199 protein-coding genes, 1 other RNA gene and 1 pseudogene (1 of these 201 running past the window's edge) are annotated in these 230,686 nt (G+C 31.9%); 72 read left to right on the top strand and 129 right to left on the bottom strand.

All coding sequences use genetic code 11. The features are described from left to right. The 11 genes from NNH57_RS24235 to NNH57_RS24185 form a co-directional block, all read right to left on the bottom strand. Positions 1-1,134: the 5' portion of a flavin-containing monooxygenase gene (locus NNH57_RS24235; protein ID WP_234423336.1), read on the bottom strand. It extends 3 nt beyond the left edge of the window; the window shows 1,134 of its 1,137 coding nt (coding positions 1-1,134); the start codon lies at positions 1,132-1,134; the stop codon falls past the left edge of the window. A gap of 723 nt (positions 1,135-1,857) precedes the next feature. Then, positions 1,858-2,172: a hypothetical protein gene (locus tag NNH57_RS24230; RefSeq protein ID WP_132066297.1), complete on the bottom strand. Its 315-nt coding sequence runs from the start codon at positions 2,170-2,172 to the stop codon at positions 1,858-1,860. 125 nt (positions 2,173-2,297) lie between these two features. Next, positions 2,298-3,014: a helix-turn-helix transcriptional regulator gene (locus tag NNH57_RS24225; RefSeq protein WP_074406191.1), complete on the bottom strand. Its 717-nt coding sequence runs from the start codon at positions 3,012-3,014 to the stop codon at positions 2,298-2,300. Next, entirely contained in the window at positions 3,014-4,330 is a 1,317-nt protein-coding gene (locus tag NNH57_RS24220) for a cation:proton antiporter domain-containing protein (protein WP_074406192.1), read from the bottom strand. Before NNH57_RS24220 ends, NNH57_RS24225 begins: the two co-directional genes overlap by 1 nt. Before the next feature lie 208 nt (positions 4,331-4,538). Continuing rightward, on the bottom strand, positions 4,539-5,432 hold the full coding sequence (locus NNH57_RS24215; RefSeq protein WP_074406193.1) for a phospholipase A: 894 nt from the start codon (positions 5,430-5,432) through the stop codon (positions 4,539-4,541). A 223-nt stretch (positions 5,433-5,655) separates the two neighbouring features. After that, entirely contained in the window at positions 5,656-6,009 is a 354-nt protein-coding gene (locus NNH57_RS24210) for a hypothetical protein (protein WP_108807572.1), read from the bottom strand. After that, positions 6,006-6,578: an RNA polymerase sigma factor gene (locus NNH57_RS24205; protein ID WP_108807573.1), complete on the bottom strand. Its 573-nt coding sequence runs from the start codon at positions 6,576-6,578 to the stop codon at positions 6,006-6,008. The genes NNH57_RS24210 and NNH57_RS24205 overlap by 4 nt, the downstream gene beginning before the upstream one ends. Then, positions 6,568-6,897 carry a hypothetical protein gene (locus tag NNH57_RS24200; RefSeq protein WP_025663905.1) on the bottom strand — a complete coding sequence of 110 codons (330 nt, stop codon included), beginning with the start codon at positions 6,895-6,897 and terminating at the stop codon, positions 6,568-6,570. Before NNH57_RS24200 ends, NNH57_RS24205 begins: the two co-directional genes overlap by 11 nt. 9 nt (positions 6,898-6,906) lie before the next feature. Next, positions 6,907-8,013, bottom strand: a complete 1,107-nt coding sequence (locus NNH57_RS24195) for a serine hydrolase domain-containing protein (protein ID WP_108807574.1) — start codon at positions 8,011-8,013, stop codon at positions 6,907-6,909. Between the two features lie 202 nt (positions 8,014-8,215). Continuing rightward, the gene (locus NNH57_RS24190) at positions 8,216-10,378 is read right to left on the bottom strand and encodes a DUF5916 domain-containing protein (RefSeq protein ID WP_108807575.1); all 2,163 of its coding nucleotides are present in this window, start codon (positions 10,376-10,378) and stop codon (positions 8,216-8,218) included. Positions 10,379-10,395: 17 nt separating this feature from the next. Continuing rightward, positions 10,396-10,902: a nuclear transport factor 2 family protein gene (locus tag NNH57_RS24185; protein ID WP_082994736.1), complete on the bottom strand. Its 507-nt coding sequence runs from the start codon at positions 10,900-10,902 to the stop codon at positions 10,396-10,398. A gap of 587 nt (positions 10,903-11,489) precedes the next feature. Here NNH57_RS24185 and NNH57_RS24180 point away from each other — a divergent pair. From NNH57_RS24180 to NNH57_RS24165, 4 genes are all read left to right on the top strand, one after another. After that, positions 11,490-12,164, top strand: coding sequence for a sensor histidine kinase (locus NNH57_RS24180; RefSeq protein WP_132066021.1), 675 nt, complete (start codon positions 11,490-11,492; stop codon positions 12,162-12,164). Next, entirely contained in the window at positions 12,164-12,568 is a 405-nt protein-coding gene (locus NNH57_RS24175) for a LytR/AlgR family response regulator transcription factor (RefSeq protein ID WP_254504274.1), read from the top strand. The genes NNH57_RS24180 and NNH57_RS24175 overlap by 1 nt, the downstream gene beginning before the upstream one ends. Then, positions 12,540-12,860, top strand: coding sequence for a LytR/AlgR family response regulator transcription factor (locus NNH57_RS24170; protein ID WP_254504272.1), 321 nt, complete (start codon positions 12,540-12,542; stop codon positions 12,858-12,860). Before NNH57_RS24175 ends, NNH57_RS24170 begins: the two co-directional genes overlap by 29 nt. A gap of 262 nt (positions 12,861-13,122) precedes the next feature. Beyond that, entirely contained in the window at positions 13,123-14,451 is a 1,329-nt protein-coding gene (locus tag NNH57_RS24165; RefSeq protein WP_108809231.1) for a WD40/YVTN/BNR-like repeat-containing protein, read from the top strand. Between the two features lie 123 nt (positions 14,452-14,574). Here NNH57_RS24165 and NNH57_RS24160 read toward each other — a convergent pair whose 3' ends face one another. From NNH57_RS24160 to NNH57_RS24080, 17 genes are all read right to left on the bottom strand, one after another. Continuing rightward, a complete protein-coding gene (locus NNH57_RS24160; protein ID WP_074406201.1) occupies positions 14,575-14,880 on the bottom strand; it encodes a hypothetical protein in 306 nt (101 codons plus the stop codon). Between the two features lie 71 nt (positions 14,881-14,951). Then, positions 14,952-15,977, bottom strand: a complete 1,026-nt coding sequence (locus NNH57_RS24155) for an SDR family NAD(P)-dependent oxidoreductase (protein WP_082994738.1) — start codon at positions 15,975-15,977, stop codon at positions 14,952-14,954. Positions 15,978-16,023: 46 nt separating this feature from the next. After that, on the bottom strand, positions 16,024-17,787 hold the full coding sequence (locus NNH57_RS24150; RefSeq protein ID WP_108809232.1) for an alginate export family protein: 1,764 nt from the start codon (positions 17,785-17,787) through the stop codon (positions 16,024-16,026). A 320-nt stretch (positions 17,788-18,107) separates the two neighbouring features. After that, entirely contained in the window at positions 18,108-18,938 is an 831-nt protein-coding gene (locus tag NNH57_RS24145; protein WP_234423450.1) for a carbonic anhydrase, read from the bottom strand. A gap of 11 nt (positions 18,939-18,949) precedes the next feature. Further along, entirely contained in the window at positions 18,950-19,600 is a 651-nt protein-coding gene (locus NNH57_RS24140; protein ID WP_074406204.1) for a DUF2490 domain-containing protein, read from the bottom strand. Between the two features lie 139 nt (positions 19,601-19,739). After that, positions 19,740-20,117, bottom strand: a complete 378-nt coding sequence (locus NNH57_RS24135; protein WP_074406205.1) for a hypothetical protein — start codon at positions 20,115-20,117, stop codon at positions 19,740-19,742. Positions 20,118-20,228: 111 nt separating this feature from the next. Beyond that, entirely contained in the window at positions 20,229-21,959 is a 1,731-nt protein-coding gene (locus NNH57_RS24130; RefSeq protein WP_074406206.1) for a S41 family peptidase, read from the bottom strand. Positions 21,960-22,058: 99 nt separating this feature from the next. Beyond that, positions 22,059-23,099 (bottom strand): helix-turn-helix domain-containing protein, encoded by a 1,041-nt coding sequence (locus NNH57_RS24125; RefSeq protein ID WP_108809233.1) that lies wholly within the window; start codon positions 23,097-23,099, stop codon positions 22,059-22,061. A gap of 219 nt (positions 23,100-23,318) precedes the next feature. Beyond that, positions 23,319-25,451 carry a S9 family peptidase gene (locus tag NNH57_RS24120; protein WP_074406775.1) on the bottom strand — a complete coding sequence of 711 codons (2,133 nt, stop codon included), beginning with the start codon at positions 25,449-25,451 and terminating at the stop codon, positions 23,319-23,321. Positions 25,452-25,698: 247 nt separating this feature from the next. Next, on the bottom strand, positions 25,699-26,064 hold the full coding sequence (locus tag NNH57_RS24115) for a hypothetical protein (protein ID WP_074406208.1): 366 nt from the start codon (positions 26,062-26,064) through the stop codon (positions 25,699-25,701). A 66-nt stretch (positions 26,065-26,130) separates the two neighbouring features. Further along, entirely contained in the window at positions 26,131-27,267 is a 1,137-nt protein-coding gene (locus NNH57_RS24110; protein WP_074406209.1) for a hypothetical protein, read from the bottom strand. Positions 27,268-27,271: 4 nt separating this feature from the next. Continuing rightward, the gene (locus tag NNH57_RS24105) at positions 27,272-27,622 is read right to left on the bottom strand and encodes a hypothetical protein (RefSeq protein ID WP_074406210.1); all 351 of its coding nucleotides are present in this window, start codon (positions 27,620-27,622) and stop codon (positions 27,272-27,274) included. Between the two features lie 135 nt (positions 27,623-27,757). Next, positions 27,758-28,297, bottom strand: a complete 540-nt coding sequence (locus NNH57_RS24100) for a hypothetical protein (RefSeq protein ID WP_108809234.1) — start codon at positions 28,295-28,297, stop codon at positions 27,758-27,760. Beyond that, positions 28,297-29,850 (bottom strand): patatin-like phospholipase family protein, encoded by a 1,554-nt coding sequence (locus NNH57_RS24095; RefSeq protein WP_108809235.1) that lies wholly within the window; start codon positions 29,848-29,850, stop codon positions 28,297-28,299. Before NNH57_RS24095 ends, NNH57_RS24100 begins: the two co-directional genes overlap by 1 nt. A 263-nt stretch (positions 29,851-30,113) precedes the next feature. After that, positions 30,114-33,746, bottom strand: coding sequence for an ABC transporter permease/M1 family aminopeptidase (locus NNH57_RS24090; protein WP_108809236.1), 3,633 nt, complete (start codon positions 33,744-33,746; stop codon positions 30,114-30,116). A gap of 44 nt (positions 33,747-33,790) precedes the next feature. Further along, complete coding sequence (locus NNH57_RS24085; RefSeq protein ID WP_074406214.1) at positions 33,791-34,690, bottom strand: ABC transporter ATP-binding protein; 900 nt, start codon at positions 34,688-34,690, stop codon at positions 33,791-33,793. A 64-nt stretch (positions 34,691-34,754) separates the two neighbouring features. Then, positions 34,755-36,662 carry an ankyrin repeat domain-containing protein gene (locus tag NNH57_RS24080; RefSeq protein WP_159099334.1) on the bottom strand — a complete coding sequence of 636 codons (1,908 nt, stop codon included), beginning with the start codon at positions 36,660-36,662 and terminating at the stop codon, positions 34,755-34,757. A 335-nt stretch (positions 36,663-36,997) separates the two neighbouring features. On the opposite strand from NNH57_RS24080, the gene NNH57_RS24075 reads away from it, so the two are divergent. Together NNH57_RS24075 and NNH57_RS24070 are read left to right on the top strand one after the other, a co-directional pair. Then, complete coding sequence (locus tag NNH57_RS24075) at positions 36,998-38,077, top strand: sensor histidine kinase (RefSeq protein ID WP_108809238.1); 1,080 nt, start codon at positions 36,998-37,000, stop codon at positions 38,075-38,077. After that, a complete protein-coding gene (locus NNH57_RS24070; protein WP_108809239.1) occupies positions 38,074-38,775 on the top strand; it encodes a LytR/AlgR family response regulator transcription factor in 702 nt (233 codons plus the stop codon). Before NNH57_RS24075 ends, NNH57_RS24070 begins: the two co-directional genes overlap by 4 nt. Before the next feature lie 44 nt (positions 38,776-38,819). Here NNH57_RS24070 and NNH57_RS24065 read toward each other — a convergent pair whose 3' ends face one another. From NNH57_RS24065 to NNH57_RS24055, 3 genes are all read right to left on the bottom strand, one after another. Beyond that, positions 38,820-39,200: a hypothetical protein gene (locus NNH57_RS24065; protein WP_132066023.1), complete on the bottom strand. Its 381-nt coding sequence runs from the start codon at positions 39,198-39,200 to the stop codon at positions 38,820-38,822. 267 nt (positions 39,201-39,467) lie between these two features. After that, a complete protein-coding gene (locus NNH57_RS24060; protein WP_074406218.1) occupies positions 39,468-40,400 on the bottom strand; it encodes a PD40 domain-containing protein in 933 nt (310 codons plus the stop codon). 49 nt (positions 40,401-40,449) lie between these two features. After that, on the bottom strand, positions 40,450-42,849 hold the full coding sequence (locus NNH57_RS24055) for a TonB-dependent receptor (protein ID WP_108809241.1): 2,400 nt from the start codon (positions 42,847-42,849) through the stop codon (positions 40,450-40,452). A gap of 240 nt (positions 42,850-43,089) precedes the next feature. Between NNH57_RS24055 and NNH57_RS24050 the strand changes: the two genes are divergently transcribed. The 6 genes from NNH57_RS24050 (at position 43,090) to NNH57_RS24025 (ending at position 49,994) form a co-directional block, all read left to right on the top strand. Further along, complete coding sequence (locus NNH57_RS24050; protein WP_108809242.1) at positions 43,090-44,769, top strand: histidine kinase; 1,680 nt, start codon at positions 43,090-43,092, stop codon at positions 44,767-44,769. A 4-nt stretch (positions 44,770-44,773) separates the two neighbouring features. Then, entirely contained in the window at positions 44,774-45,472 is a 699-nt protein-coding gene (locus tag NNH57_RS24045; RefSeq protein WP_074406220.1) for a LytR/AlgR family response regulator transcription factor, read from the top strand. Between the two features lie 484 nt (positions 45,473-45,956). Next, positions 45,957-46,619 carry a hypothetical protein gene (locus NNH57_RS24040; protein ID WP_108809243.1) on the top strand — a complete coding sequence of 221 codons (663 nt, stop codon included), beginning with the start codon at positions 45,957-45,959 and terminating at the stop codon, positions 46,617-46,619. Positions 46,620-46,626: 7 nt separating this feature from the next. Next, complete coding sequence (locus tag NNH57_RS24035) at positions 46,627-47,292, top strand: S8 family serine peptidase (RefSeq protein ID WP_074406222.1); 666 nt, start codon at positions 46,627-46,629, stop codon at positions 47,290-47,292. A 124-nt stretch (positions 47,293-47,416) separates the two neighbouring features. Next, complete coding sequence (locus NNH57_RS24030; RefSeq protein ID WP_108809244.1) at positions 47,417-49,369, top strand: tetratricopeptide repeat-containing sensor histidine kinase; 1,953 nt, start codon at positions 47,417-47,419, stop codon at positions 49,367-49,369. After that, positions 49,359-49,994 (top strand): response regulator, encoded by a 636-nt coding sequence (locus NNH57_RS24025; protein WP_074406224.1) that lies wholly within the window; start codon positions 49,359-49,361, stop codon positions 49,992-49,994. Before NNH57_RS24030 ends, NNH57_RS24025 begins: the two co-directional genes overlap by 11 nt. Positions 49,995-50,122: 128 nt before the next feature. Here the strand turns inward: NNH57_RS24025 and NNH57_RS24020 are convergent, their stop codons facing one another. Both NNH57_RS24020 and NNH57_RS24015 read right to left on the bottom strand, forming a co-directional pair. Continuing rightward, complete coding sequence (locus tag NNH57_RS24020; protein ID WP_108809245.1) at positions 50,123-51,286, bottom strand: MFS transporter; 1,164 nt, start codon at positions 51,284-51,286, stop codon at positions 50,123-50,125. Further along, positions 51,279-51,866 (bottom strand): HD domain-containing protein, encoded by a 588-nt coding sequence (locus NNH57_RS24015; RefSeq protein ID WP_074406226.1) that lies wholly within the window; start codon positions 51,864-51,866, stop codon positions 51,279-51,281. Before NNH57_RS24015 ends, NNH57_RS24020 begins: the two co-directional genes overlap by 8 nt. A 94-nt stretch (positions 51,867-51,960) precedes the next feature. Between NNH57_RS24015 and NNH57_RS24010 the strand changes: the two genes are divergently transcribed. After that, positions 51,961-52,533 carry a Crp/Fnr family transcriptional regulator gene (locus NNH57_RS24010; RefSeq protein ID WP_074406227.1) on the top strand — a complete coding sequence of 191 codons (573 nt, stop codon included), beginning with the start codon at positions 51,961-51,963 and terminating at the stop codon, positions 52,531-52,533. An 11-nt stretch (positions 52,534-52,544) separates the two neighbouring features. Next, a complete protein-coding gene (rlmF, locus tag NNH57_RS24005; RefSeq protein ID WP_108809246.1) occupies positions 52,545-53,399 on the top strand; it encodes a 23S rRNA (adenine(1618)-N(6))-methyltransferase RlmF in 855 nt (284 codons plus the stop codon). 3 nt (positions 53,400-53,402) lie between these two features. On the opposite strand, the gene NNH57_RS24000 is transcribed toward rlmF, so the two are convergent. From NNH57_RS24000 to NNH57_RS23975, 6 genes are all read right to left on the bottom strand, one after another. After that, a complete protein-coding gene (locus NNH57_RS24000) occupies positions 53,403-54,956 on the bottom strand; it encodes a DEAD/DEAH box helicase (RefSeq protein ID WP_074406229.1) in 1,554 nt (517 codons plus the stop codon). A 168-nt stretch (positions 54,957-55,124) separates the two neighbouring features. Next, positions 55,125-55,316: a cold-shock protein gene (locus NNH57_RS23995; RefSeq protein ID WP_074406230.1), complete on the bottom strand. Its 192-nt coding sequence runs from the start codon at positions 55,314-55,316 to the stop codon at positions 55,125-55,127. An 86-nt stretch (positions 55,317-55,402) separates the two neighbouring features. Further along, on the bottom strand, positions 55,403-56,713 hold the full coding sequence (locus NNH57_RS23990) for a DEAD/DEAH box helicase (protein ID WP_074406231.1): 1,311 nt from the start codon (positions 56,711-56,713) through the stop codon (positions 55,403-55,405). 5 nt (positions 56,714-56,718) lie between these two features. Continuing rightward, complete coding sequence (locus NNH57_RS23985) at positions 56,719-58,044, bottom strand: DEAD/DEAH box helicase (RefSeq protein ID WP_108809247.1); 1,326 nt, start codon at positions 58,042-58,044, stop codon at positions 56,719-56,721. Between the two features lie 255 nt (positions 58,045-58,299). Beyond that, a complete protein-coding gene (locus tag NNH57_RS23980; protein WP_108809248.1) occupies positions 58,300-61,893 on the bottom strand; it encodes a M1 family aminopeptidase in 3,594 nt (1,197 codons plus the stop codon). Between the two features lie 31 nt (positions 61,894-61,924). Further along, positions 61,925-62,806, bottom strand: a complete 882-nt coding sequence (locus NNH57_RS23975) for an ABC transporter ATP-binding protein (RefSeq protein WP_074406234.1) — start codon at positions 62,804-62,806, stop codon at positions 61,925-61,927. Between the two features lie 223 nt (positions 62,807-63,029). On the opposite strand from NNH57_RS23975, the gene NNH57_RS23970 reads away from it, so the two are divergent. Beyond that, positions 63,030-64,070, top strand: a complete 1,041-nt coding sequence (locus NNH57_RS23970; RefSeq protein WP_108809249.1) for a sensor histidine kinase — start codon at positions 63,030-63,032, stop codon at positions 64,068-64,070. Continuing rightward, on the top strand, positions 64,067-64,795 hold the full coding sequence (locus tag NNH57_RS23965) for a LytR/AlgR family response regulator transcription factor (RefSeq protein ID WP_074406236.1): 729 nt from the start codon (positions 64,067-64,069) through the stop codon (positions 64,793-64,795). The genes NNH57_RS23970 and NNH57_RS23965 overlap by 4 nt, the downstream gene beginning before the upstream one ends. Before the next feature lie 40 nt (positions 64,796-64,835). Here NNH57_RS23965 and NNH57_RS23960 read toward each other — a convergent pair whose 3' ends face one another. From NNH57_RS23960 to NNH57_RS23890, 15 genes are all read right to left on the bottom strand, one after another. Continuing rightward, positions 64,836-66,554, bottom strand: coding sequence for an efflux RND transporter periplasmic adaptor subunit (locus NNH57_RS23960; RefSeq protein WP_108809250.1), 1,719 nt, complete (start codon positions 66,552-66,554; stop codon positions 64,836-64,838). Next, positions 66,547-67,260, bottom strand: a complete 714-nt coding sequence (locus NNH57_RS23955; RefSeq protein ID WP_074406238.1) for a PepSY domain-containing protein — start codon at positions 67,258-67,260, stop codon at positions 66,547-66,549. The genes NNH57_RS23960 and NNH57_RS23955 overlap by 8 nt, the downstream gene beginning before the upstream one ends. Before the next feature lie 2 nt (positions 67,261-67,262). Then, entirely contained in the window at positions 67,263-69,764 is a 2,502-nt protein-coding gene (locus tag NNH57_RS23950) for a heavy metal translocating P-type ATPase (protein ID WP_108809251.1), read from the bottom strand. Between the two features lie 77 nt (positions 69,765-69,841). After that, positions 69,842-70,402: a helix-turn-helix domain-containing protein gene (locus tag NNH57_RS23945; RefSeq protein WP_074406240.1), complete on the bottom strand. Its 561-nt coding sequence runs from the start codon at positions 70,400-70,402 to the stop codon at positions 69,842-69,844. Between the two features lie 46 nt (positions 70,403-70,448). Further along, positions 70,449-71,012 (bottom strand): DUF3347 domain-containing protein, encoded by a 564-nt coding sequence (locus NNH57_RS23940; RefSeq protein WP_108809252.1) that lies wholly within the window; start codon positions 71,010-71,012, stop codon positions 70,449-70,451. Between the two features lie 30 nt (positions 71,013-71,042). Then, complete coding sequence (locus NNH57_RS23935) at positions 71,043-72,260, bottom strand: TolC family protein (protein WP_108809253.1); 1,218 nt, start codon at positions 72,258-72,260, stop codon at positions 71,043-71,045. After that, the gene (locus NNH57_RS23930) at positions 72,257-75,991 is read right to left on the bottom strand and encodes an efflux RND transporter permease subunit (protein ID WP_108809254.1); all 3,735 of its coding nucleotides are present in this window, start codon (positions 75,989-75,991) and stop codon (positions 72,257-72,259) included. Before NNH57_RS23930 ends, NNH57_RS23935 begins: the two co-directional genes overlap by 4 nt. A gap of 107 nt (positions 75,992-76,098) precedes the next feature. After that, the gene (locus NNH57_RS23925) at positions 76,099-76,515 is read right to left on the bottom strand and encodes an HYC_CC_PP family protein (protein WP_074406244.1); all 417 of its coding nucleotides are present in this window, start codon (positions 76,513-76,515) and stop codon (positions 76,099-76,101) included. 187 nt (positions 76,516-76,702) lie between these two features. Continuing rightward, positions 76,703-77,380, bottom strand: a complete 678-nt coding sequence (locus NNH57_RS23920; RefSeq protein WP_074406245.1) for a LytR/AlgR family response regulator transcription factor — start codon at positions 77,378-77,380, stop codon at positions 76,703-76,705. Further along, the gene (locus tag NNH57_RS23915; protein ID WP_108809255.1) at positions 77,377-78,381 is read right to left on the bottom strand and encodes a sensor histidine kinase; all 1,005 of its coding nucleotides are present in this window, start codon (positions 78,379-78,381) and stop codon (positions 77,377-77,379) included. The genes NNH57_RS23920 and NNH57_RS23915 overlap by 4 nt, the downstream gene beginning before the upstream one ends. A gap of 21 nt (positions 78,382-78,402) precedes the next feature. Beyond that, positions 78,403-80,703, bottom strand: a complete 2,301-nt coding sequence (locus NNH57_RS23910; RefSeq protein ID WP_108809256.1) for a TonB-dependent receptor — start codon at positions 80,701-80,703, stop codon at positions 78,403-78,405. 226 nt (positions 80,704-80,929) lie between these two features. After that, on the bottom strand, positions 80,930-81,763 hold the full coding sequence (locus NNH57_RS23905; protein ID WP_108809257.1) for a DUF4249 family protein: 834 nt from the start codon (positions 81,761-81,763) through the stop codon (positions 80,930-80,932). Between the two features lie 4 nt (positions 81,764-81,767). After that, entirely contained in the window at positions 81,768-84,413 is a 2,646-nt protein-coding gene (locus tag NNH57_RS23900; RefSeq protein ID WP_165944063.1) for a TonB-dependent receptor, read from the bottom strand. A gap of 152 nt (positions 84,414-84,565) precedes the next feature. Beyond that, positions 84,566-85,543: a FecR family protein gene (locus NNH57_RS23895; protein ID WP_108809258.1), complete on the bottom strand. Its 978-nt coding sequence runs from the start codon at positions 85,541-85,543 to the stop codon at positions 84,566-84,568. Positions 85,544-85,596: 53 nt separating this feature from the next. Beyond that, a complete protein-coding gene (locus NNH57_RS23890; protein ID WP_108809259.1) occupies positions 85,597-86,097 on the bottom strand; it encodes an RNA polymerase sigma factor in 501 nt (166 codons plus the stop codon). 301 nt (positions 86,098-86,398) lie between these two features. On the opposite strand from NNH57_RS23890, the gene NNH57_RS23885 reads away from it, so the two are divergent. The 4 genes from NNH57_RS23885 to NNH57_RS23870 are packed head-to-tail and all read left to right on the top strand — an operon-like array spanning position 86,399 to position 92,543. After that, entirely contained in the window at positions 86,399-87,283 is an 885-nt protein-coding gene (locus NNH57_RS23885; RefSeq protein ID WP_074406251.1) for an ABC transporter ATP-binding protein, read from the top strand. 2 nt (positions 87,284-87,285) lie between these two features. Then, positions 87,286-90,855 (top strand): ABC transporter permease/M1 family aminopeptidase, encoded by a 3,570-nt coding sequence (locus tag NNH57_RS23880; protein WP_108809260.1) that lies wholly within the window; start codon positions 87,286-87,288, stop codon positions 90,853-90,855. A gap of 9 nt (positions 90,856-90,864) precedes the next feature. Then, on the top strand, positions 90,865-91,857 hold the full coding sequence (locus NNH57_RS23875; protein WP_108809261.1) for a sensor histidine kinase: 993 nt from the start codon (positions 90,865-90,867) through the stop codon (positions 91,855-91,857). Continuing rightward, entirely contained in the window at positions 91,854-92,543 is a 690-nt protein-coding gene (locus NNH57_RS23870; RefSeq protein WP_074406253.1) for a LytR/AlgR family response regulator transcription factor, read from the top strand. The genes NNH57_RS23875 and NNH57_RS23870 overlap by 4 nt, the downstream gene beginning before the upstream one ends. 71 nt (positions 92,544-92,614) lie before the next feature. Here NNH57_RS23870 and NNH57_RS23865 read toward each other — a convergent pair whose 3' ends face one another. Continuing rightward, positions 92,615-93,721: a hypothetical protein gene (locus tag NNH57_RS23865; protein ID WP_074406254.1), complete on the bottom strand. Its 1,107-nt coding sequence runs from the start codon at positions 93,719-93,721 to the stop codon at positions 92,615-92,617. A gap of 121 nt (positions 93,722-93,842) precedes the next feature. Here NNH57_RS23865 and NNH57_RS23860 point away from each other — a divergent pair, with 121 nt between their 5' ends. Then, entirely contained in the window at positions 93,843-95,114 is a 1,272-nt protein-coding gene (locus NNH57_RS23860; protein ID WP_074406255.1) for a hypothetical protein, read from the top strand. A gap of 117 nt (positions 95,115-95,231) precedes the next feature. Further along, a complete protein-coding gene (locus NNH57_RS23855; RefSeq protein WP_074406256.1) occupies positions 95,232-95,558 on the top strand; it encodes a hypothetical protein in 327 nt (108 codons plus the stop codon). On the opposite strand, the gene NNH57_RS23850 is transcribed toward NNH57_RS23855, so the two are convergent. The 4 genes from NNH57_RS23850 to NNH57_RS23835 all read right to left on the bottom strand — a co-directional run bounded on the left by NNH57_RS23850 (position 95,555) and on the right by NNH57_RS23835 (position 101,112). Continuing rightward, positions 95,555-95,965: an Lrp/AsnC family transcriptional regulator gene (locus NNH57_RS23850; RefSeq protein WP_106791367.1), complete on the bottom strand. Its 411-nt coding sequence runs from the start codon at positions 95,963-95,965 to the stop codon at positions 95,555-95,557. The genes NNH57_RS23855 and NNH57_RS23850 overlap by 4 nt on opposite strands. A 27-nt stretch (positions 95,966-95,992) precedes the next feature. Then, entirely contained in the window at positions 95,993-96,562 is a 570-nt protein-coding gene (locus NNH57_RS23845) for a hypothetical protein (RefSeq protein WP_108809262.1), read from the bottom strand. A gap of 83 nt (positions 96,563-96,645) precedes the next feature. Further along, the gene (locus tag NNH57_RS23840; protein ID WP_108809263.1) at positions 96,646-100,221 is read right to left on the bottom strand and encodes an ABC transporter permease/M1 family aminopeptidase; all 3,576 of its coding nucleotides are present in this window, start codon (positions 100,219-100,221) and stop codon (positions 96,646-96,648) included. 3 nt (positions 100,222-100,224) lie between these two features. After that, positions 100,225-101,112 carry an ABC transporter ATP-binding protein gene (locus NNH57_RS23835; RefSeq protein WP_108809264.1) on the bottom strand — a complete coding sequence of 296 codons (888 nt, stop codon included), beginning with the start codon at positions 101,110-101,112 and terminating at the stop codon, positions 100,225-100,227. A 210-nt stretch (positions 101,113-101,322) separates the two neighbouring features. On the opposite strand from NNH57_RS23835, the gene NNH57_RS23830 reads away from it, so the two are divergent. Further along, the gene (locus NNH57_RS23830; protein ID WP_108809265.1) at positions 101,323-102,450 is read left to right on the top strand and encodes a sensor histidine kinase; all 1,128 of its coding nucleotides are present in this window, start codon (positions 101,323-101,325) and stop codon (positions 102,448-102,450) included. Continuing rightward, positions 102,447-103,160, top strand: a complete 714-nt coding sequence (locus tag NNH57_RS23825) for a LytR/AlgR family response regulator transcription factor (RefSeq protein ID WP_074406262.1) — start codon at positions 102,447-102,449, stop codon at positions 103,158-103,160. The genes NNH57_RS23830 and NNH57_RS23825 overlap by 4 nt, the downstream gene beginning before the upstream one ends. Positions 103,161-103,226: 66 nt before the next feature. On the opposite strand, the gene NNH57_RS23820 is transcribed toward NNH57_RS23825, so the two are convergent. The 3 genes from NNH57_RS23820 to NNH57_RS23810 form a co-directional block, all read right to left on the bottom strand. Further along, positions 103,227-103,766: a class I SAM-dependent methyltransferase gene (locus tag NNH57_RS23820; protein WP_074406263.1), complete on the bottom strand. Its 540-nt coding sequence runs from the start codon at positions 103,764-103,766 to the stop codon at positions 103,227-103,229. A 23-nt stretch (positions 103,767-103,789) separates the two neighbouring features. Next, the gene (locus NNH57_RS23815; RefSeq protein ID WP_108809266.1) at positions 103,790-104,350 is read right to left on the bottom strand and encodes a TVP38/TMEM64 family protein; all 561 of its coding nucleotides are present in this window, start codon (positions 104,348-104,350) and stop codon (positions 103,790-103,792) included. Between the two features lie 184 nt (positions 104,351-104,534). Continuing rightward, complete coding sequence (locus tag NNH57_RS23810; RefSeq protein ID WP_074406265.1) at positions 104,535-104,885, bottom strand: hypothetical protein; 351 nt, start codon at positions 104,883-104,885, stop codon at positions 104,535-104,537. 115 nt (positions 104,886-105,000) lie between these two features. On the opposite strand from NNH57_RS23810, the gene NNH57_RS23805 reads away from it, so the two are divergent. Beyond that, positions 105,001-105,210 (top strand): hypothetical protein, encoded by a 210-nt coding sequence (locus NNH57_RS23805; RefSeq protein ID WP_108809267.1) that lies wholly within the window; start codon positions 105,001-105,003, stop codon positions 105,208-105,210. Positions 105,211-105,394: 184 nt separating this feature from the next. Here NNH57_RS23805 and NNH57_RS23800 read toward each other — a convergent pair whose 3' ends face one another. Together NNH57_RS23800 and NNH57_RS23795 are read right to left on the bottom strand one after the other, a co-directional pair. Next, positions 105,395-106,726, bottom strand: coding sequence for a S41 family peptidase (locus tag NNH57_RS23800; protein WP_108809268.1), 1,332 nt, complete (start codon positions 106,724-106,726; stop codon positions 105,395-105,397). A 106-nt stretch (positions 106,727-106,832) separates the two neighbouring features. Beyond that, the gene (locus NNH57_RS23795; RefSeq protein WP_074406268.1) at positions 106,833-107,621 is read right to left on the bottom strand and encodes a helix-turn-helix domain-containing protein; all 789 of its coding nucleotides are present in this window, start codon (positions 107,619-107,621) and stop codon (positions 106,833-106,835) included. Between the two features lie 183 nt (positions 107,622-107,804). Between NNH57_RS23795 and NNH57_RS23790 the strand changes: the two genes are divergently transcribed. Continuing rightward, positions 107,805-108,917, top strand: coding sequence for a hypothetical protein (locus NNH57_RS23790; protein WP_108809269.1), 1,113 nt, complete (start codon positions 107,805-107,807; stop codon positions 108,915-108,917). Continuing rightward, positions 108,902-110,014, top strand: coding sequence for an Ig-like domain-containing domain (locus NNH57_RS23785; RefSeq protein WP_074406270.1), 1,113 nt, complete (start codon positions 108,902-108,904; stop codon positions 110,012-110,014). The genes NNH57_RS23790 and NNH57_RS23785 overlap by 16 nt, the downstream gene beginning before the upstream one ends. Positions 110,015-110,019: 5 nt before the next feature. On the opposite strand, the gene NNH57_RS23780 is transcribed toward NNH57_RS23785, so the two are convergent. Continuing rightward, positions 110,020-110,733, bottom strand: coding sequence for a LytR/AlgR family response regulator transcription factor (locus NNH57_RS23780; RefSeq protein ID WP_074406271.1), 714 nt, complete (start codon positions 110,731-110,733; stop codon positions 110,020-110,022). Next, the gene (locus tag NNH57_RS23775) at positions 110,734-111,711 is read right to left on the bottom strand and encodes a sensor histidine kinase (RefSeq protein WP_074406272.1); all 978 of its coding nucleotides are present in this window, start codon (positions 111,709-111,711) and stop codon (positions 110,734-110,736) included. It lies immediately after the preceding gene. A 350-nt stretch (positions 111,712-112,061) separates the two neighbouring features. Between NNH57_RS23775 and NNH57_RS23770 the strand changes: the two genes are divergently transcribed. Then, positions 112,062-112,922: an ABC transporter ATP-binding protein gene (locus tag NNH57_RS23770; RefSeq protein WP_074406273.1), complete on the top strand. Its 861-nt coding sequence runs from the start codon at positions 112,062-112,064 to the stop codon at positions 112,920-112,922. 12 nt (positions 112,923-112,934) lie between these two features. Then, positions 112,935-114,485, top strand: a complete 1,551-nt coding sequence (locus NNH57_RS23765) for a hypothetical protein (protein ID WP_074406274.1) — start codon at positions 112,935-112,937, stop codon at positions 114,483-114,485. Positions 114,486-114,580: 95 nt separating this feature from the next. Here NNH57_RS23765 and NNH57_RS23760 read toward each other — a convergent pair whose 3' ends face one another. The 3 genes from NNH57_RS23760 to NNH57_RS23750 all read right to left on the bottom strand — a co-directional run bounded on the left by NNH57_RS23760 (position 114,581) and on the right by NNH57_RS23750 (position 119,904). Continuing rightward, positions 114,581-117,814 carry a M14 family zinc carboxypeptidase gene (locus NNH57_RS23760; protein WP_108809270.1) on the bottom strand — a complete coding sequence of 1,078 codons (3,234 nt, stop codon included), beginning with the start codon at positions 117,812-117,814 and terminating at the stop codon, positions 114,581-114,583. A 219-nt stretch (positions 117,815-118,033) separates the two neighbouring features. Then, positions 118,034-119,488: an MbnB/TglH/ChrH family RiPP precursor modification enzyme gene (locus tag NNH57_RS23755; RefSeq protein WP_108809271.1), complete on the bottom strand. Its 1,455-nt coding sequence runs from the start codon at positions 119,486-119,488 to the stop codon at positions 118,034-118,036. A gap of 8 nt (positions 119,489-119,496) precedes the next feature. After that, complete coding sequence (locus NNH57_RS23750; RefSeq protein ID WP_025663822.1) at positions 119,497-119,904, bottom strand: immunoglobulin domain-containing family protein; 408 nt, start codon at positions 119,902-119,904, stop codon at positions 119,497-119,499. Between the two features lie 270 nt (positions 119,905-120,174). Between NNH57_RS23750 and NNH57_RS23745 the strand changes: the two genes are divergently transcribed. The 4 genes from NNH57_RS23745 (at position 120,175) to NNH57_RS23730 (ending at position 124,681) form a co-directional block, all read left to right on the top strand. Continuing rightward, the gene (locus NNH57_RS23745; protein WP_074406277.1) at positions 120,175-121,698 is read left to right on the top strand and encodes an aldehyde dehydrogenase family protein; all 1,524 of its coding nucleotides are present in this window, start codon (positions 120,175-120,177) and stop codon (positions 121,696-121,698) included. Positions 121,699-121,710: 12 nt separating this feature from the next. Further along, positions 121,711-122,085: a DUF779 domain-containing protein gene (locus NNH57_RS23740; protein ID WP_074406278.1), complete on the top strand. Its 375-nt coding sequence runs from the start codon at positions 121,711-121,713 to the stop codon at positions 122,083-122,085. A gap of 124 nt (positions 122,086-122,209) precedes the next feature. Next, the gene (locus tag NNH57_RS23735) at positions 122,210-123,343 is read left to right on the top strand and encodes a helix-turn-helix domain-containing protein (protein WP_074406279.1); all 1,134 of its coding nucleotides are present in this window, start codon (positions 122,210-122,212) and stop codon (positions 123,341-123,343) included. Positions 123,344-123,439: 96 nt separating this feature from the next. Next, positions 123,440-124,681, top strand: a complete 1,242-nt coding sequence (locus NNH57_RS23730) for a serine hydrolase domain-containing protein (RefSeq protein WP_108809272.1) — start codon at positions 123,440-123,442, stop codon at positions 124,679-124,681. Positions 124,682-124,699: 18 nt separating this feature from the next. On the opposite strand, the gene NNH57_RS23725 is transcribed toward NNH57_RS23730, so the two are convergent. The 3 genes from NNH57_RS23725 to NNH57_RS23715 form a co-directional block, all read right to left on the bottom strand. After that, on the bottom strand, positions 124,700-125,359 hold the full coding sequence (locus tag NNH57_RS23725) for a class I SAM-dependent methyltransferase (RefSeq protein WP_074406281.1): 660 nt from the start codon (positions 125,357-125,359) through the stop codon (positions 124,700-124,702). A 98-nt stretch (positions 125,360-125,457) separates the two neighbouring features. Continuing rightward, the gene (locus NNH57_RS23720) at positions 125,458-125,853 is read right to left on the bottom strand and encodes a cupin domain-containing protein (protein ID WP_074406282.1); all 396 of its coding nucleotides are present in this window, start codon (positions 125,851-125,853) and stop codon (positions 125,458-125,460) included. A gap of 24 nt (positions 125,854-125,877) precedes the next feature. Further along, positions 125,878-126,723, bottom strand: a complete 846-nt coding sequence (locus NNH57_RS23715; protein WP_074406283.1) for a sterol desaturase family protein — start codon at positions 126,721-126,723, stop codon at positions 125,878-125,880. A gap of 165 nt (positions 126,724-126,888) precedes the next feature. Between NNH57_RS23715 and NNH57_RS23710 the strand changes: the two genes are divergently transcribed. Next, complete coding sequence (locus tag NNH57_RS23710) at positions 126,889-127,314, top strand: SRPBCC family protein (protein WP_074406284.1); 426 nt, start codon at positions 126,889-126,891, stop codon at positions 127,312-127,314. Next, the gene (locus NNH57_RS23705) at positions 127,304-127,627 is read left to right on the top strand and encodes an ArsR/SmtB family transcription factor (RefSeq protein ID WP_074406285.1); all 324 of its coding nucleotides are present in this window, start codon (positions 127,304-127,306) and stop codon (positions 127,625-127,627) included. Before NNH57_RS23710 ends, NNH57_RS23705 begins: the two co-directional genes overlap by 11 nt. 20 nt (positions 127,628-127,647) lie before the next feature. On the opposite strand, the gene NNH57_RS23700 is transcribed toward NNH57_RS23705, so the two are convergent. Continuing rightward, on the bottom strand, positions 127,648-128,058 hold the full coding sequence (locus NNH57_RS23700; protein WP_074406286.1) for a hypothetical protein: 411 nt from the start codon (positions 128,056-128,058) through the stop codon (positions 127,648-127,650). 323 nt (positions 128,059-128,381) lie between these two features. On the opposite strand from NNH57_RS23700, the gene NNH57_RS23695 reads away from it, so the two are divergent. After that, entirely contained in the window at positions 128,382-128,810 is a 429-nt protein-coding gene (locus tag NNH57_RS23695; protein ID WP_108809273.1) for a hypothetical protein, read from the top strand. 251 nt (positions 128,811-129,061) lie between these two features. After that, positions 129,062-130,231 (top strand): M12 family metallopeptidase, encoded by a 1,170-nt coding sequence (locus tag NNH57_RS23690; protein WP_074406288.1) that lies wholly within the window; start codon positions 129,062-129,064, stop codon positions 130,229-130,231. Between the two features lie 79 nt (positions 130,232-130,310). On the opposite strand, the gene NNH57_RS23685 is transcribed toward NNH57_RS23690, so the two are convergent. The 3 genes from NNH57_RS23685 to NNH57_RS23675 all read right to left on the bottom strand — a co-directional run bounded on the left by NNH57_RS23685 (position 130,311) and on the right by NNH57_RS23675 (position 132,239). Next, positions 130,311-130,928: a hypothetical protein gene (locus tag NNH57_RS23685; RefSeq protein ID WP_074406289.1), complete on the bottom strand. Its 618-nt coding sequence runs from the start codon at positions 130,926-130,928 to the stop codon at positions 130,311-130,313. Between the two features lie 5 nt (positions 130,929-130,933). After that, positions 130,934-131,422, bottom strand: coding sequence for an RNA polymerase sigma factor (locus NNH57_RS23680; protein WP_074406290.1), 489 nt, complete (start codon positions 131,420-131,422; stop codon positions 130,934-130,936). A 154-nt stretch (positions 131,423-131,576) separates the two neighbouring features. Then, entirely contained in the window at positions 131,577-132,239 is a 663-nt protein-coding gene (locus NNH57_RS23675) for a hypothetical protein (RefSeq protein ID WP_132066293.1), read from the bottom strand. 344 nt (positions 132,240-132,583) lie between these two features. Here NNH57_RS23675 and NNH57_RS23670 point away from each other — a divergent pair, with 344 nt between their 5' ends. After that, on the top strand, positions 132,584-133,858 hold the full coding sequence (locus NNH57_RS23670) for a response regulator (RefSeq protein WP_132066299.1): 1,275 nt from the start codon (positions 132,584-132,586) through the stop codon (positions 133,856-133,858). On the opposite strand, the gene NNH57_RS23665 is transcribed toward NNH57_RS23670, so the two are convergent. After that, positions 133,859-134,815: a M23 family metallopeptidase gene (locus tag NNH57_RS23665; protein WP_108809274.1), complete on the bottom strand. Its 957-nt coding sequence runs from the start codon at positions 134,813-134,815 to the stop codon at positions 133,859-133,861. A gap of 338 nt (positions 134,816-135,153) precedes the next feature. On the opposite strand from NNH57_RS23665, the gene NNH57_RS23660 reads away from it, so the two are divergent. Further along, positions 135,154-135,987 (top strand): OmpA/MotB family protein, encoded by an 834-nt coding sequence (locus NNH57_RS23660; protein WP_074406294.1) that lies wholly within the window; start codon positions 135,154-135,156, stop codon positions 135,985-135,987. Positions 135,988-136,137: 150 nt separating this feature from the next. Beyond that, the gene (locus NNH57_RS23655; RefSeq protein WP_108809275.1) at positions 136,138-136,548 is read left to right on the top strand and encodes a DUF2541 family protein; all 411 of its coding nucleotides are present in this window, start codon (positions 136,138-136,140) and stop codon (positions 136,546-136,548) included. A gap of 44 nt (positions 136,549-136,592) precedes the next feature. On the opposite strand, the gene NNH57_RS23650 is transcribed toward NNH57_RS23655, so the two are convergent. Next, a complete protein-coding gene (locus tag NNH57_RS23650; protein ID WP_108809276.1) occupies positions 136,593-137,807 on the bottom strand; it encodes a class I SAM-dependent rRNA methyltransferase in 1,215 nt (404 codons plus the stop codon). A gap of 158 nt (positions 137,808-137,965) precedes the next feature. On the opposite strand from NNH57_RS23650, the gene NNH57_RS23645 reads away from it, so the two are divergent. Then, entirely contained in the window at positions 137,966-139,486 is a 1,521-nt protein-coding gene (locus NNH57_RS23645) for a M20/M25/M40 family metallo-hydrolase (protein ID WP_408608276.1), read from the top strand. A gap of 70 nt (positions 139,487-139,556) precedes the next feature. On the opposite strand, the gene NNH57_RS23640 is transcribed toward NNH57_RS23645, so the two are convergent. Then, on the bottom strand, positions 139,557-139,748 hold the full coding sequence (locus NNH57_RS23640) for a hypothetical protein (RefSeq protein ID WP_108809278.1): 192 nt from the start codon (positions 139,746-139,748) through the stop codon (positions 139,557-139,559). Between the two features lie 588 nt (positions 139,749-140,336). Here NNH57_RS23640 and NNH57_RS23635 point away from each other — a divergent pair. The 5 genes from NNH57_RS23635 (at position 140,337) to NNH57_RS23615 (ending at position 143,969) form a co-directional block, all read left to right on the top strand. Continuing rightward, positions 140,337-140,648 carry an ArsR/SmtB family transcription factor gene (locus NNH57_RS23635; RefSeq protein ID WP_074406299.1) on the top strand — a complete coding sequence of 104 codons (312 nt, stop codon included), beginning with the start codon at positions 140,337-140,339 and terminating at the stop codon, positions 140,646-140,648. Between the two features lie 216 nt (positions 140,649-140,864). Next, positions 140,865-141,596, top strand: coding sequence for an NAD-dependent epimerase/dehydratase family protein (locus tag NNH57_RS23630; RefSeq protein WP_159099335.1), 732 nt, complete (start codon positions 140,865-140,867; stop codon positions 141,594-141,596). Between the two features lie 29 nt (positions 141,597-141,625). Next, positions 141,626-142,225, top strand: a complete 600-nt coding sequence (locus tag NNH57_RS23625; RefSeq protein ID WP_074406300.1) for a short chain dehydrogenase — start codon at positions 141,626-141,628, stop codon at positions 142,223-142,225. Between the two features lie 19 nt (positions 142,226-142,244). After that, a complete protein-coding gene (locus NNH57_RS23620; protein ID WP_108809280.1) occupies positions 142,245-143,030 on the top strand; it encodes a PhzF family phenazine biosynthesis protein in 786 nt (261 codons plus the stop codon). A 234-nt stretch (positions 143,031-143,264) separates the two neighbouring features. Continuing rightward, positions 143,265-143,969, top strand: coding sequence for an aspartate/glutamate racemase family protein (locus NNH57_RS23615; protein ID WP_108809281.1), 705 nt, complete (start codon positions 143,265-143,267; stop codon positions 143,967-143,969). 63 nt (positions 143,970-144,032) lie between these two features. On the opposite strand, the gene NNH57_RS23610 is transcribed toward NNH57_RS23615, so the two are convergent. Beyond that, positions 144,033-145,553 (bottom strand): DEAD/DEAH box helicase, encoded by a 1,521-nt coding sequence (locus tag NNH57_RS23610; RefSeq protein WP_074406303.1) that lies wholly within the window; start codon positions 145,551-145,553, stop codon positions 144,033-144,035. 256 nt (positions 145,554-145,809) lie between these two features. Between NNH57_RS23610 and NNH57_RS23605 the strand changes: the two genes are divergently transcribed. From NNH57_RS23605 to lpdA, 5 genes are all read left to right on the top strand, one after another. Beyond that, positions 145,810-146,679, top strand: a complete 870-nt coding sequence (locus NNH57_RS23605; protein ID WP_108809282.1) for an alpha/beta hydrolase — start codon at positions 145,810-145,812, stop codon at positions 146,677-146,679. Positions 146,680-146,750: 71 nt separating this feature from the next. Beyond that, positions 146,751-147,233, top strand: coding sequence for a peptide-methionine (R)-S-oxide reductase MsrB (gene msrB, locus NNH57_RS23600; RefSeq protein WP_108809283.1), 483 nt, complete (start codon positions 146,751-146,753; stop codon positions 147,231-147,233). 3 nt (positions 147,234-147,236) lie between these two features. Next, on the top strand, positions 147,237-147,632 hold the full coding sequence (gene msrB / locus NNH57_RS23595; RefSeq protein WP_074406781.1) for a peptide-methionine (R)-S-oxide reductase MsrB: 396 nt from the start codon (positions 147,237-147,239) through the stop codon (positions 147,630-147,632). Between the two features lie 27 nt (positions 147,633-147,659). After that, positions 147,660-148,136, top strand: a complete 477-nt coding sequence (locus tag NNH57_RS23590) for a hypothetical protein (protein WP_074406306.1) — start codon at positions 147,660-147,662, stop codon at positions 148,134-148,136. Between the two features lie 194 nt (positions 148,137-148,330). Beyond that, positions 148,331-149,722, top strand: a complete 1,392-nt coding sequence (gene lpdA / locus NNH57_RS23585) for a dihydrolipoyl dehydrogenase (RefSeq protein WP_074406307.1) — start codon at positions 148,331-148,333, stop codon at positions 149,720-149,722. A gap of 92 nt (positions 149,723-149,814) precedes the next feature. Here lpdA and aroQ read toward each other — a convergent pair whose 3' ends face one another. Further along, on the bottom strand, positions 149,815-150,234 hold the full coding sequence (aroQ, locus tag NNH57_RS23580) for a type II 3-dehydroquinate dehydratase (RefSeq protein ID WP_074406308.1): 420 nt from the start codon (positions 150,232-150,234) through the stop codon (positions 149,815-149,817). A 56-nt stretch (positions 150,235-150,290) separates the two neighbouring features. Continuing rightward, the gene (locus NNH57_RS23575) at positions 150,291-150,923 is read right to left on the bottom strand and encodes a porin family protein (RefSeq protein ID WP_082994747.1); all 633 of its coding nucleotides are present in this window, start codon (positions 150,921-150,923) and stop codon (positions 150,291-150,293) included. Positions 150,924-151,197: 274 nt separating this feature from the next. Between NNH57_RS23575 and NNH57_RS23570 the strand changes: the two genes are divergently transcribed. Together NNH57_RS23570 and xerA are read left to right on the top strand one after the other, a co-directional pair. After that, complete coding sequence (locus NNH57_RS23570; protein ID WP_074406310.1) at positions 151,198-151,731, top strand: hypothetical protein; 534 nt, start codon at positions 151,198-151,200, stop codon at positions 151,729-151,731. 76 nt (positions 151,732-151,807) lie between these two features. Next, the gene (xerA, locus tag NNH57_RS23565; RefSeq protein WP_108809284.1) at positions 151,808-152,704 is read left to right on the top strand and encodes a site-specific tyrosine recombinase/integron integrase; all 897 of its coding nucleotides are present in this window, start codon (positions 151,808-151,810) and stop codon (positions 152,702-152,704) included. Positions 152,705-152,800: 96 nt separating this feature from the next. Here xerA and NNH57_RS23560 read toward each other — a convergent pair whose 3' ends face one another. Then, positions 152,801-153,682 (bottom strand): anti-sigma factor, encoded by an 882-nt coding sequence (locus NNH57_RS23560; RefSeq protein WP_074406311.1) that lies wholly within the window; start codon positions 153,680-153,682, stop codon positions 152,801-152,803. Between the two features lie 114 nt (positions 153,683-153,796). Then, positions 153,797-155,332, bottom strand: coding sequence for an NAD(P)H-hydrate dehydratase (locus NNH57_RS23555; RefSeq protein ID WP_108809285.1), 1,536 nt, complete (start codon positions 155,330-155,332; stop codon positions 153,797-153,799). 481 nt (positions 155,333-155,813) lie between these two features. On the opposite strand from NNH57_RS23555, the gene thrA reads away from it, so the two are divergent. From thrA to thrC, 3 genes are read left to right on the top strand one after another with little or no spacing between them, the layout of a single operon-like run. Beyond that, positions 155,814-158,261 (top strand): bifunctional aspartate kinase/homoserine dehydrogenase I, encoded by a 2,448-nt coding sequence (gene thrA / locus NNH57_RS23550; protein WP_108809286.1) that lies wholly within the window; start codon positions 155,814-155,816, stop codon positions 158,259-158,261. A 46-nt stretch (positions 158,262-158,307) separates the two neighbouring features. Continuing rightward, the gene (locus NNH57_RS23545) at positions 158,308-159,249 is read left to right on the top strand and encodes a homoserine kinase (RefSeq protein WP_074406314.1); all 942 of its coding nucleotides are present in this window, start codon (positions 158,308-158,310) and stop codon (positions 159,247-159,249) included. Positions 159,250-159,255: 6 nt separating this feature from the next. Further along, a complete protein-coding gene (thrC, locus tag NNH57_RS23540; protein ID WP_074406315.1) occupies positions 159,256-160,545 on the top strand; it encodes a threonine synthase in 1,290 nt (429 codons plus the stop codon). Between the two features lie 31 nt (positions 160,546-160,576). Here thrC and NNH57_RS23535 read toward each other — a convergent pair whose 3' ends face one another. Further along, a complete protein-coding gene (locus NNH57_RS23535) occupies positions 160,577-161,461 on the bottom strand; it encodes a M28 family metallopeptidase (protein WP_074406316.1) in 885 nt (294 codons plus the stop codon). A gap of 97 nt (positions 161,462-161,558) precedes the next feature. Between NNH57_RS23535 and NNH57_RS23530 the strand changes: the two genes are divergently transcribed. Beyond that, entirely contained in the window at positions 161,559-162,146 is a 588-nt protein-coding gene (locus NNH57_RS23530; protein WP_074406317.1) for a hypothetical protein, read from the top strand. Between the two features lie 61 nt (positions 162,147-162,207). Here NNH57_RS23530 and NNH57_RS23525 read toward each other — a convergent pair whose 3' ends face one another. From NNH57_RS23525 to NNH57_RS23500, 6 genes are all read right to left on the bottom strand, one after another. Next, the gene (locus NNH57_RS23525) at positions 162,208-162,777 is read right to left on the bottom strand and encodes an NUDIX domain-containing protein (RefSeq protein ID WP_108809287.1); all 570 of its coding nucleotides are present in this window, start codon (positions 162,775-162,777) and stop codon (positions 162,208-162,210) included. A gap of 176 nt (positions 162,778-162,953) precedes the next feature. Next, positions 162,954-164,354 carry a RagB/SusD family nutrient uptake outer membrane protein gene (locus tag NNH57_RS23520; protein ID WP_074406319.1) on the bottom strand — a complete coding sequence of 467 codons (1,401 nt, stop codon included), beginning with the start codon at positions 164,352-164,354 and terminating at the stop codon, positions 162,954-162,956. Positions 164,355-164,365: 11 nt separating this feature from the next. Then, the gene (locus tag NNH57_RS23515; protein WP_108809288.1) at positions 164,366-167,752 is read right to left on the bottom strand and encodes a TonB-dependent receptor; all 3,387 of its coding nucleotides are present in this window, start codon (positions 167,750-167,752) and stop codon (positions 164,366-164,368) included. A gap of 92 nt (positions 167,753-167,844) precedes the next feature. After that, entirely contained in the window at positions 167,845-168,819 is a 975-nt protein-coding gene (locus NNH57_RS23510; protein ID WP_074406321.1) for a FecR family protein, read from the bottom strand. A gap of 68 nt (positions 168,820-168,887) precedes the next feature. Next, positions 168,888-169,460 (bottom strand): RNA polymerase sigma-70 factor, encoded by a 573-nt coding sequence (locus NNH57_RS23505; RefSeq protein ID WP_159099336.1) that lies wholly within the window; start codon positions 169,458-169,460, stop codon positions 168,888-168,890. Between the two features lie 194 nt (positions 169,461-169,654). After that, complete coding sequence (locus NNH57_RS23500) at positions 169,655-170,068, bottom strand: DUF3052 domain-containing protein (RefSeq protein ID WP_074406322.1); 414 nt, start codon at positions 170,066-170,068, stop codon at positions 169,655-169,657. A 222-nt stretch (positions 170,069-170,290) separates the two neighbouring features. On the opposite strand from NNH57_RS23500, the gene gcvT reads away from it, so the two are divergent. The 3 genes from gcvT to NNH57_RS23485 all read left to right on the top strand — a co-directional run bounded on the left by gcvT (position 170,291) and on the right by NNH57_RS23485 (position 172,744). Continuing rightward, positions 170,291-171,373, top strand: coding sequence for a glycine cleavage system aminomethyltransferase GcvT (gene gcvT / locus NNH57_RS23495; RefSeq protein ID WP_074406323.1), 1,083 nt, complete (start codon positions 170,291-170,293; stop codon positions 171,371-171,373). A gap of 83 nt (positions 171,374-171,456) precedes the next feature. Then, positions 171,457-172,272 (top strand): sugar nucleotide-binding protein, encoded by an 816-nt coding sequence (locus NNH57_RS23490; protein ID WP_108809289.1) that lies wholly within the window; start codon positions 171,457-171,459, stop codon positions 172,270-172,272. 58 nt (positions 172,273-172,330) lie between these two features. Then, on the top strand, positions 172,331-172,744 hold the full coding sequence (locus NNH57_RS23485; RefSeq protein WP_074406325.1) for a thiol-disulfide oxidoreductase DCC family protein: 414 nt from the start codon (positions 172,331-172,333) through the stop codon (positions 172,742-172,744). A 25-nt stretch (positions 172,745-172,769) separates the two neighbouring features. Here NNH57_RS23485 and NNH57_RS23480 read toward each other — a convergent pair whose 3' ends face one another. Continuing rightward, positions 172,770-172,955: a hypothetical protein gene (locus NNH57_RS23480; protein WP_074406326.1), complete on the bottom strand. Its 186-nt coding sequence runs from the start codon at positions 172,953-172,955 to the stop codon at positions 172,770-172,772. Positions 172,956-173,310: 355 nt separating this feature from the next. Here NNH57_RS23480 and NNH57_RS23475 point away from each other — a divergent pair, with 355 nt between their 5' ends. Beyond that, positions 173,311-175,044 carry a mucoidy inhibitor MuiA family protein gene (locus tag NNH57_RS23475; protein WP_254504269.1) on the top strand — a complete coding sequence of 578 codons (1,734 nt, stop codon included), beginning with the start codon at positions 173,311-173,313 and terminating at the stop codon, positions 175,042-175,044. Here the strand turns inward: NNH57_RS23475 and NNH57_RS23470 are convergent. Both NNH57_RS23470 and NNH57_RS23465 read right to left on the bottom strand, forming a co-directional pair. Continuing rightward, positions 175,041-175,460, bottom strand: coding sequence for a hypothetical protein (locus tag NNH57_RS23470; protein WP_074406328.1), 420 nt, complete (start codon positions 175,458-175,460; stop codon positions 175,041-175,043). The two genes, NNH57_RS23475 and NNH57_RS23470, sit on opposite strands and share 4 nt — an antisense overlap. A gap of 83 nt (positions 175,461-175,543) precedes the next feature. Next, positions 175,544-176,986 carry a pyridoxal phosphate-dependent decarboxylase family protein gene (locus tag NNH57_RS23465; protein WP_074406329.1) on the bottom strand — a complete coding sequence of 481 codons (1,443 nt, stop codon included), beginning with the start codon at positions 176,984-176,986 and terminating at the stop codon, positions 175,544-175,546. A 259-nt stretch (positions 176,987-177,245) separates the two neighbouring features. Between NNH57_RS23465 and NNH57_RS23460 the strand changes: the two genes are divergently transcribed. Then, positions 177,246-178,127 (top strand): LysR family transcriptional regulator, encoded by an 882-nt coding sequence (locus NNH57_RS23460; protein WP_074406330.1) that lies wholly within the window; start codon positions 177,246-177,248, stop codon positions 178,125-178,127. Between the two features lie 29 nt (positions 178,128-178,156). Here NNH57_RS23460 and NNH57_RS23455 read toward each other — a convergent pair whose 3' ends face one another. From NNH57_RS23455 to NNH57_RS23445, 3 genes are all read right to left on the bottom strand, one after another. After that, positions 178,157-179,479, bottom strand: a complete 1,323-nt coding sequence (locus NNH57_RS23455) for a dicarboxylate/amino acid:cation symporter (RefSeq protein WP_074406331.1) — start codon at positions 179,477-179,479, stop codon at positions 178,157-178,159. Between the two features lie 178 nt (positions 179,480-179,657). Continuing rightward, on the bottom strand, positions 179,658-180,722 hold the full coding sequence (gene aroC / locus NNH57_RS23450; RefSeq protein ID WP_108809290.1) for a chorismate synthase: 1,065 nt from the start codon (positions 180,720-180,722) through the stop codon (positions 179,658-179,660). A 251-nt stretch (positions 180,723-180,973) separates the two neighbouring features. Further along, entirely contained in the window at positions 180,974-181,930 is a 957-nt protein-coding gene (locus tag NNH57_RS23445) for a carbonic anhydrase (RefSeq protein ID WP_108809291.1), read from the bottom strand. A gap of 251 nt (positions 181,931-182,181) precedes the next feature. On the opposite strand from NNH57_RS23445, the gene NNH57_RS23440 reads away from it, so the two are divergent. Together NNH57_RS23440 and NNH57_RS23435 are read left to right on the top strand one after the other, a co-directional pair. Continuing rightward, positions 182,182-183,039 carry a UDP-2,3-diacylglucosamine diphosphatase gene (locus NNH57_RS23440; protein ID WP_108809292.1) on the top strand — a complete coding sequence of 286 codons (858 nt, stop codon included), beginning with the start codon at positions 182,182-182,184 and terminating at the stop codon, positions 183,037-183,039. 155 nt (positions 183,040-183,194) lie between these two features. Continuing rightward, the gene (locus NNH57_RS23435) at positions 183,195-183,776 is read left to right on the top strand and encodes a MiaE family protein (RefSeq protein ID WP_074406334.1); all 582 of its coding nucleotides are present in this window, start codon (positions 183,195-183,197) and stop codon (positions 183,774-183,776) included. Positions 183,777-183,835: 59 nt separating this feature from the next. Here NNH57_RS23435 and NNH57_RS23430 read toward each other — a convergent pair whose 3' ends face one another. Together NNH57_RS23430 and NNH57_RS23425 are read right to left on the bottom strand one after the other, a co-directional pair. Next, on the bottom strand, positions 183,836-186,757 hold the full coding sequence (locus NNH57_RS23430; RefSeq protein ID WP_108809293.1) for an FAD-binding and (Fe-S)-binding domain-containing protein: 2,922 nt from the start codon (positions 186,755-186,757) through the stop codon (positions 183,836-183,838). After that, positions 186,750-187,232, bottom strand: a complete 483-nt coding sequence (locus NNH57_RS23425) for an Lrp/AsnC family transcriptional regulator (RefSeq protein ID WP_051475984.1) — start codon at positions 187,230-187,232, stop codon at positions 186,750-186,752. Before NNH57_RS23425 ends, NNH57_RS23430 begins: the two co-directional genes overlap by 8 nt. Before the next feature lie 163 nt (positions 187,233-187,395). Between NNH57_RS23425 and NNH57_RS23420 the strand changes: the two genes are divergently transcribed. The 3 genes from NNH57_RS23420 to NNH57_RS23410 all read left to right on the top strand — a co-directional run bounded on the left by NNH57_RS23420 (position 187,396) and on the right by NNH57_RS23410 (position 189,425). Continuing rightward, positions 187,396-188,208 carry a DUF1338 domain-containing protein gene (locus NNH57_RS23420; protein WP_108809294.1) on the top strand — a complete coding sequence of 271 codons (813 nt, stop codon included), beginning with the start codon at positions 187,396-187,398 and terminating at the stop codon, positions 188,206-188,208. Positions 188,209-188,299: 91 nt separating this feature from the next. After that, complete coding sequence (locus NNH57_RS23415; RefSeq protein WP_074406337.1) at positions 188,300-188,794, top strand: hypothetical protein; 495 nt, start codon at positions 188,300-188,302, stop codon at positions 188,792-188,794. Between the two features lie 91 nt (positions 188,795-188,885). Further along, the gene (locus NNH57_RS23410) at positions 188,886-189,425 is read left to right on the top strand and encodes a hypothetical protein (protein ID WP_074406338.1); all 540 of its coding nucleotides are present in this window, start codon (positions 188,886-188,888) and stop codon (positions 189,423-189,425) included. A gap of 83 nt (positions 189,426-189,508) precedes the next feature. Here the strand turns inward: NNH57_RS23410 and bshA are convergent, their stop codons facing one another. Continuing rightward, positions 189,509-190,636, bottom strand: a complete 1,128-nt coding sequence (gene bshA, locus NNH57_RS23405) for an N-acetyl-alpha-D-glucosaminyl L-malate synthase BshA (protein WP_074406339.1) — start codon at positions 190,634-190,636, stop codon at positions 189,509-189,511. 66 nt (positions 190,637-190,702) lie between these two features. Beyond that, positions 190,703-191,011: RNase P RNA component class A (gene rnpB / locus NNH57_RS23400), an RNA gene on the bottom strand. 127 nt (positions 191,012-191,138) lie between these two features. Between rnpB and NNH57_RS23395 the strand changes: the two genes are divergently transcribed. Further along, on the top strand, positions 191,139-192,956 hold the full coding sequence (locus NNH57_RS23395; protein ID WP_108809295.1) for a DNA polymerase III subunit gamma/tau: 1,818 nt from the start codon (positions 191,139-191,141) through the stop codon (positions 192,954-192,956). Between the two features lie 32 nt (positions 192,957-192,988). Here NNH57_RS23395 and NNH57_RS23390 read toward each other — a convergent pair whose 3' ends face one another. Then, positions 192,989-193,417, bottom strand: a complete 429-nt coding sequence (locus NNH57_RS23390; protein ID WP_108809296.1) for a hypothetical protein — start codon at positions 193,415-193,417, stop codon at positions 192,989-192,991. 147 nt (positions 193,418-193,564) lie between these two features. On the opposite strand from NNH57_RS23390, the gene NNH57_RS23385 reads away from it, so the two are divergent. Continuing rightward, positions 193,565-194,146 (top strand): MiaE family protein, encoded by a 582-nt coding sequence (locus tag NNH57_RS23385; protein WP_108809297.1) that lies wholly within the window; start codon positions 193,565-193,567, stop codon positions 194,144-194,146. Positions 194,147-194,400: 254 nt separating this feature from the next. Here NNH57_RS23385 and NNH57_RS23380 read toward each other — a convergent pair whose 3' ends face one another. Continuing rightward, positions 194,401-196,485: a M12 family metallo-peptidase gene (locus NNH57_RS23380; RefSeq protein ID WP_159099337.1), complete on the bottom strand. Its 2,085-nt coding sequence runs from the start codon at positions 196,483-196,485 to the stop codon at positions 194,401-194,403. Positions 196,486-197,233: 748 nt separating this feature from the next. Between NNH57_RS23380 and miaE the strand changes: the two are divergent. After that, positions 197,234-197,497: pseudogene (miaE, locus tag NNH57_RS23375) on the top strand (tRNA isopentenyl-2-thiomethyl-A-37 hydroxylase MiaE); the annotation flags it as partial. Between the two features lie 145 nt (positions 197,498-197,642). Here miaE and NNH57_RS23370 read toward each other — a convergent pair. The 3 genes from NNH57_RS23370 to NNH57_RS23360 all read right to left on the bottom strand — a co-directional run bounded on the left by NNH57_RS23370 (position 197,643) and on the right by NNH57_RS23360 (position 202,346). After that, the gene (locus NNH57_RS23370; RefSeq protein ID WP_074406344.1) at positions 197,643-198,374 is read right to left on the bottom strand and encodes a DUF6733 family protein; all 732 of its coding nucleotides are present in this window, start codon (positions 198,372-198,374) and stop codon (positions 197,643-197,645) included. 31 nt (positions 198,375-198,405) lie between these two features. After that, a complete protein-coding gene (locus NNH57_RS23365) occupies positions 198,406-199,197 on the bottom strand; it encodes an enoyl-CoA hydratase (protein ID WP_108808908.1) in 792 nt (263 codons plus the stop codon). A 128-nt stretch (positions 199,198-199,325) separates the two neighbouring features. Continuing rightward, positions 199,326-202,346 carry an amino acid adenylation domain-containing protein gene (locus NNH57_RS23360; RefSeq protein WP_199915442.1) on the bottom strand — a complete coding sequence of 1,007 codons (3,021 nt, stop codon included), beginning with the start codon at positions 202,344-202,346 and terminating at the stop codon, positions 199,326-199,328. Positions 202,347-202,711: 365 nt separating this feature from the next. Here NNH57_RS23360 and NNH57_RS23355 point away from each other — a divergent pair, with 365 nt between their 5' ends. After that, on the top strand, positions 202,712-203,365 hold the full coding sequence (locus NNH57_RS23355; RefSeq protein WP_074406347.1) for a Crp/Fnr family transcriptional regulator: 654 nt from the start codon (positions 202,712-202,714) through the stop codon (positions 203,363-203,365). A gap of 16 nt (positions 203,366-203,381) precedes the next feature. Here the strand turns inward: NNH57_RS23355 and NNH57_RS23350 are convergent, their stop codons facing one another. The 4 genes from NNH57_RS23350 to NNH57_RS23335 form a co-directional block, all read right to left on the bottom strand. Further along, positions 203,382-203,942, bottom strand: a complete 561-nt coding sequence (locus tag NNH57_RS23350; RefSeq protein ID WP_074406348.1) for a porin family protein — start codon at positions 203,940-203,942, stop codon at positions 203,382-203,384. Positions 203,943-204,061: 119 nt separating this feature from the next. Continuing rightward, positions 204,062-204,961: a Ppx/GppA phosphatase family protein gene (locus tag NNH57_RS23345; RefSeq protein ID WP_074406349.1), complete on the bottom strand. Its 900-nt coding sequence runs from the start codon at positions 204,959-204,961 to the stop codon at positions 204,062-204,064. Between the two features lie 5 nt (positions 204,962-204,966). Beyond that, positions 204,967-207,072, bottom strand: a complete 2,106-nt coding sequence (gene ppk1, locus NNH57_RS23340) for a polyphosphate kinase 1 (protein ID WP_108808907.1) — start codon at positions 207,070-207,072, stop codon at positions 204,967-204,969. Then, positions 207,072-207,557, bottom strand: a complete 486-nt coding sequence (locus NNH57_RS23335) for a SixA phosphatase family protein (protein WP_108808906.1) — start codon at positions 207,555-207,557, stop codon at positions 207,072-207,074. The genes ppk1 and NNH57_RS23335 overlap by 1 nt, the downstream gene beginning before the upstream one ends. Before the next feature lie 387 nt (positions 207,558-207,944). Here NNH57_RS23335 and NNH57_RS23330 point away from each other — a divergent pair, with 387 nt between their 5' ends. Continuing rightward, complete coding sequence (locus tag NNH57_RS23330; RefSeq protein WP_108808905.1) at positions 207,945-210,146, top strand: OmpA family protein; 2,202 nt, start codon at positions 207,945-207,947, stop codon at positions 210,144-210,146. A gap of 6 nt (positions 210,147-210,152) precedes the next feature. Here the strand turns inward: NNH57_RS23330 and pdxH are convergent, their stop codons facing one another. The 19 genes from pdxH to hisG all read right to left on the bottom strand — a co-directional run bounded on the left by pdxH (position 210,153) and on the right by hisG (position 230,594). Next, complete coding sequence (pdxH, locus tag NNH57_RS23325; RefSeq protein ID WP_074406353.1) at positions 210,153-210,797, bottom strand: pyridoxamine 5'-phosphate oxidase; 645 nt, start codon at positions 210,795-210,797, stop codon at positions 210,153-210,155. Between the two features lie 74 nt (positions 210,798-210,871). Next, positions 210,872-211,777: a ribonuclease Z gene (locus NNH57_RS23320; RefSeq protein WP_074406354.1), complete on the bottom strand. Its 906-nt coding sequence runs from the start codon at positions 211,775-211,777 to the stop codon at positions 210,872-210,874. Positions 211,778-211,839: 62 nt separating this feature from the next. Next, the gene (locus NNH57_RS23315; RefSeq protein WP_108808904.1) at positions 211,840-212,298 is read right to left on the bottom strand and encodes a thioredoxin family protein; all 459 of its coding nucleotides are present in this window, start codon (positions 212,296-212,298) and stop codon (positions 211,840-211,842) included. A 49-nt stretch (positions 212,299-212,347) separates the two neighbouring features. Further along, on the bottom strand, positions 212,348-212,680 hold the full coding sequence (locus NNH57_RS23310; protein ID WP_074406356.1) for a ribonuclease Z: 333 nt from the start codon (positions 212,678-212,680) through the stop codon (positions 212,348-212,350). A gap of 3 nt (positions 212,681-212,683) precedes the next feature. Then, the gene (locus tag NNH57_RS23305; protein WP_074406357.1) at positions 212,684-213,613 is read right to left on the bottom strand and encodes an aspartate carbamoyltransferase catalytic subunit; all 930 of its coding nucleotides are present in this window, start codon (positions 213,611-213,613) and stop codon (positions 212,684-212,686) included. Positions 213,614-213,659: 46 nt separating this feature from the next. Continuing rightward, positions 213,660-214,199, bottom strand: a complete 540-nt coding sequence (gene pyrR / locus NNH57_RS23300; RefSeq protein ID WP_025663732.1) for a bifunctional pyr operon transcriptional regulator/uracil phosphoribosyltransferase PyrR — start codon at positions 214,197-214,199, stop codon at positions 213,660-213,662. 223 nt (positions 214,200-214,422) lie between these two features. Continuing rightward, positions 214,423-214,824 (bottom strand): hypothetical protein, encoded by a 402-nt coding sequence (locus tag NNH57_RS23295; protein WP_132066252.1) that lies wholly within the window; start codon positions 214,822-214,824, stop codon positions 214,423-214,425. Between the two features lie 376 nt (positions 214,825-215,200). Further along, a complete protein-coding gene (gene rpsA / locus NNH57_RS23290; protein ID WP_025663730.1) occupies positions 215,201-217,021 on the bottom strand; it encodes a 30S ribosomal protein S1 in 1,821 nt (606 codons plus the stop codon). 173 nt (positions 217,022-217,194) lie between these two features. Beyond that, a complete protein-coding gene (locus tag NNH57_RS23285; protein ID WP_108808903.1) occupies positions 217,195-219,282 on the bottom strand; it encodes an OmpA family protein in 2,088 nt (695 codons plus the stop codon). Beyond that, on the bottom strand, positions 219,283-220,200 hold the full coding sequence (locus NNH57_RS23280; protein ID WP_074406360.1) for a PorP/SprF family type IX secretion system membrane protein: 918 nt from the start codon (positions 220,198-220,200) through the stop codon (positions 219,283-219,285). It lies immediately after the preceding gene. 4 nt (positions 220,201-220,204) lie between these two features. Beyond that, the gene (locus NNH57_RS23275; RefSeq protein WP_108808902.1) at positions 220,205-222,862 is read right to left on the bottom strand and encodes a gliding motility-associated C-terminal domain-containing protein; all 2,658 of its coding nucleotides are present in this window, start codon (positions 222,860-222,862) and stop codon (positions 220,205-220,207) included. A gap of 256 nt (positions 222,863-223,118) precedes the next feature. Next, positions 223,119-223,715, bottom strand: a complete 597-nt coding sequence (gene hisIE, locus NNH57_RS23270) for a bifunctional phosphoribosyl-AMP cyclohydrolase/phosphoribosyl-ATP diphosphatase HisIE (RefSeq protein WP_074406362.1) — start codon at positions 223,713-223,715, stop codon at positions 223,119-223,121. Positions 223,716-223,793: 78 nt separating this feature from the next. Further along, the gene (hisF, locus tag NNH57_RS23265) at positions 223,794-224,549 is read right to left on the bottom strand and encodes an imidazole glycerol phosphate synthase subunit HisF (protein WP_074406363.1); all 756 of its coding nucleotides are present in this window, start codon (positions 224,547-224,549) and stop codon (positions 223,794-223,796) included. 124 nt (positions 224,550-224,673) lie between these two features. Continuing rightward, a complete protein-coding gene (gene hisA / locus NNH57_RS23260; protein WP_074406364.1) occupies positions 224,674-225,426 on the bottom strand; it encodes a 1-(5-phosphoribosyl)-5-[(5-phosphoribosylamino)methylideneamino]imidazole-4-carboxamide isomerase in 753 nt (250 codons plus the stop codon). Positions 225,427-225,452: 26 nt separating this feature from the next. Continuing rightward, entirely contained in the window at positions 225,453-226,034 is a 582-nt protein-coding gene (gene hisH, locus NNH57_RS23255) for an imidazole glycerol phosphate synthase subunit HisH (RefSeq protein WP_074406365.1), read from the bottom strand. A 59-nt stretch (positions 226,035-226,093) separates the two neighbouring features. Continuing rightward, positions 226,094-227,230, bottom strand: a complete 1,137-nt coding sequence (gene hisB, locus NNH57_RS23250; protein WP_074406366.1) for a bifunctional histidinol-phosphatase/imidazoleglycerol-phosphate dehydratase HisB — start codon at positions 227,228-227,230, stop codon at positions 226,094-226,096. A gap of 53 nt (positions 227,231-227,283) precedes the next feature. After that, a complete protein-coding gene (gene hisC / locus NNH57_RS23245) occupies positions 227,284-228,342 on the bottom strand; it encodes a histidinol-phosphate transaminase (RefSeq protein ID WP_074406367.1) in 1,059 nt (352 codons plus the stop codon). A gap of 69 nt (positions 228,343-228,411) precedes the next feature. Beyond that, positions 228,412-229,695 (bottom strand): histidinol dehydrogenase, encoded by a 1,284-nt coding sequence (gene hisD / locus NNH57_RS23240; protein WP_074406784.1) that lies wholly within the window; start codon positions 229,693-229,695, stop codon positions 228,412-228,414. A gap of 41 nt (positions 229,696-229,736) precedes the next feature. Then, a complete protein-coding gene (gene hisG / locus NNH57_RS23235) occupies positions 229,737-230,594 on the bottom strand; it encodes an ATP phosphoribosyltransferase (RefSeq protein ID WP_074406368.1) in 858 nt (285 codons plus the stop codon). Between the last annotated feature and the right edge of the window lie 92 nt (positions 230,595-230,686).

Raw genomic sequence — 230,686 nt, 5'->3', positions numbered from 1 at the left:
ATTCACAACTTCTAATACTTCTTCTTTCTTTTTATCAACTGACACTGTAGATTTTATAGGTTTTAAATTTTGTTTTTTCAGATACTCAAAGAGGTATTTAGCATCTTTTTTCACACCCCCAAGAGTCGCAGAACCTCTTGTCTGCATCCAGGGCAACCCTATAAAATAAAGGCCGTAAATCTCTGAAACTCCTCTTTTGTTTTTTGGATATCCATTGACATTCAAAATGTTTGGAAATTTCAGCATACCAAAATCTGGTTTATACCCCGTTGCCCATACTATATTAGATACTTCTGCAGAAGTGTCCTGAAAATGAAGTTTGTTATCTTTATAATTTGTAGTCAAACCAACTTTGAAAACATTGGACTTATTGAGTAATGCTTTTACATCTGTACCAATAATTGGTTGTTGTCTATTTTGAATATATTTCCCCAGAAATGAACCTGTTCTTATAGAAAGTAATCCCGATATCTTCAACCACCACCATAGTGTTTTACCTAAAAATTCTTGAGGAAATATCGTAAAAGTATTTTCTGCACATGACAGATATACTTTGCGGTTTGTTTCAGCAATTTCCTTAGTGATTTGAACACCGCTATCTCCTGAGCCCACCACACATACATTTCCTTCTTTTAACTGATCCGGATTCAAATATTGTTTACTATGTATTTGAATAACATCATTAGAGACATTTTTAGAAAAACCTGGCACAAATGGGATATGAAATGGTCCACTTGCTACAATTACCTCTTGTGCATAAAATATTTCGTCCTGGCAAAATATCTCAAAAACATCTTTTTCTTTTTTAATAGCTGAAGCCGTTCTATTGAACAACACGGTCAACTCTAATTTTTTTGCATACATCTTTAGATACTCGGCTACTTCATATTTATTTGGATAATGCCCCTTTGGCGAAGGAAAATCATACCCAGGTAAATTATTATATTGAGAAGGTGTAAATAGTTTTAATGATGACCATCTTTTTAACCAAGATTCTCCTATTTCAGAATTGCTATCTATTACAACAAAATTTCTGTTTAATTGCTTAAGATAATATGCAGCTGCTAATCCACTTTGCCCCGCCCCTATTATTATTGAATCTAAAATCTGGTTTGCATCTCTATATGTATTCATTTTTTTTCTTTTAGCTATTTACAAAGCAAACCTAAAAGAAAAATATTCCAATACAAATTATCTATCTAGAAAAATATTCTAAATTAATTATAAATAAAAAACATATATACATTCATTTTCTTATACATTATTATAACCTTTATTATCATCATTATTATTCCTTAGAAACATAAAAAAACAATACAATAAGTTGTCATAAAAAATCGCAAACACTTCCCTTAAGATACTTAAATATATGCCATAAGACATGTGTGCAATTCTATATAATCTCTTATGATCACATAAACACTTTTCAGTCTTTTTCTATTTTATTTATAAATTGGAATGTTATTTTTTCAGGTAAAACAGCATTTTACTTACTTTTTGATGAGAGAAGAAGTCATAATATAATAATACCTTATACTACTAAAACCAACGACCAATATCTAAAAAACAAGCAAACAAAGCATATCATTGTATTTGTATAAAACACTTGTTTATAATATTTTATGAAAACATGAAGCTCTAACAAACCTCCATGATCAGGTATTAAATCCACTTATTTAATCAATAAAAGAATTTTATTCTGCTTTTATTTGTTTTTAGGTAATAATTTTATTTAAACAATAAGGCATTATAAATTTATAATGCCTTATTGTTTAAACCGTTTTAATCTTTGATTTAGAAAATCTTGCTAAAAAGAATCATATCCAAAATAAATATTGGCATGATCGATTTTTGATATTATTCTTCAAAGTGATTAAATGTATCAAAGTGATGCATTTGAACGGATTCTTGTTTAATGATACTAAAAGCAGAAGTTGCTATATCGTTTTTCATAATACCTGTAGCGGCATCTTTGGCAGATTTCATATCGCTCCAATATACAATATCGATGTATTTCCCATCTCCATTTTTTGCTGTGGTTCTTTCTATAAATCCGTAATATAATTTTAATACATCATTTAAAGAAGCTAATGCTCTTTCAGCTTCTTTCTGTGAGTATCCGGGATTGACTTCAAACAATACAACTTCTACTACTTTACTTCTAGTTTTCATTAATACAGGGTTTTGATTTGGTTTTGTTGCACAATTAAACAATAGGCTTATCATAATGATCAGGATTAATTGTTTATGATTTATGATTTTCATCAAAACTAAATCACACCTGTGACAACCCTATGTCAGTAGTATTTTTCTTTTGGAAAAGTTGAAAAATTACACTCTTCGGCTCTTTTTTTATAATAATCCTCGAGGCTAAAATGTTTTGGAGAAAAAAGCTCTTGAGTTTCAATAAGATTAAGAATACGATCTGTTCTAAATTCACGATAATCTTTTCTTAATCTACAATGTGCAATCATGATCCAGGTATTGTTAGTAAAATATACTCCAAGTGGTTCGATCACTCTTTTACTATACTCTCCAGATGCTTTGGTATATTGGATTTCGAGCACTCTAAAGTCTGTAATTGCTTGTTGAATAACGGATAAAGAAGTACTTGTGTGAATTGCAGTCCTGTTATATGTAAAAACGCGTTCTTCGAGAATTTTGAGTTTTTCTTTTTGTGTAGTTTTAAGTACTGCAATTACCTTATCTATAGCTTCCTGATATTCATTAATCAGGGATTGGTCATTGTTAGTTTTTATGATCTTAGAAGCAGTAAGTAACGCATTTGCCTCCTTTTCTGTAAACATAACGGGTGGTAAAGAATATCCATCTACCAGATAGTATCCTGTACCTGCTTCGGCTCCGATTGGAACTCCGGCATCAGTAAGAGCCTGCATATCTCTATATATGGTACGTAAACTCACCTCAAACTTATTCGCGAGTTCTGCTGCCTGAACCACTTTTTTGGATTGTAATTTTACTAATATGGCTGTTAATCGATGTAAACGTTTCATTATTCGGTTTCATGTTCATCAGATGATGGTAAAGCATCATCAATTTCACTTAGATCTGTTGTGTTATTAATAAAGTATTCGGTTTCTTCTATACTTTCATTGGGGTCTGCTGTTTCCAATTCTTGAGTTGGATTCATTTTTTTATCTCTTATCATCCCTCCTGTCATAATCAAACTAGTACCTATAATAACAAATAACAATATTCCTGGTTCGAATCCTTCAATCATAGCTTCTGCAGGAATAGCATAAAATAAGAGTACTGTGATCAATCCTCTTGGTGCTATAAACAATTGAGGTGAAATATCTTTTCCCATAAAAAGGCGTAGCAACCCATATCGTATAACATAAATAGAGATTAATATCAAAAGACTAATTAGTGTAACTTTTAGACTTAATAAAGAAGAAAGTACAATGGTTATCCCAAAAATCACAAAGAATAATGTACGTACTACAAAGGCTGTTTCGGCAGTAATCACGTGCAACTCATGATAGATAGATTTTGCTTTTTCGAGATGAAGATATCCTCTAAGTTTTCCTTGAAAAAATAATTTCATATTGGCAATTACTAATCCAAAGATCAAAATAATTATTAATGATGATAAATGCATTTTTTTCCCTAAAGCATACAATAGCAATAGTACAGCAATAAGTAAAAACAACTTTACCTGACTTTTAATTTTCTGAAATATTAGAATAATAGCATAACTAGCTACTAATGAAATTACAATCGTAAGTATTAGGTTAAGGAAAAAACCACCTACTCCCGAATCTTCTGCCGGGTTTAATCTTCCGGTAAGGAAATAAAACAACATAATTCCCAGAATATCAGAAAATGTACTTTCATAGATATGAAATTCTTTTTTTGCAATGGGTAGTGATGATACGCTGGGTATAATAATTGCACTGGATAATATCGATAATGGTGTTGCGTATAACCATGCAGATTGCATTGTCATTCCTTTTACTAATGCTTTTAAAATTACAGCTGCTATAAATGTAGAGGCAATTAATCCAATTAAAGCAATTGCCATTGATTTGAGAATAGGCATGAGTTTATCGCTTTTTAACTCTAATTCTAAGGCTGCCTCGAGAACGATCATAATCAATCCGACAATGCCTAATACTTCGAGCATTGGGAAAAAATCAATCGTATCCCCACCAAAAGCTTTAAGAATATATTGTATGATAATCCCCAGAATAATTAATAATAGTACCGCAGGAACATTAGTTTTTTTGGCAACTCCATTAAAAATAAAGGATAAGATTATAATAAGCGAAATTCCTATAATAACATTGTAAGAAGAGAAAATTTCCATAGGGAGGTCTTGGTTGATTATATTAGATGATCTATAAACGTATGAAAAGATAGTAAATTATTTTAAAGTAAAAGAGCTCCTATCAACTACTTTATAGTTTCATATAAGTATACTCCAGAGATAGAGGTTTTTATCAAAAAAATCCAACAATTTATATTTCAATTAATTGCAGTAATTAAATCATTACATACACTACTCTAAAAAAACATTACCTCCATTGCAAAAGGGATAGTCCTACCCCAACAGTAGTTTGTTTATGGTTATAATCAATAAGACTTTCTCCGTACCCATGAAATACCTGAGCATGAATTTGTAATAGGTCTAGTACTTTAATTGCATAGTCCAACCTAATACTGCCTCGATTTCTACTCCCTCCTCGTAATGAGTGCCTTGCTATTATACTTATATCATGTCTTCCTTTTGAGAATGCAGACAAAAGTTCAACACGTCCTACATAATTCTCTATTCCCGGGTTGTTGTCTTCTATGGGAGTTTCTTGTACACGCCACCAGGGCTTCAAGACAATGCTTAAAGAAGGTGTCTCCCATCCAACCTGTAAAATAACCCTGTTCCAACTTCTGGATAAGGGATTTGATCTCCCATTACTTTGATGATTAATACCAATGCCCGCAAATACACCATTTAATCCCCATATTTTATAAGCTGTAGGAAAGGTTAACATAAATTCTGGCTCGTAATTAGTTTCTCTAAAAGGTCTTGAAATATGTGCACTATATAACTGCCAGCGTGAGGATTGCGTATAGGCAACCCATAAATCCCCACCAATCTTTTTACCTAATATATTTCGTATTGCCTTGGTTTTAAAACTAAGTTGAAATTTTAATTCGGTATTAGTAAAATCAGAAGGTTCATCTACAGAATTTATTGGATTATCACTTAGAGGTTGATTATTTATATCGCTAGTATAATTGGCCAGTAAAAAATAAACGGGTTTATAAGGCACTATTTTAAAAAGTTTAATAGTATCATTATTGATTTGCCAGCGTTGGGACAAATTTCCTCCCGGATCGTGAATCATGGTTTGTCCTAAACTAAAAGAATAGGTAAAAACCAATAAAATTAGAGAAATAAATACTTTCACTAGTGCAATTTTCTTATTCTTAATACTTAACTATATTGAAAATGATTCCTAAATATTCTAAATTGAGGTATAATATGTAGTTTTAAAAATGTAGGATGGGGTAAATATACATACTTTTAACAAGTAACTATTTATAAAAAATAGTAATTATTCGTACACCAAAAATGAATAATTTTCTTTTATGCACATTTATTCTTCGTTAGCTACCAATCTTAATTAGACATTATTTAAATTCATTATCAAATCTGTTTTTTGTACTGCGATATTCGTTTAATCTTATAATAGAATTTGTATAAAATAAGAGTACTAATGTAACAACAACAAATACTGGTGTTTTAGGAATTTTGGCTAGTACATTTAAAGAAATATTACTATAGTTTAAAAATTTAAAAAGAATAAATGTTATGGTTAATATTAATACTGAACATGTAATCAAAATAGGCTTAAATGACCACCAAAACGACGTTGCCTTAATTTTTTGATCTACTTCAATAGTATTCATAAGTGTATTTATAAAATCATCTGAGGTTTCTATGGTACTCTTACTTATGATTTTTTTAAATTCTTCTTCTTTCATAGTAAATGTTTTAAATCGTTTCCTAGTAATCGTTTTAATTGAAAATGTACATTTTCCCTACCTCTATGTAAATCGACTTTGATTTTTGAAGGTTTAAAACCAGTAATCTCTTCTATTTCTTTAATACTTAACTCGCAGAGATAAAAAAGTCGTAATAATAAAGACTCATCCGGACGTAATTTTTGTAATGCCAGATTGATATATTTCTTTTGGTCGGCTTCACTTAATATGTTCTTTTCTTCTGAAATGATAATAGCTGTATCCTCAATAACGTTTAGGGGTACATTCTGTTTTTGTTTTTTTAATTGATTATAACATGTATTAACAACAATACGATACAACCAAGTGGCAAATGAAGATTTGAAGCTAAATGTATCTAATTTATGATAGACTTTAATAAATACATCTTGCACTACATCCTCTGCAATACTTGAATCTTTTATAATAGAAGACGCCAAAGAAAGTGATACATCTTTATATATATAGACAAGTTGTCTAAAAGCAGATGTATCACCTTTATTTGTCTTACGAATTAGCTCGTAATCCTGTTGTGTAGGATTATTTCTCAAGTTTTTTTCTTATAAAATGAGCAACTACTAATCCACCAGCAGCAAAAATTAAAATCGTGCCCCAAACTAATAAATCGGCAGTGTCTTCTAATAAATTCATTGTAGTAAACAGAGATGAAACCAACAACCCTATTCCTAATCCAAATACAATACACCCAATATCCAGGTATTTAAATTTATTAGTTTTTTGATCCAGGTACATTCCTTTCTCTATCATTGCTTTTTTAATGAGGTAGTTATATCTGGCAATTATAAAAACAAGAAGTATTGCTGCTATAATAATGGTAATAAATCCTAAAAATTCATTTAAATTGTTCATATGATTATCTTAAAAATGTTCTCCTAAAAGTTGTTCTATTGTTTCTAGTAAAGGAAACAAATTATCCGAATTTCCAAACATTACAAACCCGTATTCTTGATCGGGGATAAACATGGTATACGCTTGAAAATCTTGATTGTTTCCTGTATGTAAATGCATCATTCCATATGGTGTAGGCTTCTGAGCAAAACCGAGTCCCCAACCTGTTTGCCCTGTTTCTTTTAAAAGTTTGCTATCAGGTTTAAAATGATTATGCTCTTTAAGCATTTCATCACGAGTATGCTTTTTTATATTCTTGGGATTCATCATTTCTATCAAAAATAAAGCATAATCCTGGGCATCAGATTGCAAACTATATCCAGGTCCTACTTTTTTATCCCTATGCATTTCCAGGTTTACTTTACCTTTCATATGTCCCTTAGCTGCATGGTTTTCTAATATATCATTCCAAGTATAAAAACTTTTATTCATACCAATGGGATGGGCTGCTTCTTTAAGAAAAAGAGAATCTAGTGCACTGCCCCATCCAATACCTAGTTTTGTCCCAAAAGCGGCTCCTAAATGTTGATATGCTTCACCAGAATAAGAAAAATCTGTTCCAGGTTTAAAGGCTATTTTGATAGGCCCTTTGACCCAATTAGGAATTCCTGTTCCATGAGACATTATAATGCGAGGAGTTAAAGTTTGATATGCTTCAAAAGATTCTTTAGCAATAACTCCTGTAGGAAATATAGCTTTAAGATATGGATAAATTGGTTTATCTATATCAATCTTACCCATTTCTGCCATTTTCATTATGAAATATGCAAACAATGGTTTAGAGAGAGAGGCTGCTTCAAAGATAGTTTGTTTGGTTACTGGTTCCTGTGTCTTATTATTTACAACTCCAAATGTATTATGATATACAATTTTGTTATTGTTCACTATAGCAATAGAAAGGCCTGGTACTCCTATGGAGTCCATTGCTTTTCCTATATGTTGGTTAAGTTTAAAGACATTAATATTTCTACCATCGGGAACTCTTATAAATTCAGAATTAGTTTGTCCGAAAGATATTCCTGACATTGTTATGAATAACAATATATATACTATAGAAATTTGTTTTAATTGATTCATTTTATCAAATTTTAAATGTGAGTAACTATGGTATTGTGAATTCACATGTATTTGACAAGACGATTAAAAAAAAGGTTACAAATTAGAGTTTAACTTGTAACCTTTTATATGCATTTCCTTATTTCTTTTCTTTAATTGCTTCTATTATTTCAAATTTTGGTGTATTGGTTTTGTAATTAGATTTCTTTATAAAAATCAGGGATTAAAAATCAAAACGATAATTCATTTTAAAGGCAACTCCCCAATTTGTGCGGGCAATATCTTTGTTATAATTATCAGAAACAACCAAATAAACATATGATAAAGGTTTGTATTCCCATTGTAACCTGCTGTTGATATTAAAATTATCTCGTTGTGTATTGTATTGCACATAGGTTGTCCAGTTTAATCGATTAGAAAAGAAAATTTGTCCCGTAAAACGAGCCAAATGAAAAGTTTCTTTTCCTAACAGATTCAAATCAATTTTATTAATATCATATCTTAGTTCTAAATTTGCAAAAGGTAATAACTGATAATTTAGATACGTTCCTGCAGCTGTTCTTTTTCCACTATAATAATTTCCTGCTTGCATATTGAAACGATATCTAAATTTTTGATTATTTGCAGAGTTGTATCCAATTTTTAAAATCCCAAAGCGATATTCATTTGGGATTAATGAATTACCATTTCCTAATGGATCAAAACCATACCTTAAATCCACGTACTCATATCTAAATACATAATATAAAGCTGATAGGTTTTTAAAGAATATAGCTGAATTTAAGAAATGCGATGACTGATTCAATTTACCATGTTCATCTAAATAAGTGTCATTACTATAATTCAAATAACGAACAGAGTTTACTATTTTGGATTTTTCATAAAATTTCTGATATTCTATTCCCGCTGTAGTTTGGGTATACCCTTCTCTTACTACAACATCATTGATAGCATCATAATTATATAATCTTGGCGTAAAACCAACATCGGTTATATAGTTTTTACCTACATTTTTGATTGCAGCATTCCATTCTAAACCTCTCTTGTTAAACCAAATTCCTGCGTTATAAAAATTATTGTCTTTAGAAATTCCATCATTAAAACTTTTCCCGAAATTGGCCAGACCAAGCCATTTATTATTATCAGATTTATAATTTATATTGACACCTGCTACTCGATTATAGTCGTTGATCAATTTAAATTTATCTGTTTGTTGTCTATTGATAAAAAAACCAGTTGTGGTAAAGTTTTTTGATAATTGTTGTTCGACAACAAGGGCTCCAAAATTTTCTGAAGCGATTTCATTTTCTTTATCGGTTTGTACATCTAAAACTCCAATTCTAGTTTTTGGGGATACATTTCCTGATAATTTTAACCCAAATTGGATATCTGAATTTGCTCCTATACGCCTTGAATAAAAAGGGTTTACACCATCGACTCCTAGATTTGAAAACAGATCTGAGTTTTCAAGAAAAAAATTACGTCTTTCGGGGAAAAAAACCGAAAATCGAGTTAGATTTGTTACTTGTTGATCGATATCAATTTGTGAAAAATCAGGATTTATTGTCGCATCTAATCGAAGAGAAGAGGTGACATTGTATTGCACATCCAGGCTTGGTTTAAATGTAGTCTCTGTATCATCCTCTACCACATCGGTCTGATAGTTTGCGGTAATAGATGGTGTTGTTGTAAAACGTGAAGTTGATGTATTGGGTAAATCTTCAACGGTCATTTTTTCGGTAAATCGTAAATCAAAAAGGCGATAATTACGTTTTACATTTTTTAAAATAGTCCAGGAATTATTTTTAATATCTCTAACATAAAACTGAACTCCGAAAACAGCATTATTCGTATCAAAATTTAATGCTTTTAAAGGAATAGCTATTTCATATTGTTTTTGATTACCATTCATAAAGGCTTTAGCTTTCCATATCGTATTCCAACTTGTGCTAAAATCATATCCTTCATTAATACGTTCAACAATACCATCTATTTGTGTACTGTAACTATTTACAGAAAAATAATATGCGTTTTGTTGTTGATTTTGTGTATCTAAAACCATGGCAAACCCATCACTTAACCCAATAGGAACATCTCGCTTTAAAGAACTAACCTGTGTTTTTGGTGTAGTATCATTATAAATTAAACTCACGTATAAATATTCTCCATTATGAAATAGTCGTACAGATGTTTGATTTTCTGCTAAGCCTTCGTCTATTGGCATATAATTATAAAAACCCGAATACTCAGGAAGCTCTTTCCAGATAGATTCATCTAACTGGCCATCTATTGTAATTGTAGCCTTCTTAAATTGAATGGTTTTTGTTTGTGCCTGAGTATGCAAAGCAGATAAAAAACAAAGTGCTATCAAAAATATTTTTTTCATATATAAAATTTAGAAACCTATAGCTTTGTAGCTGTTTTAGTAATTATTTTCCAATCACCTTTCAGCTTTTTTAATAGAAAAAGATCCATTAGTTTTGTTTTTCTCTCCGGAATAAAAATTTCGACTTTGGCTGTGGCTATATCACGATATATCTCGATTGATAGAATATTTCCTGTTCGTCCGTTATAGACTCCTTTTTTCTTATTCTTAAAATAATTGAGATAATCTACTGGAGTTAATCTTTTAAAGGTACCTTTTACTGTAAGGTATAAAGATGCATCTGCAGCAAAAGCACTTTCTAGTTTTTCTAATTCATTATAAGAACTCCCTTGAATATAATTATTAAGCGTTTTTTCAATCATTTCCTTTTCTGAAAATGAATGGTTTGTTTTGACTATTTCGTTTGTACTCTTATAAAGAAGTGTATCGTTGTTTATAATAGTTTTACCATGGTTCATCATCTTGTATTGTGATAAAACAAGTAAAAAACAAAAAGGGAACGTAGTAAAAAATAGACGTTTCATAGATTTATATTTTAAGTTTAATCAAAACTATGGTTGATATTCTTACGTTTTTTTAAAAGTAGACCGAAGAAGAAATTTAGTCTATTAAGATCTTTTTAGGTTTTGGTAGCTGATTTTTGCCCGTTTATAACTTTAAACACGAGCTTGGTAGATAAATAATCTTTATACAAGCTGTATAAGCTATATTTGCAATTTGGTATATGGAGTCTTTAAAAACATACTTTGATAAATCAGAAGTACGACACGTATTGTTCTGGATAGGTATATTCCTCTATTTTACATTATCTGCTAATATCGATAACTATAATAACTATCTACAACTATTTGAATCTTATATCATCTTCATTGCCATACAAATACTAATAGCATACACTTGTCTATACTATTTGGTTCCAAATTTTTTAAATAAAGGGAAAACGGGCTGGTTTATTCTATGGTTGATTATTTTATTGTTTGTTATGTATGCCATATATATATATTATAGAATATATTATTATGATGTAAGGTACTTTGACTACTATAGTCCAATAGTTCAACATTATGCAAAACAATCTTTTTGGGAAAGGCTTTTAAATTTTTCGGTTTTTTTGAGTAAGAGTATTAAATTTTTAACTCCTACTGCCCTGCTCTTAATGTTTAGGTTTTATAAAAATCAGCAGAATTATTTAAAACTCAATGAGCAAAAAAAAATAGCTGAATTAACTGCTTTGAAAAATCAATTAAATCCGCACTTTTTATTCAATACATTAAATAATTTGTATGCTCTGGCCATAAAAAAATCAGATCATGCACCAGAAGTGATTGAAAAACTATCTGATATTTTGGATTATATGTTGTATCGCTGTAATAACAAATTTGTATCCATCCAAAAAGAAATTGAGTTGATTGAGAATTACATTGCTTTAGAAAAAATACGGTACGGAAACAGAGTTCGTATTTCTTTTAAAAATAATAGCACAGAGGATTCAAAAATAGCTCCCTTACTGCTATTAACTTTTATAGAAAACGCTTTTAAACATGGTGTGACTCAGGAACTAAAGGAAGCTTTTATTTCAATCACAATTAGTTCGGATAACCACCATATTATTTTTAATATTGAAAATTCTAAATCAACAATATCTGCTGAAAATAAAAATCAGAAGTGTATAGGATTGAGTAATGTTCAAAAACAATTAGATTTACTGTATGGAGATGATTATTCTTTGGATATTGAGGAAGAAAGTGATAAATATTGTGTTCGTTTAATTTTGAAAGCTAAATAATGTATACGTGTTTAATAGTAGATGACGAAGAATTAGCCAGAGAGCTAATAGAAACGCATTTGAAACAGTTAGATGGTTTTGAATTGGTGGCATCTTGCAATAGTGCAATAGAAGCTAGTAAAATATTACAGCAACAATCAATTGATTTACTTTTTCTCGACATAGAAATGCCTGTATTAAAAGGTACAGATTTTTTTAAAAATCTTATTGTTAAGCCTCATGTAATATTTACAACAGCGTATAGAGATTATGCTCTTGATGGATTTGAATTGAATGCTGTGGATTATCTTTTAAAACCTATAACTTTTAGTAGGTTTTTTATGGCAACCGAAAAATTCATTTCGCTACAAAATACGCGATCAACCTCTACCGAGGTTGAAAAAAACCACCCTCAAAAAGGATGATTTTATTTTTATACGCGAGGATCGAAAACAAGTAAAAGTCTTCTATGATAATATTCTATATATAGAAAGCGTAAAAGATTATATTAAGATTCATTTGTCTAATAAAACCCGGCTTATAAAATATAGCCTAACTGCATTTGAAGATAGATTAGATGAACGATTTATAAGAACACATCGTTCCTACATCGTAAATCGAGATAAAATTACAGCGTATACAAAACAAGATATCGAGATTGATGCTATTGAAATCCCTATCGGAGAAAATTACAAAATGAATATATCTGATTTGTAGTTTTTTGTTATGATAAAAGTACAATTTGAAAATGTTTATTGGGTAGTATTAGAGCTCCTTGAATCCTGAGTAAAAACACATGAATTAACATCCTCTATTTATAAATATTGACCACCCTTTCTTGTTTTTTAGTTATTCATAATACTATATTTGTCCTAGGAATAGACTTACACTGATTTAAGTAAGATTGTGGATATACAAACTGATAAGTACGTGTTTATGGTCTAATTTTAATTGGAAAAATAAAAGGAATACAAACAAAATGAAAAAACGATTTTTGAATTACCCATTAATTACATTACTATTAGTTACAGCCTTTGGTTGCGGTTCAGATTCAGAAGATAGCCAAGATCTTAATGAACAAATAGAAACGATAGACGCCAAGGTTACTTCTTTTTCTACAGAGTATGCTTATGTTAACGATCTAGTATCTATTTTAGGAGAAAATTTTGGTAGTGATATAACCGATACAAAAGTATATCTCGATAATAAAGCGGTTGAGATTACTACTGCTAACAATACTACAATAACAATAAAGGTGCCTGAGGGAGTTAGTGTGCTTCCAGAATTAAAAATAGAAATTCCAAACACCAATGTTTCTTTTAATGATTCGTATAAAAGCTTAGCTGTATTAGACAATACAAAAAATAAGTGGATAACAATGGGTCACGATTATAATTCGATTGAAAGTATAAAGGATTTTAGAGGAGTTGATAAAGAAAAGGTTTATTTTTCGATACAAAACAATTCATCTAATGATGTTTTTGAAGTAATCAAATCGTTTAACGGGGGAGCAAGTATTTCTAATATTAATCAAGATCATAATTTTCTTGATGGAGGATTCTTTTTAAGTTCAAAAGACAATGAATATTCGTTAAGATCGTTGGCTCTATATCGTAAAAATGAAAAAGAAGAAAGCAAGTTACTTAATGATTTTACTCAAAATGGTTCTTGGGGTTTAGACTTTTTTGTTGATAATGATGAAAGTAATATCATAGTTGCAACATCAGAAGGAAGAATATATAAATCTACTGATACTGGTAGTACATTTGATAAAGTACATGAAAATGATCCTTCAAATTTCGAATTCGATACTTTTTTCGCACTTTCTTCAAATCAGGTTTGGTTAGGAGGATATACATACCCATTCCCTGAAAACAAGTCTTACTATCCTGCTAAGCTATTATACTTAAAAGATGGAAACTGGACTAATAAAGAAATACAAATAGAAAATAAAGCGGGTAATTATGAATATATCAAGAAAATTCGTTTTGTAGATGCAACTACAGGATATGCGATCGCTTATATTAAGAACCTTAGTGGTGATGAAAAATATGTGATTATTAAATCAGAAACAAAAGGAGATATCTGGAGTATTATTCATGAAAGCAGCTCTAAAGTAGAAGCTTTTGCTTTTAAAAACAAAGACATTGGCTGGTATATCTCAGGAAAAAATATTTTTAAAACTGTAGACGGAGGAGCATCATGGGAACTTTATTATACTAATGATACAGACTGTAAAGGAATTTTATACAACGAGGATACACTTTGGGTTATAGCGAATGGAAAGATACTAAAACATTATTTTTAAATAATTGAAGTGTGTTATTACTAACTTACTAAGCTTTAGACTTTTTATGCTTTTCTAAATATGCTATTGAAATCCCTACAGGAGAAAATTACAAAATGAATATATCTGATTTGTAGTTTTTTGTTATTCTAAAAGTGCTATTTGAAAATTGAAATGAGTATTGGAAACTGCACAATATAGTGGTTTTCCATCTGAACCCTTTCGTACGCTATGATAACGTCTTTCATTAACATATTCTCCAGCACTCCTTTTTTGAACAGATAAAGAGATGGCATGATCTTGATCTTCTTTTAATTCTTTTAAGTCTTCTACAAGTTTCTTTATAAAAGAATCTGCAGCTTTCTCTCGATTAGTTTCCTTTTCTAATTTAGAACCAATTCCTTCAGAAATGTCTTCTAGAAGTGATTGTGAAATAGTTAATGTTTCCATTATTTAATACTTTTAAAATTAATATTAGTTTTTATTTATAGTTATCGGTTATCGACATGAGTACAACTGCTTTAATACGCAGTAAATCCACCATCAGTGGCATAATTTGCTCCAGTGATATTAGATGCTTCTTTAGACAATAAAAATAACATAATCGCTACCTGTTCTTCTGGTGTTGCGTCTCGATGGTTAGAATCTGTATACTGCAGAAGACTTTTGGTTTTAATATTTCCCATGCCAGCATTACCTCCACTAGCTTTTACTTTAGCCATAACAAGTTGATAAGCTCGCTCTACCATTGGTGTTGCAGTATTGGCCATACACACAGAATTGATTCGTATACCATATTCTGCATAATCTATAGCTGCATTTTTTGTTAGCCCGTTAACGGCATGTTTACTTGCAACATATGAGGGAGTTCCCGAAAAACCCCGTAGCCCTGCGACTGATGCGACATTAACGATTGCACCACCTTGATTTTGTGCTACCATTTGTTTTAATTCTTCACGCATACATTTAAATACTCCTGTTGTATTTACTCGCATCACTACATCCCAATACTCATCTGTTGCTTCATGACATCGACTAAATGTAAGGTGTTTTTGTTTTTCATAGTTTATAGGGTCTCCGGGAAAGATTGCATCCATTACACCAGCATTGTTTATGGCGTAATCTAGTTTACCATAAGAATCTATTGCTGTTTTAACCATTTCTTTACAGGTCTCATTAGTAGAAACATCACCATAAACGAATTTTGCAGAACCACCTTCTTTAACAATTTCATTTATAACCGCATTTCCTTCTTCTTTAAGCCAGTCTACACCTACAACATTTGCACCTTCTAGAGCTGCTCTTTTTACTGCTGCTTTACCCATTCCTCTTGCGCACCCGGTAATAATAATTGTTTTGTCTTTAAAGCGATTTGGAATGAAATATGCTGGATTAACCGGGCTAACATCTTTTTTTCCTACTGTCTTTTCTGAGGCTAATAATGCAGATGCAGTTTCAGATTCTTTAGAGTCGTTAGCGCAAGCAATACCAGCACTGGCACCTATAGTAGCAAGCGTTGTGTTTTTTAACATGTTTCTTCGATTCATGATTTTTTGTTTTATTGAGTTACTAGAATATGTTTGTTACATCTAATTATAGTGCGTATCGTATAAATAGCATAGTACTCCACCAATTCGATGGATCTTCTGTCAAGGTTCTGTTTACGGCTTCACCGGGAAATGTAACTGCCACATGTCCCTGGATATAAATCTTACGCGACCAAAATACTTTGAAAGTTAAATTGCCCTCTACCCCATAATCTTTGGATTCTAAAAATGAGAGTGCTGGGTTTCCTCCCAAATTTGTTAAGTCATCTGCTTTAAATAACCAAAATTGGGGTACCAGTTCAAGTTTTGAGATTGGTCGTACACGTAATTGAAACCTGTGTGCAATTACATTTGAAATCTGCACGACTTTAAAATGATTTATTCCTTGTACCCATTGTTCTCCGTTTCCACCAGATAATAGAGGGTCCCATCGCTCAAATCGATCAGTACTTAAATCATCACCAGAAAAATGAGCATACCGATAACTTAAAGTTGGTGTCCAGGGAAGTTTTGAAAAACTCCAGCCAAACTCACCAAAGTAGCCGTATGCGCGCATCGGAAAATTTTCATTTCTTTGCAATCCACCTTCTCCTGCAATAAAAAAACCTGAATTCCCTGCCGGTTTAGGTTGCCAACGAAAACGTGCATCTACAACTTGTAGGCCTTCTCGACTAAGAACTTCTGTTGACGTAAAATAACCAAACTCAGACTTTGGCACATACAATAAGCTTGCTCCTACAGAGAGCCCTTTTGCAGGTTGTGCTTCTACATTAATTCCTGTGATTCTTGTTTTAGAATCTACTACTGGTAGTTCATCTGGATCGAGATAGAATAATTCTAATAATGTGTTGTTGTATTTTACACTACCACGAGCCAGCATATCTGCTGCCCAACGAGGATTAGATTGCAATGCTGCTCTTTTACTACCATTTGCAGAGGTATTTACGATAAGAAATCCATCTCCAAGGGTAAAACGTTGTCGACCAATAGAGGCATTTACTACAAGTCGATTACCGTTTTCCCAGGTTTTTCCTGTAATTAAACCAATATATGCATCCTCAACACCAATATAACCTCTTGTTTTGTTTGTGAATAGCTCTTGTCCTTTAGAGCCACTTACTATTGCACTAAGACCGGCATATATATGAAGATTATTATGTAATGGAGTAATTCCATAAGTTCCCAAATGAGTAAATCCTTCAACCCAATCGTCATATCCATCCCCCGAGGGTATCCCCGAGACTAATGGGTTACCATCAAGAAGTGCATCGGGTCTACCGTACCAAGCATTCGTATTGCTATAATGAATTGCAAGGGCTTCAAGTTTTAAGCGAATAAATGTAGATCCAAAATTGTATAGTTTTGGAAGATCATTAATTTTTCCTGACGTTACAAATCCGGTTTTTGTCGATTCACCAACCTGATCTCCTAAAGTTACATTAATAGTAAGTATAATCCCCCCGATTGACCCAAATCCTACTTCTATTTTGGTCGTAGCGATCTTAGGATCTTGACGTGATCGAGATAAAGAAAATTCGATATGATTTCTTGAAAATCTATTATCAGGAAAGGTCTTTAAATCTTGACGTATTTTGTCACGAATCCGATTATTAAGTATAGAATCATTTGATGGATTAGTAATTATGATGTTAACTTCTTCAATTCTTTTATTATGATAAGGGTCAACATCTCCGACACCCTGCGCAATGGTGGTGCCAAATGAAAGTGTGAAAATAAAAACTGTAATTCTTAATAAATCGAATTGTTTACTAAGACAGTTTAATAGGTTTGGTTTTAAAAGAGTAGTCATATCCGAAGGTCATTGTAATATTCTATTATGTTTTTGATAATCAATATCAAAAAAACAATCTTAATTAATACGAAATGAAATGAACCACTTATAAATATACAAAAAACAAAGCAAGTTTTTATATATACAACTCTTATAAAAAACTTAATTTTCAATGTTTTACACTCGATATGTGTATGGTTTATTTCATAACCTTCGTTTATAGGTTTTAGCATGAATTTTGACCAAAATCCATTTTTAGCGATATGCAAAATTGATGGATTCTGGTCTCATTCCTTATTATAATGACAAGTCCTTTTCTGTTTTTTATTTCGACCCTATTATTTTGTCATTTTCACTTCTCTTCCATTTAATGGTTGTTCATTTCTATAATTATTTAAAGGCATCAGATCTCTTAAGATATTTACTTGTTCTAAAGATATTGTGATGGGTTCTTTGAAAATAACCCAGTTTACACCTTGAGTACATGGTGGTGTGGTTAATGATCCCATATAGGTATAATATCCTTTATTTTTAGGAAGGTTATAACTAAGATTAAATGGTTTTCCTATAGCTTTAGTTTCTCCTTTTCTAAGAGGTAAATAGCTTTCCAAGAATCTAAAAGGGGCACTGGTTTTTCCTTCTTTTGCCATTACAGCAAATACTAAGTATTCTCCTTTAGAATTGGTATGTACCATATGTATTACTATTGGATATCTAATACCATTTATGGTATGTTCTGAAGATTCGTGAAAATGAATTTGTTTCAAATCATATTTATCACCTTTGTACATAAGATAATCTCCTTTTTCAAAATTATATTGAATGGAGTGACCATTGTTAACTACATCATGTATTTTGGTATTAGATACATAATGAATAGCTAAAGGCTTTAAATTGGTATCAACGATTGCATCTAAACTCACAATATTTATAGGAGATTGAAATTTTCCTCCACATTCTGAGTTCTTTTCAATTTCGGCCCAATGTTCTGGACTTGTTTCCCCAACATAACTCCAATGTTTTTTTACATGATCAGTGGTTGAAGTAGTTTTTTCTTTAGCTACTTCTATAGAATGTTCTCCTTTAATTTTTTCTTTTGTATTCGTACAAGAAGATACTATTATAGTCATAATTACAGCTATAAACACCATATTATTAGTGGTTTTCATTTCTTTTATATTTAAATGTGGAACTTAAGTGTTGTTTGTAAAATGTGGTTACTTCTAAAATGATCTGCTATTGGCATATAATCATTCATATAACCAAGTCCTATAGATGTGTTTTTTAATATTGGATAGGATACCCCAACATAAAACCAGTTTTGATTTAAAGATTTAGGAACAATCCCCGAGTTTGTATTCAACCATATTTCATCAAAAACAACTGCTTTTATTTTTGTATTATTATATACTGTAAACAAAGGAATCTGAAATGTAAAACGATATCTAAATCGCATTTTATAATCTGTTTCATTTGTTTTGAAAACTGTAGGAGTTACTTCTACAAACTGTTCAATGAAACGTTGTTCAAATCTAAATCGATGTTTGAAATTAGACTTTCCTGATGTATGAGATAATGTCACTTGTTCCCAAACATTGTTTTCATTAAAATTATATGTAGGCTTATAGTTTTTAGCAAAACTATAGCCTATTGCAAAATCCAGAGTTTCATTGGATTTATAATGTATAGAAGGTCTAATTAATATTTGTTGCCAATCTTTTAAAAAACGGGTTCTTCTAAAATGTGCTTCATTTTTTATATAAACTTTATTGTTTATAGTGTAATCGACAATTATAGAATTCCAGGAGCTATAACTTTTTTCTGTAGTCATGTTTTGACTAAATACTGTTATTGGAATAATAAACAGTATTATTTTTATATGTTTCACAATATTATTATTAAAATTAAATATCAAAATCAGGGACTAACTTTTGTCAATCCCTAACATTTATGATTTATAAATAATAATTTTATGAATATACTTTTAGACAACAGTACAGAATATAGTACTTGCCTTTTACAGTAGAAAATTGATAATTCTTTTGATTAAAATTATCATTGTTTTTAATAATACTCTTTTTGTCTTGAAATACACAAAAAGCGCTTTTTACATATTCTTCTTCCTCTTCCCTTTCTTCAACTTCATTTAAGTCTATGCTATCAATAAACGTTTGATCACCATTCTCATAATCTGTATCATTATCTATACTATGTATAGAAAAAGATTCAACTACTAAATTGTGATAAGAAGTAGTACTATTTGCACTAATTTTATTACCAAAAAAAAGTGCAAATATCAGAGTTATTAGTACTCTTAATGAACAATATTTAACAAAGGAAAGATTCATTGTATCAACAAAAGTATCTATTTAGAGTAATTAGTTATCTGTAACACAGTTGTTTTTAACACAAACTTTAACACCTCTTTCCTATATCATGATTTTTACAACAGGATTCCATTACATTTTTTTAATTAGTCTTAGAGTATATTCCATAACAGTATCTACATTATTTAGATAATCATCTATAGATTGTGTAATAGTATAATCTGGCATGATACCACGATCAACAGGAAGTGAAGTTGCTGTGGTTACATAGGTGTTTCTACTCACGGCATAAATAATACCCGTATTTGGTAACCTAAGTCTTTTTTGTCCACCTGTGCAGAATTGATTTGAGCCCAATTCTTCTCCAACTAGGGTTGCCAACTTTAAGTGTTTTACCAACGACATAAAGTGTCCTGTGGTAGAACCGCCATTACCATCAATGGTAAAATATAAATTACCGTCAAATGCATTTTCAAAAGGTTGAAATGGATCTAACTTTTCATTAAACTGAGAATTCGAAAAGTATACAAATGGTTTTTGCGCAAGATATCTAAGCAAATAGATACCTGCATCCGATGGTCCACCGCCATTACCTCTTACGTCAATTACTAAATTTTTAATCTTTTTTTGTTCCAGTTCTTTAAAACTAGTATCCATGAATGCTTTAAATTCTGGAAATTTACTTCCATAATAGGCAAAAGAACGTATTGTCATTATTGCAGATGTATTATCATTTATATACTGTAAACACAACCGCTCTTTGCACAAATATTCAGGGAGTTCTTGAAAATTATTTTGGTAGTTTTTGAGTTTTTTTAATTCAACAGGTTTAGATTTTCCTTTTATAGTCACTACATAAGATTTTGGAAAACCCAGTGCATAAGGAATGATCGATGTAGAATGTGAATTAATGAAGTTCTTTTTGTACGTTTCGATATTACCTTGTGATGAGATATGTTTATAGATTTCGTTCTTGATAGTTTTAAATTCAATTCCGTTAATTGAGATAATTTCACTTTTATGAGCTATGATCTCCCTATTGATTAGCGGATCTGACACGTATAATTTATCATTAATTAATTTTACTTCTATAGGAAAGCGTAAATCTATAGGCATCATCTTTCTTTCTTGATTAAAATACCCCATTGATGTATGACTACAACTAATGTTTGCTATAATCTCACTACAATGCCAGATAAATTCACTAAAAGTTGTACGTTCTGTTATCAGATTCTTTTTTACTTCTATTGCTTTCCAGAAATCATCTTTAGCAATAAACTTATAGGCATTAGGATTAACTTCTGTTAATCGGCGACCTAATTCGTCTAAGTCATTTTTATATTGTTTTGTTGAATACACTTTATGAAACCTTGTAGAATCATATGTTGCATATTTAATTTTATTTATCCAATCTTCGGCATTTATATTTTTAGGATTAAGTTTAAGAGATTTTTCATAGTTTTGAACTGCTAATTCTTTATTGCCATCTGCATGATAAGCTTCTCCTAAACTATCATATGGATTTGAAGAATTTGGAAATTCTGCAACCAATAGTTCAAAAATCTTAATAGCATCTTTTATTTTGCCCTTATCTAGTAATTGATAACCATAATTATTAAGCTCATTTTCATCATCAAAATTATAAGCTTTGGGGTTCTCCCTCTTAAGCTTGTGATAATGCGCTATGATTTCTTCAATACTTGTGGCAGAAATACTAGAAATCGTTTCTACAATTGATTTTTTAGCCGTAGAAGAATCATTATTTGATAAAGCATCTGTTTTACTTTTCTCTTGTGAGATACAGCTTGTTAATAGGCATGTGCATATAAACACATTAAAAAGAATTTTGATTTGTTTTTTCATTTTGTATTGATTGATAAATTCTTTTACAAAAAACAGAGTTTTGTTATAATTATTGGTTAAGAAACTAGACTGTTTTGGTTTGAATTTATAAATATGAACTTAAAACTGTTCTTTATATTTTGCTGGAGTCATACCCACAAGCTTTTTAAACACTGTGTAAAATGTTGATTTTGAATTAAATCCAGATTCATTCCCTATTGCATCTAATGTATATTTGGTATTTGATCTAATTATTAGCTTTGCTTCTTCAATTCTATATTCATTTACAAATGCAGGAAAGCTTTTCCCCAAATTATCATTTAGTAATTGTGAAAACTGGTGCGTAGATATATCAAGCATTATTGCAATATCTGAGGATTTCAAATTTGGATTTTTATACAACTTTCGGTCACTCATAAGAAGATGTAACTTTCCTACCAGTACTTTTGCCGTTGTGTTGTCAATCTTTTTATCTGCATACTTTTTTTCATCCCCAAAAATTTGATTTTTCTGTTTCTTATTAAGAAGAAAATACAGGAAGAAAGAATAAAACAATACTGAAAAGGTGATAGATCCTATTACAAAATAAGAGTATTTCGTAAAGAAAAATATTAACCATAGGATTAATACAGCTAAAAGTAAAAAGACTAACCATAAGTTAATAGAAAGGGGTTTCTCTTTTTTTTGAGATATGTTTTTCATTCTTTTGGCCAAATAATATCCCGAAACCAGAGTATAACATAACCATTGAATATTTATAGAAACCAAAATATATCTTTTCCAAAATACAGGATCACTTCTGAAAGGATATATAAGATGTATACCTATTGCTATAACTATCCAAAATGCTATATGATATTTCCAATAGCTAATGCATTTAGTATTTAATTTAAGTGTAGACAGTACATATAAAAACAAAAAGGGACCAATAAAAATAAAGCTAATGGGGCCAAATGTAGAATATGAATTTGGTGTAGCATCACTAAAAAAATAGATTAGTGACCTTAGAGCACGTTCACTTAAAAATAAGAGAAAGACTCCAAATACTATATTTGAAAAATCTTTTGGCTTCTTTATAATTATAAAATATAGACTTACCAGAAAGCTATTAAAAACCCCTAATGCGCCAAAGAAAAATAAGATTTGAGAATATAAGTTCATATTTAAACTAAAATATCAAATATATAAACTTGTATAAAAATAGTATGGTAAAAACTGATTACAAATATAAAAGCATCATTTTAATTTTTTTTGAATTACTGTTTATAGGATTTTATAATCAAATTTTTAGAAAAGCTTATTTATATTTCTTAATATATTATACAAAAACACCGGTAAGAATATTTATTCTTACCGGTGTTTTATTTTTTTAATCAAGTTTTATTCTTTCATTCCTTCAAGATCCATCATAAAGGCATAAGAAAGAGCGGTACGTTTGTAACGTTGAAAACGTCCTGAAGCACCTCCGTGACCTGTTTCCATATCACAATCCATGATAAGGAGGTTATCATCGGTTTTCAATTCTCGTAGTTTAGCAATCCATTTTGCAGGTTCCCAGTATTGCACCTGGCTATCCCAATATCCTGTTGTGATCAACGTATTCGGATACGCTTTTGCTTCAACATTATCATAGGGAGAGTACGATTTCATATACTCATAATATTCTTTATTTTTAGGATTTCCCCACTCATCAAATTCAAAAGTGGTTAGTGGTATAGTTTCGTCCATCATAGTTGAAACTACATCAACAAAGGGTACAGCTGCTACAACACCGTTCCATAGTTCGGGTTTCATATTTAACACAGCTCCCATCAATAGACCACCGGCACTACCTCCCATTGCATACATATGTTTAGGACTTGTAAGTCCCTCATTAACCAGAAATTCTCCACAATCTATAAAATCAGTAAATGTATTCTTCTTTTTAAGTAGCTTTCCATCCTCATACCAATGTCTTCCCATTTCTTGCCCTCCTCTAATATGTGCCATAGCATACACAAATCCTCTATCTAATAAGCTAAGCCTATTTGATCTAAAAAACGGTTCGGTACTACTTCCATATGAACCATAAGAGTATAGTAATAAAGGAGTATTTGCATTTCTTTGTACTCCCTTTTTATATACTAAAGAAATAGGAACTTTTACACCATCTCTTGCTGTTGCATAAAGACGTTCTGATACGTAGTTGTCTTTAGAAAAATTAGGGTCTACTACTTCTTCTTCTTTTAATACCTTTTGTTCTTTAGTATCCATATTATACTCGATAGTACTATTAGGAGTCGTTAAAGAGGTATATCCATATCGTAAAATATTGGTATTAAAATCTAGATTAGTAGTAGGATATGACACATATGCCGGATCATTAAACTCGATATAATGATCATTATCTCCATTCCATTTCATAATACGAATAGTACGTAATCCATTAACACGTTCTTGTAAAACCAAATGTTCTTTAAAGATTACAAAACCCTGTAGTAGAATATCTTCGCGATGTGGAATAACATCTACCCAGTTTTCCTTGGTAGTAGCTGTAACAGGTGTTTTTACTAAACGAAAATTCTTAGCATCAAGATTTGTTCTTATATAAAAATGACCATCATAATGATCAACACCATATTCTAAATCTCTTTCTCTAGGTTGAATGATCTTCCATTCATCATTAGGAGTATTGGCATCTAAATATTGGTACTCTGAAGATAGCGTCTGATCACTACCGATCATAAGATATTTATCTGATCTGGATTTAAATATAAAACAGCTAAAGGTTTCATCTTTTTCATGAAAAACTAACTCATCTTCAGATTGATCTGTTCCTAATACATGTTTATATATTTTATCTTGTCTAAGTGTTACCGGGTCTTTAGAAGCATAAAAAACAGTTTTATTATCATTTGCCCATACAGCTCCTCCTCCTGTATTTTTAAGTTTATCAGAAAGTATTTCTCCTGACTCTAGATTCTTAAAATAAACTACATAACGACGTCGGGAAACAGTATCCACACTATAGGCCAAAAGTTTATTATCTGGACTTACTGATCGGCCTCCTATCGCATAATAAGCATGCTCTTTTGCCAATTCTGGGCCATTAAGCATAATTTCTTCTTCACCATTGTCTTCTAATTTCTTACGACAATATAAAGCATAATCCATACCTTTTTCATATCGAGTATAATATGAATAACCATTATCATTGTAAGGAACAGAAGAATCATCTTTTTTAATGCGGCCTACAATTTCATCATACAATTTTTTTTGCAAACCTTCTGTATGTTTCATTGCTCCATCCTTGTAGTGGTTTTCTGCATTCAGATAATCCAATACATCCTGAGTTTGCGCATCGGGTGTTTCAGCATTTTTTTGCTTATCACTTAGGCGCATCCAAAAGTAATTATCAATACGGGTATCTCCGTGTGCTTTTAACTCTTCGGCAACCTTTTTGGCTACAGGAGCCTCAATAGATTTATAGGGTTCTGGTTCTAAATCAGGTTTTTTTTCTGTCTTACATGCCATAAAAAACATTGTAAAAATTAGAAGTGAATAAATGAATTTAGTTTTCATAAAGTATTTAAAATTAGTTTTTAATAAGCCTCTTTTAAAATTGTTGCCACAATTTAGATTATAAAATGTGAAAAATGTATAAAAAAAATATAATTATTAGTTTTCAGACTTATTTATTGTTTTAAAACAACACATTTCACATTACTGTTTTACCTGTATGAATGAGTAGCATTAAAGAAATATGTGTAGTAATTTAAGGTTATACATTTTTATAGTCTTGAATAGTACTAAGCAAAGCTTGTAAGGTTAGATTTTCTTCTATTGCAGAGCTTGGTGAAATTGTACGATTAAGATCTAATTGTCCTTCAGATACTATTAACTTGTTACTTTTGATAATGGTAGTTGTAATTATAGAAGCCTCTTGTAATTGAGCATTCGATATGCTTTTTTGGGTTTCTTGTGATACCAAAGCGGTTTGTTTGAGTTGATTAAAGTAATTAACAACTTCTGAAGCTGTTAATTCATTTTTCTCTGTATTAAACTTTATAGTGTTATAATCAACACGATTTTGGATACTGGTAATTACAGAATCAATAGTTTGAATTAACTGGTGTACAGTATTCATAGGGTTTTATTTCTTTTTTTATTAGAAAAATTGATTACTTGCGATTTGTAAAAGTTATCTTAATCATTATTCTTTCATAGCGACTTTACCTCCAAAATTCACCCCCCAATTGATGCCGAATACTGTAACCAAATTATCATCTACAGGAAAATCTTTTCCAAAGCCACCAATTAATGTAATATCTTTTGAAAGTGTATATTTTAAAGTTCCTACAGAACGCTCACTATTTATGCTTCCGTTACGAGAAATATATTCGTATGCCAGTGAAAATCGATCTATTTCTAGTTCTACTTTTGCCCCCAAATCCCGATAAAACGTTTTAAAGAATTGGTCATTCGCATCAATATTAAATTCATCCTCAATATACCTGGCAGTTACTAATACATTTAGATAGTTATTTCGTTCACTATCTGACCCTTCATTTAGAACCAAACTTCCTTGTCCTGTAATCCAACTCCCTAAGCGATTAGCTGTGCCAGAATCTATTTTATCTCCCTTAAACAATGCACTATATCCAATAGCACCATCTACACTAACATAAGGTTTAACTGTTTTTTTAAACTCTTTTAATTGTGGGCGTATTCTCTCTTTTTCTTTTTTATAATGCTCGATAATGGCTTTCTCTGCTATTGCTCGTTTTACAGGATCATCTCCGCTAGCATCTGCTAATACATCAACAGGAGGATTATCTAGGTTTTTAAGGATATTACCAACTTTTTTTGCTTCTTCATATATTTTGTCTTTATCATAAAAACGTAACAAAGTTGTACGTAATCCTACTGCATAGGTTTTTCTTTTACCAACAATACCTTCAAATTCTTTATCAACATAAGCAAAAGATAAAGTTGTCGTGTTTAACCCTCTAAATGGTTTTTGTTTCACCGCTCCTGTAGTTTGATCCTCTTCTATACCTATATATTTATAATAGGTTCTGTTCTTACTCTTTCGATTGATAAAAAAGTAAGGAGCTACTTCTATAGAAAAGCTTTCTCCAAAATTATTGAATACGTGTAGTGCTAATGCTTTAAGATTAGTAGGTGTATAAATTTCTGTTGGAGATTCTCCTACTAATAAAAAAGCAGGAGAACTTGGATTACTCATCGTAAAATCACTCAAGTTTTGATCCGTTTTACCTTCTTGTGTCCAACCAGAGAATGATAGGCATACACATAGAATTATATATAAGATAGATTTGTAGTTCATTGTTTTAATTTTTTACTAATTCAACAACAGTAAAAACAATAAAAAACTCATCGTCAATTTTCAGTTTTTTACCCTCATAACTTTGTTCATTTTCATCATCTTTTAGAGTAATCTTAAAAACTGTATTTTCTAAGATTGGATCAATGTTTTCATCGGTTACAAAGCAATTTGTTACTACATTAAGTTTTTTATTTACGATATTAGTACTATTACCTAAATTCGTAGAGAAGTTGTACGTGCTACTCTTTTTTAAGATCTTACTATCTAATTTAACATTGGTACCTACCAAGGCTTCGGTACTAATCTTTAGATTAAGTTTTACCTCAGAATTAGTACTCATTTTAAATGTTTTCATGGTTATATATTTATATTTTGTAGTTGGTTTATTAATTTACTAGACTGTTTTCAGTGTATTACATCAAAAATACCAATAAAAAGGTGTTTTTGATATGAGATTCGGTGTTAATATTTGTAGATAAAAGACATTTGATCACTTTGCTTTTTTAGGAAAAAAAAGAATCTCGATCCATCTTTCCATAGTTAATACAAAATAGTAAAGTGAAATCGTTACTGTCATTAATATAAAGAAGATCACAAAAACCCATTTGAGCCTAACAAACCAATAAAAAACAGAAAACATATTGGATGTGTTTTTGCTAGTGTTATTACCAATCATATCCACTAAATACAAACCAGATACATTTTCTATACTATCAAATACCCCGGGGATAAAACAAATTATAAAAAACCAAGGGTTAAGTGTTAAGCTTAAAGTGTTCTCAAAAACTCGCAGCGAATAATAGAAAAGAAATGAATATGCTATAATAAAAACAAAATCATAATATGTATTATTCTTGAAATACAGTGGATTTTTTACTAATTCATTAAATTCTATTAAAGAATTAGAAAATTGAATATTGATAAGATTCTCAACTTGTATTGATGGAATATATGCAAACAAGATACCTAATATTACAACTAGTACTACACTGATTTTCCATAGGTTACTATAAAATCTTAACTTTTTCATTAATTCAGGTTTTTAATTTTTTCTTCACGTATATCTTTATAGGCTTTCCAGTCAAATTGTTCAATTTGCCTGATCGCAGCATCAACACCTTTATTAAATAGCTTTGCCTTTTCTACATCATCCATCCAAAAGTCTAACCAATTATGATCTTTTGTATCTACGGTCACCACCCTTTTCTCGATTTCTTTATTATTAAATAGAAAATCATTATCATAAAAATTTCTGAATGTACTTATGAATGATGTGATATATCCAATCAATGTAATATCTTCTAGTTTTTTTACACTCTTCGATGGATCTTTATTTTCTTTTTGATCACCTACAATTCTCTCACTAAGAAGAACACCAAACGTTGGAAATCTTGGCACTACATTGTCTTTTCTATGAAATTCTCGAATAGGGAAATTAGAGAGCATTCCCCCATCTACAAACCTTGCATTAAGTTTTACTGAATTTTCGGTATTCTTATCATTTTTGTAGTGTTCTTTACCTGGAGTAAAATTTTTATAAATAAAAGGAATTGACATTGTCGCTCTTAAAAAAGCTGCTGGTTTTATATTTCCGGGAGAAGTCCAATAATCATCTGCTCTCTCAGGAAATTTCACAATACGATTATGAGTCAAATTAGAAGTAATTAGTACTAATCTTGGTTTATCACCTTTTTTAGCTTTCACCAATTGCACCTGTTCCATTCTTTTTGTGAGGTCATTTTTGGTTTCTATTTCTATAGATAATAGAAGGTTTTCTGCCCAGCTATAAAATCTTTCCCCAGTATTAATACCGAAATCCTTGTCTAATATTTTTACAAAAAGGATATAAATAAATAGTAGAAGTGCAGCTACATTTAGCGTTCCTATTATAAAATCAAAAAGTCGTAGTTCTGTTCCCGAGATTCCATTTGCTATATTAAAAATAATACCAAAAAGACTATATATACCTACGAGAAACCCAATAGAAAAAACTCCTAAAAAAAGTTTTAAAATAATAGACTTGTAATTTCTAAGTAATTTTTGCTGTAACCAGCCTATTATTCCATTTTTCTCCATGAACTTGCTAAAATCTGTATTTGCAATGATATGAGTAAGGATTTCGGATTTAGTAGCCTGATGTGATTTACCATCATATTGAAATTTTGAATCTTCGGTATATATGGCATCAGGAATAGACGCCAAAAATAAAGCATTGATTGCTCCAGCACTTGTTCCTCCGTGACTATAAAAACGAATACCTATCTTTTCCATAATGTAAGTATACCCTAATAACGCAATTCCGTACATTCCACCACCCTGCTGAACCAAATCGACAACTGATCTTTCTATAGATTTTCCTGCATAATTCTCATGAACAGTGGCATCGGATATGAGCTCTTTTTTTATAAGACCATCAGCAGTAAATTTGTTCTTTAATTTACGTTTTGGGTTATTAATTGCATTTTCTAAAATTTCGTTTGCTGTAGTAAAAAAACGAGTTGTTCTTTTTAGATTTTTTTCATCATGTAGGGAAATATTAGATGTAGTAGAAAAGCCCCTTATGATTTGTTCTTGTATATTCATTTTAGAAATTACTTTTTATTACTATAAAATCGGGGTAATATTACAAAACGATTGAAGTATTTAAATTTAATGAAAATATACATCTAAAAAAAGAGGTGAATCCCCCTTATTTTTGATGTATAAAGATCTTTACTTATAGTTATAAATAAATACCCATTAGAAGGTATTTATTGTAGAAAGAGAGTGGGTATTTAATAAAGATACTCCCACAGCAAATATCTATGGGGTATCTTTATTAAATAATCTCAACAAAAGCTTATTTATTATTGTTTAACTAAAAGCTCTTGCAGATTGTTTTCAATTTTTCTGTCGATTAGTTTATTCAATGGGTCAATACCTGCTTTGATTGGTTTTTGATCCACAAGAATTTCTAATTGCATTATCCGATCCGTAATTTTGTGCTTCTCTAAATAGATTAATTCTTCTTTTCCGTCAGACCCTTCTCCATATACTCCAATATCAATCCAGTCTTGTATTGGTATTGATTTTTCTACTCCTGTACTATCAATATGGTATTTTATAACATCTAACGTTAGGTTCACTTCATATTTATTTTTTGAAAGCTCTTCATATACTCCTGTGGTTGCCTTATTTTCATATAGCGTTACTTTTTCGAATAAATCAACAATAATATACTGCAGATTATCTGGTGTAACTTCTCTAAAGTAATCAAGTAAATCTATTGTAGTTGGATATCTTTCTGTCTTTGTTTTTAATAAGCCATCGTAGCTGTTCCAATCTCTAATAAAATTTCTTAAAGCGAGATTTACGCTATCTTCTCCAATATAATCCTGCAATGCATATAGATTAACCAATCCTTTACCATAATGAATATATTCTTGCCCAGATTCTACTAGCGACAAAGGCATTTCGCTTATTTGTTCTCCTGCTCTTCCGGTTAGATAACGGTTCATTTGTGTTTGAATAAATTGTCTTACTTTTTCTTCGGGATAAGCTTCTTTTAGTACCATGATAGCAGAATATTGAGCCAAAGCTTCAGATATCATTGATTTTCCTTGCACAGAGGCAGGGTTTACCTGGTGCCCCCACCATTGGTGAGCCAACTCGTGGGCAGTTACATAAAAAGCCATATCCACATCGTGTTCGTCATCAATATCCATCAAGAATCCGATACCCTCAGAAAAAGGTACTGTATTAGGGAAAGATTGAGCAAAAATTTCATACCGAGGGAATTCTAATATTCGCATTTGCTTGTATTGATAAGGCCCGAAATGGGTACTAAAATAATCAAAAGACATTTTCATTCCTTTCATCATTCTTTTCAAATTGTACTCATGTCCTTTATGATAGTAAATTTCAAGATTAACAGCATTACCTAAACTATCATGAGTAGGTATCCACTTATCTTTTAATACTTCATACCTGGCAGAAACAATAGAATAAAAATTAGACATGGGTTTATCCATTTTATAATGAAAATAACTACGATTGTTTTCTTTCCATTTTTTCTGTAAATATCCGGGAGCAATAGCGATTTGACCGTTATCAGTACCTATAACCATTTCAAAATTAATTTCTTCTCCATCACCTTTAGACAATCCTTCTTTAATCGCGTGCGAATCATCTCTTTTGGCCCTTCTACTTCTGGGTTTTAGGCCATGTTTCTTGCGCTCATTATCATCGCGTAATTCATGACTTCTATTATACCCTAATGTTGGGAAGTGAAAATTATCAAAAAATGTTCCGTTATAAATAATTCTTGTGTCTGATTTCTCAACAAAACCATTTGTAGTAAATGTTTGTTTAAACTCCATTTTAAGAGAATCTCCAGGTTTCAGAGGCTCGTTTAATGTATAGATATAATAACTATACTCTTCATTATCATTATTTATCGTAGCTCCTTTTTCAAATTTTATATATTCGATTACTACCTGATAATTTGGTAATTTTTGAATATGAACCTCATTAATAGCTGTATCATGAGTATTAGTCAATATATAATACCCTTCTACTGTATAGTCTCTATCAGATGGAAAAAGATCTACTTTTAGGTTTACATCTACAATCTTTGGTTGTGGCAAATACTCAAAATGTTTCAGTTTTTTCTCATAATTTACCCTATACATGTTCTCTTCCTTCGGAAATGAATATTCATTAATAATATTTGTATTATAAAAAATGTAACTTCCTAATAAGGTAAAGATTACAATAGTAATAGTTCCTAGCTTTATCAAAGGTTTGGTCAATCGTTGTTTACTTAGTTTCCAACGCTTTTTCATTTGTGTTTCTGTTCCCCGTACTGAAAAAACAACTGCAACAATAAATAGAATAATAGAAAACAATATCCAATATATTTTGAAACTTATATAAGGCCATAAAAAATGTCCGTAACCATTCATATCTGAATATGTTCCTAAATCACCTCCACCAAAAGCGTATAATCCATGATCTAATTTTAATACTTCTAATAAAATAAAAGCAACAAAGAAGAAGATAACAACCATGATATGTCCTAAGAATTTATGATTTGTTAACACCTGGAAGAAGAAGGAAATAAATGTTAAAAGGATAAGAAAAGGGAAAATTTCAATAAAAAACCCTATAAAATAGACATCCAATTCATAGTTGTAATACCCACTAAGAGTTTGAAAAATAATACCAGAAAGTATTAGAACTACCATTAACACTACATATATAAGCATAAGCCCAATAAACTTACCAGCCAAATTGATAAGATCAGACATAGGGATAGCATCATAAATACCGCTTATTTTCGTGTCTCTCTCTTTCCAGACAAGTTCCCCAGAATAAAATAAAAGAATCATTAAGAAGAAATATATCGACATTTCCTGAAGTTCTTCTACTATAATATATGTGGCAGGATAGCTATTAACACCATAAGAGGTTCCTAAATTAATAGAATTAATAAATATTATACTCATCCCACATAGAACAATGGCCCAGAAAGAAGTTTCTTTAAGAATTGATTTAAAATTAAATAAAACGTGCTTCCAAAATTGAAGTATACTAGCTTTGGTACCAAAGTATAAATCAGCCTTAGGAACTAGACTATTCATATTGTTTACAGTAAACTTGTTTTTCTCCTCAGAAATAGCAATTAATTTCTTTTTTGAAGCTTTGCCTCTAATCAAATTGAAATTAAACTTATAGTACCCTATCGCCAAAGTAATTATTCCTATTGCTATCCATAACAACCTGTTGTATAGCAGTACTCCTTCTACAGGAAGCATTAATGTACTTTGTTCTGTTTTGGTCCAGAATTGAGTTACTATACTAATAGTTTGAAAAGAAAATGGGTCAAGAAGAGCTGCAAAAAAACGATGATCCGGGTTTCGTAATAATGTAAGCGTTACGATATACGCCATTAACAAAAATACCCCCTGAATATATACAACCATTAATTTTCGGCTTAAAGCGCCTCCAACATAGAAAACTGCCCCGCAAAAGAATATATTGGGTATCACCAGATACAAGAAAGGTTGTAAATAATGCCAGAAATTGAAAGGTAACATGATATTTACATCACGCCATGGCATAAATTGACCTAGCATAAGTCCAAAAAGCAGGCCACTGAAAATAAATAATAATATGATGAATGACCCTATAAAACGCCCGATGAGATAATCTCGTTTTTTGATAGGATTTATAAACATCAGAGATTCCATATTATGATCAAAATCTCTTAAAGCAGCTACTCCCATGATCATAGAAGTAATCATCGTAAAAAAAGCTGAGACAATTGCCATTATTCTTGCTATATCCTGAGGAGAATTTGTGCCCAAGGCTCCAGAATTCCTATTCATGAGAACATCTGCTGCCACAATAGAAAATAAAAACACAATAGCAAAGTATATATACGTATCAGGCCGTTTGGCTCTGTACTTTATTTCGAATTTTAGTATTTCGTACCACATAATGTTGTTGAAATTAGATTGAAATGAAAAATATTAGATCTGTCTTATGATAATGGTAATGTATTTTGATATTGATCTCCACCAAAAATCTGTGAGAAATACACATCTTCTAAATCTGCTTGAATAGGTATAAATCCATCTCCCGGATCGTTATCACTAAGAACATGAATGATGGGTTTACCTAACAAGAATTTTTCTGCAATTACCACATGATGCTGTTTGTAACTCTCTAATTCATTTTTCTCGATTATCTTTTTATACACCCTGTCTTTTAATTGCTCGATAGCATGTACAGGATTTCCTTTTAGAAGTACTTCTCCCCGATTAACAATAGCCATATCGGTACACAATTCTTTAACATCATCAACGATATGAGTAGAAAGGATAACGACCGTGTTTTCGCCTAATTCGCTTAATAAATTATAGAATCGATTTCTTTCTGCTGGGTCAAGACCAGCGGTAGGTTCATCTACGATAATAAGTTTTGGGTTAGAAAGTAATGCTTGTGCAATACCAAAACGCTGTTTCATTCCTCCGGAAAAACCACCCATATTCTTCTTTCTATGCTCATACAAATTCGTTTTATGTAAAAGTGCCTTAACCACCTCTTTTCTTTCCTTAGTATTTATTAATCCTTTAAGCACGGCCAAATGATTCAGTAATACTTCTGCAGATACCTTAGGATATACTCCAAACTCTTGTGGTAAATACCCTAATACCTTTCTTAATTCATTTTTTTGAGTTAATACGTCCAAATCCCCAAAAGTGATTGTACCTTCATCTGCTTCCTGAAGTGTAGCAATAGTTCGCATTAGTGTAGATTTCCCAGCACCATTAGGTCCTAATAATCCAAACATTCCCGTACCTATTTCGAGGCTTAGGTTGTTAATGGCTTTTACTCCGTTTTTATATGTCTTTGTTAAGTTTTTTATGACTAATTCCATAAGTGTTCGTTTTTTGATTGAAATTGTAAAATGAGATATACAATGCTATGTTATTTTTTAGCTATTAATTTTCTTCGGATACTATAGGGAGCTCCTCTCCAGAAAGAGTTCCGCGAGTAAATTCACCAGATTGCCACAATAGAATTTCACCCATCTTTCCACTTTTCATATTTGCATCAATTACAATTACTTTTCCCTGGTAACGTGTTTCTATCTGTCTATGTGTAGTATGACCAACAATGATATGTGTAACCGCAAAATGTTGTAGTAATTGATCAATTTGTTTTGTAGTAGCCAGTTCACCCTGAAAATATCCTCTATAATAGATGGGACCATTATTTCTATGTAGAAAAGTACCAAGATCATTACGTGCTTCGGGCAATTCACTAACGACCAATTGTTGTTTGAATTCTTTATTAATTTGATCTATTGATAATCCTTTTGATACGAGATCAGGGTGAAATCCACCATGGGTAAATAAAAGGTTGTTTATTTTAACTAAAACAGGTCGTGTTCTTAACCAATCCCCCAGAACACTGCCTTTAGCAAAAAGAGATTCTAAAGGTTTACCTAGTATATTTGCGATGTCTTTGTATTTAGGATGCACAGAGCGTAGATTCCCATTAAGAACCATTACATCATGATTTCCTAGTAATACATGTAGTTTTCCTCCTCTTTTTTCTGCTTGTTTTTCTAAGTCATATAAAAACCATAATACTTCGGTTACATGAGATCCCCGATCAAAAATATCACCGGTAACTATAAAATGACCATTACCAAAGTTCCATTTTTGATTCTCATCGATAATACCATTGCGTTGTAATAATTGTATAAATACGTCGTATTGCCCATGAATATCACTAATAGCAGCAATTTTAAATTCTCCATTGTACTCCAACATTTCTACTTCAGCAGGATTGTCACCCCATAAAGTGGCTTTCATACCTTTGTATTCAATTACCTGAGGAGTTTTATTGCTGAATTTTTTGGTATATTTTTTTCCTTCATTTATCCAAACAGCAATACGTTCTGTTTCAGATTCGGTTACGTAAGGACCATCAGAAGGTTCTTTATAAGGCACTTTTAGTACTTCTAAAATATCTCTGATGTTATCTTCTATTGCTATATCGATAGCTGTGTATTCGTTATGAATTTTAATATTGGGATCTGCACCATGGTTTATTAGCATTTTAACCGCTTCTTTATCTCTACTTTTAATGGCAATTGCCAATGCAGTTTGTTTTTTACTACTCACATAATTGATTTCTGCTTTATGATCTATAAGTTCTTCAATAATTGTATAGTTTCTATATGCTACCGCATACATTAATGGTGTAATACCATCAGAAACTAAATTTGGGTCTGCACCACGATTCAATAAATATTTGGCGATCTTATGAGTTCTATCGTTTTTTATAGCATACAAAAGCAGCGTATATTCTTTATCATAGCTTTTATTGATATCATTACCTTTATCTAAAAAAACGTTAACACCTTCAACATTACCGAGTTTAATATTTTGATGAATATCATTTGAGTTTTTACCCGTTTCTGTTGTATTGAATCGTTTCCTAATCTGTTCCTCGGTCAACCCCCGAGCCATATTTAATGTAAGTTGTTTTCCACTTTTAGAACTCCAGATACCTGTAATTCCTTTTTCTGAAATTTGACCAGAATAGCTTCCTTCAGAATGTATTTCAAAATCAAGTGTTGTATCGGTAACAACAATATGCTGCATTGGTAATGTTGCCACTCCCTTAGAGGCCGGCCCCATAAAACCAATTAGTTTGCCTTGATCCGATTTTTCGAAGCGCCAGATAATACCAATTGATTTATTTTCATTAATAACGATATTACCATCCCAGTTTCCTAGGATACTGTCACTGGGAATTTGCTCTTGAGCTGTGGTGACCGTACTAAATATTAGTAGTAGTATGAAAGAATAAACAAAGTTAAATACGTGTGTTCTCATAATGTATGAATGAAATTTATAATGGTTAGTATTTGTAAGACTGTTCATTTTGATTGAATTATTTGATCAAACATAATAGTCAAACCAGGTAGTATTATGATAAATGTGATAAGCTTGGTTTGATTAGGGACACAAAGGCTTTTGACAGGTATTAAGTGACTTCATCACACTTTTCTCGAAGTTGAAACCTGTATAAGGTATGTTTATCAACTTCTTTGGTTGTACCATTTTATTACCCTAGTTTTGGGTATATGATGTTATTATTTAGAAAATATAGACGAACGATATTCTCCCTTGGGATATCCATTTTTTTATGGTTTATAGGAATAATCTGTATGGCTTCAGGTATCGAGCTTACAGGTGCCTTATTCGTTTTTTTGGCAGTTAGTAGTATTGGGTATTTACTGCTCTCCTGGTTATTCAATAGAAAAAAACAAAGAAATTCCTCTCGACTATGGTCAAAAAATGAAATTAGAATCACCACATTCCTAACGGGATTAACATGCTTTATCGGAATATTTGAATCTCACCCAAATCAACCCGTATTTACAGCAGTTTTTACTTTATTATTTATTTATATTTTAATCTTTGGTATTGTACTTATCAGAAATTACTACCTCCAGAAAAAAGGAGCTCCCACTATTTCTAAATCAGTGATACAAAAACTAATCTTTTGGTCTTTTGTAATAGGCGGAGGAAGAGTTTTGATATTACTCGAAGAATATGAAAACAATGATGCATTGGTTATTATAGTCTTTATCTATTTTCCATTGATCATTTTTTTAACAATTCGATGGGTTTTCAAACAAATAAAATCGATTTTAACTTTAAAAAATGAAAAAGCAAAAACCGAACTATTGCATTTAAAAAGCCAGGTCAACCCACATTTCTTTTTTAATATGCTTAATAACTTATACGGTTGGGTAGATAAAGATTCAAAAAAAGCAAAAGAATTGATTCTTAAGCTGTCTGATATGATGCGATATAGTATTTATGATGGCCAAAAAGACGTGGTTACGCTGGAAGAAGAAGTATCATATCTAAAAAATTATATAGAATTGCATAAGATGCGTTATCATAAAGCAATAAAAGTTAATTTTAATCTCCAGATTGAAAATGAAGGATATAAAGTGATGCCTTTACTATTTATTATACTTTTAGAAAATGCTTTCAAGCATGGTGTAGAAAATTTAAGAGAGAATGCCTATGTAAATGTTAATATGATTGCCAAAGAAAATGAAATATATTTTGAAGTGGAGAATAATTTTGATCCTTCAGAAAATACAGAACAACCAGGAATTGGTTTAAATAATCTGGAGCGAAGACTTGAACTCGTTTATCCTAAGAAGCATTCTATATCCTATACCGTAACAGGAGATGTTTATAAAGCGCAACTAACACTAAATCAATTATGATCAAATACTTAATTATTGATGATGAACATATAGCTCATGATATTATTAAAGGATATTGTGATTTATTACCCAATATGAAATTGATGAAGAATTGCTATGATGCATTAGAAGCATTCGAATATTTAAGTAAAAATCAGGTAGATTTAATTTTTCTGGATCTCAATATGCCTAAATTAAAAGGTTTCGAATTCTTAAAAACATTACCTTCACCACCCAAAGTTATTGTAACTACGGCCTATAAGGAATATGCTCTAGAAGGTTATGAACTTAATATCTCTGATTATCTGCTAAAACCTTTTGGTTTCGAGCGGTTTTTAAAAGCAATAAACAAAGCAGTAAGTTCCTCTACCCGAGTACAACCTCCACCCGAAATAGTCGGAAATAGTACTACAGTAGAAACAATTTTTCTTCATAGTAACAAAAAATATATACAAGTAGTTATTGATACTATTCAATATATGGAAGCTGCAGGAAATTATACCAAAGTAATCACCACAACCGAAACGATAACCGTTAGAGAAAAAATCTCTGATTTGCTACAATCATTGCCTAAAGATTATTTTTTACAGGTTCATAAATCATTTGCAGTGGCCGTAAAGCACATTAAAAGTATTGAAGGAAATAGAATATCTATAGGTAATGATGTTATTCCTATTGGGAAGATCTATAAAACAAATATTATCCAGTTATTGAAGTAATAATCGCTACAGGTTAAACAAAATTATGTGTTTTATAAGAGCAATTAAGATGTTGATAGATTAGAGTTACTCATTCCAAGCAAAATTCTACAAATCATATATAAACAAATCCCTAACACAGGAGTAATTAATGTATTAGATATCCCGTGAAAGATTAATCCTGGGGCAATTCCTCCTGTTTTTCCAATAAAATAGAAACTGTGCATCAGCCCCAATAATAAAGACAAAACACTTAGAATAAGTACCCAAAAAGCAGCACTACCAATTTTTAGATTGTGATGCTTTACTAACTCCTGGTTTTTCTCATCCTTTTTAGTTTTTAGTTTTTTGAAAAAATGATACCCCGCTATAGCAGTACATATGCAAAAAGCAACGATGAATTTTAAATCTCCACTGGTAATAAATTCTGAAAAAGGCATTCTCATGACTGTAAAATTTGTATTTATACCCTATCAAATTTAATAGCCAAAGTGGTTGCTCTTAAAGTTTCATGATAAACGACAAGATTAAATGGTGTTTTAACCGATTAATCTATTTTTTTAGTCATTTGGTATATGATTAATGAAATGAAAGATTAAAAGCCTTACTATTCAGTAAGGCTTTTACAATTATTTTTTTGAACTCTTATAATTTTAGACGCTTTATTTGTTCATTATAGAGTATTATATCTGTACTAATTTCATTATTACTTCTTAAAAATCAACTGGTCTTACTCTATTAATAACCTCTGCGCTTACCCAATAAAAGTTTGATAATCCACCTTCTTCGTTATATCTACCAAAAAATAAAAATTTACCATCTGGAGTAATACTAGGGCATGTTTCAGCAAAATTAGAATTTACTTCATTTCCAAGGTTAATTGGTTTTGACCACGTTCCGTCTTTCTTCTTAAAATAGACATATATATCGCTTTTTCTTTGATCATCTTCTTTGTTTCTAGCATTTACAACTAAAAAATCTTGAGATGGAGCAATAAAACCGTGAAAACCAGATTCAATTCCAACTTCGTGTACTTGAGGAAATTTGCCATTTTTATTAGGCGCATAATACATTTTTCGTTTTGATACATTGGTATAAAAAAGATCTCCATTTTTCGCTTCATTCGAATAAAAAACAAAATCATCATTTATAGGCGAATCAAGCTGTATAGCATCACTCCAGGAATTCTCAAAACGGTTTACGTACCAAGTTTTAACGGATTCTTTATGGTGAGGCGATGTAAAAGAGTCATGAGCAGCAAAATGAATCCTTTTACCATTAGGGCTAACAAATGGATGCATTTCTCCGACTTTTTTACCTTTTGTAAAATTTGCTTTTTTAGGATTTGTCCATTTTTTGTTTTCGAATTTTGAAAAATATACACTTGGATCTTCGTCTTTTTTATTAGCGGAGAAATACACTTCATCTAAATCAGGAGAAAATGAAATACCATGTTCATATCTTCCATTTATTGAAATAATTCCGGGAGCAAAAATTTCGGGAATTAAGCCCGGTGGTTTTTGTCCAAAATAAGTCCCTTCTGTAGTTAGTGAATCACTATTATTTTTATTCTGTTTTTTAGTATTGCAAGCATTTAAAAGTAATGCAAATACCAGTGTCAAAAATATAAAGTTGTAATTTCTCATTGTTATAATGTTTTGTACTATATAAATAATACTATAGTTATGTAACCGATTAATTTCTATTACTTCGTTGTACTCGTCTGGTTTTGTGCCCCGATTTACCATTAAACTTGTATACAAAACTCAATGACCATCTCGCACCATTACGACTTCTCATCTGGTTTACAAAAAAATCTGTACCGGTTATCTCTTCTCGGGTTTTACGACTATCAAAGACATTACTAACATTAAATATCAAATTCGCCTTATTTTTAAATAACTTTTTACTGGCTCCCAAATTAAGATATGAAATTGATTTTCTTTTAGATTGAGCATTACCTCTTTCTCCCTGGTAATTAAACCTACTTTGAATTGAAATTCCATGTTTAAGTCTTATTCTAGTACTTAGAGAAGTCTGCCAGGTTTCGTCAGAGAAGTCCAGTTTTTGTGTACCAGCGATACCTTCCTGGCTAAAACGATAAGCATTAAAATCTCCATTAAAACTAAGCCATTTTAACGGCTTATAAGAAGCTGAAAGCTCAAAACCATATCGTTTTTCTAGATCTAAATTGATAATTGTACTTACAAAAATACCATCATCATTCTGAGTAGTGTACCATTGTGTATCATCTGTAGTATAGGAATAGTAAACACTAGGGTTTATTGTAAATTTTGTTCCTTTTTGTAAAAGGGATACCTCTACAGCATCCGTAAATGCAGATTTTAATGCTGGATTACCAAAAAACCGAGTGTTAAAATCTTCAAGCTCAGAAAATGGATTTAACTGCCATAGTGAAGGCCTGTTTATTCTTTTGCTATAACTTACTTGAAAATTTGTGTTTTCACCAATAGCATATCCTAAGTTTAACGTAGGAAACAAATTAGTGAAAGCGTTAGTGTTATTAAAACTCCCTTCCTCATCTTTGATCTTAATATTAGTATCTTCAATTCGTAAGCCTAGTAAATAGCTAAACTTACCGATCTTACTTCCGTATTGAACATATCCTCCAATAATTCGTTCGTCATATGCTATCTCATTATCCAGATTATCTAATAATTGATAATTATCATTTACAAGTTCTTCGGCAATAAATCCATCGGTTACATGCCTGTTTTCAAATTTGGCCCCGATTTCCAGTTTTGTTGTTTCTCCAAAGGGAGTTACGAAGTCAGATTGTAAAACAATATCATTATTCTTATTTGTAGATCTTGTTCTCAAATTTGATATTGGAGTCATTACGGGAGTCTCTTTTTGAGTTCGAACATTCCATTTTTTTGTACTATCCCAGAAATCATACTGTAGGTCAAAAGTTAATTTCCTTCCTTCTTTTGCAAAGGTTTTGGTATAATTCATTTCAAGCTGGTTATAAGATCTTTTTTCTTTAGAATTTCCTAGCGTAGTCAATATACTATCAATTGCTGTCGTAGCAGAGGTATATCCATAAGAAAGTAGCGTTTCATCAGTATCTTCAGTTTGGTTTCTATAAAAAGCAGCTGTGATAGCATTGTTTTTATTTAGATAGTAGTCTGCACCAACATAAATTAGTTTTCCATCATCATGCCTGTCTTGATCTTCACGTTGGTCTAGATATACAGTGGTGTTATTTCTAATCGATCTTTGTTGTTTGGTATACTCTCCTTCGTAATCTGTATATCGAATTCCCGCATTAGCAAAAAAATTAAACTTTTGTGCTTTATAACTAAAACTACCATATAATCTATAATCATCTGGAGTTCCCACAACAGCTCTTAATTGTCCTGTTAATCCTCCTTTGGTATTCTTCTTAAGAATAATATTAATGATCCCTGCCGATCCAGAAGCATCATATCTTGCAGAGGGAGTAGTGATTACCTCTATCCGATCTACATTATCAGAAGGGATTTGTTCTAATGCCTGTGCAGATGTTAAGCCAGAACGTCTGCCATTAATCAAAATAGTAACATTGGCATTACCTCTTAATTGTACCGTTCCTGATGGATCTACTGCAACCGATGGTACATTACCTAATACATCTGTAACCGAACCACTTTGTGATAATATATCTTTACCTACTTTAAATACCTTTTTGTCTAAACGTAAAGAAACTTGTGATACCTCGGTAGTAATTTTTACTTCATCGAGCGAAACTGTTTCTTCCAATAATAGGATTGGTTTTAGATTTATTTTTTGACGAGTTTCTTTGATCTCCAATGGTTGTGAGTGTGCTTTAAATCCGGTATATGTTACCTCTAAGTTGTAATTTCCGACAGGAATGTCCATAATAATATACACTCCTTCTTCGTTGGTTATTACTCCTTCAATTAATTGCTGTGTCGCATCTTTTAAAACTACTGATGCAAATGGTAACCCTTCATTTGTCACGTTCTCAATTACTTTTCCGGTAACTTCTGCTTTTCCTGTTTTTGATTGTTGTGCCATAGTATAGGTTATTGAAAACCATACTAATATTAAGCCTTTTAAATTCTGTCTCATCTGTTTTATGTACTTGTTTTTTTAATTATCAGATGGAATTACCAATATTCATTTAGATTTTTATTTTAATCTAATAGATCATGGTATATCACATACTGTCGATTTTTAATTGATAGAGTAAAACTCGGTTTTAGTCAGTATCTTTTCAAGGTATTTTTGATCAACTGCTCTATATATCATTGAACAGCTCTAAGAAGTCCGGTTTTTAAGTTAATTTTACTAGATACTATTTTACAATACATGAATTTTAAATTATTATACTATTTCCTTTTAGTATTTACTGTTCTGCTAGTAAGTTCTTGTTCTAGAGATCGTGTTTCTAAGACCAACGATTCGAGATATAAATTGGGAGATCACCCAGAATGGGCTACCAAAAACTGGAATGATCAACAATGGAAAAATAAAGTAGATGTAACCGAAGGAGAAGTTTTTTGGTCCAGAACCGAGGTAGAAATCACAAAGGCCCCAGAATTGTTTCAACGTTATGGGATATTTATAAATACTTTTGGTGAATACGATGTCTTTTGGGATGGTGTACTCATTGGTGAAAACGGAAACCCCGGAGAAGAAACTACTCGTGATCCGTCTGGTGAGTTATGGGCGACTTTTGGTATCCCAGATACTTTAGCAACAAAAGGATCACATGTGTTGGCATTACGAACTAGTCTACATTATTATCCCGATCATTCGAGAAAACTTTATGTCTATGTAGATGATTATGATCACTTGGTAAGATCCGAGCTTATCAATACAGCTTTTATGCATATTTTTGCGGGTGCATTCTTATTAGCTTCGCTATATTTCTTTTTCCTTTTTTTAAGCGAAAACAAAGGATATCCAATCCTAATCTTTAGCATTAACTGTTTTCTCTTTTTTGCTTTAATTATGATGGAATATGTTAAATTCTATGTTCCTATTCATTATAGTCAACATCACATTCGATTGGAAATTATAGGAGTTCTAACTTTTATTATTGCAATTTTGACTCCTCTATACTTTTCATTACAATTTCCTTTTCCCAAACAGAAGATAATTTTATGGATATATATAGGTGTTCTAATATATGTATTCTCAATACAACATGAAAATCATGATTATACCGCTTATAATATGGCTATGACCATGTGGTTTTTTTCTTTTGGAATAGTAGTTTTTGGGATCTATAAAAGAATGAAAGGGGCTATCATAGTACTATTGGCATTGCTTATATGTGCCCTTATAAATGCTATTACCTATTACGATATCAGTCTTTTTGCAGGTTTTGGTATTATCCTTCTAGGTATGTTTTATATCCTCTCTGTAAGAACAAAAGAACAGCGGCTTGCTTATGAAGAATCTTTGGTACAATCTACTCGCCTTCGACTAGAATTATTAAAAAAGAATATTCAACCACATTTTTTAATGAATACACTAACTTCATTGATTGATTGGGTTGAAGAATCACCACAAAAAGGAGTTGCTTTTATAGAAGCACTGGCTCAGGAATTTAAACTTTTTAATCAAATAGAAAATCAAACCCTAATTCCTATTGGTCAGGAAATAGAACTATGCCGTACACATCTTAACATTATGGAATATCGAAAGGAAATAAAATATCATTGGGAAGAAGAAAACATAGATCCTAATCAAAAAATACCTCCCGCAATACTACATACCTTATTAGAAAATGGAATAACTCATGGCCTTCCTAATGACAACAATAGTATAACATTCAAATTAATTTTTGAAACAAGTGATACTTGTAAAACCTATACATTTTTAACGATTGCCAGAGTGAGAGATGCAGAAAAAAAGATAATAGAAGGTACAGGAATTAAATATATTAAGGCAAGACTAACAGAAAGCTATGCTTCTAAATGGAATTTTTCTTCTGAAGCTATATCAAATGGTTGGAAAAACAGTATAAAAATAGATAACTAGCCCTATGAATATCTTAATAGTTGAAGATGAAGCCAGAATAGCCAAGAGAATTGAAAGAATGACCAGAGAATTCTTTACAAACACACTAGGCTCGTTGCACCGCGTAGAAGCACTACCCGAAGCACTAGAATTTATTAAAAATAATTCACTGGATGTAGTACTTCTGGATTTAAACCTTAATGGAGAAAATGGTTTTGATATCCTTGGTACGGCAGTTTCAGAATCGTTTCATACTGTTATCATTTCTGCAAATAGTGAACGAGCAATATCAGCTTTTGAATACGGAGTGTTAGACTTTGTACCTAAGCCTTTTAGCAAAGGTAGATTAGAGCAGGCCTTTAATAGAGTTTTGTCAAAAGAAAAAACAGAACCTCATAAGATCAAACTATTGGCAGTTAAGAAAAAAGGGAGAATACAATTGATCCCTATAGAAGAAGTATTATTTATAAAAGGTGCAGGTGGGTATACAGAACTATTCCTTACTAACGGAAAAAAAGAATTGCATGATAAATCTCTTGAAAAACTACAGCAATTACTACCAGATACTTTTGAACGTATTCATAAATCATATTTGGTAAAAATATCAGAGATAAAAGAAATTATTGTGAAATCTGGTAGTAAGTATATTGCAGAATTAAAAAATGGCGAACTTATTCCTATCGGAAGAACAAAATACAAGGATATAAAAGCAAAATGGTTGTAATATCTGATCTAGGGCATTGTTTAAAAACAATTAATTAGCTTTGAATTTATCTTTTGTATATACCTCCGAATTGCGATCTAATTACCATTCTATAACCATTTATCCATTCAATTATACTGTTTTAGAAACCCCAATTTATTTAGAAGTCTTCTCTACCACTCTATCTACACTTAACAGATATACACTCCAGTCTCTATAATAACACTTGTAGATAGCAGAAAAAGCTATAGATAATTAGCTAAACCCCATATTATACTTAAGGGTATTCCCTGATTTTTAACAAATCAGGGAATACCCTTAAGCTTTTCATAATACACAAAACTACCTTGTAATCAGTAAAATAGGAATTAAATAAAACAAGAATGACACAAATCAGAAACAGCAATTTTATGAAATATCTGGGTACAGTTTTTTAGTTTAAAAAAAATCTAAGATTCAAACATTTTTCATTTAAAAAAATATTAATAATAAAAGACTTAATAAAATGTCAAAACTAATTTATAACAAAACAAAATCACACGGTAATAATAACAATATTCTTAGTGGAGCTGGTATTGATACAATAAAAATAAAAATACCTGTAGGGCAAAAATACTCACGTTTAACGATCACAATGTCATCATCGCATATTGGTATTGCAACATTTAACGTATTGAGTACACCTAAGGTCAATGCAACAGGTAACCAGGAGATAAAAGTTATGTGGACCTATAGTCCTTTTAGTAAATGTAGTTATAAACTAAAAGTATTTACTGATGATAATAGTAGTGTATCAAAAAAACCTATAGTGATTTTTGGAGAAAGGGATTGGTATCAACTATCTATAGGCTATATCAATCAAAAAAAACCTTTTACTTTAAGAGTTGAAGGACCTGATGCTCAAAAGCTTTTTAATGTAATCAACCCAATCAATGATTCTCTAATTTCTAGAAATATAACTATTAATGAAGTAATGATAGGTATGACGGTTGCAATATGTATCTCAATCGTTGCTATAACAGGTTTAAGCGTTTTTGGTGCCGTCCTGCTTTATAGCATTCAGCAAGGTTGTACCCCAAAAGCTAAACTCGAAAATAATGGGTCAGTAACTGGAGGTGCATTTGGACAAATAATGGAATTTGATATCTTCGGTTGTGGCGGTAATTAAAAACACTATGAATGCACGTATTAGAGTAGCATTAATTGATGGTTTACCATATAAACGGTCTGAAAAGATTAAAGTATTTACTACAGATCCTAATGATTCATGGGACTCCGATTTTTTTGGAGTCCCCGAATTTAGAAATCACGGACAAAAAATGTTAAAAATAATAACCGAAGAAAATCCAGAAGCAGATGTCATTATTTGCCCTTTTTACCCCAAACACAAATCTGTTTTCAAGAATTATATTTTGTTAGCTAGATCTATTGTTAAAGCTGTGGATCAAGGAGCTCATGTTATTAGTATTTCTTTAGAAGTTATGGGAACAAAACGTATTTCATCCGAAATGCTAGCGGCATATAAACATGCCTATAAAAATAAAGTTGTAATTTGTGTTTCGGCAGGAAATAATAACACTTTTTATAATCCTCTTATTCATAAAAAATATACAATTTCAATTGTTGGACTAAACCAAGATAATAAGTTACCTCTGAATTTAAACTACAATCCAAAAAATAAAATTAATAGTTTTGGAATATATGGAGGAGAAAATCAAATGGATTTTTTTGTGGGTGAAAGAATTAATTGCAGTATAGCAACGGCAAGATTCTCTGCTAATGCCTTTTATTACTTATCAAAAAAAGAAAAGTATACCATTAGTATAAAGAATAATAAATAACAGGTTTAGACCATTATTATTTCTTTCAAGACCCTATCATGAATTCATATATAACCTATATAAAATATAGTAACATATAAAAACCATTACATTTATAGTATTCTTCTAAAAAAACAACAACAATTTGAAAACGAAAATCAGCATTTTAATCGTTCTTATAGCGGCAAAATCTATTTTGGCACAAACATCTTCAATCATAGACAGTTTAAAACTCGAATTAGATAAAAAACAAGAAGACACTATCAAAGCACAAGTATTAAATGATTTGGCCTATTACTATTTATATCAAAATATTGACACCTCTTTAATTTATGGAAAAAGAGCAGAAAAACTTGCAACACAAATTAAATACACTAAAATTAAAGCAAAAGCTAATCTGTATATAGGAAATGCTTTTTTATATACGAATAGATACGATTCGGCTAAATATTATTTTGAAAACTCTTTTCAGATATTTGATTCAGAAGGATTAGATAAATCTGCGGTTTATTCTTCTCTAGGGATGCTATGTAAAAATCAAGGCGATTATATAAAAGCAATAGAAATCTACCTTGAAGGAATTGTATATGACGAAAAAAACAAGAATGAGTACGGGAAATTTATCAAGCTTCTAAATCTTGCAAATGTATATATGATTCTTGATGAGTATCAAAAAAGTATTGATCATCAAATAGAAGCGGTTGCTATTTCAAAATCTACGAATAACGAAAATATAAAATTTGCCTTAGGTACTATTTTAAATAATATAGGAGGGAATTATGTGCAATTATCTAAATTTAAACTGGCAAGTGATTACTTTAATGAATCACTAATTGTTAATTTGAAGAATGAAAATAAGAAAGAAATTGCTAGAAATTATAATAATCTAGGAGTTGTATCTGAAAAACAGAATCAACTTAATAAATCGCTTATATTACTAAAAAAAGCTTTAGTTATTAGAGAAGAACTGGAGGATAAAGATGAGTTAGTTGAAACTCATATGCAATTAGGAGTCACTTATGGTAAATTATTACAAAAAGATATCTCTCAATCTCATTTCAATATAGCTTTAGAACTAGCAAAAAATATTAATGATTTATCCCTGATTTCCGAAGTATATTTGGCTCTCAGTGACACCTATTTACTACAAAATAGTCCACAACAAGCTTTAGCTAACTTTAAAAGTCATACTCAATACAAAGATAGTATTCTTCAGGTTGATCATTTAAAAAGCATTAGTGAGCTTGAAATCAAATACAAAACCAAAAAAAAGGATAACGAAATATTAACTCAACAATTAGAATTAGAACAAAGTGCCAAAGGCCTTCAAAAAAAGAAAACACAATTTAATTACCTAATCGGAATATCTACTTTTTTATTATTAATTTCCTTTCTTTCATGGTTGGTATTTAAACAAAGGCAGAAACGTAAAAATCAAGAAATTTTTACTCTAAAAAGAGAATTTAAAATAAAAACATTAGAAACCTTAATTCAAGGCGAAGAAAAAGAACGCTTACGAATTGCAAAAGAACTACACGATGGTGTAAATGGAGATCTGTCTGCCATAAAATATAAACTGTCTTCAATATTAGAAACAAATGATAAAGTAATAAAAGAAGTAGTTTCTATGATTGATGAATCGTGCATGCATGTTCGGGCAATTTCACATAATTTAATACCTCCTTCTTTAGAAAAACTCAATATTATAGAAGCAACTTATGAATATTGTCAAAATATGGATGAAATACATCCGCAAAATATTAACTTTCAGCATATCGGAGATCCTATTCAAATACCTAAGAGTGTAGAAATAAATATCTTTAGAATAATACAAGAATTAGTAACCAATAGCTTAAACCATGCTCAAGCAAATGAAATACATGTACAGATGAGTTGTAGAAGAAATAGTATTCATCTCACTGTTGAAGATAATGGTAAGGGCTTTGATACAGATCAAGTTAAAACCAATAGCGGGATTGGTTTAGAAAATGTTAAATCCAGAATAGAGTGTTTACACGCAACAATGGATTTAATATCAAATAACCAAGGAACATCTTATACTATAGAAATAGATACAGACAAATTCGATGATAACTAAAATTGCAATAACAGACGATCACGTTATGGTACTTAATGGTATTGTGTCTATGCTTGAAACGACACCAGAAATTGAAATAACAGGAGTCTATGAGAATGCCGAAATAACAATAACTAACTTAGCATTACAGCTACCAGATGTACTATTGTTAGATATTAATTTACCAGATATTAATGGGATTGATTTAAGCAAACAACTTCTTAAAAGCTACCCTGAATTAAAAATTATTGCACTTACAAATTTTGAAGATATTACCTTTGTGAAACGTATGCTTAAAAATGGTGTACATGGTTATTTACTAAAAAACACTGATAAATTAGAGCTCATTAGTGCGATAAAAACAGTTCTTTCTGGAGAATTATATTTACAAAAAGATATCCATAGTAAACTATTAAAACAATCCATAAAGAATAAAAATTGTAATGGATTAAAACCAAATTTAACCAGAAGAGAAAAAGATGTTCTTATTGCAATTTATGAAGAATTGACTACTCAACAAATTTCTGAAAAATTATTTATTAGTGTAAAGACAGTTGAAACTCATCGAATGAATTTGATGAGTAAACTTGGTGCCAAAAATAGTGTTGGTATTATTAAAATTGCTATAGAAAAACAATTGTTATAAGTAGTTATTCTAAATGTACGCTTTCTTGTTATGAATATTGTGTTGTCTTAACTCATTACTACCAATTAGCTTTAAACAATTTAATTACATGACTCTAATACTTTTTTAAGAAGGTTATTTGAAAACTATCATTTTTCTTTAACTTTATACATCATATATATAAATGCTATAAAAACCATTAATGCACACGTATACATAATGAGTGGGATTTTAGAAATGACATCTTGATAATACCATCCAGAAAAGAAAGCCCCTAAACCAATACCAGCTTCTAGTGCAATGTACATCGTAGCCATTGCTTTCCCTCTATGATTAGGGTCGCTCATATCTACAGTCCAGGCGTTTAATGTTGGAGATAGTATTCCCATAGCTAATCCATAGAAAACTGCTGCAATAAGCAATCCATTAGCCGTATCCAGGAAGCCAATGAGGATGAGTGCCAAAAATAAAATGATAAGACTTATAATAATTATAATTTTTCGCCCATAATTATCTGATACTTTCCTCGTCATAAATCGAATACACAAAGAAGAAATAGTAAAAACAATAAAAAACGTTCCTTTATTAATAATCTCCAAATGATCACTCCAATCTGGAATTAAGGTTAAAATAACTCCAAAAGCGATATAGCATAAAAAAGTTACAATTGCAGATGGTAGAACCTCTACTGCAATGATGTCATTTTTTGAAATCTTGAGAATAGATTGGTTAAAGCGCTGGTGAGTTTTAAGGGTTTCTTTTACATTTATGACTAACGCGACAGATATGAAAGCAATTAATGAAGAGCTATAGAATAGTACATCAAAAGAATAATACATTTTTATAAAACTCCCCAAAGCTGGGCCCAAAGCTAAACCTGTACTAAAACATAAACCTTGTATCCCGAAAGCTTCTCCCCAACGTTCTTTGGGAACAATATCTGCTATGTATGCAGAAATTGCTGTCGGACTGAAACCAGTAGAGAAACCATGTAATAGTCTTAAAAAAAGAAAACCCGAAATAGTAGTTAACACAGGGTACAAAAAACCACATATTAAACATACAATTATACCAATAGTCATTACGGGCTTACGTCCTATTGTATCTGTGATTTTACCACTAAAAGGCCTTGACAAACCTGCTGTAAGTGTAAATAAAGAAATGATTAACCCTTTATATTCTGCCCCACCAAGACTACTTAAATATGCGGGTAATTCTGGGATTAACATATTATAGCTCGCTGAAAAGAATAAGGAACTTAAACTAATCAATGCAAAATTAATCGTATAAATAGAATGTTTCCGATTAATCATCCAATACGACTTTATAATATGTATTAATTAATGTTTCAGAATACTCCCACAAGCTATTAGAACCTTTATTTATAGTCTTTGTTTTTTCGTGTACTTTTTGGTATTCAACATCAAAATCATGCCATGTACCGCCACTATTAGAATCATTCTGAAGAGTAGGTTCAAATCTATCTAATGCTTTGGCAAATTTTGCCTCATCAGTTTTTCCTTCTTCAAACTCTAACCAAATTTCTATTAGTTCCTTTGATTGTTCCTCAGGGAGTATTCCAAATATTCGTTTAGCTGATTTTAGCTCTTCTTCGGTATTTGTATGATTTTTTGTGGTATCATAAATAAAAATATCACCTGTATCTATTTCAACAATATCATGAATCAATACCATTTTTAAAACTTTGAGAATATCAATAGATGTGTTAGAATGTTCTACTAAAACAAGTGCCATCATAGCCAAATGCCAACTATGTTCTGCATCATTTTCTCGTCTATTACTATTAAACAATTTGGTTTGACGTTGGATGTATTTAATTTTATCAATCTCCTTTATAAACTCTATCTGCTTTAATAATCTTTCCATTTGCATTATTTTATCCCTTTTTATTGTATAATTTTACTGGGTTCAAAGAAATAATTTGTAGAATTAAATAAAAAGGACAAATGTCCAAGTACAAGAAAAAATGATAAGAACGGACCAGGAATTATTGGATTACATTGATATTCTTTGTCGTTTGGATATTGATTATTTTATTGAAGAAAGGTTTTTGCCAAAACAAAAAATAATAGAACAAGATAAAAGATATACTTCGGTTTTTATTATTAAGGAAGGTATCACTAAATGTTATTTGTCTGATGAAAATGGAAAGGACTTTATTCAGGAGTTCCTGGGAAAAGGAATGAAGTTTGGAGAATTAGAAGTCTTTAGTGGTAAATTAAGCTTTTGTAGTATTGAAGCAATTACAAGACTAGAAGTTTATAAAATCTCATATACAAATTTCAATTACTTATTAGAGCAAGACAAAAGATTTAACAGATTGGTTATGAAAGCTATGGCAGTTAAAATTGGTTATAAGGCTCCAAGACATTCTTACCAACAATCCTATACCATAGAAGATAATATTCTAAAGCTTAAACAAGCTTTTCCAGAGCTTACAGAAGTGATTTCTAAAAAAGATATCGCTAATTATATGGGAATTACTTTAAGAAGCTTAAACAGGGTATTAGTGAAATTAAACGATAAGAATCATAAATAAATTAAATAAGCGTGCATCCCAATAATATTCATAATAAACCATATAATTTTACAACACTAATTAATGCGCATGAGGCATTAGAAATTTTTGTCTTTATCAATACATTTGGAAATAGTACAATAGATTTCTCTGATCATAAAGCAGTTTTGGAGTTGAATAGAGCTATTTTAAAGTATCATTATGGATTAAAGGATTGGAATATCCCAGAAGGTTACCTCTGCCCTCCTATTCCTGGGAGAGTGGATTATATACATCATTTGGCTGATATGCTGGCAAAAGAAGGAGTTACTACCAAAATAAAGGGTTTAGATATAGGCATGGGTGCCAATTGCATTTATCCCATTTTAGGAGCACAAGTATATGATTGGTATATGGTAGGAGCAGATATTGATGAAAAAGCGGTGATATCTGCAAAAAATAATATTAAAATAAATCAGCAGCTGAGTGATTCTATTGAAATAAGACACCAGACTAACAATGCTAATATATTTGAAGGAGTTATAAAAAACGAGGAATACTTTGATTTCACCATGTGTAATCCACCATTTCACACTTCACAAAAAGAAGCTTCTAAAGGAACACTTAGAAAGGTAAAGAATTTAGGTATTGCAGAACATCTTGAACTCAATTTTGGAGGCCAGGCCAATGAACTCTGGTGTAATGGCGGTGAAGCTTTATTCTTAAAACGAATGATAAAACAAAGCGTTACTTTTGCTAAACAAGTAGGTTTTTTTACAAGCCTCGTTTCTAAGAAAGAACACTTACCCAAATTAGAGAAACAATTAGATAAACTGAAGGCAACACATACTACCATTGCAATGGAACAGGGTAATAAAAAAAGCCGTTTTATTGTTTGGAAATTTTAGATACTAGTCTTCTGGTGGTCTCCCATGAATTTCTTCAAACAAAGTATCAAAATTATCACGTAAATACGTACTTAACTTCTTTCGATAATCATCCTTTAACCAGGTCAAAAAATTATGAGTACTCTTACTGATACATTTAGCATAGGCCTGAATTCTATAATTAATGTCCTCACCCAGCATTTTAGCTAATCCCAATGCGTCATAAATATCTTCACTATTTTCGATACATATCTTGGCGTGCTGAGCTATAGATTGTTCCAATACAACCTTAGATGATTGACCATTCTTTACAGATTGTATATACGTCTCTTTGATATCAAAATATACTTCTTCAGAATTAGCAAACTCTGCTCTTAATTCTTCTGGCATCTCATGTCTAAACTTACCTTCAATCTCCTCATCATTAAGGAGTTTATCCATATAATAATTTGGTGAATTAAATATTTTTTGCCAATCTAAATCTGCACCCCAAGGTCCAAAACGATATAGGTTATTGCCCAGATCAATTACAGAAAACTTAGATTTGTTTTTAAGAATACGAGAACCACGACCAATCATTTGATAATATAAAGTCAAAGATTTGGTAGCTCTATTCAAGATAATTGTATCTACCGTAGGTTCATCAAATCCTGTAGTCAAAATACTTACCGATGTTAAAATAGCATTAGGTGTTTCTTTAAACCATTTTAGGATTTGACTTCTCTGTTTTTTTGTGGCCGTATTATCTAAATGTGCAATGGGGAATCCTGCTGCTCTAAATGTATCAAAAACGTGTAATGAAGTATTAATTCCATTATTAAAAATTAACGTTTTCTTGCCCAAAGAATGTTTTTTATATGCATCTAGTAATTTACCCAGCATATCCTGGTTTGTATACAGATCTTCTGATGATTTTACTGTATAATCTCCATTGGATCCAACCTCTAAAGATGTCAATCCCATATTATAAGCAAAGACTTCTGCACGAGCAAGAAATTCATTCTCGATTAGAGATTCTATCGTTTCGCCAACAATCAATTCATTATAGTTATCCTTCATCGGCAATTTCATATTCGAACTCAATGGTGTAGCCGTAACTCCCAAAATAAAAGATTTTTCAAAAAACTTAAATAATTTGGTGAAAGAGTTATAATGTGCTTCATCAATAATGACTAAACCAATGTCTGAGATATCAAGTTTATCTTCATTTAGTCTATTATTTAAAGTTTCTACCATAGCCACAAAACAACTATACTCCTCCTGGTCATCAAGATTTGCTTTGCTATCAACTACTTTATTAACTACCCCAAACCCGGTAAGCATTTTAGATGTTTGCTTACACAGTTCTATACGATGTGTCATCACCAACACCTTTTTATTATGATGTTTAAGGTATTGTCTTACTATTTCAGAAAAAATCACTGTCTTACCACCACCAGTTGGTAGTTGATATAACAGGTGATAATCTTCTGGAGCGTCTTCAAAACTTTTAAAAATCTTATTGATTGCTCCTTTTTGGTAACTGTATAATTCTTTACCGGTTTTTCTTTCTTCTGACTCTGTAGTCATCTCAGACATAACTTTCCATTTTTTTAGGCCTGTAAAATTAATGTCTTTCAGGAGTTTTAAAAGGATTTTGTCTTAAAAAATAATAAACTTTATAAGAAATGTTCTTTCAGTGTATTATAAAGAAAGAGGCCCATCATAAATGATGGGCCTCTTGATACAAAATTTAAGCGTATATGTTTAGATAACTTTTACGTTTACTGCATTCAATCCTTTGTTACCTTCTTTAAGGTCGTACTCTACTTCATCTCCTTCACGAATCTCATCTACTAATCCAGAAATATGCACAAAATGCTCTTTGTTTGAACCTTCTTCTTTAATAAAACCGAAACCTTTGGCATCGTTGAAGAATTTTACTGTTCCTTTACTCATTGTAATATAATTTAATTTTAATAATTACTTTATGCATTTCAAATATGATGCCATAAATTTACAAGCAATGAAACTTATATTTCTTTCTAGATACTAGTTACTCTTATTTTTTTCTTCTTTAATCTACTATTATTCAATGTTGCAACTAGTTCATCGGCTATAGAAACAGGAACAGCAACAAACGTACAATCTTGTTTTAACTCTATAACTCCCAATTGGTCTTTATTAATTTTACCTTGTTTAAAGAATAGACCGGCTATATCTCCTTTTGAGATTTTATCCTTTCTTCCACCGGAGATAAATAAAGTTTGCCAATATTGAGGTTTTCGTATAGAGTTCTTAGTAATCGTTTCTATTTCAGAATTTTCGATAAAATCTGGTAAGTTTTCTTTCTCCCATTTTAAAACATATGCGGTTCCTTTAGCATTTACCCTGGCTGTTCTACCATTTCGATGTGTAAATTCTTCTATTTTTAACGGAAGCTGGTAATGAACAATATATTTAATCTCTGGGATATCGATTCCTCTGGCTGCCAAATCGGTAGCAATAATGATCTGATGGGTTCCGTTTCTAAATTTGATTAAAGAACGTTCTCTATCTTTTTGTTCCATTCCTCCATAAAAACAACCGTGATTAATATTATTTTTATCCAGAAAGTGACTTACCTCGCTTATAGTATCTTTTAGATTACAAAATATAATTCCGGGTTGATTACCTAATTGATGTAATAATGCAACAAGAGTATCTAACTTGTTTTTTGAAGGAGATACTACCGTTTTTATTGTTAAATTAGAAACACCATCACCCAAGTAATCAATAATAGTTGGGTTTTCTAATTTGACAAAATCAGGAATGTCTATTTCTTGTGTTGCAGAGGTTAATATTCTTCTATTTATTCCTGGCAGTTCATTTATAATACCTCTCATTTCGTATTCAAAACCAACTTCTAATGATTTGTCAAATTCATCCAGCACCAATGTTTTTATGCTTTCTTTAGAAAAACGTTCTCTACTGAAATGATCTGCTATTCTACCTGGGGTACCAATAAGAATTGCCGGAGTATGCTTCAGTTCTATTTTATCTTTAGAAATAGAGCGACCACCATATACAGCATTTACTTTATATCCTGATCCCATTTCTCTAACGACTTGTTCTATTTGAATAGCTAATTCTCTTGATGGCACCAAAACTAAAGCTTGTACCTCTATGCTTTCAGGATCTAAATTAGCAATAATAGGCAATAAAAATGCTAGAGTTTTACCTGTTCCGGTAGGAGAAAGTATAATCGTATTTTCAGTTTCCTCAATGGCAACAAGAGCATCTTCCTGCATTGGATTCAAACACTTAATATTTAATTTATCAAGAATATGCTGTTGCTTTTTAATGATATTTGCCATACGTTTTATTTCTTTTTCTTCTTAGGTATTTCTGTTTTTGTATGTTGCGCAAGGTAATTTGCTAACAGTTTCTCTATCAATTCCTCTTTGGTAAGGTGATGAAAAACTGTTTTAATCTTATCTTTAAATTCAGTAGAAACTGTATGATTGGGTTTGGTTTTAAATATTTTCTTTGCCCACAAAAGCCCATTATTTTCTTCTATACTTTGTTCATCAGCTTTTTTGAATTCTTTAAAAGCTATACCTAAAACAGATTCAAATTCTGCCAAATCTTCTACTTCGTCTTGTTGTAATACTGTTAAAGATAATCCCTTTGCTCCTGCTCTTGCTGTTCTTCCACTTCGGTGTACATAGGTATCGTAAACATCTGGCAAATGATAATTGACTACATATGATATTTCTTTGATATCAATTCCTCTAGCAGCCAAATCTGTAGCGACAAGAATATCTATATGTCCTTCTCTAAATTGTCCCATAATTCTATCACGAATAGGCTGTGATAAGCTACCATGTAGTGCACCAGAAGAAAATTTATTAATTGCAAGATTCTTTGCCAGCTTATTTACTGCAGCTTTTGTTTTACAAAAAATAATACCTCGTTCTCCTTCTTTTGAACTAAGAAAATGCATTAATACCTCTAATTTTTCTATTGGTTCTACAACAACATATCTATGATCTATACCTTGATGCCCAACGGTTTCCATATCTGCACTTACTTGAATAATGTGCTTAGACATATAATTTTGCACCATCTGTTTTATGGTTCCTGGCATCGTAGCAGTAAACAGAATGGTTCTTCTATTTTTTGGTAGCACTGCAACTATTTTATCCAAATCTTCTTTTAATGAGTTTACCATCTCATCTGCCTCATCAAGAATCAGGTAATTAGCTTTTTTAATATCAATAGCATTACGATTAATTAAATCAATTAAACGTCCAGGAGTTGCAATAACGATATGGGTTGTATTCGTTAAACGTTCTATTTGGGGTTTAATAGGAATTCCTCCACACACCGATGCGATAGAAATATCTGGCAAATACTTAGTAAAAGATGTTAAATCACTATGAATCTGATGTCCTAATTCTCTGGTCGGAGCCAATATTACGGCCTGAATACTTGGATTACTTGCATCAATCATTTGCAACAACGGTAATCCGAATGCAGCTGTTTTTCCTGTTCCGGTTTTGGCTAAACCAACAAAATCATCTTTCTTCTGTAATAAAATAGGAATTGATTTTTCCTGAATATCGGTTGGTGTAGAAAAATTTAGATCTACTAAACTTTTTTGTAATGGAACTAAAACTCCTAAATCAGAAAACTGTCTTGACATAAAATAATTTTTGGTAAAGATAGAGGTATAAAATAGAGTATTCCGTACAGTTTTAAAAAAGCTAGCGAATAAATGGTTTTACAGGGTATATTATTTTCATCAAGATCTTTGGTCTATAGGTATGAGGTCTATGATATTTTGTCTTCAGCTGCTGCATAAGAATAGGAAACCAAAATTAAAAGTACTAACCACTATTTACACTTTACCCTACTCTTATGCTCTTTTGCTGAATATTTATTAAAGATGATATCTTTCTCAAAATTCTTTACTATTATCGTCGATTACTCTTTCTATTAATAATCGTTTTGGATCGATTACAGCTTTTGCAGGAATGGTATCAACCTCAAAAGAGAAATTCATTTTCTCATCGACAAAAAGGACTCTTTTTGAGTAAATTAAGTGCTTTTCATCTGTATCTCTGTATACTCCTATATCTACCCAATCACGTTGACTCACCTTGTTTTCGACCCCTAAACTATCGACTTTTATTTTATATGCTTCAATATCCATGGAGACTTCATATTTCCCATTTTCTTTCCTTTTATACGTAGCATCTTTTAAACGATAATCATATAAGGTGATTTCTTTTATCCAGTCGGTTATCAAGTAATTTAATGAATCGGGAACTTGCGGTTTCAGATGTCTTAGAAAATCATGCGTTGTTGGATAGGGTGGTTCTTTATATTTATATTCATCCAAAAAGTTTTTTAAAGCAGTATTCATTTTATCTTCTCCTATATAATCTTGTAAAGCATACAGCACAACACTTCCCTTACCATAATGAATATACCCTTGATCTTCTACTTTATACAGCGGCAATTCTTTTTCGGTTTCAGCACTTCTACCTTTTAGATATTTTTCGAAATCATAGTTCAGATACTGTTTCATTTTACGATCATCCTTTATCCTGTTTTTCATTACCATTAATGCAGCATACTCTGAAAAACTTTCAGATAACATAGTAGCTCCTTGCATATTTGCCCCAACTACCTGATGTGCCCAATATTGGTGTGCCATTTCGTGCGCAATGATAGCTTCAATAATATTGTTATCATTTTTGTTTGAAAGATCAGTTGTAAATCCACCACCCTCGGTATAAGGCATTGTACCAGGAAATGCCTGCGCAAAGTTATAATACCTTGGTATCTCGATGATTCTGGCCTGGTTATGAACATAAGGCCCAAAGTTTTTGGTATAATATTTTAATGATTCTTCTATAGCATCCAGCATCATATCAATATTATAATCATGATCTTTATGATAATATACTTCGATATCTATACCATTCCACTTTTTGCGAGATACCTCATACTCTGCAGACATAAAATTGACAAAATTTAAAGAGCTGTGATCATTTTTATACTTAAAATATGAACGTCCATTAGCTTTCCATTCTTTTATTAATGTTCCTGGAGCAATAGCAATTTGGTTACTTGATGTTGAAATAATCGTTTCAACATTTACCCAATCAGATTCTCCTTCGGTAAAATAATTTTGCTTAGTGTTAATATTATCATTAGTACGTAATAGTGCCATTTGTTTTCTTACTGGAAGATTATATTTCTTTCTGTCATTTTGATCCATGAGTTCATTATTTTCATCATATCCAATTGTTGGTAATATGTAGGCTTCCTGAATAAAAGTTCCGTTTTTTGCGACGCGTAAATTTGAAACACTGTTCTCGAACCCCTGACTTTTATATACAGCCTCTATAACGATATCTATTTTAGAACCGGGTTGTAATGGAGTATCCAGTTTATATATTAGGTATCCTAATTCTTTATCCTCAAAAACTAAATTTGCATTCGGAATCTTTAAAGTAATGTCCCATTTTTCTGTTGCATAGTACCGCGAAATAGAGTAATGCAAAACATCTATTGCCACATTTGTCTTGTTTAATAAGACAGTATGAGTTTTAGCAAGTAAATTACGTTCTTCGGGATATATATCTACTTCGTAGGTAACATCACCAAATTTGGGTTGCGGGATATTTTCAAATTTTTTGTACATCTTCTCATAAGAAACCTGCATAACTTCTATTTCATTGGCAGATTTATAAGAGTTTACTACTTGTGTATTGTAGTAAACAAAACATGAAGTAAGGAAAAACAAACAAAAAACTGTAATTAAAGTCAATGCATATTTCTTTACAAAATGCTTTTTGGCAGACTTAATTCTATCTTTTATTCCTTTTACAGAGCCTCTTATCCATAAAAGACTTCCTATAGTAATGAGTGAAAAGCCAAACAATATCCAATACAAACTAAACCAATTTTTTGAAACTAGTGCTGCACCAAAACCATTCATATCAGAATATTGATAATTTGGAGTGAAACCAAGATTTAACATAAATGATTCTATTCCTAAAGCATCTACAATAACAAATTCAAATAAAAAAAGTAATAGTATTGAAATGAAATAGCTTATATATTTATGGTTTATAATAATTTGTATAAAGACTAGAATACAGGACCAGGCTATGTACATTGATAATCCTGAGTAAATAAAATCTAATAAATACACATCGATATCTGGACTGGTATATCCACTAAACAATTGATAACTAATAGAAATCAAAATAAGGAACATATCGAATATAACATTAATCGCTATTAATGAAGTAATTTTGGCAAGAAGCAAAACGATTGAACTGTGTGGTGATCCATCTATAACTCCGCTAATATTACTTGATCGTTCTCTCCACACCAATTCTCCACTAAAAAAAACTAACATGATCATTCCAAAAATCGTACTTACAGGCCGATTAAAATCCAACATTTTATAAGTAACAGGATATGATTTAACTCCATAAAAATCAAACCCATTTAGTAATTTATTAACTAGAAGTAAAGCACCAACGATAAGCATTATTTTAAAAGTGTTACTTTTTAAAATAGTATAAAAGTTTATTTTAAAAAAACTAATAAACTGCTTTTTTGAAGTCGTAAAATTAAAGCTACTTTGCACTTTTGGAAGATTGAAAATTCTTATTGATTGCTCTTTTTTATTGACTTTCTTTTCTTTTTCTACTTTTTTATTCTTCTGAATAAATGAAAAAGACAGATATGAACTAATGATGATAACAAGCCCAATAATTACCCAAAGGATTCTATTTATAAATAACCACCCACTTGCAGATATAACATTTGTGTTTTTTTCAACACTTGTAAAGTATTTAGAATCTATTTGATATGCCCTAACCCCCAAAATATCTGTGAGTGCAGCTAAGTATTCGGTGCTAATATCGGTTAAGAACGTTCCTGCCACCAGATATCCAATAATAATGATGATCGTTGCGATAAAAGATATGATAGTACTTTTCCATTTTAGAGCTACGGCATAAATAATAGCTCCCGAAACGAACATATTGGGTAACACATATAAAAAATAATTATTTATAAAAAAGCTTAATTGAAGGTCTCCTATTCTATTGGCATTTATCATTCCCGATTCGGAACCAATATCAGACCCAATTAAAAACCCCAAAAGCACACCTAATAGTGGGATCGTAGACAAAAAAAGTGCTCCGAAAAAACGACCAAAAAAATAACTAGCTTTATCAATGGGTGTACTAAAAAGAATTTCATCGAAATGATTTTGATAATCTCTCAAAGCCGCATTGTTAAAATATGCCGTAGCGATTAACAATCCAAAAATTGACATATTCGCTACATACATTGTGATAACATGAGGAGCATTTTTTAATACGTTTCCTATAGCTCCTCCAAATACGATATTATCATTGATAACCCCGATAGTTGCAATTATTGTAAATATGAAAAAGAATATATATATCATGGGCCTTTTTATACCCATAGCAATCTCTTTAAAAAGGAATGATTTAAACATAATGTTACGTTTTAAGTTGGTTAATACAATTTTAAATTACTTCTCTGGTCGTATTAATTTTGGAAAAAAACACATCTTCCAGAGTTGGTGGAACAAGAGTAAACCCTACTCCTGGTTTTATGTCACTTAAAACATGAATCAATGGTTTACCACCAACCATTTTATTAGAGATAATCATATGTTGATTACTGTAATCTTCTAGTTCATTTCGTTCAATTAACTTCTGCCATACTTTATCATTTAATTCATCGATTACATGTTGTGGTCTACCTTTACAAATTAGTTTCCCTTGATTCATGATTGCCATATTTTGGCATAATTCTCTCACATCTTCTACAATATGTGTAGAAAGAATAATAATAACATCTTCTGCGACATCTGCGAGAAGGTTATGAAATCTATTTCTTTCTCCGGGATCTAATCCCGCAGTAGGTTCATCAACAATAATTAGTTTAGGATTGCCAATTAAGGCTTGAGCAATACCAATTCTTTGTTTCATCCCACCAGAAAAACCTTTTACACTTTTGTTTCTTTTTTCATATAGATTTACTTTTTGCAATAAAAAATTCACTAATTCTATTCTTTCTTTGTTATTGGTTATTCCCTTTAATATTGCTAAATGATCTAGTAATTGCTTTGCAGTAATTTTTGGGTATACTCCAAATTCTTGTGGTAAATACCCTAATACTTTTCGCAATTCAATTGGATTTTCGAGAATATTGATATCATTCAAATATAGTGTACCACTATCTGCCTCCTGTAAGGTGGCTAACGTTCTCATGAGTGATGATTTTCCAGCTCCATTCGGACCCAACAAACCAAACATTCCGTTAGAAATTTCGAGGGAAAGATTATCTAATGCTTTTACTCCGTTTGAATATGTTTTGCATAAATTTTTGATTACTAATTCCATAAGCTATTGATTTAAAGTCAGCAACAAAAAGAAGGTAAGAGAAAGAAGAAATCAATTTTTTTTAACCAACTCCTCGATATAAATGGTTAAAAGGTCTATTATTATTAATGAATGCTGTTCGTTGATAAAAAACGTAGTTTCATTGATGAAAATATGGTATTCGTTAATTAGAATAGTCAAACTCCAATAGTTTTAATATTTTTATTTCCAAGAATACATTACTATGAAAATCCAATCACTAGATACCAGAAAAAAAAATATTCTTATTCATGTTTCAGTATTGTCTAGTATCATTTTATTAGCTGTACTAGGTTTTGTTATTTCTGATAAAAATACATTTACTCTATCTTTCTTAACCAATTATTTTCTTCAAGCTGCTTCGAGTATCCTTTTATTAATAGCTCCTCCTATTTATTTTAATGTATATTGGATTATACCTAGGTATTTAGTGAAAAAACGATATTTCATTTATGTTATATTACTTCTTATCGTAATCATTGGTTGGGGATGTATTATAGGATATGGCGAACCCTTAATGGATCACTATTGGTTTAATGAACCATACCAGGAAATGGAACCAGAAAAAGGGATTACAGGTATGAGTGTTATTATACTGATTTCTACATTATTAAACTTATCCTATCGATGGTTTATTCAACTCTCTAAAATAAATCAAATCGAAAATGATCGTCTTCATTTAGAATTGTCATTACTAAAGAATCAAATCAATCCGCATTTCTTCTTTAATACATTAAATAACTTGTATGCACTTTCTCTTGAAAAATCTGATAAAACACCATCATTAATTTTGAAATTGTCTGAAATAATGCGTTATACAATCTATGATTGCAAAGAACCCAGAGTATCTATTGGTGGAGAAGTAACATATTTAGAAAATTTTATTGAACTGCAAAAAATGAGGCATCATAACCGTGGAATTATTACTTTCGAAAAGAAGGTAGATAACGAGACAAAACAAATCGCACCTATGATCTTAATTGTATTTTTAGAAAATGCATTTAAACATGGTTTTGATCTCATGGAAAAAAATGCATTTATAAACTTTAAACTACAAACAACAGAAAAATTAGCACATCTGTATATTGAAAATAATTTTAGTGATACAGAAAATGGAGATGATGGAGGGATTGGTCTTGAAAATGTAAAAAGAAGATTATCTTTAATTTATCCAAATGCACATGAACTAAAAATTAGTAAAAAAGGTACTGTTTTTACTGTTGATTTAAAACTAAATCTAGAATGAACTGCATAACAATAGATGACGAACCTTTGGCACATAAAGTGATAAAAAACTATTGTGCCAACCTTTCATTTTTAAATGTTGTAAAAGAATGTTATTCGGCATTTGAAGCTATGAATTATTTAAATGACAATCAGGTAGATTTAATTTTTTTAGATATCAATATGCCCAAGCTTAAAGGATTGGATTTCTTACGTACCCTAAGTAATCCTCCTTTAATTATTGTAACTACAGCGTATCAAGAATATGCTATTGAAGGTTATGAACTAAACATTCTGGATTATCTCTTAAAACCTTTTAGTTTTGAGCGGTTTTTAAAAGCTATAAATAAAGCCCAGAGTCAAAAGAAAATGATAGATAGTTTGCAGAATGGAACAGAAAATCAAGTTTCCTCAAATCCAAAAAACACTGTAAATCAAAATGATAGTATTTTTATAAAAGGAGACAAAAAAGTGCATCAAATTCAATTAAACAGTATTTTATATCTAGAAAGTTTAGGAAGTTATGTCAAAATACATCTGGAAAATGAAACCATTACATCATTAGACAGGTTAACCAATTTTGAAAACACTTTACCAAAAAATCAATTTTTAAGAATACATCGTTCCTATATAATCGCTCTTAAAAAAATACAAACTATTGAAGGTAATCGTTTAAAAATAACAGGAATCGATATTCCTATCGGTAATGTTTATAAACATAACTTAACCAATGCTATTAAAAAATAGTATTAGTATTAAAAGATGATGTTTCTTCTTCTTACCTTTTCTATTTAATTGTATTAATAACGCTACCACAAGTTAGCATTGCGTCACCAAAATAAGGGTTACGAATTTCTTTTTCCTTACTTATCCAAATAGCTCCTTTATTGGTATTCGCCATTGGGCATTTTTGTACATACATTGCTGTATTTAATTCAGTAAAGTTGGATATTAACGCTACTATATTCTCATTCAATGATACAAAATAGGTTCTTTGTTTTTCTAATTCTTCGGCATTAGCAAGATGGTCTAATATACTAATACTCTTAGTAAGATAAGTTTTTTCTACCTTATTCAGGTTTGAAGCTTTAATTGCTTTTAAGATTTTGTTTGTTGCTTTCGCAGAAATAGAAACCTGAGAAGCATTAGAATCCACAAATGCATCTTTCATTTGTAAATATGGTATAAAGGCTGGTGAAAAATCTTTCTGAAATGACTTTGATACTTCCATTTGCATTCCCATATGTCCTTCATGACCAGTCATAGTCTTCCCTCCTTCTTTGTTCATCATTGATTTTTTACCCTGTAATTGTGCAGCTGCATCAACAGTAAATGCTCCATTAGTTACGATCTCATCACCATTATCCAGTCCATTCAGAATTATATATGTATTTCCTGTAGCATTTCCCAATACTACTTCTCTCATTTCAAAAATGGGTTCTTTAGCACTTGTTTTTATATATACCACAGAGCGCTCACCTGTCCATAACACAGCACTTGCCGGAACAATAAGTTGTTCTGTAGTCTTATTTTTACTTGCAACACTACCGGTTATAAACATTCCTGGTTTAAAAAGGTGGTCACGGTTATTAAGATTAGTTCTTATAGTAACTGTTCGCGTTTTAGTATTTAAAGTCGGGTCTATAAAAGAAATTGTGCCTTCAAATTTTTTGTCGGGATAGGCTGTAGTAGTAATATTGATTTGCTGTCCTTTTTTAAATTGTGCAATTTGGTTTTCATACACATCAAATTCTGCCCATACTGTACTAAGGTTGCTTACTTTTAAAATAGGCTGCCCTTGTTTTACATAATCTCCTTCCGCACGCATTACTTCTGAAACCGTACCCGAAACGGTTGCATAAACAGGAAAGTTTTCCTGAACTTTACCAGAAGACTCTATAGCTTTGATTTGATTGTCTGAAAGTTTCCATAACTTTAATTTATTACGAACAGCTTTATATAGTATTGGTTGAGATTCTTTAAGTGATACTGCAGTAATAAGTTCTTGTTGTGCAGCGACTAGGTTTGGGGCATATATAGTTGCTAATTTTTGCCCTTTTCTAACTTCTTGTCCTTTATAATTAACATTCAACCGTTCGATTCTACCATCAAAATAACTGGCCTGTACTGCATTTGCCTCTTCATTTTCCATTATTTTCCCAGATAACATAACCCTATTTTTATCACTTGTTGTTAGGTCACCAATACTAGTAGTTTGGATATTTGCTAATGCCATAGCATTCTCGGTCATTTTAAATTGATCGGCAGATAGGCCATCTGTTTTGGTTCCTGCCGGAATTAGATCCATACCACATATTGGACAATCACCAGGTTCTGTCTGCATGATTTGAGGATGCATAGAGCAGGTCCACATTTGATTTGTTGTGACCTCTTCCTGATCAATATTGTGATTGTGTTTTGTAGAATTATTACTGCCAAAAATAAAGTAACCTCCTAATAGTCCCACAAGAACTGCTATACCCATATAAATGATGTTCCTATTCATGACGCTTATTTTTTTTTATTTTTCTAACCGTTGGCGAGGATACAAACCATAAAGTGAATCCACTTAATACTGTTATTAATCCTAATAGGGAGAAAGCCCTAAGAATAATTGTATTAAAATTATCTCTTCCTTCATAATCCATGGTATGAGTCATCCAGAGAAAATCAAACCAACGCCACGATCGATGCCTCACTCTTTGAAAGCTTCCATCTTTTATAGAGATGTATGCTTTTACATTTTGAGAGTGTTCATAAGAAACAACATAAGCTGGTAGTGGTCTTTCACGATATTCATGATGATTACCTACTTTTTCTATTTTTTCTATACCTATTATTTTTAATTCTGGTGACATATTCTTTTCTGCAATTTTTAAAGCTTCAGAAGTAGTAATTTCAGGTTTTGGCGCTCCGGTAGTTGCATTAAAAAGTTGCTTCTCATTTATCCAATAATATGGTTGCCCGGCTATTTCTCTAAGCTCTAATGATTGGATAGGTTCTCCTATTTCTTTTTGAGAAGGTTTCATCAAGTCATTAAAGGATATAACATCAATAGTTTCGTTTTTAAATTGATCTCCATGAATATCGTCGATATCTGTCCAACTAAAATATAAACCACTAACCGTCCATAGCAAAAACTGAATTCCTAAAAAAAGGCCTAAATACCTGTGTGCTTTTCTAATTTTTATTGCTGTTTGTCTTTTAACCATGTCTAATTAATATGTATTGTTTTTAATCGTAAAGCATTAGTTATTACTGATACAGAACTAAAACTCATTGCCAGAGCCGCAATCATAGGAGATAACAGAATACCGAAAAAAGGAAAAAGTACTCCAGCAGCTATAGGTACCCCTAATGCGTTGTAAATAAGTGCGAAGAAAAGATTTTGCTTGATATTCTTCATTACTTTATCACTTAATATTTTTGCTTTTACAATACCTTGTAAATCTCCTTTTACCAAAGTAATAGTTGCACTCTCTATTGCTACATCGGTACCTGTACCCATTGCGATACCAACATCACTTTTTGCAAGAGCAGGAGCATCATTAATGCCATCTCCAGCCATTGCAACCACCCTGCCACTATGCTGTAATTTTTCGACTTCACCCAGTTTATCTTCTGGCAACATCTCTGCCTTAAAATTTGTGAGATGAAGTTCATTAGCTACTGCATGGGCTGTATTATAATTGTCACCAGTAAGCATAATAACTTCAATTCCTCTATCCTGTAATTGTTTAATAGCTTTACTACTGGTTTCTTTGATTTTATCTCCTATAACTATATAACCTGCTATATCTTGGCCAATAGATAAATACGACACTGTTTTTCCTTTTTTCTGATAAGATTCAGCTTGTTTTTTAAATTCATCTGAAATGGGCACATTCGCATATTCTAACATTTTTTCATTACCCAATATCACTTTTAGATTTGAAATACTTCCTTCTACTCCTTTTCCTGTTACTGCTTTAAATTCACTTACATCTACTAATTTGATATGTTGTTCTTTTCCATATTTCACCGTTGCCTGAGCTAATGGATGTTCGCTTAAATTATTAAGAGAAATGATATATTGAAGAATTTCTTCTTTACCAAATCGATCTCCAAAAGGCACTACGTCTTCGACAGTAGGTTTTCCTTCAGTTATGGTTCCTGTTTTGTCTACAATAAGCGTATCAACTTTGTTCATGGTTTCGAGTGCTTCTGCCTTTTTAATAAGCACACCGTTTTGAGCTCCTTTTCCAACTCCGACCATTACAGACATAGGTGTAGCCAACCCTAAGGCACACGGACAGGCGATTATGAGTACAGCAATCGCATTTACAAATGCATAAACATAGGCCGGATCGGGGCCATAAAATACCCAAACGGTAAAAGTAATTAGTGCTATAATAACCACTATAGGAACAAAATATCCCGAAACAATATCTGCCAGTTTTTGAATTGGTGCACGACTACGGCTTGCATCATTTACCATTTGTATAATCTTTGACAAAAGAGTTTCGGATCCCACTTTTTCTGCTTTCAATAAAAAAGAATGATTTCCATTAATTGTACCGCTACTTACCTTATCGCCTTCAATCTTATCTACTGGTATTGGTTCGCCCGTAATCATTGATTCGTCTACAGATGTTTGCCCCTGAAAGATTGATCCATCTACGGGTATTTTATCTCCAGGTTTTACACGTAGGATATCATTCAATTCTATCTGATCAATAGAAATTTCTTCTTCTTCACCTTCTATAACACGTATTGCTTTGTTAGGCACAAGCTTTAATAACTCTTTAATCGCAGAATTTGTTTTGCTATGTGCTCGTGACTCTAATACTTGCCCCATAAGCACAAGTGTTAAGATAACAGTAGTTGCTTCAAAATAAACGTGTACTGTTCCTGATTCTGTTTTAAATTGATCTGGAAAAAAATTGGGAAAAAGTATTGCTAAAATACTAAACAACCATGCAACACCTGCCCCAACACCAATAAGAGTAAACATATTGAGGTTCCATATTTTAATAGAACGTAAAGCACGTTCAAAAAACATCCAGGTAGCATAAAACACTACAGGAACAGAAAGTACAAATTGAATCCAGTTCCAATATTTTAACTCTAAAATATCATTAAGTGGATTACTCGAAAACATATCTGACATCGCTATTATAAAAATAGGAACCGTAAATAGTACAGCTATCCAGAATTTCTTTAGTAATTTTTTATAATTCTTCTCTTCTTCAGAAATATCTGGTTGTAATACTACTAGATCCATACCACAAATAGAACAGGATCCCGGAGCATCTTTAATTACTTCTGGATGCATCGGACAGCTATATTGTTCTGTAGTAATGACATGTAAAGTTACTTCTTCAACCAAATCCATCCCACACACGGGACAATCCTGTAATGTATTGTATGTCTTATCTCCTTCGCAATGCATAGGGCAATAAAAAATACCCGTACTTTTTCCTTTGGGTTTTGCCTGTTTTGGTTTATCATCGTGATCTTCCATCCCAGGAAGGTAAATTCCATAACGTCCCCCTTCTCTTGCTAATCTTTCTTGAAAAACAGTTAAAGAAATGTGCTCTTCTGTCTCAATAATTGCTTCTGCTTTCTCAAGATCAACAGACGCACTGATCACACCATCCATAGTATCGAGTATATGCTCTACATGACCCCTACAGCCATTACAAGTCATTCCTGATATTTTATATATGTGTTTCATCTGTTATATTTATCGTTGTTTGATCCCCAAAATTATTGAGTTCACATCTCTTTTTATTTGACAATTATGGTTTCTTCTTATACAATTTGGTCTAATGGTTGACGATCCCAGGATTGTAGGCTTTTAAAGCTACTCATAGACATCCCGGTAATCGTTTTAAATTGTTTTGCCAAATGACTTCCACTTTTATAATTCAATGCATATGCTATTTCAGAAAAACTTAAATTTCCCATTTGAATATATTCCTTCGCTTTTTCAATTTTAAGACGAATAAAATATTTTTCTATAGTTAATCCCTCGTTATTACTAAACAATTTACTTATCACAGAATAGTCCTTATGTATATGTTTTGAAATAAGATCAGATAGGTTTTTATTTAACATGTTTTCTTTTGACAATTCACTTATCAAACAAGATTTCACTTGTTCGACAATAAAAGCTATTTCATCATCTATAATCTCGAAACCATTACGGGTAATGATCTCATTTACTTTTTGAAAAATAGTGCTATCGATATTGCTAAAAACGATCTCTCCCAATTCTATTGTTTCAACAGGAATTTTGGCATTTTCAAACTCTTGTTGCAATACGGTTTTACACCGATTACAGACCATATTTTTAATTAAAATTTTCTTCATCTGTTAATATTATTGTTTTAGAGATCAGATGGAATAGCCAGTATACTTATTTTATAGTTTTGGCAACATTACCACATTTTAACATACGATCTCCAAAATATGGATTTCTAATTTCTTTTTCTTTAGACAACCAATATGCGCCTGTATTATCAAATGCCATTGGGCAATATTGCTTATAAACTTCTCCCGATGATAATGCTCCGCTAAGCATGGTTTCCATTTGAGTAGTAACTTCTGTAAACGCTTTTCTTTGTGCCTCGATGTCATCTGTATTAAATATTGACTCAACAGTCATTTTAAACACTGCATTCTCTGTTACTTTGGCAAGCATTTGAGCTCCTGCTTTTGCTTCATTAGCATCTGTGTTTACCAAAGCTGTTTTAATATGAATATAATGCTGAAAAGCTTCTGCTGTCTTTGCATCTGTAAACTGAACCCCCTTTGTTTGTTCTACATCATGACTACTATGATCTTCGTTATGCCCCATCTCAGAATGATGATCTTGTTTCTCTTCTGTTTTAGATGTATTATTCTCTTTGCAAGATAATATTGTTAATGCTAGTATTGCTACCAAAATTATTCTTATATCATAAATTTTTAAGTTTCTCATTTTGTTTACTTTTTTAAATAGTATTGTTTTTTAATTTGTTAAATAATTGATAATTGCAGCTTCTGTATAGTATAATTGTATGCTCTCTATTTGATTTAGCTGAAATTTAAGCTGTAGTTCCTGGATGTCTAACACATCATTAAAGTCTATGGTTCCTGTTTCATAGCTTTTTATTAATATTTCTTCTGCATTTTTAGCTTGTTTTAAATTTTCTTTCTGAGTATTGTATTTGATTCTTGCAGTATTTCTATTCGAAATAGCCTTTCCTAAAATCGTTTCCATTCGATTTAACCGTTCTTCTTTTTGTGCTGTAATTTCTTGCTGACGTAATTCGTTTTGACGAGTTCGGGAATCATGACGTTTATTAAATATTGGTATAGAAAAAGATACCATAGGCATTATAATATCTTTACCATTATCACTTATAGTAGCATCATTTCTTTCTGAAACTGGTATATAGTCAAGTCCAAAGCCAATTTGTGGAGCCTTTTCTTTTCGATTAAGTAATTCTGATTGTTTTATGCTTTCATATATCTTATCATATTTAAGTAATTCTGGATTAAGTTGTAAATTTTCATTATTGGTAATAGGGTCTTCTAGCGGTATGTTCATGTCACTGGGAGCAACTATATCAATATCAGAATCCCGATTGAGTAAAGCATTAAAAGCTATTTGCTCTGCTAAAAAACTTTCTTTAAGTACCGCTTTATACTGTTCTAATTCATTTTGACGAATTTGTAGCCTTAGTACATCAACTGCAGAGGCTTTACCAACTTCAACAGATGTTAGCGCCAGCTTCTCGTATGTTTGCAACAGTAGAATATTATCTTCGAGGGTTTTTTGTTTGTTTTGTATTGCGAACAATTTATAATACGATTGAGAAATTGAAAGCGCTAATTTTCTTTTCATTATTACAATATCCACATATTCTGTCTCTGCCATAGCAGTAGAATAATTCTCTCTTGCTGTGATTGTTCCAAACCATGGTAGCTTTTGTTGAATCGAAAATTTTGCACGTTGTGCCCCTGTACGTGTTTCGGGTTCACTTACAAAGTATCCTATACCAAACTGTGTGTTAGGTATCGTATTTACTTCTTTTATTTTTTCTTTTGCAACAGCATAATGCAATTCAAAAGACTGAATTTTAGCACTATTACGCCATCCTTCTTGAATATAAGATTCAAGTTGTTGAGCATATGCAAAAACTGAAATAAAAAGAAATCCTATTATGAAATTTAAATGCTTCATTTACTCCTTTTTTTAAGTTGAACTTCTTTTTTCCAGCCAAATAATACGGGTACAACAAACAATGTTATAAGGGCAATCCCCATTCCTCCAAATGAAGGAATCGCCATGGGTATCATGATATCACTTCCACGACCAGTGGATGTTAATATTGGTAATAATGCAAGAATTGTAGTCGCAGTTGTCATTAGGCAAGGACGAATTCTCTTCTCTCCTGCTTCGATCACAGATGTTCTAATATCATCAAGAGATTTTGGTTTATTTTTATCAAAAGTCTGTTTAAGATAAGTTGCCATTACTACTCCATCATCTGTAGCGATACCAAAAAGCGCTATGAAGCCGACCCATACTGCAACACTTAGATTGATTGTGTGAACCTGAAACAGGTCTCGTAAGTTTTTATCAAAGAAATTAATATTTAAAAACCAATCTTGACCATATAACCAGATCATTAAAAATCCACCAGCAAAAGCTACTGCAATACCTGTAAACACTATTAACGAAGTAGTTATTGAGCGAAATTGGAAATAGAGGATCAAAAAGATAATAACCAAAGCTAATGGTACTACAATCGATAATGTCTTTTCTGCTCTCAATTGGTTTTCATAAGTACCCGTAAATTGATAGGTAATTCCTTTTGGAACAATCAGTTCATTATTATCAATCTTAGTTTTTATTAGATTTTGCGAACTTTTAACCACATTTACTTCTGCAAAACCATCTTTTTTATCAAATAAAACATAACCCACTAGAAATGTATCTTCACTTTTTATCACTTGTGGTCCCTGTTCATAACGAATATCTACCAATTCACTTAACGGTATCGTACTTCCTTTGTTTAAGGGAACGTAAATAGTTGCAAGATCTGTCGGGTTGGCCCGAAGTTCTCTAGGGTAGCGTACTCGTACTCCATAACGTTCTCTACCTTCGACTGTTTGTGTAAGGGAGATCCCTCCTACTGCAACTTCCAGAATTTGCTGAACCTGTTCTACAGATACTCCATAACGAACCAGTTGTTCTCTATCGATATCTATAATTAGATAAGGTTTCCCAACAATACGATCTGCAAAAACAGCTTCATCTTTTACACCATTTACCTCTTTTAATATTTCTTCTAATTGGATTCCAAAAGCTTCAATTTGTTTTAAGTTTTGCCCTTTTACTTTAATACCCATTGGTGCACGCATTCCTGTTTGGAGCATTATCAATCGGGTTTCTATCGGTTGTAATTTTGGAGCAGAAGTCACTCCTGGTAATTTTGTGACGTTTATGATTTCACTCCAAATATCATCTGGACTCTTGATTTCTGGCCTCCAGTTACGGTAGAATTCACCGGTATTATCGGGAATAAGATTTTCTCTATTAATCGAGAAATATTTCTTTTTTGATACTTTACTGGTTTTATCAGTATTAGCATCATAGTTTTTATTGTCAATCAAATTACCATCTTTACTTATAAATAAACCGTCATCATTAACCTTATATCGTTGTCTCTTACCATTCTCATTAAGCATATACTCGGGTTTATACAAAATAATGTTCTCATACATTGATAATGGGGCAGGATCAAGAGAAGATTCTGTTCTTCCGGCTTTACCAACAACAGTTTTAATTTCGGGAATACTTGCTACCGCCATATCCAATTGCTGTAATATCCTTTTATTTTCTGAGACTCCAGCATGTGATAATGTGGTTGGCATCAATAGGAAAGATCCTTCATTTAATGAAGGCATAAATTCTTTTCCAATATTTTTCATGATTAAAAAACCAAAAACAACAATAATGGTGGGTAGAGATAAGAATAGTAATTTATTGTTCAACGCCCATCGCAATATTCTGGTATAGTATTTTCTAAACAGCGTAAAAGTACCTAACAATCCAAAGCAAATGATTCCTACAAAAATGAGGTTAACAAACATACTTTTATCAACTCCTAGAGGCCTCCAATACTCGGATAGTAAAAACACTATAGTTATTATCGCTATACTAATATTTGTTAATTTAATGTGGTTTTGTGAAACCACACCTCTTAAGCCAAGAATAGCTGTTATTGCGAAAGCTATCAAAATGATGCCTAACCATATACCATTAAAAATTACTATACCTCCTAATACAATTAAAATACCGTTGATTATATAACTTATTGAAGTTTTTATATTTTTCTTTTTGAATAGAAAAGCGGCAAATGGAGGAATGAAGAACAAAGCTACTATGATTGATGCTGTAAGTGCCATTGTTTTGGTAAATGCTAATGGTCTAAATAGTTTTCCTTCTGCGCCGATCATCGTGAATACAGGAATAAAACTAATTATAGTCGTTAGTACTGCTGTTAATATCGCTCCAGAAATTTCTGCTGTAGCATTATACACTACTGTATTTACTGGTAAGTGATTTTTATTATCATCCAGATGCCTTATAATATTTTCTGAAAGTATCACTCCCATATCTACCATAGTACCAATGGCAATGGCAATACCGGATAAAGCAACGATATTGGCATCAACTCCAAACAATTTCATCGCTATAAAAACCATTAAAATGGCTACTGGTAAGAGCCCTGAAATAAGAATTGAAGCTCTAAGATTAAATACCATAATAATGACAACAAGAAAGGTTATCAAAATTTCTAAGGTAAGAGCATCGTTAAGTGTACCTATTGTTTCATGAATAAGTTCGGTTCGATCATAAAAAGGAACTATGGTTAATTGCGAGGTACGACCATCTTTTAATTGTTTGGATGGTAATCCGGTACCGAGTTCGCCAATTTTATCTTTTACATTATTGATAACCTCTAATGGGTTTGCTCCGTAACGTGCAACAACAACACCTCCTACTACTTCTGCACCTTCTTTATCCAGAATACCTCTTCTGGCTTCTGGCCCCAAACTAACACTGGCAATATCTTTAATACGAATTGAGGTAAATTCTTCTGATGTCACTACGGCGTTTTCTATATCGGCAATAGATTTTATGTATCCTAAACCACGAATAAGATATTCTGCCTGGTTAATTTCTATAGTTTGCGCACCAATATCCCGATTTGATTGTTTAACTGCATTAACAATTTGCTGTAAACTAATGTTATACTGGCGCATTAACTCTGGATGTACATCTACTTGGTATTCTTGTACGAATCCACCGATAGAGGCCACCTCTGATACACCACCTGCAGATGATAATGCATATTTCACATAATAATCCTGGATACTTCTTAGTTCTTGTAAATCCCAACCACCAGTTACATTTCCGTTTTCATCACGTCCTTCTAAAGTATACCAAAAAATCTGTCCTAATCCGGTTGCATCCGGTCCTAAACCAGGGCTTACTCCATTTGGCAATAACCCTGATGGCAGAGAGTTTAGTTTTTCCAGAATACGACTCCTACTCCAATAAAATTCTACATCTTCTTCAAAAATGATATAAATACTAGAAAATCCAAACATCGAAGAGCTACGAATGGTCTTTACTCCAGGAACTCCTAAAAGTGAAGTCGTTAAGGGATATGTAATCTGGTTCTCGATATCCTGTGGTGACCGTCCTTGCCATTTTGTAAACACAATTTGCTGGTTTTCGCCAATATCTGGTATGGCATCGACTGCTACAGGGTCACTAGGTAATATTCTGGTTTGCCAACCAAATGGAGCATGTACTACGCCCCACCCTACAAAGAGAGCTACCATAAGGACTGCAACCAATTTATTCTCGATAAGAAATTTGATGCTTTTGTTTAGCATATACTTTGATTATTTGATAATTAGAAAAAGACGTTGTCTTAGAATTATAAACAACAACTCCAACCCAGATGAATCCTCATTGGGCATAATTTTAATTATCTAATAAATCAAATAAGAAAAGTTTCGTTAATCACATGAATATCTTTGACTAAAAAAGGAGGTGGATATTCTTTAAAAGGGATAACATTATTCTCAAGTCCCTCGAAAAGGTTTATATATGAGTAATAAAAAATTGCAACAAAAGCCTGTTGCTCTAAAGTGATTTTATCAAATGAATTTTGAAGTTCATCCTGTCCATCAAAAGTAAGTTGTTTATCTGTACAACAGCTTTTTTTGGCCATTATCGAACATGCAATGGAATTAGAAACTTGTTGGTCCATTCCACAAGTTTTTGCCTCTTTAAACAAGGCAACATCTACTAAAGTGTTTCCACAATAATGCATATCTACTGTAAACGATATAGTAGATACGAATACTACCATCGCCATTAAAACAGCTAATATTTTATGGGTTAACTTTTTCATTTGTGTAGCAAATCTACAAAAAATAGATCTAACGAATTTTGTTTAACAGAAGTTTAATCTTTTAGTTTAAAAAAATAAAGCTTAAATATTTAACACATCAAAAGACTTTTCCGTAATAATTTAGGTCGATTATTTCGCCTTTTGTTGTCTTGTAACTGTATTTTTTAATTCCTGAATGGCCTTCATTTTATTTTTTAATAATATTATAGAAAGATGTTCTATACGTTTTTCCGATAGGAATAGCTTCTTTTTCTATGTGTACAAGGTTCCCTTCTATTTTGTCAATTTTTCTAAAATTAATGAGGTAAGATCTATGAATCCTTATAAAACCATCATCTTTAAGTTTGTATTCCCAGTTACTTAAACTATCCTGAACTAGCAATTTCTTTTCGTTATAATATATATAGACATAATCGGCTTCTGATTTGATATAATTAATATCAGTTTTGATTATTTTATAGAAGGTTTTATCTGTATATACAAATAGTTCTTTTTCATTATGAATCGTATTTTTATCTGTAAGGGTATTCTGTATTCGCATTACAGATTTTAAAAATCTATGATAAGAAAAAGGTTTGAGTAGGTAATCTTCTACGGCTTCTTCAAAAGCATCAATTGCATAATCTCTGTAGGCAGTTGTAATAATAACTTTTGGTTTTATATCTAAACTTTTTAAGAAATCTAAACCATTAGCTCCGGGCAATTGTATATCCAATAATATGAAATCTACTTCATTAAGGACATATAAAGGTAATTCTGAAACCGATTCGAAAACGCCAATACACTCGATATCTGAGGACTGCTCTATATATTTAATCAATAATTGCTGTGCAGGCAGTTCATCTTCTATAATGATGCATTTCATTTTAGATCAATTTTTAAATTCACCTTAAAAGTATCTTCTAATGACTCGATTGTAAGCGTATGTTTATTTGGATACAATAAAGTTAATCTCTTTTTTACATTTTCTATACCAATCCCACTATCTTTCCATACTTCTGATTGTTTTGAAGAATACTTGGGATCATATCGATTTTCTACCCATAAATTGAGTACATCATTTGCTAGTTTCACATCAATACTAAGAGGTATTTTCTTTCCTTCTACCATACTTGAATACTTAAATGCATTTTCAATAAAAGGAATCATTAACAATGGTGGTATATCCTGTTTCGGATTATCTAAAGTATTAGAAAATTTAATGTCATTTTTTTTTCCTAGTCGGGCTTTTTGCAATTCTATATATCCATTAATAAATTCTATCTCTTGTAGTAAAGGTACATTTGGTTTTTCTCCTTCATGCATTAAATAATGTAAGCTATCAGAGAGTTTTAGAATTTTATCTGCCAACACTTCATCTTTAAGAATTGCATTAGAATACAACATGTTTAAAGTATTAAATAAAAAATGAGGATTCAACTGTGCTTTAAGACTCTTTAACTCTGCCTGAACTCGTTCTTGCTCTGTTTTTTCTAATATTTGATTACTTATGATATTTTTCTTAATCGTAAATATGGCCAGAAAAAAAGCGTTTATCAATAAATACTCTACTGTTTTATTAATAAAACAAAGTCTAAAATTGCATTGACAAGTTTTACCATTTAGGTAACAGTTTAAATATACTATACAAAGAAAGATTATTAAAAATACGATCAATACTCTTATACCTTTGTAATTTTTTACTAAGAAAAAATGAGCGATGTATACAGAAATTCCAATAAAAACAGTATTTAATACTGCTTCAGTAAAGTCAAAAGAAAACCTGTTATGATCTCCAAATTTAATAATGGGATAGGTAAAGTATAGTATCCAAAATAGGATATGTAACCCTATTTCAAAATATTTTATTTCGAACACTTTTTTCATACGCTTCTCGTAAATTTAATATTAATCAATGAGACCACTATTGTAGCGTCTTGATTTTTTATTTCGTTGTTTCACAGTTCCTCCGTCTATGCGATAAGAAAATGCTAAATGTACAACCCTAGAAATAGGTTTATACGCATAGTTTTGTGAAAATCCACTGCCAGAATTGATCCCTTCAAAACGTTGAGTGTTAAAAAGGTCTGTTACCCGTAAATTTAAACTTCCCTTATTTTTCAAGATCTTATGTCTGATTCCTAAATCTATTTTTTGGGTAGTCTCCTGGGTATAAAAAAATCCTTTTGAAGGACCATTATAACGCCAGGATACTACCATGTTCGTTTTTTGAGATATTTTGAATTGATTTTTAAGAGTTAGGTTATAGCTTCTATTAAAATTACGGGTAAAGCCAATTTGATCGTTTTTAAATTCTTCATAATTCCAATTAAAGTTTAAATCAGTATTTAACCAGTTATAGGGTTTTATGTGTATCGCCATTTCTATTCCATAAGCATTGGTAGCACCATTATTTACAGAAGTAAATACATTTATACCATCATCATTTACATAGTTGTTGGTGGTAATAATGTTTTCTTTAAGACGATAGGCAAAAGCTGGCGTTATTTTTAGGTTTTTCTTTTTAAATTGATAAGAAACATCAAAATTATTTGAAAATTCAGGCTCTAAAGCCTGATTTCCTTGACTAATCGAAAACTCATTAATCTGAAATGCAATAGGGTTTACCTGGCTTAAAGTAGGTCTGGATGTTCTTCTATTATATCCAAAAATAAATGTTTGATCTTCTTTTATTGTATAACTTAAATGCAATGAAGGAAACAAGTTTGTAAAGTCATTCTCTATGATTGTATTATCTGTTTTAAGATTTGCTTTTCTGGCAAATAACTCTCCCCTTACTCCTGCCTGAATATTTACCCCTTTCAAGCTATATTTGATTAATGTGTATGCAGCATATGTCGATTGTGTGTTTTCAAAACTTTCTTGTGATAAAGGAATATTATCTGCATCAAAAAAAGAGCGTGAATTATCGAGGTTTTGTCGATTCCAAAACGTTCCGGCTTCAATCTTAAATTTCTCGCTTAGCGCTCCCGAATAATCCATTGCCAGGCTTGTAATAAAAACATCATTATCAGTAGCATTATCGGTAATCCCAAGATTTGGTCTAAAATCACTTTTTAGAATATTTGCATTGTCGGATAACTGAATATCGATTTCAAGAAAATTTTCTCTCTCCTTAAAATAATGTCTATAATTACCATTGGCATTAAATGTTTTATGAGAATGACTCCCTAAAATATTTTGAAAAGTAGTGACATCATCCTGAATTATATTAGCCTTATTATCCAATATATGTCCGTTATCAGTATAATCTAAACCTAAAGAAAACTCATTATCATCATTTGGAAACCAGTCTATACCTCCATTAACTTTATATACATCTCCATTAAATTTAAAATCACTTAACTGTGTAAATGGTTGAATTCCTGATCGATTTTGGGTATTTTCATTTTCAAAGATATTCTTCTTGTAAGAACCACCAAATCTATAACTGGTTTTAGATCGCCCATAATTAATCCCACCATTTACACCATGACTTCCCAGAGAATTACCATTTAGACTTGTAGTAATTACAACCCCTTTACGCACTTTTTTATTGGTAATGATATTAATAATTCCGGTAAGGCCATTAGCTTGATATTTTGCAGATGGTGATGTTATTATTTCAATTTTATTAATTTCATCAGAAGGAATTTGTTGCAGTAACTCTGTTGTACTTAATGGCGAAGGTTTACCATTAACCAGTACATTTACATTTTGACTTCCTCTCAGGCTTATATTTCCATTTTGATCTGCCTGTACCTCGGATAATTGACTTAATACTGTTGCTGCATCTCCCCCACCAGATAATACATCTTTTCCTACATGCACTACTTTTTTATCGATTAATTGTTTTACGGTAGTTTCTTCTGCTACTAATGTTACTTCATCCAGAGCTGTTGCCTCTGTTTTCATCGTAATATCCAATGTTGTATTTTTATCAATTACCACAGAGGATTTGTACGTTTCATATCCTATAAAACTTGCTTCTACATCATATTTTCCACTTTGATAATCTATACTGTAAATACCATTATCATCGGTTGTTACTCCTTCTAAAAATTCTCCTTTTTGGTTTTTTAAAATTACAGTTGCATAAGGTATTGGCTCATTAGTATCTATATCAATAATTTCACCTTTCAAGGATTGAGAGAAAGAGTTGAGAAAAGACAATAATAGAATAATAATGATAGTAATTAATCGGGCCATTACTTTTTATTTTTTTGTTATGGCTCAAAACTACAACCAGATACTAGCACTAGTAATTAAAATCTATGAATGGCTTTAGTTTGTCTATGAATGTCGTTTAAAGAATATTCGTTTTCTAATTAAAAAAACGGGAGGGTTGTACGTTCCTCCCGTATTATAAAATTTAGATATTAGCATCATTTCAAACTAACTATTACCTTAGTTAGCTTCATTTATTATAGATTAACTAAAATGAGACCTCTTGATAGCTAAAACTAAACACTCCAAAAAAACCTAATGCTTTTCTATCTGTTGTTATATTTCTAATATTCCCTACTAAATTAATAGGAGGTTTTGAAAATACTAAAAAGGGTTCTGTGGTTTCTGGATCTCCAAAATCTACTTGATTATCGTATTGTTCGTGAGCGGCTACATAATACTCATAGGTGTGAAAATTTAAATTTGAAAGACTCACTCCTAAAATATCCCCACCACTAGTAAAGGTTTCTATATATGCATTTTCATTTCCATTAAAAAGAACATCATTAGATAGTTCGAATACTTCGGAAATAAGGTTTCCATTACTATAAAAGGTAAAGTGTACCTGATAAAAATTAGTTTCATTTCCTGGGTCACTAAAAATCACTCTTGGATAGCCATTTACTTTACTTATAGTTTTTATTTGCACAGGTTCTTTTAATGGTTCATGAACAGACTCATAAGTAGTCCCATCAGCAAGTGTAACTTCAATCCAATATTTGTTTCCGATAAGACCAATCACTGCATCTGTACTTAAGTATACTCCTTCAGACACTCGAAAATCATCAGTAACAAGTCTAACTGTACCATCAGGATCTTCTGTGTATAGAAATACAGAAGCATCATTAATAGGGTCCAGTGTAGTAGTATTAACTGGTACTGTTTTTTGAATTGTAATTTTTATATTATCTGTGTTATTAATAAGGTACCCATAGATAAAAACTTGTGGTTCAAACTCTCCCTCTAATGGTGTTTCTTTAAGACAACTTAACACAGGTATAAAACAAAGGCTAATTAGTATAATTCGATATAATGGTTTCATAGTCTTAAAATTTAAAATTGTACGTGATAAAAGGTACAGGTGCACCAATTAGATAAAAATCATAGGATCTTAATCGATTATTTTTAAATATCGAGAAAGATGAAAAAGCATTTTTACGGGCATACAGATTATAGAGCCCAAAAGACCAACTACCCTTCCATTTTTTATTAGGTCTTTTTGGAGTGTATGTAAATGAAATATCCATTCTATGCGTACTGGGTAACCTATATGCATTTCTATCTGAATAGGTTAAATACGGATTGTTATCAAAAATAAATCGCCCTGTAGGTTTTGTTACAGGTCTTCCCGATTGGTATGTAAAGAACAGTCCTACATTCCACTTTGTCCCTAATTCATAATCGGTAGTTATATTAAAAACATGTGGTCGATCATAATTTGATGGGTAGTATCTACTGTCATTAATATTATCTGAAGGAAAAATACTGGTTGTTTTTCTTCTAGTAACAGCATAGGTATAATTAATACTTCCTCTTAATTTTCCTGTATTTTTATAAGCTCCAAATTCTGTTCCGTAAGAATACCCTTTTGCAGGTAATAATTGTGTTTCTATATTTTCATTTAATAATAGGTTTGCCCCATTTTTATACTCTACTATATTTTTGAAAGTTTTATAATATCCTTCGACAGTAAAATTATAGCGTTTGTTCGGTGTATCATACGCATACCCGCCAGAAATCTGATGTACTTCTAAAGGTTTTATATGTGTTCCCGATAGTTTCCATACATCGAAAGGAAAAGCTGCCGTTGTGTTTGATATGTAATGAATGTATTGAAACATCCTATTGTACCCTAACTTTAATGCTTTATTATTTTTTAAATTATATTTTAATGAAACTCGAGGTTCAAAACCATTATAACTCTTAATAAGTTTTCCTTTTTTATACTCACGAGTATCTATAATGGTAGTTACATTTTGCGGAACCCCAGGACTGTACACTGCAACTTTATTATAGCCAAAATTACCAAACCAGGAATATCGCAATCCGGTACTAAATGAAAATCTGTTCCATTTTTTTTCATATTCTATATATGGTGCAACTTCTACTCCTTTTTCTGTTTCAAAATTTATAGTATTGATACCAATATCATCACTAGTAGCCTTTGCCGGAGTAAAACGATATAGTGTACCGTTTATTCCAAATCTCATTTTTGTACTAGGATTGAGGTAATAAGTAAAATCTGGTTTTACGATAAAGTTTTCTATAGAAGATTTCCATTTTATACTACTATTGGTATCTAGAGGTCCTCCATCAGTACTTTTTAAATTATAATTGTATTGGCTATATATTCCAGAAACGTTCATAAATAACTTGTTTGAGAATACGTGATTCCAACGTAATGTAGCTGTAGCATTTTTCCAACTAAAATCTGTTTTGTCATCAGGCTCTTTACCTTCTGGAATAACTTCTCCTTCAAAAAATAATTTCATAACATCGGCTCCAAAATAGCCTGACAAAAACAAGGTATTGTTTTTATTAATCTTCCAGCTAAGTTTAGAACTCAGGTCATAAAAGAAAACTTTTTGATCTTTTACTTGTCCTCCTATAATTGGAAAAAATACATCAAAGTAAGATCTACGACCAGAAATCAAAAAACTTAATTTTTCCTTTTTTATTGGTCCTTCTAGCGTAAGCCTCGAAAACAATAGTCCTAATCCTCCTTCTCCTTTAAAAGTTTTAGTATTTCCGTCCCGTTGTCTAATTTCTATAACAGAAGATGCTCTACCTCCAAATCGCGCAGGAATTCCTCCTTTATATAATTTCATTTCTTTAATAGCATCTGTATTAAATCCTGAAAACAACCCAAATACATGAGTCGGGTTATAAATTGGGGCTTCATCTAATAGCACTAGGTTTTGATCTATATTACCGCCTCTAACATTAATTCCCGAAGCGCCTTCTCCAATCGTATTTACACCAGGAAGTGTTAATAATGCTCTCATAATATCAGGTTCTCCCAAAAAAGCCGGTAATCGTTTAATTTCAGAACCCTTTAAAGTAGAAACACCAGATGCAATCGTATTCACCTGACTTTTATTTTCATTATTAGCAGTAATTGTTACTTCATCTAATTCATTAGAAGCTGGTTCTAGCTGTATATCGAGTTTTATATTCTTGGTTAATTCAATTTTTATCTCTTTTAGAGTATATCCTAAATATGAAATTTGAAAACTATAATTACCTTCTGGAAGTGTAATAGAATAAAAACCATATTCGTTGGTAGTAACTCCTTTATCGCTATCCTTTACATAGACACTAGCTCCAGGTAGCGTTTCACCTGTTGCGGCATCTTTCACTGTTCCACTTAGGGTATATTTATTTTTTTGTTGTGAATGATTAGAAAGTATAATAAAACTATTCTTTACCAGATATTTAATCGAGGTAGCTTGCAATAATTCATTAAGTGTTTTAGCTACATCTATGTCAACCACTTCAATATCAAGTTTTTGCAATACATTAATTTCATCATTATTATAAATAAAACTATATGAAGTTTGTTTCTCTATTTGTTTTAATATGGTTTCTAATTGAGTATTCTCGAGATTTAATGTAACCTTATCCTGAGAAAAGCCATTGATAGCCATGAGTTGTAAACAACCTAGTAGGTAAAGAGAAAAGGATAATTTCATTAATAAAATACTTTTTTTGCCAGGTTTTTTTACCTGCCAAGACAGAACGAACTGTTTTATTTTCATAAATTTGAATGTTGTTAATTATTACTGATTTCGCGATTAGAATAGTATTGACACATCGGTGGGAAAATGGCAGTTTTCCCACTTTTTTATTTTATTATCCACTCATTTGCTTTTGTATTATATTCATATTTAAAATCTTTTGAAGCTTTTAATACTTCCAGAATGTCATTAATTGGTAAATCTTGATTAAAGGATCCGGTAAATTTTGAATTGGATATTTGTGCGTTTTCAAAACGTATATTAACATTATGTTGAATTTTTAAATCATTAGCTATTTCCAAAAATGGTTTATTATTGAATTGTATTTTACCCGCTCTCCAGGCAATACTACTAACAGCATTATTGGATTTTGAAGTAAGTACGCGTCCATCATTCTTAAAAATCTTCACTTTATCATTTGGAAGCATTATGATGTTATTTTTTAAATACTCCTTAGAGCTCACTTCGACTTTACCGGTTAACAATACCGTTTCTGTAAATGTATTTTTTGCATACGATTTTACATTAAAACTTGTTCCCAAAGCTTTTACTATAACATGATCTGGCGTCTCTACAGTAAAAGGGTGTTCTTTGTCTTTTGCTACTTCAAAAAAAGCCTCACCATCTAAAAATAGTGTTCTTGGAGATTTTGGATTGTAAGACAGCTTACTTGAAGAATTTAACCAAACTACAGAACCATCAGGAAGATGTATTTGTTCATGATCACTATACGCAGTCTCAATACTTATAATATCATTTGGTATTGTTATTTGATAGGTATATACAGCAGTTGATACTAAAATCGCTACTACAGCTGCATACTTTATGATCATTTTCAAGCTAGATTTTTTTCTTTCTTTATTTTCTATCGAATTAAAAAATCTTTGTTTAGCAATATTTGTTTCTAAATCACTACTCTCTGGAGCTTCACCAGTGACCTTATAAACATTCTTCATTTTATTAAATAAATCCTCATTAAATTCATCAGAATTCATCCATTGTTCTACTCTTTCATTCGTAGCTGTATCTGCGCTTTTTGAGATATATCCCCAAATGTCTACTTCTGTTATTTGATCCTGTTCCATAATAAGGTATTTTACTATAAGACGTTTGCCATATAGTTACACCCTATCAAAAATTATAAATAATCTTGTAACCCTTGTCTAAATGCTATTAAAGCCTTAGAAATATGAAGTTCTACTGTTTTTACAGAAATATTTTTTTGTATAGCAATCTCCTGATAAGTAAATCCCTGATCTCTTGATAATCTAAATATTTCTATCGTTTTGGGAGGAAGTGAAGCATAAATACTATCTATTTTTTGTGACAGCTCCCATTTATTATCTATGTTTTCTTGTATATCCCGGTTTAGTGAATATAAATTGGTATGTTTTTTCCGGGTTTTATGTTTTCTAGTATGATCAATTATCTTATTCTTTAAAGTGACAATAAGAAATGATTCTATCGAACGATCATTTGATTGAACTTGCTCTATTTTTTCCCAAAGTTTAATAAACGTTTCTTGTACCAATTCTTGAGAAAGATCTCTTTCTTTAACCACCTTAAAAGAATAATTGAAGAGTTTTTTGTAATGTTTATCAAATAAAATTGAAAACCTCTTTTTCTTTGATGATCTCATTAATTTATCTTCCTCTTAGTATTTAGATCGTTAATAATATACATCTTCAGTATCAAAAAACTACACTTTGATAGATAGGGGCTAATATATAAATAATACCTAATTACTTACCTATACTCATTTTTATTGAGGGCATTATATCATTAAATAGCTTTATTACAAAACAATACAACATCATGTAATCATAAAACTATGTCTCTTTCTATTGATTTTTCATCAACACTTAAAGGACGTTCATCAAAATAAATAGCAAGATTTGGATGCTATAAGTAGGTTCGTACCATCAATTAAAACGAATCCTATGAATACTTTAAAAATTGAAAATCTATCTAAAACGTATCCCAACGGAGTAAAAGCATTACAGGGTATCAATCTAACGATTACCAATGGTATGTTCGGGTTATTAGGTCCTAATGGAGCAGGGAAATCTTCACTAATACGTACTTTAGCTACACTACAAGAGCCTACTCAGGGAAGCATATTATTTAATGATACACATAGTAATAAGGAACCACAAATTATTCGAAATCAATTAGGATATCTACCTCAAGAATTTGGAGTATATCCCAAAATATCAGCAATTCGATTATTAGATCATATCGCCGTACTAAAAGGCATATTGAATAGCAAAGAACGTAAAGAACAGATAGAAGGCTTATTACATCAAACGAATCTATATGCAGTACGAAAAAAGTCTGTAAAGACCTTCTCTGGTGGTATGCGTCAGCGATTTGGTATTGCACAAGCATTGCTAGGCGATCCCAAACTTATTATTGTAGACGAACCCACTGCAGGCTTAGATCCAGAGGAACGTAATCGTTTTCATAATTTATTAAGTGAAATCGGAGAACATAGAATTATCATTCTTTCTACCCACATTGTTGAAGATATTAAAAATCTATGCGCTCATATGGCAATTATGGGAGAAGGGAAAATACTAAAACAAGGTATTCCTTCAGAACTTATTACTCACTTAGAAGGTAAAATATGGCATAAGGTTGTCGCCAAAGAAAATGTTTTGGCTTTCAAAAATGCCTTTAATGTCTTATCAACTCGATTATTTGGTGGTAAAATAGAACTTCGCGTATTAGCAGATCATCGGCCAGAACAAGGATTTAAAGCTTCTAAACCAGATTTAGAAGATGTCTATTTTTCTACAATTAATAAACAATCAATACTATACTAATCATGACTACGAAATTACTTCAGTTCGAATGGCAATATCATACTCGCCAAACTTCCTTCATACTATTTCTAATATTGTTTATAGGATATGGTGTCCTTGCCATTACACAAGCTTTTCAATATTTAGAATTCAGCAGCATGTATAACGATGCTTATAATTTAAGTTTTCTATCAGGCATTATTAGTATAGGCGTTGTATTTGCCAGTATATTTTTTTGTGTGAATGGATTACTTCGGGATACAACTTTTCATTCCAAAGAAATAATTTTTAGTACAGGAATACAAAAACATAGTTTTTTAATCAATCGCTTTCTAGGTCTCTTTTTGGTATCTCTTCTCATTGGTAGCAGTGGTTTATTAGGGGTCTTTATTGGAACAAACATTGCCCATCAAAATCCAGAGGCATTACATCATTTTAACATAAGTCATTATCTATGGCCCTGGTTAACAATTATAGTCCCTAACGCTTTTATCTGTACTGCTATTCTATTCTCGGCAACACTCCTATCTCAAAAAGCAATAGTGACATATATCATCGGGCTCTTGCTTATTGCTATTCATTGGATTTCGGGGTTCTATATTAATTCTCCTCTAGTTGGTGGTTCTATACTTTCTGATCCAGAGATTTTAGAAATTGCGTCTTTAGTAGATCCAATAGGGTTAAGTGCTTTTTTTGAACAAACTCAGTTCTTAACACCAATAGAAAAAAACGAAACTCTTATTTCACTATCAGGACATTTTGTATGGAACAGAGTTATTTGGATCTTCTTTAGTGTTGTATCTATAGTAGTATCCTATCGATTGTTCTATTTCAGGAAACTCAATCAAAAAGTAAAAAAACAAGTTATATCTATAGAAGATACAACTAGTAATTCGACTTATACACCTGTAACTACTATTTCGGATACATTAGCAGCAAGAATAGCACGCATTAGATCGATTGTAGTATTAGATACAAAAATGATAATTACAGGAATTCCATTTCTGATCATTATATTATTATGGATTGCTATGATTGTACTGGCATTTAATAATAGCGTACGTAGCTTTGGTATTTACGGAAATCGTTACCCTACTACAGACCTGTTTATAGGTTTAATTCATGAAATTTTACCAATAATGGGATTGCTACTCATTGTTTTTTATACTGGTGAGATGGTATGGAAATCAAGATCTAATAAGTTTCATGAGATTATTGAGGGAACACCTACAAAAAATAGTACATTTTTTATTTCTAAGTATATTACAATAGCTATAATCCCTATACTACTTATTTTAATATCAATATTTGTTGCAATAACATTTCAGCTTTCAAATGGTTATTACGATATAGAATTAACTCATTATTTTTCGATGTTCTACTTCGGAGGGCTTCAGGTTTTATTATACACAATTTTTGCACTGTTAATTCAGAATATAGTCTCTAATAAGTATTTAGGAATGGTCATTTCCGGAGGTATTATGCTATTATTTGGCCCTTTGAGCAATAGCATAGGGTTAGAACATCCTTTGGTTCTTTTCAATAACCTACCCAGTATGGCCAGAACGTATTCTGATTTTAATGCATACGGACAATATGTTGTGAAATTTAACTGGTTATCCTTGTATTGGATCACTTTTGCAGGAATAATAGCCCTGTTCGGTTTTAAATTATGGAAAAGAGGAACCATTTCTACTATCAGAACATACACTAGAATGATATGGAGTAAAAAAGAAAGAGTACTATTGATAAGCTTTGTTTTTCTATTCGTAACTATCGGGAGCTATATCTACTATAATACTAACATGATCAATGAATATGAAATAGCAGATGAAGCATATGATTTTAATGAGAAATATGAACGTGCATATAAAAAATATGATCATCTGGCAGTACCAAAATTAATCTCTGTACAAACAGCAGTAGATATTTTTCCAAATCAACATAAATATGAAGTAAAAGCTTCCTGTTTGATAACGAATACAGGCACCGAACCTATAAAAGAAATCTTTATTACTACACCGATACCACTAAAAAAACTATCTATAGAAAATAGCACACAAGTTTTTCATGATTCAATTATAGGAACTTACTTATTTAAACTTCATACTCCATTGCTACAAGGGTCAATCCTAAAAATGGAATATAACTTAACCAAAAGTTCTTCTGGATTTGATATCGACCATAGTATTACAAATAATGGATCTTATATTAAAAGTCATCAATTTAGTCCTCATTTGGGTTATGTAAATCAATACGAGATTGATTATACTTATGAACGAGAGAAACGAGGGTTGCCAGTAAGAGAAAAACCAGTAGTAAATGACAACTATTTGCAAATCGGAGGGAAATTTAATTTTGAAAATATAGATTTTGAGGCCGTAGTCTCTACATCAAACGATCAATCTGTACTATGCTCTGGAGATTTAATAAAACAATGGAAATCGAATGATAGAAATTATTATCATTATAAATCTAAAGGTAAAATTAACAGTATGGTGGCATACCATTCGGCACGCTATAAAATTGAAAAAACAAACCACAAGGGCATCCAAATTGAATTGTACTACCTCCCAGAGCATTACAGAAACATCGCAGAAATGATAAAAGTGACTAAAGCAACTATTGATTATGCAACCGATAATTTTGGAAAATATCCTCATAAACATCTTCGTATTGGTGAAATGTCAATATTTGGAGGTGGTGGAGCCAACGGCCAGGCAATGCCAGGTGTAATTAGTATTAATGAAAAAGTTTTTAAAAGAGATGTTTCAAACCCAGAAGACTTTAATGTAATTGCCAGAGTGATCATTCACGAAATAGCTCACCAATGGTGGGGAGGGCTACTTACCCCAAAGCGAATTGATGGATTCATGGTACTATCAGAATCTCTAGCCAAGTATTCTGAAACCGTAATTATGGAAAAATTATATGGTAAAGCTATGGTTAGACAACTATCAGAACATACGGTAAGAAGATATTTTAGTGGTCGTTCTCATGCCACCGAAATAGAGCCTTCATTATACTTAAGTCAGTTACAACAATATTTAGGATATAGTAAAGGGGCTATTGTTATGTCTGCAATAAAAGATATTATAGGAGAATCTAATTTAAATACGGCACTACAAAATATGATACATAAATACAGTGATAAACCGACTGCAACAACACTTGATTTTCTTGAAGAGCTGTATCTGGTTACTCCCATCAAGTATCATAACCTAATTGATGATTGGATGAAACGTGTAATCACTTATGATTTGAGGATTAAGAGTACTTCTTATAAAAAGCTTAGTAATGGTACTTACGAAATTACGGTAGGTATAAAAGCACAACGATTTGAAACAGATAGCTCTGGAAAAGAAATCACGATCAATATTAACGAGCCAATTAAAATTGGAATATTTAAAAAACATCCGGAAACTATCAATAATGATAAAGATATCCTCTATTTAGAATCTCACCAGATCAATAAAACAGAAATGGTTTTTAAAATTATTACCAAGAAAATACCAGCTTATATCGGCATCGATCCGTATTACACCAGATTAGATAGAAATATGGCCGATAACATAGTTTCTGTGAATCTTTAATATATTTGAATGATGACATTAAAAAAGAGATTTTATATCACCACCATTCTTACTATAATTTTAGCTACATTAAGCTTAATTTTTAAAGATAGCAATAGTGAATTACATATCTTTTTAAACTTTCTTACTGGTTTAGTTATTTCTTATATGTTATTATTTTACCTATTCAAAACAGGTAAATTAAAAACAAATTGGCCAAATTCTACTATAAAAATAATTATATATATTTCTATAATAGGACTGTTGATTTTCGGAATGAATATGGCTAATAGAATAGATGATGATCAAGAAAGTTTTTGGGTAGTTAATCATAATATATGGCTTACAGATTTATTTGGGGTATTACTGGCACTATTGATTTTTTATACCATTTTTTCATGGGGGTTTGAACAGTGGACCAAAGTACAAACCCTTAAAAATGATAAAGTCAAAGCGGAATTAGAACTTTTAAAAACTCAAATAAATCCTCATTTTTTCTTTAATACGCTTAATAATTTATACTCATTGATTAAAAAAGATCCTGATACCGCGCAAGAATATGTGCTTAAACTCTCAGATATGATGAGATTTACCATTTATGATGGAAAAGAAGAAGCTGTTCCTCTTGAAGAAGAAATTAAATATTTAACCAATTTTATTGAGTTACAAACGGCCAGGTATCATAAAGCAATCGATATTGATTTTAAGCATAGTATTATTAATAAGGACTACCCTATCCCTCCGTTATTGTTTATTATCCTGTTAGAGAACTCCTTTAAGCACGGCGTAGAAAAACTTATAAATCAGTCTTTTATAAACATTGAACTAAAAGAAGATGACAACCAAATACTATTTACCATCAAAAATAACTATGATCCCGATACACATGTAAAGTCCGGAGGTATTGGGTTAGAAAACTTACAAGATCGCCTTAATTTACTTTACCCAAATGGTAAACATAAATTAACGATTAGCAATCAAAATCAAATATATTTTGTGAAATTAGAATTATACAAATCATGATCACCTACATCATAATAGACGACGAAACCGCTTCACACGATATTATTGAAGATTACAGCGGTAATTTACCCTATTTATCACTTCAAAAGCATTGTTATAATGCCTTTGAAGCGATAGAATACCTAAATCATCATCAGGTAGATTTAGTATTTTTAGATATTAATATGCCTAAGCTTACAGGTTTTGATTTTTTAAAAACACTATCAAATCCTCCTAAGATTATCGTAACTACTGCCTATAAAGAGTTTGCATTAGAAGGTTATGAACTTAATATTGATGATTATTTATTAAAACCTTTTAGTTTTCAGCGTTTTGTTACAGCAATACAAAAAGTGCAGGGAATATTGTCATTACATTCGCAAAACGTAAGTAATATAGATGATTCCAGTATTTTTTTAAAGGACAACAAAAAGCATTACCAGGTAAAACTAAAAGACCTTTTGTTCTTAGAAGCATATGGAAATTATGTAAAAGTATATTTAGAACATCAAATGATCATTACGCATCAAACCTTATCTTCTTTTGAAGGGATGCTTTCTAAAAAAGATTTTATAAAGGTGCACAAATCATTCATTATTGCAAAGACCAAAATAGAACTAATTGAAGGTAACCGAATAACAATCAAGGATCACAAAATTCCTGTGGGGAAAATGTATAGGCCAAATATTAATGACTTACTTAGCTAAATTTTAATTATTATCCGGTTACTCCATCTCTATCAAAGATGCACAATTATAATTTTCATTACTAGATTATTTTATTGTATTTCAATTCCATTTTGATCAGGAAATTTTCCTGTTACTAACCAACCTCCAAAATCTTCAGAAACGGCCAATAAAAGTGTATTTTCTCCTTTTTTAAGGTTTAGATATATTGCATCAAACAATCCTACAGTACCCAAATATCTATAATCTCTAGAGCGCCACCTATTTGTACCTTTATAAATAGGTTTGCCATTTAAAATAGCGACTACTCTATCGCTGTATCCAAATTCAAAAAGCTTTATTTGATCTTTGTTTGATTTAATTTTGATTTTTGCAAAAACAGTATTCCCAGGAGTTCCATCAACCAAAACTACTCCTCTTGCAATATTTGCTGCTGTACCTTCTTCTACCTGGATTGTTTTCCCCCATTTTCTAGATTGAATTACTTCTTTTAGTTTCATTGGGTTATTTATCAATTTTTCTTCAAACATATCAGATACTTGCCATTCTGAAATCAATCCTTCAATAGGTTTCCTTTTTATAGGTTTAAAATCTACTATTTCATATTTACTTTTATCAATTTTGAAATTCGCATAATGCATGGCTGCAGCACCCCCACCTCCTATTGCGATCTCACCCTCTCGCGGATCATGAACCAGATCCCACGATAGATTTGGAGTTTCAGAATAGTCCAGATATATCTGCGCCCTACGACCATTAACTACTATTTTCACATGAGTCCAATCATCATAATTATAATCATATGCAAAAGAATATTTAGGCCCAAAATAAAGTTGCCACGGTGTTATACCATTAATAACAGGAGCAGCTTGATTGGCATCGGGTTTACCCGAAAGATGGGCTCGCAGGTAAAAAGATTCCATATTATTTCTATCAGAAGCTCTAAAACGAACACCAGGAAATCCTTGCCGATTGGTAAGATATACATCAAACTCAATAGTACCATTCAAGAATTTGGTATCTTTTAAAAATGCTAAGCCACGCTGAATATAAATAGCATCTTTCCCTTTATAATTTTCTAAAACATAAGATTGGGCATTTATTTCCCAATGAACCGTATCTAAAGGAATTATGTTTTGAGAATTCCCTTGTTGAATAAATAAAATACTTACTATAGAGAATACAATATATCTAATCATGAGTTTCGTTTTTTGATTTCATTCAAAGTTCTAATGTATAGTATACAAAGCATAAACAAGTTGGTGCAAGTTGATTCAATGTTGTTCAAGTCGTAATTTTTGATGACTTTTGTTAAATATTATGAGCGCATATCCAGAACATAAATTAGTACAAAAGTGTTTGCTAGAAATCGAGGAAAAACTCAAGTGGGGAAATTCTGATCAATGGCATAATGATGTATTCATTGAATTGAGCGAAAGTATTCAGCAAAACACCGGTATCCTTTTAAGTCCAACGACTTTAAAACGTGTTTGGGGTAAGGTTAATTATAAAAGTGCACCCAGCATTAGTACATTAAATACACTCTCACAATTTGCCGGATATGCAAACTGGAGAGATTTCAAGAATAAAAAAGATATCAAAAAACCTTCTTGGGTAGAAAAAAAAATAACTCAAAACCTAGGCATTATTGTAGTTTCTGCCTCTATTATGACTATTGTGTTTATTTCATTTTATTCTATGATTGGAACTAAAAACGATACTATAACTGATACCGATTTTTCAAAAATCACTTTTAGTAGTAGACCGATAACCGAAGGGTTGCCAAATTCTGTAGTCTTTGATTTTGATTTAAATACGATTAAGTCCGATAGTATATACATCCAACAATTCTGGGATGTTACAAAAACTATTAAAATAAAACCAGAACAAAAGAAAGCTACTGGTATTTATTATTTTCCAGGGTATTTTGGTGCTAAACTTCTGGTTGATGGGCAAATCATAAAAGAACATGATTTGTTTATTACCTCTAATAATTGGGTGGGCACTATAGATTATAAACCTATCCCAAAATATGTCTCAAATACAGATATGTTTCGAGATAGATTATCTTTTTCAAATACTATCATCGATGAAATTAAGTCTACTACAGAACCTGTAGTCTCTACTTTTCATCTGGTAAAAGATTTTGGAAATGTATCTGGAGATAATATCAAAATCATGACCTCTGTTCGTAACCTGTATAGAGAAAAATGGGCAGTCTGTCAAAAACTAAGGATAGTTATATTAGGTACCAATGGAGCTTTAATAGTACCATTTTCTATTCCGGGATGTGTTTCAGATATCAATATAATGCTTAATGATGTGTACTTAAAAGGTAAAGAACACGATCTTTCTGCTTTTGGGGTTGATTTTTCTGATTTCAGAGCTATCGATATCAATATCAAAGAAAAAAAAGTAGCTGTTTTTATTGATGATAAGGAAATTTACTCGAGACAATACAATACATCTATAGGGAAATTTGTAGGTATTCGTTACCGGTTTTTAGGTGCAGGAGAAGTTAGTTATCTAAATATTACTGAAGGTCCTGATGAAAAAACAATTATGAATCATGATTTCAATGCAAAAAATTAGATTTTGTACGCCAATGTTTTTTAAAAAACAGGGTTTTAACTATTATCAATCAGTCTTTTAACTCTTTTATCTCAAAACCTTCCATTGTATATTTGGTCATAATAAATTTATAAAGTTATGGCACAATCATCTTTTCAAGTAAAAACATATTTATATTACAATTGGTCATCCCGAAGCTTAGGAAAAACCAATCTAATTTTAAAAGGAGTTGGTGGAGAAACCTGTTCGGTTTGGTTTAGAGAAGACCCCAATGCTGTACTCCCGGTAGCAACAGTTTCTGGATCATATTATAGCTTTTATTATCACTATGACCAATTACAACATTTAATAGATATGCTAAGAAATGAAAGCCCAATCTATGTTTATTTCAATAATGATAATGGATTCAATAATTCTAGGATTTCTACTGCAAATGAACCTGTTGGTGAAGGTGAAATGAGTTAAATATCAGATAAAATTAAATACGTTGTTGGGTCACCATAGCGCAGTAGTTTATCAATAAACTGTTGTAAGTGTAATTGATCAACTAATTTCACTTTCATAGAAATATTGTGTGCCCCTGTAACACGGTGTGCTTCAACAATTTCTGGAAATTTATCTAATTCACTACAAAATACATTCAGGTTTCCACTAAATAATTTAAGCATAATAAGAACTTCTATACCAAAACCTAGTTTTTTATTATCCAATTCAACCCTATACCCTTTTATGATTCCAAGGTCCTCTAATTTTTGGATACGTTCTCTAACCGAGGATGGAGAAAGTCCTATTTGTCGACCTATTTCAACATAAGATGCTCTCGAATTATCTTTAAGTCTATTGATAATTTTATGATCTATATTATCCAACATAAATACAATACTATAATTGAGGATGTATTAATCCTTTATCCAACCCCAAGGAGCATCAGGATTTTCTACCGGTTTTGTGATATCCATTACAACTTTAAAAACACGTGGAGTCCCTATACGTCTTAAATTATAGGTAAAAGTTGTATCATCGACTGTAATCCACCAAACATTAGTAGAAGCCGCAGGAATCATTTTTTTTGTTTCTTCATCTGCCGGAAATACTTGTATCCCTTTTTGCCCTAGATTTGTTGTAACACCACCATATTGAGTAATTTTATCCTCAGAGCCATCTTCATGCCTATGATCATGTTTTAACGTTATGCGATTATCTTTATACGTTAACACCCAAGTTCTGGATTTATCATCCCCAACAAAAAAAGGTATTTTTATAGCGGTATCACTACAGTAACGTACGTGCATCACTAATCGTTTGCCACCAAATTGCTCATCTTCTTTGGGTAACTCCAGAGTGCCTTCAAATGATTTTCCACATAAATTCTGTAATGAGTTCCAAAATTGCTGAGCCTCATTTGTGTCCTGTGAGAAGGATGCTGTAAAACAACCTAACAAAAAAATAAGGAAGTGTATTTTTTTCATAAATTTAATATAATAGAATTTTGAAAGTTATGAATTCTTTTTTTACACTCCCATTATTTTTCACCATATCATAAATTAATCATTTAAATACCTATGGGTTTCTTAGTATTATCAATAGTATTTGCATCCAAACGGGTGCCAAAAGGATCAATTGAGATATATTGTGGAATCTCATCTACAATAAGTTTAAACTTCATTTGATCTGCATTGATCTGATGAGGCTTTAAATATAGTATAGAATCTTGATTATTAATTGTACTCGGGTCTTTTGAAAACATCCCTATTTGAATAGGTTCATCTATTGAGATTGCTACTGCTTCTCCATTTTCTTTGGTTTCAAAACGTTTTGCAGAAATGTCTATAGTAACTTTATATTTACCATTAGTAAGTGCAGTAACCTCGGCATTTTCAATTTTTAAATCATATGTAATAATACGCTTAAACCAATCATCAATCAAAATATGGTACTTCTCTGGAGTAACTGCATAAAACTCGTTTAATAATTCTGTTGATGTAACTTTAGATTCTTTTTCATTTTTATATTTGGTCACCAACTTTCTAAGAGCTTCGTTCATATTCTGTTCTCCTATCAAATCTCTAAGTGCTACCAGAGACACATAGCTTTTTCCATAAAGCAAATAAGACTGGCCTTCTCCAATGTATAAAGGAGGTTCTGGATCGGTAGCATAAGAACGACCGGTAAAGTACCTGGTATTAGCAGATTTACTTAATTGCCAAATTGCTTTTTTACCATAGTATTTTTCCATAATAATTGCTTCGGTATATTTGGTTAATCCTTCTGTGATTAACCCTCCTCCATCTACATTTTTAGGAGTAAGCATATGGCCCCACCATTGATGTGCAACTTCATGAATAGTTCGTTTGGCTACAAGATCAAAATTGTCTGTATTACGATTATCTGTAAGGTATAATCGATTCTCTACCATTGCAATAGTTCCTGGTTGTGCTTGCCCTCCAAATCGCCAATGCCCTGGTATTTCTGCAATTCGTATATGATCAAACTTATAATTTGCAAAGTGTTTTTGACAATAATCTAAAGTTTGTTTAGTGCTTTCTGAAATAGTATTGATATTATACTCATGTTCTGGATGATAATATTGTTCGATTTCTACTCCTTTATAATTTTCTTTCTCCACCTTATACGATCCCGAATAATAGGATAAAAAAGGAATAATATCATGAGACGATTTATAATGGTAAAAGTTTCTGTCGTTTTCTTCCCAGGTTTTTATTAATTCTCCTGTTGCTATAGCGGTTTGATCTTTTTGTGTAGACACAACAGTTTCATATGGTAATTTAACATATGATACATCAACAGCACTAAAATGGCTAGCATTGTTTTCATCCTCTATTTGTTTTGGTAACCCACGCTTTTCTCTTTCAAACGAATCTGTGATTTCAAAACTCGTAGTGTACCCCAAAATTGGTTCAAAAACACTATGCATTATAAATGACCCATTATTAACTAAAACTTTACTGGTCTCAAATCCCTCTTTTCTATATGTAAGTTCATATGTGTATTTTATTTGTTCTCCAGGAGCCAAAGGTTCTTTGAATTTAAAAATTCGTATATCATACACGCTATCATGTTTTTGTAATGTTGCATTTTCTATAGACATACTAGTAACCGGAATCCTCTCTGAAATAAAGATTTCTGATAAAATATCTTTCCCCCTATTTTCGAGAATATAATCAGCTTTAATAATATAGAAATTCTCATCTGGATATATATCCATTTTGGTTTTCATCGCTACCGGGATGAGCTGTCGCGGGACATCATATTTCTTATATTTTTTTTCATATGTTTCACGAAAATCTAAATTATCGCTTGCTGTAATATATTCGTTTATAATATTTCTATTGTAATATATAGTAGCTCCCGAAGTAATAAATACTATCCCAAAGAAAACAAGTATTGTAAGTTGCCATTTTTTCCAATGATATCGAAGTTGTTTTAATCTGAAAGCAAACTTATGTGTGGTACCTCGTTCCCATAATTTAAAAGACAATAACATTAGTATCAAACCTAGTGCAGTCCAATAAACAGCATAATAATGAAAAGGTTTAGTATAGTCCCCATAACCTGTCATATTTGTATATTTTGTAGCAGGCAAACTCCCTATTCGCAGTAATGAATGCTCAATTCCTATAAATGAAGCCAGAGAGCTTCCAAAAAAGATAATAATCAATCCCGTAATTGCCATCCCAACATATTTATTAGGCGATAAACTTTGAATAAATAGTGCTAATAAAATATAAAAGAGAAAACCTATTCCCAGATAATAAAACATAGAGAGGTACTGCCAAATTTCAAAAATATAATAGCCTTTTGTTATTTGAATCCCAATAGCGATAAGAATACTTATTGTGATCAATATAACTGGTAGTAGAATAAGTGTTATGGCTTTTGATAAAAAGAATACCATATTCGAAGCTGGAGTAGCGTCAATTATACCATTAAATTGCAAGCTACGTTCGCGCCAAACTAATTCACCACTATAAAATACAATTAGCAATAATCCTAAAAATGGTAACGGATCTTTAATTAACCAAATGAGTAAATCTGTTGTTGGATATAAACTATCATTATATGCCCCGCCCTGATTAACTCTTGTATAAATTTCGGTAACAACAATAACAATCCAAATTAGTATAATAGCTATAAAGGGTAAACTCTTAAATACATTGGTAAGTTCAATTCTCAATAAAGATTTAAAACTTGCGATATGTGTTCTTACCGTAGTTGTTATAGTACTAATGGGGTAATATGCTTTCTTTACTATTTCTTTTTCTTCTATAATTGCTACTCTTTTACTTTTTTGTTTTAATTTCTTAAATGAAAAATAAGTGTACGTTATTTTTAGGAGTACTAATGATATTGAAATCCAAAGCGCTCTGTTCCAAAGAAAATTACCAGAAAAAGAAAGTAATCGTGTATTTTTTTCAAAAGGAGTCCAGTATTGAGTTTGCTCAAAAAAGGCAGAAAGTCCAAACGGATCTGCTAATGCAGCTATAATCAAATTTTCTGGAGAAGCAGGTGTTGCATTGGCCAACAAGGGAGAGTTGAAAAAGATAGAGCAAATCCAATACAATGCATATATTGTAATTGCGCTAATGTATGTAGCAATATTATTTTTGGTAAATGCACTAACCGAAAAGACAAATGCAGTACAAATAAAAACATTTGGCAAAACTATGAGTAACCATGTCCATAAATAATGAGTCATATGAAAAGGTCCCAGTCGTTCTGGATCCAAGTTAGGCATAAATGTCCCCAAAGCAAAACCGACTAAAGTCATCGAAAAAACAAGCAAACTAAATATAAATACTCCAAGAAATCGACTAAGAAAAAAATGAGATTTCTTTATTGGTGTGCTATAGATTATGGCTTCCATTCGATATTGCTTATCTCTTAGCATTCCACTAATAGCAAAAAACATAATAGCAAACATACACCCAAGTGATAATACGGCAATGTTATAACTAATTTGGTATCCTGAATTAAAATTTACTTTAGCCAAAGAAGAACCCTGACTTCCTAGCATAAATCCAAAAAGAAGGAAAATAATGATGAAACCAATAAATGCCTTTTGTTTGAGTTGGTAACTGGCTTCAAAACGTAATAAAGAAGTTATCATAGCTTAGCTGTTTATAGGTTGATTATTAAATAATGTAGAGAAGTACACGCTTTCCAGATCTGGTTGCATAGTTTCAAATCCATTTTCGGGAATGGTCTCGGCAAAAACCTGAATCTGTGTTTTCCCCGAAACTAGTCGTGTAGAGATTATATTAAACTGCTCCTTATAGAATTGAAGTTCTTCCTTTGTTATGGTTTTTGTCCAGACATTTCCTGTTAACGCTTTTGTAAGTTCTATGGGGTTACCTTGTTTTATAATTTTTCCTTCTCCCATAATAGCCATATTTGCACATAAATCGCGAACATCTTCTACAATATGAGTCGATAGAATAACAATCACATTCTCTCCTATCTCGCTTAATAAATTCAAAAACCGGTTACGTTCCTCGGGATCTAATCCTGCAGTAGGTTCATCTACAATAATGAGTTGCGGATTACCTAATAAAGCTTGGGCTACTCCAAAACGCTGCCGCATACCACCAGAAAATGTATGTACTGCTTTTTTACGATGTTGATATAAATTTGTTTGTTGTAACAGTGCTTCTACCTGATCCTTACATTCACTTTTATTAGATATTCCTTTTAAAATAGCAATATGATGAAGTAGATTTTGAGCACTAATCTTAGGATATACTCCAAACTCTTGAGGTAAATACCCTAAATGATTTCTAATTTCCTGAGGGTGATTAACAATATCTTTGTCATTAAAAGTTATAGTACCCGATGTAGGTTCCTGTAATGAAGCAATTGTTCTCATTAAAGATGATTTTCCTGCTCCATTTGGCCCTAATAGGCCAAACATCCCATTGGTAATGGTAAGAGAAACATTATCCAGAGCTTTTACTCCATTAGGATATGTTTTAGATAAATTTTGAATATATAATCTGTTCATGGTTTGATTAATTAATGATTTCTGATACGAACCTATTCGGAAATGAGATCACTAACCAACTTTTATGACCACTACACTAAAAAAATCAATACAAACATGTATAATAGATACAAGTAAGGTTGATTCAAAAAAAGAAAGTGTTTATGCAAAAAAAAGTATCGTTCATCAAATTTATTGTCAAGACACTATAACATCTGTACTTTTGTACATATGATTACATTTCTAAAAAAATATAAAGCTTTTGTAATTGGTTTTTTTGTGGTCTTTTTTACAATACTATATTTAGAATATATAGGGTTCATAAAAATTCCGGAAGATAATCATATAGAGGTCATTGTTATTTTTACATTTTGGTGGCTTGTTGCCTCACTTCCTATTTATAAATTCAGGTATTTCAAAAAAAATAAAATTGTAGTATACAAAATACTTGGACTAATACTTTTACTCATAGTAGCCATTACGGTAGATAGTTATTGGAAAATCCCTGACAATCCCATTGTTATATTTCTAATTACATTGTTCTGGTTAGGTGTTTTTTATGTGCTATTTTCTTCATTTTTTAAAAAATATAAGCTGTTCATTTTAGTAATCTATACAATTGCAATATCTTATTTCTTTTATGTTCGCTTGTTTTCTAAAAACTTAGACACTTATCTAAATGATGAAAAAGATATTGCATTCATTATTCTTACGCTACCTATACCTATTCTCATTATACTTTGGCTATTTGAGCAATGGAAATGGTTAAAGACATTGAAAGCAGAAAAAGGAAAAGCCGAGTTGGCTTTATTAAAAAGCCAGGTAAATCCACATTTCTTTTTTAATACATTAAATAATTTATATGGCTTAACAGTCGAAAAATCTGATAGTGCTCCAGAAGTAGTGCTAAAACTATCTGATATGATGCGATATACTATTTATGAAGGTAAGCAAGATGTTGTATTTTTAAAAGAGGAAATCAAATATTTAGAGAACTATATAGAATTACATAAAATACGGTATCAAAAAAAAGTGGTTATAACATTTGATCATACTTATGATAAAGATGATAAGGTTGCACCTTTGTTGTTTATCATTTTGCTAGAAAATGCGTTTAAGCATGGCGTAGAACGGTTAACAAAAGACGCTTATATTCATATTAATTTAATGACAGAAAACAATACCATTAAATTTTATATCGAGAATAATTATGAAGAACCAAAAGAAACTGGTCAACATGGGATTGGATTGGATAATTTAAAAGACAGATTAAAACTTATTTATCCCAAAAAACATAAACTACTTATCAAAAAAGATAAAACTATTTACAAAACAACCTTAGAGATAGATACACAATGATACGATATATTATTATAGACGACGAACCTATTGCACATCGTATTATCGAGGGGTATTGCAATAATCTACCGCATTTAGAAAAAGTTGGTAATTGTTATGATGCTTTCGAGGCTATGCAAATGCTTAATAAAGAACAGGTAGATCTTATGTTTTTGGATGTTAATATGCCAAAATTATCGGGTTTTGAGTTCTTAAAAACACTATCTAATCCCCCTAAAATTATTGTTACAACAGCATATAAAGAATTTGCTATAGAGGGGTATGAACTAGATATCACGGATTACTTATTAAAACCTTTTTCTTTTGAACGGTTTGTAAAAGCTATTAATAAAACGATTAATACTGTTATAAAAAATAACACAACCACTACGCAACCATCCTCTATTGCAAAACAAAGCCGTTTCTTTATTAAGGGCGATAAAAAATACCACCAAATAGCTACAGAAACAATTTTGTTTATTGAAGCCTATGGAAATTATACCAAACTCTACCTTAATGATGATGATATGATTGTGAGTCATGAAAAAATATCATCATTAGAAGAACTTTTGTTAAAAGATAACTTTATACGAGTTCATAAATCTTTTATTGTAGCTATCGATAAAATAAAAACTATCGAAGGTAATAGAATCTTGATCAATACGCACAAAATACCTATAGGTCAGACATATAAGAGTCGTATTTATAAGCTCTATAGTTCTAATGGATAGAAATGTATTGTTTTTTTGAAATATAATTAGAGTATAATATGTATTACTCTAAAAAACTAATGGTATTTAGTTTTTGCAATTATAAATAAACGCTGGTGGAATATTTTTAATACAAAGTGTTGTGCTTGTGTCTGTAAAATTATTTTTTAAGAACTCTAAATCTTTTTTAGAATATTGATACTGAATTAGGCTTCCGCTATCTTTAAGTATAAATTTTACATCTTCGATCAATTGTTTTTTAAATGTGCGTTCAATATTAGCTAAAGGCAAACAAGACACTACAAAATCTACTTTATTTTCAGAAAAAATAGTGGCCAAATTAGATACACATGTATTATGTATCGTTAAACGTTCATCATTTATATTCTCTAAAATAGGCACAAATGAAAGGTTTATTTCAAAGGAATGTAAATAAGAATTCACCCCTATTTTGCTTAAAATTTGCTTCGTGATAATTCCATCACCAGCACCTAACTCAATTACTACCAAATCTTTATTATTATCCAAAGGTTCAACAAGTTTATTTGCTAATGTTCTAGAACTTCGAAATAAGCTTCCTGTTTGTTTTAGGTTTTTTAAAGCAGTAATTGTGAAAAAGTTTGACATGATTTTTTGATTATGATTGATTTCTAATTGATGATGAATGTGCTACCAAAGATATAAATTGAACATAAAACTAATTCTCCTAATAAAATAGAAGCCATAAATACAGGGATTTTAATTTTAATTGCACCAGATAGATAACAAATTAAATCCGTAGGTACAACCGGTATAAAAGACCAAAGGATAATATATAAATACCCATTTTTACTCAATAATCTATTCTCTATAAGATTAAATTTGATATTATTTTTTTCAAATACTTTAGAAAAACCTAATGTATTCGAAAAAAAGTAGATTAATAAAGATGATGCAAGAATTCCTATTAAAGAAATAATGAGTACCCAAACTAAATCATTGGGAAATAATAACACACCCGCAAAAATTAAAGGCGTACTGGGTAACAAAATGAAACCTCTTACCACATGTATTAAAAAAAAAGCCATCCAAGCGTATTTATGAAACTGCCCTACAAAAGAAGCAATTTTTTCTTTTGTAAACAGGGCTGGGTAAATAAAATATATCAACAAACATAAGGCAACAAGACCAATCCAGGTATACTTTATGATGTGTTGAAGTTTTGATGACATTTTGGTCGTTTAAAATATGACGAATATGTTCAAAAATAGTTACACACTAAATCACTTATGTCTAAAAAAATCTTATTACGTGTTGCTTATACAGGTATATTGTAGAGTTCATAAAAAAAGAAGCTACGTAACGTGGCTTCTTTTTTTATCAAAATAGGTAAGTTCAGGGGTTACTGATTAATTCTTAATCACCTGCTAAGAGCACATAAGAACTCGTTACAGGAGAGATACTGTATTCTTTTACATTTTTTATATTCTTTAAGTGCTTATCTGCTTCTTCAAAAGCAGTTTGTAATGCACTTAGATGTGAATTTTCACTTACAACAATCGTCTTCGATATCGTATTACCATTAACATATTCAATCGTCATTTTCCATTTTTTCAGAGAGTGAACATTTTTGTTCAGTGATGTTTTCTTTTCAACTTCTTTCTTACGTTCTGTTTTCTCTTTTTTATCAGTATCAGGTTCTGTTTTAGAAGGAGTTGCATTTCCTATAGATACGCAAAATAGTACTGTTGCAAATAAAAGTTTCATAGTTCGATGATTTGAATTTGTATGCTACGAATATACAAACATTTTTTTAATAATCAAATATTTCTTTAATAAAAATTTATTTGAATAATCAAATGTTATATGTATATTTGCTTTTATGATTAATAAGAAATTAAAAAGGCTCCTTAAAAAAAGTAAAGGAGCTAAAACGGTATACGGTATATCTAAAGCTTTAGGAGTTAGTCCACAGGCAGGAGATTATGTGGTTAAGCGAAAAGATCTGGTAAAAGATTTTGAGCGGCTAAAGACAATTGCCGATTATATGGGAGTAGAAATAAGAGATATTATTGACTATAAAGAGAAATGATTTCATTTTTTCTTCTCTTCTATATTAGCGAATCCACACTTAACATTTAATTAAGTACTGGATATAAACGTTTGGTTTGGAAATAAAAAAAGCCAAATAAGTTCTACTATTTGTAGAACTTATTTGGCTTTTTGTTTGTGGTTTTAGTAGTACACTATAAAATCACATATATTATTTCATATACCTATTGCGACTTAATTCTTTTTAGCATTCCTCTTGCATTTTCTCCTACTCCTCCTTTAGGATCCATTTCAATTGCCTTCTCATAGTATTCAACTGCTTTTTCTTTGTTTTCTAGTCCCAAATAACTTTCTGCAAGACTATCCCAGGCATTTGCAGAATCTGGAAATAACTGAGTATTAGATTCAAAAATAATTAAAGCTGTCTGTGGTTTATTGTTTTGTAAATAATAATACCCCATTGCATTGATTTCGCTTTCATTTATCATACCTGTTTGGGTTAATAAAACAAGTTGTTTGTAAATATCATTTTTAGACGCTTGGCTTGTTGTTTTATTTTTTTCTATAGTTGTAAGAGTTTTTTCTAAAGGTTCAAAAAATGAATCCCTAAATGTCACTGCTTGTGTTGATGCTAGTATTTTTGCTTTTTCTAAGGCTTTACTTGCAGATATTTTTATATCAGGTTGTACCCCAACGCCTTCCCAGTTCGTCTTGGTAACTGGGTTTATTGTTCTTGCAAAAGGTATAGCAATCCTAAACCCATTTGGTAAAGAAAAACCTCTGGTTGGGTGCGCTCCTCCTCCTGTAACTTCTCCTATTACAGTGGCTCTACCTCTACTTTGCATAGTGTATGAAAAATCTTCGGCACCAGAAAATGTATAATCACTAGTAAGTATATAAACAGGTACTTTGGGTCTTTTAACACCTTTTACATCTGCCACCCATAATTCTTCAGTATGATCATTGGCGCGAGAATAAATAGTATTTAATAATAACTTCTCATTAAAGAAGTAGCTCGATAAATAATTTACCGTAGTTGGGCTTCCACCACCATTTCTTCTCATATCTATAATTATAGCATCCGCAACGAGCATATCATTCATTACCTGATCTATTTTTTCCAAATGTTCCTCAGAACCACCAAAAAAAGCAAGGTCGATATAACCGATATTAGATTTCATAAGTTTAAATCCTCTTAGCATAGGAGGTCTATATCTAGATAAGTTTTGTATAAAAGAAGCTTTTGTATCTTTTTTTGATTGTCCTGGTGGTCTGGGAGATAAAAACCGTAGGTGCTTGTCTTTTGTGATTTTTCGCAATTCCTGGGTGAGTGCTTTGGCAAAATCTTTGGGAGATCGATTATCAAAAAAACCTTTTTTCATCAATGCGTCCAAATGAGCATTGGTTTCTTTTGCTTTATCTAAGAAGATATAGTTTTTTTCTAATAATTTTTGCGCTTCTTTAATGATGTCATTATTAGATTGAGCAAAAAAAGATGTTGTAATGAAAAGAAATGCGATTACCATTTTACTTTTCTGTAATACTGTTTGTTTCATGAAAGCTGAATTATTAATTATTAGCAAGTGATTTTCACCTAATGTAAATTAATAAAGAAAAATCCATGAATAATAGGATGAAATTAGCCTCTGAAGTACATTCTTATTATATTCTTCTAAATTCATTGGGTTTAAACCCAGTACAGAGTTTAAAGGTTTTAGAAAAATGACTTTGATCAGAAAAACCACAGAGAAATGTAATTTCGGTAAGAGACTTGTTGGTGTGTTTTAAAAATAAAATTGCTTTTTCAATTTTAATCCTGCGCATATACTCTCCTAGTGTACAATTAAAATATTTTGAAAAGTACCTGGAAATTGTAACTGGATGTATCTGTAATTTTTGTGATAACTCTGATAGTGTAATAAATTCGTCCCAGCGATCACATAACAGCTCTCGAATAGTATCAACCCAAAGAGGTTTATAATCAATAATCTTGGTATATCCCGAAAACAATGTAAGTAACGATGAGTGAATCGAATCTGAAGAAGATATATCATCTACCTTTAATTCCTTATATATTTTTAGTAGTTGAAATTGAACAGCAGTATTTTTAAGAATCGAAGTCCTAAAACCCGAAGTTGACAGTTCATTTTTTATAAAAAAAGAATCATCGATTTCTATATTTAAATTCTCAGACGGAAATGCAGTATGCCTATTACGATGTATCTCTAGCTTATCATACAACACAATGCTTCCCGGAAAAATTTGAATATCTTTTCCCTTTCGAGATTCTAAGTTGCCGCCTTGCAAGACCAACGAAAGGTGATATTTTTCATGAGAATGCCAATCTTCTGAAACTGGTTTATGGTATTTTACCATAGAAATATCATAATTTCCAAAAGAAAATTGTTCTGTTGTTTTTCCCAAAAATTCCTTACTTCTTAATGCAATCATAATGTACCACTAAAAAAAGAATCTTTCTTTCTAAAAGATCAAACTCATGAATTGAATAGGAACAAAAATAATGCCATTAAAATAGTTTAAAAAATTACAATTCATATTGGCATTTCTTTAACTGTAGGCATAATACTTTTTTCCTACATTTAGGAACTTTGATCATTCTATAAATCAATCATTATGAAAACATTAATAACGTTCGTTCTTTTATTGATCCTCTCTTTTTTAGAAAACCCTATCTTTGCTAATTCTTCTTTAAAAGCTGATTTTAAAACCGGTGATCCCGGGATTACTTCTATCAATTCGATGACATTTGGACCAAAAGGTATTTTGTTTATTGGTGATAGTAAATCTGCACAAATTGTTGCAATAGACCTAAGTACTCATCCAAAAGTTGATAATAGCGTGGTGAAGATTGATTTTCTTGATAAATTAATTGCCGATATGTTGGGTTCTGCTATCGATCAAATACAAATCACAGATATGGCAGTTAATCCAGAAAATGATAATATTTACCTCTCTGTTCATCACAGTTCGGGTAATGTGATATTGTTTCGTGTAGAGCATAATACATTAAAAAAAGTTTCTCTAGATAATATATCTCACAGCAAAACTTCATTAATCGATCCTGTACAAAAAGAAGCCAAGGATAAACGAGGTCGAAAACTTCGTAAGTGGGCAGTTGCAGATATCAAGTATACTTCTGGTAAAGTATTGCTTTCTGGTTTAAGTAATAAAGAGTTTGCTTCTACTTTTAGATCAGTTGATTTTCCTTTCACAGATAAACAAGATTATGGTTCATTAGAGATTTATCATGCTGCGCACGGTCAATATGAAACTCATGCTCCTATAAAAGCATTTATCCCCACCAAAATAAAAGGTAGCTCTCATATCATTGCTGGCTATACCTGTACTCCTCTTGTTATTTTCCCTATGAATAGCATTAAACCCGGAGAACATAATAAAGGTAGAACCGTTGCAGAATTAGGAAGTGGTAACAGCCCTGTAGATATGGTAGAAATTAAAAACGGTGGACAACGATACTTACTTATAGCCAATAATAACAGACCTCTTATGAAAATGGATTTTACTGATCTTGAGTCCTACAATGGTTCTCTAACTACTCCGGTTGTTAAAAAAGGGGCTGCAGAAGGAGTAGATTATGTAAACCTACCTTTTGTTAATGTACAACAGTTAGACAAATTTGGAGGTACTGGTTTTCTTATCGTTCAAAGAGAATCTAGTGGAAATCTTACTCTAAAAAAAGGAAATAGCTGGTGGCTCGAGAAATAATAGCACTGCTATGGTTTATATTATCGGTTAGTAAAGTGAAAAACTCGATACTTTTTGTATTAATAGTATTCTTTACTGTTCTGGAGGTTTATTCTCAAACATCTTCAGAATTTACTTTTAATAAAGAATATGTTACTGTAAAAAAAGAAGTAAAAACATCGGGAAATTTCCATATCTATAGAGGTGAGGTTCCTAAAGACGAGCTTTCTAATGTAAATCAGGTGTTAGGTAAACTGATCGATGAAAAAACAGCGCTACGTTTTACTCCACTAACACCCTTTGGATGGGGGCAAAAATATACATTAGTATATGGCGATACTATAGAATATTTCGCACTCGATATTCCTGAAGAATACAAATATCTTTCTGTAACGTCTATTTACCCTTCAGCAAAAACTCTTCCTTCTAACCTTTTAAAATGGTATATTCAATTCTCTCACCCTATCAACGAAACTCATATTTATGACCACATTCGATTCATAAATGCTATAGGAGATACATTGCCCAGAGCTGCTTTATCGTTAGAGAATGCGCTCATTAGTGATCATGGAAAGCTGTTAACCATTTGGATAGAACCTGGGCGTCAAAAACGAGATTTAATACCTAATAGGCAATTAGGTTCGGTTTTTAAAAATAAAAACACATATAAACTTGTGGTTTTAAAAAAATTGAAAGACACAAATGGGATATCTATGAAGGGTAATTTTACACACTCATTTCAGGTTACTATTGCCGATCGTATAAAACCTGATGTTAATTCATGGAAAATACAGTCTCCAAAAGTGAATTCTAAATCCCGTTTATTAATTTTATGTCATGAGTCTTTAGATTATGGTAGTATACAAAATAGTGTTACTGTTATAAACGCAAAAGAAGAAAAAATTGATGGAAACTGGCAATATACCGATCACGAATCAATTTTATCCTTTACACCATCAAACCCTTGGGAAAAAGGGAATTACAAAATTTTGTTTGACGCTCACATTGAAGATTTAGCAGGAAACAATTTAGACAGATTATTTGATAGTGAAATCACTGATACTAAAAATACTCTCCATCTGTCTAAAGCGCATAAACTAAAGTTTAGTATCAAGTAAATAACCTACATCCCGTCTATTTTATCTAAAACCAGTTTTCGATAGGATTTACCAATAGGTAAAGTAGTAGTATTATTAAGTATTAACTGGTTCCCATCTATTAGTTTTAATTCATTAAAATTAATAACATACGATTTATGAATTCTTATAAAATCTTCTTTAGGCAGTTTCTCAAAAAAGTCTGATAATGTATTGGGAGTTAAAATCATAGTGTCGGTAAAAATCTTAATATAATTACCATAAGCTTCTATGTATTGAATATCTTTAAAAGGTACTTTAATCAATTTCTTATCACTTTTCACAAAAACTGAAGTGGTTATTTCTTCCTTTTCTGAAAGGTGTACTACGGTAGTATCGGTTACATTTTTTTTCTGAATTTTTGTAACCGCCTGGATAAAACGTTCTAGTGAAAACGGTTTTAATAAATAATCAGTTACCGACAATTCAAATCCTTCTATAGCATACTCTGGATATGCGGTTGTAATAATAACATCTGGTCGTTTCTGCATTGTTTTCAATAAACTTAATCCTGATAATTTTGGCATATTTATATCCAAAAAAAGAACATCTGCAGATTGATTTTGAAGAATTTTCATAACCTCAAAAGCATCTTTGCAAGATGCTAATACTTCTAAATTAGGGATTTGCTCAATATAATTTTCTAATATCTGACGAGCAATCGGCTCATCATCTGCAATAATGCATTTTAAAATCTCCATTTATAGTTTTAAGGTTAATTGAACTTCGAACTCTTCTTCTTTTTTATTAATATTCAAGGTATGTCTGTCTGGATATATCAGTGTCAATCGTTTTTTTGCATTTTGCAAACCAATACCACTTTTCCCCTTTTCAAGATCAGATTCATTATGACTTTTATAATCAGCTGTATTTACACAACTAAACCATAATTCGTCTTCGATTATCTGAGTAGTAATCACTACTCTACTCTCTCCTTTTTTAGATACTCCCAAATGTTTAAAAGCATTTTCTACAAACACAATCAAAAGCATTGGAGCGATATTTAAAGTACTCATTTCGCCAGAAGTACTTAACACTATCTCTATTTTATCTTCTAAGCGTATACGTTCTAAAGACACATAATTTTGTAAATATTGAATTTCTTTTTGCAAAGGCACTAATTGCTCTTTGGTATCATATAAGCTATATCGTAATAAATCTGAAAGCTTTAACATTAAACCTGGTAATTTATCAGAATTCACAACAGATAAGCCGTATAAATTATTTAATGTATTAAACAGAAAGTGTGGATTTAACTGTGCTTTCAATAGTTTTAGTTCGGCATCCTTTATTTCTTGCCTACGAGTAAAACTATCTTTTGCAATCTTTATCGCAGAGCTAAATAATAAGGCCAATACCATTACAGAAAAAAGATTGTATAGCATCGACCATTCGAATTTCTCAAACTGTTTACTCATAAAAAAAACAGCTATACTACTAAACAAAAAAGCATTTAGACAAAAAAGTCCAATTCCCAAAAGTTTATTTTTCCTGTTAAATAGTGGCAGTATTTTTAGGTTGTTTATATATACAGGAACAATTAGATATAGTGTTGCCCATACAGCAGTAAGAAACCTGTTTTCTGACTGAATAGACATCGTGAGAATTAATGTAGTAAAAAGCCATACTACAAGATTCTGTACAAAACGATTATCTATCCATCGATCTAATTTGGACATATTTTTTCTTTAAATGTTCTCAAAAATACTAGAAAATGCTTCTAAAACACAGATATTAATGATCAAAGGAGTTCTTTTGATTGTAAACGTCTTCAATATACTGATGAAGGGAACAAACTCAGCTTTTGTACTATTGATCATTAAATCCGGCACATTGATCATTCTTTCTTTTTAATGTATTGAGTTACCCTCACTTTTGAAGTGTTAATTCAAAAATCAATCAACATGGAATCAATAGTAAACTTATGCCTTCTTATTGTACTATTTATTATTAGCATGATAAAAACTTTTGTCGCAATCTAAAAAGGTGAATCATAAAAAATATATCAAACCACTAAAACAATCATGAAATGAAATTAGATATACAAAACGTATCCAAAAGATACAACAGCAATAAATATGGATTAAAAGAATATTCCCTAAACATAGAGAATGGTATTTTGGGATTACTTGGCCCTAATGGTGCAGGAAAATCCACACTATTAAAAATGATTGCTACTATTAGTAAACCATCAAATGGAAGTATTTTATTAAACAAAAACAATGTTGTAAAAGATCCAAATTATATCCGCAAACAATTAGGATATTTACCTCAGGATTTTGGAGTATACCCCAACCTGAATGCTTACGAATTCTTAGAATACATGGCTGCACTAAAAGGTATCGGAGGAACACAGTTAAAACAAAGAATTGCATTTCTTCTAGAAGGATTAAACTTAACCGAAGTAGCCAAAAAACCTATTGGAAATTACTCTGGAGGAATGAAACAACGTATCGGGATTGCCCAGGCATTACTTAATCATCCTAAAATATTACTGTTTGATGAACCAACCGTTGGTTTGGATCCAGAAGAACGTGTACGTTTTAGAAATTTAATTTCAGAATTAGCCAATGATTGTATTGTTATTTTGTCTTCACATATTGTTTCTGATATTGATACCATAGCGGATCAGGTAGCTATAATGAAGGAAGGCCAACTATTATGCCAGGGAAATCAAAAAACTATTATCGATACAGTAAAAAACAAAGTATTTGAAATAACAATGAACAAAGAGGAAGTGTCCAACTTCAAAAATCATCATATTATATTAAATACTATTCGTAAAAAAGAGGCCGTTATCGTACGATACATCTCAGACACATTAATAGAATCAGCAATACCATGTGAAGCAACCTTAGAGGATGCTTATCTGTATACTACTAAAAAATAACACAATCGACTTATGAAAAATTTTATAACGATAATAAAATCAGATTATTTACAACGTACTCGTAGCTATGCTTTTTTAATTACACTATGCATTAGTCTTGCTGTAGCGTATTCATTTATCCCAGCTCCGGGTGCGAGTTACTCCACTATTCGAATCGGAGATTATCTAGGTTTTTATAACTCCTCCTGGATAGGTTATGTAACAGCTCTTATGACCAGTATTTTTCTTTCTTTAGTTGGTTTTTACCTTGTTAACGGTACAATTAAAAATGATATCAATAGTAAAGTAGGTCAGATCATAGCTACCACAAAAGTTTCAAATTTTGGATACCTGCTATCTAAAACAATTAGTAACTTTTTAGTCTTATGCACTATAGCGTTTATTATATTTATAATGAGCATTGTACTATTCTTTTTATACAATGACGGGTTTTCTTTTGAAATACTTCAATTTATCACCCCATACAGTATCATTGTCATTCCATCGTTGTTTTTTATTTCGGTACTAGCCGTGCTATTTGAAGTTTTTTTGATTCAAAAATCTATACTTCAGAATGTTCTTTTTTTCTTTCTTTTTTCGATAATGGCTTTGCATAAGCTTGGTGATACTTCAAAGAATTTTTATTTGGATGCATTTGGCACTAAGATCATCACATCTCAAATGGAAGAAACAGTAAGAAATATAGTGGGTCATAAAGATTTAGGTGGATTAAACATTGGATTCGTATTAGGAAATGTATCCGAAGCTAATCATTTTCTTTTTGATGGAGTTAATTTTCCTATAGGTTATATTTTAAGTCGTGTGGGGTGGATCATTTTCGGAATCCTTTTACTTGGCCTTGCCTCTTTGTTTTTTCATAGATTTAAAGTTAAAGAACGTTTTCAATTAAAAAATAAGAAAGCACTCTTACAAACCAAAATTGATAATGATATTGATATTTCCAAACTTCCAAAAGTTTCTCTCTCATTTAAAATATTGCCACTTATAAAAACTGAATTTGTATTACTCGTACGAAGTGGGCATAAATGGTTATGGATACTAAATATTGCGGGTATGTTGGCGTTATGTTTTGCTCCTCTATCTATTGCTCATCAAATGATATTACCAATACTATGGTTCTTACAAGTAAGCAGATGGTCTTCATTAGTAACCAAAGAGCGAATATTTAGTACACACTTCTTTACTTATGCTTCATACCAACCGCTTAAAAGGCTCTTGTTGTCTCAAGTGCTATCTGGAATACTATTGGCTCTTTTACTTGCTTTACCATTATTATTAAGGTATATGATACTGCTCGATTTTATGCATGTTACTTCTATTGTACTAGGTGGGGTTTTTATTGTTTCGCTTGCTGTTCTAACTGGGATTTTAACCAAAGGAAAGAAATTATTTGAAATCTTATTCTTTATGATCACCTATGCCAATATTAATACAATACCATTTACAGACTATTTTGGTGGGGTACATCATCAATACAACTACCTCATCAGCACTGCTATCCTATCAATAGTATTACTAACTGTTAGTTATAGCATAAGAAACATTGAATTGAAACGAATATAAATACAATCAATACTTCAATCAAAAAACCAAACAGGTTTAATCAAAAAAGCTTCCGGAAGTAAATTTTCCGGAAGCTTTTATTATGTAGATAAAAATTACTTAGTTATAATAAACTTTTTGGTAATTGTTTTGTTACCCGTATTCACCTCTAAAAAATACATTCCATTAGATAAACGTGCTACATTGATTTTATCTTGCGATAATTGATCTTGCATTACCATTTGCCCCATATAATTGACAATTCTAAAGGATACATTTTTTTGATTTATATTTTTTACAAATAACACCCCATCTTTTATCGGATTTGGATACAATACCAAATCATTTACCAAAGAAGGTTCATCTCCTTTAGAAAGTAAAGCAGTGTTAATATTTACAGTATAATCTTCTACTTCTCCGTAGGTAAAGGTATCACATGGTCCAGATGCTGTACTGTATTTCATAGATACACGCATTCTTGTATTACCTGCCACAGCCGTAGTAGGAACATCAAAATTAAAAGATTGATTAGCACTACTATTAGATAAATTTGATACAATCTGCTCAGCAGCATCAAAAGTCCCATTTTGATTATAGTCAATCCATATACTCCAATATTCTCTATATGCTGTATTTGCAAAACCGGCACTTACTACAATTGTATTTGTTCCTGTTCCGATATTTGCAATTAAATTGGTAAAATCTCCATACCCTGCATTTGCAGCTGTCGTATTTGCAATACCACCTAATCCCACATAATCGATATATTCATAACTTACATTGTTTCCTTTAGAATCACAATATGTAATTGAAGTATCAGATGTAGTTGCACTAGCTGTATTACTTGATGAAGAAATATTTCCTGCTGCATCTTTAGCTTTTACAGAAAAAGTATAGCTAGTATTAGGAGTCAACCCAGTAACCGTATAGCTGGTACTTGTTGCTGTAGTAACCAAAGTAGCTCCCTGGTATATTTCATATCCCGATACTCCTATATTATCTGTCGAAGCATTCCAGGATAACCCAATAGTGGTCGAAGTAACCGACGATGTTGTGAGTCCAGTTGGTACAGAAGGAGCTTCTGTATCGGGAGCAGAAGATTTTATGCTAATATTATCTATTGCCATATCACTTCTAAAACTTGTTCCTGTAGTACCTTTAAATTGTAATTTTATGACCGATCCGGCGTATGCAGTAAGATCGATTGTTCCTTGGTTCCAACTATTCCCCAGATCCCCGCTCTTTGTCCATAATGATGTATAATTACCTCCATCATCTGTACTCACTAAGACTTCCATACTTCCCATATTGGATCCATACATATGATATCCAAATTCTAAAGAAATACCAGAAAGAGTTGCCAAATCAATACAAGGGCTATTAAGAAGTGCTGTTTTATTGGGGCTTCCTGGCGGTGTAACATTTGTAGATGCTTCGGTATATAAATAGAAAGTACCGTCTTGAGCCGCCGAAGGTCCTGTTGAAGATGAAGAGGTTCCTCCAGAATCTCGTGTCCAATTAATATCATCTCCAGTAGCATTGGTCCAAAGCCCTAAACCAGTCTCAAAACTTTCTGTATAAGGAAAACTATTTATCCCTGTACAAGCTTGAGTAGCTGTAGTTGTAAAGTTTATTAAGGTACCATAAGGAGAACTTGCTCCTCCTGCACAATTGCTTCTTACCTGAGCTTCATATTGAGTTGTAGCGGTTAACCCGGTTATGTTAATTGCATTTGTATTAGAAGATAAAGTGGTCCAATTCGAACTTCCTGTAGCACGATATCTTACATCATATGTAGCTCCAGAATTAGCATTCCAATTCAATGTTGCTGTTGTAGGCTGTATATTTGATGCCGCTAACCCTGTTGGTGCTACTCCACCTATAGGCGTTAATTGAACATTTTTAACCACTGCAGCATAGTCTGCTACTGTTACCCCGGTTAAAGTAAGTGATTCATAACATTCTGCTTCGTATAAAATATCATAAGTTCCTGCTTTTATAGGTCTGTAATAATCTCCTTCTGGTAGTTCTGTGGGTGTCCAGGAGTCATAACTCTCACGACCTACAACAGTTACTTTGGCTTGTATTGGCTGGCTGGTTGATGCATCGGTTACTACTCCGCGAATACCATAATTTATTTGTTTCAAAAATGCCAGAAGTGCTTCTCTATTATAGTTCCAATAATTTACTAATTGACTAGCTGCAGGAGTTTTATTGTTTGACAGTTCAACAGTAACTTCCCTTCCTTTCTGATTATATATTTGGTAATCCTGTCTACCTCCTTGTACCTCATACCAGGCATACCCGTTTGTAATACCATTATTTTGTCCTGTAAAATATCCTGAAGGACTATTCGCCTGACAGTGATCTCTATATTCTTTAGATACATAAATAAAGTAATCCTCATCGGGATGTGCTCCTGCATATGTATCCCATGGGTAGTTGATTAATTCTATTCCTCCGTGAAAATTAGCAGACAATACAAAATGTTTGGTATCAGCAAAATTCATAAAAGCAACAGTTTCTGTCTGATAACTGTTACCATCTGGATGTGCTCCATCATCTGGATCAGGGTAATTTCTATTTAAATCTACATTATTAGCATTTCCTCGGGTAGCATTAGCAACAGATGTGTTATTTGCACTATTACGATATGTACCATCAGGATTTGCCAGTGGATTAATCCATACCTCATTATTATCCAACAGGGTTTTGATCTCGGCATGTTTTGGGTGACTAGTATTACTATAAGCTCCTAGTAAATAATCAATAAGATTAAGCATCATAGGATATCCTGCGATCTCATCACCATGCATAGAAGAAGTATACATTACTCGAGGTTCTTGCTCGTTTTGGTTTACATTATCTGATAATTTCACAAACAATAATGATTTATCTCCTTCACCTGTAGCTCCGATATTTTCTACCTTACATAAAGACGGGTTATTAGTAGCAAAATCATTCATCATTGTTACATAATCAGCATATGTTGGATATGCAGTAAGTGGAAATGTAGCAGCTTTTATCGCTAAATCAGAAGTCATAGTTCTATATCCAATGATATTATCTTCTGAAGTGAGGGTAAAAGGAACATTCTTTTGTAAGAAAGAAGAAAACTGGCTTTTATTCGCCATTACTTTAACACTATTGGTATTTTCATCAAAATGAACAATAGCTAATTCTTTGGTAATAGTACTTAATTCTGATTTGTTATTGATTGTGAAGCTAAAAATTACTTCACCTTTTAGGTTCAGGTATTCATTGGCGAGCTCTTTATTACTTTTTTGCGCAAAAAGAGAAATGCTCATGGTGCAATACACCAACAGCATTAACATGATGTTTTTTTTCATTGGTTTTAAGAGTAATTTAAATTGAGTTAATATTTAGGTTTTAATGATATCGTGTAATAAATATCAAACCTAAAGGTACTAAATTCGTGAGAATTAAGTAGAAACGTTATTTTCTTTGTTTTTAGAGAAAGCTCCTATTAATCCTTTCTTGTAGAAAACAATATAAAAAACGACACAAAATAATTACTACAAATACACTATATAGCCTCTCTGTTTTTACTATATCACCATCCAGTTCGTTGTAGAGGTTTCGGGGGTAATTTCGACTTCATAATCTCCCAACTCTCCTATTTTTTCTGGTAATTTACCTTGAGAAAGAGCATTAAACATTGGGGTCGGATCTGCATCAAAAACAACTACTCTAAGAGTTTCATCCATTAGAGTATCAAGTACAGCAACTTCATAGTTAAGTAATCGATCTAACCAAGGAAGTTTATAGTCCTTATGTATTAGATAAGCTGCAAAATTTTTGGCTTCTTTATAACTTAGTTGTTCTGGAGGGTAATGTTTCCAAAAATCATTAAGAATGGCAGCAAATACTTCCATCCCTAACACCAACATCATATATCGTGTTGTAAGTTTAAAAATTCGAGCTACCATAGAAGCTCTAAACTCTTTTATTAGCTTTTGATATATTTTAATTCTTTCTTCATTTTTTAGTACATTATGTTCATCTACTCGGCCAATAACATGATTACCCAGCATATTTTCCCATGTGATAGGATCAAATTCCTGATTAAGTTTTTGGATATTACATACTGTCTTGGGTAATTTTTCTTCTTCAAGAATATGATATTGCTCTTTTCTGTTTTCCCAAAGCTCTCTTACTTTTTCCATTTCAGAAATAATAAGAGCATCACCAACTACGGGAATATAAGAATCAAAAATTTCATAAGTAACAGCCTTTAAATTAGTAAGATCTGGTAAAATTTCTTTTGTTATAGCAAGTAACCTTTTATCTATAGGTCCAGAATGAGAATCCATCCATAAATTATTTAATTCGGTTCCTCCTGCTATATGCATTTCTACCACATGTTCTAACGGTATTTCTTTTAAGAAGTCTGTAATACTTTGACGACCATTTAATTGATTGGCAAAAATATTATGGATATCTAATAATATCCCACATCCTGTTTCTCTACATAATTCTGCAACAAAACTTCCATCGTTCATCTCATGACTATTGGGTTTTAGATAATTCACTCCAGTCTCAATAGCAATAGGTTTTCCTATTTTATCTTGAAGATACTTTATGTTTCGTATGGCTAACTCCAATCCCTTTTTTGTCTGGCAAGGCGGAAGAAAGAAACCAGTATTAAATTCGGTAGTGGCATTAAAACTAAGATGTTCTGTTACCCAGGGACTATCAAAAAGAGTTGTAGTATACTTAATTAATTCTAACTGATCATTTTTTGGTAGTAAACTCCCTCCTACAGGTGCTCCTATACTATGCACCAATTTATGATATGGTAATTTATCTATTTCTTCAAAAACTTCTGTTGGCACCTTCAAATTGTCATTTTCATCTCTGATACATAATGTTTGAGGTTCTACTTCGAACGTATCAATTAATCCATTAGGAAAATTGATATTGGCCACTGTAGGCGAGTAAATAATGCCTACCCCTAATTGCGGTAGGCATTCTAACTCTAGCGTTTTTTCAATTACACCCATGATTTGTTTTAAAAATTAAAATCAAACTGGTTTTGGAAAAATATGTCATTCCCCGAACAACATGCCAGGCATCCTATTTCTTCAAAAATACTTTTTATAGCTTCATCAATCTTACCAATATCATAAGATACTGCCGGGGATACCCCAACATTTAAAGTTTTTGTTGCTATTAATTTACTAGGTTGTGGAGAAGGATCTCTAAAAGCCAGTGATCGTGAAACTACATTTTCTCTCGGGTCTAAAACATAATCTCTAATCGTCTGAAAATAGCAATCTACTCCAGAGAAACATTTTGGACATCCCAATTCATCTAACAGCTCATAAATACTATTTTGAAAGGCTTTTGCATCATATGCAACTTTTGCTGGGATTGATAATCTTACTGCCCCTCTTCCCACTCTTTGATTACTTTTCATCTTTTTTTGTGTTTTAATTATTAATTACATAAAAATACTTACGCAATCATTTGTAAAACAGGGTTTTATCACTATAAAACATAAGGTAAACACCCCATAAATATATGGGTGTTATACTCCTCAAAAATCTACAATAATATTAACAGTGTTCGCTAAAGTAATATGATCAAAATGCCGTATATTTAAGGATAGATCTCTTCTTGTCAACACATTACACATGTAGACAATAAACACACATTTTATTACTTAAAAACCTTTAAATCTAAAATTATGAGTATCTCACAAGCATCCCCTAAAAGTAAAATGGAAAGACCAAACTTTAAGGACCAATATGATAATTATATTGGAGGAAAATGGACCTCACCAGTAAAAGGCCTATATTTTGAAAACATCTCTCCGGTTGACGGGGTTAGTTTTACCAAAGTGGCTCGTTCTACCAGTGAGGATATAGAACTTGCAATTGACGCTGCATGGACAGCTGCACCAGAGTGGAACAATTCTTCTGCCACATTTCGTAGTAACTGTTTATTAAAAATTGCAACAGTATTAGAAGAAAATCTAGAAGTATTAGCTCGGGCAGAAACTTGGGATAATGGAAAAGCATTACGCGAAACTCTTGCTGCAGATCTTCCGCTGGCGATTGATCATTTTAGATATTTTGCAGGAGTAATTCGTGCCGAAGAAGGCTCGGTTAGTGAACTCGACGCCAATACGGTATCTATAAATGTACCAGAACCTCTGGGAGTTGTTGGGCAAATTATCCCATGGAATTTCCCTTTATTAATGGCCACCTGGAAAATTGCCCCAGCATTGGCTGCCGGAAACTGTGTTATTTTAAAACCAGCAGAACAAACTCCTGTAGGGATTATGATCTTAATGGAACTTATCGAAGGGATACTTCCTGCTGGTGTTCTTAATGTAGTAAATGGTTTTGGAGTTGAAGCAGGTAAACCGTTAGCATCAAGTCCACGTATTAATAAAATAGCCTTTACAGGGGAAACTACTACAGGGCAGCTTATCATGCAATATGCATCAAAAAATATTATTCCGGTAACTCTGGAGCTTGGAGGAAAATCGCCAAATATCTTTTTTGAAAGTATTATGGAGGCCGATGATGAGTTTTTTGATAAATCTTTAGAAGGAGCAGTAATGTTTGCTCTTAATCAAGGAGAGGTATGTACTTGTCCTTCTAGAATTTTAATTCAGGAAAGTATATATGACCAATTTATAGAACGTGTTATTGAACGTACAGAAGCTATTAAATTAGGGCATCCATTAGACCCCGAAACGATGATGGGAGCTCAGGCTTCTAATGATCAATATGAAAAAATACTAAACTATCTTTCTATTGGAAAAGAAGAAGGGTGCGAAGTATTAACAGGAGGAGAATCTGCCTATATCGAAGGGCTCGAAAATGGGTATTATATACAACCTACGCTTCTAAAAGGAAATAACAAAATGCGTGTATTTCAGGAAGAAATCTTTGGTCCTGTAGCATGTGTTACTACGTTTAAAGATCAGGCAGAAGCTATTGAGATAGCTAACGATACATTATATGGATTAGGTGCTGGAGTATGGACTCGCGATACTCACCAGGCTTATCAGGTTTCGAGAGCAGTACAGGCAGGTCGTGTTTGGGTAAATTGCTATCATACCTATCCAGCACATGCTCCTTTTGGAGGGTATAAAAAATCTGGTATTGGTAGAGAAACCCACAAAATGATGCTTAATCACTATCGCCAGACTAAAAATATGCTCATATCTTACGATAAAAAAGCGATGGGCTTTTTCTAAAAAATGAAAAAAATGATATCACGTATTAAGATTACCGATGCAGCAAAAGCTGTAATCGATACCCTTACTGCAAAACACGGGGAGCTGATGTTTCATCAAAGCGGAGGATGCTGCGATGGCTCCTCCCCGATGTGTTTTCAAAAAGGAGAATTGATGATTAATGAAACAGACATCTGGCTGGGCAATATCCATGGTTGTGACTTTTATATGTCTGAAGACCAATTTGAATATTGGAAACATACACAATTAACTATAGATATTGTAAAAGGTAGAGGGTCTAGTTTTTCACTCGAAATTCCTATGGGAATTCGTTTTGTAATCAAATCAAGAATATATACCGAACAAGAAATGAGAGAACTAAGTGCTATCCACGTTGGTGAAATATAGATGATCAAGCGGTAAGTCATATCTACTATTCGATATAACATGATAGTAACATTAATTATTTATAGTAGTCTATATTAAAAATCAGATCAATCTCTGGTAAAAAGATTAATAAAAAAATGAATGAATGACCTTAATTCTGGATTTTATCTTAGTAGTTGGTATTACTATTACCGTTTTAATTCTATTTTTATTGATAAAATCAAAGGAAAAACAAGTACCAAAGTACCTGCTTACCATTTTATTTGTTTTTTTATTATTTGTTTCTATATTTTTTTATGCTGATTTACATGATATTGATGTATTACAACATATCAGTTTTGTTCCTTTTGATACTACACAGTGGTTAATAGGCCCTTTATTGTTTTTATATATCAAATCCTTGTTCCTTAAAAAGGAAAAACTAATTAAGAGTACCATAATACATTTTATCCCTTTCGGTATTTATCTTGGGTTTATTTCAATTCCTGAATTAATATCAGACATAGTTGAAAAAACAATTTTTGATTATTTAGATTTTTATTTCGAACACTCCATCATAGAAGCAGAACTAGCCAATTTATATACTCTTTCCTATCTATTTTTATCATTCAAACTGTTTTCCAGATACAGGAAAGCTATGAAAGCTAACTATTCAAACCTTACAGAAAAAGATTTTGGGTGGATTAAGCACCTATTGGTAGGAAGTAGTATAGTTATTAGTATTGATTTGATACTATTGCTATATCAACATATTTTTGATTACGAGGATTTCGACTATAGCTATATACCTGTGATAGCAATGATATTCCTCATTTCTTATCTAGGTTATTATGGTATAAACCAATCAAAAGTATTGTTACCCGATTTTTTAATCCATGAAGATACTCCTGAAACTACCAAAAAAGAACGCATTCATCACTTATCAAATTCGACTAATGCAGAACTTTCTGAACTAAGATTAAAGTTAGAACAGGTACTAAAAAATGAAAAACCATATCTGGATGAAGAGCTTACTCTTATTAAATTAGCCCAGCTTATACCAACAACCGACAAAAAACTCTCTGCCCTTTTAAATCAATACATGAATGTTTCTTTTTATGTTATAATTAATTCATATCGTGTAGAAGCAGTAAAAGAAAAAATGAATTCAAAAGAGTATGCCAATTACACTCTTTTAGGAATCGCCTATGAATGTGGTTTTAGCTCCAAAACCAGTTTTAACAGGATATTTAAAAAAGAAACAGGGTTTTCTCCTTCAGCATATAAAAATAACTTGTAATCCTTCTTTATTTTTATAAAAAAGGGTTCAATGTATCCATTGGAACGCTTGATACTTATTTTATTTTTTGATTTGTGGTAGAAAATATTCTAATACATGATAAAGATAATTCTAATAATAGCCCTGTTTGTGTTAAACCAGATTTATGCACAAAATAATGATAATGAAGAGCACATTAACTCTTTGACCTGTGAATTAAATACGCTACAAAAACAAGGGTATATTAACGGTTTTTCTGTCGCTATTGTAAATAGAGATGCTGTTCTATATAAAAAAGGGTTTGGATATGCAGATGTATCAAAACAAAAGAAATACACCACCAATACTATACAAAATATAGCTTCGGTTTCTAAAACATTAATTGGTATTGCTCTAATGAAAGCCCAGGAACAAGGAAAATTAAATCTTGATGATCCCATAAATATGCATTTACCTTTTAGTGTTATCAACCCTCATTACCCAAAAGTACCTATTACAATTCGGCATTTGGCAACGCATACTTCTACTATTCTGGATACAAAATATTATGATAAATCTTACATACTGAAAAACAATTCTGATTTTGGTAAAGGCATATTAAAAAAACAGTATAGAATTTTTAATGATCCGGATGAAAAAATGACCATATCTGATTTTGTAAAAAAGACACTTGTAAAAGATCAAGAGTGGTATCGAAAAAGAAATTATATAAAGAATATACCTGGAGCTATTTTTAAGTATAGCAATGTAGGAGCTACATTGGCTGCTTACATTATTGAATGTACAACAGGAATTCCTTATGATGAATATACCAAGACATATATTATAAAACCTTTAGGAATGGATGCATCTGGCTGGTCGTTTGATACTATAGAAATGGATAATCACTCTGTGCTCTATGCCAGTTCTATAGATAGTTTACCAAAATATTCTCTTATTACTTATCCCGATGGCGGTTTATTAACAGATACAAACGATTTTGGCAAGTATCTTATTGAATTAATTAAAGGGTATTATGGAGCAGGTACTTTACTTGATAAAAGCAGTTATACAGAACTATTTAAGGAACAACTTTCTTCTGAAAATTTACCAAATAGAAATGCAAAAAACCCATACAATGATGAGTATAATAGTGGTATTTTTATGGGAATAACTCCTGCTGGTTATATAGGGCATACTGGTAGTGATCCAGGAACTGGAACATATATGTTTTTTAATCCGAAAAGCGGAATAGGAAAAGTACTAACAGTCAACACCTCAATCGACACAAAAGAAGATTATAGACAGTTTAAGTCCATAATAAACGCTATAGAAAAATACGAAGAGCTTATAAAACAATCAAAGATAGATATGCAATAGTAATCTAGTTAGATAAAATTAGTTATGTTTTACTCCTACTAAAACCCATATTGTTTTATCGGATTCATTTTTCCATTTCCCAAAATCCTTAATTTCTTCAGTGATCGAAAATCCAGCTTTTTGTAGTTCTTTTTTCACATATTTTGGAGATAACGTATGTGCTTCTGTCTGCTCTGCCCTTGATGTATTGAGCATATGTTCTTTAAATTTTTCAATGATAACAATCCTTCCTCCTGGTTTAAGAGATTTTTTTATATGATCAAGAATTTCCATGTAATCATCCATCTCATGATATGTATCCATTACAACAACTACATCTAGTGTTTCATTTGGTAATTTAGGGTTATCATAATCTCCAACTACAGTTTTTATATTTCTAAGCTTACGATCTGTAATGTGTTTATTTAATTTTTCGATCCTATCTTCTCTTACATCTACCGCATAGACTTTTCCTGATTCTCCTACTTTTTGAGCCAGATGCATCGTAAAATACCCTTCGTGACAACCAACATCTGCAACTGCATTACCTTGTTCTACTTCTGCAAGTTTAAAGATTTCTGGTACATTCATCCAGGTATCTCTTTCTTCCCAATCTGTTTTTTTGTATTGGGCATAACTCATCTCTACTATCAATATTAAAACTGACAAAACCAAAAACTGTACTCGTTGTTGTCGCATACTAAATATTTTTACAACCGCTTTAGTTTTCAAAATACTTTTTAATTGAATACAGTAGGTTCATTTTATGAAAATTTTGTGTTTTAAGCACATTAATATTACTCTATAAACACCCGATCTTCTCCTTTAAATTCGGGGGTTTGCACAGAAATTACTTTCAATGGTATTTTGGATAAGACTTTTACTGCATGTATAGTTTGTTGGGGTATAGTAACCCAATCCCCTTTTTGTACTATAATTTCTTTATCATTTAATTGTACACTTGCTTTACCCTCTAACACTAATACCTGTTCGGTATGTTTTATATGTTTATGAGGTTTGACATTCTTTTTAATCCATATTACAAAAGTCGAAGTATGTGTATCGCTATACACTTTCTTAACTAATATATTATCATAGTCCTGATCCGGTTCAAAATCCAGAATTGGACTTTTAGTTTGTGCAAAAAGCCCTGTTGAAATGATAAAACAACAAATAAAGGGTATAACATTCATGAATTTCTATTTTAGCGAATTAGATTATGATTTTTTGGATTTAAACTTTGCTCCTGTAGGTGCTCGATATCCTGAAAAAGGGAGTTTTAATAATTTACCCACATTTGCATTTGAATCCACATCTGGATAGGTATCTACCCCATATATCAAGTCCTCATTTCGTATTTTGGCAAAAGTGCCAAAAATTCTATCCCAGATAGAAAAGATATTACCATAATTTGTATCTGTATAAGGCAATACATAATGATGGTGTACTTTATGCATATCTGGAGAAACTATAATCCAACTTATCATATCATCTACCTTTTTTGGTAAAGATATATTAGCATGATTAAATTGAGATAATACTACAGATAAAGATTGATACAACATGATTATACCTATAGGCGCTCCCACAATAAATACGGCCAGAGTGGTAAACAAAAATCGAATAACACTTTCTCCTGGATGGTGTCTATTAGCTGTTGTGGTATCTACATGATTATCTGTATGATGTACAAGATGTAACATCCATAATGGTTTTATGATATGTTGAACATAATGTGCCAACCAGGCCCCTATTAGATCCAGTAAAGCAATACCAAGTATTATTGTAGCCCATAATGGTAATGCTAACCATTGTAATACTCCAAATTGGTTAACTACTGTCCAATCACTGGTTTTAAGTAATATAAAAGCCAATACAAAATTGATAACTATAGTTGTTAGTGTAAAAAATATATTGGGCCATGCATGTTTAAACTTTTTATAATTGAATTTAAACAAAGGCACGGCATATTCTATACCCCAGAAAAAAGTAATCCCTCCTACTAAAATTAAACTACGATGAGATGATGGTATCGTTTCAAAATAATTAATTATACTTTCCATACACACAAAATATTCTATTTTTAATAATTAGACAATTGTTTTTCTATAAATGTGATTGATCTAATGGTGGTTCATCTCTTTAAGCAACCAAAAAGTTGCATATTGAATATATTTACTTATATTTGCAACCATACAGTTGCATATTAATCTAAAAACTTAATACATATGAAAGATGTAATAATCAAAGAGAAAATACTTAATCACCCTATTGATAAAGTATGGAACGCTATAACCGATGCCAAAGAGATTTCGACCTGGTTTATAGAAGCAGATTTTAAAGCCGAAAAAGGATATCAGTATATCTTTAACTCTTCTGGAGAAGATTGCTCTCCTATAAAAGGCGAGGTAAAACAAGCAAATCCTTATACTTTAGTATATTCGTGGATTGTAACAGAAAAACCAATAGAAACTACAGTTAAATGGGTATTAGAAGAAACCGAAGGAGGTACTAAATTATACCTGGAGCATTCTGGAATTTCTGGTTACAAAGGAGAAACTGCTGTTGAAATGTTTAATAGTTTTAATGGTGGATGGGATAATTGTATTTCGGGATTAACCGATTACCTTAAACAAATGGTTCATGCAGGATAGAATCACCACAATATTAAAAGCTGTTGCTGATCCCACCAGACGTGAAATTTTTCACGCTTTGGTGGTTGCAACTACTGCCCTACCTATAACTCAGATATCAAGTCAATTCGATATTAGTCGCCAGGGTATTACCAAACACCTAAAAACCCTAGAAGGAGCAGGTTTGATTAATATAGATACCAAAGGAAGAGAGCGTTTCTGCCAGGCCAATGCTAATCCTTTGAAAGAAGTAAATCAATGGTTAAAGTTTTACGAACAATTCTGGGATGGTGCTCTAGATGATTTAAGTAATTATTTAGACACTATGTCTTAATAATATAATGTATTGAATATTTAAGTACTAGAATCGTTTTTTAACTGTTCTGTAACCCACTTAATTGCCTCTTCAATATTTTCGAAAGACACAATACCTTCTTGATAAAACATATTTTCTATTCTTATACTTGTTTTCTGAGTTTCGTTGTACGTAACTGCAGCAAAAGCCTTTATATTAGGAAATACATCTTTTATTTTCATATAATCTGTAGCTTCTAATGAATATGAATTTATTCTATGAGAGATATAACCAAAAGAGCGATCACCAAAATGTAAATTTGTTAATAGAGATAATGTCTTTGCTTTTTCATAATCAAAACAAATACCTTCTGCTACTTCAATGATCAGATAATTTTCATAGAAAAAAACTTTACCTAGTTCAAGATCATATTGTTTAATAAGTTTGTCATTCTTTATAGGATCTGACATATTTAATATTCAGGTTTTAGAGTAAAAAATAGAATATAAACACTTCTACTTTTTTAACGAACATTAGAAATTATTTAGTTTTTTTCCCTGACTAAAACTTGCTAATTCTATTATTCCAACTTATAAAACCAAACAACCCTATATTAAAAGTACTAATAATTATCGGCATTTTGTAGCTACGTGAATTATATCACTTTATGTAAAAAAAGAAATCTCTTTCACTTATTATATTTAAAAAAATAATACCCATAAAATTCCTAATTTGTATTTCATTGAGTTTCTAACTACATTGTTACAGCAAAACAACTTAATATCAACAGATTATGGAAACAAAAATAAAAACTCCTGTATGGTTTTGGATTATTAGTGTCTTAGCTCTTTTATGGAATATCATGGGGGTAATGGCATATATTGGTCAAGCTTTTATGACAGATGAAGTATTGGCCACCTTGCCAGAAGGAGAGCAAAATTTTTATAATAATACACCAGCTTGGGTAACTGCTGCTTTTGCTATAGCCGTATTTGCAGGAACTTTAGGTTGCCTTGCATTACTCCTTAGAAAAAAATGGGCTTCTCCTCTACTACTTCTTTCACTCATTGCCGTTATTGCACAAGCTACGTACAATTTCTTTTTACAGGATTATGTGGCATTATCAGGCAACCGAGTTATAATGCCAATTATAGTTATCGTAGTTGCTATCTTTTTAGTTTGGTTTTCGAGAAATTCTATAGCTAAAGGATTGATTTCCTAATAAAAAACATTTTACCATATACTATATTATTGCCTGAATCACGATTGTTGATTCAGGTTTTTTTATGAATTTATTTTTATATACAGAGTAAAATCATATCAGGTCGATGTCATCAAATATTCGAGTCGTGTCATTAATTTTAAGAAAGTTTAACGGTTTTTTTAACTCTATCTTAAAGACTAATTAAAGGTGTCCCCAGTTTAAACAATGTGCACAGATTAACGAAAATCATAAACTCAAAATTAAACTTAATGAAAACGAAAACCGTATTAAACCGATTTAAAGTCGGAGCCTTGGCAGTTGCTTTATCTTTTGCATCTTGTCAAAAAAATGAAGATTTTGATCAAAATCCAGATACTATTGGAGGACAAGATCAATTTATCGAAAAGTATTTCCTGGGAGACCGTGTTCTTGTAAAAAAAGAAGATGATGGAACTTATAGTCTACAAGGAACTGATGCCAGGTTATTTGAAGATCAATTAACCGATACAGAAGTTCCTCTTTCTGATAAACTAGAGCCAGATGCAGGAATAAATGCAAAGTTAGGACTTGGTGGAGGTGTTCGTAAATGGACAAATAATACTATAGTCTATGTAATTAATGGACTTAGCCAATCTGTGAGAAGTGAACTTCAAAAATCGATGGATGAATGGACAAGTAAAACTAATGTTCGTTTTAAAGAGCGTACTAATGAATCAAATTATGTTACCATTAGTAGTAATGGAGATAACTGTAATTGTGGTGTTGCGACTCTGGGAATGAATGGATCTAGAGGATTTATTCGTTTAGGTACTCGTACAACGGCTGTTGTGATTATTCATGAAATCGGACATACTTTAGGGTATATTCATGAGCAAAACCGTTCGGATAGAGATAATCATATTATTATCAATTTTGACAATATCCAGAATGGAGCTAAGGATCAGTTTTACAAAAGTAATTCGGCTACTTTGCTAACCAGGGATTTTGATATTAAATCTACAATGATGTATGGTAGTTATACATTTAGTAAAAACGGAAAACCTACCATAACAGATCTTAACGGAAATGTTTTACCAAGAAGACAAGCCGCGCTTTCTACTCTTGATATCGAAGGAACAAACAAAGCATATTCATCTGATGGTAACCCTCCTGTAGGAACCAACCCTTGTAAAGGTGTTGCAGAATGGGTAAGCGGACAAAGCTATTCTGTAGGAGATAAAGTAACGTACCGTGGATTCTTATACGAAAGAGATTTTACAAGATGGAACCGAATCGCAGAATGTAAAGACACCACTCCAAGTGCAGATATTTGTGAAGGAGTTAACGAATATAGCAGAAATAATAGCTATACAGCCGGAGATAAAGTAACCTATAACGGGTTTTTATACACATTAGGAACCAATGGAAGATGGAGCAACAGTGGACGTTGTAGTTCATAAACATTTTTTTGCCTTAAATTAAAAGAAGAAAGGCTGTCTAATGACAGCCTTTTTATATTATACGTTTGAGGTATTGCCTTTATGATATATCAACATCTTCAAGCTCCTTAAATAATGCTTCTGCAGAATTCATATTGTTATTATAACATCTGGCTACCCATCTTGAAAAGGTAATAAAGACTATAATGGCAATCGGTATCGATATTACAAGTGGCCAAATAGATTTGGTACCAGAAAACAAATCTTTATTATTAAGAATCTTTGTCGCTACAGGCATGATAGCAAACATTAAAAAGAAACCTAGATAGAGCCCAATTTTGGTAACCGTTTGAAATCGTTTTTTACCTTTACTATACTCCAGTAATGTTTCCTTATAACTATTTACAGCAATATTTACTTTTCTCATTTGATAGATTGATCTTAACGATAACACTGGTAAAACTAATAGAATAACTGTAGATACTATTCCTGATAACAAAGTGTACCAGTTATCTAACTTATTAACATTAATTAGTATCAATATTGCCGTACCATAGCATATAATAGCTCCTATCATCTCTGGATATGCTATTTTATTTAATTTTTGCCTGTATTGTTCTTGTGTCATCATAATGATCATTTTATCGGTTAACTTTTTTTGTTTTTCTATCTGGTCACTCATCTGAGACCAAACTGTTTGCATTTCTTCCAATTCCATCTCTCTTATTTTTTTACAATTTGCGTTTTCAATTTTTGCTTAATCCTCGAAATTTTAGTTCCAACATTTGTTGGAGACAAACCTGTTATCACTGCTATTTCTTCATATTTCTTACCTTCTAAAAGCAGTAAAATCAACCCTTTATCTAATTCATTTAGGTTATGTATATGGGCATATAATTTTTTCAATCGCTCTTCAAATTCTGTGTCATACTGTTCGGTTTGCCGCATGATCACATCATATATTTCTATTTGATTTCCTCTTCGTTTTTCTTTTTTTAATCTTGTAATAGCAGTATTAAGACCTACACGATACATCCAGGTACTAATTTTAGAATCTCCCTTAAAACTATCGTATGATTTCCATAATTGGTAAACAATTTCCTGGTAGAGATCTTTTTGATCCTCGTAATTATCGGTATAAATGGTAGTTATCTTAAAAATAACTCCTTCATTTTCCTTAATAATTCGAGTAAACTCGTATTCTTTACTCATATTAGGCCTACTTTTTCCTTATTAGTATGAGACATATCAAAAAAATCACAGAATATCCTATACATATTTTATGAACTTTTAAATTATACTCTTAAAATTTACTAAAAATAAGCTATCATAGATAATAATGAGTAGCTCTAAAAAGGTAAGTATTTTAATCTTTTACCACAATCAATGTAGCTTTAACACCAGTGGTAAGATTCCATTCGCTACTTGTAAGTAGGTTGCCTTCGTCGTCATAAAGATGAAATTCTGCAGTATTAGGCCCAGATTCCCCTTGATTTAATGCCTGTATGTCTATTTTATTAAATCCTTTAGCAAGATCAACTGAGATTCCTTTAAAATCTCCAGTAAGAAATATTTTTGAAACAATAACGGCATCATTAAGATAAATTCTAACTACATCACCATCTACAAACTGATGGTCTCTATACATCAATCTTACAAATTCTCCATTACTTTTAAAATCGCCTAGATATTGATCACTTTTATATTCGTCTTTGATTTCATTATCCTTTTTGAACCATTTTGGAACAGCATCTGCTTTGGGTTTAAAAAAACCATCATTACCAGTCATATCAAAAGTTGGCTTATTACGAGCATACTCAGATAATGCTTCTGGAGTTTTATATAAAGATGAATCACTATTAAAATTAGGGTTTAAACCTTTAGATAGACTATACTTATTTGTATTAAGATCACTTTTGGCATCAATTCGCAAAGAAGTAGAATTTTCTATTTGAGCATGCATTACCATTCCCATACATAATAAAAAAATTATACAAAAATTAGCTTTCATCTCTTTTATGCTGCGCATTAATTTTAAGTAAAGATAAATATTATAGGTCTTTTATGACTGTTAATTCACTATAAAATCTTATTGCCTATCCATAATTTATACTAATAAAGACGTTATAAATCTGTAATAATTACAATTACCAACAGTATTAGTCATCCTTGTCAATAACCAATTGATCATATTTGAAGGTACTTTTATGTTGATTTTGAAGAATACCCCCTTTAAAACACTATGTGTTTTGATGTCTAAACCACTGAATCTGTTCTTATTGCTCTAATAATTTTACGGTAAACCATAAATTATTAGAAATATGTAAAAAAATACACCTACAAACTTGTAAGATAAACCTTATATTTATTATTTTGTTACTAAAAATAGGTATGATCTATTATGCTATCGGGGGAGTACTTCTGGTTATGCTCCTTTTTCTGTATCTACAGTACAGAAAAGTTACCAAAAAACTTAAAAAAAAGAATATAGAATTAAAATCTTTAAGCAAGGAAACAGAAAAACAGTTTCAATTGCAACAAAACCTTATTTCTATTCTTAGTCAAGAGTTGAGAACACCTTTGTATGGAATAATGGGACTCACTAATCTCCTAGAAGAAGAATATCCTGATCTTAAAAATGATAAAAACCTGAAATCATTAAAATTTTCTGGAGATTATCTTTTTACACTTATCAATAATGTTTTACATGTTAATTTTTTAGATTCTGAAGAAATTACTGTACAAAATGTATTATTTGATATAAAAGAGGTTACTCAAAACCTTACACATTCCTTTAGTTATGCCACAGAGAACAGTGATAACATATTACATTTTGAGTTTGACCCAGAAATTGATCAAATGATTTATGGGGATCCTGGTATTCTTTCTCAAATACTGATGAATTTGATAAGTAATGCCTTACGTTTTACCAAAAATGGAAATGTATATTTCTCGGTAATTTTAATTAAGAAAAAAGGAAATACATCTACTATTTCTTTTAAAATTAATCATGATGGGGATGAGCTTTCAAAAGAAGACAAAAAATCTATCTACCAAGAGTTTATTAATGTCGGAAATGCCAAAAAAACATACCTGGGTACAGGAATTAATTCAAAAATAATAAATAGACTTGCTTCGGCGCTAGATGGCGAAATTATTATCCAAAATAATTCTCATGCAGGATCTGAGTATGCGCTAGTTATTGATTTTAAGTCACAAGTTAATAAAGAAAGTATAAACCACAACACTTCCTTTAACAATTCTAATACTTCAAAACTTAAAGTATTAATTGTAGATGACAATAAATTAAACCTTCTGGTTGCAGATAAAATACTATCAAAAGAAAACTTTGACTGTACGACTATAGATAATGGTTTTGATGCTATAGAATTAGTTAGAGAAAATGAGTATAATGTAATACTTATGGATATTAATATGCCAAAACTAAATGGAATTGGTACTACAAAGAGGATACGTGAGTTTGATACAAAAACACCAATCATTGCGTTAACCGCAGTAGATGTTACCCAATTAAACAGACAGATTGTACAGGCAGGACTAAACGACTATATATTAAAACCTTACAACAAAAATCATTTATTAGAAATGATCCACAGACATATAGACAACCCAATACATACCCACTAATTAGTTTATAATTATTTGTTGCCCAATTTTTAGCACCGAATTATATTTTAGTGAATTGGTTTTACATATTTCAGAAACTGCCAATCCATACTTATTGGCTATTCGATGAAGAGTATCTCCTTTACGCACCGTATAAATCTTTTTTTGTTCTTCTTTAATCCTGGCGATATCCTCTATAGTTTTATGAATAACAATTTTACTCATACGAGTCGATCTATGATATCTGGGTGTCATCCATTTCTTAGTTACAAAAAGAGTATCTGATCGAATTTTTGTATCACTGGCAAACTCGAATAAATACTCTGGATTAATACTTTTACCATGATATCGTACTTCTAAGTGTAAATGGCTTCCTCTTGCATTTCCTGTTACTCCTCCTGTGCCTATAATTTGTCCTTTTTTTACTTCATCGTTCTCTTTTACCAACGACTTAGAAAGATGAGCATATACAGTCTCTAATCCATTATAGTGCCGTACCACTACTGTATTTCCATGTCCACCATGATATCCAACATATCGAATTTTACCTTCTAATATTGATTTTACACTATCACCGACCTGAAGATCAATATCTATACCTTGATGTGGGCGCCCTCTTCTCCAACCATAACGAGATGTAATTACCATTTTACGATCAACCGGTGGTGAAAAATCTTCATCCTGAAATGCTAACTGAAAGGGAAATGTAAGATTCTCATTCCAATATGGATTAAACTGTTGGTTATCCCATTTTGTATTATAAGCTTCTAAATTTTCTGATGAATCATTTTCTTCAGGAAAATAATCATTATTCTTTTTGGGATAAATGGGTAGACAGATGATCTCACCCTGTACGACTAACTTTTTATGATCAACTGGAATATTTTCTGTTTGCTTCAAAGTTTCCTGAGCGACTATCATCAGGAATGGCGAAAATATCAAGAAGTAAAATACAAGTCTTTTTTTAATTAAAAACATCAATTATTGTTATACTTTTTTAGTAATTAAAGTAGACCTGGGTAGTGGGGTTTATTTTCTACAATATAACTGTAAAAATAATACGTTATTACAATAAGTCAATAATTTATTTTTTAACATCTACTATGTTTTTTTCGACAATCTCCCTAGGATTTTGATAATCAACACGTTACAAAACATAAGCTATACAGGCTTTCCGTAGGTATTTTACGGGATAATATGTATTCAAAAAACTATTAACACTTTTTAAGAAATTGATATGAAAACATTAGTAATTAGTACAACAATAAATGGCCGTAGTAGTAGTTTAAATAACACTAATTATTAATTAAATAACCATGAAAAGATCATTCACATTTATTGCTTTGTCAGGGGCATTAATCATGACATCGTGTGTGTCAAAGAAGAAATATGTTGCATTAGAGCAAGAATTGCAAGACACTCGTAGTACGTTACAAAAGACTGCAGTAGAAAAAGATGAATTGGAAGGCAAGTTTGCTAAAATTGAATCTAGAGTAGCAGATTATAATGCTAAGATCAATTCTTTAAAAGAATCTAATGATGAAAAAATGGTAATGGTAGAAGATGTTGCAGCAATATCTAACAAGACCAAAGAGAAAATGAAAGAAACCTTAGCCAAGGTTGATCAACAAAAACTTCAGGGAGCTAAATCCTTAAAAGATTCGATGAATTTGGCAGTATCTCATAATTTAAAAAATTCTTTATCAGATGATATAAAACAAGATGAAGATATTTCTATAGATATCGATAATACAGTAGTTATGATATCTATTTCTGATAAAATGTTATTCAAAAGCGGTAGTTACAGAATAAGTAATAAAGCTGATGAAATATTAAAAAAATTAGCAGATGTAATTAATTCTGAGTCAAGTATTGAAGTAATGGTAGAAGGTCATACTGATCCAAGAACCATTAGCAATGCAGTGGTGCAAGATAACTGGGACTTAAGCGTAAAAAGAGCAACATCTATTATTAGAAAACTACAATCTAATTACAATGTTGATCCTGCTAAGTTAATCGCTTCTGGAAGAAGCAGTTACAAGCCTCTTGTAGAGAATGACAGTGAAGAAAATATGGCAATCAACAGACGTACAAGAATCGTATTATTGCCAAATATGGATAAGTTTTTTGCTATGTTGTCTTCTAACTAATCATACCTTTTAAATAACAACTACGTTATTTTTTAAAAACGAGATGGATCATCATATCCATCTCGTTTTTAATTTTATGATATAAAGAATACGGATTAAACCTTTTTATGTTTAAAATGTCTTAGTAATAAATCAAAACATTTAGAAACTATGAATAATATAACACTACAAAAAAAACCTGCTTTTTTATTCTTACTAATAACACTACTAATAACAAGTAGTTTTACCTCTACTACAAATAGTTGGGAACATCTTGGTTCAAGAACAGTAAATTATAGATTAGATAAAGATGTTATAAAGGTAACAGCAAGAAAAGGAGGATTCAAAAAACTTAAAGTTAAGGTTACAGGAGGCTCTTTAAACATGTACAAAATGGTTATTCAATATGGTAATGGGAAAAAAGAGGTAATCCAATTAAAACATAATTTTTCTCGTAAAAGCGAAACAAGAATAATAGATCTTAAAGGTGGAAAACGTATAATTAGAGATATTACCTTTTTTTATGATACTAAAAATTTATCTCGAAAAAAAGCAAAGGTTCATGTCTTTGGGAAGCATTAAAAAATAATATAATACCAGGTTTATTTAAATAAACCTGGTATTTTTTAATCTAATCTATAATATCCGCATTTAAGATAAGCTCCCTCAGGAAAGGAAATTGGATGATCAATATCATGATTGGTTTTTTCTAATACACTAAACCTTCTTCCAGATTTAAGAATACTCTCTTCAGAAATTTTAAAAAAATCTTCGGCCAAAACTCTCGAAGAACAAGAAGCCAAAACCAAAATCCCGTTAGAGGATACCAAATGCGATCCCAATTCTGCTAACCGAGCATAACTAATCATAGCTTTATGAATTTCACTTGCTCTTTTCGCAAAAGAAGGAGGATCTATAACTACAATGTCAAATACAGTTTTATGATCTATTAATTTCTGTAATCCATCAAAAGCATCGGCTACAATAACATCATGTTTTCCATGATGTACGTTTAAAGCAACATTCTCTTTAGCCATATCCAAAGCTTGTTTACTAATATCCAAACTTACAACTTTCTTTGCGCCGCCTTTTAAAGCATGAACCGAAAACCCACCAGCATAAGAAAACACATCCAAAAGAGTTTTATCATAGGCAAGCTCCCCTACTCTTTTTCTATTATAACGGTGATCAAGAAAATATCCTGTTTTATGACCTTTAATTACATTTGCAGAAAATAAAACTCCATGTTCTCTAAAAACCACAACCTCATTTTTCAGAGTTCCATAGATTACCTGACCATCTTTTAGATCATATACTTCACCTTTAGATTGTAACAATCTACTTAACCTAAGCACAACACAGTTGCAACCTGACACAGCAACCAGATGTTCAATAATCCAATTTAGATAAGGAAACCAAATATGTGAATATAGCTTAATTACCAAAACCTGGTCATACACATCTGCAATACATCCGGGAAGATGATCATTCTCTCCAAATAACAATCGGTAGCTATTTGTATCTGTTTCTAATAAAGGGGTCCTTTTTTTGTATGCCTCAGAAATTTTTTCAGCAAACCATGTTTTATTAATCTGTGCTGTTTTCCTAAATTGAATTAATTTGATACGTATAGGAGAATATGGATCATATAAACCACATGCTAAAAAGGTATTCTTTTTAGTATCATAAATGATCACTAAATCACCTGCTTCTCCTTCTACATTTTGCTTTATAATACTATCTTCAAAAACCCAGGGATGTCTTTGCTTTATTATCTTTTCTGCCGAAGGCCTTACCTTAACAGCAAGCCTTTTAGTTGTTATTTCCGGAACAATATTCATCGTATGCAAGAATAGTGATTATTTTGTTTTCTTAAAATAATTATCTCAAATGAATTAAGGTTTTGTTAAATAAAAACCATGAAAATATTGATATGTTTAAATTGTAGAAATAAAAATCAATCTATATGAAACGCATACTCACACTTATCACTATTGTAATGTATCTTTCTTGTTTTGTCACATCGGCACAGGATAAAGATCCATTAATTGAAAAAATTATTAATGAAGCCACAGAAAATTCTCAATTAAAAGAACTAGCACATGAACTTATGGATGGTATTGGACCTAGATTGGTTGGTACTCCACAAATGCAACAAGCTCATGATTGGGCTGTTGCTAAATATAAAACCTGGGGAATTGATGCCAGAAATGAAAAATGGGGAGAATGGCGTGGATGGCAACGAGGAATTACTCACATTGATATGGTATCTCCTTGGATAAAATCTCTTGAAGGTACACAACTAGCTTGGAGTCCTGGTACCGATAATGCTGGTGTCGTTGCCGAGTTAATTGTTATTCCGAAGGTAAAAGATTCAATTGCTTTTCAGAAATGGTTACCAAATGTAAAAGGTAAAATTGTAATGATATCTATGAATCAACCCACAGGGAGACCTGATTATAATTGGGAAGAATTTGCTACAGAAGAATCTTTCAAAAAGATGAAAGAACAAAGAAGTGAGCAAACAAAAGCATGGAGAGAAAATATTAAAAAAACTGGATATAATCGTCGAACTCTTGCTCCTGCCCTAGAACAAGCTGGTGCCGTAGGAATAGTACAAAGTAATTGGTCTAGAGGGTTTGGAGTTAACAAAATATTTAGTGCCCGAACAAAAAAAATACCCACAGTGGATCTATCATTAGAAGATTACGGAATGTTATATCGCCTCATAGAACATGGTTCTAAACCAAAAATAAAGATCGTATCAGAATCTAAAGAACTAGGAATGATGCCTACATTCAATACGATTGCAGAAATAAAAGGAACCGAAAAGCCTGACGAGTATATTATTCTTTCTGCACATTTCGATTCATGGGACGGAGGTACTGGAGCTACGGATAATGGAACCGGAACCATAACCATGATGGAAGCCGCACGAATTCTTAAAAAAATATACCCAAACCCGAAACGTACCATACTTATTGGGCTTTGGGGAAGCGAAGAACAAGGTTTAAATGGATCACGAGCTTTTGTTGAAGACCATCCTAAAATTGTAGGAGGTGTACAGGCGTTATTTAATCAAGATAACGGTACAGGGCGTGTGGTTCGTTTATCAGGACAAGGATTCTTGCATTCTTATGATTATTTAGGAAAGTGGTTAGAAGCTGTTCCCGAAAACATTACTAAGCATATAGAAACTACTTTTCCAGGAACTCCTGGTGGAGGTGGCTCTGACTATGCTTCTTTTGTATCGGCCGGAGCCCCTGCATTTTCATTAAGTTCACTTAATTGGTCTTACTGGAATTATACTTGGCACACAAATCGGGATACATACGATAAAATTATATTTGATGATGTACTTAATAATGTAATTCTAACTGCAATTCTAGCATATAAAGCTAGTGAAGATCCTAAAAAAACTTCGAGAGAAAAAAGTGTATTACCTATAAATAAACGTACCAAAAAACAACGTACCTGGCCAGAATTAAGAAGTCCAAACAGAAAAGGAGGGCAAAACTAATTGTAACAGAAATAAAAAACGAGACTGTAATGAAACAGTCTCGTTTTTAAACTTCTTTTTTGAGTAATGATCAATACCAGAGACAACCTCCAGATCCACCAATACCTGTACAGATACCAGCATCACAGAATGGACCTCCAGGAGCAAGTTCGCAACACATTCTACCTCTTTGTGTGCAAGCATAACGCCTTGCTCCAAAGATTTTGCTTTGCTCATCTTTACTTAGAGTTTTTACGCCATCCAAGTCTAAGATAATTTTCATTTGTGTAAATATTTGTGGTTAATTGAGATTTCATATTATTTATTTGATTAGTCTTCAGTTGATCAATAGAATATAGTTTTAATAACAAGTTCTAAATACATAGAATACTAATCTCAGTAAAAGTAATATAATTACGCAGTATCCGGATACAGGAAAAACTCAAAAAAAGTACTGTTTAATTATCAGAATGGCCATAAAAAAAGCATCCATCCCAAGATGTATCAGGATAAACGCTCTTATTTATATTGTTTGAATCAAGAATTCCTTTAAGTACAGAAACTCAATTCTATGATTGGTTTAAAGCAAATAAACCTTTTTTTAAAGCACTCATCTCAAGATATATCAAGATACGCGCCCTATAGGTATCGTTAAAACTAATTTGCTTATTTTCAAGAAATTATTCATTTCTTTACTGCCTATACTTACTAGACGAACATTAACATGTTTTGTTACACAATAAAATCATATTATTTTATAAAATACTGATTAACAATAGTTTATATTTAAAAATATTAGATATTTAGTATAAATAAATACTATAACAAGATTTTTATCATATTTATAAAATTAAATATATATATTTGTTATATGAATAATGCAAGAATACTTGAAATAAATAAAGCTTTATCCAATGCTACACGTTTAGATATACTTAAATGGTTAAAAGATCCTGAGGCCAATTTCCCTCCTCATGAAGAGCTTGGGCATTTTAACGATGGTGTATGTGCACAACACATCAAAGATAAATCAGGATTATCACAACCTACTATATCACATTATCTAACCGGTATGCATAAAGCTGGATTGTTAATTACCACAAGACATGGGAAATGGACATATTTTAAAAGAAATGAATCTGTAATTAAAGAATTTTTGGAAACCATAAATAAAGAGTTATAAAAAAATTTGAATATACATATTTACAAAATTAAATATATAATTATAATAATATTAAAATAGACATCGACGACAAGTTCTCTCTCTTTTCTGATCATTGGAATCCAAGAATTGTTGGAGAACTTAATGGACAACATGTAAAATTAGTAAAGCTTAAAGGTGAATTTGTATGGCATAAACATGATATATAGCTTAGGTTCACTACAAATACATAAAACAATGAGGAAAATTTTAATAACTGGTGGATTTGGAAAAATAGGACGTTATTTTATTAAAAATTTTAACGATCAATATACAGTTAGGGTTGCTGATAAGGCAATAGAAAATGAAATTTTCCCTAAAAATGTTGAAATAGTAAAAGCTGATTTAATTGAATATAAGACTTGCTTAAAACTATGTGATAAAATTGACACAGTAGTACATTTAGCAGGAATTGTTGATCCAGTTTCAGAATCTGATGAAATACTTAAGATTAATATTAACACAACACAAAATATTTTTAAAGCAGCTGTTAAATCGAATTGTAAAAGAATCATATTTGCTAGTAGTGCTCAAACTATAGAAGGTTATCCAGAAGAAATCCAGGTAAATAAAAATATGTTGGTAAACCCAAAAAATATTTACGGAGTATCAAAATGCTTCGGAGAAGCGTTAGCAGCTTATTATTCGAATAATACCAATATTTCTGCAATCTGTTTACGTATTGGAGCATATGAATTTCCAAGAGATTTTACTCAAATGAATGCTCGTGATCTGAGCGCCTTTTTACACCCTGATGATTTTAATCAGTTGTTGTGTAAGAGTATCGAAACTAAAAATATAAAACATGAAGTATTAAATGCTATTTCAAATAATAGATACAAAAGGCTTGACATAACTGAATCTATTGAAAAAATAGGCTACAAACCCAAAGCAGATGGTTTTCAATTATTCAAATTACTAGAAAATTAAAGCAAGTATAATATTTAATTATAAAACGTATGAAAATCTTAGTTATTGGAGCTACCGGTACAATAGGTAGTGCAATTTATAATACCCTTAAAAATGAATATGATGATGTATTCGGCGCCCACCGTACTAGCAAATCCTACCCTATCGACATAACAGATAAAGAATCTATAAAAGCGTTGTTTAAAAAACTACCAAAAATAGACGCGGTAATTAATGCTGCGGGTACTGCTTCCTGGAAACCTTTATCAGAATTAACAGAAGATGATTATTATATAGGGATACGCAGTAAATTAATGGGACAAGTCAACCTTGTACATGTAGCAAAAGACTATATAAATGACAATGCCTCAATAACCTTAACAACTGGTATTCTGGCAGAACATTATGAACCTAATGCTGTTGGGTTATCACTGGTAAATGGTGCTCTGCACAGCTTTGTTAATGCGGCATCAAAAGAATTAGACCGTGGGATTCGGTTAAATGTTGTGGCTCCTGGTGCTATTGCAGGAGATTTTCCTGAAGATCAAAAATTTGCCGGATACTACCCTGTTAATATTACAGATGTAGTAGATAGTTACAAACAACTATTTAATAACAATATTACAGGCACTATTTGTAAAAAATATTAAAAACAAAACACATAAAATCATGAAAATTTCAATGTATCAGATCGATGCTTTTACCAAAACACTATTTGGGGGTAATCCTGCCGCAATATGTCATTTACCATATTGGTTAGAGGACCAAACTCTACAGAACATTGCAGTAGAAAACAATTTGGCAGAAACCGGTTTTTTTGTAAAAAAAGAGGACATTTATGAAATAAGATGGTTTATGCCTCATGCCGAAATTGACTTATGTGGTCATGCTACACTTGCATCGGCATATGTAATTTTCAACTATCTTGACGATTCTATCAACGAAATTACATTTTCTTCAAAAAGCGGAATTCTAAAAGCCAAAAAAGAGACTAACGGAACAATCACATTAGATTTTCCTTCGAGACCTCCCAAACCTGTTGAAATTCCATCCGAAATATACCAGGCTCTAGACGCAAAACCTATTGCTACTTTTGCTGCTCGTGATTTGGTAATCACACTTTCGTCTGAAGAAGAAGTATTAAATGAGAATCCTAAACTCGATTTACTTAAGGACCTTCCCTATTTATGTATTGTAATCACTGCCGAAGGAAAACATGCAGATTTTGTTTCTCGCGTATTTGATGCAAATGGGATTATTCAACCCGAAGACCCGGTTACAGGTTCTGCTCATGCTTCTCTGGTCCCATTTTGGGCCAAAAAACTAGGAAAAAATAATCTTAAAGCTCAACAATTGTCTACTCGCAGAGGAGAATTAGATTGTAAATTAGAAGGAAATCGGGTTTTCCTTAGCGGACATTCGGTTCCATACCTGATCGGAGAAATAGAAATCTAATTATAGAAATTGCTATTGCAACAATGAAGTGGTTTAGACTTTTTTGATTCTGGCGAAAAATAGTAATTTTTTGATCAATTGAAGTATTTTTTGCGCTTCATAGCAGCGCTACGAAGTAAGAAAAAGGCAAAAATTGAGTAAAAAAGAGCATTTTTATAGCGAATTGAAAAAAGTTTAAACCACTTCAATATCAAATACTCTAAAAACAAGTATTAATCTTTAAAATCAAAACTCATGAAAACTATAGGATTGATCGGAGGAATGAGCTGGGAATCATCGGCTCTCTATTATGAATTGATTAATAAACACACAAAGAAACTTCTTGGAGGTTTTCATTCTGCTAAATGTATTTTGGCTTCTGTTGATTTTGCAGAAATCGAAAATTTACAACGCAAAGATGATTGGGATGAATTAAATACATTAATGGTTAAATCTGCAAAACAACTAGAAAATGCCGGAGCAGATTTGATAATTTTATGTACAAATACAATGCATTTATGTAGTGAGGAAATGATTAAAAACACCTCAGTTCCTTTTTTGCATATAGCAAGTGCTACAGGTAAAAACATTAAGTCTAGAGGATTAAAAAAACTGGCACTTCTTGGCACCAAATTTACAATGGAGAGAGATTTTTACAGAAATACCTTAAAAGAGTTTGATATCGAAATACTGCTTCCCAATCAAAATGACCGGGAGCTTATTCATCAGGTAATTTATAAAGAACTGGTACTCGGAAATATCAAAGATAGTTCTAGAGAAGAATTTAAACGAATTATAAAAGCATTAGAGTCTAGAGGTGCAGAAGGTGTAATTCTGGGGTGTACAGAAATACCATTATTGATCAAGCAAGATGATGTTGATATTGCTGTATTTGATACCACAAAAATTCACGCAGAAAGTGCCGTTGAAATAGCTTTACAAAACGAATATATAGTATAATAGAAAGACAGTGATCATCATTAAAGGATATAGATGTATATTCTTTAATGATTGATTACACTACTACTCATCCATGAATAGCTGATTGATTTTAGATCTCAATTTTCGTTTATAATCTTCTTCTAACCAATCTCTATAGTTTTTAGTGCTTTTACTAATACAATAAGAATATCTACGCACGCGATACTCTATGTCCTGATCCAAGAGTTTACTTAGAATTCGTGCATCAAAAACGTCTTCGCTATTTTGTACGCACATTATGGCATGCTGCTCTATAGATTTTTCAAGAACCGTTAAACTTCTATGTCCATAACGTTTTGTTTTTGCATATTCGGCTTCGATATCAAACTCAATATCTTCAGATTTTAAAAACTCTTTTCTTAACTCCTCTGGTAATACATACCTAAAATTACGTTCTATCTCCTCATCCCCTACCAGGTTATCATAATAGAAATCTGGTGATCTAAAAATAGATTGCCAGTCAACATCAGAATTCCACAATCCAAATCTTGCCGTATTGTTTCCTAAATCGATTATTGAAAATTCTGGCTTAGTAGGTAATATACGAGAGCCCCTACCAATCATCTGAAAATATAATGTAAGTGATTTTGTCGCTCTATTAAGAATAATACTCTCTACTGTAGGTTCATCGAATCCTGTGGTAAGAATACTCACAGAAGTAAGTATTGCATCACTTGTACTTTTAAACCATACCAAAATATCTTCTCTTTCTTGCTTACTATTTGTATTATCCAGATGACGAATGGGATATCCGGCTTTTTTAAAAGTTTCATAAACATAAATAGAAGTATTGATTCCGTTATTAAAAATCAATGTTTTTTTACCTTTTGATCTTTCCTCATAAGCATGCAATAGCTTATCCTGCATTAACATGTTGGTATACAAATCTTCTGAAGATTTCACAGTATAATCTCCATTCATCCCTATTTTCAATGATCCTAATCCAACATCATAGGTATAAATTACAGGTTTAGCTAAAAACCCGCTATTAATTAATGAACTAATTGTATCACCTACAATCAATTCATTATAATTATCCTTCATCGGGAGTTTCATGTTAGAACTAAGTGGTGTAGCTGTAACCCCAAGGATAAAACAATTGCTAAAAAATTTAAAAAGCTTTCTAAACGAATTATAGTGAGCTTCATCGATAATAACCATTCCTACATTATGTAGTTCTAAATGATCATCATTAAGTCTATTATTAAGGGTTTCTACCATTGCAACAAAACACATATATTCGTTTTGATCATCGAGTTCCTTAACAGAGCTATTTATGATTTTATTCTTTACCCCAAACTCGGTTAGCATTTTTGAGGTTTGACCACAGAGTTCAATTCGATGTGTAAGAACAACTACTTTTTTTCGAGTGGATTCTATATACCTTCTAACAATTTCAGAAAAAATAACTGTCTTTCCTCCTCCGGTAGGAAGTTGATACAACAGATTATATTTTTGGGAAAATTCTTTTAGACGACTAAATATCTTATCTATATCCCGTTTCTGATAATCGTAAAGTACTTTTTGTTCTTTTTTATCTACCCTCTTGGGTTGTAATCCCATGTAACTCCTATTAAAAAATAAGCTACAAAATTAAACACTTTTAAAGGTTATATGAAAGAATTGAGAAGATATATTTAATCTATTTACATTTTATTTTTTACTATTTTATCAGAATTCATATAAGTCCTAATATCTATGTAAAAACTAGACATTTTTTGTTTCTTTACGTTTTTTTGTATACTATTAATTTATCATCATTGTATATTTCAAGAGCAGTTGTTATTTTACTTTTATCCTTTCAACAAATACCTATTTAATGGCTAAAGCAGACAAAGACCTAATCCCTGTACAGGCACTTCTAATCCCTAAATCTATTGTATATACTGCAAAAATATTAAATTGGATATCCCCTCTTCTGGCTTCAAGATTTGCAGCCAGAATATTCTTAACTCCTTTTGGTTATAAAATGCCCGAGAGAGAAAAAGAAATGTATGAAAAAAGCAAAAAAGAAAGAATTCGAATTAAAAAAATTAATCGAGAAGTTATCGTCTATACCTATGGAAATTCTGATAAAAAAATTCTTTTAGCTCACGGTTGGTCTGGAAGCGGGACACAACTTTCAAAAATTGCAGATCAATTATTAGAACATGGATATAGCACTGTAAGTTTTGATGCTCCGGCACATGGTCATGCTCCGGGAAAAAGAAGTATGCTACCCTTTTTTATCGAAACAATACACCAATTAGAAAAAACTCATGGTCCATTTGAAGCTGCAATAGGACATTCATTAGGCGGAATGTCTTTATTAAGAACTACCCGTTTCGGATTACAAATCAAATCCTTGGTTATTATTGGTACTGCCAATAGTATTACTGCAATCACTAAAAATTTTGCAAAAAACTTACAATTAAACCAAAAAGTGGGACGTTTATTAAAAACATACTTTGATAAAAGGTATGGAGAAGATCTTGACAATTACTCTGGAGCAACCTCTGCTGCCGGAGTTAACATACCTACTCTAGTAGTACATGATAAAAATGATGTTGATGTACATTACAGTGCAGCTCATGAAATCATTAATAATCTAGAAAATGGACAACTACTGCTTACCGAACAATTAGGCCACCGAAAAATTTTGGGAGATCCAAAAGTAATATCCAAAATCATAGAATTTATTTTGGAATAGTTATTGATTAGTTATTCTAAGCCAGTTTATACGACTACTTAGGTATAACTATAATTAAAATTAGAAAAACTATGAAACGTTTTATTGTATTATGTATTAGTATCCTGGCAATAAGTTGTACAAGTACAGCGCAAAAAGAGGGTAAAAAAGAGAGTAAAGTATATGCCGTTTCTAAAACGGATTCCGAATGGAAAAAGATGCTAACATCCGAGCAATACTATATTCTTAGGCAAGCCGGAACAGAAAGACCATTCTCTAGCCCTTTAAACAAATTATATACTCATGGTACATTTTATTGCGCTGCATGTAATACTCCACTATACGAAAGTAAATATAAATTTGATAGCGGAACAGGTTGGCCAAGTTTTGACCGGGCAATAGAAGGAAGTATTGATAACGATATAGATCATAAATTAGGATATGCTCGATCCGAGCTACTATGTGGAACATGTGGTGGACATTTAGGCCATGTATTTAGTGATGGACCCAAAGAAACAACAGGAATGAGACATTGCATTAATGGTGATGCTCTAGTATTTAAATCTAATGAGTAAAAAATGAGCAAGTATCCGATACAAAAATCTGAGGCTGAATGGAAAGAGAAGCTAACAGAAGAACAATATAGAATATTGAGACAAAAAGGAACCGAAAGACCATTTACCGGAGAATATAATATGCATTTTGAAGATGGAGCATATACCTGCATGGCTTGTGATACACCTTTGTTTAAAAGTGTCTCTAAATTTGATTCGGGATGTGGCTGGCCAAGTTTTGATGAATCAATAGAAGGAAGTGTAGAATATATAAAAGATACATCACACGGTATGATACGTACAGAAATATTATGTGCAAATTGCGGTAGTCACTTAGGCCATGTATTTAATGATGGCCCAACAACTACAGGTCAACGTTATTGTGTTAACTCTGTTAGTATAGACTTTAATAAGAAATAAATCGATAATAAATAAAATTTAGAATTCATGAGAAAAATTTTCGCACTACTATGTCTAGCCACATTTATATTTACATCTTGTTCTAACGATGATGATACAGATTTTGATACTATAGGACAAACATTCGAGATCGACAATGTAGATTTCATTGCTCCTGAATATGCCGTTAATATACCTTTTCCTTCTGGTATAGAAGTTTTTGAAGCAGATGTAGTTTTAGTATATAGGTTGGAAAATGTTGTTGATGGTCGCGACGTATGGGAACCAGTTCCAACTCCTCTGATTGAATTAGACAACGGAGGTAAATTGACATATCGATTTAATTTTACTCTAAATGATGTAGATATTCTATTAGATACTCCAGATATTAATCTTATCGGAACAAACTTTACAGATAATCAAGTATTTAGAATAGTAATAGTACCATCGACCTTTGCAAACAATTCAAAAATAGATTTCTCTGATTTTAAAGCCGTACAATCAGCTCTTAAATTAGATTTTTAAAGAAATACATAATTCAATTATATTTTATAATAAGTACTAATTATAATAAAAACTACTAAAAATTAACACCATGTTCATATAACATGGTGTTTTTTTGTCCTTTTTAATGAAAATCTTATTCTTAGGGAATACTTAAATCCTTTTTTGGTTAGCCGAATTATCCTTAAATTCGTGACTTCAAAAAATCGACATTTATGAACACATATGATATCATTGTTTTAGGAAGTGGTCCTGGGGGTTATGTAGCTGCAATTAGAGCTTCGCAATTAGGGTTTAAAACCGCAGTAATTGAAAAAGAAAGTTTAGGCGGAGTATGCTTAAACTGGGGATGTATCCCTACAAAAGCACTATTAAAAAGTGCTCAGGTATTTGAATACTTAAAACATGCTTCTGATTATGGTCTTACTGTAGATAAATTTGATAAAGATTTTGATGCAGTTGTAAAACGTAGTCGTGGTGTAGCAGAAGGAATGAGCAAAGGAGTTCAGTTTCTTATGAAGAAAAATAAAATCGATGTTCTTGAAGGTATTGGGAAATTAAAAGCCAGTAATAAAATAACAGTAACAGATGCAGATGGAAAAGCAACTGATTATGAAGCAAAACATATTATTGTAGCAACAGGAGCTAGATCTAGAGAGCTACCTAACTTACCCCAAGATGGTAAAAAAGTAATTGGATACAGACAGGCAATGACCTTAGAATCTCAACCAAAGAAAATGATTGTGGTGGGATCGGGAGCAATTGGAGTCGAATTTGCACATTTCTATAACGCAATGGGTACAGAAGTTACTATAGTAGAATTTTTACCTAACCTCGTTCCTCTTGAGGATGAAGAAGTATCAAAACAGTTTGAGCGTAATTTCAAAAAAGCAGGAATTAAGGTAATGACCAATTCTTCTGTAGAAAGTGTAGATACAAGTGGTGATGGAGTAAAAGCAACTGTAAAAACTAAAAAAGGAGAAGAAATTCTCGAAGCAGATATTGTATTATCTGCGGTGGGTATCAAAACCAATATAGAAAACATAGGCTTAGAAGAATTAGGTATAGCTACAGACAGAGATAAAATTGTAGTAAACGATTGGTATCAAACCAATATCCCGGGAATTTATGCAATTGGAGATGTAGTCTCTGGCCCTGCCCTAGCTCATGTTGCCTCTGCAGAAGGAATTACCTGTGTTGAGAAAATTGCAGGAATGCATGTAGAACCAATCGATTATGGAAATATTCCTGGTTGTACATATGCTTCTCCAGAAATTGCAAGTGTAGGAATGACCGAAAAGCAAGCCAAAGAAGCTGGTTACGAATTAAAAGTTGGAAAATTCCCTTTTTCTGCCTCGGGTAAAGCAAGTGCAGCAGGAACCAAAGATGGTTTTGTAAAAGTGATTTTTGATGCAAAATATGGTGAGTGGCTAGGTTGTCATATGATTGGTGCCGGAGTTACCGATATGATTGCAGAAGCTGTATTAGGTAGAAAATTAGAAACTACTGGTCATGAAGTATTAAAAGCTATCCACCCTCACCCTACAATGAGTGAAGCTGTAATGGAAGCAGTCGCAGATGCATACGATGAAGTAATTCATTTATAAATAAGTTATATATCTTAAAAAATGCCTTATTATCCAAGATAATAAGGCATTTTTATATTAATTATTTTAAAAATAGGTGCTTCTATTCTCTACTATTTTATAGAAAAACTTTGTATTGCCAGTATATAGCTTTGTAAACCAAACCCTAGAATAACACCTTTTGCATTTGGTGATATATAAGATTGATGTCTAAACTCTTCTCTGCCAAAAGTATTTGATATATGTACTTCTACAACAGGAATTGATATTGCCTTTATAGCATCTCCTATACCAATAGAAGTATGAGTATACGCACCCGCATTAAGGATAACTCCATCACAGCAATCATCTGCTTCCTGTATTTTAGTGATCAACTCCCCTTCTATATTAGATTGATAGTAAGATAATTCTAGTGCAGAAAAGTCAGATTGTAATTGAGTAAAGAATTCATCAAAAGTTTGATTTCCATATACTTCTGGCTCTCTTTTACCTAGGAGATTTAGATTAGGGCCATTTAAGATTAGTAATTTCACACGTTTAATTTTTTAGTAGTTTAATTCATAACAAACAATTATGTATTATATGCTTATTATTCATTAATAGGATCCTGTCGTCTTCGGTTATTCTTAGTTTTAAACAAATACCCAACCGATAATTGTGCTACAGAATGTTTAAAATCTATATCTAAGGTATCAATATCATTAATATTTGTTAGGCCCAGATTATATCGTAATTGAAAAAACAAACCAGACTCTGTCTTATATCCAGCTCCAAATCCCCAACTAAAATCAAAACTATTAAAAGAATCAAAGAACTCATCAGGAGTATTCTCTGCGGATTCTGTTGCATTTGCCAATATAGCCAGTTGTGGTCCTGTCTCCAAACTAAACTTATTTGTAAAATAATATTTAGCAATAATAGGCAATGTTAAATAATTTAAGCTGATTTTGTTTTCTTCTCCATTATCATCAACTTTATATCCTTGTGCTGTATACAATACTTCTGCCTGTACAAAAAACCGTTGAGATACAGGAAATTCTATGACAGCCCCCAGGTGCATTCGCACTCGCGCATCTGTATTTTTTATATCTCCGGTTATATTTGCATAATTAAGCCCAAATTTAAATCCTGCACGAGTATATAATTCTTCACTCTCTTGTTGAGCAGTTAAAGATGTGATCATCATTAGGGCAGAAACAATAAGAAAAAATTTCTTCATCATATAATAAATACTATTACTACTCAAAAGTAGTTTTATTTTTTAAAAAACCTGAATCTACACACAAAAAATGCACTTCAATAGTTTAGAATACTCTTAGATGTTATTATTAATATGGTTTTAGAATTTATGTTCTACCATAAATTGATACTTTTTATTCTTTACCAAATAAAAAATACACTTTCAAAATTAGTATCTAAAATATTAATAACTAATTAACTTTTTGTATTGGCAAATTAAATAGTTTAGCAACCAATTTTAAAACCAATAATAGATTATGAAAAAAGTGATATTACCTGTTTTAGCAGTAATAAGTTTTGTCTTTGCAAATGCTCAAAACAATGGTCAAACTATTAAAGGAAAATGGTTAATCGAAGCTAATACAAATTTTGGAGCAGCAAGTGCTTCTAATACGGGTATTCAATTTACAAGTTTTTCTGATAATGGGGGATCAACCTTTAATATCGGTACCGAAGTAGGCTATTTTATTATGGATGATTTATCTCTAAAAATAGGTTTAGGCTACGGGTCTATAGATAAAGGTGGAGACTCTGAATCATTTGACTCTTTTTCTTATAAAATAGGTGCCAAATATTATATTATTGGAGTAATCCCTGTACAAATCGATTATAATGGTGCAAGTACAGATTTAAAACAAGATCCATCCTATTTTGGTGTACAGGGAGGTTATGCTTTTTTTCTAGGAGATAAGGTAAGTATTGAGCCAGGATTACGATATAATTTTAGCTTAGATGACCGATTTCATAAAGATGTTTTCCAATTCAACATAGGGTTTGTCATACATCTATAAAAACATTGATTTATTATTTCTAAACCACCTATAAGTAAATTGGGATGGTTTTCTTTTATATCATATCTTAGTAGTAATGAAATGGGACCACGCGATAAAAGACTACAAACATTACCTGAAAATTGAAAGAGGATTGTCTGAAAATTCAATTATTAACTACACTCTTGATATTCAGCGGTTATTAAAATTTCTCGAACATCAAGATATAGCAACTACTCCCCTTTCTATTGAAAAAGAGATACTTCAGCAGTTTATTTTTGAAATAGCAAAACTGGTTAACCCGCGTTCCCAATCAAGAATTATTTCTGGATTAAAAAGTTTCTTTAATTATCTTGTTTTTGAAGATTATAGAGAATCTAATCCAATGGAACTTATAGAATCTCCAAAAATAGGTAGAAAACTACCCGACACGCTATCTGTTGAAGAAATAGATCTCATTATTGCCCAAATCGATCTTGGTAAACCAGAAGGAGAGCGTAATCGTGCAATTATTGAAACTCTTTATGGATGCGGTTTACGAGTAAGCGAGCTTATCACTTTAAAAAAATCCAGTCTTTTTTTTGATGAAGGGTACATTAGTGTTACCGGAAAAGGTGATAAACAACGTTTTGTACCTATAGGAGAAACCACTCAAAAATATATCAATATTTACACTGCCGAAATTCGTAACCATATTGATATTAAAAAAGGGCATGAAGACACCTTATTTTTAAACAGAAGAGGTAGACAACTCACCCGGGCAATGATTTTTACAATCATAAAACGATTGGTAGAAAAAGCAGGAATCCATAAACAGGTTAGCCCACATACTTTTAGACACTCCTTCGCTACTCATCTTTTAGAAAATGGTGCCGATTTAAGAGCTATTCAATTAATGTTGGGTCACGAAAGCATTACGACTACAGAAATATATATGCATATCGACCGAAGTCACTTAAGTGAAGTTATACATAGTTTTCATCCAAGGAGATAATATCTACAACTTGTTTTTTAAAATTCAAAAAATAAGGTTGTTTGAAAAGCTACTTTTCAAACAACCTTATTACTATACTATATCTATTTAAAAATACTAATTTGGTCTCTTTACAATTCCTGAAGGAACAACAGTATTAGACAACATAGTAATAGGATTCCCAGATCCCGTTGTAATTCCTGCAATTGCACTAAGTGGTTCTATAAAAAACGGAGCCGGATCACCATCCCCAACAGGCTCGACTGTAATAAACACTCTTTTACTTGTTACAGCAGCAGGAAGTGTAATTCCTGTAATCGGAACTTGAGTTGGTAAAACTAGAAAATCTTCTCCAGGAAACTCGGGAACAGTTCCTCCTGATCCTTTAAAGAAATTTCCATCATCAACACCACTAACATTAGAAAAAGTACCGGTAGATAAAGTTTGAGTTCCGAAATCTACCCAGCCTTCATATTTCCATCCGTTAGACAGAGTAGGAAGAGATAAACCAGGAGTAGTAGCACCATTCATAAACCATACACCAAACTCATCATTACCATTATCTACACCTCCCGCATTATCTGTAGGAGTTGCTAAGAAAAACTGACCAGATGTATCAGAAAGATCAGCAACTACTGGTAGAAAGCTAAGCTGTGCAGAATTACTATTAAAATTACCGGTCAAAATTTTTGTATCAGAAGGTTTGTTATCAATATCTCCCACTGGTTCTACTGTCAATATAAACTGAGTTGCACTTGTAAGGTCAGAAGCAAATACTTCTAAGCGAACAACTCCTGTAGGGTTAGTAAACTTAGTAGTACCAACAGGTTGTCCATTAACAATAATCCATCCTTGATAAGAGGTTCCTCCTGTAAGAGCTTTTAATCCGATCGTCTCTAATTCTATTATGGCAACTGCTGGGCCATCATCATCATTAGAACACGAATTCAATAGCACTCCAAAAAGTAGAGCAGCTATTAATAATTTTGTTTTTGTCATCATTTTGCTTTTTAATTATCTTTCAAAATGTAATTAGATTACACTAAAATTAACTCCAAAACACTTACAAAATTGTATGAAAAAACATATTCTTCCTATACATAAATGTATTCTTTATTTCTCTTGTTGGCCTTCAATATTAGGAGTTTTAAACAACTCTATAAAAGCAGGACCTATATGAGATAAGATTTCACTAGCGATCAATCCTTCAAAACCAGTTTTTTGAACAGCTATGTCTCCCGAACTTCCGTGTAGATAGACTCCAAAAACAGCAGCATGCAGAGGATCATAACCTTGAGACAATAAACTAGTAATCATTCCCGTAAGTACATCACCACTTCCTGCAGTTGCCATTCCGGGGTTCCCTGTATTATTCACATACAATTGATCTTCAAATACAGTTATAGAGTTGGCTCCTTTAATTAGTACAATACAATCATGTTGTTTTGAAAATGCCTTTGTTTTTTTAATTTTATCAAAATCACCTTTCCATTTACCTACTAATCGTTCTAACTCCTTAGGATGTGGTGTTAAAATAGTTTTCTTCGGAAGTTTCTCAAGGAACTCAGGTTTTTTTGCCAGGATATTGATCCCATCGGCATCTATCACAAGAGGAGATGTATTTTCTTTTAAAAACTCTTCAAATGCACTAATGGTTTTTTCACCAGTTCCGAGACCAATTCCAATTCCTATAGCTGCAGGTTTAAAATCCAGGGTGATTTCTTCTAATTCATCATCACTATCTGCAATTACCATAGCTTCTGGAACAGCAGTCTGAAGTACTTCATATCCGCATTCTGGAATATATGCAGTAACCAAACCAGCTCCTGTCGTTAAGGCTGCTTTAGTAGCTAAGACCACACTTCCCATCTTACCGTAACTTCCTCCTATCATTACACAATGACCATAAGTACCTTTATGACTAAATTTATGTCTTGGTCGATATAATGGTAACACTTCGTTCTTATTAATTAAGACGCCGACACCAGGGTTTTGCATTAAAAAATTGCGATCTAATCCAATATCAATCACCTCCAGATCTTGTGTATACATGCCCGTTTCTGGTAAAAAGAAAACAAGTTTTGGTAATTGAAACGTAACCGTAACATTTGCAAAAATAACTCCTTCGGGGTTATCTGGTGCTTTATCAGAATACAAACCCGATGGAATATCTATCGAAAGCTTAAAACACCTTGAAGTATTAAGATGTTTGATCAAAGAAACTACCCAAGGTACCAATGGCCTGTTAAGTCCAATACCAAAAATGGCATCAATAATCATATCCTCACGTTTGAGTTGAGGAAAATCCTCTTCACATTTAAGCTGGATAGGCCAATCCTTTGCTATTTCTTTTAATCGATCATAGTTAGATAGAAATTCCTTTGATCTGTTATCGCTAAAATTTACAATATAAGTTCTTACATTATACCCATGTTCTAGCAATAATCTCGAAACCACTAATCCATCTCCTCCATTATTTCCTATACCACAAAAAACATGGATCATAATTGGAGACCCTTGTAGTCTGCTATGTAACAAATTAAAAATTTGTGTTGCAGCACGTTCCATCAATTCTAATGATGTAATCTTAGCCGAAACCATTGTAGCTTCATCTGCCATACGCATTTGTTGCGCAGAAAATATTTTCATTTATCTATATGTATTAATATGTATTCTATTAGTTCATGCTTTTATATTAGAAACTCTATGTTAAGAGTTTTTAATAAATTAAATAATCCTTTCTCAAAATCAATAAATACAATTTTAATCTACTCTGTTTCATACTTTTTTTATGAATTACATAATGAAATAAGCTATTAATTATTGAATTAGCAAAAGTTTAAGAATGCCGTTAATTTAATTTTCTTTAAAAGTAAAAAATTATACATTTGAACACGCAAAGTAAAGCAAACAAATGTTTAGTACCATTTTCTTATTGGCTTTATTATTTACCTTAGGAACGATTATCGTATCTGAGGCTTCTTCTATTACAACAGGTACTATTACTATTATTACCCTTAGGGGTTAGTTCATTTATATATTACCACCGGACCACGTATGTAATTCACAAAAAAGAATTACCAACAAAGCTTTTATTAATAATTTCAACTTAAAAAATACAATATATCATATGAACGTTCTAAAATTTGGAGGTTCTTCTGTTGCTAATGCATCGACCATAGAAAGCGTAATAGAAATCATAAAACAACAATCACAAAATCAATCCTTATATGTAGTCGTTTCTGCAATGGGTGGAATTACCGATTTGTTGTTACAAGCCGGAGAGGAAGCTTCTGCTAATAATGAAAATTATAAAAACACACTGGCAGAAATTGAAAAAAGACATTTTGAGGCTGTAAAAACTCTTATTCCTGTCGTATCCCAAAGTGCAATAATAAGTAAGGTTAAAGCAGAGCTTAATGCCTTAGAATCATTGTGTGAAGGAGTATATTTATTAAGTGAATTATCCCCAAAAACTGCTGCGGTAATTGCAAGTTTTGGAGAGATGCTCTCTTCTTATATTATCTCTGAAGCTGCCAAAATAAAAGGCTTAGATATCGTTTTAAAAGATTCTAGAGAGCTCATTGTTAAAACCATTAACTCTAAAGTTGTAATAGATTATAAAGAAACCAATGCCAGAATCAAAGAATTTGCAAATAACAGTACCCACAAAGTAAGTCTTTTCCCCGGTTTTGTTGCAAGAATGCAGGATGGTGAACCCACAACATTAGGAAGAGGTGGATCTGATTTTACTGCTGCCATTCTAGCAGCGGCTATCGATGCCAACGAATTACAAATCTGGACAGATGTAAGTGGGTTATATACTGCCAATCCAAAATTAGTAAAACAAGCGAAACCTGTATATCATATTTCATATCAGGAAGCTATGGAGCTTTCTCATTTTGGAGCTAAAGTAATATACCCTCCTACTATACATCCTGTATTAGAAAAGAATATTCCTATAGTGATTAAAAATACTTTTAAACCTAAGGATCAAGGAACTTTTATTACTCGAAAGGTAGAAGAACGAAAAAAACCAGTAACCGGAATTAGTCATATAGATAGTATCTCGATCATTTCTCTGGAAGGAAGTGGCATGGTTGGCATTCCCGGATTTTCGAAACGTTTATTTGAAGCTTTATTTTTAGAAAATATAAATGTAATCCTTATTACACAAGCTTCATCTGAGCATTCTATATGTCTTGCTGTCGAAGCTTCTGAAGCAGAGAAAGCCAAAACTATTTTGGATACTACATTCGAATTTGAGATTTCTAAACATAAACTAGATCCCGTTAAAATAGAAAATGATGTAGCTATTGTTGCATTGGTTGGTGATAATATGTATCATCACCAAGGATTGAGTGGTAAAATGTTTAGTACATTGGGTAAAAACAATGTAAATATAAGAGCTATTGCGCAAGGTGCTTCAGAAAAAAATATCTCTGTAGTAATTGCAAAAAAAGACATCAAAAAAGCCTTAAACATATTACATGAACGATTTTTTGAAGTAAAAACGAAACAGCTCAATTTATTTATAACCGGTGTAGGAAACGTAGGAAGTAAATTACTTGAACAGCTTCAGCAACAAAATAAATATCTTAAAGATAAATTACGTTTAAAAATTCGTGTGGTCGGGATGTCAAACTCCAAAACAATGGCCTTTAATGAAAACGGAATTGATCTTGATAAATGGCAAGAAACCCTTGCACAAGGAGAAAAAGCCAATGCAGAATCATTTTTTGCGAAAGCAAAAGAAATGAATCTACGTAATTCTATCTTTGTAGACAATACTGCAAACCCTAATATTGCCAAGATTTATAAACACTATTTGGCAGAAAGCATGGCTGTAGTAACTTGTAATAAAATTGCATGTGCCGATGAATATTCTAATTATGAAGAATTGCAAGATCTCTCTAGAAAATTTAATGCTCCGTTTTTATACGAAACCAATGTTGGAGCAGGTTTACCAATAATAGACACACTTAATAACCTAATTGCTTCTGGAGATAATATTCATAAAATACAAGCTGTATTATCAGGCAGTCTTAATTTTGTATTTAATAATTATACCGAAGAAGTTACTTTTCATGATATCGTAAAACAGGCTCAGCAAGAAGGATATACAGAACCTGATCCTAAGATAGACCTAAGCGGGGTTGATGTAGCTCGAAAAATCTTGATCCTTGCTCGTGAAAGTGAAAAAGTTATGGAATTGGATAATATAGAGAACGAAGCATTTCTTCCTCAGGAAAGTTTAGAAACCAAAAGTGTAGACGAGTTCCTTAATTCACTAGCCCAAAACGAAGATCATTTTAAAGAAATCCTGGCCGAGGCCAATAAAAAACAATGTCGATTAAAATATGTAGCACAATATGAAGCAGAAAATGCAAAAGTAGGGTTGCAGCACATACCAGTTGATCATCCCTTTTATAATCTCGAAGGAAGTGATAATATTGTACTTTTTTATACCGATAGATATCCTAAACAACCTCTAATTGTTAAAGGAGCGGGTGCTGGAGCCGAAGTTACTGCTTCTGGTATCTTTGCAGATATTATAAGGATTGGTAAAAGTAAATAGTATAAAATGTCGGTCTGACAAATAAAATGTACTAAAAAAACAACAAATGAAAAGTATCAAAATATTTGCTCCTGCTACGGTTGCTAATCTTTCTTGCGGATTTGATGTATTAGGATGCTGCTTGGATAACGTTGGTGACGAAATGGTAGTTTCTATCACAGAAGATCCTGGTGTAAAAATAACAAAGATTGAAGGAGCTAACCTTCCTATGGAAACTCATAAAAATGTTGCTGGTGTTGCCGTTGAAGCTTTTCTTAAAGCATATGGAAAGAATATTGGAGTCGCTATTGAAATTTACAAAAAGATAAAAGCAGGTAGCGGAATAGGAAGTAGTGCTGCCAGTAGCTCTGGTGCCGTTTGGGCTATAAATCATTTATTAGGCAATCCATTTACCACACACGAATTAGTGCAATTTGCAATGGAAGGAGAAAAATTAGCAAGCGGTAACGCACATGCAGATAATGTTGCCCCTGCCCTTCTTGGTGGATTTACTTTGGTACGTAGTTATGACCCATTAGATATTATAAAACTACATTCTCCAAAAGACCTGGTAATGACAGTTATTCATCCGCAAATAGAGGTAAAAACATCAGATTCCCGATCTGTAATCAAACATAAAGTAACTTTAAAAAAAGCAATTCACCAATGGGGAAATGTAGGAGGATTTGTTGCTGGATTGTTTACAGAAGATTATGATTTAATCGGTAGAAGTTTAGATGATGTAATTATCGAACCATTACGATCCATTTTAATTCCTGAATTTAACAATGTAAAAAGCGCTGCTATTGCAAAAGGTGCTTTGGGTTCGGGGATATCTGGTTCAGGTCCTTCAATTTTTGCACTTAGTAAAGGTATGAAGATTGCAAATGACGTAGCAGGTGTGATACAAGATATTTACAACAAAACAGGAATTGATTTTGATATACACATTTCAAAAATTAATAGCAAAGGAATTAAGATAATAGAAGAAACCGAATACAGAAAATAAAAAATAATGCAGTACTATAGCTTAAATAATAATGCTCCTAAAGTATCTTTTTCTGAAGCCGTCATAAAAGGTTTAGCTCCAGATAGAGGATTATACTTTCCGGAAAATATAACTCCGTTACCCACTTCGTTTTTTGAAAACATAGAAGATCTGGATAACATTGAAATTGCCTATCAGGCTATACAACAATTCGTTGGGGAAGAAATTCCTGAACCAGAACTACGCGATATTCTGACTGATGTTTTAAGTTTTGATTTCCCTGTAGTAAAAGTCGAAAATAATATAGGAACCTTAGAGCTATTTCATGGTCCAACTATGGCTTTTAAAGATGTTGGAGCCCGTTTTATGGCGCGATGCTTAGGGTATTTTAATAAAAATAACGAAAACCAGGTTACTGTTTTGGTTGCTACTTCTGGGGATACAGGTGGTGCAGTCGCAAATGGATTTTTAGGAGTAAAAGGTGTAAATGTAGTTATTCTCTATCCAAGCGGAAAAGTAAGTGAAATACAAGAGAAACAATTAACTACACTAGGGCAAAATATAACAGCTTTAGAAGTAGACGGAGTATTTGATGACTGCCAGGAAATGGTGAAAACTGCATTCCTGGATACAAGTATTACTGATCATAAACAATTAACGTCGGCAAATTCTATCAATGTGGCCAGATGGCTCCCACAATTATTTTATTTCTTATTTGCCTACAAACAGGTTAAACATAAGAAAAAAGATATTGTATTTTCTGTCCCTAGTGGTAATTTTGGAAATATTTGCGCTGGAATTGTTGCTCAAAAATTAGGACTTCCTGTTAAACATTTTGTAGCCTCGACCAATATAAATGATACTGTTGTTAGGTATTTAGAAACTTCAGAATATCAACCAAAGCCATCAAAAGCTACAATTTCTAATGCAATGGATGTAGGTAACCCAAGTAATTTTATTAGAATACAACAGCTTTTTAATCATAGTTTTGCTGAGCTTAAGAATAATTTCTCTGCTTATAGTTTTAATGATGATCAAACCAGAGAAACTATGAAAATGATTTATAAAGAAACAGGATATATTGCTGATCCGCATGGGGCTGTTGGATATTTAGGTCTTAAAAAACAGGAACTTACTAATAATGAATATGGTATATTTCTAGAAACTGCACACCCCGTGAAATTTCTAAATATAGTCGAAGAAACTTTGAACACTACTATAGAAATTCCTAGTCAGATCCAAAAAGTAATGGATAAGGAAAAACACAGCATAACGGTAAATAGTTATGAAAAATTAAAAGAGTTCTTACTGAAGTAAGAACTCTTTTAAAAGTATAGTTTTTATTTTTTTAATCTGTAGCTAAGGATTTCATTACTCCATGAACGATATCCGTAGTAGATGCCAGGTATTTAAAATTTACCGTTGTATACTTATCTTCACTCTGGCGTACAAAAGGTGAATTATCTGCATTTTTCAATTCTGCAGTAAGTGTCACAGTTTCAAAACCAAAATTAGCGAAAAATCTACTCTCTGGTGTAGCCACTTCTCTCTTATATATAGGCACGGGAGATTCAAGACGATATAATGATTCTAAGCTAAGGCTAGATGCTAGCATTTCTATAGCTCTATCTTCATCATTATCCCAACCCATATAATCAGATCGGTGCATAGAATGAATTTTATATTCTTCGTCTTTCAATTTTTTGGTAAACATTCTTGTACCGACCATATTACTTTTCCAGTGGTCAAAAAATACAACCATGAAATTTATTTTGCGTTCCTTTAATTCTGTTAATTTCAATGCGACATAGTATGCAATCGCAACACCTGTAGCATTATGAACCGCACCAGGGCTGTCCTTAACAGTATCATAATGTGCTGCTATCACAACGTATTCGTCACTACCATTGGTAGCCGGAATCTCTGCAAAGATATTTGCGCCATTAAATAAATTTCCTTTCTTATCCTTTACATTATAAGTATGCTTTTCAGGTTTAAGCCCTATATCTTTTAAAGAACTAAATAAAAAATCGGCAGTAGTTTTCCTTTCGGAAGCACTCGATCTGCTTTTTAATTTTTTTCTTCCTCTAATAGGTTCATGGCCTGTGAGCTTGGCAACAATTCCTTTTTGGACATTAATAATCTCTGCTTCTTTTCGATCTTGTTCAGTCTGAGCTGGGGCCATCTGAATTGCGAAAATAAATAATAGTAAAAATTCTCTATAATAATTCATTTTGTAGGTTTTGTATTCTATTCCCTTTAACACAAATTTATGAAAAATCTGTAATTAAACAATTTTGTATTTTTATTGCATAAAATAACACTTTAATATGTCTTTTGCAAAAACCATACCTTTTATTATAATAACGATATTATTTGTTCAATGTGGCAATGATTCAAATACTAAAAATTTATTAAGTGCTTCAGAAAATTGGAGGAGCGAAGTTATTGAATTTCCTTTAGAATTCGCCACTTCTTTACAATATTCGGGTATAGAATATGTTCGTTTTGCTCCTGGATGGGGAAAAGAAGGTGCTTCTGACTATTTTTCATATGCATTTTTATGGGATTTAAATGAGGATCCACGACTATCTACCAAAAAAATTGAATCTGAAATGGAAGCTTATTTTGATGGTTTAATGCATTTGGTATCCAAAATGGATTCTATACAAAAGAACAAAATACCTAAATCTAAAGCTTTTTTTGAAAAAGTAAATGATTCTCTATATGTAGGAAAAATACTTACTTATGATGCTTTTACTACAAAAAAAGAGTTGAATTTAAATATTACAGTAAACTATAGTAGATGTGAATTACAAAATAAACACCTTGTATTGTTTAATTTATCTCCGCAGCCCCTCGAACATCAAATCTGGAAGAAATTAAAAAAGATCACCGTTACTACCAATTGTAAATAATAATTTCTTTTTCAATTCATGAAGACTCTTTTTGTATACGATATAAGTATCCAAAAATAGTTTAAAGCCGGGTTATTTTAAACCATTGTAGTGCTATAATGGTTTTTGCATCGTTTATCTTTCCGGATATTAATAAATCATCTATTTCCGAGATATGGTACTTACATAGCTCTATATCTTCCTCCTCCTCCTTTAGTCCCCCACCTTTATGTATTTTATCTTTCTCAGAAACTTCGGCATAATACAGATACATTCTTTCAGAAGAACCGCCTGGTGTAGCATAAAATGTAGTGATATGTTTTAAATCATTTACTTGATATCCCGTTTCTTCTTCGGTTTCACGAATAGCGCATGCAACAGGATCTTCATTTTCTTCTAATCCACCTGCCGGAATTTCAATAAGCCAACCATTACCTTTTTTTGTAGTAGGATAACGAAATTGATTGATTAAGATTAGATGATTAGTATCTTTCTCATATAATAAAATTGCAACAGAATCTCCTCGATCTACCATTTCTCGGGAATATGTCACTGGAGTATTTTTTTGAAAACGATCATGAGTAACAACGGCTTTTTTAATTTTTAAAAAGCCATCATAAATCAAATTTTCATTAAGAATTTTATAGTTCATCCATTCAAAATTAGATGTACAAAATATTACATTTTATTACTGCCAAGATATGGATTTTTAAATGGAAATATACTGATCAAATAAGTCTTTATATTAAATGAGCTCGACTAATTTTTACTATTAATCGAGCCCATTACCAATAATGACTAACTCAAATCTTGATTCTTCTTAATATTTTAATACCCCGGGTTTTGTTGATTAGCTATATTCGGGTTTACATTAATCTCATCGATAGGTATAGGCATAATTGTTCTGTTCTCTGGAGCAGAAATTACAATAGGGTTACCATCTTGAAGAAATTTACTAAATGTTATTCTATATCTACTAAGATCATAAAGTCTAAACCCTTCAAAAGCTAATTCTTTACGTCTTTCTAAAACAATTTTATCTATTAATGCCTGTCCAGTTTCTGTAGATGCAATTGCTAATGGATCGGCTCTCTGTATAATAGTGTCCAAAGTTTGTTGAGCGTCTATATTTTCATTTAATTGAGCATGAGCCTCTGCTTTGATTAAATACATTTCTGATAACCTTAATATTTGTATGTTATCATCTTGAGCCGCTACTTTGGGAAATTTCGTAACCAAATTCACACCATCATCAACCGGGTACAATTCTTTTCTAACATCTGTATTACTCAAAATATTCACAAAATCGTCTGTGGCGAAAGCATCTTTATAAGTAAGATAAAAATAACCTATGGAATTTGTTCCAGAATTATCAGTTTCATTATTTACCAATGTAAATAAAGTCTCACTATTATCATCTAAAGCCCAACTTGCAATGTATTCTTGATTCTCTAATAGTTTATTTCCACTATTATCAATTACATCGGTAGCCATATCTCTTGCTTTTCCCCATTCTTCCATATGTAAATACACTCGGGCGAGTAATGCTTTTGCTGCATAAACATCTATTCTAGAAGGAGATGACTGTTCTTTCATAAGATCAATAGCCTTTACTAAATCTCTTTCAATTTGAGCATAAACTTGAGCCGTTGTACTCCTTCCTGGTTCTTGAATAGTACCACCATCTCCCAAAGTTTCAAAATCAGGGATAGGTACTCCAAAATGAGAAGCATCTGATGTGAAATTGTAAGGTTGCGCAAATAACAATTGAAGATTATGAAATGCCAATGCTCTTAATGCATACATTTCGCCTATATATTGTTCGGCATCCTCTTGTTCTGATTCTGGAAAAGATAATGATTCTGCTTTTCTTATAATTATTGAAGTAGAAGCAATAATACGTGTAAGATCCTCCCAGGCTGGAGTTATAAATCTATTATTAGAATTTACTGTATATAAATCAAAATCAAGATATCTACCTGTATTATCAAATGCATCTATAAAAGCATTATCAGATAAAATTTCTGGAAGCAACATCAATGTACGATTATATACATCTGTATCTGCAAATAAGCTATAAGAACCATTTGCTGCTAGATTTAAAGAATTAAGGTCTACAATGGCATCTGCAACTTCTACATTGTCAGAAAATTCTTGTTCTAATGTGTCCTCACAAGCACTTAACATCAAAACTAATGCTGCAAGGATATATATTGTTTTATTTTTCATGATGCTATAAATTAAAATGTTAAATCTACACCTAAAAACAGTGCTCTCGAAATCGGGATCTCCTGGTTTAACCTACCATTGGATCCTGCCTCAGGGTCTCTTTCTAACCGATCATCTTTTACATAGGTGTATAAATTATTTCCTTTGATATAGATTCTAGCAGAAGAAAGTCCAATTGTTTCAATACTCTTAGAGGGTAATGTGTATGCCAGAGTCACATCCCGTAATCGTATAAATGACCCATCATATATAAATCTGCTGGATGGCTTAGACGATTGTCCGGTTTGTCTGTTACCATATACAAAAGCCGGTACATCTGTAATATCACCTGGTTTCTGCCATCTTCTTTCATATGTACCTCTAGTTACATTACCTGTACTAGAGAGTCTACGAGAACCATCACTAAGTGTAAATCTGTTCCAGGTATCATACACTAATCCTCCCCAAGCACTATACAACTGAAAATCCAACGAAATTCCTTTATATGAAAATGTATTTCTTAGCCCTGCATAAAAATCCGGAGTAGCATTCCCAATAATTACTTGCTCTGCATCACCATAGCTATTGGTTGTAGTATCTGATTCATCATTAATAAACCATAAAGCTTCCCCATTTTCGGGATCTACACCTGCATATCGAGGCAAATAAAATGTTTCAAAATCTTCTCCTACTGCTGTAATACGAGTACCATCTATAATAGGCTCTCCATCACCAGATAATTTTGTGATTTTGTTTTTATTGGTTGTATAATTAAAACTGGTCGTCCAACTAAAGCCATCATTGCCGCTCACAATATTACGTGTTGTAATTTCAAACTCTATTCCTGTATTTTCCATTGCACCAATATTTTGTACAATATCTACGTCTCCATTTGTAGATGAAATAGGTCTTGCTCTAATAAGGTCTGTAGTTTCTCTTTTATACCAATCAAAACTCCCTTGTATTCTATTATTAAATAAAGAATAATCAAGTCCAATATTTAAAGGTTTGTTAACCTCCCATTTTAAATTAGGATTACCTAAATCAGAGAAGAACAATCCTGGACTACCATCATAATCATTAATAGAAAAAAGATCAAATACTGCATAAGGATTATCATTTACACTATTAGAATTTTCATTACCAGCAATAGGATCGTTTCCATTCTCTCCATAACTCGCTCTTAATTTGAAGTCATTTATAAAACTTAATGAATTCATAAACTCTTCGTTGGCAATATTCCAACCAATACCAACAGACCAGAAAACACCATACTGGTTATCATCCTTAAATGTAGAACTACCATCACGTCTAAGCGACCCACTAATCAAATACTTCTCATTATAAGAATATTCTGCGTTAAGAAATATAGAATTTAATCCACTTTGTCTTCTGTTTGTAGAAGCTTCTGTAGGCAAACTACCTGCATTTAAGTCTACAAAACCATCGGGTATGTTTTCTACCTGTATATCTGTAAATTTATTTCTGGTTTTTTGTAATTCATACCCTCCAAAAGCTGACATATTATGATTTCTCCAACTCATATTATATCTCAACATATTTCTAAATAGCCAAGTGAATAAAAAATCGGAGTCCTGATTTCCTCTTCCTGTTGGTCTGCCATCTCCAAAACCAGCAGGTAGTCGTATATAATCATCTCTAAATCCTTGATTCATATTAATTGATGATTCAAATGAAAGTCCATCCAATATTTTATAAGATAGATCTGCCCCGGCCAGAATTCTATGTATAATATTTCTTCTTGTCTCGGTTTCAGCTTGGGCCACTGGATTATGGGTACTATTAAAACCAAAATTATAAGTCCCATCTTCATTATATGGAGAAATGTCTGGTCGTATTCGATATATGGATCTTACAGGGTTTGCAAAAGCACCTCCATCTGGTCTTATATCAAAAATATTTTTGTTATACGATATATTGGCACTAAAATTAATTCTATCGTTTATTCTTTGGTCTAATTTGATCCTTGAATTCATTCTTTCAAATTGAGACCCAACTATAACTCCTTCTTGATTAAAGTATCCTCCTGAAATATAATACTTTGTATTTTCATTTCCTCCTCTTAGAGATAGATCGTGTTGTTGGTAAAAACCATCTTTAGTTAACAAATCAAACCAATCAGTATTCACATCTGGATTAAATCCTCTATCTGTTATATAAGCCAAAGCATCATTATCATTATCTCTGATTCCTGCATTTTGTACCCCTTCTACCAATAACTCTTGTAATTCTGAAGTTTTAAGAGGTTTAAAGCGATCCGCAACTGTTGGAGAAGATAATCCTGCTTGCGCACTATATGAAATAATCATTTTGCCCTGTTCTCCTGATTTTGTCTGTATAACAATAACACCATTAGCTCCTCTTGTTCCATAAATAGACGTAGCCGCAGCATCTTTTAAAACAGAAATTGTTTTAATATCTCCTGGATTAAGAGAAGTAATTATAGAAGCATCTCTTGTCTGTATGCCATCAATAACGTATAGTGGAAATGAGGCTGTGAAAGATCCAACACCTCTTATTCTTACATTTGGTGTAGATCCAGGTTGACCACTATCAGAAGTTACCAATACTCCAGGAACGTTACCTTGAATACTTTCTTGGATAGCTGCTCTTGGCGTAGCATTAATTGCTTCTAATTTTACATTTATTGCTGAACCTGTAAGCCTGGATTTTCGCTGAACCGCATACCCCGTTACAACTACTTCCTCGAGATTACTAATATCTTCTTTTAGGACTACATCTATAACATTCTTAGTTACTACAATTTCCTGTGTTTCAAAGCCTACATAAGAAAACACCAGAACATCACCTTGATTAGCTTCTAATTTATAATTACCATCAAAATCTGTTAATGTTCCTTTGTTTGTTCCTTTAATAACTACATTAACTCCTGGTAAAGGGTAGCCTTCTTCACTTTGTATTGTACCGCTTACAAAATTTTGCTGTGTTTTGGTTTTTGTACCAATCGTATTTTTATTGGTTTGCTCTATTGACTTTTCTTCTATATAATCTAATAGATTTCTAAGAGCTAGTCCTGATGTTTTTACATTTCTTGGAAATAAAACAATTTGATTTTTATAAATCTTGAAATTTATATTAGTATCATCAAATAGCCCGTACAACACTTTTTTCACTCGTTCATTGGTTGCTACAAGGGATACTTTTCTTGAAATATCGACCAAATTGTTATTATAAAAGAAACGAAATTCGCTTTTTTGTTCAATCTCTTCAATGGCCATTTGCAATGTAACCTCCTCAAGGGAGATTGATATATTTTGAGAATATGTATTAAACGAAAATAGTTTTGAAATGGTAATACATATAAGTAAAGAATAAATTTTCATAATTCTTATAAGATGTTTTCTGGATAAGAAAACTCCGGAAAGGTTTTTTTTCATAATTTTGTGTGATTTTAATTATTCTAATTCTGAGTCTAGTTAAATGATTAACAGAAGAGGATGTTACCGCATCCTCTTCTCTATTTATTATATTATTCTGAATTGAGCATGACTTTGTTGTTTACATATTTATAATTAATGGGTGAAGACATTTTGATGAGTTCCAACACCTCTTTTAGGGTAAGGTTATCGAACTCTCCTGTATATTTGTATTGTAGAAGTGAATCAGATTTAATTGTAAACTCTACATTATATTTTCTGTTTAGATCTAATACAACTTGTTTTAATGGGGTCTTGTCGAAAATTAATTTACCTTCCTGCCAGGCAACTATATTTTTAGAATCCACTTTATCCACTTTGATATTACTTTTTTCTTTATCAAAAATTGCCCTTTGCGATGGTTCCAAAACGATGGGTTTTTCTTTTTGTTGTTGAAAAACTTCAACTTTTCCTGTTACCAATGTAGTTTCAATTTTTTCGTCTTTTGGATAGGATTTCACATTAAATGATGTACCCAAAACTCTAATATTGATATGGTCTGTAGTTACTATAAAAGGTTTCGTTACATCCCTTTTTATATCAAAAAATGCTTCTCCTATCAAAGTAACTTTTCTAATACTATCTGTAAATGTATTGGGGTAAGTAAGACTACTATTGGCATTTAATACAATAGTAGAACCATCTGGTAACACTACTGTTTTGTACCCTCCATGGCTCGTAGCTACATGCTTAGTAGTAGGATTAAAAATTTCTGTAGTATCAACAACCGAATTGTTATTAGGAAAAGGTGTAAACATATACCACATCATAAAAGGTACTACTATAGATGCCGCAATAGCTGTGTAATAGTATCTTTTCTTCTTAGTTCTCTTTGAAGAAAAACGTTGATACTGAGCATTGACATCCATATCACTTAACGAATCCAAAGTAGAAGCAACATATTCTGCTTTTAATAAATTGAATTGTTTTTGATGCTCGCTATCTTTTTTGATCCATTCAATTACTAATTTCTTTTCATCAGGACTGGTATCTCCCTTTATATACTTTATAAGGTCTTTTTCTTGCATTAATTACAGTCTTATATTTATACAGACGTACAAATATGTATTACCCCCCCAATTATTTTTGGTTTTTTTTAAAAAAAAGATAAAAATTCGCGTAGATGTAGCCTCATATGCTTTATAGCTTTAGACATATGATTCTCTACAGTTTTAATAGAAATATCTAATTCATCAGATATTTCCCTATTCTTTAAACCTTCAATTCGGCTTTTAACAAAAACTTTTTTACATTTCTTAGGAAGTAATTCAATACCTGTCTGTATTCTTTGTTCTAATTCTTTCTCTAATATAGAAGAAGCATCTTTATCTGCAAGTGCACTATGATTTATAAATGCTTCAAGTTGCACTATATTATTCGAGCGATTAAGCTTATATTTTTTGGATCGTAGATAATCTAGGCAGGAATTTTTGGTACTCTTAAACAGGTACCCATTAATATTAGTAGTAATATTTTTTTTGTTTTTCCAGATTTTCACAAATACATCCTGTACTATCTCTTCTGCTTCTTCTTTATTAGAAACATAGCTTTGAGCTACATATAATAACTTACTATAATAAAGTTCAAAAAGAATCTTGAAGGCTTCTTCATTTCCTTCATTTATATTCTTAATGAAAAAGCTTTGTGTTATTTGTGATTCCTTTTTCACTAGTACAATAATTCATGATAAAGGTAAATATTTTTTTTTAACGATACTACAACAAATAATTAACACTAAAAATTTCATTATCACAAAACAAACCACAAACCCTTGGTATATATGCATATATCCAAAGATTTTATTAATTTATTATTTGGGTATAAAAACTTCAAAAATAGATATATCAATAAATTTTTACCTCATTAATTTCTATCCTTGATTCTGTATACAAATTTTAATCCACTCCAATCTTTATCTATTGCAGCCACTTTTACATCAACTAACCCAATACTAATTAGATAATTTCTTATAGGATCTCTTTTAAGATCTGTAGGAATTACTGAGCTTCCTTTTGGCCAGCTTACCCATAACATTCCGTTCTTTTTTAAAGCAACCTTATACATGACTGCTACTTCCTGTAATTCTGCAAAAGTGGTACAAAAAATATGAATAAAATCTACACTTTCATTTTTAGGCTGCTTTACTTCTCTAATTCTTTTCGGTATATCTGAAAAAAGACTATAATAATAATTTGGTTGTTTATATAGCATTAGTGTATCATCATCTTTAATTCCTAATTTTTTGGCTAGAGGTGTCCCCGAATATCCTGTTGGCATAACTAAAATGTGTTTACAATACATTAATAACACTAGTCAAAGTTACTAAATACCATGAATAGAAATGTTCTTAGAATTATTTTGTACCTTTTATCTATTCAAATTTTAATCATCATTATAATGTCTAATCAATAATTTATTAGGATTATACAAAAAAGCATTGGATACCTACACAAAGTTTTTTACATTCGGCGTCTATTTGATAACCATAAATCATCTATTATGCAAAATACTGCTTTGACAGAAATTCATACTGCCTTGGGAGCTAAAATGGTTCCTTTTGCTGGTTATAATATGCCCGTATCTTACGAAGGTGTAAATATAGAACACGAAACAGTACGTAAAAGTGTTGGCGTTTTTGATGTATCTCATATGGGAGAGTTTCTTATTACTGGTCCCAATGCATTAGACCTTATCCAAAAAGTAACTTCTAATGATGCTTCTAAGTTAGTAGATGGAAAAGCTCAATATAGTTACTTACCAAATGATAAAGGTGGAATTGTAGATGATTTAATTGTATATAGAATTGCTGATCAAAAGTATCTTATGGTGGTCAACGCATCTAATATCAAAAAAGACTGGGATTGGATAAGCAGTCATAACACAATGAATGCTGACATGCGTGACCTATCTGATGAGTATTCTTTATTAGCTATTCAAGGACCAAAAGCCGCCATAGCTATGCAGTCTTTAACCTCTGTTGATCTTGAAGCAATGAAATTTTATACTTTTGAAGTGTCTGATTTTGCAGGGGTCGAACATGTTATTATTTCTGCTACAGGATATACTGGTAGTGGTGGTTTTGAAATTTATTGTAAAAATTCTGAAGTAGAACAAATCTGGAGTAAAGTATTAGAAGCTGGAGCAGATTATGATATTAAACCTATTGGTCTTGCTGCCAGAGATACATTAAGATTAGAAATGGGATATTGCCTTTATGGTAATGATATTAATGATACCACCTCTCCTATTGAAGCTGGATTAGGTTGGGTTACTAAATTCTCAAAAGATTTTATTAATGCAGAAGCCTTAGCCAAAGAAAAAGAGCATGGTGCAGAACGAAAATTAATTGGTTTTGAGTTAGATGAACGTGGTATTCCTCGTCATGATTATGATATTGTAGACGGAAACGGAAATAGTATTGGGATAGTAACTTCTGGTACTATGTCTCCTTCTTTAGGAAAAGGTATTGGTCTTGGATATGTCCCTTCGATTTTTGCAAAACCAGGAAGTAAAATCAATATCCAGGTACGTAAAAATGCAATTCCTGCAACAGTAATAAAATTACCTTTCTACAAAGGGTAGTTTTACAATAAAAATAGTATAGTTAAGTTTCAAAGTTACAGTAGTAATATTTGGAACTTAATTTTTTTTACACATCACTAACATTGAAGAAAGTTTTAATCATAGGAGCCAGTGGTTTTATAGGAAATGCATTATATAAAGAGCTTAATTCCTATTTTGATACTTACGGTACATACCATACCGACAATCCTTTTTTTGAAAAAAATCAAAAGTTCTTTCAGTATGATATGGAAATGGAAGATATCTCTATTTTACTAGATAATCTTAAGCCTACCATTATTATTACTGCTCTAAGAGGTAACTTTAATTCACAATTAGACGCGCATCAACGTATTATACAATGGATTCAAAAACATAAATGTCGACTTGTTTTTATCTCTAGTGCTAATGTATTTGATTCTTTTAGCAATTACCCATCTTACGAATATGACAAAACCCTTAGTGATAGCGTTTTTGGCAGATTCAAAATAAAAATTGAAAATGCACTAATGCGATTACCTGTTCATAAATACGTAATAGCTCGGGTGCCTATGATTTTTGGTTCTACTACTCCAAGAGTACAAGAGCTTAAAACTCTTCATGACCTTAAAGCACCTATAGAAGTTTTTCCTAATGTTATTATTAATGCAACTTCGATATTTAAGCTAACACAACAAATACATTATATCATTAATCGCAATAAGAAAGGAGTTTTTCACCTTGGAAGTACTGATCTTATTTATCATCTCGATCTAATTAAAGAAATTTGTGATGCCTTGCAATTAGATGACCCGGTTTTCAAGCAAGTCTATGATTCTAATAATGATCGCTATCTTGCTGTTTTACCAAAAGATAATAAACTTCCTAAAAATCTTCAGATTACGACACAACAGGTTATTGATTCTGTAATCGCCAAATGATTCTTAAATATATTGATAATTGGTTATTAATACTACATATTCCTATTATCTTTGTATTATGATTGAAGATGGAAAAAAGATCATATTATTTGATGGTGTTTGTAATTTATGCAACACTGCAGTCTTATTTACTATTAAACGAGATAAAAATGATGTATTTCGCTATGCTCCATTACAAAGTAAAATTGGTAAAAAATTAATCGCAGAGAGAAATATTGATCCTACAAAATTAGACTCTATACTATTAATTGAGCCTGATATTGCTTACTATTATAAGTCAACAGCCGCTCTACATATTGCAAAACAACTCTCTGGCATATATCCTCTACTTTCTGTTTTTCTTATTTTACCTAGATTCTTTAGAGATTGGATTTACGATATTATTGCCAAAAACAGGTATAAATGGTTTGGTAAAAAAGAAAGTTGTATGATTCCAACTCCAGAACTCAACGCTCTTTTTATAGATCAATAGTAATTAAATCATTGTTTATATTCCTTCATTTGGTTTCCGGTATATTAACCGAAGAATCATTTGTTCTATGTTTTACCGTATGCTCTGTTTGATGTTTTTTTCTTAGTTCATTTGATTGAGCATCTAACTTATTAATATTATCAATATGTACAATACTGAGACATATTACAGCAAAAGTAATAAGCACTATGGGTAGTAAAAGCCGTTTCATCTTTATGAGTGTTTATGTGATACTTCAAATGTATAGATAAGAATGATACAGCGTAAGGGGATTTTAACTAAGAATGCTCAGGGGGTTTTTCCCCTGCTAAAAACATAAACGAACAACTTTAAAAAGAAGCGTTACCTAAATCAAAAGGGCAATTCACTCAATTCTGGTTTTTATAAGAAAAGCAACACTATACATTCGCTTTATAATTAAAACCATACTACTATGAAGACCTATACATTATTATTTTTGTTTTTTTCATTTATAATAGCATCTGGCGCTGAAAAAAAAAACTAAAACTACAATAGAAGAGGTAACCGTGTATCTTGAAGGAGCACAAATAAAACGAATAGCCTCTGTGAATTTAACTTCGGGTATCAATGAGATCACATTATCAGATCTATCTCCTAATATCGAAGAAAACAGTATTCAAATATCTGGATTAAAGAATACATCCATTCTTGCCATAAATTTCGCAATTAATTATCTGGAAAAGAAAAAAGATTCTGAAGAGTTAGCATCTTTAAAAAAACAACTAAAGTCAATATTACAGCAAAAAAATAATTTTAATAATAATGTATCGGGTCTTCAACAAGAACAAAAACTTTTAAATAACAATCAACGTATTGGAAGTGATGAAACCCCTATTTCCTTAGAAAAAGTAAAAGAAATTTCTGCTTATTATCGAGAAAGATCAACAGCAATAGAAAACGAAATATACTCACTCACTCAAAAGGTAAATGATCTAAATAATCAAATCAAAAACCTTAAAAATGAAATCAATAAACTTGAAGGTCACACCAAAGAAGAACGAGGTGAGATCAAATTGAAACTAGACTCCCCTATTGCCTCTAATTTAATCTTAGAAATACGATATAATGTTGCTAATGCTGGATGGTTTCCTCTATATGATATTAAATCAAATAGCACAGAGTCACCACTTAATATAACTTATAAAGCAAATGTATATCAACAAACGGGGACAGATTGGAAAAATGCAAATATCATCCTATCTACCGGAGACCCTAATACTAATAACCTAAAACCAGATCTAAATCCAAAATATTTAAATTTTACGTATCGAGGATATAGAAAGGATAATACAGTTAACAAGTATTCTTATAAATACAATCCAACCATAAGAAGAGTATCTGGGATCATTACAGATGAACAAGGGATGCCTCTTCCCGGGGCTAATGTAGTAGAAAAGGGAACAACTAATGGAATACAAACAGGTTTTGACGGGAGATACACTATAAATATCCAGGGTGGCCGAGAGCTTTTTTTCTCTTATCTTGGGTTTAATAATAAAACGATTCCTATCCATTCTTCATCCATAGATGTAAAATTAGATGAAAGTTTAGAATCATTGGAAGAAGTAGTTGTTACTTCTAAATTACGAGGAAAAATTCGTGGTCTTTCTTCCACCGAAAGAAAGGAAGAAAAAAAAGAGTACAACCAAATCGTCGAAACCAAAGAATCGGGAATAACCAGTACCCGATTTAAAATCAAAAAGAAATACACCATTAATTCTAATGCCGATATTACCGTAATTGCTATTGACAAATTTGATATGAAAGCCGATTATCAATACTATACCGCACCAGAACTTAATGAAAACGTATTTCTTACCGCAAAACTAGGAAACTGGGAACAATTTAATCTCTTAGCAGGAGAAGCGAATATCTATTTTGAAGGGAGTTTTGCTGGTAAAACAAATATTGATCCTCTGGCCACAACAGATAGTTTAACCATTTCTCTAGGTGTAGATCCAAATATTGTTGTAAAAAGAGAACTACTCGATAATTTCAAAAGCAAATCCTTTACAGGAAATAATAGAATCATAAATCGTGGGTACAAAATAAGCATCAAGAACAACAAACAAAATAAAATCTTTATTACTCTAGAAGATCGTATGCCAGTTTCACAAAATAAAGAGATCAAACTGGATAATATAAATTCTGGTAATGCAAAGTATGATACCAAAACCGGCATTATGACCTGGAAACTAGACATTTCTTCTAACCAAAAGGTAGAAAAGCAATTTTCTTATCAAGTTAAATATCCAAAAAACAAACAGATTACCCTTTAACGCCGAAATGTATAACGAAAACCATCTTTAAACTGTTCGTCAACGACAAATTCATTAGTTGTAATCTCAAAATTACCTAAGTTTCTTTCATTGACGATCAGTTCTTTATTACCATTTATAGTAATAATAGAAAAAGTATAAATTCCTGTTGGAAATAAATCTTCGGTAGAAGAATTAGCAGCGTTATTATTAGTTACTTCTACTCTTTTTTTAGTATCATCAAAGTCCCAAACTATAACTCCTTTATCAAAATCATCATTTATACCTGCAAACCCACCTGTAACATTTACTAAATTCCAAATCCCTGTTAAGCCAGATGGATTAGAAGGCGGATTAACTGGGGCACCATCATCATCCCCACTACAACCTATTATTGTAAATAAGAATATTACATAAATAAAATGTTTCATCTCCATTATTTTTGGTTACTATTATATAACAGTAGATGAATTACATTTAGTATACGTTGCGTTAACAAATGTTAAATATCAAAATCTAATTACACCAAAGTTTCTGCAATATGCTCTATTTCATCCAAAAGAGCTCTTAGATCATCTTCGTGAGTTAATGGGTTCATAATCGTAGTTCTTAAATAGCGATGCTCTCCTATTGTTGTCTGAACAATATAAAACTTACCAGATTTCACTAACCTTTGGCGAATAGTATTATTAAGAGTATTAAGATCCTCGCTATCTGTTTTGAAATATCTGAAATTAATAATATTAGCTTCTGGCTCCAGCGCTAATTCGAAAGAAAGTCGCTCTCTTATCATTTTGGCAAAGACCGAACTCAGATCATAAAGTTTATCAATATTCTTTTCGAATATTTCTTCTCCATATGTCTTAAGGATGGTATACACCTTAATAGACATCATTAATTTTGTACATTCAAAAGTTCGTTTTCCCGAATTGTACCATTCCCTGGTATGTTGAGAATCCCAAAGGTATTGAGCTTTTTGGGCAAATGTTTGATAAGCATTTTCTTCTTTCTTAAAAATTAATGCTGTGTTTAAAGCAGGAGTCATTAACATTTTATGAAAATCTATAACTACAGAATCAGCACGAGATATTCCATTAGTTAAATGTTTATATTTTTTTGAAAACACCACTCCGCCACCATGTGCTCCATCAATATGAAACCACAGGTTATTTAGTTCTGCAAAATCTGCTAATGCTTCTAAATCATCATATGACCCTGTGGCAGTAGAACACGCACAACCGATAAGTGCAATCACATGAAACCCATCAGATTTAGCTTTATCCAAATACTTACTTAGTACACTTGTATCTATTTTAAAATCTATATCTACTGGTACTTTAATAATTCCTTCGCTTCCTAAACCAAGAATTCTGGCTGCTCTATCAATACAATAATGCGCTTCTTCAGAAACCATAACTGCCAATTTTTCTTGATGTCCCTGTTCCCAAACAGCAGATGGAGCTTTAGCTTTACGTGCTGCTAATAAAGCTGTAAGATTAGCCAAAGTACCTCCCGAAGTAAGAAAACCAGAAGTTTCTGCAGTATATCCAATTCTTTGCGCTACAAAATCAGTAACGATCTTTTCAATTGCATTAGCCGCCATTCCCATTTCATATACACCAGTACCGTTATTTAACAAATCAGACATCAATCCAGCCAAAGTTGAAACTAATGCAGGAACTGCAACTTGATGACCAATATATCTTGGGTGATGTACCTGAACTGAGTGATCTAAAATACTTTTAAATACATCTAATGTCCCCGAATCTGATTCAAAATCTTGTTTCCAATAGGATAGTTCCTCTTCTGGATTGCGAAAAGGTAATACAGGATGTTCTCGATCGGTTTGAACCTTTTCTAAGTGATCTGCAAGTAAATCAATAACTTGATGTCCCATCTTTCTGAAATCTGAAGGATCATAAGCTTTCTCTAACATATCTGTTTTTGGTATTGTATTCTGCATGTCTCGTATTAGAATTAGGTCTTTTAATAGCACATATATAAAAAATTAATAATCAGGAAAAAATCAGCCTGCATACCAAGCAGTTAAAGTATCAACTACATTAAGACAATCTACCAGAATAGCAGGCTGACAAGTTCTGATCAGTAATTCTCCAATATGCGCAATAGATTAAACAAACATTTAAACATTTCAAAATTAGCTATCTATATTTATAATAAAAAATACTTAATTTTGATAAACTAATAACAAAAAGTAATAAATGACACTTCAGCAAATAAAAAGTGCAGTTACATTATCAGAAAAATTAAATTTCACGAGAGCGGCAGAAGAACTAAATATTGTTCAACCGGCTTTAAGCAGACAAATTAAACAGTTAGAAGAACAAATTGGGGCTATTCTATTTATAAGAGATAAACGTAACGTAAAACTTACTCCTGCTGGGTTACATTTTGTAAAAGAAGTAAAAAAACAACTTTCTCAATTAGAAAGATTAAAAAAGCAAACTGTTAATATTCACAATGGGCATGCCGGAGAGATCAATATAGGGTTTACACATTCTATAATGCAAACAATCTTGCCTGAGATTCTAAAAACAATTAATTGTCAAATACCTGGTATAAAAGCAGTTTTAAAAGAAATGAATAACCGTGATCAATATTTGGCATTACAACAAAACGAATTAGATATTGGTTTTGCCACCAACCCGATGGTTCCTTTTAATTTGAAAAGTAAAGTGCTTCGTATTGATAATTTTTTAATATTACTACCCGAAGACCATCCTGTTGATAAACATAATTATACCGATTTTTCTGTTTTTTCTAATGAGGAGTTTATATTTCCATCTGTAGCAGATGGTCCGAATTATGTTCATATCCTGGAGTCTATCTGTATTGATGCCGGTTTTGCCCCAAAAATTATTCACGAAACAGATTCTGCAAGTACTAGTTTCAGGCTTGTTGAAGCTGGGTTGGGAATTTCTTTCGAACCTGTATCTTCATTACAGGGACATGAATTTCCTATAAAAATTATTGAATTAAAAGATATAAAACAGAAGGCGCAGCTAACCATGATGTGGAATCCCCAAAGAGAGACAGAATATCCACTATTATTTGAATTACTTAAAAACTGGGCTGTTGGTTAAATAAAATAGTAAATCAAGTTTGATTTAATTTACCCTTGATAATCATCGTCCCATTCTTTTACATTAGGTTCGCCTAATTTCCCAACTGATTTTGCTACAATCATAGACACAGTAGCATCTCCAGTAACATTAACTGTTGTTCTTAACATATCTAAAGGTCTGTCTACGGCAAAGATTAGTGCTAAACCAATTGGTAATTTATCCGACGGAAAACCAATTGCTTCTAATACAATAACCAACATTACCATTCCTGCTCCGGGAACAGCGGCCGATCCTATTGAAGCCAATAAAGCAGTTAGTACAATAGTAATTTGATTACCAAAAGTTAATCCTTCTGGCCAAAGCACTTGCATAATAAATACTGAAGCTACTGCCTGATACAAACTGGTACCATCCATATTGATAGTGGCACCAACTGGTAATACGAAACTAGATACTTCTTTATCTACACCGATATGCTCTTCTACTCTTTCCATGGTAACAGGAAGCGTAGCTGCACTAGAACTTGTCGAAAATGCTAATAATTGTGCAGGGCTGATCTCCTTTAAAAACCATAATGGAGACTTCTTGGTAATAACAGCAACTAACGTACAATAGAACACGATCATTAACGCTAATCCAAATATTACAACACCAGCATATTTTAATAATGCTAACAATATATCAGGATCATCAGAAGTAACCACTACATTAGCTAATAATGCAAAAACAGCATATGGCGCTGTAAGCATAATCAAATCAACCATCTTTAATACTACATCATTTAAACTATCAAAGAATTTTTTAAGAGGTTCTGACTGCGCAGGTTTTATTAATAGCATACTAATACCCAAGAAAATCGCAAAGAATATCACCTGCAACATCATTTTATTGTTACTCATTGCTTTAAAAGCATTTTCTGGTACCATATCAACAATAAACTGTAAAGGACCACTTTGTTTTTGCTTACCAGCCTCAGCGATACGCTCAGATATTTTAGCATTACCTGCATATTCTGTACTTAGTTTTTCTATAGTCTCGGGAGTAATTCCATTTCCTGGTTTAAAAGTATTGACCAGTAGTAAACCAATAGTTATTGCAATCACCGTAGTTAAGATATAAATAACGATGGTTCTTCCTCCTATCAATTTAAATTTAGAAATATCTTTTAGATCAGAGATTCCTTTGATCAAAGAGGCTAAAATTAAGGGAACTGCAATTAGTTTTAATAGGTTTACAAATATGGTCCCCAAAGGGGCAATCCAATCTCCTGTAAATCCCTTTCCCCATGAAAGTGTTGTCATTAAAAATCCGAATAATATACCTAATATCATTCCGATCATAATTTTCCAATGCAGTGCAATTTTTTTCATGTGAAGAATTTAATTTTTAAGCCAAAACAGCGACCAATATATAAATTTAAAATAATAAAAGGGGATAGAAATTGCGAAATACGAAATAAAAGGCCAGTTTTCTTAGTATATAAGTGTTTTACAGGCCAGTAATTTTAATTTGTGTCCACACATTAAAACTACACTATTCTATATTAATTTATTTCTTAATTGTTCTATTCATTAACCAATAGTCAACAAGTACCAAAGCAGCCATAGCCTCTACGATAGGTACTGCTCTGGGAACTACACAAGGGTCATGTCTCCCTTTTCCTTGCATAGTAACAATATTACCTTCTTTATCAATAGTTTCCTGATCCTGCATAATTGTAGCTACTGGCTTAAAAGCTACATTAAAATAGATATCCATTCCATTAGAAATCCCTCCTTGTATACCTCCAGATAGATTCGTTTGTGTAGTACCATCGGTATTAAAAAGATCATTATGCTCACTTCCTTTTAGTTCTGATCCGGCAAAACCACTTCCGTATTCAAATCCTTTAACTGCATTAATAGATAGCATAGCTTTCCCTAATTCGGCATGTAGCTTATCAAAAGCCGGTTCTCCTAATCCCACAGGTGCACCAGAAATAACACAGCTTACAATTCCGCCAACGGTATCTCCTTCTTTTCTAATTTGTTTGATGTAGTGTTCCATTTCCGAAGCTAACTTAGGATCCGGGCATCTTACAATATTACTTTCGGTTAATGATAAATCAAGTTCGGTATGACTTTTTTCTAATTTGATGGAACCAACACCACTCACATAGGCCTGAAATTTTATATCAGACAATACTTGTTTAGCGATTGCTCCTGCTACTACTCTACTTGCTGTTTCACGAGCAGAAGAGCGTCCTCCTCCTCTATAATCTCTAATACCGTATTTCTGATCATAGGTATAATCGGCATGAGACGGTCGATAAGAATCTTTAATATGAGAATAATCTTTAGATTTTTGATTTGCATTTTTGATAGCAAAACCTATCGGAGTTCCTGTTGTAATACCTTCAAAAATACCAGAATAAAACTCGACAGTATCAGGTTCTTTACGTTGTGTAACAATAGCCGACTGACCAGGTTTTCGGCGATCAAGTTCTTGTTGAATAGCGTCTAAGTCAAGTGTTACACCAGCGGGACAACCATCAATGACTCCGCCAATTGCTACTCCGTGCGATTCTCCAAAAGTAGTTACCTTAAATAGGTTACCAAATGTATTTCCTGCCATGCATACAATTTTTAGCAAATGTAATTTTTAATCTTCAAAAATACAGTAGTATTATGATATAAAAAAGCCAAACTCTAGATTGTTAATCCAAGAATTTGGCTTTTTATTTTTACTATAAAACGAACTAATTATAGTGTTAAGTTAAGCGTACTTTAATCTAATCAAACTCTTATTTCTTTGTATTCATTGAAACAAAGACAGTTACGACTTATCCGATACAATACATTTAAACCTGACAGTAATATAAAAAACTAATAGTAAAAAAAATAATCAGGTACTAGCACAATATCCCTATCATTTGTTTCTTGTACAGGTCTAAAATTATCTGAATACAGTCTTGTAAAAGCTTTTATTTGATTTCTAGACATTCTAATTTTTCTGGTTAAAACATTCCAATTAACCCCCTCAGAACAAGGTGGGGTTGTTAACGAACCTGAATAGTTGTATCTTGACTTGTTTCTGGGTAAAAGATGTGCTAAATTTATTAGTCGTGTTACTTCTAAAATAGAATTCCCCTCTTTAGGGAAGTTAGAACTTTTCCAGAAACTATTATATCTCCTATTAAACCTTCCTCTTTCAACTAATAAACCCACCACTAAAAGATCTTTATCGTTTTCTGAATTCGTATGAACAAAGTGAATCTCTAAAGGTGAAAATCTACTATCAATAGTATGTTCACTAGATGCATGCACATGAAACTGAGCAAGGTTATAACGGACTCCTTTAAGTTTTACATAACTTCCCGGCTTAGGACTGAACTGGATGGTATGAGTATTATTTAGTACATTTAAAGTAGATTTCTTATAAAAAAAATGTAAGCCATCTTCATCATCAAAATAATCTCCATAACCATTACTAGTTCTACAATTGGATGAAATATCAATTGGAGATTGACTAGTTCCTTCTGCACATAAAACAAAATCTGGTGATAAGTTTCCCCAAAATTCTGGTCCAGTAGCTCCATTATAAGACCATTTTACTGTCGATTTTTTAGCATTACTATACTCTTCCTTATAATTTGACAAATAACTATTATAGGTTTCATACTCCCAAGGGTATAATTTTTTGCTTTGTTGATTGCCACTATTTTGAAGTTTATTATCTGTTTTTTTCTCTATTTCATCTTTGCTACATGAAGTTAAGAACGAAAAAGCTATAAAAAAAGAAACATACACAAATAAGCGTGTAATAATTGTGTGATTTTTCATGTTAATTTAAGCTAATGGTTAATATAATCACATCAACGTATTAACTATGCTAATTATTATCAAAATAGTTCTAAGTGGAGGCAAATTAATTAAAACTTCTAAAATTCATATTACAAGTTAGAAAAAGAACAGATTTTTAATATTCTGGTAACAAATCATTTTAATGATTAAATTCAGATAACAATAAACTCATCATTAGATAATTATTAAAAAAAACGAATTTATTTAATTTGTGGCATTATTATGTTTATATGAAAAAACGTATTGTAGAGCTTGTTGTAATTTCGGATATCCATCTTGGTACTTATGGATGTCATGCAAAAGAGCTTCTCAACTATCTAAATAGTATCAAACCAAAAACTCTTATTCTTAACGGTGATATTATAGATATCTGGCAATTTAGAAAACGATACTTTCCAAAATCTCACCTTAAGGTTATCAAAAAAATCATTTCGTTTGCATCAAAAGGAACAGAAGTTATCTATATCACAGGTAATCACGACGAGATGCTTCGTAAATTTAGTGATGCTCAAATCGGAAATTTTAAATTAGTCGATAAACTCGTGCTAGAATTAGATGGCAAAAAAGCATGGTTCTTTCATGGCGATGTTTTTGATGTCTCAATTCAAAACGCAAAATGGTTAGCTAAATTAGGCAGTTGGGGATATGATATACTAATTCTTTTTAATCAAGCTATTAATTGGTTTTTGGTACGTATAGGTAAAGAAAAATTTTCGCTTTCTAAGAAAATTAAAAATAGCGTAAAAAAAGCAGTCAAGTATATTAATGATTTCGAAGATGTTGCTGCAGAATTAGCTGTTAAGAATAAATATAGCTATGTGGTATGTGGTCATATTCATCAACCCCAAATGCGAGAATATAAAGATAAAAACGGATCCTGTCTTTATTTAAACTCTGGAGATTGGATAGAAAATCTAACCTCATTAGAATATCATGATGCAGCATGGAAGCTAGTTCACTATGAGAATGAATCAATGAAAGCTTATGAAGAATCAATTGAGGAGGTAGAAAGTTTAGAAATTGATCCCAAAGCCCTACAAGCTTCTTTTATTGCTAACCAGGTAATCACATCCCTTAGAAAATCATAATCAGCTATACTCACCTTATTAATGAATGCCAGCAATTTATATGTATATATAAATATTTTGAAAAATGATATATTAATAAGTTGTTAGAATCATTGAAATAAAAATCGCAAAACGTATCTTTGACAATACTATATATCTCTTAAAACAATACAAATATGCTTGGTTTAAAACTGGCAACAGATCCACGTTGGGCAGCTCTTGCGGAAACAAATATTGAAGAAATCTTAACAGATCACGCATGGTGCGAACAAAAAGCAGCCACAAATGCCATTACCATAATTACGTTAAATTCTGAACATACTGATTTGGTTACCGATTTATTAACTTTGGCACAAGAAGAATTACAACACTTTGAAATGGTTCATGAAATTATTAAAAAGCGTGGTTATAAATTAGGTCGAGAACGAAAGGATAGTTATGTAAATGAATTGTTTAAATTTGGTATTACAGGTGGTAGTCGTAAGCAAAGTTTAGTTAATCGGTTGTTATTTTCGGCAATGATCGAAGCCAGAAGTTGCGAACGATTTAAGCTTCTTTCAAAAAAAATAAAAGATCCTGAGCTATCAAAATTCTATCACGATTTAATGATTAGTGAAGCTGGTCATTATACCACATTTATTGGTTTTGCACGTAAATACGGAAAAGGTATTGATGTAGATAAACAATGGGAAGATTTATTAAAATTTGAAGGAGAACTTATTCAGAACTATGGCACTTCTGAAACTATACATGGATGATATTTTAACATAATTTTGAACCCAACATTTACTTGAAATTTCTGATTTAAAGACCTTATCTACGCTAAAGCATTTTTGAGAATACTAATGGGATGTAATGCCTCTCGTTGAGTCCCATCTTTTATTTGATGCCTACAGCTAGTTCCTACAGCCACAATAATAGTATCCTTAGGTGTTTTTCTAACCGATGGAAATAAGGTCTGCTCCCCTATCTGCATACTAACATCATAATGCTCCTTCTCATATCCAAAAGATCCTGCCATACCACAACATCCTGATGGGATAATCGTAACGTTGAAGTTTTTGGGTAAATTTAGAATCGAAAATGTATTGTGTATACCCGATAAAGCTTTTTGATGACAATGCCCATGTATTTTAATTGTTTTAGTATCTGTGGTAAACAAATCAGCATTTATATTCCCTTTCCCTATCTCTGCATGTAAGAATTCATCAATCAAAAAAGTATGTGTTGCCACTGCTGTTGCATTTTCTTTATCGTCAGCCAATCTCAGATACTCATCTCTAAAAGTGAGTATGGCAGAAGGCTCTAATCCAATTAAAGGAGTTTCTGCTGTAATATGATTATTAAACGTTTTAATATTAAGATTTGCCAGAATTTTGGCTTGTTTCAATAATCCTTTTGATATAAAAGTCCGCCCACTTTCTTTATGATCAATTATCTTTACTTTATAATTTAATTTGGTGAGTAGCTCGATAGCATCTATCCCGATTTCGGCATCCAGATGATTCGTAAATTCATCTATAAAAAAGTATACTGTTTTTATAGGTTGCTCTGGTTGTATTCTTTTTATATTTTGCTTACACCAACTTCTTAAGGATTGTTTGCTTAACAAAGGTAAATTTCGTTGTTTGGCAATACCTAAAGCAGATTTTAAAACACTCGATGTTAATGCATTAGAAAAGAAAAAATTTGTTAAACCAGGTGCGATTCTTCCTACAGAATTCAATCTATTATTGTGGGCAAAAAGCTTTGTACGTAACGATACTCTATTTTCTTTTTGATATTGATATTCGAATTCTGCTTTCAGCGCAGCTACATCAACATTAGAAGGACATTCACTAGCACATCCTTTGCAACTTAGACAGAGGTCAAAAACTTCTTTTAATTCTCTATTATCAAATTTATTAACCTTCTCACTATTGGTTAAAAATTCTCTTAGTGTATTTGCTCTACCCCGGGTAGTATCTTTTTCGTTTTTTGTAGCCCGATAACTGGGGCACATGGTTCCTCCTGCTTCTACAGACTTACGGCAATCACCACTACCATTACATTTTTCTGCAGCCCTTAGAATTCCCATCGAATCGGTAAAATCAAAAATAGTATCTATCTCTGGTTCTTTTCTATCTATCTGATACCGTAGTTTTTGATCCATGGGATAGGCATCAATAATCTTACCCGGATTAAAAATAGAACTAGGATCAAATGTACTTTTAATACGTTCTAAAATCTTATAATTACCCTCACCAATCATAAAAGGTATGTATCCAGCCCTTACAATACCATCACCATGCTCACCACTCATAGAACCTTGATATTTCTTTACCAAAGCTGCTACATCATCTGTTATTTTTTTAAACAGGGTTACGTCTTTACTTTTTTTAAGATCCAGAATGGGTCGAAGGTGAATCTCTCCTGCTCCAGCATGTGCATAATACACAGTTTGTTGATCATAAGACTTCATTAAATCTGTAAATTCTGATATGTAATCCGCCAGATCAGGAATAGCAACTGCCGTATCTTCTATACAAGCAACTGCTTTTTTATCACCAACAATATTACCTAATAATCCTAACCCTGCTTTTCTTAACTCTAAAGCCTTATCTATTTCTTCTTTACGTAAAATTGGATTGGCATAGCTTAATTTTGAATCATCAAGAGTTTTTAATAGCTTATCTTTTTGCTGTTCTAAATGACTAACATCGTTTGCTCTAAGTTCTAGCATTAAGATTGCTTTTGGATCATCAACAATAAAAAAACGATTCTTTAATTGCTCGATATTATTTTTTGTACAATCCAAAATGGTTTTATCCATCATTTCGCAAGTGAATAGCGAATGTTGCATTACAGGCGCTACTGCTCTCATACAATCATCGATAGTCTTAAAATGCGCCGCAACCATTAAGGTTTCTTCTGGTGGGAGTTCATCTAACTGTAATGTAATTTGTGTTGTAAAAGCTAATGTACCTTCGCTTCCTGTGAGGAGTTTACACATATTAAAATGTGTATTCGTTGTAGAAAACACCTCAGAATCAATCAGTTCATCAATAGCATAACCTGTGTTACGTCTATGAATTTCTCGTTTTGGGAAATGAGTTATAATTTGTTGTTGAATCTCCTTAAAAGAAAGTTCGGTATAAATCTGGTCGTAGATTTTTCCTTCAAGGGTATCCAAATTTCGCTTTGCTTCAAAATCATTTGATGATATTTCAGAGAAAGTAACTTCGCTACCATCAGACAATACTGTTTGTAACTCTAAGACTTTATCTCTTGTAACCCCATATTGAATTGATGTAGTACCACTACTATTATTTCCGACCATTCCTCCAATCATACAACGATTAGATGTCGATGTATTAGGTCCGAAAAACAATCCATACGGTTTCAAAAAACGATTAAGATCATCTCGTATCACTCCTGGTTGAACAGTCACTGTTTTTTTGGTTTTATCAACAGCAATTATTTTAGTAAAATATTTAGAAACATCTACCACAATACCATCCCCCACACATTGTCCTGCAAGCGAAGTTCCTGCTGTTCTGGGAATAATACCAATATCATTTTGAGATGCAAAAGCAACTATTTTTTTTACATCTTGTATTGATTTTGGAAATGCTACTGCCAGGGGAATTCTACGGTACACTGAAGCATCTGTAGCATATAAAGCAGTAATTAGAGTATCAAATTGTAGTTGACCTTCTAGCTGGTTTTGTAAAGATGTCAATATACTTTTATCAATCATATGAAATATTCTTTCCTAAAGAATTTAAAGAAACCTGCCTTCTAAAATTCGTATCAAAACAAATAAAACTATCCGTTCCTGCGACTCCATCAATCTGATGTACCTGTTCATACAGAATCTTACGTAAATGATGGTTATCAAATGCAAAAATAAGAATGAAAATAGCATAATGACCCGAAACATAATTACATTCTAATATTTCCGGAATTTCTTTTAAACCATCAACTACTTGTTTTGCATATCTAGCTTCTCTTAGACGAATACCAACATAAGATTTCGTTTTAAAACCAATCTGTTTTTCATCTACAACAAACTCGGCTTTCTTTATTACACCACGTTGCTTAAGTTTTTTAATTCTTTGATGCACCAGAGAATTAGAAATTTTTAAATTCTCTGCTATTTGAGAGAAAGGCTTTCTGGCATCTTCACGTATCTGCAATAAAATCTGCTGATCTATATAATCAAAATGATTCATACTCCTAAAAAATTTAAAACACTTGCAGTCAAAATTGATAATAAAAACAAAACATTATTCTCAATTTGACACAAAATTTATACAATTGAAACTAAAAATAATACATATACACGCAATAATAGTCAAAAATAATAATTTTGCTTCAAATAAAAACATAATTAAAATGGATTTGACTTATTTTTTTGAAGAACTCTGGAAACAATACACTGTAAAAACTCCTTCAGCACAAAAAATTAAATCTTTATTTGAAGCAGAAGGCAATACCGTTTTTAACGATCATATTGCAATACGCACTTTTAATGATCCAAGAGTTAATATTGATATTTTGGCAAAACCTTTTATTGCTATGGGGTATGAACCCAAAGGAGAATACCATTTTAAGGCCAAAAAATTACGTGCAAAACATTTTGAACACAAAAGTGATGGTAATGCACCAAAAATCTTTATTAGCGAATTGCTTCTTGAAGAATTTTCTGTTGAGCTAAACAGCATTATCCAAAACACTATAAATCAAATAGCCCATACAGTTTTACAACAAGAAGATCTTATCCTAAAAGGCAGAGTTTGGGCTAAACCGTCTTTTGAGATTTACAAAAGACTTCTTTCGGTATCAGAATATGCGGCCTGGGTATATGTTAATGGCTTTTGCTCTAATCATTTCACAGTAGATGTTAATAAACTTCAAACATTTAAAAATCTATCCAAGGTAAATGAATTTCTCAAAGAGAATGGTTTCAAAATGAATACTTCTGGAGGTGAAATAAAAGGTTCGCCGTCTCAATTATTAGAGCAGTCTAGTATTTTGGCTGATGTAGTCGAAGTAGAATTTGAAGAAAACGTTAAAGAAATCACATCCTGTTATTATGAATTTTCATATCGTTACAAAAACAATCATGCTGTTATTTTTAATGGTTTCATTGCTGATTCTGCAGATAAGATTTTTGAGAGTACCGATATGCAGTTACAAAGTAGTTAATTCAATCTTAACAAAGATTTAAGACTTATCCTTACAGAATAGAAGATTTATGACGTTATAGTCGGAAAGTAGGAAATTACTATTTGCGATTATGACGAAGAATATATTTTTTATACTTCCTTTTCTATTTCTTTGTATGGGTAATATACAGTCTCAGGAAATTTCTAAACATACTATTGGTTTACGTCTAAGTGAAGCAAATGGTTTTTGGGCTGAAGCCTCATATCAAAATGCTATAAGTTCTAAGACAAGAATAGAAGTAGGACTTGGAGCGCAAGGTAAAAGAAGCTACAATGCTCTAAAACTTACAGGGATGTATCAGTGGGTTTTTAATATTAACGGAGGTCTAAATTGGTTTATTGGCCCAGGAATTGGTGGCGGATTAGTCGATTTTGATTCTGATATTGTTCGTGACGATGATTTAATAACTTTTGGCTTCGTAACGGGAGATGTTGGTATTGAGTACAATTTTGATTTTCCGCTATTAATCTCTCTAGATTTTAGACCAGAAATATACTTCGATAGTTATACTAATGATGATATCATTTTTAACTTTGGCTTAAGTGCCAGATACAAATTTGATTGATATTCTCAATACACTGGTTTTACAAACAATACATTAAGATACACTAACCATTTTTATAATAATCAATTAAAACTTTTAAAAAATTTAAATCATGAAAAAACTTTTTTTTGTACTATCAATTATTATCTCGGTTTCACAACTGCAAGCTCAAGATATTCCCGAAAACGCTATAGGAATTCGGTTATCAGAAGGAGTTATTGGAGATGAAGGCTTTGGTCCCGAAATTACATACCAACGACAAATTATAAGTGAACATAATAGAATTGATGCCAATTTAGGCTTTAAAACAAATTCTTTTATCTCTACATATCGTGGTGGAGTATTTTTTCATTGGACATATAATATTTGGGATAAACTAAATTGGTTTGCAGGTCCTGGTGTCGGTGCAGGGTATATAGATTTTAAAACTAGATATCTTGGTTTTAATGTTGCAAGCGTAGATAGAGACGCTGAATTTTTCCCATATATAGGAGCGGATTTTGGAGTTGATTATCGTTTTGATTTTCCGCTTCAGGTAGCATTTAGTATTCGTCCAACATTTGATATCCATGATATCGATCGACCAAACGGGTATAGAGGTGTAGATAATACTGGAGTCAATGTTGGTATTTCTGCCAGATATACATTTTAGGCATACATCACAAGTAAACTAAACAACTTAAACCCCCTAGTTATGGTATAACTAGGGGGTTTTTATTTTATAAACAAATGATATTATACTGCTGATAAAGCACTCTCATACATTTTTATATATAGTGGGATAATGTTACTTATATCAAATTTCATTGCTTCTTTATATGCATTTTCTTTAAAGGCTTCTAATCTGTCATCATCTTCCAGAATTTTGATCGAATTTTCTGACATATCTTTTACATCTCCTATATCACTCATATAACCAGAAACACCATGATTATTCACTTCAGGAATCCCTCCTGCATTACTCGATATTACAGGAACCTTATTTACCATCGCTTCTAATGCTGCCAGACCAAAGCTTTCTCGTTCTGATGGAAGTAAAAACAAATCAGAAAAGCACAATATCTTATCTATTTCATTACTATTACCAAAGAAAACCACTTTATCTTTTATACCAAGTTCTTTACATCTTTCTTCGGCTGGTTTACGTTCTGGGCCTTCTCCAACCATTAATAACTTTGCAGGCATCTTTTTCTGAATATTATAAAAAATATCTACAACATCAGTAATACGTTTTACAGCTCTAAAATTACTAATATGAGTAACTATACGTTCTTCTGGAGTTGCCATAAGTTCTCGTTGGCAATCTGTAAAACTGGTTTTTCTTTGACTTGCATCAATAAAATTAGGGACTACCTCAATATCATTTTTGATATCAAACAGACGTAATGTGTCGTCTTTAAGACTTTGAGATACAGAAGTAACCATATCACTTTTATTGATACTAAATGTCACTGCCGGTTTATAAAAAGGATGGTTTCCTACCAGAGTAATATCGGTACCGTGCAATGTAGTTACCATAGGAACATAAATTCCTTCTTCTTCAAGCATTTTTTTTGCCATATATCCTGCATATGCATGCGGAATCGCATAATGAACATGAAGTACATCAATTTTATATTTTTTAATGGTATCTACTAATTTACTAGATAATGCCAATTCGTATGGTTGATAATGAAAAAGAGGGTATGTAGGTACGTTTACTTCATGAAAATGAATATTCGGATTCAACAGATTTAGCCTAACAGGCTGTTTGTAGGTAATAAAATGTACTTCGTGGTTTAGTTTTGCCAAAGCAATTCCTAATTCTGTGGCTACCACTCCACTACCTCCAAAGGTAGGATAACAGACTATAGCAATTTTCATTCAAATAATTTTTCTTGTGGTACAAGGTACAAGAAAATTGATATTAGATATTGTTAAAGGAGTTGTAAAAAAAGCAGATCATAAGCCGGATTCTGTTTCCCGATACATCGAGATCCTTATCATTTATCTAGACTAATAATTACTTACCAGTTCAAACCGCCTACCCTCCAACATTGGGCGCACAACCCTCAAAAGCTGGTTTACATGGCGTTGCACCGCATAGAGTTTACCTGGTTTCACTACAGCATTACCTGTACATACTTTCTGCTGCACTTGTCCTCGCCTTACGACGGACGGGCGTTACCCGCTATACTGTGCTATGGTGTCCGGACTTTCCTCTCCCGAATCATCGAGAGCGATAAGGTGATCTGCTTTGTGCAAAAGTATTATAATTCTGAACTTAGAATTCAGAATTCAGAATTATTTTTTGGCTGTTAATAACTAAAAATAAAAACCGATAGCTATAATTTATTTTTTGTAAGCAATTTTTAACTTTGTAGCGATGGAGCATTTTATAGTATCAGCACGTAAATACAGACCCCAAACATTTAAGGATGTTGTAGGGCAACAAGCAATTACCAATACACTGCTTAATGCTATAGAAAACAATCATCTTGCACAAGCTTTATTATTCACCGGACCAAGAGGAGTAGGAAAAACTTCGTGTGCCAGAATTCTTGCAAAAACAATTAATCAGGATGGAAATGAGCACCCTGATGAAGATTTTGCTTTTAATATTTTTGAGCTCGATGCAGCCTCAAACAATTCTGTAGATGATATTAGAAGCCTTATTGATCAAGTTCGCATCCCTCCACAGGTTGGAAACTATAAAGTATATATTATTGATGAGGTACATATGCTTTCTCAAGCAGCCTTTAATGCTTTTTTAAAAACATTAGAAGAACCTCCTAAACATGCAATTTTTATCCTGGCCACGACAGAAAAGCATAAAATCATACCTACAATCTTATCGCGATGTCAAATATTTGATTTTAAACGCATTACCGTAACTGATGCAAAAAATCACTTAATGCAAGTAGCAGCGCAAGAAGGGATTACTGCAGATGAAGACGCTTTGCAAATTATCGCTCAAAAAGCAGATGGCGCAATGCGGGATGCGTTATCAATCTTTGATAGAGTTGTTAGTTTTAGTGGAAAAAATTTAACCAGACAGGCAGTAACCGAAAACCTGAATGTATTAGATTATGAAACTTATTTTAAAACTACTGATTTAATACTTGAGAACAATATCCCACAACTCCTTATAGAATTTAACGAAATTCTTGCTCAGGGTTTTGATGGGCATCATTTTGTATCTGGCCTTGCATCGCACTTTAGAGATTTATTAGTATGTAAAAATCAAGCTACTATCAATCTTCTCGAAGTGGGGCAACAAACGAAAACTAAATATTTAGAACAATCACAAAAAGCCCCCCATGGTTTTCTTATTAAAGGTATTGAGCTTGCTAATGATTGTGATCTAAAATATAAGACTAGTCGCAATCAAAGATTGCTGGTCGAGTTATGCCTAATGCAACTTGCCTCTATCCTTGTGGATGGAGAAAAAAAAAATGACAAACCCTACATAATCCCTCCTTCTTACTTTAAAGAAAAAGGAATTAATCCTGTTAAAATTTCAACTGAAGTAAAAGAAAAGACTTTAGAAAAAACTGAAATCGAAAAACAAAACAGCGCACTTCCTCAAGTAGAAGAAAAAACAGAACCTTCAACCTCTATCGTATCCGAGATTACACAAAACAAAGACGCAAAACCTGATATTCAAGAGGATAATTCTGAAGGTACAATTACAGCTGAAAATCCTGCAGTAGTAGAGAAAAAACCTGTTTTAATACATAAAGAACGTAGAACTTCTGGCTTATCACTAAGTAGCATTAAAAGGAAGAAAGAACATGAGGAAAGTAAAGAAGAACAGGTAATTGATCCTGAAAATTTACCAAAAGAAGAATTTACAGAATCACAAATGCAAGAAGGCTGGATAGAATATGGTAAAATGCAAGATAAAAAAGGAGAGCGTATTATCGGATCTATGTTTGCTATGAATATCCCAACCCTTGACGAAGGTTCTATTTTATTAGAATTACCTAATCAGTCGATGAAAGTTGATATGGAAGCTGCACAATCAGGACTATTGCAGTTTCTATTCAAAAAATTAAAAAATTACAGTATTGAAATGAAGATTACTGTAAACGAAGAAGCTTCTAAAAAATATGCCTTCACTCCTCAGGATAAGTATGAAAAATTAAGAGAAAAAAACCCTCTTATTGATAAGTTACGCTCCTCTTTTGATTTAGATATTTAATCCTATTTTGTCTTTATAATTATTTGGTTTTTTTAATATTCATAAAGTATTTGATCATCTGAGTTCTTTATATTAAGCAATACCTTATTACCATCTACTTTTAACCCAAGAATATTAAACGATATTTCTTTTGTAATAACTGCATTGCATAACTCTTCATTTTTTAGAGACAACCTCAAATTTCTTTGTGGCGGGTTGGTTTCCAAAATCTCTTCAGAATCAATAAGTTTTAACTCCCAGGTATCTCCACTACATCCACTAGAGCCAAAACTGATTTTCAAACAATTTTCATTTATTTTTAAACTACTTATTGTTAGATTATGATCTGGTTCACTAACATATTGTTTTGAGCTAATTACAGTTAATTGATCGCAACTATCTGTATTATTATCGTCATCATCACTGTTACAGGCCAAAATTCCGAATACTGCGATTAGACCAATCAGTTTTCTTGTATTCATGCTATCTATTTTTTAATAAGATGAATAAAAACCTATAAGGTTGCTTGGAATAAGGATAAATGAAAAATTTAATATTTTCTTTCGAATCTTAGTTCTATAATGAGTTACTTCATAAATTTGTAATTATTATAAAAAACTACCAGAACCATGCTAGGCTTAAAACTTCCCACAGACCCGAGATGGGTTAATATTGTAGAGAAAAATATTGAAGAAATTCTTACAGATCATGCATACTGCGAGCAAAAAGCTACTTCTACAGCAATATCGCTTATTGTGAGTTTTCCAGAATACACAGAATTAGTGCAAGAGATGATAAAACTGGTAAAAGAAGAAATGAGCCATTTTAAAATGGTTCATGATAAAATTCTTGAACGGGGCTGGATTCTCGGTAGAGATCGAAAGGATGACTACGTGATTCAATTGATAACTTTTTTCCCAAAAGGGGGAAGTAGAACAACCCAACTTATACATCGCTTATTATATGCAGCTTTGATTGAAGCCAGAAGTTGTGAGCGTTTTAAATTACTATCTGAAGAATTAGAAGATCCAGAACTAGCTGATTTTTATAGAAGTTTGATGATAAGTGAAGCTAATCATTATACTATGTTTTTAAATTTTGCACGCCAATATGGAAATCGCGAAGAAGTCGACAAAAAGTGGCAGGAATTACTAGTTTTTGAAGCAGAAATAATGAAATCTCTTGGTAATAAAGAAACGATTCATGGATAAATAAGATTAGTTAATTTAGTTATATCTAAATGATTGATAATCATATTGACTTATACAAACGGGATAATTCTTGAGAAGTAAATCATCATAACTCGAAAACAAAAGACTAGATTGGCATTGACGTTAAGTCTTGAAAACAACTTTATGGTTTATATAACCTAAGGATAAAAACCATACTCAAATAATAAAAAAGAGACTGCCTTTTTAAACAGTCTCTTTATAAATAGGGTCAAACTTTATTATTATTTAAAAATTTATTTTACAAAAAACTTTTTAGTAAGAGTTGTACCACTATTGGTAACTTTTATAAAATAGATACCAGTAGATAACTTACTAATATCTACTGTTTTTCTCACTATATTTCCTCCCGGAGGTGTTTTAAGGTCTATGATCTCTAATGTTCTTCCATTCATATCCTTGATACTGATTTGAGAAGAAGATTTTGCATTACTAATTTCCAGGTTTAAAAGATCTTTTGCTGGATTAGGGAATGCTTTAAATTGTAATCCTCCCGCTGGCCCATCTCCATTGAAAGCAGAAAATGCTCCTCCGCAAGCACCTAAATTAGTCCATCCGTTAAAAGTTCTTTCATATAAAGATCCATTATAAGTTACACGGTCACCTACATTATATACAGTACCAGGAGAATATGGTGCCACTCCTGTACAAGGATCAGTTGTTGTAGTACACGGCCCTAAATTAGTCCATCCGTTAAAAGTTCTTTCATATAAAGATCCATTATAGGTTACTCGATCTCCTACATTATAAACTGTACTAGGAGAATATGGTGCTACACCATCACAGTTACCACCACCACTACTACAATTTCCTGAAGAGTTATAGGTTGTTTGGCCACAAGCAACAGTAAAATTATCTACAGTATCTCCCGAAGCTTTTTTGGCTTGCCACGCGCTTCCTACAGTAGTATTTGCATTATACGAGCCTCCTGCATTGGCAGATCCTTGTAAAGAATTGTTCTGGAAATACTCTAAAGTACAATCTGTATTATTGGTAAATGTTACCGATATAGCATCTCCTGTATTACACCCTCCACCGTCACAAGTCTGTATACAATTTGATCTCGAAATATGATTACGGATCACATTAGCAGGTTGAGAACCGAACCCTAAGCTAAAATCCACCCCAACACTAGTTTGTGGACAATAACTCATAATGGTTCCTCCTCCTGCAGGATTCCCTGGTAATCTACAATTTCCTTCTACACGGCCAGCACAACCATCTATAGCTGTATTATTACCGTTCCACACACATGCATGTGTATGACGTGATCCTACATTATGTCCTGTTTCATGAGAAATTAAGAATACATCGAAAGAATAAGTAGGTACATTACTAAAACTACCTTTAATACCAGAAACAGCATAATTCTTAGAACCACACAAACCTCCAATAGAAGCAGCTAATCCTCCATTAAATGAATAATTAACCAGATGTGCTAAATCTGCTCCATTAAGACCATTATTTCTCCTATACCTACCATAGCTATCAAGATTAGAATTCTGAAATGGTTCATTAGAACTCCAAGCTTTGGTACCAGATAATTTAAGAGTTATCTGATCATTAGCATACAGGGCAGCTACTTGATTAAATAAAGTTTCCATATAATTAGTAGCCTGTTGTTCTCCTCCTTTATCCCTAACTATATCTGCGGCTATATCGAAGAACATTTTTACACACTTTGCTGCTGATTTACTCTGTGGATTATAAGACAATTCTTCAAGAGTGTATCCTTTTTCCATATTGTCTTCTACGTGGCAAGAAAAATCATTTATATGACTAAGTTCCTTGTCCTTATAGATAATATGATTCTTGCTATTACTTAACGCACCCAATACTATACTTCCTTGGCCATTCGTACTAATAAAACCAGATACATTATCTTTATAAAAACTGATAGCTACTAAAGAATTAGACTGTCCGCTTACCACACCTCTATAATGTGCTATACCAGAAGAAGGCAACACATTACCCTGTGTACCTTTAGCCAAAAAATCATCTGTTTTAATATTTACTTTTACAAGATCAACCGACATTGCTGATTTCTGCCCTGGAATACTCAAATTCATAGTATTTGGGTAACTCCTTTGCATAGATTTCATCTTATTTTGATCTAATGAGAATAACACATAATCATGAAGCCCTTTAGGAAGTTTTAGGTTATTTTTTTGTTTATTTATTATTTTGAAAAGTTGAATTTCTTCAAAAGCCGAACCAGATTTTTTTTGTTGGGATACTAGATCACTAGCCTTTTGTGGTTGAGTTTGCGCAAAGCTCATTATTGTAAAAAGAGCAATTGCGATTGTTAATATACGTTTCATATTTTTGATTTTTATGATTTTGAATCTATAAATTGATAATGGCTGACCCCAAACCATTAACTCTAAAAATTTTATATTAATTAGTTCTAATAAAACTATAAAGTTGACATACTACATTAATGTGTTAAATTCTAAAATAACACACCACTAATTATTTAGCATAAGTAGAGTTTATCTAAATAAAAAATGATGCTACACATTAAAACTTTAAGAGTTTTAATAGTAATTTGTATTAGTTAAAAAATTTAGCTTAAATGCAAAAGAAGTGATCGTAGAATTATTGAAGAATAATTTACGAGACTATTTATATCTCACTGTTAGAAAAATCATATCCAATAATAGTAATTGAATGAATGAGCTTTCAAATTGAGGTAATTTTGCACTGATTTTTGGGAAATAACTAAATAGCAGTTATTCTAACTGTGAATACTGCCAAAAGCCTTGTGGATTGTAATAGTAACATTTTAGTCAAATTTGTGTTAATATAAGTTACTGCTAAGTTGATAAAATAAATAAATATAATCAATTAATACATGTCTCAAAACATGAAAGAAGACATCTTGATTCATGTTTTGACATAATACAATCTACTTAAAATCAAGTAATTATCTTTTTTAATAGTATTCAAATCAAAGATTTCGTGGGACCTGTTTTGGAGCTCTCTTTGACTTGATTTTTTCTACTAATTTGCTACTTCGCTACCTTTACTATATCTAAAATATTTGTCTCTAAATTTTAATATTTTGGAATACATCGCTTATTATATGCAGCTTTGATTGAAGCCAGAAGTTGTGAGCGTTTTAAATTACTATCTGAAGAATTAGAAGATCCAGAACTAGCTGATTTTTATAGAAGTTTGATGATAAGTGAAGCTAATCATTATACCATGTTTTTAAATTTTGCACGCCAATATGGAAATCGCGAAGAAGTCGACAAAAAGTGGCAGGAATTACTAGTTTTTGAAGCAGAAATAATGAAATCTCTGGGAAGTAAAGAAACAATTCACGGATAAACAAATAGATAAAAATAGAATAAAGCTACCTTTCGATAGCTTTATTCATTACATCACAAGTAAAGATAATATAACAATCTGAACTGTGAAAACGGACTTTTAATCCTTACCGCATAAATTGGTATACGGATTAACACTTATCCTCTTAAAATGGTATAAAAGCAGATACTTTATAAAATTCGTCCGATGCTCCTACATCTGTAACCAGGTTAGCTCCCGCAGAAAACCTAAATGCCATACCGTTATCAAGTTTTAATTTTACAGAACCTCCTAAATAACGATATACTTGTATATTCTTATTAACATCGTCATTTTCTAGGTTCATAAAGGCTAATTCTTCAAAGAAACCACCTAGCACTAAACGATCACTTACATTAATTCCAGGTGCTGCCCAAAAAAGGAGTAGATCTTTGGTCGAGATATCTTCTCTATCTCTTAATGATTTATAATAGGCTAAATATGCTTCTATATCAAAAATAGAGTTATGAAACGCTACAAAAGTATTAGGGATTACGGCCTCTCCTATCTTTGTGCCGGCAACATCTGAAAAGAATTTACCATGGGCAAATCCAACTCCTGGGTTAAGAAATAATTTTCCATCCATTAGTTTAAACCCTAATCCAATACCTGTTTCTAATAATTGATCACTACCAGATTCTGGGGTTCCGAAAGAAGGATTCGTCCAGAACATACTATAAAAAGTAATATCAAAATTTTTATTAGTTTCAAAACCTCCTAAAAATAAGGTCGAAAATCCCGCAACACTGTTTTGGATCACTTTTACAGCTAATGTTGCTTTTTTCTTTTTCTCTTCTTGTCCTTGTATTGTTGAATACTGAAAACCTATTACAATTAATATTATTATGAGTTTTTTCATGACTTAATTTCTTTAATTATGTGTTTAATGATTAGTGAGCTTGAATGATTTGTTTTTGATTAGGTATAGAAAAGTCAGCTTTTCTTTTTTCTACAAAAGCCTGCATACCTTCTTTTTGGTGCTCTGTAGCAAATAATGCATGAAAGGCTCTTCTCTCATAGAGTACTCCTTCACGAAGTCCTAACTCCATAGCTCTGTCTATAGTTTCTCTCGCAACCATAGCTGTTGTTTTACTATAAGAAGCAATAATTGCTGCAGCTTCTACAGATTCTTCTAATAAGGTTTCTATTGGTATTATACGAGATACCAGGCCTGATCGTTCTGCTTCTTCTGCATTCATTAAACGTCCGGTAAGAATCAAATCCATAGCTTTTGTTTTTCCTACCATTTTTGTTAAGCGTTGGGTTCCACCAATACCTGGGATCACTCCCAGTTTTATTTCTGGTTGCCCAAATTTTGCTGTATTAGATGCATAAATAATGTCACACATCATAGCTAATTCACATCCCCCACCTAAAGCATACCCAGATACGGCTGCAATTTTTGGGGTTCTAATTGCTGTAAAAGCTTCCCAGGCAGCAAAATAATTTTCATGAAACATATCCATATAGGATTTATTTTCCATTTCTTTTATGTCTGCTCCTGCTGCAAACGTTTTTTTAGATCCTGTGATTACAAAGCACCCTACACTAGGGTCCTTATCTAGTTTCTGCATAACAGAAACCATTTCTTGCATCAATGCACTATTTAATGCATTTAATGCTTTTGGGCGATTTAAGGTTATAATCACTACCCGTTTTCTTTGTTCGATTTTTATATTCATAGTTTTAATTTTTACATAGCATCTCCTAAAGACAATTCATTTTTAAAAAATGTCTTCATTAAAATTGCTGGTTTCAGCTATGTGTTGTTGTATAAAAAAGTTGAGTTTGTGTTAGTACATATTTAAGTTTAAGAATCCCAAATTGCGCCATATGCCGGTATCCCTCTACTTTCCATTCCGTAGACTACTTTCCAGGTAAGTTTTTTGTTAGAAATACATATTACAGCTTCTGCATCAAAATCTTTATATGCTTTGTATGCGAGTTTCACCATATCGGGTTTTCCATGGGCATCTGTATCCCATATGATAGCTTCTGGTTGTGATTCGAGAATTTCTTCTACCAATTCATCTCCATATGTTTTTCTTGGATTTCGCGTTGCCCATATTAAACGAGCAGGAGTTTCTCTAGAAAAAAGATGTGGTAAGCATGGGCCAATACCACTACCTGTTGCTACCCAAATGACTTTTTTAAATAGCTTATCAACATTTCCTACTCCTGCGGTAGTGATTCCCTTAACCCATAAGTATTTCGGCATATCATCAATAAGCTCACCTGTCCAATCCCCTGCCCTGGAGATGGTTAATCGAAATCCATCTCTACCTGGCTCTGGTACATTTGCAAAGGAATGCCACTCCATTAAAGGGTCTCTACTAATTGCTGTAGAGGAGCCGGCAAAAGGGGTTTCTCCATAATTGAATCGTGCCAGAATAACATGGTTTGATGGTCTTGTAATATCGACTTTTACTTTTTTCAATCTTAACCATGGTAATACTATACTAACCGTTATTACTGTTAATGCCCAAAAATTGAAAGAATAGAATATGGTTTCTAAAAAAGGTTGTTCAGAACCATTCTCACTTAATATAAGCATTGTTTGTACCCAAAATAATATTAGTGCAATCCATCCACCAAATCGATGCGTTTTTTCAAAATTATTATGAAATTTTGCTCTTAATTTTGGCAAAGCCATAATAATCATAAAAACTAAAATTCCTGTAAGTATTGTAGTTACCCACAATAACGTAATATCTTTGGAAGTTTCATTTTGAGGGTTAAAAAAATCATAATATAATGACCCCATAAATACTATAAACCAAAGGGTTCCACTTATCGTCCCTCCTATATGAATTCCTCCAAAATGATATATTTTCCCTGCTCTTCTTCTTATCGACAAAGGCCAGCTTGTAGGAATGCTAGTAGCCACCCAAAACAAGAAATTAATAATATATTGTTGTCTAATAAGAATCCCTATTGAAAAGTTAATTAGTGTGATTTTAGAGATAATATCCAAACGCATTTCTTGCTGAGACCACCAATTACCTTCTGTTGCCCCATAGATCATTATTCCAATATTTGCTATTAAAAGCAGTGCAAACAAGCGGTAATAATGCATTAGTTTTTCTCCTTTCCACATTCTGCTAAAAGATTTTTTTTGAGGAGGTAACTGTACGATCTCTAAATTGGGTATTTCATCATTTTCTATAGGTTTTTGATCTATTTTTATACTTGTTGTTTTTTCTTCCTGTTCTTGTTTAAGGGGGATCAGATTCATTAATTTTGTTTTATCTATTTTACCACGGTCTGTCATTGGAAGTTCGGACATAGCGACCACTATTGTCGGAACACAGTAATATGGTAGTACTTCTTCTACCTGTTTTTTAACCTTTTCCTGATCAATATCTTCTGGGCTTACAAAGGATATTAAAGTTCTATTGTCTATTTTTAAAGTAGCTGCTCTTTTACTTTCTGGCATTTTCTCTATAATAGAGGATACAGAATCTAATTCTACTCTAAAACCGCATATCTTTACCTGATCATCGGTTCTCCCTAAATGTTCTAATTCACCATCCAAAGTCCATCTTCCCAAATCTCGTGTTCTGAACATTTTTTTACCTTGGCCCAGAAATGGGTCATCTACATATCTTTCATTTGTTAACTCTTGATTATTGATATATCCATAAGTTACACAAAGACCTCCTGCCCACATTTCTCCTGCTTCACCTATGCTACAGGGTTTTAAGTTTTCGTCTAAAACATATACTGTATTATTGGGTGTAGGTTTTCCTATAGTAAGTAATTCATCTGTTGGAAAAAACCGCTTTACGGTATTGATAATTGTAGTTTCGGTAGGTCCGCAAGAGTTATGGAAAGCACAAAACGAAGACCATTTTTCTGCTAAAATCCTAGGACAAGGCTCACCTGCAACTATAGCTACGCGAACATTCTGGCAATGTGTAACATCTAAAGAACTAAGAATCGTTGGTGTAGAAATCACCACATCTACCTCACTTACTGTTTCTTGAATATTTTTTCCGCGTATAACTAAGGTAGCTCCGTTTGCCATACTCCCCAGAATTTCCCAAACAGACATATCAAAAGCAATACTTAAAATTTGCCCTACTTTTAACCCGGGTCTCATTCCTAAATCACCCGGCGACGTAAGGAGTATATTACACGTATTTCCATGACTAACCTGAACTCCATTAGGATCTCCGGTTGTTCCTGATGTAAAAATTATATAGCAAATATCATTTTCGGTAACAGGTACACTTGGTAGTATAATTTCCTCATTATTATTTGCATTTGATTTTAAAAAATCATCTATTACAATAAGTTTATTATCATCTATTACGGGTACTAAATCTTTAAACTCTGATAAAGTGAGTACTAAATTTATACTTGCTGATTTGACAACATACCTTAATTGCTCGTCTTTGGCTAATCCGATATGCTGAGGAACATAAGCTCCTCCCGCTTTTAAGATGGCCAATATTCCTACTAACATTGGTATTGATCGTTGAACAAATAACCCAACATTATCACCCTTTTGAACTCCATTTTTCATGAGTTCTAAAGCCAGTAAATTTGCCTGATGATCTAATTCTTTATATGTAATTTCCTCGCCTAAATGACTAGCAGCAATAGTATTAGGATTTACCTTGGCATGAGCCTCAAATGCATGGTGTATACATCTATAAGGAACTCTGGTTATTGGTCCTTGACCGAACCTTTGAAAAAGATATTGATCTGATAATGATAAATTCGCTATTGTAGATTTTATAAAAGTATCGCCTGGTACTAAGGGTATATGCCCAAAAGTGTCACGTACTTCTGCTTCAGAAGTAGCATGAGAAACTGTAGTTTCCATAATAAAAATACCTTTCTAGTTTAATCTACCAAATGAAATTATCTGATATAGGTTTCTGGAACTACTGTTTTTACAGAGATTGTATATACCTCTATATGTTGAGTTTGTGCGCTTCATGAGTTTGTGCAAATTAAGAGTTAATATTTGTTGCATCGAAATTAGAAACGCATAGAAGTTATTGATATAAAAATTCTAACATTTAATCTTTTTTATTTTGGTTATGATTGATGTGATATTACATTTTTAGCGTAAAAAGAATGTGTATAAGTCACAATAAAAAACTTAATTATCTGTTAACAATTCGATTTTTTAACATTTATTTAATGAAAGTCAGCGAATAATTCAATTTCTAAAAAATAACCCCTATGTGCTTTGAATTATTAAACATTCTAGTAAAAAACAATCAATATAAGTGTAACATTTATTATCAAAATGAGATTATAAAAAGTACCGGGGCATGCTCTAAAAAAATCTATCTTATTAAGAATGGCGTTATGAAAATTGGTTGTTTCACCGACCATGGAGAAGAGGTAGTTCTCATTATACTAACAAAAAATCAAGTTTTTGGAGCTAGTTCTATTTTTATAGATTTTTGTTCATATTGTATGTATGAATCTCTTAGTGAAGAAACAAAAGTGTATGAGTTTGATAAAAACATCATACAGAAGGCTATAAAAAAAAATCCCAATCTTTATAAGGATTTTTTATCAATACTAGGTAAGGAATATCAGGAGTATGAAAATAGAATAAAAACACTTCAAATTCAATCTGCAGAATTACGGTTGATAAAAGTGCTCTTTGAATTTAAAGAAAAATTTGGGTGTCCTTACAATTCTGAAAAAATTATTATACACTCTCCTCTTAATCAAAATGAGCTGTCTAATTACATTAGGGTTTCGAGAGTAACAACCAATAAAATCATTAATAAATTTAATAGTAATCTTTTGTTAGAATACAGTAACAAAAGTATTATCATAAAGAAGTCTTTCTTTGATAACTATAAGCAATATAATATATAATACTTTTACCCTATTATTATAGTTTATAACCAAAAGAGAGTTGAATATTCCTATTACTTCCTTTTGCTCCTCCAGGAATATCTTCATCATCTATAATATTAGAGACGCCAAAACCATATCGTAAATCAGCAAAGAAATTCTCTGTAATACGTACTCCAATACCAGCAACTGCAGATAAGTTAAATGTATTAAAATTGGTTTCTCCTGTCGAATTATCTTCCCATTCCCATATTTTAAGTCCTACTTGAGGGCCAACATGAACATTAAACAATTCATAAAAATTATATTTAAGCACTATTGGTAATTGAAGGTAGTCTACTCTTAAGGATTCATCATCATTACCTAAAGAAGAATATTGAAACTCTGGTTGAATACTCCATTTTTGATTGATAGGAACTTCTGCTAAGAACCCTGCTACTATACCAAATCTGCTATCTTTAAGGTCCTCAGGAATATCATCAGAACTAATAGTACTTAGATTAGCCCCAAGTCTCACTCCGTATGAAATCTCTTGAGCTTGAGATTTTAAAGTAGCAAACATTAATAAAATCACAGTGAATAGTACTGTTTTTCTCATAGTATAAGTATTAGGTTACGATTCAATTTAACGCAAAATAATGGAATTTTATTAACATTTTAGGACTCAATGAAGATTATTACTCTTCAAAAATCGATAAAATGTATTACTTATGAATTTCAACGATTATTTAGTTTTTCATTATATAATGATTTTATAATCCCGTCTGATAGACCAATTTTTGGAACAAAGATTTCTCTAGAACCACTCCATTTCATTGCCGAAAGATATATTCGAGTAGCTGGAATAATTACATCTGCTCTATCTTGATTTAAATTAAGTTGCCAAATTCTTTCTTCATAGGTTAAAGAATTAAGTAGTTTATAATATGAACTTAGATACAAAAAAGATAGTGGTTTACCCATTCTTTTACCACTATTCTTAAAAATATTATTAATGTTTCCACCAGATCCAATTAATGAAACTTTACGGTAGCCTACAATACTTTCCTTAATCCAATCTTCTACATTTTTCCATACTTCATCAGAAACCAAATTATTAAGAAGTCTTACTGTTCCTAATTTAAATGATCTGGATGTAATAGTATTTCCATTGTGGTATAGTGTAAACTCTGTACTACCACCTCCAACATCTACGTATAGATATGTTGCATCTGTATTTACCAACTCGTGTAAATCGGTCATTGCAATTATAGCGGCTTCATCTTTACCATCTATAATATCTATTTGAATACCAGTTTTCTCTTTTATAAGGCGAGCTACTTCTTCTCCATTCTCAGCTTCGCGCATAGCAGATGTTGCACAAGCTTTATATGTAATCACTTTATGCGTTTTCATTAATAGCTGATATGCTTGCATAGCGTCTATCATTCTAGTAATATTTTCCTGAGAAACCCGTCCGGATTTAAAAACATCTTCTCCTAATCGTATGGGTACTCTAACGAGGCTTGTTTTTTTAAATCTAGTAGTTTTTCCTTTCTCTTCGTGAATACTACTTATTAATAATCGTACCGCATTGGAACCTATATCTATAGCTCCATATTTTTCTATAGTTAACAAAATAATTAATTTCCTAGTTTTTTTAAATAATAGTCGTATGTTGCTTTTTGTGATCTTACTTTCTCTTTATCGTTTTTAATGTACACATTATCTTGCTCTTTAGAAAGTCTTCTGGCTTTAACATTATCGTTCCAGCAAATATCAAAAGTATCCATTAATTCCAATTTGATATCCTCATCGTAGATGGGACAAGAAATCTCTACTCTTCTATCTAAGTTACGTGTCATCCAATCTGCCGATGATATATATACTTTTGGTTCTCCTCCATTTTGAAATATGTATAATCGTGTGTGTTCTAAAAACTTATCTATTACACTTATTGCTCGTATATTTTCACTCATTCCCGGGATACCAGGTATCAAACAACAGATACCTCTAATAATTAAATCTATTTTCACTCCCGCTCTACTTGCTTCATATAGCTTATCTATCATATCATAATCACTCAAGCTATTTAATTTTAGTTTAATTCCTGCTGGCTTTCCTTCTTTTACATTTCTAATCTCTTTTTCTATTAGTTTTACCAGAGAAGATCTTGTATAATGTGGAGATACCAATAAATGTTTATAGCGGTTTATTTTATAATTTATTTCAAAAAACTTAAATACTCTATTGGTTTCCTTCAGAATAGATTCATTGGTTGTAAACAAAGTATAATCGGTATAGATTTTTGCTGTAGATTCGTTAAAATTTCCAGTACTTATAAAACCATATCGTTTAAGTTTTCCTTTTTCTTCTCGTTCGATTACACATGCTTTACAATGTACTTTAAGTCCGGTAACTCCAAAAATCAAATGTATACCTTCTCTTTGCATTTGCTCTGCATAACGAATATTTGCAGCTTCGTCGAAACGAGCTTGTAATTCTATTTGTACAGTAACGTTTTTACCATTTTTGGCAGCATTTATAAGAGAACTGGCAATATGAGATATATTTGCCAATCTGTATATCGTAATTTTAATACTTTTTACTTTTGGGTCAATTGCAGATTCTCGTAAAAATTTTACCGTATATGAGAACGTATGATAAGGTGTGTATTGCAGAAAATCTTTTTTGGCTATCTTATCTAATAAGCTTCCTTGCAAAACAAGACCGGGTATAGCTAAAGGTTTAATTGGTTGGTATACCAAATTAATAGCGCCCAAATCTGGAAAATTCATATAATCTCTGCGATTATGATATCTTCCTCCAGGAATAATACTATCTGTATTTTCAACTCCCATTTTTTCCATTAAAAAATCAAGGGTATCTCTTTCGATTGTTTTATCATATACAAATCGAACTGGTTCTCCGTCACGGCGAGATCGTACACTACTTGATATTTTTTGAATAAAACTTTTACTTAGATCATTATCAAAATCCAACTGGGCGTCCCGGGTTATTTTAATCATATGGGCTGATGCCCGATCATAATTAAATATACTAAAGTTAATATGCATACAATACCTGATCAAATCATCTAAAATGATAATGAATTGTTTTCCATCCTTTTCGGGAAGTACAACAAATCGATCTGTATTTTTTGGTATCTCGATTAGTGCATATATTTTTTCTTTGGTGGTTTGTTGTAATATTTTGGAGATTCGCCCTTCTTTAGGGACTTTATCTTTTAGTACCAGTTTTACTGCTAAATACGCTACACTATCTTTTAGATGTGGAAATTTTTCTAGATCATTTAGTATATAAGTAACTAAAGCCGGACTAACTTTACTTACAAAATAGTTACGAATAAAAGCATCTTGATCTGGTGTAACCTGATTTTCATCAATAATAAAAATATTATGATTTTCAAGTTCAATTTTAATATTATCAATGGTTTTAAGGCTTTCTGCCTGTTGCTTGATAACAATATTTGTAATTTTTTCTAGTAGTTCGTTTGCCGTAGTACCTTTAAGTACATTTTTTCCATCCTTTCCAGCCTGGTCTATTCGTTTAATAGTAGCATACCTCACCTTAAAAAACTCATCCAGATTATTAGAAAATATACCAATAAAACGTAATCTTTCTAATAGTGGAACTGTATCATCTGCAGCTTCTTGTAATACTCTTGCATTAAACTGAAGCCAACTTAATTCTCTATTAACATATTGATTTTTAATATTTTCTGTCATTATCTCAAAGATTTAGGAAAAATTGTTAATAAGTTTTTTCCTACAGAAATATTTTGCCACATATCTACTTCAAATTCTATAGCAACTACTCCGGCAGTCGGGAGATTATCTATATGTTGATCTCCAAAAAGATTAGCGATCGAAGTAAAAGCATGATTATGTCCGAATATCATTAAAGTATTAATATCATTGTGGCAATTTTTTATCACATCAATAACCTGGGTTCCCTCAAAATCATAAAGTTTTGGTTCTAAAGAAAATATGTTTTCCGGAATATCTAAATGACCTACAATAATTTTTGCAGTACTATATGCCCTTTTAGCTGGGCTACATAAAACTTTATCGATCGGTTTTACCAGTGTTTTCAAATGTTCACCTACCAATCCGGCATCTCTTACTCCTCTATCATTAAGAGGTCTTTTATCATCCGACACATCAAACTCCCAAGAAGATTTTGCGTGTCTTATTATATATAAAGTTTTCATGAATCTGATACTATTTTAGCAAAAATGAAGTTATTTAATACAAGTTTAAGGATTCGTTTTTACAAATCTTAAATATAAGAATATAAAAAATCAATTTTCATGTAATTATAAGTAAGATTGGTTTTCATATTTATGCTACTGTACTTATCAAATAATTAATATAAAATTAACAGACAAAACAGCTAAAATAATGAAAATGAACATAATAAACGCTTGGTTTTAATCGATAAAAATGGTATTTACATCGAAAACATGTTTTTTTTCGTATATAATTAAATGTTAAAATATAAATTTACATACGGTTTTCCCTTAAATCAGAGTGTTTCCTCCAAACATTATGAGCACAAATTTATCATAATATCAGCAGGGTAATAAAAAACAAAAAAGGTGGAAAAAGTGACTATTATAAAAAGAAATCTTAAATGGTTTCAAAATATGTGCCTACTTATATTCATATGCAGTATTGGTTCTACAATTGCATATGGACAGGTAGAGGTGCCTCTTAAGAAACGTACAGAATTAACACTTAAGGGGGATTTCAAGTTTGTATCTAATACTATTTTGGGTAAAGTTAGTAAAGATGATGGGTCTGATGTATTTGATCCTAATAAAAGCTATAATGATGGTGGATTAAACAATCTGTTTAAGATGGGCTTTATCGATATTGATAATGACCTAACTACTTTTAATTCTAGTAGTGCAGATTTAGATATTGATTCTAGTTGTAATACTATTAAACATGTTGGTTTATATTGGACAGCTGCTTATGCAGATGATAACAGACAACATGATATTACTTCTATAAAAATAAAATATCCTGGACAACAGTCTTATTCGACCATTAGTAATGGACAAATAATTCATGATTACTATAATGATGGTGAATCTTTGTTCAAACAATATTCTTGCTATAAAGATATCACTGCAGATATTTTAGAATTAGAAAATCCATTAGGAACATATACTGTTGCAAACATCCCAGCTACTACTAGTGCGGTAAATGATGATGACACTTTAGGTAATGGCCTTGCCGGTGGATGGACAATGGTTGTAATTTATGAGGATGACACCAAACCCAGAAAAAGATTTTATGTATATGATGGTTTTGTAAATATTGACTCAAAAGCAAAACCTGTAGCTTTTTCTTTTAACAATTTTCAAACTATTCCTAATGGAGCAGTTCACGGAAAAATAGGGGTAATTGCTTATGAAGGTGACAAAGGAATTATAGGAGATCGTTTTCAGGTAATGTCTAATGAAACTAATAGATATAAAAGTCTTGCAGATGGCATCAATCCTATGAACAACTTCTTTAATGCCAATATCACTGAAAATGGAAAAAATGTAAAAACTAGAGTCCCTGCAAGCCAAAATACATTGGGATATGATGCTGATTTATTTGATATAAAAAATGTAAGAAATAGTATTATAGGTAACAATCAAACAGAAGCTAAATTTAGATTATCAACTAATAATGATGGGTATTCTGTTATGGCAGTTGCATTTAGTGTAGAAATATACGAGCCTGCAATTCATATTGTAAAAAGATCAAAATATACTGCTAATGATCAATACATTCATCCAAATGATGTTTTAGCTCCAAAACAAGAAATAACATATAACCTTACCATATATAATGATGGTAATGATAATGCAAAAAATACTACCATAAAAGATGTTTTACCAAAAAATGTAATTCTTTCTGAAAAGACTATAATTTTACCCTCCAAAAGAATAAAGGTAAAATACAACAAAGCATCTCGAACATTAAATTTCATAGTACCTAATAAAATGGTAAAAACAGATAGTGAACCATTTAAAATTAGTTATAATGTGATTGTAGACACCGAATGCGAGTCAATTAACACAATTGATGATATTCTTGTAGTGGACCAACCAGTGATGGCCGAGTTTAATGGAACCCTAAATGAAACCGTAAAATATTCTAAAGGGTATAATCATATCAACTCTTGTGAACTACCTGATTTCTATCAATTTAAATTAGCTATAGATATTAGTGAATTAAACTGTCCTAATGCCAGCCGTCTTGTTTCTATTCCTAAAAAGAAAATGAATAGCCAATTTGCTGTTGTAATACCTGGGGAGATGGATGAAGTAACTAAATCTAATAACACAAAAAGCGGCGGTATTGCCTCGGGAGATATTGTACAGTCTAGTGGTACACCTGAATCACCTTTAAAATCAGATTTAAAATTGACCAAAACCATAAACGATCTGATAAACTTGAATGAAATTTATTTTGATTTTGATAAATGGGATATCACCAAAAAAGCAGAAGTTGAGCTTGATAAAGTGGTAGAAATTATGAATAATGATTACCCAAATATGGTAATCAAAATAGAAACACATTCTGATAGTCGTGGTGAAGAAAACTATAACCTAACGCTTTCTCAAAAAAGAGCAGAATCCATTTATAATTATTTGATAAGTAAAAATATCTCTAAAAATAGAATTCTCTCTTATGTTGGATTTGGAGAAACCAGACCTGTTAATAACTGTAAAGATGGAGAAGACTGTTCTGAAGATCAATATCAAAAGAACAGACGTTCTAGTTTTGTAATTATGTAATCTTTTTCATGGAGACAATCTTTCTATCTCCCAATTCTTTTTTTGATTAGCATAACGAATTCGATCATGTAATCGATTAGCTCTACCTTGCCAAAATTCAAACTCAATAGGTACTATACGATACCCTCCCCAAAATTTAGGCATAGGTATATCGATATCTTTATATTCCTTTTCTAAAGATTGTAATCGCTTTTCTAACGCTTCTCTTGATTTAATCACTTCACTTTGATCAGATGCCAAAGCTCCTAATTGACTCCCTCTTGGACGAGATAAAAAATAACGAGTGCTTTCTTCTTCTTCTATTTTTTGCGCTGTACCTTTAATAATTACCTGTCGTTCTAAATTAGGCCAAAAAAAAGAAATACATACTTTATTATTAGCAGCAATAGCTTTACCTTTTTCTGAAGAATAATTAGTATAAAACACAAAACCGTCTTCGTCAAAATGTTTTAACAATACTATTCTTGCTTTTGGAAATCCGTCTAATCCTGTAGTAGTTATTGTCATTGCATTAGCCTCATCAACTCCGCCAGCCTCTTCTACTTCTGCAAACCAATTAGAAAAAAGCTTAAAAGGAGAACCCGGGAGATTCTCTTCCTCTAAAAAACTTTTTTCGTATGACTTTCTGTATGCTGTTAGATCTCTATTCATTATCTCAAATTATTATGCAATTTACCTATTTTTAAAATATAGAAAACAATAATAAGTAGATAATTTTTACCATATCAATACTCAAATACTTTACCATCATCAGCTATTTCTACATCATCAAAAACAGTTTTTGCTTCTTCTCTAAAAAGTTCAATATTTTCATACCTGGTAGAATAATGTCCTAAAATTAAGGATCCAACATTTGCCTTTTTGGCAATAGTAGCTGCTTCAATAGCCGAACTGTGACCAGTTTTTGCACACAAATGTTTATGGCTTTCCAAAAAAGTAGATTCGTGATACAATACAGTAACGTCTTTGATTAAAGGAATTTTTTCTTCATTATACTTAGTATCACTACAAAATGCATAGCTCTTAACGGGTTTAGGAGGATCGGTTAACTCTTCATTAGAAATCACGGTGCCATTGTCTAAGACAACATCTTTTCCCTTTTTTATCGCACGGTAATATGCCTTATCAATATCATAATCAGATACCTTGTCTATTAACAAGGTTCGGTCACCTGGTTTTTCCTGAAATAAAAACCCATTACAATATACCCTATGTTGTAAAGGTATTGTACGTACCATTACTTTTTCGTCTTCAAAAACAATCTCTGATTCTGCATTGGTAAGTTCATGAAAGTATAATGGATAATCTGTCCACGAATTAGAAAGTTTTAACTGCAATGTAATAACTTCTTTTATTCCCTTAGGACCATGAATATGTAATGGTGCATCTCTACCAAGTAATCTAAAAGTAGATACTAATCCAATTAGTCCGAAAAAGTGATCTCCATGAAGATGTGAAATAAAAATATGTTTAATTCTTGAAAACTTGATCTTATTTCGTCTTAATTCTACCTGGGTTCCTTCTCCACAATCAATTAAAAAGATATGATTGTTCATTTCTAAGACCTGAGAAGTTGGATTTGTAAATGTGCGGGGAGTTGCAGAATAGCAACCTAAAATCGTAAGTTTCAAAATTATTTTTCCTATTTATTAAACAGGCTGTGAATATAATCTAATCTTATTTATAAATCAATCTAACGACCAAAAGAATCAAACGATGTTAATAATGATATATATCCTTTTGCATCAAGATTTCTTCTATAGCCTGTTACTCCTAATACATTTCCTTCCTTATCCAGAACTAAAATAACAGGGAAAACCCATTTTCTGTTATATTTTTGAGCAAGTATCTCATTTTTCTTTTGTTGAGTTAAAGAAAGTTTATTTTTTTTCCGCTTAGGGAAATCTGCTTTTACCCAAATGAATTTTTGATCAGCAAATTCAATAAACTCCTGATTAGAAAAAATATTTCTTTCTAATTTAATACAAGGAGGGCACCAATCTGATCCAGTAAAAAACAATACAATATTTTGATCTTTTTCTTTTGCTAGTGACTTTGCTTCATCAAAATCATATTTCCAATCCTGAGCTATAACGCCTTGACCAAAACACACAAAAAAGAGTATACTTACAATTGGGGCAAATCTGTTCATAACCTATCAGACGAAAAGCAGCATAAATAATTACAAAAAGTTAAGTTTTTTAAAAACCTAGATCTCTTTCTATTTCTTCCATCTCTACCAAATCATATGCTTCCTGTAGCGTAGGAACAATTGTTATTTCACTTAAGACTTCATCATAGGATATCTTATTTGTAACAATCACGAATGAATGCTTAGCAGCTTTATGCTGATTAGAAATCCTTAAAAATTCATTAACATCATCTACAGAGATTTGTTCTAATGAAAACAAGTTAACAATTATATTATCATTTTCGAGGGAAGTATACTTGTCTTCAAGGCCTTTAACAAACTCAATAATTGTAGTTTTTTCTTGTGTGATTATAGTAGTAGAACCTTCTTTATTAAAAATCATAAATTATCGTTTAATTTTTGAAGCTAAAAGATATATTACAGCCATTCGCACTGCAACTCCATTCTGTACCTGATCCAATATTATGGCTTGGTTAGAATCAGCAACATCACTCGTGATTTCTACTCCACGATTGATTGGTCCTGGGTGCATGATTACAATTTCCTTATTCAGACTATCCAATAACTTTTTATTTACTCCAAATTGTTGGGTATATTCTCGTGTTGATGGAAAATAACTAATCTCCATTCTTTCATTTTGTACACGCAACATATTGGCAACATCGCACCAGTCTAGTGCTTTTCTTAGATCCGTTTCGACCTGAACTCCTAATTTCTCAATATATTTAGGAATCAGAGTTTTGGGGCCACAAACTTTTACTTCGGCTCCTTGTAATTTTAAAGCAAAGATATTAGAAAGCGCAACTCTAGAGTGCAAAATATCTCCTACAATCACAACCTTCTTTCCTCCTACCTCTCCTAATCGTTCGCGTATCGAATAAGAATCCAACAAAGCTTGTGTAGGATGCTCATGCGCTCCATCTCCTGCATTAACAATACTTGCATCTACATGTTTAGAAAGAAAAACTCCTGCCCCTGGATTAGGGTGCCTCATGACTACCATATCTACTTTCATCGAAAGAATATTATTAACAGTATCAATAAGTGTTTCTCCTTTCTTTACAGAAGAAGATGCTGCAGAAAAATTAATTACATCTGCAGAAAGTCGTTTTTCTGCTAATTCGAAAGATAATCTTGTTCTTGTACTATTTTCGAAGAAAAGATTTGCAATCGTTATATCTCTAAGCGAAGGAACTTTTTTAATTGGTCGATTAATAACTTCTTTAAAGTGATCAGCAGTCTCAAAGATTAAATCAATATCTTCTTTATTTAGATATTTTATTCCCAATAAGTGATGTACACTTAATTCGCTCATTAGTCTTAATTTATAATTTTAAATAAAACAATCCTATTCAGAGATCTTAATTTTCTATTAAATACACAGCATCTTTGCCATCATTTTCTATCCAATCTACTTTTACTTTTTCTTGATTTATAGCATCTACCTGGCGACCTCTATAATTAGGTTGTATAGGTAAATGTCTACTAAAACGCCTATCAATTAATGTTAGTAGTTCGATTTCTTGTGGTCTTCCAAAGGATTGTACAGCTGTTAAAGCTGCTCTAATACTTCTCCCAGTATACAACACATCATCAATAAATACAATTCGTTTATCTTCTACTACAAAATCAATATGAGTTTTATTAGCTTCAAGAATTTTTTCTCCTCTCCTAAAATCATCTCGATAGAATGTAATATCAAGGTAACCTAATTTGACGTCTGTTACCATATAGTCATCAACCAAAATTTTCTTAATACGATCAGCTAAAAAAGCTCCTCTTGGCTGAATACCAATTAAAACAGTATCTCTAAAATGCGTGTGATTTTCAATTAATTGACAAGCCAAACGGTGCAGAATTATATCAATCTCTTTCGCACTAAGTAGTAATTTTTGACTCATAATCTCCAAATGGATATCTGGAATACAAAAGTAATGAAATTTTAGAACAATACAATTCAATTTCTAAATAACATACTATAGAAAATCTACTTTACTAAAAACACATTAATGTGAATTAGTCGTTCTAAATTCATAGTATCTAAAAAAGAGATAAATTCAATAATATTAGCAATAAAAAAAGGCGTAATTGTCGTATTACGCCTTTATAAAATAATCCTTTATACTATATGCCTCCAGCTAATAATACAAACGAGTTTTTGGATACTGGAGAAACTTCATAATTCTTTATATTATCAATAGTCTCCATGTATTTTTCAGCTTCTAAAAATGCTGTTTCCAAAGCACTTAAATCTGAGCTTTCTTGTATCATAATAGTTTTAGACATAATACCGCCATCTGTATATTCTATCGTTATTTTCCATTTTTTGATAGAATGAAAACTTTTATTTTCAACTGCTTTTTTTGTTTTTTTACTTTTTGGTTCTGTATCTGTATTCTTTTTTACAGATGTTATGATCGTTTTATCATTTGCTACAACTGCCAACCTATTTGTTTCTTTGGCATTTGCCTGAATGACTATTAAGAAATTTAATACAAATATGATTACCCTGTTTATATTTTTCATTTTAAAAAACATTTATGATTTTTTACAATGCAAATATCAGAAAGCTTCACCCTTGGTACTATACCACTAATAGTGAAAATGCCTTCCCATTTTTCAGGGATATAAAACGTTATAATTCAACCGCACCAATACATTATCACATAGTAATATTATTATATTATGACTCAATAACCGTGCTATTTCTTTTCGTAATATATATCAAAAACCCAGTTATAATAACGATTACGGTAAACATTAAAAAAAGTAGAGCTGTAATTTCACATAGAGTAAACTCAAAATAGATGGGAGTCATACCAACCCTGAATACAGTGTATTTTTAAAAACAAAAGGCCGTTCTTACGAACGGCCTTTACTATATTAAAAAGTGTTGAGAATACTAGTTCCCTCCTTTTTCCATTTTAGCTTTAAGATCTGCTAATGCATCGATATCACCAAGCGTTGTTTTTTCTGCTGAACCTGTAGCAGCTTTCTTCGCAGCTTGTTTAACGATTTTAGCTTCTTCTTCCTTGAATAAAGCTGTATGAGAAGCAACTACTCTCTTGAATTCTTTATTGAACTCAATAATTTGGAATTCTGCTTCATCACCTTTCTTAAGCTTACTTCCATCTTCTTTTTCAAGATGACGAGAAGGTACAAAAGCAACAACATCTTCGTTGAAATCTATAGTAGCACCTTTATCTACAATTTCACCGATGGTTGCAGTATGCTTAGTTCCTAAAGCAAATTCACCTTCATATTTATCCCAAGGATTATCTTCTGTTTGCTTATGACCAAGACTTAACTTACGTCCTTCGACATCTAGTTCAAGAACTATTACATCAAGTTTATCACCTACATTAGTAAAGTCTGATGGATGCTTAATTTTCTTAGTCCACGAAAGATCTGAAATATAAATTAGACCGTCGATACCTTCTTCTAATTCTACAAATACACCAAAATTAGTGAAGTTACGAACGATACCATTATGCTTAGATCCAACAGGGTACTTAGTAGTAATATCTGTCCATGGATCTGGAGTTAATTGTTTGATACCAAGAGACATTTTACGCTCTTCTCTATCTAAGGTAAGAATTACCGCTTCTACCTGATCACCTACTTTTACGAAATCTTGTGCAGAACGTAAATGTGTAGACCAAGACATTTCTGAAACGTGAATTAATCCTTCTACTCCTTCTTCAACTTCAATAAAAGCACCGTAATCAGCAATTACAACAACTTTACCTTTAACCTTATCACCTACTTTAAGTTCTTTGTCAAGAGCTTCCCATGGATGTGGCTTTAATTGTTTAAGACCTAATTGAATACGAGTCTTAGCCTCATCAAAGTCTAAGATAACTACATTCAATTTCTGATCAAGTTCAACGATCTCATTTGGATGGTTGATTCTAGACCAAGAAAGATCTGTAATATGAACTAATCCATCAACTCCTCCAAGATCAACAAATACACCGTAAGAAGTAACATTCTTAACCGTACCTTCTAATACTTGACCTTTTTCTAATTGACCAATAATTTCTTTTTTCTGCTCTTCGATATCTGCTTCGATAAGTGCTTTATGAGATACAACAACGTTTTTGAATTCGTGGTTTATTTTTACCACTTTAAATTCCATTGTTTTTCCTACATATGCATCATAATCACGAATTGGTTTCACATCGATCTGAGAACCTGGTAAGAATGCTTCGATACCAAATACATCTACGATCATACCACCTTTGGTTCTACATTTCACAAAACCATTTACGATTTCACCTGTATCATGAGCACCATTTACTCTATCCCACGCTTTAATCACACGAGCTTTACGGTGAGATAAAATTAATTGACCTGTTGCATCTTCACGCACATCAATTAAAACCTCTACCTTGTCTCCTACTTTAAGATCTGGGTTATAACGAAATTCGTTTAATGAGATAACACCTTCACTTTTGGCATTGATATCAATAATAGCATCACGATCAGTGATGTTAATTACTGTTCCATCTACTACCTCATCATTTAGGGTATCTACAAAATTCTCGGCAACTAACTTTTCAAACTCTTCAAGTTTTGAATCAGCGATAGGATCTATCCCTTCTTCGTAGTTATGCCAATTAAAATCTTTTAGGAATTGTTCAGGATTTGCTTGTTGTGGAGTTTCAGCTACTGCTTTCTTCTCTACTTCCTGAACGTCTGTGTTTTTTGTTTCTTCAGACATTGAAGATAAAATTTGTATCCTGTATATTATTGAGAATCAAGACGAAAATTATACAGAAGTATTAATTAAATTACACTATGTCCTTTTTAATCCTCTTATCCGTTAAAAAGGAGTGCAAAAGTACAATTTAATTTATTAGAAAACAAAAGATTATAATGTGTTTCAACAAATTATTAATACCTAACAATTTCGAATTCACTTCTTCGATTAGTTTGATGATCTTCTTCTGTACACACTTTACTATCACAATCAATTAAAGGTTGAGATTCTCCAAACCCAACAAACTGCATTCTCCTTGCATTTACATACCCTACCAAAGCTAGGTAATTACGAGTAGATTCTGCTCTTTTGGCTGATAATACCTGATTATATGAATCTGTACCTCTACTATCTGTATGAGAACTTATATTAATATAAACGGTTTTATATCGCTCTAACTTTACTGCAAGTTTATCCAGTACTTTTTTAGAATCAGCTCGTATATTCCATTTATCGTAATCAAAATAAATTGGAGGCATATCAAAGTATAGTTTTCCATTCCTTTCGATAACCGGAGGGCCATCTTTGTCTGCAAGAAGAATTTCTCTTAGCCTGGTTTTGGTAATTTCTTCTTTTTTACGCTCTGTATTAGATTCACTAATTCTAGTACGTTCATTGATATTAGTACTATCGTTGATCTGTATTCTATTTTTATCATCGCTCTTATCTGTTACAACGGCATCTTTTGCTCTATCCAAATAAATGATATAGGTCTCTTCTTCTTTCTCTTTAACCACTAATGGTTTGGTTCTGGTTTTATACTTATCTGCAGAAGCTTTAAAATTATACCTCCCGGGAAATATCTTAATATCAAAAGCTGCAATAGAATCTAATTGGCTCTCATATACTTTTACATTATCATTATTGTACAAAACAACATCTGAATTGGCTATATAATTATCGGTTGCATAATCTCTAACTTCAAAACGTACTCTATATTCTCGCGGGAAAATATCTCCAATTTGAGAAAAGGTATAAATATCATCTCCTGCTTTTTTTCGATTTGAAGCAAAGAAACCATCTGTTTCATTATAATAAGTTATAGAAAAATCATCGTAGCTAGAATTAATTGGTGCTCCCAAGTTAATGGGTTTTATAAATTCTCCTCTTCTTAATTCTGAAACAAATATGTCCATCATACCTAATCCTAAATGCCCATTTGAAGAAAAGAATAGATTTCCTTTTTCTGAAATAAATGGAAACTGTTCTCGATTCTCAGTATTAATTGTTGGCCCTACATTAGTTGGTTTACCATACGTACCATCCTGATTTACTGTAACAAAATAAATATCAAAATCTCCATATCCTCCAGGCATATTCGAACTAAAATATAGCATCTCTCCATTTGCACTTAATGAAGGATGCTCAACAGAGTAGTTTACATCATTAAATTCTAATTTCTCAGGTTTGCCCCATTTACCATCAACTTTAATAGCCTTATATAAATGAATAGCATTATTATTAATACTATCAAATTTCTTTTTTCCTTTTTCAGAATTACTTTTAGACAAGTAGATTGTATTTCCGTCGGCAGTAAAGCAAAAATTACCTTCATGAAGTTTTGAATTAATTTCTTTTGAAATCGTTTCAATTTCAGAAACAGGTTTATTGTTCTGATCCACCTTTACTTTATAAATATCCAAAAACGGGCGATGTGTCCATCTATAATTTTTGTCCAAAGGACCATAAGGACGTCTATCGGTAGTAAAATAAAGAATACTATCTCTCCTAATAGCTCCAAAATCAGAGGCTTCAGAGTTAAAAACAGCACTTGCTATAGTATAATCGTCATCTTTCAATTTAAAATCCTCTATTGTAGAAATCGCATCAGAGGCGCTAAAATCTCTCACTGTATTATTTGATTTATACAAAGAGAGGTATTCTACAGATTTTTCATATTCTCCTAAAGCAGACAGTACCTGATACATCATAAAGTTATACCGATTATCGTATGTTTTATCCTTATCATAAAACTTACCAGAAGTTAATATCTTTAGATATCGATACGCTTTTCTAAATTGAAAAGTATTATAGTATGAGGTGGTAATATTTCTAAGGATATGTTTGGTATATCCTTCCTGATTTAACTCTTCTTCGTATTGCTGTGCTGCGTTTATATAATCTCCTTTTTCAAAAAAGCGATCTGCTCTGCTTTTTTGTTGGGAAAAGGCAAACTGAGTAATCAGTATAGTTAATATCAATAATATCTTAGCTTTTATCATCTAGAAAAATCTTGGAGAGGAATATTTATTACTAAACTTAAGAAGGTCAAAATTAAACAGTATTACAATTTCATGACTTCCATTATTATAACCGCTTAAGTCACTAACACTAAAATCATAGGAATATCCAACTTTTAGGTTTTTTGTAATATTAAACCCTGCCAAAGCAATAAAAGAGTCTGTATATCGATAAGATATTCCTAATTCGAACTTATCATAAATCAAAGAGTTTAGCGAAAGATCAAAAGTTAAAGGAGAATCTAAAACCTGCTTAATAACCATCGAAGGTTTTAATTTCACTTCATCAACAAAGTCAAAAACATATCCAGCAATACCATATATATGTGTCTTTGTTTGCGCAACACCAATACCATCGATATCTATATCACTAGGAAGTAAATTAGGCGAAGATATACCTGCATAAAAATTATTAGTAAACAAATACAAACCTGCTCCAATATTTAATTGTGTGGTAGATGTATTATCTGCAAATGCAGGATCATTAGCGACATCAGAACCAGAAGGATCAATTTTAAAATTATTGATACCTGCTTTCAATCCGTATGATAATCGAGTTTGATCAGAAATCTTTGTGATATACGCAAAATCAACGTTTATATAATCATTATTAACCGGGATAGCATCTCCTATCCTATCGTTTACATAATTTACACTTAGCTCAATTTTTTCACTCATAGGGATATTAGCAAATATATTGGCTGTCTGCGGCGCCCCTTCAATGCCTGTCCATTGCCTTCTGTATAATAACCCGGTCGAAATCAAACCACTTTGACCTGTAGCATATGCGGGATTAACCGTGCTCATATTATACATATATTGAGAATATTGTGGTTCCTGCTGGGCATAGATCATCGAGCAGAAAATTATTGACATTATAAAAACTAACTTCAATTTCATTGGTTTATCTGCTTAGGTAAAAACTTCCTTGTATTGGTAAATTATTTTCAAAATTTGGAACAAAAACATAAAAGTATGTTCCCGAAGGAAGATCATCTCCTAACTGTACTGATACATTGCTTTCTCCTCTAAATTCTTCTGTATTAATATTTCCTTCATAGACAAGACTACCATATCTATTATATATTTTCAAATCAAAATCAGGAAATGCTTCTGGGATATTATACACCTCTTCTATCAACAAATCAAAAGTATCATTCTGACTATCACCGTTTGGCGATACTCCATCCTGAAAATCAAGAGTACATAATTCTCCTTTGGCAAATCTCTCTCCTGTATTTAGTATATTTATCGGAACTTCAAGACGTTCGGATTCACAATTATTTGCATCAATTGTAGCAATATAATATACCTGGTTATCAAAAAGTAAAGGATTATCAATAATAGGAATTTCACTTTCTAAAGTAGTGTACCAGTTATAGTTTAGAACATCAACTTCAATATCTTCTAATCTGACAGCATCAAGAATACAAAATTCCTGAGGGGGTACGTTAGGGATTGGTAAATCCACAATTTGTATGGCTACATTTAAAGAAGATTGATCACAAGGCAGTGTATTTGCTATTACATATCTAAAATTATAAATATTGTTTGTTAATGTCTCAAACTCTACAACCCCATCCACACTTAACGCACCTGTATTATCGGTATCTTCAAAAACTCCAGTACGTGGAGTATCTCTATCTAAAAGTGAATATAAGCTAACCCTACCATCTATTTTACAAAAAGTCTCACTTCGATCATTACCAATTTCTACTGGTTCTACAATGGTAATAGTTACTGTAGATTGATCTGATGCAGAACACCCTGCATTACCCGGCACTACATATATATAATCTCCTGCTCCCAAAACCGGTAACAAAACATTACTAGAATCAAAAACACCTAAATGATCTGGTGATGTATACCCAAAAGGGCCTGCCCAGGTTCCTGTTGTACTTGGATTGCCTCCTAAAAGATCAAAAAGGGTTATCGTTAAATCATCTGAGCAGAGTGTTGCGCTTTCATCTTCCCCTGCATTAGATAATTTGTTAATTGTAAATGTTAAATTCGCACTATCAACACATCCATTTACTGTGTTTGTTGAGTAGGTAAATGTAAATGTTTGAGAACTGTTACTATTTGGAAAAACAAACGTATTATCAATTACATCTCCTGCTGCGTTTGTCCATACTCCTGTAGTTGCTATTGTATTACCATTAGTTTTTAATAAGCTTCTAAGGTCTACTTGTCCTTGAGATTCGCATAGGTTAATATCTTTTGTATCTTCTCCCGCATAGTCAAATCCAAATATTTGAACTTCTACTCTGGCAGTCATAATATTACAAGGGTGTTCACAATAAAAATCTGCCATTATATCAGTCTCATAGGGATCACAAAAACCACCAGGATCACTATTAATATTAGGGCTCACCGCATATTCAAAAATATAAGTACCAGGATCTGCTCCAAAAGTATTTACAGTTCCTCTGTGTGTATAAGGCTTTAATGGATCGGGATTAGGTGATAAAACAATTAGCCCTAAATCAGAGGGGCCCGAAACCAAGCGCCAATTCGTGCTTTTATCACTAAAATATTCGAATGGTATACCGTTTTCTGTAGTAAATTCTAACAAATCATATAAATCTATTGTTCCAGGAATATTAGTACATATTTGAAAAGGGGGGTCCTTTTGGTTAAATGGCCTTAGTTGTTCATAGAACACAAAACTGACTTTTGTGGTTTTATCATCACACACTGCAGAACGTTGCTCTACACCATAAACGAAATCAAATTGCTCTCTTCCAAATCGTAAGTTATTACCGCTAATAAGATTGTCATAAATCGCTCTCAAATTAACCATAGAATCCTGAGAGTTATCAATTTGTCCTGTAGGTTCTGGTAACCAGACTCCTTCGATATCTTCTCCTAATAAATATAGGTCGTTAGTTAAATCTATATCAGCATCGTATACTCCGGCCAAAAGATCGTCTTCACAAATATGAGTGGGCTCAGATTCTCCCGAATCTACTTGTCTAACCATTGCTACCCGAACGGTAGTTTGTTGTGGAGGAGAACATCCCGCAATACCAGAAACAGTATAAGTCAATTCGAAAACTTCTTGGTCTACTAAAGGCAACCCAGGCTGATAAGGTATTTCAACCATAAGAAAACCATCATTGCCAACACTTATAAAGCTACTACTAGAACCATTGTATGTCCATTCCCCGTTCAAATGCGGAGAGGGTGTGTTACTATCTAATGCAAACGCACTAAACAAATCAAAACCAATAAGATCACAACCTTGAGCATTTACATTATTTGGACCAGATGGAGGTAATGCAACTCCAGAAAATGGACCTAAAATTAACCGAGCGGTTCTAACTGGATCTGTACCACAGGTGGCAGCATTCATTAATTCGAAAAAATAATTATTTTGAGTTACTGCTGTAGTTGCTCTTTTTAATGCCCATGTAGATAAATTACCGGTTACTTCATCAAAAGCCGATTTAAATCTTGGATCTATACGCCATGTACCATCTGCTAATGTAGTACCAGTTTCATTATATAAATTGATAATCCCATCGGGGCCGTTGACCCCGTCGAAGTCTATATTTTCCATACCACACTTTTCTATAGTGATAAGACCCAAATTACATTGAGAATATGAAGAAAAAGACACCAAAAAGAGAAATGCGTAGAAGAGTAGTTTTTCAATCATAAGTAATAATAATAATGTTTATATATGCAACAGCAAGAAACATAAGGTTTTAAAAGGCTATTAATCAAAGAAATCTCAATACAATAATATTTTGCAATTTTATCAAAAAAAAGAAAGAAAAACACTCCCTGTTTTCAGTGATATTTTTTATTATAAATTAACTTCTAGATTTTAAAACCTTTACAATATCTTTTAACTCATATCCTTTTGCTTGTAAAAGTATCAAATAATGAAATAATAAGTCTGCACTTTCGTTTAAAAATAACTTTTCATTATCATCCTTAGCTTCTATAACTACTTCTACAGCTTCCTCCCCTACCTTTTGCGCTACTTTATTAATTCCTTTTCTAAATAACGATGCTACATATGATGTTGAATCATTCTGATTTTCTTTTCGATTTCTAATCACATCTTCAAGTTCTGACAAAAATCCATAAGATTGTTTATTATCTTCGTTCCAACATGTATCTGATCCTTTATGACAAGTTGGGCCTACTGGATTCACTGTAATCAAAAGAGAATCATTATCGCAATCATTCTTTATGTCTACTAGATTCAAAATGTTACCACTTTCTTCTCCTTTTGTCCATAATCTATTTTTGGTACGGCTAAAAAAAGTTACTTTTTTTGTTTCTACAGTAGTATGATATGCCTCTTGATTCATGTATCCAAGCATTAATACATTCTTAGTTATTGCATCCTGTATAATAGCAGGAACAAGTCCGTCATTATTTTTATTGAAATTTATTTCCATAATTTAAAACACTTCGAAAAGTTTACTATGATATTAAAATTTATATCATTTGTTTTTGCTCATCGAAGATTCTTTTTTTTATAATCGTACAAGAATTTTATTATCCTGTAATTTCTTTTTTAAATCTTTAATTTCTATTTCTTTAAAGTGAAAAACACTTGCTGCTAGTGCAGCATCTGCTCTACCTTCATTAAATGTATCTACAAAATGTTGAATATTTCCTGCTCCACCAGAAGCAATTATGGGTATATTTAGCTCTTCTGACAATATAGACAATGCTTCATTCGCAAACCCGTCTTTGGTACCATCATGATCCATAGATGTAAACAATATCTCTCCAGCCCCTCGTTTTTCTACTTCTTTCGCCCAGTCAAACAAATCCAATTCTGTAGGTACTTTGCCTCCTACTAAGTGTACTATCCATTTACCATCGATTTGTTTTGCATCTATAGCTACGGTAATACATTGTGATCCAAATTTTCCTGCCAGATCATTAACCAATTGCGGGTTCTTTACTGCAGAAGAATTTATAGATACTTTATCGGCTCCATTTTGCAATAAAACATCTACATCTTCAATAGATGAAATTCCTCCACCTACAGTAAAAGGGATATTTATTTTTTCTGCTACTTTAAGCACCAATTCTGCTAATGTTTTACGACGTTCTTCTGTTGCAGAGATATCCAAGAACACTAATTCATCTGCACCTGCTTTTGAATATGCATCAGCAAGTTCTACAGGATCACCCGCATCTCGCAGATCTACAAAATTGACTCCTTTTACGGTTCGGCCGTTTTTGATATCTAAACATGGTATAATTCTCTTTGTTAACATAATCATTTTTTTTACTCAAATACGAGTTTTGTACGCTACTATCCCTTCTTTACTATAGACTTTAATTTTTCGAAAAGTTGCTTTTCAGTAAACTCTTTAGCCATCTCTTGATTTTTTTTTAAGCTTATGACAGGATATATTCTTCTAATTGTTTCAGGCTAATTCTGTTTTCATAAATCGCTTTTCCAATGATAGTTCCTTCACAACCGAGTTCTGCCAGTTTTGGTAATTCATCAAAGGTAGATATTCCTCCTGATGCTATTAGTTTTATTGTTCTTGTTACCTCCTTATCATTAGTAATTACTGTTCCTTGATCCAATATTTTTTTATACAAATCAAATGAAGGTCCCTGTAACATTCCGTCTTTACTAATATCAGTACAAATGACATAGGTTATTCCTTGTTTCATATATTCTTTAATAAATGGGATCAATTCTTTATCACTTTCTTCCTGCCATCCACTTACTGCTATCTTTTCATGATGCGCATCTGCCCCCAAAATAATTTTATCTGCTCCAAATTTTTGTAGCCACGATATAAAAGTTTTCGGATCTTTTACGGCGATACTTCCTCCTGTAATTTGATTTGCTCCACTTTCAAAAGCGATTCTAAGGTCATCATCGGTCTTAAGACCTCCTCCGAAATCAATTTTCAAGTTTGTTTTTGATGCGATTTGCTCTAACACTCTATGATTGACTATATGTTTAGATTTTGCCCCATCTAAATCTACTAAATGCAGATATTCTATTCCATGGGCTTCAAATTCCTTAGCTACTTCTAATGGGTTTTCATTATATATCTTTTTTGTGTTATAATCTCCTTTCGAAAGACGAACACATTTCCCTTCAATAATATCTATAGCTGGTATTATTCTCATAGTTTTACTGTATTATTACTTTCTTTTTATAATTTCAAAAAATTCTTTAATATCTTCTCACCCACAACGCTACTTTTTTCAGGATGAAACTGAGTTGCATAAAAATTACCTTTCTGCAGTGCTGTACTATATGTAACTCCATAACGAGTCTTTGCGACAGTGTCTTTGATAACTGGTGCATAGTAACTGTGTACTAAATAGATATGCTCTTTTTCTAAGATCCCATCAAACAAAGGCGAATCAAGAGATTCTATCTGGTTCCAGCCTATCTGTGGTACTTTTACCTGATTGTCGAATCGTATGACATCGACATCAAAAATTCCTAATCCCCTGGTATTTCCTTCTTCGGTATAGTTACACATTAATTGCATCCCCAGACAAATTCCCAAAACCGGTTGTTCTAATTCTGGGATCAAGCCATCTAATCCAGAATCTCTAAGCTTATGCATTGCGCTACTCGCTTCGCCTACTCCAGGAAAAATAATTTTATCTGCTGCTTTGATTTCTTCGGGATCGTTACTTAATATCGCTTCGTATCCCAGTCTTTGTATTGCAAATTTTATAGATTGGATATTTCCTGCTCCGTAATTGATAATTACAATTTTCACTTTATCTTTTAGGTTTATGATTTTAGATTTACAATTCTTCAATCTTAATTCGTAACTAATTATAGTACTCCTTTAGTACTAGGTAAAATCATTTTATCTGGATCACGTTTTACGGCTACTTTAATAGCTTTTGCAAAAGCTTTAAAAATAGCTTCAATTTTATGATGCTCGTTGGTGCCTTCTGCTTTTACATTAAGATTTGCTTTAGCCCCATCTGTAAACGATTTAAAAAAGTGAAAAAACATTTCTGTTGGCATTTTACCTATCATTTCACGGTTAAATTCTGCTTCCCATACTAACCAATTACGTCCTCCAAAATCAATAGCTACCTGTGCCAGGCAATCATCCATTGGTAAACAAAAACCATAACGTTCGATTCCCAATTTATCATCCAGAGCCTTACTAAATACTTCTCCTAATGCTATTGCAGTATCCTCGATAGTGTGGTGTTCATCGACTTCTAAATCTCCTTTTACTTTGATATCTAAATCCATTTGACCATGACGAGCAATTTGGTCTAACATATGATCAAAAAAATCTAATCCTGTACTAATATTACTTTTACCGGTGCCATCAAGATTTAGTTTGATATAAATATCAGTTTCATTGGTTTTTCGGGAAATTTCTGCAACGCGATCTTTTAGTTTAAGAAATTCATATATTTTTTGCCAATCATTGCTCTCCAGAGCAATATGATTGTTTAACTCTTCCCTTTTTATTGTAATCTCTCCTGTTCCCAGGTTGGTATTATCATTAATAAAAACCCCTTTCGCTCCTAGATTTTTAGCTAATTCCATATCAGTTAAACGATCTCCGATCACAAAAGAATTTATCAAATCATATTCTTCAGAAAAATATTCGGTTAACAACCCTGTTCCTGGTTTTCTGGTATCAGCATTTTCATGAGGAAAAGTTCTATCAAGAAATACTTTATCAAATATGACTCCTTCATTTTCAAAAGATTTCATAATAAAATTATGTACAGGCCAAAATGTATCCTCAGGAAATACGTCGGTACCCAAACCATCTTGATTGGTGATCATTACCAGTTCATAGTTTAATTCCTGAGCAATTTTACCTAAATACGTAAATGCCTTTGGATAGAATATCATCTTCTCGAACGCATCTATCTGCTCATCTGCTGTTTCTTTGATAATCGTACCATCACGATCTATAAATAATACTTTCTTTTTCATATTATAATATTGTCTCTAATTTTACTTTTATTTAAAAAATTTCTGAAATGAGTTCATGATTTTGAAATTGAAGTAAGTACTCGTATTAGTTTTTCATTTTCTTCTTTAGTACCTACTGTAAACCGAAGTGTATTTTTGCATAAAGGTTGTGTACTTCTATTGCGAACCACAATACCTTCTTTAATTAACTGATCGTATCGTTTATTAGCATCATCAACTCTTACCAAAATAAAATTGGCGTCACTTTTAAATATTTTCTCTACAAAATTTATGGTAGATAAAGCTTTTTCTAAATGGGTACGTTCCTTTATTATAGCTGATACTTCAGCTAGAATTTGATCTTCTTCGATAACACGTTTCAAAGCTCGCTGTTGTGTTAATTCGTTCACATTATAAGGTGGTTTTATTTTATTTAGAACGGCTATTATTTTATCAGAAGCATAACAAACTCCTAATCGTATGCCCGCCAAGCCATATGCTTTGGATAACGTCTGCGTTACTATAAGGTTTGGATATCTATCTATACTCCCTACCCAACTTTCTCTATCGGTAAAATCAATATACGCTTCATCAATAATCACCAATCCTCTAAAACGCTCAAGAAGTTCTTCTATTCGTTTTTGTTCAATCAAATTTCCCGAAGGGTTATTAGGAGAACAAATAAAAAGTAATTTAGAATAACTATTCGCTGTAGCGAGTATAGCTTCGACGTCTGGTTGAAAATCCTCTCTTAAACATACTTGTTGTTCTTCTATATTATTGATGTTTGCCAATACTTTATACATCCCGTATGTAGGAGGCATTGTAATAATATTGTCGATACCAGGTTCGCAAAACGCTCTAAATATCAGATCTAATACTTCATCGCTACCATTACCCAGAAGTAGATTGGTTTCTGAAACTTTTCTTTGATTTGCTATTATCTTTTTTAAACTTTTCTGTTGCGGATCAGGATATCGATTGACTCCATTTTCATAAGGATTTTCATTGGCGTCTAAAAAAACCATATCCTGATCAAAATCTGTAAACTCGTCTCTGGCCGAACTATACGGTTTTAGATATTGTATATTCTTACGAACTAATTGTTTTATATTGAATTGAATTTTATTCATTTTTAGTGTATTGCTGTTGGTTAAAACCTCATTAATGATTACTAGCTACTTGTGCCAATCAATTAACAACTATTTCAAACTCTCTAATCGTAGTGTTACTGCATTCTTATGCGCTTGTAAACCTTCTGCTTCGGCCATAAGTTCAATTGCTTTACCTATGTTCTGGATGCCTTGTTTTGATATTTTCTGAAATGTCATTGACTTCATAAAACTATCCAGATTTACACCGCTATATTGTTTTGCATATCCATTGGTCGGTAGCGTATGATTAGTCCCCGAGGCATAATCCCCTGCACTTTCTGGTGTATAATTACCAATAAACACAGAGCCTGCATTGGTTATATTATCAATAAAAAAATCCTCATTTTTTGTACATACTATAAAATGCTCAGGGCCATACTCATTGATTAATTCTATAGCTTGCTGATCATCTTCAACGCAGATTAATTTTGAATTGGATATAGCTCCTTCGGCAATTTCTTTTCTTGGCAAAACCGCTAGTTGTTTAACTACCTCTTCTTCTACTTCATCCATCATTTTTTTAGATGTAGATACCAAAATCACTTGGCTATCTTTACCGTGTTCTGCCTGGCTTAACAAATCAGAAGCAATAAAGGATGCATTGGCAGTATCATCTGCGACCACAAGCAATTCACTTGGTCCCGCTGGCATATCTATAGCGACTCCAAACTTCGTTGCCAGTTGTTTTGCTACTGTTACAAATTGATTACCCGGACCAAATATTTTGTATACAGACGGAATAGTTTCTGTTCCAAAAGTCATTCCTGCAATAGCTTGAATCCCTCCTACTTTACAGATTTTTGTTACCCCACAAAGATTAGCGGCATACAAAATAGCCGGGTGAATTTTCCCTTCCTTATTCGGAGGGGAGCATAATACGATTTCTTTACATCCTGCAAGATTAGCAGGAACGGTTAACATCAAAATTGTAGAAAACAAAGGAGCTGTTCCTCCTGGGATGTATAATCCTACTTTTTGAATAGGTCTTTTCTCCTGCCAGCATTTCACTCCGATTGTTGTTTCAACTGAAACCTTATCCGTTTTTTGTGCCGCATGAAACCTTTCAATATTAGATTTAGCTAATTGTATTGCATCTTTTAAATCCTGATTTACCTGTTTTTTTGCTTCTTCTATTTCTTCAGAATCTACAAGAATTGCATCAAGATCTACCTTATCAAATTTTTTAGTATAACGTTGTACCGCCCGATCACCCTCTGTTTTGACTTCATTAAAAACAGTCAACACTTTTTCTTCAATATCGGCTACAGTTTGTGTTGGTCTTTTTAATATCTCTGGCCAATTGTTTTTATTTGGATTGTATATTTTTTGCATCTCTTCTTCATTTCTGTTGTAACAGAAACACATTAAATTATTTATAAAACCATCTTTTCTATTGGACAAACCAAAATTCCTTCTGCTCCTTCTGCTTTTAACTCATCAAGAATATCCCAAAATTTATTTTTCTCTACAACAGTATGAATAGAACTCCAGCCTTCTTCTGCAAGTGGCAATACTGTTGGGCTTCGCATACCTGGCAATATTTTAACAATATTTTCAATTTTATGGTTAGGAGCATTAAGCAGGACATATTTAGAATTTCTAGCTTTTAAAACTGCTTTGATTCTAAATTGTAATTTTTCAAGAAGTGTTTTATTATCGTCTGATATTTTTGGAGACACCGCAAGTACGGCTTCAGAAGCGAGCATTACTTCTACTTCTTTAAGATTATTTTTAAATAATGTACTACCACTGGATACAATATCACAAATTGCATCTGCCAAACCAATATTCGGTGCGATCTCTACCGATCCAGATATTTGGTGCAATTCTGCCGAGATTCCCTGTTTTTCTAGATATTCATTAACTGTGTTGGGGTATGAAGTAGCAATTCTTTTTCCGTCAAGATCTTTAATCGAATTGTACTCAAAATCTTTTGGGACTGCTAGAGAAACTTTACATTTTGAAAAATTAAGTCGTTCTGTAATCGAAATATCTTTCCCCTTTTCTATAAGTACATTCTCTCCTATAATAGCGATATCAACGATACCATCCCTAAGATATTGAGGTATATCTCCATTTCGTAAAAACATAACTTCCATAGGAAAATTACGGGTTTGGGCTTTTAGTTGATCTTTACCATTATCAATCGAAATACCGCAGTCTTTCAGTATTTTTACTGAATCCTCATTAAGGCGCCCGCTTTTTTGAATTGCAATTTTAATTTTTGACATTTTGTTGGTGTTGTGCTTGAGCAATTCAAAAACGAGTTTTGCAGAAACAAAAAACCCGTTTGAATTACTCAAACGGGTTTTCATATTATTGT

This window comes from Aquimarina spinulae (assembly GCF_943373825.1).
Lineage (GTDB): Bacteria > Bacteroidota > Bacteroidia > Flavobacteriales > Flavobacteriaceae > Aquimarina > Aquimarina spinulae.
The sequence above is the reverse complement of the archived record's forward strand: the minus strand, read 5'-3'. Positions and strand labels throughout refer to the sequence as shown.

Bases quoted from the DNA above. Each gene is read 5' to 3' on its own strand.
- NNH57_RS24230 (WP_132066297.1), bottom strand. From the start codon at position 2,172: ATGAAAACTAGAAGTAAAGTAGTAGAAGTTGTATTGTTTGAAGTCAAT.
- NNH57_RS24225 (WP_074406191.1), bottom strand. From the start codon at position 3,014: ATGAAACGTTTACATCGATTAACAGCCATATTAGTAAAATTACAATCC.
- NNH57_RS24220 (WP_074406192.1), bottom strand. From the start codon at position 4,330: ATGGAAATTTTCTCTTCTTACAATGTTATTATAGGAATTTCGCTTATT.
- NNH57_RS24210 (WP_108807572.1), bottom strand. From the start codon at position 6,009: ATGAAAGAAGAAGAATTTAAAAAAATCATAAGTAAGAGTACCATAGAA.
- NNH57_RS24200 (WP_025663905.1), bottom strand. From the start codon at position 6,897: ATGAACAATTTAAATGAATTTTTAGGATTTATTACCATTATTATAGCA.
- NNH57_RS24195 (WP_108807574.1), bottom strand. From the start codon at position 8,013: ATGAATCAATTAAAACAAATTTCTATAGTATATATATTGTTATTCATA.
- NNH57_RS24190 (WP_108807575.1), bottom strand. From the start codon at position 10,378: ATGAAAAAAATATTTTTGATAGCACTTTGTTTTTTATCTGCTTTGCAT.
- NNH57_RS24185 (WP_082994736.1), bottom strand. From the start codon at position 10,902: ATGAAACGTCTATTTTTTACTACGTTCCCTTTTTGTTTTTTACTTGTT.
- NNH57_RS24175 (WP_254504274.1), top strand. From the start codon at position 12,164: ATGTATACGTGTTTAATAGTAGATGACGAAGAATTAGCCAGAGAGCTA.
- NNH57_RS24165 (WP_108809231.1), top strand. From the start codon at position 13,123: ATGAAAAAACGATTTTTGAATTACCCATTAATTACATTACTATTAGTT.
- NNH57_RS24160 (WP_074406201.1), bottom strand. From the start codon at position 14,880: ATGGAAACATTAACTATTTCACAATCACTTCTAGAAGACATTTCTGAA.
- NNH57_RS24155 (WP_082994738.1), bottom strand. From the start codon at position 15,977: ATGAATCGAAGAAACATGTTAAAAAACACAACGCTTGCTACTATAGGT.
- NNH57_RS24150 (WP_108809232.1), bottom strand. From the start codon at position 17,787: ATGACTACTCTTTTAAAACCAAACCTATTAAACTGTCTTAGTAAACAA.
- NNH57_RS24145 (WP_234423450.1), bottom strand. From the start codon at position 18,938: ATGAAAACCACTAATAATATGGTGTTTATAGCTGTAATTATGACTATA.
- NNH57_RS24140 (WP_074406204.1), bottom strand. From the start codon at position 19,600: ATGACTACAGAAAAAAGTTATAGCTCCTGGAATTCTATAATTGTCGAT.
- NNH57_RS24135 (WP_074406205.1), bottom strand. From the start codon at position 20,117: ATGAATCTTTCCTTTGTTAAATATTGTTCATTAAGAGTACTAATAACT.
- NNH57_RS24130 (WP_074406206.1), bottom strand. From the start codon at position 21,959: ATGAAAAAACAAATCAAAATTCTTTTTAATGTGTTTATATGCACATGC.
- NNH57_RS24125 (WP_108809233.1), bottom strand. From the start codon at position 23,099: ATGAACTTATATTCTCAAATCTTATTTTTCTTTGGCGCATTAGGGGTT.
- NNH57_RS24120 (WP_074406775.1), bottom strand. From the start codon at position 25,451: ATGGCATGTAAGACAGAAAAAAAACCTGATTTAGAACCAGAACCCTAT.
- NNH57_RS24115 (WP_074406208.1), bottom strand. From the start codon at position 26,064: ATGAATACTGTACACCAGTTAATTCAAACTATTGATTCTGTAATTACC.
- NNH57_RS24110 (WP_074406209.1), bottom strand. From the start codon at position 27,267: ATGAACTACAAATCTATCTTATATATAATTCTATGTGTATGCCTATCA.
- NNH57_RS24105 (WP_074406210.1), bottom strand. From the start codon at position 27,622: ATGAAAACATTTAAAATGAGTACTAATTCTGAGGTAAAACTTAATCTA.
- NNH57_RS24100 (WP_108809234.1), bottom strand. From the start codon at position 28,297: ATGAAAAAGTTAAGATTTTATAGTAACCTATGGAAAATCAGTGTAGTA.
- NNH57_RS24095 (WP_108809235.1), bottom strand. From the start codon at position 29,850: ATGAATATACAAGAACAAATCATAAGGGGCTTTTCTACTACATCTAAT.
- NNH57_RS24090 (WP_108809236.1), bottom strand. From the start codon at position 33,746: ATGTGGTACGAAATACTAAAATTCGAAATAAAGTACAGAGCCAAACGG.
- NNH57_RS24085 (WP_074406214.1), bottom strand. From the start codon at position 34,690: ATGGAATTAGTCATAAAAAACTTAACAAAGACATATAAAAACGGAGTA.
- NNH57_RS24080 (WP_159099334.1), bottom strand. From the start codon at position 36,662: ATGAGAACACACGTATTTAACTTTGTTTATTCTTTCATACTACTACTA.
- NNH57_RS24075 (WP_108809238.1), top strand. From the start codon at position 36,998: ATGGCTTCAGGTATCGAGCTTACAGGTGCCTTATTCGTTTTTTTGGCA.
- NNH57_RS24070 (WP_108809239.1), top strand. From the start codon at position 38,074: ATGATCAAATACTTAATTATTGATGATGAACATATAGCTCATGATATT.
- NNH57_RS24065 (WP_132066023.1), bottom strand. From the start codon at position 39,200: ATGAGAATGCCTTTTTCAGAATTTATTACCAGTGGAGATTTAAAATTC.
- NNH57_RS24060 (WP_074406218.1), bottom strand. From the start codon at position 40,400: ATGAGAAATTACAACTTTATATTTTTGACACTGGTATTTGCATTACTT.
- NNH57_RS24055 (WP_108809241.1), bottom strand. From the start codon at position 42,849: ATGAGACAGAATTTAAAAGGCTTAATATTAGTATGGTTTTCAATAACC.
- NNH57_RS24050 (WP_108809242.1), top strand. From the start codon at position 43,090: ATGAATTTTAAATTATTATACTATTTCCTTTTAGTATTTACTGTTCTG.
- NNH57_RS24045 (WP_074406220.1), top strand. From the start codon at position 44,774: ATGAATATCTTAATAGTTGAAGATGAAGCCAGAATAGCCAAGAGAATT.
- NNH57_RS24040 (WP_108809243.1), top strand. From the start codon at position 45,957: ATGTCAAAACTAATTTATAACAAAACAAAATCACACGGTAATAATAAC.
- NNH57_RS24035 (WP_074406222.1), top strand. From the start codon at position 46,627: ATGAATGCACGTATTAGAGTAGCATTAATTGATGGTTTACCATATAAA.
- NNH57_RS24025 (WP_074406224.1), top strand. From the start codon at position 49,359: ATGATAACTAAAATTGCAATAACAGACGATCACGTTATGGTACTTAAT.
- NNH57_RS24020 (WP_108809245.1), bottom strand. From the start codon at position 51,286: ATGATTAATCGGAAACATTCTATTTATACGATTAATTTTGCATTGATT.
- NNH57_RS24015 (WP_074406226.1), bottom strand. From the start codon at position 51,866: ATGCAAATGGAAAGATTATTAAAGCAGATAGAGTTTATAAAGGAGATT.
- NNH57_RS24010 (WP_074406227.1), top strand. From the start codon at position 51,961: ATGATAAGAACGGACCAGGAATTATTGGATTACATTGATATTCTTTGT.
- NNH57_RS24000 (WP_074406229.1), bottom strand. From the start codon at position 54,956: ATGTCTGAGATGACTACAGAGTCAGAAGAAAGAAAAACCGGTAAAGAA.
- NNH57_RS23995 (WP_074406230.1), bottom strand. From the start codon at position 55,316: ATGAGTAAAGGAACAGTAAAATTCTTCAACGATGCCAAAGGTTTCGGT.
- NNH57_RS23990 (WP_074406231.1), bottom strand. From the start codon at position 56,713: ATGGCAAATATCATTAAAAAGCAACAGCATATTCTTGATAAATTAAAT.
- NNH57_RS23985 (WP_108809247.1), bottom strand. From the start codon at position 58,044: ATGTCAAGACAGTTTTCTGATTTAGGAGTTTTAGTTCCATTACAAAAA.
- NNH57_RS23980 (WP_108809248.1), bottom strand. From the start codon at position 61,893: ATGTTTAAATCATTCCTTTTTAAAGAGATTGCTATGGGTATAAAAAGG.
- NNH57_RS23975 (WP_074406234.1), bottom strand. From the start codon at position 62,806: ATGGAATTAGTAATCAAAAATTTATGCAAAACATATTCAAACGGAGTA.
- NNH57_RS23970 (WP_108809249.1), top strand. From the start codon at position 63,030: ATGAAAATCCAATCACTAGATACCAGAAAAAAAAATATTCTTATTCAT.
- NNH57_RS23965 (WP_074406236.1), top strand. From the start codon at position 64,067: ATGAACTGCATAACAATAGATGACGAACCTTTGGCACATAAAGTGATA.
- NNH57_RS23960 (WP_108809250.1), bottom strand. From the start codon at position 66,554: ATGAATAGGAACATCATTTATATGGGTATAGCAGTTCTTGTGGGACTA.
- NNH57_RS23955 (WP_074406238.1), bottom strand. From the start codon at position 67,260: ATGGTTAAAAGACAAACAGCAATAAAAATTAGAAAAGCACACAGGTAT.
- NNH57_RS23950 (WP_108809251.1), bottom strand. From the start codon at position 69,764: ATGAAACACATATATAAAATATCAGGAATGACTTGTAATGGCTGTAGG.
- NNH57_RS23945 (WP_074406240.1), bottom strand. From the start codon at position 70,402: ATGAAGAAAATTTTAATTAAAAATATGGTCTGTAATCGGTGTAAAACC.
- NNH57_RS23940 (WP_108809252.1), bottom strand. From the start codon at position 71,012: ATGAGAAACTTAAAAATTTATGATATAAGAATAATTTTGGTAGCAATA.
- NNH57_RS23935 (WP_108809253.1), bottom strand. From the start codon at position 72,260: ATGAAGCATTTAAATTTCATAATAGGATTTCTTTTTATTTCAGTTTTT.
- NNH57_RS23930 (WP_108809254.1), bottom strand. From the start codon at position 75,991: ATGCTAAACAAAAGCATCAAATTTCTTATCGAGAATAAATTGGTTGCA.
- NNH57_RS23925 (WP_074406244.1), bottom strand. From the start codon at position 76,515: ATGAAAAAGTTAACCCATAAAATATTAGCTGTTTTAATGGCGATGGTA.
- NNH57_RS23920 (WP_074406245.1), bottom strand. From the start codon at position 77,380: ATGAAATGCATCATTATAGAAGATGAACTGCCTGCACAGCAATTATTG.
- NNH57_RS23915 (WP_108809255.1), bottom strand. From the start codon at position 78,381: ATGAAAAAAGTGTTCGAAATAAAATATTTTGAAATAGGGTTACATATC.
- NNH57_RS23910 (WP_108809256.1), bottom strand. From the start codon at position 80,703: ATGGCCCGATTAATTACTATCATTATTATTCTATTATTGTCTTTTCTC.
- NNH57_RS23905 (WP_108809257.1), bottom strand. From the start codon at position 81,763: ATGAAACCATTATATCGAATTATACTAATTAGCCTTTGTTTTATACCT.
- NNH57_RS23900 (WP_165944063.1), bottom strand. From the start codon at position 84,413: ATGAAATTATCCTTTTCTCTTTACCTACTAGGTTGTTTACAACTCATG.
- NNH57_RS23895 (WP_108809258.1), bottom strand. From the start codon at position 85,543: ATGGAACAGGATCAAATAACAGAAGTAGACATTTGGGGATATATCTCA.
- NNH57_RS23890 (WP_108809259.1), bottom strand. From the start codon at position 86,097: ATGAGATCATCAAAGAAAAAGAGGTTTTCAATTTTATTTGATAAACAT.
- NNH57_RS23885 (WP_074406251.1), top strand. From the start codon at position 86,399: ATGAATACTTTAAAAATTGAAAATCTATCTAAAACGTATCCCAACGGA.
- NNH57_RS23880 (WP_108809260.1), top strand. From the start codon at position 87,286: ATGACTACGAAATTACTTCAGTTCGAATGGCAATATCATACTCGCCAA.
- NNH57_RS23875 (WP_108809261.1), top strand. From the start codon at position 90,865: ATGATGACATTAAAAAAGAGATTTTATATCACCACCATTCTTACTATA.
- NNH57_RS23870 (WP_074406253.1), top strand. From the start codon at position 91,854: ATGATCACCTACATCATAATAGACGACGAAACCGCTTCACACGATATT.
- NNH57_RS23865 (WP_074406254.1), bottom strand. From the start codon at position 93,721: ATGATTAGATATATTGTATTCTCTATAGTAAGTATTTTATTTATTCAA.
- NNH57_RS23860 (WP_074406255.1), top strand. From the start codon at position 93,843: ATGAGCGCATATCCAGAACATAAATTAGTACAAAAGTGTTTGCTAGAA.
- NNH57_RS23855 (WP_074406256.1), top strand. From the start codon at position 95,232: ATGGCACAATCATCTTTTCAAGTAAAAACATATTTATATTACAATTGG.
- NNH57_RS23850 (WP_106791367.1), bottom strand. From the start codon at position 95,965: ATGTTGGATAATATAGATCATAAAATTATCAATAGACTTAAAGATAAT.
- NNH57_RS23845 (WP_108809262.1), bottom strand. From the start codon at position 96,562: ATGAAAAAAATACACTTCCTTATTTTTTTGTTAGGTTGTTTTACAGCA.
- NNH57_RS23840 (WP_108809263.1), bottom strand. From the start codon at position 100,221: ATGATAACTTCTTTATTACGTTTTGAAGCCAGTTACCAACTCAAACAA.
- NNH57_RS23835 (WP_108809264.1), bottom strand. From the start codon at position 101,112: ATGAACAGATTATATATTCAAAATTTATCTAAAACATATCCTAATGGA.
- NNH57_RS23830 (WP_108809265.1), top strand. From the start codon at position 101,323: ATGATTACATTTCTAAAAAAATATAAAGCTTTTGTAATTGGTTTTTTT.
- NNH57_RS23825 (WP_074406262.1), top strand. From the start codon at position 102,447: ATGATACGATATATTATTATAGACGACGAACCTATTGCACATCGTATT.
- NNH57_RS23820 (WP_074406263.1), bottom strand. From the start codon at position 103,766: ATGTCAAACTTTTTCACAATTACTGCTTTAAAAAACCTAAAACAAACA.
- NNH57_RS23815 (WP_108809266.1), bottom strand. From the start codon at position 104,350: ATGTCATCAAAACTTCAACACATCATAAAGTATACCTGGATTGGTCTT.
- NNH57_RS23810 (WP_074406265.1), bottom strand. From the start codon at position 104,885: ATGAAACTTTTATTTGCAACAGTACTATTTTGCGTATCTATAGGAAAT.
- NNH57_RS23805 (WP_108809267.1), top strand. From the start codon at position 105,001: ATGATTAATAAGAAATTAAAAAGGCTCCTTAAAAAAAGTAAAGGAGCT.
- NNH57_RS23800 (WP_108809268.1), bottom strand. From the start codon at position 106,726: ATGAAACAAACAGTATTACAGAAAAGTAAAATGGTAATCGCATTTCTT.
- NNH57_RS23795 (WP_074406268.1), bottom strand. From the start codon at position 107,621: ATGATTGCATTAAGAAGTAAGGAATTTTTGGGAAAAACAACAGAACAA.
- NNH57_RS23790 (WP_108809269.1), top strand. From the start codon at position 107,805: ATGAAAACATTAATAACGTTCGTTCTTTTATTGATCCTCTCTTTTTTA.
- NNH57_RS23780 (WP_074406271.1), bottom strand. From the start codon at position 110,733: ATGGAGATTTTAAAATGCATTATTGCAGATGATGAGCCGATTGCTCGT.
- NNH57_RS23775 (WP_074406272.1), bottom strand. From the start codon at position 111,711: ATGTCCAAATTAGATCGATGGATAGATAATCGTTTTGTACAGAATCTT.
- NNH57_RS23770 (WP_074406273.1), top strand. From the start codon at position 112,062: ATGAAATTAGATATACAAAACGTATCCAAAAGATACAACAGCAATAAA.
- NNH57_RS23765 (WP_074406274.1), top strand. From the start codon at position 112,935: ATGAAAAATTTTATAACGATAATAAAATCAGATTATTTACAACGTACT.
- NNH57_RS23760 (WP_108809270.1), bottom strand. From the start codon at position 117,814: ATGAAAAAAAACATCATGTTAATGCTGTTGGTGTATTGCACCATGAGC.
- NNH57_RS23755 (WP_108809271.1), bottom strand. From the start codon at position 119,488: ATGGGTGTAATTGAAAAAACGCTAGAGTTAGAATGCCTACCGCAATTA.
- NNH57_RS23750 (WP_025663822.1), bottom strand. From the start codon at position 119,904: ATGAAAAGTAATCAAAGAGTGGGAAGAGGGGCAGTAAGATTATCAATC.
- NNH57_RS23745 (WP_074406277.1), top strand. From the start codon at position 120,175: ATGAGTATCTCACAAGCATCCCCTAAAAGTAAAATGGAAAGACCAAAC.
- NNH57_RS23740 (WP_074406278.1), top strand. From the start codon at position 121,711: ATGATATCACGTATTAAGATTACCGATGCAGCAAAAGCTGTAATCGAT.
- NNH57_RS23735 (WP_074406279.1), top strand. From the start codon at position 122,210: ATGACCTTAATTCTGGATTTTATCTTAGTAGTTGGTATTACTATTACC.
- NNH57_RS23730 (WP_108809272.1), top strand. From the start codon at position 123,440: ATGATAAAGATAATTCTAATAATAGCCCTGTTTGTGTTAAACCAGATT.
- NNH57_RS23725 (WP_074406281.1), bottom strand. From the start codon at position 125,359: ATGCGACAACAACGAGTACAGTTTTTGGTTTTGTCAGTTTTAATATTG.
- NNH57_RS23720 (WP_074406282.1), bottom strand. From the start codon at position 125,853: ATGAATGTTATACCCTTTATTTGTTGTTTTATCATTTCAACAGGGCTT.
- NNH57_RS23715 (WP_074406283.1), bottom strand. From the start codon at position 126,723: ATGGAAAGTATAATTAATTATTTTGAAACGATACCATCATCTCATCGT.
- NNH57_RS23710 (WP_074406284.1), top strand. From the start codon at position 126,889: ATGAAAGATGTAATAATCAAAGAGAAAATACTTAATCACCCTATTGAT.
- NNH57_RS23705 (WP_074406285.1), top strand. From the start codon at position 127,304: ATGCAGGATAGAATCACCACAATATTAAAAGCTGTTGCTGATCCCACC.
- NNH57_RS23700 (WP_074406286.1), bottom strand. From the start codon at position 128,058: ATGTCAGATCCTATAAAGAATGACAAACTTATTAAACAATATGATCTT.
- NNH57_RS23695 (WP_108809273.1), top strand. From the start codon at position 128,382: ATGGAAACAAAAATAAAAACTCCTGTATGGTTTTGGATTATTAGTGTC.
- NNH57_RS23690 (WP_074406288.1), top strand. From the start codon at position 129,062: ATGAAAACGAAAACCGTATTAAACCGATTTAAAGTCGGAGCCTTGGCA.
- NNH57_RS23685 (WP_074406289.1), bottom strand. From the start codon at position 130,928: ATGGAATTGGAAGAAATGCAAACAGTTTGGTCTCAGATGAGTGACCAG.
- NNH57_RS23680 (WP_074406290.1), bottom strand. From the start codon at position 131,422: ATGAGTAAAGAATACGAGTTTACTCGAATTATTAAGGAAAATGAAGGA.
- NNH57_RS23675 (WP_132066293.1), bottom strand. From the start codon at position 132,239: ATGCGCAGCATAAAAGAGATGAAAGCTAATTTTTGTATAATTTTTTTA.
- NNH57_RS23665 (WP_108809274.1), bottom strand. From the start codon at position 134,815: ATGTTTTTAATTAAAAAAAGACTTGTATTTTACTTCTTGATATTTTCG.
- NNH57_RS23660 (WP_074406294.1), top strand. From the start codon at position 135,154: ATGAAAAGATCATTCACATTTATTGCTTTGTCAGGGGCATTAATCATG.
- NNH57_RS23655 (WP_108809275.1), top strand. From the start codon at position 136,138: ATGAATAATATAACACTACAAAAAAAACCTGCTTTTTTATTCTTACTA.
- NNH57_RS23650 (WP_108809276.1), bottom strand. From the start codon at position 137,807: ATGAATATTGTTCCGGAAATAACAACTAAAAGGCTTGCTGTTAAGGTA.
- NNH57_RS23645 (WP_408608276.1), top strand. From the start codon at position 137,966: ATGTATCTTTCTTGTTTTGTCACATCGGCACAGGATAAAGATCCATTA.
- NNH57_RS23640 (WP_108809278.1), bottom strand. From the start codon at position 139,748: ATGAAAATTATCTTAGACTTGGATGGCGTAAAAACTCTAAGTAAAGAT.
- NNH57_RS23635 (WP_074406299.1), top strand. From the start codon at position 140,337: ATGAATAATGCAAGAATACTTGAAATAAATAAAGCTTTATCCAATGCT.
- NNH57_RS23630 (WP_159099335.1), top strand. From the start codon at position 140,865: ATGAGGAAAATTTTAATAACTGGTGGATTTGGAAAAATAGGACGTTAT.
- NNH57_RS23625 (WP_074406300.1), top strand. From the start codon at position 141,626: ATGAAAATCTTAGTTATTGGAGCTACCGGTACAATAGGTAGTGCAATT.
- NNH57_RS23620 (WP_108809280.1), top strand. From the start codon at position 142,245: ATGAAAATTTCAATGTATCAGATCGATGCTTTTACCAAAACACTATTT.
- NNH57_RS23615 (WP_108809281.1), top strand. From the start codon at position 143,265: ATGAAAACTATAGGATTGATCGGAGGAATGAGCTGGGAATCATCGGCT.
- NNH57_RS23610 (WP_074406303.1), bottom strand. From the start codon at position 145,553: ATGGGATTACAACCCAAGAGGGTAGATAAAAAAGAACAAAAAGTACTT.
- NNH57_RS23605 (WP_108809282.1), top strand. From the start codon at position 145,810: ATGGCTAAAGCAGACAAAGACCTAATCCCTGTACAGGCACTTCTAATC.
- msrB (WP_108809283.1), top strand. From the start codon at position 146,751: ATGAAACGTTTTATTGTATTATGTATTAGTATCCTGGCAATAAGTTGT.
- msrB (WP_074406781.1), top strand. From the start codon at position 147,237: ATGAGCAAGTATCCGATACAAAAATCTGAGGCTGAATGGAAAGAGAAG.
- NNH57_RS23590 (WP_074406306.1), top strand. From the start codon at position 147,660: ATGAGAAAAATTTTCGCACTACTATGTCTAGCCACATTTATATTTACA.
- lpdA (WP_074406307.1), top strand. From the start codon at position 148,331: ATGAACACATATGATATCATTGTTTTAGGAAGTGGTCCTGGGGGTTAT.
- NNH57_RS23575 (WP_082994747.1), bottom strand. From the start codon at position 150,923: ATGATGAAGAAATTTTTTCTTATTGTTTCTGCCCTAATGATGATCACA.
- NNH57_RS23570 (WP_074406310.1), top strand. From the start codon at position 151,198: ATGAAAAAAGTGATATTACCTGTTTTAGCAGTAATAAGTTTTGTCTTT.
- xerA (WP_108809284.1), top strand. From the start codon at position 151,808: ATGAAATGGGACCACGCGATAAAAGACTACAAACATTACCTGAAAATT.
- NNH57_RS23560 (WP_074406311.1), bottom strand. From the start codon at position 153,682: ATGACAAAAACAAAATTATTAATAGCTGCTCTACTTTTTGGAGTGCTA.
- NNH57_RS23555 (WP_108809285.1), bottom strand. From the start codon at position 155,332: ATGAAAATATTTTCTGCGCAACAAATGCGTATGGCAGATGAAGCTACA.
- thrA (WP_108809286.1), top strand. From the start codon at position 155,814: ATGAACGTTCTAAAATTTGGAGGTTCTTCTGTTGCTAATGCATCGACC.
- NNH57_RS23545 (WP_074406314.1), top strand. From the start codon at position 158,308: ATGAAAAGTATCAAAATATTTGCTCCTGCTACGGTTGCTAATCTTTCT.
- thrC (WP_074406315.1), top strand. From the start codon at position 159,256: ATGCAGTACTATAGCTTAAATAATAATGCTCCTAAAGTATCTTTTTCT.
- NNH57_RS23535 (WP_074406316.1), bottom strand. From the start codon at position 161,461: ATGAATTATTATAGAGAATTTTTACTATTATTTATTTTCGCAATTCAG.
- NNH57_RS23530 (WP_074406317.1), top strand. From the start codon at position 161,559: ATGTCTTTTGCAAAAACCATACCTTTTATTATAATAACGATATTATTT.
- NNH57_RS23525 (WP_108809287.1), bottom strand. From the start codon at position 162,777: ATGAACTATAAAATTCTTAATGAAAATTTGATTTATGATGGCTTTTTA.
- NNH57_RS23520 (WP_074406319.1), bottom strand. From the start codon at position 164,354: ATGAAAAATAAAACAATATATATCCTTGCAGCATTAGTTTTGATGTTA.
- NNH57_RS23515 (WP_108809288.1), bottom strand. From the start codon at position 167,752: ATGAAAAAAAACCTTTCCGGAGTTTTCTTATCCAGAAAACATCTTATA.
- NNH57_RS23510 (WP_074406321.1), bottom strand. From the start codon at position 168,819: ATGCAAGAAAAAGACCTTATAAAGTATATAAAGGGAGATACCAGTCCT.
- NNH57_RS23500 (WP_074406322.1), bottom strand. From the start codon at position 170,068: ATGCCAACAGGATATTCGGGGACACCTCTAGCCAAAAAATTAGGAATT.
- gcvT (WP_074406323.1), top strand. From the start codon at position 170,291: ATGCAAAATACTGCTTTGACAGAAATTCATACTGCCTTGGGAGCTAAA.
- NNH57_RS23485 (WP_074406325.1), top strand. From the start codon at position 172,331: ATGATTGAAGATGGAAAAAAGATCATATTATTTGATGGTGTTTGTAAT.
- NNH57_RS23480 (WP_074406326.1), bottom strand. From the start codon at position 172,955: ATGAAACGGCTTTTACTACCCATAGTGCTTATTACTTTTGCTGTAATA.
- NNH57_RS23470 (WP_074406328.1), bottom strand. From the start codon at position 175,460: ATGGAGATGAAACATTTTATTTATGTAATATTCTTATTTACAATAATA.
- NNH57_RS23465 (WP_074406329.1), bottom strand. From the start codon at position 176,986: ATGCAGAATACAATACCAAAAACAGATATGTTAGAGAAAGCTTATGAT.
- NNH57_RS23460 (WP_074406330.1), top strand. From the start codon at position 177,246: ATGACACTTCAGCAAATAAAAAGTGCAGTTACATTATCAGAAAAATTA.
- NNH57_RS23455 (WP_074406331.1), bottom strand. From the start codon at position 179,479: ATGAAAAAAATTGCACTGCATTGGAAAATTATGATCGGAATGATATTA.
- aroC (WP_108809290.1), bottom strand. From the start codon at position 180,722: ATGGCAGGAAATACATTTGGTAACCTATTTAAGGTAACTACTTTTGGA.
- NNH57_RS23445 (WP_108809291.1), bottom strand. From the start codon at position 181,930: ATGAAAAATCACACAATTATTACACGCTTATTTGTGTATGTTTCTTTT.
- NNH57_RS23440 (WP_108809292.1), top strand. From the start codon at position 182,182: ATGAAAAAACGTATTGTAGAGCTTGTTGTAATTTCGGATATCCATCTT.
- NNH57_RS23435 (WP_074406334.1), top strand. From the start codon at position 183,195: ATGCTTGGTTTAAAACTGGCAACAGATCCACGTTGGGCAGCTCTTGCG.
- NNH57_RS23430 (WP_108809293.1), bottom strand. From the start codon at position 186,757: ATGATTGATAAAAGTATATTGACATCTTTACAAAACCAGCTAGAAGGT.
- NNH57_RS23425 (WP_051475984.1), bottom strand. From the start codon at position 187,232: ATGAATCATTTTGATTATATAGATCAGCAGATTTTATTGCAGATACGT.
- NNH57_RS23420 (WP_108809294.1), top strand. From the start codon at position 187,396: ATGGATTTGACTTATTTTTTTGAAGAACTCTGGAAACAATACACTGTA.
- NNH57_RS23415 (WP_074406337.1), top strand. From the start codon at position 188,300: ATGACGAAGAATATATTTTTTATACTTCCTTTTCTATTTCTTTGTATG.
- NNH57_RS23410 (WP_074406338.1), top strand. From the start codon at position 188,886: ATGAAAAAACTTTTTTTTGTACTATCAATTATTATCTCGGTTTCACAA.
- bshA (WP_074406339.1), bottom strand. From the start codon at position 190,636: ATGAAAATTGCTATAGTCTGTTATCCTACCTTTGGAGGTAGTGGAGTG.
- NNH57_RS23395 (WP_108809295.1), top strand. From the start codon at position 191,139: ATGGAGCATTTTATAGTATCAGCACGTAAATACAGACCCCAAACATTT.
- NNH57_RS23390 (WP_108809296.1), bottom strand. From the start codon at position 193,417: ATGAATACAAGAAAACTGATTGGTCTAATCGCAGTATTCGGAATTTTG.
- NNH57_RS23385 (WP_108809297.1), top strand. From the start codon at position 193,565: ATGCTAGGCTTAAAACTTCCCACAGACCCGAGATGGGTTAATATTGTA.
- NNH57_RS23380 (WP_159099337.1), bottom strand. From the start codon at position 196,485: ATGAAACGTATATTAACAATCGCAATTGCTCTTTTTACAATAATGAGC.
- NNH57_RS23370 (WP_074406344.1), bottom strand. From the start codon at position 198,374: ATGAAAAAACTCATAATAATATTAATTGTAATAGGTTTTCAGTATTCA.
- NNH57_RS23365 (WP_108808908.1), bottom strand. From the start codon at position 199,197: ATGAATATAAAAATCGAACAAAGAAAACGGGTAGTGATTATAACCTTA.
- NNH57_RS23360 (WP_199915442.1), bottom strand. From the start codon at position 202,346: ATGGAAACTACAGTTTCTCATGCTACTTCTGAAGCAGAAGTACGTGAC.
- NNH57_RS23355 (WP_074406347.1), top strand. From the start codon at position 202,712: ATGTGCTTTGAATTATTAAACATTCTAGTAAAAAACAATCAATATAAG.
- NNH57_RS23350 (WP_074406348.1), bottom strand. From the start codon at position 203,942: ATGAGAAAAACAGTACTATTCACTGTGATTTTATTAATGTTTGCTACT.
- ppk1 (WP_108808907.1), bottom strand. From the start codon at position 207,072: ATGACAGAAAATATTAAAAATCAATATGTTAATAGAGAATTAAGTTGG.
- NNH57_RS23335 (WP_108808906.1), bottom strand. From the start codon at position 207,557: ATGAAAACTTTATATATAATAAGACACGCAAAATCTTCTTGGGAGTTT.
- pdxH (WP_074406353.1), bottom strand. From the start codon at position 210,797: ATGAATAGAGATCTAACAGCATACAGAAAGTCATACGAAAAAAGTTTT.
- NNH57_RS23315 (WP_108808904.1), bottom strand. From the start codon at position 212,298: ATGAACAGATTTGCCCCAATTGTAAGTATACTCTTTTTTGTGTGTTTT.
- NNH57_RS23310 (WP_074406356.1), bottom strand. From the start codon at position 212,680: ATGATTTTTAATAAAGAAGGTTCTACTACTATAATCACACAAGAAAAA.
- NNH57_RS23305 (WP_074406357.1), bottom strand. From the start codon at position 213,613: ATGAGCGAATTAAGTGTACATCACTTATTGGGAATAAAATATCTAAAT.
- pyrR (WP_025663732.1), bottom strand. From the start codon at position 214,199: ATGAGTCAAAAATTACTACTTAGTGCGAAAGAGATTGATATAATTCTG.
- NNH57_RS23295 (WP_132066252.1), bottom strand. From the start codon at position 214,824: ATGAAAAATATAAACAGGGTAATCATATTTGTATTAAATTTCTTAATA.
- rpsA (WP_025663730.1), bottom strand. From the start codon at position 217,021: ATGTCTGAAGAAACAAAAAACACAGACGTTCAGGAAGTAGAGAAGAAA.
- NNH57_RS23285 (WP_108808903.1), bottom strand. From the start codon at position 219,282: ATGATAAAAGCTAAGATATTATTGATATTAACTATACTGATTACTCAG.
- NNH57_RS23280 (WP_074406360.1), bottom strand. From the start codon at position 220,200: ATGAAATTGAAGTTAGTTTTTATAATGTCAATAATTTTCTGCTCGATG.
- NNH57_RS23275 (WP_108808902.1), bottom strand. From the start codon at position 222,862: ATGGAAAATATAGACTTCGACGGGGTCAACGGCCCCGATGGGATTATC.
- hisIE (WP_074406362.1), bottom strand. From the start codon at position 223,715: ATGGAAATAAATTTCAATAAAAATAATGACGGACTTGTTCCTGCTATT.
- hisF (WP_074406363.1), bottom strand. From the start codon at position 224,549: ATGTTAACAAAGAGAATTATACCATGTTTAGATATCAAAAACGGCCGA.
- hisA (WP_074406364.1), bottom strand. From the start codon at position 225,426: ATGAGAATAATACCAGCTATAGATATTATTGAAGGGAAATGTGTTCGT.
- hisB (WP_074406366.1), bottom strand. From the start codon at position 227,230: ATGAAAAAGAAAGTATTATTTATAGATCGTGATGGTACGATTATCAAA.
- hisC (WP_074406367.1), bottom strand. From the start codon at position 228,342: ATGAATAAAATTCAATTCAATATAAAACAATTAGTTCGTAAGAATATA.
- hisD (WP_074406784.1), bottom strand. From the start codon at position 229,695: ATGCAAAAAATATACAATCCAAATAAAAACAATTGGCCAGAGATATTA.
- hisG (WP_074406368.1), bottom strand. From the start codon at position 230,594: ATGTCAAAAATTAAAATTGCAATTCAAAAAAGCGGGCGCCTTAATGAG.